Annotated in this window: 167 protein-coding genes and 2 tRNA genes (1 of these 169 cut by a window edge); 83 read left to right on the top strand and 86 right to left on the bottom strand. The window is 44.5% G+C overall.

Translation table 11 applies throughout. The annotated features are described in order from the left end of the window. The 12 genes in view from BC643_RS17330 to BC643_RS17380 are tightly spaced (at most 34 nt apart) and all read right to left on the bottom strand, a layout consistent with a single transcriptional unit that may run on beyond the window. Nucleotides 1–1,967, bottom strand: the 5' portion of a protein-coding gene (locus BC643_RS17330; protein ID WP_120274529.1) for a baseplate J/gp47 family protein. Its footprint begins 1,549 nt before the window's first position; only the first 1,967 of its 3,516 coding nucleotides appear in the window; its start codon is at nucleotides 1,965–1,967; the stop codon falls past the left edge of the window. A gap of 10 nt (nucleotides 1,968–1,977) precedes the next feature. Continuing rightward, a complete protein-coding gene (locus BC643_RS17335; RefSeq protein WP_120274530.1) occupies nucleotides 1,978–2,403 on the bottom strand; it encodes a GPW/gp25 family protein in 426 nt (141 codons plus the stop codon). A 21-nt stretch (nucleotides 2,404–2,424) separates the two neighbouring features. Beyond that, nucleotides 2,425–2,703 (bottom strand): PAAR domain-containing protein, encoded by a 279-nt coding sequence (locus BC643_RS17340; RefSeq protein WP_120274531.1) that lies wholly within the window; start codon nucleotides 2,701–2,703, stop codon nucleotides 2,425–2,427. Nucleotides 2,704–2,709: 6 nt separating this feature from the next. Next, nucleotides 2,710–4,464: a type VI secretion system tip protein VgrG gene (gene vgrG / locus BC643_RS17345; protein WP_120274532.1), complete on the bottom strand. Its 1,755-nt coding sequence runs from the start codon at nucleotides 4,462–4,464 to the stop codon at nucleotides 2,710–2,712. Nucleotide 4,465: 1 nt separating this feature from the next. After that, the gene (locus tag BC643_RS17350; protein ID WP_120274533.1) at nucleotides 4,466–5,194 is read right to left on the bottom strand and encodes a CIS tube protein; all 729 of its coding nucleotides are present in this window, start codon (nucleotides 5,192–5,194) and stop codon (nucleotides 4,466–4,468) included. Further along, a complete protein-coding gene (locus tag BC643_RS23420; RefSeq protein WP_170154607.1) occupies nucleotides 5,194–5,358 on the bottom strand; it encodes a DUF5908 family protein in 165 nt (54 codons plus the stop codon). Before BC643_RS23420 ends, BC643_RS17350 begins: the two co-directional genes overlap by 1 nt. Nucleotides 5,359–5,367: 9 nt before the next feature. Then, on the bottom strand, nucleotides 5,368–5,835 hold the full coding sequence (locus BC643_RS17355; protein WP_120274534.1) for a phage tail protein: 468 nt from the start codon (nucleotides 5,833–5,835) through the stop codon (nucleotides 5,368–5,370). A 17-nt stretch (nucleotides 5,836–5,852) separates the two neighbouring features. Then, complete coding sequence (locus BC643_RS17360) at nucleotides 5,853–6,287, bottom strand: phage tail protein (RefSeq protein ID WP_211338127.1); 435 nt, start codon at nucleotides 6,285–6,287, stop codon at nucleotides 5,853–5,855. 27 nt (nucleotides 6,288–6,314) lie between these two features. Further along, entirely contained in the window at nucleotides 6,315–7,703 is a 1,389-nt protein-coding gene (locus tag BC643_RS17365) for a phage tail sheath family protein (protein WP_120274535.1), read from the bottom strand. Between the two features lie 32 nt (nucleotides 7,704–7,735). Continuing rightward, nucleotides 7,736–9,499, bottom strand: coding sequence for a phage tail sheath family protein (locus BC643_RS17370; RefSeq protein WP_120274536.1), 1,764 nt, complete (start codon nucleotides 9,497–9,499; stop codon nucleotides 7,736–7,738). A 34-nt stretch (nucleotides 9,500–9,533) separates the two neighbouring features. Beyond that, nucleotides 9,534–10,973, bottom strand: a complete 1,440-nt coding sequence (locus BC643_RS17375; RefSeq protein WP_120274537.1) for a hypothetical protein — start codon at nucleotides 10,971–10,973, stop codon at nucleotides 9,534–9,536. After that, entirely contained in the window at nucleotides 10,970–11,608 is a 639-nt protein-coding gene (locus tag BC643_RS17380) for a DUF4255 domain-containing protein (RefSeq protein ID WP_147377259.1), read from the bottom strand. Before BC643_RS17380 ends, BC643_RS17375 begins: the two co-directional genes overlap by 4 nt. Nucleotides 11,609–11,998: 390 nt before the next feature. On the opposite strand from BC643_RS17380, the gene ligA reads away from it, so the two are divergent. From ligA to nspC, 4 genes are all read left to right on the top strand, one after another. Further along, entirely contained in the window at nucleotides 11,999–14,005 is a 2,007-nt protein-coding gene (ligA, locus tag BC643_RS17385) for an NAD-dependent DNA ligase LigA (protein WP_120274539.1), read from the top strand. Between the two features lie 140 nt (nucleotides 14,006–14,145). Next, on the top strand, nucleotides 14,146–14,634 hold the full coding sequence (locus BC643_RS17390) for a DUF6913 domain-containing protein (RefSeq protein WP_120274540.1): 489 nt from the start codon (nucleotides 14,146–14,148) through the stop codon (nucleotides 14,632–14,634). Between the two features lie 10 nt (nucleotides 14,635–14,644). Beyond that, complete coding sequence (dapA, locus tag BC643_RS17395) at nucleotides 14,645–15,526, top strand: 4-hydroxy-tetrahydrodipicolinate synthase (RefSeq protein ID WP_120274541.1); 882 nt, start codon at nucleotides 14,645–14,647, stop codon at nucleotides 15,524–15,526. A 131-nt stretch (nucleotides 15,527–15,657) separates the two neighbouring features. Next, nucleotides 15,658–16,803, top strand: coding sequence for a carboxynorspermidine decarboxylase (gene nspC, locus BC643_RS17400; protein ID WP_120274701.1), 1,146 nt, complete (start codon nucleotides 15,658–15,660; stop codon nucleotides 16,801–16,803). A gap of 5 nt (nucleotides 16,804–16,808) precedes the next feature. Here nspC and BC643_RS17405 read toward each other — a convergent pair whose 3' ends face one another. Next, the gene (locus BC643_RS17405; RefSeq protein ID WP_170154608.1) at nucleotides 16,809–18,146 is read right to left on the bottom strand and encodes an MFS transporter; all 1,338 of its coding nucleotides are present in this window, start codon (nucleotides 18,144–18,146) and stop codon (nucleotides 16,809–16,811) included. Nucleotides 18,147–18,528: 382 nt separating this feature from the next. Between BC643_RS17405 and BC643_RS17410 the strand changes: the two genes are divergently transcribed. Continuing rightward, nucleotides 18,529–20,232 carry an ABC transporter ATP-binding protein gene (locus BC643_RS17410; RefSeq protein ID WP_211338128.1) on the top strand — a complete coding sequence of 568 codons (1,704 nt, stop codon included), beginning with the start codon at nucleotides 18,529–18,531 and terminating at the stop codon, nucleotides 20,230–20,232. A gap of 57 nt (nucleotides 20,233–20,289) precedes the next feature. Here the strand turns inward: BC643_RS17410 and BC643_RS17415 are convergent, their stop codons facing one another. Further along, entirely contained in the window at nucleotides 20,290–21,186 is an 897-nt protein-coding gene (locus tag BC643_RS17415) for a cation diffusion facilitator family transporter (protein WP_120274544.1), read from the bottom strand. A 223-nt stretch (nucleotides 21,187–21,409) separates the two neighbouring features. Between BC643_RS17415 and BC643_RS17420 the strand changes: the two genes are divergently transcribed. The 7 genes from BC643_RS17420 (at nucleotide 21,410) to BC643_RS17450 (ending at nucleotide 27,299) form a co-directional block, all read left to right on the top strand. Next, nucleotides 21,410–22,102 (top strand): tRNA/rRNA methyltransferase, encoded by a 693-nt coding sequence (locus BC643_RS17420; protein WP_120274545.1) that lies wholly within the window; start codon nucleotides 21,410–21,412, stop codon nucleotides 22,100–22,102. Between the two features lie 53 nt (nucleotides 22,103–22,155). Further along, entirely contained in the window at nucleotides 22,156–22,713 is a 558-nt protein-coding gene (locus BC643_RS17425; protein WP_120274546.1) for an RNA polymerase sigma factor, read from the top strand. A gap of 23 nt (nucleotides 22,714–22,736) precedes the next feature. Further along, nucleotides 22,737–23,306: a hypothetical protein gene (locus BC643_RS17430; protein ID WP_120274547.1), complete on the top strand. Its 570-nt coding sequence runs from the start codon at nucleotides 22,737–22,739 to the stop codon at nucleotides 23,304–23,306. Further along, nucleotides 23,287–24,324, top strand: a complete 1,038-nt coding sequence (locus BC643_RS17435) for a hypothetical protein (protein ID WP_120274548.1) — start codon at nucleotides 23,287–23,289, stop codon at nucleotides 24,322–24,324. Before BC643_RS17430 ends, BC643_RS17435 begins: the two co-directional genes overlap by 20 nt. Before the next feature lie 71 nt (nucleotides 24,325–24,395). Next, a complete protein-coding gene (locus BC643_RS17440) occupies nucleotides 24,396–25,508 on the top strand; it encodes a glycosyltransferase (RefSeq protein ID WP_120274549.1) in 1,113 nt (370 codons plus the stop codon). Continuing rightward, nucleotides 25,471–26,898 (top strand): TlpA disulfide reductase family protein, encoded by a 1,428-nt coding sequence (locus BC643_RS17445; RefSeq protein WP_120274550.1) that lies wholly within the window; start codon nucleotides 25,471–25,473, stop codon nucleotides 26,896–26,898. Before BC643_RS17440 ends, BC643_RS17445 begins: the two co-directional genes overlap by 38 nt. 167 nt (nucleotides 26,899–27,065) lie before the next feature. After that, a complete protein-coding gene (locus BC643_RS17450) occupies nucleotides 27,066–27,299 on the top strand; it encodes a DUF493 family protein (protein ID WP_245995011.1) in 234 nt (77 codons plus the stop codon). Between the two features lie 249 nt (nucleotides 27,300–27,548). On the opposite strand, the gene BC643_RS17455 is transcribed toward BC643_RS17450, so the two are convergent. Next, nucleotides 27,549–29,732 carry a T9SS type A sorting domain-containing protein gene (locus BC643_RS17455; protein ID WP_170154609.1) on the bottom strand — a complete coding sequence of 728 codons (2,184 nt, stop codon included), beginning with the start codon at nucleotides 29,730–29,732 and terminating at the stop codon, nucleotides 27,549–27,551. 144 nt (nucleotides 29,733–29,876) lie between these two features. On the opposite strand from BC643_RS17455, the gene BC643_RS17460 reads away from it, so the two are divergent. From BC643_RS17460 to BC643_RS17525, 14 genes are all read left to right on the top strand, one after another. Then, entirely contained in the window at nucleotides 29,877–30,290 is a 414-nt protein-coding gene (locus tag BC643_RS17460) for a threonyl-tRNA synthetase editing domain-containing protein (protein WP_120274553.1), read from the top strand. Nucleotides 30,291–30,345: 55 nt separating this feature from the next. Further along, nucleotides 30,346–31,050 carry a TatD family hydrolase gene (locus tag BC643_RS17465; RefSeq protein ID WP_170154610.1) on the top strand — a complete coding sequence of 235 codons (705 nt, stop codon included), beginning with the start codon at nucleotides 30,346–30,348 and terminating at the stop codon, nucleotides 31,048–31,050. A 3-nt stretch (nucleotides 31,051–31,053) separates the two neighbouring features. Continuing rightward, on the top strand, nucleotides 31,054–31,776 hold the full coding sequence (locus BC643_RS17470) for a tRNA threonylcarbamoyladenosine dehydratase (RefSeq protein WP_120274555.1): 723 nt from the start codon (nucleotides 31,054–31,056) through the stop codon (nucleotides 31,774–31,776). A gap of 40 nt (nucleotides 31,777–31,816) precedes the next feature. Beyond that, the gene (locus tag BC643_RS17475) at nucleotides 31,817–32,557 is read left to right on the top strand and encodes a hypothetical protein (protein WP_147377260.1); all 741 of its coding nucleotides are present in this window, start codon (nucleotides 31,817–31,819) and stop codon (nucleotides 32,555–32,557) included. Nucleotides 32,558–32,887: 330 nt separating this feature from the next. Continuing rightward, nucleotides 32,888–34,243 carry an ACT domain-containing protein gene (locus BC643_RS17480; RefSeq protein WP_120274557.1) on the top strand — a complete coding sequence of 452 codons (1,356 nt, stop codon included), beginning with the start codon at nucleotides 32,888–32,890 and terminating at the stop codon, nucleotides 34,241–34,243. Nucleotides 34,244–34,272: 29 nt separating this feature from the next. After that, complete coding sequence (locus BC643_RS17485) at nucleotides 34,273–35,574, top strand: O-acetylhomoserine aminocarboxypropyltransferase/cysteine synthase family protein (protein WP_120274558.1); 1,302 nt, start codon at nucleotides 34,273–34,275, stop codon at nucleotides 35,572–35,574. 61 nt (nucleotides 35,575–35,635) lie between these two features. Continuing rightward, entirely contained in the window at nucleotides 35,636–36,553 is a 918-nt protein-coding gene (gene metA / locus BC643_RS17490; RefSeq protein WP_120274559.1) for a homoserine O-acetyltransferase MetA, read from the top strand. A gap of 135 nt (nucleotides 36,554–36,688) precedes the next feature. Beyond that, on the top strand, nucleotides 36,689–37,345 hold the full coding sequence (gene elbB, locus BC643_RS17495; RefSeq protein WP_120274560.1) for an isoprenoid biosynthesis glyoxalase ElbB: 657 nt from the start codon (nucleotides 36,689–36,691) through the stop codon (nucleotides 37,343–37,345). Between the two features lie 275 nt (nucleotides 37,346–37,620). Beyond that, complete coding sequence (locus BC643_RS17500) at nucleotides 37,621–38,931, top strand: acetyl-CoA hydrolase/transferase family protein (protein ID WP_211338129.1); 1,311 nt, start codon at nucleotides 37,621–37,623, stop codon at nucleotides 38,929–38,931. A 203-nt stretch (nucleotides 38,932–39,134) separates the two neighbouring features. Continuing rightward, nucleotides 39,135–39,536: a methylmalonyl-CoA epimerase gene (mce, locus tag BC643_RS17505; protein WP_120274702.1), complete on the top strand. Its 402-nt coding sequence runs from the start codon at nucleotides 39,135–39,137 to the stop codon at nucleotides 39,534–39,536. Between the two features lie 33 nt (nucleotides 39,537–39,569). After that, complete coding sequence (locus BC643_RS17510) at nucleotides 39,570–41,129, top strand: acyl-CoA carboxylase subunit beta (RefSeq protein ID WP_120274562.1); 1,560 nt, start codon at nucleotides 39,570–39,572, stop codon at nucleotides 41,127–41,129. Nucleotides 41,130–41,139: 10 nt separating this feature from the next. Beyond that, entirely contained in the window at nucleotides 41,140–42,030 is an 891-nt protein-coding gene (locus BC643_RS17515; protein ID WP_170154611.1) for an OadG family transporter subunit, read from the top strand. Nucleotides 42,031–42,039: 9 nt separating this feature from the next. Continuing rightward, nucleotides 42,040–42,480, top strand: coding sequence for a biotin/lipoyl-containing protein (locus BC643_RS17520; RefSeq protein WP_120274564.1), 441 nt, complete (start codon nucleotides 42,040–42,042; stop codon nucleotides 42,478–42,480). 16 nt (nucleotides 42,481–42,496) lie between these two features. Then, the gene (locus BC643_RS17525) at nucleotides 42,497–43,654 is read left to right on the top strand and encodes a sodium ion-translocating decarboxylase subunit beta (protein WP_120274565.1); all 1,158 of its coding nucleotides are present in this window, start codon (nucleotides 42,497–42,499) and stop codon (nucleotides 43,652–43,654) included. Between the two features lie 60 nt (nucleotides 43,655–43,714). On the opposite strand, the gene pckA is transcribed toward BC643_RS17525, so the two are convergent. Then, complete coding sequence (gene pckA, locus BC643_RS17530) at nucleotides 43,715–45,328, bottom strand: phosphoenolpyruvate carboxykinase (ATP) (protein WP_120274566.1); 1,614 nt, start codon at nucleotides 45,326–45,328, stop codon at nucleotides 43,715–43,717. A 230-nt stretch (nucleotides 45,329–45,558) separates the two neighbouring features. Continuing rightward, nucleotides 45,559–46,458 carry a site-specific tyrosine recombinase XerD gene (xerD, locus tag BC643_RS17535; protein WP_120274567.1) on the bottom strand — a complete coding sequence of 300 codons (900 nt, stop codon included), beginning with the start codon at nucleotides 46,456–46,458 and terminating at the stop codon, nucleotides 45,559–45,561. A 179-nt stretch (nucleotides 46,459–46,637) separates the two neighbouring features. Here xerD and aroQ point away from each other — a divergent pair, with 179 nt between their 5' ends. Together aroQ and pyk are read left to right on the top strand one after the other, a co-directional pair. Continuing rightward, the gene (aroQ, locus tag BC643_RS17540; protein ID WP_120274568.1) at nucleotides 46,638–47,057 is read left to right on the top strand and encodes a type II 3-dehydroquinate dehydratase; all 420 of its coding nucleotides are present in this window, start codon (nucleotides 46,638–46,640) and stop codon (nucleotides 47,055–47,057) included. 94 nt (nucleotides 47,058–47,151) lie between these two features. After that, nucleotides 47,152–48,576 carry a pyruvate kinase gene (pyk, locus tag BC643_RS17545; protein ID WP_120274569.1) on the top strand — a complete coding sequence of 475 codons (1,425 nt, stop codon included), beginning with the start codon at nucleotides 47,152–47,154 and terminating at the stop codon, nucleotides 48,574–48,576. 66 nt (nucleotides 48,577–48,642) lie between these two features. On the opposite strand, the gene BC643_RS17550 is transcribed toward pyk, so the two are convergent. Then, entirely contained in the window at nucleotides 48,643–49,293 is a 651-nt protein-coding gene (locus BC643_RS17550; RefSeq protein ID WP_120274570.1) for a LolA family protein, read from the bottom strand. Between the two features lie 15 nt (nucleotides 49,294–49,308). After that, nucleotides 49,309–51,753: an FtsK/SpoIIIE family DNA translocase gene (locus BC643_RS17555; RefSeq protein ID WP_120274571.1), complete on the bottom strand. Its 2,445-nt coding sequence runs from the start codon at nucleotides 51,751–51,753 to the stop codon at nucleotides 49,309–49,311. A 367-nt stretch (nucleotides 51,754–52,120) separates the two neighbouring features. Here BC643_RS17555 and BC643_RS17560 point away from each other — a divergent pair, with 367 nt between their 5' ends. From BC643_RS17560 to fabD, 3 genes are all read left to right on the top strand, one after another. After that, nucleotides 52,121–53,077 carry a carbamate kinase gene (locus tag BC643_RS17560; RefSeq protein WP_120274572.1) on the top strand — a complete coding sequence of 319 codons (957 nt, stop codon included), beginning with the start codon at nucleotides 52,121–52,123 and terminating at the stop codon, nucleotides 53,075–53,077. Between the two features lie 14 nt (nucleotides 53,078–53,091). Next, nucleotides 53,092–54,096 carry an ornithine carbamoyltransferase gene (argF, locus tag BC643_RS17565; protein WP_120274573.1) on the top strand — a complete coding sequence of 335 codons (1,005 nt, stop codon included), beginning with the start codon at nucleotides 53,092–53,094 and terminating at the stop codon, nucleotides 54,094–54,096. Between the two features lie 159 nt (nucleotides 54,097–54,255). Next, nucleotides 54,256–55,146 carry an ACP S-malonyltransferase gene (gene fabD, locus BC643_RS17570; RefSeq protein WP_120274574.1) on the top strand — a complete coding sequence of 297 codons (891 nt, stop codon included), beginning with the start codon at nucleotides 54,256–54,258 and terminating at the stop codon, nucleotides 55,144–55,146. Nucleotides 55,147–55,313: 167 nt separating this feature from the next. Here fabD and BC643_RS17575 read toward each other — a convergent pair whose 3' ends face one another. Further along, complete coding sequence (locus tag BC643_RS17575) at nucleotides 55,314–55,592, bottom strand: YciI family protein (protein ID WP_120274575.1); 279 nt, start codon at nucleotides 55,590–55,592, stop codon at nucleotides 55,314–55,316. A 498-nt stretch (nucleotides 55,593–56,090) separates the two neighbouring features. On the opposite strand from BC643_RS17575, the gene BC643_RS17580 reads away from it, so the two are divergent. After that, on the top strand, nucleotides 56,091–57,257 hold the full coding sequence (locus BC643_RS17580) for a glycosyltransferase family 4 protein (RefSeq protein WP_120274576.1): 1,167 nt from the start codon (nucleotides 56,091–56,093) through the stop codon (nucleotides 57,255–57,257). 238 nt (nucleotides 57,258–57,495) lie between these two features. Next, the gene (locus BC643_RS17585; RefSeq protein ID WP_120274577.1) at nucleotides 57,496–59,154 is read left to right on the top strand and encodes a diphosphate--fructose-6-phosphate 1-phosphotransferase; all 1,659 of its coding nucleotides are present in this window, start codon (nucleotides 57,496–57,498) and stop codon (nucleotides 59,152–59,154) included. An 89-nt stretch (nucleotides 59,155–59,243) separates the two neighbouring features. Here the strand turns inward: BC643_RS17585 and BC643_RS17590 are convergent, their stop codons facing one another. The 5 genes from BC643_RS17590 to BC643_RS17610 all read right to left on the bottom strand — a co-directional run bounded on the left by BC643_RS17590 (nucleotide 59,244) and on the right by BC643_RS17610 (nucleotide 65,036). Further along, a complete protein-coding gene (locus BC643_RS17590; protein WP_120274578.1) occupies nucleotides 59,244–60,485 on the bottom strand; it encodes an outer membrane protein assembly factor BamB family protein in 1,242 nt (413 codons plus the stop codon). Nucleotides 60,486–60,513: 28 nt separating this feature from the next. Then, a complete protein-coding gene (locus tag BC643_RS17595) occupies nucleotides 60,514–60,936 on the bottom strand; it encodes a gamma-glutamylcyclotransferase family protein (RefSeq protein ID WP_120274579.1) in 423 nt (140 codons plus the stop codon). A gap of 112 nt (nucleotides 60,937–61,048) precedes the next feature. Further along, a complete protein-coding gene (locus BC643_RS17600) occupies nucleotides 61,049–62,992 on the bottom strand; it encodes a sialate O-acetylesterase (protein ID WP_120274580.1) in 1,944 nt (647 codons plus the stop codon). A gap of 315 nt (nucleotides 62,993–63,307) precedes the next feature. After that, entirely contained in the window at nucleotides 63,308–64,456 is a 1,149-nt protein-coding gene (locus tag BC643_RS17605) for a BT_3928 family protein (RefSeq protein WP_120274581.1), read from the bottom strand. 37 nt (nucleotides 64,457–64,493) lie between these two features. Next, nucleotides 64,494–65,036: a DUF1599 domain-containing protein gene (locus BC643_RS17610; RefSeq protein WP_120274582.1), complete on the bottom strand. Its 543-nt coding sequence runs from the start codon at nucleotides 65,034–65,036 to the stop codon at nucleotides 64,494–64,496. A 217-nt stretch (nucleotides 65,037–65,253) separates the two neighbouring features. On the opposite strand from BC643_RS17610, the gene folP reads away from it, so the two are divergent. From folP to BC643_RS17640, 6 genes are all read left to right on the top strand, one after another. Further along, on the top strand, nucleotides 65,254–66,132 hold the full coding sequence (gene folP / locus BC643_RS17615) for a dihydropteroate synthase (RefSeq protein ID WP_120274583.1): 879 nt from the start codon (nucleotides 65,254–65,256) through the stop codon (nucleotides 66,130–66,132). Next, entirely contained in the window at nucleotides 66,133–66,933 is an 801-nt protein-coding gene (cdaA, locus tag BC643_RS17620) for a diadenylate cyclase CdaA (protein ID WP_120274584.1), read from the top strand. It abuts the gene before it with no gap. 2 nt (nucleotides 66,934–66,935) lie between these two features. Then, nucleotides 66,936–68,006, top strand: coding sequence for a mechanosensitive ion channel family protein (locus tag BC643_RS17625; RefSeq protein ID WP_120274585.1), 1,071 nt, complete (start codon nucleotides 66,936–66,938; stop codon nucleotides 68,004–68,006). Between the two features lie 62 nt (nucleotides 68,007–68,068). Then, on the top strand, nucleotides 68,069–69,031 hold the full coding sequence (locus tag BC643_RS17630; protein ID WP_120274586.1) for an NAD(P)H-dependent flavin oxidoreductase: 963 nt from the start codon (nucleotides 68,069–68,071) through the stop codon (nucleotides 69,029–69,031). A 6-nt stretch (nucleotides 69,032–69,037) separates the two neighbouring features. Continuing rightward, complete coding sequence (locus BC643_RS17635) at nucleotides 69,038–70,273, top strand: M16 family metallopeptidase (protein WP_120274587.1); 1,236 nt, start codon at nucleotides 69,038–69,040, stop codon at nucleotides 70,271–70,273. Next, nucleotides 70,270–71,544 carry a M16 family metallopeptidase gene (locus tag BC643_RS17640; protein ID WP_120274588.1) on the top strand — a complete coding sequence of 425 codons (1,275 nt, stop codon included), beginning with the start codon at nucleotides 70,270–70,272 and terminating at the stop codon, nucleotides 71,542–71,544. The genes BC643_RS17635 and BC643_RS17640 overlap by 4 nt, the downstream gene beginning before the upstream one ends. Before the next feature lie 102 nt (nucleotides 71,545–71,646). On the opposite strand, the gene BC643_RS17645 is transcribed toward BC643_RS17640, so the two are convergent. The 15 genes from BC643_RS17645 to BC643_RS17720 all read right to left on the bottom strand — a co-directional run bounded on the left by BC643_RS17645 (nucleotide 71,647) and on the right by BC643_RS17720 (nucleotide 89,459). Beyond that, nucleotides 71,647–72,825: an OmpA family protein gene (locus BC643_RS17645; RefSeq protein WP_120274589.1), complete on the bottom strand. Its 1,179-nt coding sequence runs from the start codon at nucleotides 72,823–72,825 to the stop codon at nucleotides 71,647–71,649. Between the two features lie 598 nt (nucleotides 72,826–73,423). Further along, the gene (ccsA, locus tag BC643_RS17650) at nucleotides 73,424–76,525 is read right to left on the bottom strand and encodes a cytochrome c biogenesis protein CcsA (RefSeq protein ID WP_120274590.1); all 3,102 of its coding nucleotides are present in this window, start codon (nucleotides 76,523–76,525) and stop codon (nucleotides 73,424–73,426) included. Between the two features lie 121 nt (nucleotides 76,526–76,646). Beyond that, on the bottom strand, nucleotides 76,647–77,138 hold the full coding sequence (locus BC643_RS17655; protein WP_120274591.1) for a cytochrome c family protein: 492 nt from the start codon (nucleotides 77,136–77,138) through the stop codon (nucleotides 76,647–76,649). A 146-nt stretch (nucleotides 77,139–77,284) separates the two neighbouring features. Continuing rightward, complete coding sequence (locus tag BC643_RS17660; protein ID WP_120274592.1) at nucleotides 77,285–78,787, bottom strand: cytochrome c3 family protein; 1,503 nt, start codon at nucleotides 78,785–78,787, stop codon at nucleotides 77,285–77,287. 254 nt (nucleotides 78,788–79,041) lie between these two features. Then, complete coding sequence (locus BC643_RS17665; protein ID WP_120274593.1) at nucleotides 79,042–81,867, bottom strand: cytochrome c3 family protein; 2,826 nt, start codon at nucleotides 81,865–81,867, stop codon at nucleotides 79,042–79,044. A 130-nt stretch (nucleotides 81,868–81,997) separates the two neighbouring features. Further along, nucleotides 81,998–82,618, bottom strand: a complete 621-nt coding sequence (locus tag BC643_RS17670; RefSeq protein WP_120274594.1) for a cytochrome b/b6 domain-containing protein — start codon at nucleotides 82,616–82,618, stop codon at nucleotides 81,998–82,000. Next, the gene (locus BC643_RS17675) at nucleotides 82,605–83,552 is read right to left on the bottom strand and encodes a cytochrome c3 family protein (protein WP_120274595.1); all 948 of its coding nucleotides are present in this window, start codon (nucleotides 83,550–83,552) and stop codon (nucleotides 82,605–82,607) included. Before BC643_RS17675 ends, BC643_RS17670 begins: the two co-directional genes overlap by 14 nt. 134 nt (nucleotides 83,553–83,686) lie before the next feature. After that, the gene (locus BC643_RS17680; RefSeq protein ID WP_147377261.1) at nucleotides 83,687–84,649 is read right to left on the bottom strand and encodes a DUF5777 family beta-barrel protein; all 963 of its coding nucleotides are present in this window, start codon (nucleotides 84,647–84,649) and stop codon (nucleotides 83,687–83,689) included. 22 nt (nucleotides 84,650–84,671) lie between these two features. Continuing rightward, nucleotides 84,672–85,058, bottom strand: a complete 387-nt coding sequence (locus tag BC643_RS17685) for a c-type cytochrome (protein ID WP_120274597.1) — start codon at nucleotides 85,056–85,058, stop codon at nucleotides 84,672–84,674. Nucleotides 85,059–85,132: 74 nt separating this feature from the next. Next, nucleotides 85,133–86,146: a hypothetical protein gene (locus BC643_RS17690; protein ID WP_120274598.1), complete on the bottom strand. Its 1,014-nt coding sequence runs from the start codon at nucleotides 86,144–86,146 to the stop codon at nucleotides 85,133–85,135. A 140-nt stretch (nucleotides 86,147–86,286) separates the two neighbouring features. Further along, nucleotides 86,287–86,889: a Crp/Fnr family transcriptional regulator gene (locus BC643_RS17695; RefSeq protein WP_170154612.1), complete on the bottom strand. Its 603-nt coding sequence runs from the start codon at nucleotides 86,887–86,889 to the stop codon at nucleotides 86,287–86,289. A 495-nt stretch (nucleotides 86,890–87,384) separates the two neighbouring features. Continuing rightward, nucleotides 87,385–87,585 (bottom strand): hypothetical protein, encoded by a 201-nt coding sequence (locus BC643_RS17705; protein ID WP_120274601.1) that lies wholly within the window; start codon nucleotides 87,583–87,585, stop codon nucleotides 87,385–87,387. 52 nt (nucleotides 87,586–87,637) lie between these two features. Further along, nucleotides 87,638–88,483, bottom strand: coding sequence for an SPFH domain-containing protein (locus BC643_RS17710; RefSeq protein ID WP_120274602.1), 846 nt, complete (start codon nucleotides 88,481–88,483; stop codon nucleotides 87,638–87,640). A gap of 102 nt (nucleotides 88,484–88,585) precedes the next feature. Further along, a complete protein-coding gene (locus BC643_RS17715; protein ID WP_147377262.1) occupies nucleotides 88,586–88,801 on the bottom strand; it encodes a hypothetical protein in 216 nt (71 codons plus the stop codon). A gap of 64 nt (nucleotides 88,802–88,865) precedes the next feature. Continuing rightward, nucleotides 88,866–89,459, bottom strand: coding sequence for an RNA polymerase sigma factor (locus BC643_RS17720; protein WP_120274604.1), 594 nt, complete (start codon nucleotides 89,457–89,459; stop codon nucleotides 88,866–88,868). 154 nt (nucleotides 89,460–89,613) lie between these two features. On the opposite strand from BC643_RS17720, the gene uvrA reads away from it, so the two are divergent. The 4 genes from uvrA to BC643_RS17740 all read left to right on the top strand — a co-directional run bounded on the left by uvrA (nucleotide 89,614) and on the right by BC643_RS17740 (nucleotide 96,299). Next, nucleotides 89,614–92,412 (top strand): excinuclease ABC subunit UvrA, encoded by a 2,799-nt coding sequence (gene uvrA / locus BC643_RS17725; protein ID WP_120274605.1) that lies wholly within the window; start codon nucleotides 89,614–89,616, stop codon nucleotides 92,410–92,412. Nucleotides 92,413–92,635: 223 nt separating this feature from the next. Further along, the gene (locus tag BC643_RS17730) at nucleotides 92,636–94,417 is read left to right on the top strand and encodes a hypothetical protein (RefSeq protein WP_120274606.1); all 1,782 of its coding nucleotides are present in this window, start codon (nucleotides 92,636–92,638) and stop codon (nucleotides 94,415–94,417) included. 161 nt (nucleotides 94,418–94,578) lie between these two features. Further along, nucleotides 94,579–94,983, top strand: coding sequence for a DoxX family protein (locus tag BC643_RS17735; RefSeq protein WP_120274607.1), 405 nt, complete (start codon nucleotides 94,579–94,581; stop codon nucleotides 94,981–94,983). Between the two features lie 227 nt (nucleotides 94,984–95,210). Further along, the gene (locus BC643_RS17740; protein WP_120274608.1) at nucleotides 95,211–96,299 is read left to right on the top strand and encodes a BamA/TamA family outer membrane protein; all 1,089 of its coding nucleotides are present in this window, start codon (nucleotides 95,211–95,213) and stop codon (nucleotides 96,297–96,299) included. Nucleotides 96,300–96,311: 12 nt separating this feature from the next. Here the strand turns inward: BC643_RS17740 and BC643_RS17745 are convergent, their stop codons facing one another. Then, entirely contained in the window at nucleotides 96,312–97,646 is a 1,335-nt protein-coding gene (locus BC643_RS17745; protein WP_120274609.1) for an MATE family efflux transporter, read from the bottom strand. 181 nt (nucleotides 97,647–97,827) lie between these two features. Between BC643_RS17745 and BC643_RS17750 the strand changes: the two genes are divergently transcribed. Further along, nucleotides 97,828–98,376 (top strand): HEAT repeat domain-containing protein, encoded by a 549-nt coding sequence (locus tag BC643_RS17750; RefSeq protein ID WP_120274610.1) that lies wholly within the window; start codon nucleotides 97,828–97,830, stop codon nucleotides 98,374–98,376. 99 nt (nucleotides 98,377–98,475) lie between these two features. Beyond that, nucleotides 98,476–99,450 (top strand): PorP/SprF family type IX secretion system membrane protein, encoded by a 975-nt coding sequence (locus BC643_RS17755; protein WP_170154613.1) that lies wholly within the window; start codon nucleotides 98,476–98,478, stop codon nucleotides 99,448–99,450. Here the strand turns inward: BC643_RS17755 and BC643_RS17760 are convergent. The 4 genes from BC643_RS17760 to BC643_RS17775 all read right to left on the bottom strand — a co-directional run bounded on the left by BC643_RS17760 (nucleotide 99,447) and on the right by BC643_RS17775 (nucleotide 106,349). Next, a complete protein-coding gene (locus BC643_RS17760; protein ID WP_120274612.1) occupies nucleotides 99,447–102,176 on the bottom strand; it encodes a PKD domain-containing protein in 2,730 nt (909 codons plus the stop codon). The two genes, BC643_RS17755 and BC643_RS17760, sit on opposite strands and share 4 nt — an antisense overlap. 15 nt (nucleotides 102,177–102,191) lie before the next feature. Next, complete coding sequence (locus BC643_RS17765) at nucleotides 102,192–103,178, bottom strand: dihydroorotate dehydrogenase-like protein (RefSeq protein WP_120274613.1); 987 nt, start codon at nucleotides 103,176–103,178, stop codon at nucleotides 102,192–102,194. Nucleotides 103,179–103,259: 81 nt separating this feature from the next. Next, on the bottom strand, nucleotides 103,260–103,931 hold the full coding sequence (locus BC643_RS17770; protein WP_120274614.1) for a YggS family pyridoxal phosphate-dependent enzyme: 672 nt from the start codon (nucleotides 103,929–103,931) through the stop codon (nucleotides 103,260–103,262). Between the two features lie 189 nt (nucleotides 103,932–104,120). Next, nucleotides 104,121–106,349 carry a tetratricopeptide repeat protein gene (locus BC643_RS17775; RefSeq protein ID WP_120274615.1) on the bottom strand — a complete coding sequence of 743 codons (2,229 nt, stop codon included), beginning with the start codon at nucleotides 106,347–106,349 and terminating at the stop codon, nucleotides 104,121–104,123. Nucleotides 106,350–106,491: 142 nt separating this feature from the next. Between BC643_RS17775 and BC643_RS17780 the strand changes: the two genes are divergently transcribed. Continuing rightward, nucleotides 106,492–106,899, top strand: a complete 408-nt coding sequence (locus tag BC643_RS17780; RefSeq protein WP_120274616.1) for a GFA family protein — start codon at nucleotides 106,492–106,494, stop codon at nucleotides 106,897–106,899. Between the two features lie 15 nt (nucleotides 106,900–106,914). On the opposite strand, the gene BC643_RS17785 is transcribed toward BC643_RS17780, so the two are convergent. Together BC643_RS17785 and BC643_RS17790 are read right to left on the bottom strand one after the other, a co-directional pair. Then, complete coding sequence (locus BC643_RS17785) at nucleotides 106,915–107,544, bottom strand: YqaA family protein (protein WP_211338130.1); 630 nt, start codon at nucleotides 107,542–107,544, stop codon at nucleotides 106,915–106,917. Between the two features lie 212 nt (nucleotides 107,545–107,756). Continuing rightward, nucleotides 107,757–108,974 carry a TlpA disulfide reductase family protein gene (locus tag BC643_RS17790; RefSeq protein WP_120274617.1) on the bottom strand — a complete coding sequence of 406 codons (1,218 nt, stop codon included), beginning with the start codon at nucleotides 108,972–108,974 and terminating at the stop codon, nucleotides 107,757–107,759. A 161-nt stretch (nucleotides 108,975–109,135) separates the two neighbouring features. Between BC643_RS17790 and BC643_RS17795 the strand changes: the two genes are divergently transcribed. The 3 genes from BC643_RS17795 to BC643_RS17805 all read left to right on the top strand — a co-directional run bounded on the left by BC643_RS17795 (nucleotide 109,136) and on the right by BC643_RS17805 (nucleotide 111,298). Further along, complete coding sequence (locus tag BC643_RS17795) at nucleotides 109,136–110,119, top strand: aminodeoxychorismate synthase component I (RefSeq protein WP_211338131.1); 984 nt, start codon at nucleotides 109,136–109,138, stop codon at nucleotides 110,117–110,119. Further along, nucleotides 110,094–110,690, top strand: coding sequence for an aminotransferase class IV family protein (locus BC643_RS17800; RefSeq protein WP_120274618.1), 597 nt, complete (start codon nucleotides 110,094–110,096; stop codon nucleotides 110,688–110,690). The genes BC643_RS17795 and BC643_RS17800 overlap by 26 nt, the downstream gene beginning before the upstream one ends. A 206-nt stretch (nucleotides 110,691–110,896) precedes the next feature. Then, nucleotides 110,897–111,298: a hypothetical protein gene (locus BC643_RS17805; protein WP_211338132.1), complete on the top strand. Its 402-nt coding sequence runs from the start codon at nucleotides 110,897–110,899 to the stop codon at nucleotides 111,296–111,298. A 62-nt stretch (nucleotides 111,299–111,360) separates the two neighbouring features. Here the strand turns inward: BC643_RS17805 and BC643_RS17810 are convergent, their stop codons facing one another. The 5 genes from BC643_RS17810 to gcvT all read right to left on the bottom strand — a co-directional run bounded on the left by BC643_RS17810 (nucleotide 111,361) and on the right by gcvT (nucleotide 116,863). Continuing rightward, nucleotides 111,361–112,611, bottom strand: a complete 1,251-nt coding sequence (locus BC643_RS17810) for a DUF1015 domain-containing protein (RefSeq protein WP_120274619.1) — start codon at nucleotides 112,609–112,611, stop codon at nucleotides 111,361–111,363. A 65-nt stretch (nucleotides 112,612–112,676) separates the two neighbouring features. Then, nucleotides 112,677–113,597, bottom strand: coding sequence for an NAD(P)-dependent oxidoreductase (locus tag BC643_RS17815; protein WP_120274620.1), 921 nt, complete (start codon nucleotides 113,595–113,597; stop codon nucleotides 112,677–112,679). Between the two features lie 67 nt (nucleotides 113,598–113,664). Then, a complete protein-coding gene (gene serC / locus BC643_RS17820) occupies nucleotides 113,665–114,735 on the bottom strand; it encodes a 3-phosphoserine/phosphohydroxythreonine transaminase (RefSeq protein ID WP_120274621.1) in 1,071 nt (356 codons plus the stop codon). Between the two features lie 199 nt (nucleotides 114,736–114,934). Further along, a complete protein-coding gene (locus BC643_RS17825; RefSeq protein ID WP_245995012.1) occupies nucleotides 114,935–115,615 on the bottom strand; it encodes a 2-phosphosulfolactate phosphatase in 681 nt (226 codons plus the stop codon). 162 nt (nucleotides 115,616–115,777) lie between these two features. Next, a complete protein-coding gene (gcvT, locus tag BC643_RS17830; RefSeq protein ID WP_120274623.1) occupies nucleotides 115,778–116,863 on the bottom strand; it encodes a glycine cleavage system aminomethyltransferase GcvT in 1,086 nt (361 codons plus the stop codon). 166 nt (nucleotides 116,864–117,029) lie between these two features. On the opposite strand from gcvT, the gene BC643_RS17835 reads away from it, so the two are divergent. Further along, the gene (locus BC643_RS17835) at nucleotides 117,030–117,398 is read left to right on the top strand and encodes an Hpt domain-containing protein (RefSeq protein ID WP_120274624.1); all 369 of its coding nucleotides are present in this window, start codon (nucleotides 117,030–117,032) and stop codon (nucleotides 117,396–117,398) included. A 21-nt stretch (nucleotides 117,399–117,419) separates the two neighbouring features. Here the strand turns inward: BC643_RS17835 and clpB are convergent, their stop codons facing one another. After that, a complete protein-coding gene (clpB, locus tag BC643_RS17840) occupies nucleotides 117,420–120,008 on the bottom strand; it encodes an ATP-dependent chaperone ClpB (RefSeq protein WP_120274625.1) in 2,589 nt (862 codons plus the stop codon). Nucleotides 120,009–121,011: 1,003 nt separating this feature from the next. On the opposite strand from clpB, the gene ppdK reads away from it, so the two are divergent. Further along, nucleotides 121,012–123,714: a pyruvate, phosphate dikinase gene (ppdK, locus tag BC643_RS17845; RefSeq protein ID WP_245995014.1), complete on the top strand. Its 2,703-nt coding sequence runs from the start codon at nucleotides 121,012–121,014 to the stop codon at nucleotides 123,712–123,714. 113 nt (nucleotides 123,715–123,827) lie between these two features. Here the strand turns inward: ppdK and BC643_RS17850 are convergent, their stop codons facing one another. Next, nucleotides 123,828–124,253, bottom strand: a complete 426-nt coding sequence (locus BC643_RS17850) for an OsmC family protein (RefSeq protein WP_120274627.1) — start codon at nucleotides 124,251–124,253, stop codon at nucleotides 123,828–123,830. Nucleotides 124,254–124,539: 286 nt separating this feature from the next. Then, the gene (locus tag BC643_RS17855; RefSeq protein ID WP_147377263.1) at nucleotides 124,540–125,076 is read right to left on the bottom strand and encodes a hypothetical protein; all 537 of its coding nucleotides are present in this window, start codon (nucleotides 125,074–125,076) and stop codon (nucleotides 124,540–124,542) included. Nucleotides 125,077–125,276: 200 nt separating this feature from the next. Between BC643_RS17855 and ruvX the strand changes: the two genes are divergently transcribed. The 5 genes from ruvX (at nucleotide 125,277) to BC643_RS17880 (ending at nucleotide 131,296) form a co-directional block, all read left to right on the top strand. After that, a complete protein-coding gene (gene ruvX / locus BC643_RS17860; protein WP_120274705.1) occupies nucleotides 125,277–125,696 on the top strand; it encodes a Holliday junction resolvase RuvX in 420 nt (139 codons plus the stop codon). After that, entirely contained in the window at nucleotides 125,696–126,259 is a 564-nt protein-coding gene (gene def / locus BC643_RS17865; protein ID WP_120274629.1) for a peptide deformylase, read from the top strand. Before ruvX ends, def begins: the two co-directional genes overlap by 1 nt. A 182-nt stretch (nucleotides 126,260–126,441) precedes the next feature. Continuing rightward, a complete protein-coding gene (locus BC643_RS17870) occupies nucleotides 126,442–128,307 on the top strand; it encodes a ComEC/Rec2 family competence protein (protein ID WP_170154614.1) in 1,866 nt (621 codons plus the stop codon). Between the two features lie 187 nt (nucleotides 128,308–128,494). Beyond that, entirely contained in the window at nucleotides 128,495–129,829 is a 1,335-nt protein-coding gene (gene trkA / locus BC643_RS17875) for a Trk system potassium transporter TrkA (protein ID WP_120274631.1), read from the top strand. An 18-nt stretch (nucleotides 129,830–129,847) separates the two neighbouring features. Further along, on the top strand, nucleotides 129,848–131,296 hold the full coding sequence (locus BC643_RS17880) for a TrkH family potassium uptake protein (RefSeq protein WP_120274632.1): 1,449 nt from the start codon (nucleotides 129,848–129,850) through the stop codon (nucleotides 131,294–131,296). Nucleotides 131,297–131,315: 19 nt separating this feature from the next. Here BC643_RS17880 and BC643_RS17885 read toward each other — a convergent pair whose 3' ends face one another. Further along, a complete protein-coding gene (locus BC643_RS17885; protein WP_120274633.1) occupies nucleotides 131,316–131,933 on the bottom strand; it encodes an L-threonylcarbamoyladenylate synthase in 618 nt (205 codons plus the stop codon). 87 nt (nucleotides 131,934–132,020) lie between these two features. Between BC643_RS17885 and mnmD the strand changes: the two genes are divergently transcribed. The 4 genes from mnmD (at nucleotide 132,021) to BC643_RS17905 (ending at nucleotide 134,521) form a co-directional block, all read left to right on the top strand. Then, a complete protein-coding gene (mnmD, locus tag BC643_RS17890; RefSeq protein ID WP_120274634.1) occupies nucleotides 132,021–132,683 on the top strand; it encodes a tRNA (5-methylaminomethyl-2-thiouridine)(34)-methyltransferase MnmD in 663 nt (220 codons plus the stop codon). Nucleotides 132,684–132,737: 54 nt separating this feature from the next. After that, a complete protein-coding gene (locus BC643_RS17895) occupies nucleotides 132,738–133,349 on the top strand; it encodes an FKBP-type peptidyl-prolyl cis-trans isomerase (protein WP_120274635.1) in 612 nt (203 codons plus the stop codon). Between the two features lie 16 nt (nucleotides 133,350–133,365). Next, nucleotides 133,366–134,067 (top strand): FKBP-type peptidyl-prolyl cis-trans isomerase, encoded by a 702-nt coding sequence (locus BC643_RS23630; protein ID WP_120274636.1) that lies wholly within the window; start codon nucleotides 133,366–133,368, stop codon nucleotides 134,065–134,067. A gap of 100 nt (nucleotides 134,068–134,167) precedes the next feature. Further along, the gene (locus BC643_RS17905) at nucleotides 134,168–134,521 is read left to right on the top strand and encodes a DUF3127 domain-containing protein (RefSeq protein ID WP_120274637.1); all 354 of its coding nucleotides are present in this window, start codon (nucleotides 134,168–134,170) and stop codon (nucleotides 134,519–134,521) included. 57 nt (nucleotides 134,522–134,578) lie between these two features. Here BC643_RS17905 and BC643_RS17910 read toward each other — a convergent pair whose 3' ends face one another. Further along, on the bottom strand, nucleotides 134,579–134,992 hold the full coding sequence (locus BC643_RS17910) for a hypothetical protein (RefSeq protein WP_120274638.1): 414 nt from the start codon (nucleotides 134,990–134,992) through the stop codon (nucleotides 134,579–134,581). 12 nt (nucleotides 134,993–135,004) lie between these two features. Then, nucleotides 135,005–135,577: an RNA polymerase sigma factor gene (locus BC643_RS17915; RefSeq protein WP_120274639.1), complete on the bottom strand. Its 573-nt coding sequence runs from the start codon at nucleotides 135,575–135,577 to the stop codon at nucleotides 135,005–135,007. Between the two features lie 140 nt (nucleotides 135,578–135,717). Between BC643_RS17915 and BC643_RS17920 the strand changes: the two genes are divergently transcribed. The 6 genes from BC643_RS17920 to BC643_RS17940 all read left to right on the top strand — a co-directional run bounded on the left by BC643_RS17920 (nucleotide 135,718) and on the right by BC643_RS17940 (nucleotide 141,789). Beyond that, on the top strand, nucleotides 135,718–136,050 hold the full coding sequence (locus BC643_RS17920) for a DUF6249 domain-containing protein (RefSeq protein WP_147377264.1): 333 nt from the start codon (nucleotides 135,718–135,720) through the stop codon (nucleotides 136,048–136,050). 198 nt (nucleotides 136,051–136,248) lie between these two features. After that, nucleotides 136,249–136,917, top strand: a complete 669-nt coding sequence (locus BC643_RS17925; RefSeq protein ID WP_120274641.1) for a metal-dependent transcriptional regulator — start codon at nucleotides 136,249–136,251, stop codon at nucleotides 136,915–136,917. 53 nt (nucleotides 136,918–136,970) lie between these two features. Continuing rightward, entirely contained in the window at nucleotides 136,971–138,020 is a 1,050-nt protein-coding gene (locus BC643_RS17930; RefSeq protein ID WP_120274642.1) for a metal-dependent transcriptional regulator, read from the top strand. Next, on the top strand, nucleotides 138,013–138,819 hold the full coding sequence (locus BC643_RS23550) for a FeoB small GTPase domain-containing protein (RefSeq protein ID WP_211338133.1): 807 nt from the start codon (nucleotides 138,013–138,015) through the stop codon (nucleotides 138,817–138,819). Before BC643_RS17930 ends, BC643_RS23550 begins: the two co-directional genes overlap by 8 nt. Further along, a complete protein-coding gene (locus BC643_RS17935) occupies nucleotides 138,812–140,242 on the top strand; it encodes a nucleoside recognition domain-containing protein (protein WP_211338134.1) in 1,431 nt (476 codons plus the stop codon). The genes BC643_RS23550 and BC643_RS17935 overlap by 8 nt, the downstream gene beginning before the upstream one ends. A gap of 356 nt (nucleotides 140,243–140,598) precedes the next feature. Beyond that, entirely contained in the window at nucleotides 140,599–141,789 is a 1,191-nt protein-coding gene (locus BC643_RS17940; protein ID WP_120274643.1) for an FG-GAP repeat domain-containing protein, read from the top strand. Nucleotides 141,790–141,907: 118 nt separating this feature from the next. Here BC643_RS17940 and BC643_RS17945 read toward each other — a convergent pair. The 12 genes from BC643_RS17945 to BC643_RS18000 form a co-directional block, all read right to left on the bottom strand. Beyond that, nucleotides 141,908–141,981 (bottom strand) — tRNA-Asp (locus BC643_RS17945). Between the two features lie 26 nt (nucleotides 141,982–142,007). Further along, nucleotides 142,008–142,081 (bottom strand) — tRNA-Asp (locus BC643_RS17950). 201 nt (nucleotides 142,082–142,282) lie between these two features. Beyond that, on the bottom strand, nucleotides 142,283–143,191 hold the full coding sequence (locus BC643_RS17955; RefSeq protein WP_147377265.1) for a metallophosphoesterase: 909 nt from the start codon (nucleotides 143,189–143,191) through the stop codon (nucleotides 142,283–142,285). Nucleotides 143,192–143,275: 84 nt separating this feature from the next. Beyond that, the gene (locus tag BC643_RS17960) at nucleotides 143,276–144,952 is read right to left on the bottom strand and encodes a ribulokinase (RefSeq protein WP_120274645.1); all 1,677 of its coding nucleotides are present in this window, start codon (nucleotides 144,950–144,952) and stop codon (nucleotides 143,276–143,278) included. 23 nt (nucleotides 144,953–144,975) lie between these two features. Further along, the gene (gene araD, locus BC643_RS17965; protein WP_120274646.1) at nucleotides 144,976–145,668 is read right to left on the bottom strand and encodes an L-ribulose-5-phosphate 4-epimerase; all 693 of its coding nucleotides are present in this window, start codon (nucleotides 145,666–145,668) and stop codon (nucleotides 144,976–144,978) included. Between the two features lie 166 nt (nucleotides 145,669–145,834). Beyond that, nucleotides 145,835–147,556 carry a sodium:solute symporter gene (locus BC643_RS17970; protein ID WP_120274647.1) on the bottom strand — a complete coding sequence of 574 codons (1,722 nt, stop codon included), beginning with the start codon at nucleotides 147,554–147,556 and terminating at the stop codon, nucleotides 145,835–145,837. A 33-nt stretch (nucleotides 147,557–147,589) separates the two neighbouring features. After that, nucleotides 147,590–149,104, bottom strand: coding sequence for an L-arabinose isomerase (gene araA, locus BC643_RS17975; RefSeq protein ID WP_120274648.1), 1,515 nt, complete (start codon nucleotides 149,102–149,104; stop codon nucleotides 147,590–147,592). A gap of 35 nt (nucleotides 149,105–149,139) precedes the next feature. Next, nucleotides 149,140–149,853 carry an NUDIX hydrolase gene (locus tag BC643_RS17980; RefSeq protein WP_120274649.1) on the bottom strand — a complete coding sequence of 238 codons (714 nt, stop codon included), beginning with the start codon at nucleotides 149,851–149,853 and terminating at the stop codon, nucleotides 149,140–149,142. A 175-nt stretch (nucleotides 149,854–150,028) separates the two neighbouring features. Next, entirely contained in the window at nucleotides 150,029–151,330 is a 1,302-nt protein-coding gene (locus tag BC643_RS17985) for an MFS transporter (protein WP_120274706.1), read from the bottom strand. A 275-nt stretch (nucleotides 151,331–151,605) separates the two neighbouring features. Beyond that, nucleotides 151,606–152,883, bottom strand: a complete 1,278-nt coding sequence (locus BC643_RS17990) for a galactokinase (RefSeq protein WP_120274650.1) — start codon at nucleotides 152,881–152,883, stop codon at nucleotides 151,606–151,608. Beyond that, nucleotides 152,880–153,950, bottom strand: a complete 1,071-nt coding sequence (locus tag BC643_RS17995; protein ID WP_120274651.1) for a UDP-glucose--hexose-1-phosphate uridylyltransferase — start codon at nucleotides 153,948–153,950, stop codon at nucleotides 152,880–152,882. The genes BC643_RS17990 and BC643_RS17995 overlap by 4 nt, the downstream gene beginning before the upstream one ends. Before the next feature lie 100 nt (nucleotides 153,951–154,050). After that, entirely contained in the window at nucleotides 154,051–155,049 is a 999-nt protein-coding gene (locus BC643_RS18000; RefSeq protein WP_120274707.1) for a GntR family transcriptional regulator, read from the bottom strand. Between the two features lie 183 nt (nucleotides 155,050–155,232). Between BC643_RS18000 and BC643_RS18005 the strand changes: the two genes are divergently transcribed. Further along, nucleotides 155,233–156,279: an aldose epimerase family protein gene (locus BC643_RS18005; protein WP_120274652.1), complete on the top strand. Its 1,047-nt coding sequence runs from the start codon at nucleotides 155,233–155,235 to the stop codon at nucleotides 156,277–156,279. A gap of 128 nt (nucleotides 156,280–156,407) precedes the next feature. Next, a complete protein-coding gene (locus BC643_RS18010) occupies nucleotides 156,408–158,315 on the top strand; it encodes an AMP-dependent synthetase/ligase (RefSeq protein WP_120274653.1) in 1,908 nt (635 codons plus the stop codon). Nucleotides 158,316–158,526: 211 nt separating this feature from the next. On the opposite strand, the gene BC643_RS18015 is transcribed toward BC643_RS18010, so the two are convergent. From BC643_RS18015 to BC643_RS18040, 6 genes are all read right to left on the bottom strand, one after another. Beyond that, entirely contained in the window at nucleotides 158,527–159,024 is a 498-nt protein-coding gene (locus BC643_RS18015) for a magnesium-dependent phosphatase-1 (RefSeq protein WP_120274654.1), read from the bottom strand. Nucleotides 159,025–159,321: 297 nt separating this feature from the next. Then, complete coding sequence (locus BC643_RS18020) at nucleotides 159,322–160,785, bottom strand: MFS transporter (RefSeq protein ID WP_120274655.1); 1,464 nt, start codon at nucleotides 160,783–160,785, stop codon at nucleotides 159,322–159,324. Nucleotides 160,786–160,828: 43 nt separating this feature from the next. Then, nucleotides 160,829–161,497, bottom strand: a complete 669-nt coding sequence (locus tag BC643_RS18025; protein WP_120274656.1) for a bifunctional 4-hydroxy-2-oxoglutarate aldolase/2-dehydro-3-deoxy-phosphogluconate aldolase — start codon at nucleotides 161,495–161,497, stop codon at nucleotides 160,829–160,831. Between the two features lie 80 nt (nucleotides 161,498–161,577). After that, a complete protein-coding gene (locus BC643_RS18030) occupies nucleotides 161,578–162,615 on the bottom strand; it encodes a sugar kinase (protein WP_120274657.1) in 1,038 nt (345 codons plus the stop codon). A gap of 102 nt (nucleotides 162,616–162,717) precedes the next feature. Continuing rightward, nucleotides 162,718–164,118, bottom strand: coding sequence for a glucuronate isomerase (gene uxaC / locus BC643_RS18035; protein WP_120274658.1), 1,401 nt, complete (start codon nucleotides 164,116–164,118; stop codon nucleotides 162,718–162,720). A 28-nt stretch (nucleotides 164,119–164,146) separates the two neighbouring features. Next, nucleotides 164,147–165,394 carry a tagaturonate epimerase family protein gene (locus BC643_RS18040; RefSeq protein ID WP_120274659.1) on the bottom strand — a complete coding sequence of 416 codons (1,248 nt, stop codon included), beginning with the start codon at nucleotides 165,392–165,394 and terminating at the stop codon, nucleotides 164,147–164,149. 259 nt (nucleotides 165,395–165,653) lie between these two features. Between BC643_RS18040 and BC643_RS18045 the strand changes: the two genes are divergently transcribed. The 11 genes from BC643_RS18045 (at nucleotide 165,654) to creD (ending at nucleotide 176,913) form a co-directional block, all read left to right on the top strand. Further along, nucleotides 165,654–166,712: a LacI family DNA-binding transcriptional regulator gene (locus BC643_RS18045; RefSeq protein WP_262697260.1), complete on the top strand. Its 1,059-nt coding sequence runs from the start codon at nucleotides 165,654–165,656 to the stop codon at nucleotides 166,710–166,712. Next, nucleotides 166,699–167,550, top strand: a complete 852-nt coding sequence (locus BC643_RS18050; protein ID WP_120274661.1) for an SDR family oxidoreductase — start codon at nucleotides 166,699–166,701, stop codon at nucleotides 167,548–167,550. The genes BC643_RS18045 and BC643_RS18050 overlap by 14 nt, the downstream gene beginning before the upstream one ends. Nucleotides 167,551–167,751: 201 nt before the next feature. Beyond that, nucleotides 167,752–168,831 (top strand): sugar kinase, encoded by a 1,080-nt coding sequence (locus BC643_RS18055; protein WP_170154615.1) that lies wholly within the window; start codon nucleotides 167,752–167,754, stop codon nucleotides 168,829–168,831. Nucleotides 168,832–168,875: 44 nt separating this feature from the next. Continuing rightward, nucleotides 168,876–169,238: a four helix bundle protein gene (locus BC643_RS18060; protein WP_120274663.1), complete on the top strand. Its 363-nt coding sequence runs from the start codon at nucleotides 168,876–168,878 to the stop codon at nucleotides 169,236–169,238. A gap of 48 nt (nucleotides 169,239–169,286) precedes the next feature. Continuing rightward, entirely contained in the window at nucleotides 169,287–170,576 is a 1,290-nt protein-coding gene (locus tag BC643_RS18065) for a lactate racemase domain-containing protein (RefSeq protein ID WP_120274664.1), read from the top strand. Between the two features lie 74 nt (nucleotides 170,577–170,650). Then, on the top strand, nucleotides 170,651–171,643 hold the full coding sequence (locus BC643_RS18070) for a Gfo/Idh/MocA family protein (protein WP_120274665.1): 993 nt from the start codon (nucleotides 170,651–170,653) through the stop codon (nucleotides 171,641–171,643). Nucleotides 171,644–171,759: 116 nt separating this feature from the next. Beyond that, entirely contained in the window at nucleotides 171,760–172,890 is a 1,131-nt protein-coding gene (pdxB, locus tag BC643_RS18075) for a 4-phosphoerythronate dehydrogenase PdxB (RefSeq protein ID WP_120274666.1), read from the top strand. Between the two features lie 35 nt (nucleotides 172,891–172,925). Next, on the top strand, nucleotides 172,926–174,380 hold the full coding sequence (gene gnd, locus BC643_RS18080; protein WP_120274667.1) for a decarboxylating NADP(+)-dependent phosphogluconate dehydrogenase: 1,455 nt from the start codon (nucleotides 172,926–172,928) through the stop codon (nucleotides 174,378–174,380). A 229-nt stretch (nucleotides 174,381–174,609) separates the two neighbouring features. Further along, a complete protein-coding gene (locus tag BC643_RS18085; RefSeq protein ID WP_120274668.1) occupies nucleotides 174,610–175,239 on the top strand; it encodes a hypothetical protein in 630 nt (209 codons plus the stop codon). After that, on the top strand, nucleotides 175,236–175,532 hold the full coding sequence (locus tag BC643_RS18090) for a winged helix-turn-helix domain-containing protein (RefSeq protein ID WP_120274669.1): 297 nt from the start codon (nucleotides 175,236–175,238) through the stop codon (nucleotides 175,530–175,532). Before BC643_RS18085 ends, BC643_RS18090 begins: the two co-directional genes overlap by 4 nt. A 58-nt stretch (nucleotides 175,533–175,590) precedes the next feature. Beyond that, nucleotides 175,591–176,913 carry a cell envelope integrity protein CreD gene (gene creD / locus BC643_RS18095; RefSeq protein ID WP_120274670.1) on the top strand — a complete coding sequence of 441 codons (1,323 nt, stop codon included), beginning with the start codon at nucleotides 175,591–175,593 and terminating at the stop codon, nucleotides 176,911–176,913. A gap of 70 nt (nucleotides 176,914–176,983) precedes the next feature. Here the strand turns inward: creD and BC643_RS18100 are convergent, their stop codons facing one another. The 3 genes from BC643_RS18100 to BC643_RS18110 all read right to left on the bottom strand — a co-directional run bounded on the left by BC643_RS18100 (nucleotide 176,984) and on the right by BC643_RS18110 (nucleotide 181,849). Further along, nucleotides 176,984–177,352: a hypothetical protein gene (locus BC643_RS18100; protein ID WP_120274671.1), complete on the bottom strand. Its 369-nt coding sequence runs from the start codon at nucleotides 177,350–177,352 to the stop codon at nucleotides 176,984–176,986. A 14-nt stretch (nucleotides 177,353–177,366) separates the two neighbouring features. After that, nucleotides 177,367–179,958, bottom strand: a complete 2,592-nt coding sequence (locus tag BC643_RS18105; RefSeq protein ID WP_120274672.1) for a TlpA family protein disulfide reductase — start codon at nucleotides 179,956–179,958, stop codon at nucleotides 177,367–177,369. Nucleotides 179,959–180,169: 211 nt separating this feature from the next. Next, nucleotides 180,170–181,849, bottom strand: a complete 1,680-nt coding sequence (locus tag BC643_RS18110) for a transcriptional regulator (protein ID WP_120274673.1) — start codon at nucleotides 181,847–181,849, stop codon at nucleotides 180,170–180,172. A 356-nt stretch (nucleotides 181,850–182,205) separates the two neighbouring features. On the opposite strand from BC643_RS18110, the gene BC643_RS18115 reads away from it, so the two are divergent. From BC643_RS18115 to BC643_RS18125, 3 genes are all read left to right on the top strand, one after another. After that, nucleotides 182,206–183,129, top strand: a complete 924-nt coding sequence (locus BC643_RS18115; protein ID WP_120274674.1) for a bestrophin family protein — start codon at nucleotides 182,206–182,208, stop codon at nucleotides 183,127–183,129. 195 nt (nucleotides 183,130–183,324) lie between these two features. After that, nucleotides 183,325–184,545: an MFS transporter gene (locus BC643_RS18120; protein ID WP_120274675.1), complete on the top strand. Its 1,221-nt coding sequence runs from the start codon at nucleotides 183,325–183,327 to the stop codon at nucleotides 184,543–184,545. Nucleotides 184,546–184,716: 171 nt separating this feature from the next. Continuing rightward, nucleotides 184,717–186,213: an IMP dehydrogenase gene (locus BC643_RS18125; RefSeq protein ID WP_120274676.1), complete on the top strand. Its 1,497-nt coding sequence runs from the start codon at nucleotides 184,717–184,719 to the stop codon at nucleotides 186,211–186,213. Between the two features lie 507 nt (nucleotides 186,214–186,720). Here BC643_RS18125 and folE read toward each other — a convergent pair. Further along, complete coding sequence (gene folE, locus BC643_RS18130; protein WP_120274677.1) at nucleotides 186,721–187,449, bottom strand: GTP cyclohydrolase I FolE; 729 nt, start codon at nucleotides 187,447–187,449, stop codon at nucleotides 186,721–186,723. 352 nt (nucleotides 187,450–187,801) lie between these two features. On the opposite strand from folE, the gene BC643_RS18135 reads away from it, so the two are divergent. Next, nucleotides 187,802–188,200: a hypothetical protein gene (locus BC643_RS18135; protein WP_120274678.1), complete on the top strand. Its 399-nt coding sequence runs from the start codon at nucleotides 187,802–187,804 to the stop codon at nucleotides 188,198–188,200. On the opposite strand, the gene BC643_RS18140 is transcribed toward BC643_RS18135, so the two are convergent. The 6 genes from BC643_RS18140 to BC643_RS18165 all read right to left on the bottom strand — a co-directional run. Next, entirely contained in the window at nucleotides 188,183–189,445 is a 1,263-nt protein-coding gene (locus tag BC643_RS18140) for a tetratricopeptide repeat protein (protein ID WP_170154616.1), read from the bottom strand. The two genes, BC643_RS18135 and BC643_RS18140, sit on opposite strands and share 18 nt — an antisense overlap. 90 nt (nucleotides 189,446–189,535) lie before the next feature. Continuing rightward, the gene (locus BC643_RS18145) at nucleotides 189,536–191,011 is read right to left on the bottom strand and encodes a M56 family metallopeptidase (protein ID WP_120274680.1); all 1,476 of its coding nucleotides are present in this window, start codon (nucleotides 191,009–191,011) and stop codon (nucleotides 189,536–189,538) included. After that, nucleotides 191,004–191,393, bottom strand: coding sequence for a BlaI/MecI/CopY family transcriptional regulator (locus BC643_RS18150; RefSeq protein WP_245995019.1), 390 nt, complete (start codon nucleotides 191,391–191,393; stop codon nucleotides 191,004–191,006). The genes BC643_RS18145 and BC643_RS18150 overlap by 8 nt, the downstream gene beginning before the upstream one ends. A gap of 480 nt (nucleotides 191,394–191,873) precedes the next feature. Beyond that, the gene (locus BC643_RS18155) at nucleotides 191,874–193,706 is read right to left on the bottom strand and encodes an OmpA family protein (protein ID WP_120274681.1); all 1,833 of its coding nucleotides are present in this window, start codon (nucleotides 193,704–193,706) and stop codon (nucleotides 191,874–191,876) included. An 18-nt stretch (nucleotides 193,707–193,724) separates the two neighbouring features. Then, nucleotides 193,725–194,684: a PorP/SprF family type IX secretion system membrane protein gene (locus BC643_RS18160; protein ID WP_120274682.1), complete on the bottom strand. Its 960-nt coding sequence runs from the start codon at nucleotides 194,682–194,684 to the stop codon at nucleotides 193,725–193,727. 11 nt (nucleotides 194,685–194,695) lie between these two features. Beyond that, nucleotides 194,696–200,719: HYR domain-containing protein (locus BC643_RS18165; protein ID WP_120274683.1), on the bottom strand; the 6,024-nt coding region annotated here is incomplete at its 5' end.

The following is a 200,719-nucleotide window of genomic DNA, read 5'->3' on the forward strand; positions in this document are numbered from 1 at the left end:
CTGAGTCGAAGAAAACCCTTTCGGCTGTTTTGATTGAATTCATCAAATGGCTTCATACCCTCGTCCCGCTCCACCGAGGCAAGCACACTGGTCGGTGCTTCATCAGCCGGTTCATCGTTCGAAAAATTGATCTCATGATCTTCTTTCAATTTGGAGCCCGGACCAGCCGAAAACAGGGTATCATAAACCGGCGTAATAGACTTCCAGCTCTTCTTGTCCTGAAGATAGGTTTCGGCCCGGAATGATGAATTTGTGCGGGCTGGCGAATTGGGATAGTAATTGGCATAATGCCCGGTGAAGCCGTTACTCAAATCCGGTAATCCCGACCACTTGATATGGAGCGTCAATTGATTCAGCGATTTCTGAAAGACTTCCCAACTGCCGATGTAAAAGTTCGATCCGATTATCGGACGGTTGCCAAAAGGCTGGAACGGTTTGCCCGGATCGAGCACCGACTGGTCATTCTGGATAATCAGATTTTTAACTTCCCGAACATCAGCGACCAGATCAACACTTCCGATTTTCAGGTCTTTCAGAAATTTATAAATAAACGGATTTCCTTTGCTGGCCGGGTTCAAAATCACCTTGACCACAGGCCATTTCGTTTGAATCGGGTCGAGCAACACTTCCCCGTTGTACGCCACTATTGCTTCCTGATCTTTGGTGATCGTTCGCTTGATAATGATGCGTTTTTTTAGTTTATCGACTTTCGTGCTGTGAACCGGATCACCGAAACTGTAAATCAGGTCATTGATCTTGTCCGAGCCGACGTATTTCACGGCTTTCACCTGATCGAGGGTTCGAAATCTCTTGCCGGGCAACTTATTACGTTCCGAAATGATGCGCGCGGCAACAGTCATGCCGATATCGTAGTCGCGGGTATTGTCGCCAAAACCGGTTGTGGGATCATCAAAAACGGGACCTTCAACGGGCTCAACACCTGCAATGTCTGCCGCTGTTTTCGCATTGTTCAAAAAATCGAGGATGCGCATTTCCACAATCGGATCGAGCATTCCGGGCTCGGCGTGTTCCCAAATCGGTTCGATCCATTTTTCCTCACCACTGAATTTCAGCCGGAACGCATCGTAAAGCATGTCGTTTGTCAATCCATTCAACAAAGTCGGCGAACTCGAAAAATTCAAATAGATCGTTACAATTCGTTCGCCTTCGCCTAAAAATAAGTTTGGAGAAGCGATTGCAAAGCCGATTTCGGCTAAATCGCGATCAGCCACGGTCGCAGCGTCAGTTCCCGAATTGATATCAGGAAACTGAATTCCGCCAAAGGTTCGCCAGCTCTGATCGTCGTTGGTAATCTCCGCTCCTTTGCCATCTTCCGATTTCGCTTGAGGCGACAAGTAAAAACGATAGTCGTTTCCCGGATTTGGTGTCAGGCCGGAGAAAAGATCATATTTATTGAAGAACAGTGCTTTGACGTCCGCGATGGTTGCCCTGTTTAGCGAACTTTCATTTTCCAGCTCATAAACGACGTTCTTACCAAGTTCATCTTTACCCGCTTTAAACGCAGTGCCCTTCTCTAGCAAATGGGTTGAAACATGTTTGGCTAGCTCAAAAATGAGGTAAACCTGGTCGGGTACCTCCGGCTTTTCCGTCAGGTGCAAAACATCGCGGTAATAAAAATCGAGGTGTTTCTTCGTAATCTTGTTGATATCGTCCTGCGCGTATTTGAAGAGTTTGAGAAAAGCAGTAAAAAGCGCAAAATGCGGCGAATTGTGCTGACTTTCAGAATTAATATTTTGGTCGAAGAAACCAAACCAGTCGCCATCTTTAGTGTTGTTCAAATTAAAATAGGAAATCTCGCGGGCAAATTCTTTGGCAAAAGCTTTCAAATCGTCCATGCTCCGCTCGTCAACAGCAACATAACCGGGCAACAAGGTTTTCAAAACTCGTTGCGTTTGGCTGGTGCCGTCGCGCTGCAGTGGATTTTTTGAATTGCAATTGATCGCCATGATTTCGCTTTTATTGAGCTATGTCCGTTCCTTCATTTAAATAATAGGGGTACACAATATTGCGCCGGTTGTTGGTGGCAATGACCGTATAATCGATCCGGATCTCCACCATACCGTTTTCTGCATCGAGCTTAAAGTTGACGTCGTCGACTTTCACGCGGGGTTCGAAAAAGAGAATCGCCTTTTCGATTCGGGCAGTCATGCGTTGAGCAACGGAAACCGACAGACGTTCGAACAGGAGCTCATCCATATTGGCTCCGTAATCGGGTTGCATCACCCGCTCGCCTTTCGCGGTTGACAATAAAATGATGAGACTTTGCCGGATATCTTCCTCGTTATCGACCATGTCCACGCCATAACCGCCACGTGAAAAAGCTGGTGGAAACGACCATCCCCGGCCTAAAAAAGTGTTTTCTTCAACTTTAATTCTTGCCATTTTTTTCCGTTTAAAATTTCGTCAACCAATGATTACCGTTGGCTCCCCAACCGCTGCAGTAGCTCCGCAAATGCAGGTATCGCCAACCCGGATTGCCGGTTTGCCACCGATCAAAACGGTCGCACTTCCCATCGGGAAAGGACTCACGGTAGGTTGATGCACATTCGGCGGCAGCGAGCAAATATGGTTATCGCCCATTACCGCTGCGGGCATTCCGCCAATCAACACCGTCGGGTCACCGGGACCGATAATGGTTCCGCCATGGGTTGTCGTATCTGTCATTCTTGCTGCTGCCGGCATATTCTTTTAGTTTATCATGACTATTGAACCTTTCACTACGGTTTGACCGCTCGACGACAACTCGGCACCGGCGCTGCCTTCGGCCTTCAGTTGCGCCTGCGATTTGAGGTTGATGTTCACCCCTTCGAGGTTGATATCGCCACTTGCTTTAATCTTGATATCCGCTGCACTTTCGAGCGTGACGCCATCCGACGAGAGCGTAAACTTGTTTTTGTTTTCGTCCTCAATGTTGATGGATCCCTCATCGTCACTAACAACGATGGTATTCCCATTGGGCGTTTCGATGGTCACACTCACTTTATCATCATCAAAAAGGAACTTCATCCCACTACGGGTAACCACGCCTTTTTGCGTATTTTCTTCTTCGGGCGGTAAAGGCGATGCTTTGGCACTGCTAAACAACGAGCCCAGGATGACCGGGTCGCGCGGGTCGTCATTCAAAAAGCCAACAATCACCTCATCTTCAATCTCAGGCCGGAAAACCCAGCCCCGATCCTGCGCGGCATTCAGTGTTGCGAGCCGTGCCCATACGCCCTCGTTTTCGCTGTCGATAATCGGCAGACGTACTTTGATGCGTTCTTCTCCGTCGGGGTCTTCGTGAATATTGGTGACCACGCCTATCTGCAGGCCGTTGACCGAAGGAATCAACCCGCCAGCCGGCTTATCAACGATATCGTTGTATAAATTGACAAACCAATCTTTTTGCAGGCCAAACTCAATTTCGGTGAACCAATCGGAATCGTTTGTTACGCGGTGAGAAACCGAAGAAACAAATGCCGGCCCGTTCATCCGGTCGCCGAAACCAGCCAATTGAATCACATGTCCCGGTTTGATGTCGCTGAACCCTTGGATCTTGACGGTTCCGCGAATCTTGGCCAGTCGGCTTCTCAACAGTTGAGCATCCGACCAGGCTTTCAACTCTGCATCTTTTACTCGCCCCGAATGTTTCAAGAGAAACTCCTCCGGACCTGCAACTGAGGCCAAATCCGAGGTTGCTAAATTTCCCTGTTCCGGCAAGCCGGGATCATCACCTTCCCCCTCAACAATCTCCTGGTTAGCCAAATCCCAGGCACTGCTTTTGACCGCCGCAAACTGGTCTCGGGCGTCCAAACCTGCTTCGAACTCGTACACATTATAGCCGTAGGCCAGTTCCACAATCGGGTCTGCAGCAAGATCCGGCGCTTTCACCGCAACTTTGCCATCATCAACCAGAACCAGTTTTCCATTCACCTCGGCGCGGGTCATCATGAAATCCCAATCGGTTGCATGATGCTGCACCAGGCTGGCGTGTGTTACCGTCGTACTTTCAACATTCGCATCGAAACCGTATCCGGAGATCAATTCTTCAATCATGTCGCTGTCGGTCAATTCAGCAAAATATTTGCTTTTGCGCCCAATGGTCATCTTGATGGCCGCGTCCTTCAGTTCCAAAATGAGATAGCCCGAGCGGCCTTTTCGCGCCTGAATGCTGTGTTTGGTAATGATGCCTTTGAAAATGGTATCTTCATCGGAGTGATAACCAGCCTTGATTTCGATTTCGTTACCCGGCAAAAACAGGTTGCCACTGCTCAATTCGAAGGTCTCGCGCGAAACGCTTCCGTCGAAAAGGACAACCCGGGCAGTCGGAATACGATTGACCGATTTGACAACCCAAATGCTCTCAATCCCCACATCTCCACCAACCACTTCCCCGTTCGAAAGAATCGTAAAAGTGGCCAGGTCGGTTTCTGCTTGTGTCGGTATCGTTCTTATAACTGGCATCTTACTTCTTATTAATAGGTGGCAACACCAGCTGTTGACCGGGTGTCAACCGCCGAATGTTGTTGATATCGTTCACGCGAGCGATCTCCAGGTAAAGCGACGAATCGCCATAAACTTTTTGTGCGATCAACGGCAGCGTCTCTCCGGCCTTCACCAGCCGAAAGTGGGTCAAATCGGGAGAAGATCTCCGGGCCAGGGCCGCTTGTTCTTCCCGTGAAACAGTCTGCTTGAACGTGGCATTGATTGTGGCACGCAACGGTGCTCCCGATGAATGAAACAGTTTGTAGGTCACCGTCGCCCGCTCCATCACCCCGTAAAAGTGGAAAGTTCCCCAGCTCAACTCCAGGTGATTGGTCCGGTGCTCTTCGCCCACATACAACTGGGTGATATTCATAAAAGCATCAATCTGTTCCTTGACGTATCCAACGCCGCCGACTGCAGGATTCAGATCGACGGCCGTGCTTCCAACACCGGAAACTCCGGTTCCGTCGAACAGAAAATCGAAGGAAACGGAGCTTGATGGTTGCCCTTGAAACGACTGTGTGTCGGCCGTTCCACCAATCGCCCGCTGCGGTGCATACTCGGTTCCGAAACTCTCACTGAAAGTGTTCGGATTGTACATCACTGAAAAAGTCTCACCTGTCTGATTCTGAAAATTCTCGTCAGAATAAGCGATGATCGTCAGTTTTGCCACTTCCGCCAGCCCGTCAAACAGATTGAGTAATCCCATCAGCGTTCGTTTTTATCTTTTATCAGTTGCATCAGCATATCGACTTTTTCGGCAAATCGATCCTGCTTTTCACGATTTATTTCCGGCATGGGCGACTTTTGCTCCTTTGAAGCCGAGTCGTCGACAATCGCCCGAATAATCAGTTCTTTTATTTCAATCGGCATTGTTTGTTTTTAGAAGAGTGAAGTCACATCCAGGCGCCTGAAATACTGGTAGGCGAATTCGATGTTCTCGATGACAATAGTCGCTTCCTGGGCGTTGAAATCGGAAATGTCCCATTTCACCGGCCAGGCTTTGATAAAGTTCCATCCCTGAATCGGAATGTGATCTCCGTTGAGCAGGATCACAGTCATGTCGTGTGGCTCGAAAGCGTAACTCTCCACCGAATCTTTAAACCATTGCATCAGCTGCGATCCGACCAGCATGCCGCGCTTCAACACCAAATTGGGGTAGCTAACCGGGTTCGGAAGTTTGTGTTTGAAACGGTTCTCCCCGCCTTCATGATATTCTTCCACGGTCACCTCGGCATTGATTCCGGAAACGGATTGAAAGCCGATATCCGGAATTCCCGGGTACTTGAGCAGCAGCCCTTCGAACCGAACAATGAAATGAAAACCAACCGGTGGATAGAAAAGTGCCATAGTAATTAAGCTTCGTTTTACGAGAATTCAATCGTCAACCCTTCGTGGCAAAGCTCAATGCTTTCGATCGCCACTTCGTTGCCGGTCGAGTTCAGTGACGGCCCGTCAACTTTACACGGATAAGCGTCCTTGACCTTCCAGGCAACAACCGGAGCGTGCTCCTCGTTGAGCAGCGAAATTGTCAAATCGCGCCGTTCAATTTTATTAAGTTTGACTGTGTTTAGCCACTGGAAGAACTCGTTGTCGCCCTGAAAAACACCTCGCTTCAGCGTAATATTTGAATACTGCGGAATGCCAGGCATCTTGGTTACCTGATATTCGAGTGAGCTACCTTCGCGGTAATCGATATTTTGAAGCTCGACGGTCAACCCGGACACTTCGGTGAAGCCGATTCTGTTTCCACCCCATTCAACCTGGAAGTGAAAAACGCTAACTGGATAGTTAATAGCCATATCGTTTAGTTTTTAAGTATTAAAGTATTAAGATTCCTGCATTTTGTGCGAGAATTTCAAAATGATGAATTCCGCCGGACGAACAGCAGCCATTCCGATTTCAATAATCATCCGTCCTTCGAGGATGTCGATGGCCGTCATGGTTTCACCCAAGCCAACTTTCACGAAAAAGGCTTCGTTGGGTTTGGCGCCAGCCAAAGCGCCGTCTCGCCAAAGTGTGGTCAGAAAGTTCTCGATCATCGTCTTGGTTCGCAGCCAGGTATTTGCGTCATTCGGCTCGAAGACCACAAATTCGGTTGCCTTTTTCACCGATTCCTCAATGAAAATATACAGTCGGCGAACCGGCACGTAGCGCCATTCGTTGTCGTTTCCCGCCAACGTTCGTGATCCCCAGACCAGTGTTCCTTTGCCCGCAAATACGCGGATGGCATTGATGGACTTACCGGTTGAAGCATCTACATTCAGCGCTTCCTGTTCCTGGTGCGTAATCTTGGTAACCGGACCAACAACCGACCGCACACCCACATTGGCAGGCGCTTTCCACACACCGCGATCCCGGTCAACGCGAGCGTAAATTCCGGCTACTGCTCCGCAGGGAGAAAGCACAACGCGTTTCTTGGCAATCTCGGCCAAAATGGTTCGGTACAAACTAGGCTCACTAGAAGCGAGCGTTGCCAGGCTTGTACCGGTCAAATCAGCGATGGCACCACCACCAGTTTGATTGTGTGTATTAATCTCGACCGCAGTCTCGTCAAATCCGTAATTCAATGTGGTTTCGAGGAAGGGATAATAGGAAGCTCCATACTTCAGGTAGTCGTTACCAAGTGATCCGCGATAAGCTGTTGCATCGTCGCCGTACATATCAGCAATCGTAAAGCGATCCTGTAGTTTGTTGCAATGGGTCAGCGACGCCTGGATGACCTGCCCGTATTCGCCGACATTACCCAGCGAAACGGCATCAGGAAAAACCAACAACGTAGGTTCGTCCACCGTTTCCAGCAATGCAATACGATCACTGAGAACCGATTGCGACACACCCGACGAATAATCGCCAACCGACAGGATGTAACAATCTCCGCCACCGTTATTGAAAAACATTTGCAGCTGGTAGTACATCTTGAATTCAGAAACCGAAGGAACAGCAACTGTCACCGAACGGTCGGTCACTTCGTTGCTTGAATTGACTGTGTCGTTCAGCGTAACCACGATGTCCTCGTTGTTGGGGCCGCCAAATATTTCGGCATATTCCAACAGCGAAGAAATTCGGATTGCCTTTCCGGTCACCCCAACACCATCCTGCACAGCCACCGCCGTGTAACCGATGAAGGCCGGTATCGCCGTTTCAACCCCGGCGACAGACGCCGGTAAAGTGGAAATCTCTTCGATATAAACTCCCGGAGTTTTATAAATTGCCATAAGTCTGATTTTTTAGATTATCGTGATTCGTGTTAGGATTCCTGAAGTTTGTGCGAGAATTTCAGGATAATAAATTCGGCCGGTCGAACTGCAGCCATGCCGATCTCAATGTTCATGCGGCCTTCCAGAATGTCGAGTGCGGTCATCGTTTCACCAAGGCCAACTTTCACGAAGAAGGCTTCTTCGGGTTTGGCACCGGCTAAAGCACCATCGCGCCACAAACCGGACAGGAAGTTTTCGATCATCGTTTTAGTTCGAAGCCAGGTTTTCGCGTCATTTGGTTCGAAGACCACGAACTCGGTTGCTTTTTTCACCGACTCCTCCACAAAAATGAAAAACCGCCGAACAGGAACGTAGCGCCACTCATTATCGTTGCCCGCCAGCGTTCGTGCCCCCCAAACGATGATTCCTTTTCCTGAAAAATTACGAATGACATTGATCGACTTGCCGGAAGTGGCATCCACATTCAGGTTCATCTGCTGCTCGTTGGTCACCAAAACCGTTGGATTTTTCACCATTCGCAGACTGACATTTGCCGGCGCCTTCCAGACCCCGCGATTGTTATCGACTCGTGCGTACACTCCGGCCATCGTTGCTGATGGATAGAGGGTTATTTCAAATTTCTTTTTAATGGTTTTGACAATGTTGTTGTAGAGCGTTTTATCCGCTGTTAGTCCATCCGATCCGCCAGCCAGCGTCGCACCTGAAAGGGTTATTCCGTTACCAGTGCCACTATCCGTGTAAACCAAAGCAATGCTGTTTCCGGCGTCACCTGATGTTGCCGTAATGGTGATCACATTGGCTGCAACCTCCGCGGTGTAATCCGCATCGCCCAAGACAACAATCGCTGCGTGGATGGACGCTGCCGCATCGTCGTTGGAAGCCCCGGCTTGCCAATCCAGTGCGGCTCCTTCTGTTATTGCCTGTCCGTTAATCGTGATGATATCGTCAGCCAGTACATTAAAATCAGTGACGGTAATTGTTCCGGTTGCAGCAACAGCAGCAGCACCTCCGACCAAAACATCGGCCAAAGTATTTCCACCGGTAAAGGTTCCTCCGGTCCGACTGTCTGTGACCGCCACACCCGAGTTTTCGAAGTTTAGACTTATTGTTGTTTTCAGCGACGGATAATACGAAGCTCCGTATTTCAGGTAATCAGGCCCAACATCAGCCCGAAATCCAATTCCGTCGGCATCAGCTGTTCCTCCCAATACGGACACATCCATAATGGCAAAGCGATCCTGCAACTTGTTACACTGCGTCAGCATATCGTCGTTGATGGTTTTCCGGTTCGAAGGGCTCAACACAACTGCTTCCGGCACAACCAACAAGGTTACTTCGTCTTCCTTTTCAACAGCGGTCACGCCTGCCTGCAACTCGCCCACGCTCACCAAAGTGCCCGGATCAGCCGGTACCGGCAAGGCCGCGTAAGTGCCAACCGATACGATATAGCAAGGCCCACCGCCGTTGGCAAAATACATTTGAAGGTTATAGTAAAGCGTATAAGGCGACAAAGCCGTTGCCGCCGCAACAGCAATCGTCGTATTTGCTTCTGTTACATCAGGGCCTGTGAGTGTAGCGACCAAACTTTCATCGAAAGCTCCGCCAAAGATCTCTTCAAACTCGAGCATCGAAGTAACACGAACCGGTTTATTTGCCGGCAGCGTTTCCCCGTCCTTCTCGCGTTTTTCCGTGTAACCGATGAATGCGGGAATCGCCGTGGCGACCGGAGCTACCGAAGCCGGTAACTTCGATATTTCTTCAACATATACACCGGGTGTTTTGTAAATGGCCATAATCGTTCGCTTTAATTATTTTATTTCATCTGTTTTATATGTAGAGGTAGACTTCTGATTCGGGATTGCCGCTGACCTGCTTCATTGCGCCACCAGGAGCAGGATTTGGCAGATTGGCTACGAGTATTTGATTTCCGGGTGCTCTCCGAAGCTGAAGACTGGTTTTAGGTATTTCGAAAAAAGGAATTCCCTGGGTCGACTGAAATACCAGGGCCTGCTGGTCGTTAACCTGAATATCATATTTCAATACCGAGGCTGAGGCATTTACAGCTCCGGTTCCATTGATCGCCAAACGCAAAGAATTAGCTGTATCCGCAGGCGATGCCCCCTTCGTAAAATCAGTTCCTTCAGTGAAATCAGTTCCTTCAATTGAAATTGTATACCCTGTTGCGGCATTGTTCACAATCGTAATTGTGCCGGTTGCAGCTACTCCTGTTTGACCGCCGGACAAACTTTCGCCGGACAAAATAACAGCAGGAAACTCTTCCACTCCGCTGTAACTCATACCTATTGAATTTCCTGCTGGTCCTGTTGCATCAGCTGCAATTTTCAGGCTTGCGTAAGCACGGCTAAATTGATTTATGCTGTAAGGGGTTCCCGTAGTGGCCCCGTTGTCGTTTATTGAAATGGTATCGGAATTGAAATCGATGTTCGAGCATTTGTTGACCACAAAATATTTCCACACGGTGCTGGCACGCCGAAACTGTAGCCGATATTCCTCCGTCGGCCCATACAGATGCCCGCTTCCGGTTTCGTAGACCAGTTCGACCACACCCAAAATCTGCTGCCGGGCCAAACTGTCATCCACATAAATTTTTTCCTGCAACAGCGTCGTTGTTCCGGCCTGATCCAAAACTGTAATTGTATATCTGCCACTGATCTTGCTTCTCAAATCAACTTGAACGTTAAATTCATTAACCGAAGAAATCGTCAAATTCAGCGTAATAGGAAAAGGAACGCCGTCGGTGTCCTTCCCAACAGAAACGGGTGTACCTGCCGAATCGGTAACCTGAAATTTGACCACTGCCGGATTTCCGCTGACCCGAAAGGCGTAAGTAAATAGCTTGGCCCGAAGCGAATCCAGTAGACTGTGCCCGATGATCTCAGGATTGGCTGAATTCGACGAAGCTGCCACCGGCGAGTTTGTCAGGTAAAGGATTTTGCCGGAACTGTATTTTCGGCCGGGCGATTCATCCAATTGGGTCAAATTCAGGAAAGCAGGCAAATTAGTACATCTCAATGCAAATACGAAATGCTGATTCCCGGGCAACTCAACCAGAGGAGAAATACCATCTTCTACAGCCCGGTACAAAACAGTAATCCCGTGCGGAAGCCGCTTGAACAGCATCTTACCATTTTGCAGCAATCGCGCTGTTTCAGCCGTCGGGTCCAGGCGCACAAAACGATCCTGCCCGTCTTTGAAATATTCGTGCGCTACGTTTAGGTTGAAAAGTCGATGGTAGTTAATGTTCATTGGCTCTTGGTTTTACTATCGATACGAATATGCTCGATTGGAGCCGCAATGCCCGAAACTTGTCGTTCCTGGAAGGAAACGATCTTCAGTTTGTAGAGTACCGAGGGCAGATATTTTGCCCCAACCACAGTCCAGAAGTTGTAGAGTTGTTCAAAGGAATAGGAATACAATTCGATCACCAGACGTCGGAGATTGGGATCGTAATCAGCCAAAGCCGGCGAATTTTCCTGTGTGAAAACATTCTTTGCCTGGAAAAATGAAATGACAAACGAAAGCTGTTTCAAGCCCTCAACGTAATCGTCGGAAGAATCATTTGCCTTCTTGTCCTGGAAATTGGCAGAAATCAACACGTAAAGATTCAGCTTGATTTCCGGATTCAGGTATTCAACATTCCCGGAGTTATTAACCAGTGAATTTCGTTGGTCTTTGTAAACCCGCTCCTCTTCAATATTAATTAACGACACCCCAAGCGACTTGTCCGGGATAATTACCCCGTTACTCTCCGTGGCCACGCTCGTTAAAAATACCCGGTCAACGCCCGGCGTACCGGTGCGCAGTTGGAGGTATTGATTCAATTCGTTGGTAATAAAAGAAAGCGCTGTGTGTATCATTGCCTGCAAATAATGCTTTTTCAACCTTTGTTTTTTGAGAACTCCCAACAGTTGTTTTCAGGACACATTTTGGCGAAAAATATCGGCCCAAAGACCGCTGTCCGGAGCAACTTATTGTCAAAAATCCCTTTAGTGAAGCGAGGTTTTAGGAAAGGTAATCTGATCTCTCCACTACTTCAATCCCGTTTCTAATCGCGTTATTCCTATAAAATTACCAGGTTTCAATCCCGTATTCAATCCTCATTTTTGATGATTTTTCAGACAATTTTATCTTAAATAGAAAGCCTATCTTCAAATACTTTGCAAACCGCAGATTGAAGCCGTGCTTATTCCGGCATATTCCGACTCGAAATCTGATTTAGAGGACGACGCTTCTAATCGGATTTTGTATTTTAGGGCAAATTTTTATCATCGATGAACCCAGAAAAGGCTAAAGAAATAATTGGCGCGTTGCGCCACGAATTGGAAGAGCATAACTATCAATATTATGTGCTGTCGAACCCGACGATCAGCGATTACGAATTCGACATGAAGTTGAAAGAACTGGAAAAACTGGAAACCGAATTTCCGCAGTTCTTCGATCTGAATTCGCCAACGCAGCGTGTTGGAAGCGACCTCAACCAGGAATTTGTACAAGTGAAACACCAATACCCGATGCTTTCGCTGTCGAATACCTACTCCGAAACGGAGTTGATTGATTTTGACCAGCGCATTAAAAAACTGATTGATGAGCCTTACGAATTTGTTTGCGAGCTGAAGTTTGACGGAACATCGGTGAGCCTGATTTACGAAAACGGCAGCCTGTTGCGTGCTGTTACCCGCGGTGATGGAGAAAAAGGCGACGATGTAACCGCCAATGTTCGCACCATCCGCAGTATTCCGCTGAAACTAAAAGGCAACGATTTCCCGGCAGCTTTTGAAATGCGCGGTGAAATTTTATTGCCGTTTGCTGTATTTGCCGAATTGAACCAGGCACGCGAAGAAGCCGGCGATATGCCTTTTGCCAATCCGCGAAATGCCGCGTCGGGAACACTGAAAATGCAAAACGCTTCGGAAGTTGCCAAACGCAAACTAGATGCCTATTTCTATTACCTGCTCGGCGAAAACCTGCCGGAAGACGGGCACTACGAAAATCTGGAACGGGCTAAAGCTTGGGGATTCAAAATATCGGAACACACCAAAAAATGTGCAACCATACAGGAAGTCATCGACTTTATCAATTATTGGGATACCGAGCGCTTTAACCTGCCGGTAGCCACCGACGGTATTGTAATCAAGGTGAACTCGCGCCGTTTACAAAACAACCTCGGGTTTACTGCAAAATCGCCCCGCTGGGCGGTGGCTTACAAATTTAAAGCTGAACAGGTGAGCACCACGCTCGAGTCGGTTAGCTTCCAGGTTGGACGCACCGGTGCTGTGACCCCGGTTGCAAACCTCACCCCTGTCCTGCTCGCCGGAACAATCGTCAAACGTGCCTCCTTGCACAATGCCGACATCATCAATAAGCTCGATCTGCATTTCGAGGATGTTGTTTATGTGGAGAAAGGCGGCGAGATTATTCCGAAGATTGTGGATGTGAACGATAGTCTGCGCAAACCTGAGGCTCAGAAGGTGGAATTCATTCACAACTGTCCGGAATGTGGTACACCACTGGTCCGTCGCGACGGTGAAGCAGCGCATTACTGCCCAAACGAAACGGGCTGCGCGCCGCAGATCAAAGGAAAAATTGAACACTTTATCAGTCGTCGCGCCATGGATATTGATGGCTTGGGACAGGAAACCATTGAACTGCTCTACCAGCAGGGATTGATTCACAACAGCGCCGACTTGTATGAGTTGACCGCCGAACAACTGATTCCGTTGGAACGCATGGGCGAAAAATCAGCCGAACGCATTTTGAAAAGCCTGGATACTTCGAAAAACGTTCCTTTCGAACGTGTACTTTTTGCATTGGGAATCCGTTTTGTCGGCGAAACCGTTGCTAAAAAGCTGGCGCAAAAAATGGTCAGCATCGAAGCAATCGAAGCTGCAAACTTGGAGGATCTGACCAATATTGACGAAATTGGCGGTAAAATTGCCGAAAGCGTTTTGGCTTATTTTCAGAATGAGCAAAACGTAGAACTCATCAACCGGCTGAAAGCACAGGGACTTTGTTTCGAGCTGGATCATACGATTTTGAGTGAACGCAGTGACAAACTGGAAGGACTGAGCATCGTCATTTCCGGAACTTTCGAAAAATACTCGCGTGACGAGTTAAAAGACATGATCGAAAAGAACGGAGGGAAAAACGTCGGCTCCATTTCCAAGAAAACCTCTTACCTGCTGGCTGGAAGTAATGTCGGGCCATCAAAAATGGAGAAAGTCGAGAAATTGGGCATCCCGATAATTTCAGAAGACGAGTTTTTAAAAATGATTGAGTAAGCCTTCAGCGATTGGCTGAACAAAAAATACAGAGAAATCGAATGTGATTTCCGGTTATCAAAACTTGTGGATTTTTCGAATTTGATTACCAACGACCGGACGTTAATCACAAACAAATTCTTATTTTTGCGCACGTTTATATGGGATTAAAAAAGAGAGTAGTTTATTGGCAGCTTGGTCGCCTGGTAAAATCCAGACGACGCACCAAGAAATTCGTCAACCTGAACCACGCGCAAAACGTGGGAATAATTTGGAACGAGAATGATCGGGCTGCGTACGAAATGCTGAAGAAATATCTGAGCGACCATAAGATCCAGTGTAAAGAAATTTGCTATTCAACGGATCAGCGCGAGATTACTTTCAGCCCAAAAGATTTTACGTTCTTTGGTAAATCCAAAAAACCGGCTGTTGACGAATTTATCAACGAACGATTTGATTTGCTGCTTGATATCAGTTTGGCCGACAGCTTGGCTGTTCAAATTGTTCGGGCGCTTTCGCTAGCATCGTTTAAAGCCGGATGGAGTTTAGCGACTCCCAATTATTTCGATTTCAGTGTCGATGTCAGCCAACGCCGAGATGCGTATTTTCTGGCCGAGCAACTGATTCATTATTTAAATGAAATAAAATAAAAAACATAGCATGACACACCTTTTTAAAGGCGCAGGGGTTGCATTGATCACCCCGTTTAAAAATGATCTTTCGATTGATTTCAATGCCCTCGAGACCTTGGTTGAAGAGCAAATCAAAGGCGGAATGGACTACCTGGTTGCTTTGGGCACAACTGCAGAAACACCGACTTTAACTGCCGACGAGCAAAAAGAAGTAATCAGCTGCATCAAATCGAAGGTTAACAAGCGCGTGCCTGTCATGTTGGGTTTGGGCGGAAACGATCCATATAAAGTCATCAAGACCATCAACGACACCGACTTTGACGGCATCGACGGGATTCTTTCAGTGACACCTTATTACAATCGCCCTGCACAAGCGGGCTTGATTGAACATTATAAACTGATCGCCAACGCCTGCCCGGTACCGGTTGTATTGTACAACGTGCCATCGCGCACCGGCGTAAATATGGAATCGACAACTTCGGTGGCCATCGCCAAGGCTTGCCCGAACGTAATCGCCGTGAAAGAAGCATCGGGTGAATCGTCTCAGGTTGCCAAAATGGTGAAACACGGACCGGATCATTTTGCCGTGATCTCGGGCGACGATGTGTTGGCGCTGCCAATCATTGCTGTTGGTGGAATTGGCGTGATCTCGGTGATTGCAAATGCTCTTCCAAAACAATTGTCGGACCTGATTCATTTTGCACTCGACGGAAAATACAACGAGGCCCGCGAACTGCACCTCAAACTGGTCGATCTGTTCAAACTGCTGTTCCGCGAAGGAAACCCGGCCGGAATTAAAGCATTGATGGAAATTTTGGGCCAGGCCAACAGCAATGTTCGCCTACCACTTTTCGAGGCCAGCGCCGAATTGCGTAAAGATTTGGAAGACGAACTGAAACGGATATTATAGTCCTCAGCTGATCACGATTTATTGACGAGACCATTGAAATCAGCTGCATTTTCAGCTGGATTCAATGGTTTTCTGTTATCTGTTTTTTTATTTGCTAATTTCGAATACTGTTAATTTAAATGATATCAACCATGAAAGTTGAATTTCCGGAAATCCCATCTCCTTGTTTCGTGTTGGAAGAAAACCTATTGCGTAAAAACCTGGAACTGATTCAATCCGTTTCAAAGCGTGCGGGTGTCGAAATCATTCTGGCTTTCAAAGGATTTGCCATGTGGAGCGCGTTCCCGATTGTTCGCGAATACATCAGCGGGGCAACTGCCAGTTCACTGCACGAAGCCAAACTTTGTTTCGAGGAGATGAAAACGGAGGCACATACTTATGCCCCTGTTTACGACATGGAGACTTTCCCGGAGATCATCCAACTTTCGAGCCACATTACTTTCAACTCGCTGAGTCAGTACGAGCGTTTTTACCCAATGATCCAGAAATCGGGCAAGAAAATATCGGTTGCCCTGCGTGTCAATCCGGAGTTCTCGGAAGTAGAGACTGAATTGTACAATCCCTGTGCGCCCGGCTCTCGTCTTGGCGTTATTGCCGAGCAAATTGGCGACAACTTACCGGAAGGTATTGATGGCTTGCACTTCCACACCCTTTGCGAATCGTATTCAACCGATTTGGAAAAAACATTGATGGCAGTTGAAGAGAAGTTCGGCAAATTTCTGAAACAAGTGAAGTGGCTTAACATGGGTGGCGGCCACCTGATGACCCGCAAAGGCTACAATGTAGAACACCTAATTGAATTGCTGAAAGGCCTTCAAACTCGCTATCCGAACCTGCACATCATCATGGAACCGGGAAGCGCTTTTGCATGGGAAACCGGTTTCCTGAAAGCTTCGGTTTTAGATTTGGTAGAAAACAAAGGAATCAAAACTGCCATGGTGAATGTGTCGTTCGCAGCACACATGCCCGATTGCCTGGAAATGCCTTACCAGCCCCGCATCCGGAATTCGGTGTTTGGCCCGGTTAGCGGCAAACCAACTTACCGCATGGGTGGCAATACCTGCCTGAGTGGCGATTATTACGGCTATTGGTCGTTTGAAGATGAACTGGAAATTGGCGACGATTTGATTCTGGAAGACATGATCCATTACACGATGGTGAAAACCACTTTCTTCAACGGGGTTCAGCATCCGTCCATCGGCATGATTAAATCGAATGGCGAATTTCAATTGATCCGTAAATTCGGCTACGAAGACTACAAGGGGAAACTTAGTTAGGAAATTTAAGCTCTTCGTCGAAGCGCTTCATTTTTGATTCTCTCATCCAGGAAGTTCGACATGAGCAGATCAACCTGTTGCGCGTGTTTCTGAAGGTTCATCAGGGAAATGCCAACCAGTGCTAAAATCATCAATCCGGCATAGGATAGGAAAATGACATCCCAACCAAAGTGTGTTTTCAACTGACCCATGAGCCAGGCTCCAAACGAAATACCAATGTTGGAAACCGCCATGTAAAGCGCAAATTGTGTCGCAGCAATTCGCTTCCAGCACAGTTGCATGGCTATGGCAAATATGGCTACCGTGGCAAAGGTATCGAGCGCGTAGAACAGAATAAAGAATCCTTTCACAAACCAGGTCGTCGCCCAATATTCATGAAACAGGGCCATCGACACCGTGAGGGCAAACATTAAAATTGCAAAGAGGGAAATCATTCTTCTTTTCCCCCAGAAATCAATCATCAGCCCGGCAACTGCCATGGCTAACACACCTGTTATCAAATTCGTAGTTGAAAAGACACTCGAGTAATCAACGTCCGTCCAATTGAGATTCTGGACGGTAAAAACAGGCAGAATCGCATCCATTAGTCCACTACCGATGGACAAGCAAAGCGCGGCAAATCCCATCGCCAAACTAGCAGGTAAAAATATAACCTGCAGCAAACTGCGAACAATCGCCCGCCAGTTTTGTGAATCCCAATAAATAGCTTCAGGATCAGCCTTTCCTCTCGACCAGGGAAACCGTTTTTCGCAACTCCGTTCTTTCATAAAAACAGGAACGAGCATGATCAAACTTAAAATGGCAGCCAAGGAAATCATCGCCCAGAAATAGCCTTGAGAGTCAATCAAAAAACTACACAAAGCAACTGTCGCAGCAATTCCCAAAATTTTGGCACCCCACATCAATCCGTTTGCGCGTGCATGCTGACGTCGGGGTAATAAATCGATCGCCATGCCGTCCGTCGAAACATCCTGGAATACGCCGAACAAGCTGCTCAGAAAGCCAATCACCATTAAAGCAGGTAAATTGCTCAGCGGATTGGGAACAAAAGCCAAACCTACAAGCCCGGCCGTCAATCCGATTTGCCCGAATAACAGCCAGGGTTTTCGTCGCCCCATTGGCAAATAGGCAAATCGGTCGGTAAAAGGTGCAGCTATAATTTTTAAGCTCCACGGTAGCGCAATAACGGCAATAAAACCGCTTATTGCTCCCGGAGAAATTCCATTCATCGCAAACCAGGCCGGTAGCGAATACATGAGTAATCCCTGCGGAATTCCTTGTGCGAAGTACAGCAATGTAAACGCAATGTACCTCAACAAGGCACTTTCCGATAACGATGTCATAGGGAGGGGTTTTGAATAACCACGGTCCAGAGTTATCATGTCTGGCGAATTTGAGCGTCCAAAAAATGTATCGTCGTAAATACTAAGTCAGAGTAATTCACTATCTCTGTCCGTTTTGAGATAGTTTATCGGGCAATTTCAGACTTAAAGGTACGATATGTGACTAATCCAATGCAAGTCTTTTCACCCGCTATTAGCAATTAATAACAAAAAACTGTTTATTATTCAGCCTTGGTAAGCTAAACCAATTCAATGTTGAACTGTTTTGTGGGTGAAACCTGACAGGATAAAAAACCAGGAATTTTGAGAAATGGAAAATAAAAAACAACGCAAAAGAATATCGCTAGCCTCCCTACGTAAAACATTACGACTTTACAAGTTCATGAAACCTTACCGCGCCGAATTTTTCACGGGGCTGGTATTTCTACTGTTAACAAGTGTCGCCACATTGGCTTTTCCCCGTTTACTCGGTATTTTGGTCGACCTTGGGACAACAGGAAAGTCGCAGCATGAAATCAACCAGATCGTTTTGGTGTTGGCCGGTGTTTTGGTATTGCAGGCCATTTCCAGTTTTATCCGTACCAACATGTTTGTGCGGGTAACGTCGAAAACATTGGCATCGATTCGCCAATACACCTACAGCCATTTGATCCGATTACCCATGAGCTTCTTTTTGAAACGTCGGGTCGGAGAATTGAATAGCCGCATTTCGTCGGACATTTCGCTGCTCGAAGATACATTGACCTCGACCGTTGCTGACTTCTTAAGAACCATGCTGATCATTGCCGGAGGTATTACTTTCCTGTTTTTTATCTCAGCCCAACTGACCTTATTTATGTTGGCGGTTTTACCTGTCGTAGTTATCATCGCGGTTGTCTTCGGACGATTCATCAAAGGATACTCGAAAAAAGTGCAACAAGGAGTTGCCGACTCGAACACCATTGTCGAAGAAACCCTGCAGGGCGTTCAGAATGTGAAAGCATACGCCAACGAGTTTTTTGAAATCGGACGCTATACCGGAAAAACAAACGAGGTGGCTGCGACCGGAATAAAAGGTGGAGTTTACCGGGCATCCTTTTCGGCCTTTATGATTGTGGGCATGTTTGGTGCAATGGTAGCTGTCATTTGGCGAGGCACCAGCATGATTTCGACCGGGCAAATTGATGCCGGACAATTGTTCTCGTTTGTACTTTACACTGCCTTTATTGCCGGGATGATGGGTGGTTTGGCCGACGTTTATGCACGTTTGCAAAAAGCCATTGGCGCAACCGAGAACCTATTGGAAATTCTGGACGAGCCTATCGAAGAGGTAGCTCCTCAAAATCTGATTCCTGCTGAAAAACTATTGAAAGGAAATATCGACTTCCAACACGTTTCTTTCCGCTACCCCAACCGACCGGACACAGATATATTGCAAGATATTTCAGTTTCAATCAAGGCCAATCAACAAATTGCACTTGTTGGGCCCAGTGGTGCCGGAAAATCAACAATCGTCAACTTGCTGATGAATTTTTATGAGCCAGCTGCCGGAAAAATCCTGATTGATGGTCGGGATATTCAATCAATCCCGCTGACTGAATTGCGTCAGCAAATAGCTGTGGTTCCGCAGGATGTTTTCCTGTTCGGCGGAACAATTCGCGAAAACATTGCTTACGGTCGTCACGAAGCCAGCAACGAAGAAATTATTGAAGCAGCCAAAAATGCCAATGCCTGGTCGTTTATTCAGGAATCGCCCCACGGATTGGACAGCCTTGTTGGCGAACGGGGAATCCAGCTATCGGGCGGACAGCGCCAGCGGATTGCGATTGCCCGTGCCATGCTGAAAAACCCGCGTATTCTGATTTTGGACGAAGCGACCTCTGCGCTCGACTCCGAATCGGAACGCCAGGTTCAGGAAGCATTGGAAAAACTGATGACCGGACGCACATCCATTGTTATTGCGCACCGCTTGTCAACCATTCGCCAGGCCGACCAGATTTTGGTGCTCGACTTCGGTAAAATCATTCAAAAAGGAACGCATGCCGAATTGATAGAAGATATTTCCGGTCTGTACTATACGTTGAGCGAACTTCAGTTTACCAACTGATGGACAAGTTGGATTTGGAAAAATTGGAACTCGAAACTTGAAACCCGTAACTTCCGACTAACACCCTTTTCCTCCATTTTGACAAGAGTATTCAAACTGCAGGGTCACGTGAGTAATATTGAAATCGTGGTGCAGGACTTCATTCATCGCCTCATCAATCGATCTTGTTTGGGAAAGTTGAAGATCGGCATTTAGCTCCACATGCGCCTCAAAATGGATACTGTGGTCGGTTAAGCGCCAGATGTGAATGTGGTATACCTGCTTCACGCCTGCTACCCCTTCAAGCTTCTGCTTCACCACATCGGGATCGATCGACGATGGTGCAAACTGCATCAAAATCTCGGTCGATTCTTTCAATAGCTGGTAGGTGTGCACCAACAGGTAAATACTAATTAGAAGGGTCACCAGCGGATCAATCCATGTCCAGCCCCATGCCCAAATGAACACGGCTCCTACGATTACCGCTAACGAAGTGAGTGCATCACCCAAGAGGTGCAGGTAAGCTGCTTTCACGTTCAAATTACTATCGTGATCGTCGTGCAGTAGAAACACGGAGAAGCCGTTGGCTACAAAACCAAGAAATCCCAGTCCCAGCATCCATTTGAAGTCGACTTCCTGAGGGTTGGCAAAACGATCAACCGCCTCAATCATCAGGTAAAACGAAATAGCGATCAACACCAGCGAATTAATGAAAGCAGCCAGTATCTCGGCCCGTTTGTAGCCAAACGAGTGTTTGGCCGTTTTTTCGCGATGTCCTAACCGATCGGCGATGTATGCCAGCAGTACGGCAACACCATCACTCAAATTGTGAATCGCATCCGAAATCAAAGCTAAACTTCCACTAATAACTCCACCGATAACCTGTGCGACTGTAATAACAATATTCAACAAGAAAGTTATACCAAGCCGGTTGTGCGAATGGTGGTGGTGATGATGTGCGTGATCGTGTCCCATAATCAAAATTCTAACGAACTTATATTTTCCTGTTGAAAGTAGTGAAATAAAAACCGACAGTCGATTTCTCTCAGCTTTCGGACAAAAACTTCAGAAATTATTTAAAACTCTCCCTGCAATAACAGCTCACAAGTCCTCCCAGTTCTCTATTTGAGTTTTCAATTTTGAATAATCTTTTCAGACTTCGGCTGAGCTGTTATATTTGCATTACAATAGAATACAAATGAAAGTAAGCTTTATTTTGGTTGAGCCTGCCGTTCCTGAAAATGTAGGCGCCGCAGCACGAGCAATGAAAACGATGGGATTTGCGGATATGCGGCTGGTCAATCCCTGCGACCATTTGAGCGAGCCGGCCCGTTGGCTGGCGCACGCCTCAAACGACATTCTTGAGAATGCTTTGGTTTTTCCGGATTTTGAAGAGGCTGTCAAAGATCTTGACTTTATTATCGGCACATCGGCCAAGCAGCGCGGGGTAAAAGAAGACTATTACTCAACCCGCGACCTCGTTAAAATCATTCAAACCAAAGGTAAGTCTGTCAAACATTTGGGAATTGTTTTTGGGCGGGAAGACAGCGGTTTACGCAACGAGGAACTCCGCCGTTGCGATATGGTGAGCACTGTTCCCTTGCAAACCACCTACCCCAGCCTCAACCTGGCACAGGCCATCATGCTTTATGCGTATGAGCTCAGCCAAATCCATCAATCCGCAGAGATAGAGGAAAAACCCGAAGTGAATGAAAACGGATTTCGGGCACTGAAAGATAAAAGCAGCAAACTACTGCTCGAGCTTGATTTTAAAGAAGAGTCAGCGATTTACCCCCGCATCTTGGAACGACTAAACCTGTTGGGTGAGAGTGACATTCACCTGTTACATTCTATTTGCAACAAATATTTTGAGAAAATGAGTAAAACCTGATGCAACGTTCCGCAAAAGCGTGTCGTCTTTCAATCAAAGTAAGCTGTTAAACCTTGGAAGCACAGTACAAAAACATTCACCAGGACATTATTGACCAGTGCAAACTGGGCAGCCGCGACGCACAATTTCAGCTGTATAAATTGTACTACAAATCGATGTACAATACCAGCCTGCGAATTGTGGCCAACAGCAACGACGCGGAAGATATCATGCAGGAATCGTTTTTAAGTGCTTTCCGAAAGCTTGACACTTACGAAGGAAAAGTTAGTTTTGGCGCCTGGCTAAAGAAAATTGTGGTCAACCGTTCTTTGGATTATTTGAAAAAACGTCGCGTCGTTTTCGAGGAAATCAACGAGCGCGTGATGGACGAGGAACCGGATCCGCGGATGGAGATTCGGGAAATTGACCTGAACAAGCTGAAAAAAGCCGTAATGCAATTGCCGGAAGGTTATCGCGTCGTCCTGAGTCTTTACCTACTCGAGGGCTACGATCACGACGAAATATCTGAAATCCTGAACATCACCAATGTTTCGTCGCGCACGCAATTGTTACGGGCTAAAAAGAAACTGCGGGATATTCTGGTCAAGGACGAACTGTTTTCCTTCAACTAAAAGATGGAATGTAAAAAAGCAACATGATGAACGATTTTGATGACATACTGGAAAAAACCTTTCGCGACAACAAAGCGATATTCGAAGAGGACGCTCCCCCGGGGCACTTCGAACGGTTTGAGCAACGGCTGAACCAACAGCACATTCGCCCGTTTTACCGGCAACGTAAGTTTTACCTGCGGGTTGCTGCAGCAGTTGTTTTTGTGCTGCTGGTCGGCAACCAGGTTCGCATGTACATGGATCGCCCGGCCGAGCAGCCGGCAACACTTTCGAGCGTTTCGCCTGAATACCGCGAAGCTGAATTTTATTACACAACATCCATCGACGAGGGAATGCGCCACTGGAAGCGACTGACAGCCGACGGTGAGATTTCTCAGGAAGAGCAGGATATGATGAAACAGGAAATTGCCGAATTCGACGCAACCTATAAACGATTGCAGGAAGAACTCGCAGCGAATCCAGAAGACGAGCGCGTCATCAATGCGATGCTCGAGCTTTACCAAACCCGGTTGAGCATCATCAACCTGATCATTAACAAACTGGAAGACATTAAAAAATTAAAAGAAAATAACCATGATGAAAGTGAAATTTAAAATCCTGATTGCCCTGCTGGCTCTGCTGCCGCTTGGTTTGAAAGCCGAAGATTACAGCAAAACAATCCACAAGGGCTACACAACGTCTCAAATTACGGCACTCGATGTTAGCAACAAATTCGGGACGATTGAGATTAACGATTTTGGCGGCGACTCGGTTACCGTTGACGTAACAATTACCGTTGAATCGAACAGTGAAGGACGTGCGGCACAGCTCATGAACCTGATTCAAATTAACATCAACCGCAGCGGCAGTGTGCTGAACGCGCAAACGGTCATTAGTGATGACTTCAAATCGAAACAAAACTTTTCGATCGATTACAAAATCAACATCCCTAAAGATCGCAAGCTGGATGTTCAAAACAAATTCGGCAATGTGGCCGTGCAAGCTTTGGATGCCGCAGGCAGTTTTGATATTTCGTACGGAAATCTTACAGCAGGCGTGTTGAACTCTCCGGGCGACGGCGTTCTGCTCGACCTCTCGTACGGCAAAGCCGATATTGAATCGGTGAATAAAATGCAAGGCGAAGTAAAGTATTCGAAGGTTTACGTTGGACAAGCAGGCTTCCTGAGTATGGAAACCAAATACTCCGGCATCAACGTTGACGAGCTGCAATCGCTTAGCCTCGAATCAAAATACGACGATGTGAAGCTGGGCCATGTTGGTTCTGTTACAGCCGAGTCGAAATACACGAATTACTCGCTGGACGAATTATCCGGATCAATGAATATTAATACCGAATACGGATCAGTTCGGGTTGGCAAAGTACTCCCTAATTTCAGCAAAATCGAGATCACCAACAGCTATGGCGGAATCTCCCTGGGTATGGATCAGCTCTCGTACCTGCTGGACGCCGATTGCGATTACTGCGATGTGAAATATCCGACAGAAAGCTTCCAGGGCAACCGTCAAAAAGACAATTCACGCCTGCAGGTAGAAGGCAACGTTGGAACACCATCCGGAGGACAACAAGTGATTATTAAAAGTCGCTACGGCGGAATAAAACTAAATAAGTAGGAAACACCCAAAAACATGAAGCCACAAGTATCTCGCTTGTGGTTTTTTTGTATTTTAGTCTATCGAGTGGTATGACTAAAAGACTTCACATTATAAGTTTTAATAACCCCAGTCCGCCCGATTACGGAGGTGTGATTGATGTGTATTACAAGCTTCAGGCTTTGCATCAGGCTGGTATCGAAATCTATTTTCACTGTTTCGAATATGACCGTCCCCGCACTCCTGAATTGGAACAGTTTTGCCACCAGGTTTTCTACTATCCCCGACAGACCGGCATAGAAGCTCAACTGAGCATCATCCCTTACATTGTCAAAAGCCGGAATCACCCGGATTCATTGAAAAACCTGCTTTCTGTCACAGCCCCTATTCTTTTTGAAGGCTTGCACACCTGCTATTTGCTGAATCACCCCCTACTGGACGCTTACAAGAAATTGGTGAGGGCTCACAACATCGAACACCAATATTATTTCAACCTATATATTTCTGAATCAACCATCCAAAAGCGATGGTATTTCGCTGTTGAAAGTTTACGGCTGAGGCTGTTTGAAAACCGCCTGAAAAAAGCACAGTGTATTTTATCGATTTCATCGACAGAAACCGCCTATTTCCAATCCCATTTTGGCGATACCCGTTTTATTCCGGCTTTTCATCCGTACAAAGAACTGACAACGAAGCCCGGCTGGGGTGAATACCTGCTCTTTCACGGAAATCTGAGCGTTAACGAAAACCAAAAAGCAGTAAAATACCTCATTCGAAAAGTGTTTTCGCAAATTACGGTCAGCTTCGTCATTGCAGGTAAAAATCCGCCGGAGTGGCTGACAGATATGGTAAAAGACATTCCGCATATTTCGCTAATTGCCAATCCCCCGCAGGAACGAATGAATCGTCTGATTAAAGAAGCACATATCTGTGTGATTCCTTCGTTCCAGGGAATCGGGATGAAGCTGAAATTGCTGACTTCACTTTTTACCGGGAAACATTGCCTCACAAATTCGACCATGGTAATGGGAACAGATTTGAAAAATCTTTGCCATATTGCGGACACGCCGCAGGAAATGGTTCAATCCATTCAGAAACTAATGGAGGAGCCTTTTACCAAAAATGAGATTCACCGGCGGAAATTAAAACTTGAAACATTTTATTCGAATGAAATTAACGCCCAAAAGATTATCGACCTTTTGTAGCCTGATCCTAATTTTTCTTCTGCCTTCTTTCGGGAATGCGCAGGCCTACCAAATCAATATCGATATTCCGGCGTACCGCGACAGCCAGCTCATTGTGGCCGGTTATTATTTCGGCAACCTGTTCGTGAAAGACACCCTTCAGTTGAATTCCTCCGGACATGCCATTTTTCAGGGAGTTAAACCGTTGGATGAAGGAATCTACCAACTTTACCTCAACAACAAAACCTCTTACGATTTTCTGGTTGGTTCGGATCAAAAATTCAATATTACAATTCCTGCCGGTTCGAAAAAAGCTGAGATAAAAGGCGCTGTAGAAAGTGAAAAATTTCAGGGCTACATTAACTTCCTGGCCAAGCAAAAAAACAAGTTCCACGAACTGTCGGACAAAGAGCAACGCCTAAGTCCAAAATCGGATTCACTGCAAAAAGTGAAAACCGAGATCCAAAAGCTGGATAAGGACGTGAAGAAATACCGGTTTCAGGAAGGGACGAAAAACAAGGACAACTTCTACGGTAAAGTTTTATTGGCTGGACACCAGGTTGAGCTGGATGATTCACAAATTCCGCCAGCTTACCAAGCCCGCGATTCGCTAAAATGGGTGTACGAATATAATTTTCGCAAAAATCATTATTGGGATTATTTCGATTTGGGCGACATTGGACTTTGGCACACCCCCTTTGTAAAAGACCGCTTGACGGAATATTTCAACCGCGTGCTTCTGCAGTCGCCCGACAGCGTTTTACCCGAGGCAATCCGCATCATCGAAGAACACCGCGACAACCCGGAGTTGTTTCAGAACCTCACGTCCTTCCTGACAAACAACAGCATCCAATCGAAAGTGATGGGAATGGAAAATGTGTTTGTGGCACTGGCCGAACGCTACTACCTGAGCGGACAGGCAAGCTGGGCTGATGAAAAAACACTGGAAAATATTGGCCGCGAAGTTGCCCTGCGTAAAAACAATCTCGTTGGCCACATTGCTCCCGAACTTTTGCTGGAAGGTGCCAACGGCGAATTTCACAGCTTGCACCAAAGCCCAACGGCTTATACCTTACTCGTTTTTTGGGAACCGGGTTGCAGCCATTGCAAGCACGAAATCCCCAAACTGTACGACGAAATTTTCCTGAAAGCCAAACCCTCGCAACTCTCCGTTTACGCTGTTTACACCATGACCGATAAAAAGGAATGGACAGACTTTATTGACGAGCACGAGTTGAACGACTGGATGAATCTTTGGGATCCCACCCAAATTTCGGACATGAAACTGCTCTACGGCGTACGTACCACTCCTTCGCTTTTTCTTCTGGATAAAGACAAAAAGATTGTCGCCAAACAGTTGGATATTCCCGGCATGAAACGCCTGCTAAAGGTTCTAAACGTGATGCAATAAAAACATTAGGTATTCTTCAATGGGAAGCTTACCTTCGGCCCCCCGAAACACCGCCTAAAAACAAAGGCATACTTTCGCGTGTTAAAACTGGTATAAAACTCACAGGAAGAGTGGTAGAGGAATTGCGTATGGAAACAGATAAATTTAAAAATCTACGATACAGGCTAATGGAAACCGAGACGTGGCCGCTCGAATACATGTTCAAGTTTATAACGCCTAACCATGAGGGAAAAGTGGAACAAATAAAGGCGATCCTTCCCGACAACGGTCAGTTTTCGTTCAAACACACTTCCAGCCTGAAACACGTGGCAATCACCTGTGTTGCAACGATGAAAAATGCAGACGAGATTATTGAGATCACCGAACGGGTAGACCGGATTGATGGCGTGCTGATCCTGTAACGGAGCAATTATTCTTTACTTCGGGCTTTCTTTTCGTAGTAAGAGGCTATTGCGAAAAGTGCCACGACCACGCTAACTACGATCGACATGATTTGCATGACTGACATAAGCTAAGGTTTTAGTTGTTACAGCAGCCAAAATAAGAGATCACTAACAAATTATGTATTCCTGCCGGCATGCTTTGCGGCATTTTCGAGATGTGATATCGAAATTAGTCAATAAACTAATAATCAGATTTAGTTAAGAATTTTACTCCCCGCCCAGGTAAAGCACCTTTTGCGTGTAGTTCTTTCCGCTGATTTGGCTGGTTAACCGCACAAAATAAATTCCGGGACGAAAACCGTTGAAGTCGAAAGCCATGCGATCAAGCCCTGTCAAAGTTGAACTTACGGCATAACGATTTCCCAGCAGGTCGAAAATTTCCGGTTTTGAAGGTTGCACATCATCCTCGAACCGAATCGTCAGTTCCTGTCCGTAAACGAACGGATTCGGGTAAGCGACCACATCTACATTTTCGTCTTCAAACGGGTTGTATTCAACCGACTCGTCATAGAAGCAAACCAAAGCCTCCATCACTGCAGCCGAACCATTTGTGGTGTTGCTTTTTTCCGAATAGCTGTACCAATCTCCGCCATCGCGGATAAAAAATGAATTGGAAGTATCGTCAGTCCGATCTGCCAGGAAGACAGCAAATACATCATTCGCTCCCAAATCCTCGATTGACCAGGCGAGGTAGAAATTTCCATCGGTGCTTACCTGCTGATCAAAAGCCAGGTAATTCATCACACCCGCTTCCTGGTTGGTCAGCTCAAAATCCTGACTGTACAGCAAAGTACCGGGAATATCTCCCCCTTCATAAACTGAAACAGTCAATACTGCAATTGACGAACTGATTGATTTATTGGCAATGCCCAAAGTTAGCCCCTGAACGTTGCAAGAAGTTTCAAATTGAAAAGCTTCCGCAAATTCAGTAAAACCATATGCATTTGTTCCGCTGTAGTAGCCACTGCTTTCATTCGTAACATCAATTAGTCCATCGAAGTGCGAGTCCGCGTCTTTCATATTGGTGAGAACGGTACATTGCTGCTCATCCGCGTAAGGATTCAAGCCGGAAATAGCTGTTGTTCCTGAATTATTCGGGTCAAGCCAGGTTTTCAACTGCTTGTCGCTTTCGGAGAAATGGTTCCAGGCAAAGCGAAATTGCGCAAAGTAATCATTCACCGGGTTAGAGCAGGTTGCCTCGCCGCCCACCAGCGAACCGCGCACGCGCATGTCCGGATCGATCAACGCCGCTCCTGATGAACCGGCCTCGGTGGTTCCTTCTTCCCAATTCGATATCTGCCAAAACGAGCCGGAAACATAATCCTCTGAATACGAAGCTGCCGAAGGAGAATTGCGGTCAATCGCCACTTTCTTAATGTCGCCCAGCGGATGATGAATGGAAACCGTAGAATCAGGCGCCGAAGATGAATGATCCCATCCCAAATAGTACGGCTGGTAACTCTTAGGCGGCGCCACACTCAGCTCAACCAAACTAAAATCGAGCTCTGAAGAACTGGCCCTCAGGCTACTGCCACTCAGCGAATTCAAAACCTCGCCATCAATACTCTTACAATAAGGTGATTCATAATTAAACAGGAAAACGCTGCTTGAGGCATCGGTCGCATTTTCAATACAGTGACTCGCCGTTAACAGATAAGGCGTGCTATCAGCGGGTACATCGTTCAGTAATGTTCCGGTACACAGTTCGGTTCCCCGAATCAAGATTCGGCAAACTCCGTTGGCTGCTTCACGGTATTTTTGCAGGTAATCACAATTGACGTTCACATTACACGACCCCGACTCACCCAATGGACGACGGTCGCCGTTGTACGCTTTCAGGCCAACAAAATCGTGGTTCACCGACTCCAGAACCAGCTCGCCACTGAACTCGGCATCTAGTGGTTCTTCATATTGCAGAATGAGGCGATCGCCGGCTACCGGCATCGTTGCCAGCACACCGTCGGACTTGTTATTTTGAGCAGTGAAGGCACCGATCAGATCACTTCCATCTTCGGAAAACAAAAACAAACGTGCACCTTCCGGCACGTAATAACGGCTAAAAATTACATTCAGCGACAAAGCTCCCGGAGATTCCAGTTTCAATTGCCAAATTTTCCAGTCACCGGATTCAATCCAGGTTCCCGAGTTTTCAGTCGAAAAATCGACCGGAATCGAATACGCAAACCGAAAAGCTTTGAGTTGCGGTTGTTCCTTCTGCAAATTTTTTACCAACTGAATTTCTTCGGCAGGAACCGTTAGCGACACAAACGAGCTGGCCCGGGCCACCTTCAATTGCTGAATCGGCATCGGCTGTCCGCCTTGTGAAAGTTGCGCCCAAAGCGGCAAGCATGCTAGACTAAAAAACAGCAGGAGAATACTTTTTAATTGCATAGATTGAATTCGAACACAATCAAATTTATAAAATTTAGATACAAAACAGATCATATTCCAGCTTTAAGCCAATGATCCAACAATTTAAACGAAGCGTTTGGCAAACAATTTTACAACACACTACTTTTCTTTATTTTTGGAGATATGAAAGTACTAGTCATGTATGTCAACCGCTTTAGTTACAAAACTGCGGAGAAAAACCTGCCAAGCATCGAAGAGCTGGACGAGAGCCGGGAATTTACCGATTCGGTTTTGGCCTTCATCCAGGTTGAAGAAAAAGATGAACTGAAGGACGTGGCCAGCCGCGAGAAAAAGCTGGTCAACCACTTGAAATGGACCGCCCGAAAAAATGAAGCAAACAGAATTATCCTGCACTCTTTCGCGCATCTGTCCGAGTCGAAGGCGTCGGTGCCTTTTACGCACGAGCTGTTCAACCTGGCCGAAAAACGATTGCAAAATGCCGGCTATGAAACCGCCCAAACTCCGTTCGGCTATTTCCTTGATCTTCAAATTGATGCTCCCGGGTTTTCGCTTGCCCGCATTTGGGCCGAACTCTGATGGCAGAGAGCAAAGGGCATGGAGGATAGGGCAAAGAGCGAAGAAACGTCACCCCATGCAAAAACTCGAAACACAAAACCCGAAGCTCGTAACTCTTAACACAACACGAAATTTGAAACTTGTCAACTTACATACACATTTCCCGTTAACCGGTCAGCAAATCGGACTGGTGAATCACAATGTTTTGTTGCCCTTCCAACCGCAAGCGGAACAATTTTATTCGGTTGGGCTGCATCCCTGGGATTTGGATCAGGCAACTGATGATAAATGGCTCGATACATTGGAATCACTTTTGGCACACCCGCAGGTGTTGGCCGTCGGCGAGTGTGGTATCGACCGGACATTGGAAACCCCGGTTGAGAAGCAAATCCACTTTTTCCGACGACAACTTGAATTGGCTGAAAAACACGCCAGGCCGCTGATTTTGCATGCTGTGCGTAGTTATTCAGATCTCCTTCAACTCAAAAAACAAAGCGCGTCCAAATTGCCCTGGATTTTACATGGCTACCAAGCCAATGCTGAGACCACCAAACAGCTGGCACAAATGGGTTTCTATTTCTCGCTCGGCACTGCCCTTTTGAACGATCGTCAAAAACTCAACCAATCATTGGCCGAAATACCACCCTCACAGCTATTTTTCGAAACCGACGAGAGCACTGAAAATATTGAAAGTATTTATATTTTTGCCGCCGGGCAACTGAAAACGACCGCAGAAAAGCTACGCTATCAGGTGCTTGAGAATTATCAACGTATATTTTGACAAATGAAGAACTGGCAGGAACGAACCCTTTTGATGTTGGGTGAAGAAGGATTGGCAAAACTAACCAACGCACATGTACTGGTTGTTGGATTAGGCGGAGTTGGAGCGTATGCAGCAGAACAAATTTGCCGCGCCGGAGTGGGTAAAATGACAATCGTTGACGGCGATGTGGTGGAAGCCACCAACCGCAACCGCCAGTTGCCGGCCCTGATCAGTAACGACGGCAAACCCAAGGCTGAAATTATGGGTGCCCGATTCCGCGACATCAACCCGAATATTGAAGTAACCGTTATCAACGAGTACCTCAAGGACGATCGCATGATCGAAATCCTCGAGGCCGACAAATACGACTATGTGGTTGACGCCATTGATACCCTTTCGCCCAAGGTATTCCTGATTTACCACAGCGTACAACGCAACATCCCGATCGTCAGTTCCATGGGTGCCGGGGGCAAATTCGACCCGACACAAATTCGCAACAGCGACATTTCAAAATCGTATAACTGCAAGCTGGCCCGGATGCTACGAAAACGTCTTTACAAATTGGGGGTTCGCAAAGGCGTTCAGGTGGTGTTCTCGCCCGAAGAGGTAGACAAAGAACGGGTGCGTGTTGAAGAAGGCCGAAACAAGAAATCAGCTGTAGGAACGATATCGTACATGCCGCCACTGTTTGGCTGCCACATTGCATCGGTTGTCATTCGAAATTTGCTTGGAGAAAATATCTGATTGGTACAATCATTGTTGCTCGTACAAAAACGCTGAAACCATGAAAACAACGCCGCTCTTCTCTCTTTTGTCAATCACCGCAATTCTTCTTTTATCTTCCTGTACAGGGCCACAGAAGATCACCAAATTGGTTCCGGAAGAAGAACCACAAAAATGGTTGTACGGTCAGGCTTTGGTCGTCGACTCGGTATACGGCATCAATTATGAAATCGGCTTCGACCGATACGAGGATGGGGCCTATTGGTTTGACTTTCATATTACCAACCGTTCCAACATGCCGCTGTTGGTTGATCCATCGCAGTTTACCTGCCAGGCATTCGATGCCTTGATGAATCCGAAGACATTGGAGCCCGTCAATGCTATCGACCCCGAAGGTAAAATCCTGCAATTCGACAAAGGCATTGCCAGCAACGAAAATATTGCCCGAAACAGAACTGGACTTGTCATCATGGGTATTGGCGCCAGTATCGTGGCCAATGCCATCATAGGCACCGAAAACCCGGCCAACGATAACATCCGCTACGCCGTTACCGACGGCATTATGAGTACAGCTATTGCCGCAGGAGACGAAGCACGTTTCCAGGCACAGAACCTGAACGATCTGAAAGAAGCCTGGGAAAACGGAACAATTCGGAAGACAACATTGGAGACCAATTTTTCGATGCACGGGAAAGTCTTCTTCCCCGGCACACCCGATGCCAGCTTCCTGAAATTATTTATACCGGTTGATGACGAAACACTTGAATTTGATTACAAGCAATTGCAACTCGCTGTCAAATAGTCTTCAATCAAACCTATAAAAGTAAAATTTAGCCACCTCCCTGAATTTCTTTCTTCGTAGTTATTTTTATTTTTTCCAAATAAGCCTTTGCGATTATTAAAACATTTTCCTAGGTTTGTCGGAAATATCACTCTATACTCGGATGATTAACAGCAAAACATACTCTCTTTCTGCAAGCACCACTTCCATGATGCTTTCTGCTGTTTTCATGCCTTCCATGTCTATGTGCATGCGATAGCCTTCATTCGGTATTCCCCCGGGATATGGATTGAAGGCGTATAAATTCTGAGTGTAAAATTTCCTCTACTTTATTTTCAAAAATATTAGGCTATGTCCGAATGTATTGTCCGGTTTAGCGGTAATAACCTGAAAGAACCGCTTGTACTTAACAGTTTGGTCAAATTGCTTGATCAAGCCAATTCGAAACATGTTTTAGTGATCTCTTCACCACGCGAAATACAATCGCTGCTTGCGTTGGGGATCAAAACATTGAGTAGTCCCGGTGGCAAACCGGAGTTGTTAATTGCGCAAATCAAAGCTGAAATAAACGCCATTAAAGCGATTTATAAACTCGGTCCCTCGGCGCAGTTAAAAAGCCAAATGGAAAAGTTGGAAATCCTGTTAAAAGGAATTCATTATACCGGCGACTTCTCTCCAGCCCTACAGGATCAGGTGCTTACATTTGCTGAAAAAATCTCGGCAATCCTGGTTGCTGAAATTTTGCTGTCGCACCAAATAGAATCGCAAACGATTTTCCCTGAAGACCTTGGGTTGATTGTAACTGAGGAATTCGGGAATGCCACTGTCTCAATTTCAGAAACAGCAGCAAAAGTAAAAGCAGCAGAATTTGGCAAAATAACATTGATCCCTGGATCTTACGGCGTCACCAAAGGTGGAAAAATTGCCCGGATCGGCGATCGTGCAGCAGACTACACTGCTGCCACACTGGCGTCCATTTTCGATGCATCTCACCTGGAACTTTGGCAAATCGGAACTCCCTTCAAAACGGCAGATGAGAAATATGTCGACAATCCGTCGTACATCGAAAGCCTGACTTACGCAGAAGCCTCGGAGCTGTCCTACTTCAACTACTCGGGTATTCACCCCCGAATTGTTGAGCCTTTAGTCGACAAACATATTCCGATTCTGGTCTACGAACTGAAAGACGGAGAAAAAATACTGCACACCAGAATCAATTCAAAAAGCATCATTGCACCGCAGGTTGTCAAAAGCGTAGCGCACACCGACGATATTGCCGTTTTGAAGCTCAATGGTCCGGGTGTTGGGTTCAAACCGGGTATCCTGGCAAAGGTAACCGGCGCATTCAACAAGAACCATATTAATATCCGATCTGTTATTACCGCACAAACCAGCATCAATATCATGATCGATAAAGCATCAACCGCACAAGTTCGCCAATTAACGCAGGAACTCAACCTTCCCTCCGTGAGCCAGGTTGAAATTGAAGACAAAGTCTCGCTGATTGCAATTGTCGGTCACGGAATGCAACAAAACCACGGTATTTCTGCTTCGCTGTTTACAGCTGTCGCCAAAAACAAAATCAATGTGCTTTTGAGCGGATCCGGGGCTTCCGACCTGGTTAGCTACCTGGTGGTCGACGAGCAGGACAAAGCCAAAGCCATTCAGGAAATACACAAGATTTTCTTCACAAAAACAGACGCATAAAAATTTCACATACCTAAAAAACAAAAACAATGACAAGTAAAAATTTAAAATTCGAGACACTGCAGTTGCACGCAGGTCAAGAAGTTGATCCCACAACAGGCTCTCGTGCTGTACCAATCTACCAAACAACATCCTACGTTTTCGAAAACTCGGAACAAGCAGCCAATCGTTTTGCTTTGAGTGAGTTTGGGAATATTTACACCCGCTTGATGAACCCAACTTCGGATGTGTTTGAAAAAAGAATTGCCGCTCTTGAAGGTGGTGTCGCTGCATTGTCAACCTCTTCGGGTCATGCTGCTCAGTTTTTAGTTTGCAATCAGTTGCTGACACCGGGAGACAACATTGTAAGCTCTCCCTTTTTATACGGTGGTACCTACAACCAATTCAAAGTATCTTTCAAAAACTTTGGTTGGGAAGCCCGCATGACCAAGGACCTGAAACCGGAGTCTTTCGAAGAATTGATTGACGAGAAAACCAAAATCATCTACCTGGAGACAATTGGTAACCCGGGCTTCGTCATTCCAGACTTCGACGCGATTGCTGCAGTGGCTAAAAAATACGACATCCCATTGGTTGTCGACAATACCTTTGCCGGAGGTGGTTATTTGTTCCGCCCAATCGAGCACGGTGCAAACATCGTTGTTGAGTCGGCTACAAAATGGATCGGCGGACACGGAACCAGCCTTGGTGGTGTCATTGTTGATGGTGGTAACTACAACTGGGGGAATGGTAAGTTCCCAAGTTTCACCGAGCCTTCCGAAGGGTATCATGGCATAAAGTTCTGGGATATTTTTAACTTTGACGGCCCGTTCGGAAACATTGCTTTTATTATCAAAGCACGTGTTGAAGGATTGCGTGATTTCGGTCCGGCTCCAAGCCCGTTCAACTCATTCCTTTTACTGCAAGGCTTGGAAACCTTGTCGTTAAGAATGGAGCGACATGTTGAAAATGCGCAAAAACTGGCGGAATGGTTAGAAAACCACCCAAAAGTTGAAAGTGTCAATTATCCGGGATTGAAAAGCAGTCCGTCGTACGAACTGGCGAAGAAATACCTGCCCAAAGGTGCCGGAAGCATGCTTTCGTTAATTGTAAAAGGCGGAGTTGAAGAAGCCAAGAAAATTGTTGAAGGCCTCGAATTGGTGAGCCACCTGGCAAACGTTGGCGATGCAAAAACACTGATTATTCAGCCTGCAGCAACCACGCACCAGCAACTATCGGCCGAAGCCCAACTGGCAGCAGGTGTTTACCCGGCACAGTTGCGTATTTCTGTTGGTCTGGAACATATCGACGACATTATCGCCGATTTCGAACAGGCACTGAGTAAGATTTAACTTGTAAATCAGCATAACCCGGAGCAATGCTCCGGGTACATTATAAAAAAGGAAAATTGTTATGCCATTAAATATTCCCGACAAATTACCTGCAATTGAATTGTTGCTTCAGGAAAACATCTTCGTGATTGATCAGACGCGGGCTGCCCAACAGGATATTCGTCCGCTAAAAATCGTCATTCTGAACCTGATGCCACTCAAAATTACGACTGAGACGGATTTACTTCGGGTTTTGTCGAACTCGCCTTTGCAGATCGAAATTGATTTTCTGAAAATTAAGGATCACGAGCACAAGCACACTTCTGCCGAGCACATGGCCACTTTTTACAAAACGTTCGATCAGATCAAAAAGCAGAAATTTGATGGTATGATTATTACCGGTGCTCCGGTCGAGCATCTTCCTTTTGAAGAGGTAACCTATTGGGATGAAATTCGCGAGATCATGGATTGGTCGTTGACCAATGTGACGTCCTCGCTGTTTATTTGCTGGGCGTCGCAGGCTGCATTGTTTCATTTCTACGGTATTCCAAAATATGCGCTCGACAAGAAAATGTTCGGTGTGTTTCAGCACCGGATCTCCGATCGGAAGATTCCTATTTTCCGCGGATTCGACGATGAATATTACGTGCCTCACTCCCGTCACACCGAAGTGCGGGCCGAAGATATCGAGAAAGTTGAAGGACTGGATATCATCTCTTCATCTGACGTATCGGGAGTCAACATGGTTATGGCACGCAATGGACGCCAGATTTTCATTACCGGGCACGCCGAATATTCAAGAATGACGCTGGACGGCGAATATAAAAGGGATGTCTCGAAAAATCTCCCGATTGAAGTTCCGGCCAACTATTACCCCAACGACGATCCGAATGAAAAGCCGGTTCTGCGCTGGCGTTCGGCGGCTGACTTGCTGTTTACAAACTGGTTAAACTATTACGTTTACCAGGAAACACCGTACAACCTCGACGACATTAAATAAATTTTGGTTCTCGGCATTGAAAACCGACGAATACAAAATGATAAAATTAAGCCCCGGAAGCCGGATTCTCTGCTTCGGGGCTTTTTTCTTCTTCCGGAAAATGCCTAATTTTAGGCGAACCAAAAAACACAAACGATGACTCAACAGAAGAAGTTCGCAGTTGTTCTTTCCGGTTGCGGCGTTTACGACGGCGCCGAAATTCATGAAGCTACTCTTACCATGTTGGCAATTGCCAAGGCCGGCGCGTCGTACACCATCTTTGCTCCAAATATCAATCAACATCATGTTATTAATCACCTTACCGGCGAGGAAATGCCGGAAACGCGTAATGTTTTAGTTGAATCCGCACGAATTGCCCGTGGCAAAATTCAGGATTTAAAAGAATACAATCCGGCAGACTTCGACGCCATCGTTTTTCCGGGTGGTTTTGGTGCCGCAAAAAATCTCAGCTCTTTAGCGTTCGATGGACCAAATTGCTCGGTAAATGAAGATGTCGTTAAAGCGGTGAAATCGACAGCTGAAGCCGGCAAACCAATCGGGGCACTCTGCATCGCTCCTGCCGTCATTGCAAAAATTTTAGGTAAAGTTGATGTTACTATCGGAAACGATCCGGGTACAGCCGGTGCTATTGAAGCCATGGGTGGAAAACACGTCCCGGCTACGCACGGCGAAATTGTCATCGACAGAAATTACAAAGTGGTCACAACACCTTGTTACATGCTCGACGCTACAATCGACCAAATAGAAACCGGAGCTAAGAACGTGATCAAGACCATTTTATCGATGTCTTAACTATTTTGAACATTATCCCATTATTTAATCACGATTAAACTAAAAAAACATCCCTATTTGCAACAAATTCTCGGAAAATAATTAAAGACAAAAGCATCCTTATTTCCTTATAATCAATTAATAACAAGCTAAAGTCGACTTTCTTAACATTAAATTTAGAAATACCACAGCTTTTATTAAAACGGGTTTAAATAAGTGGCTTTTTCAAGCCTCACCCCTCTAAATTTTTATCTTTACGTCTCAATTTTCAGAGCAATTTATACTATTTCTTCATTATGAAACAAATCAAATACGTTACGCCCGAAGAGGCTGTAAAAGTTATAAAATCCGGAGATCGTGTTCACTTAAGTAGTGTGGCTGTTACGCCTCACACGCTTATTAAACCCATGGTAGAGCGTGGTCGGAACGGAGAACTTTACGATGTAAAAATTCAGCACATCCACGTTGAAGGCAAGTTAGACTACGCAGATCCTGAATTCGAGGGAATCTTCGTTTCGGAACAGTTTTTCGTTGGTGGAAACCTGCGCAAGCAAACGCAAGCCGGCTACGCTGACTACGTGCCTGTTTTCCTGAGTGAAACTCAAAAACTGATCCGCGAAGGTTACTGCAAAGTAAACGTAGCCATGGTAATGTGCTCGGTTCCTGACAAACACGGTTATGTGTCATTGGGAACTTCGGTTGACGCAACTCTTGCGGCCATTGAAACAGCTGATGTTGTAATCGCTGCTGTAAACCCGAACGTACCACGTGCTTTCGGCGACGCAATGGTGAATATCGACGACATTGACATTTTCGTTGAAGATGATATTCAATTGTATGCGCACGACATGGCGCCTCTTTCTGATATTGATGTCCAAATTGGTAAGAACGTTGCCGAGTTGGTTGAAGACGGAGCTTGTTTGCAAATGGGTATCGGTGGTATTCCGAACGCTGTTTTGGCACAGTTGGGTAACCACAAAGACTTGGGTGTTCACACTGAAATGTTCGCCGATGGTATTCTTCCGCTGGTTGAAGCTGGTGTTGTAACCGGTAAGCACAAAGCCATCGACAAAGGTAAAATGGTTGCTTCGTTCCTGATGGGTACCAAAGCGCTGTACGACTTCATCGATGATAACCCACGTGTTGCCATGATGGACGTTGGTTACACCAACAGCGTGAGCGTGATTCGCCAGTTGGACAAACTGACGGCAATCAACTCAGCATTAGCAATCGACCTGACAGGTCAGGTTTGTGCCGACTCAATCGGTATCAAACACTATTCAGGTGTTGGTGGCCAAATCGACTTCATCCGTGGTGCTGGTTATTCTAAAGGTGGTAAGCCAATTATCGCTCTACCTTCAGTAACTGCAAAAGGTGTTTCTAAAATTAGCCCGATTCTTCTCCCCGGTTCAGGCGTTGTAAGTACACGCTCTAACATGCACTGGGTTGTTACCGAATTCGGAGCGGTTAACTTATACGGAAAAACATTACAGGAACGTGCTAAATTGCTGATCTCAATTGCGCACCCCGATCACCGGGATTCGCTTGACCAGGCAGCCTTTGAGCGTTTCGGTTCTCACTTCCACTTTGTAAAAAAATCATACTAAATATCTTCAGCGGGCAAATTTCAAATGAAGTTTGCCCGCTTCACAACTAACCTTTTTAATCAAACCTCTGTATCAAGCAAACAACCAAGTCTTGATACATGGGATTTTTCGTATCTGAATTTTCGGCAGACATTCCGAAAACGAGCAATTTTGGAGACATTTTAAAATTTATATATCATTCATTACTTAAATTATTCATAAAAATGAAAATATCTCACATTGAACACATTGGAATCGCTGTAAAAAGCCTTGAAGAAGCAATTCCTTACTACGAAAACGTTTTAGGATTGAAGTGTTACAGCATTGAAGAAGTAGCTGACCAAAAGGTAAAAACTGCTTTCTTCAAAGTTGGAGAAGTGAAAATTGAATTGTTGGAATCAACTGATCCGGAAGGACCAATTGGTAAATTCATTGAGAAAAAAGGACAGGGTATTCACCACTTGGCTTTCGCTGTTGATGGTGTTGACGAAGCCTTAACTGAAGTTGAAGCTAACGGAGTAGCCCTGATCGACAAAAAAGCGCGCAAAGGTGCTGAAGGACTGAACATTGGTTTCCTTCACCCAAAATCAACACTGGGTGTGTTAACAGAGCTTTGCTGCGAATAATTTTATTGACTACCAACTTTTCAATGAATTAAGATGAACAATCAGGATAAAATTAAACAACTCATCAACCTAAGGAACGAAGCAAAATTAGGTGGTGGTGAGAAAAGAATTGAAGCCCAACATGGAAAGGGTAAATTTACTGCTCGCGAGCGTATAGACATGTTGCTGGACGAAGGAAGTTTCGAAGAATTCGACATGTTTGTGACACACCGTTGTACAAACTTCGGGCTCGAAAAATCAAAATTCCTGGGCGACGGTGTTGTTACCGGACAAGGTACAATCGATGGCCGTCTGGTTTACGTTTTCTCTCAGGATTTCACTGTTTTCGGTGGATCACTGTCTGAAACGTTCGCTCAAAAGATTTGCAAAGTGATGGACATGGCCCTGAAAATGGGTGCTCCGCTGGTTGGTATCAACGACTCGGGTGGTGCGCGTATTCAGGAAGGTGTTACAGCCTTGGCTGGTTACACCGAGATTTTCCAACGTAACATCATGGCATCAGGGGTAATTCCTCAAATCTCAGCAATTTTTGGTCCTTGTGCCGGTGGAGCCGTGTACTCTCCTGCCCTTACCGACTTTATTTTGATGAGCAAGGACACCAGCTACATGTTCGTAACCGGACCTAAAGTGGTGAAAACCGTAACCGGTGAGGTTGTGACAGATGCTCAGCTTGGTGGTGCTTCTGTTCACGGTTCAAAATCAGGGGTAACTCACTTCATCGCTGAAGACGAACAGGAAGGTATCGCTCTGATTCGCAAATTGCTGAGCTACTTGCCACAAAACAACCTGGAAGATACGCCGTTGGCTGTTTGCGACGACCCAATCGACCGTTTGGATGACTCACTGAATGAAGTTATTCCGGACAATCCAAACAAACCATACGACGTAAAAGACGTTATCCACACCATCGTTGACTACGGCGAATTCCTGGAAGTTCACCGTAACTATGCTCAGAACATTGTTGTTGGTTTTGCTCGTTTCAATGGTATTTCAGTAGGTATCGTGGCTAACCAACCAAACTATTTGGCAGGGGTACTCGACATCAACGCATCACGTAAAGCAGCTCGCTTTGTTCGTTTCTGCGACGCCTTCAACATTCCATTAGTAACCTTGGTTGACGTTCCCGGATTCTTGCCAGGAACTGCTCAGGAATACGGCGGTATCATCACTCACGGTGCGAAATTGCTTTTCGCTTATGGCGAAGCAACTGTGCCAAAAGTTACTGTTATCCTGCGTAAATCTTACGGTGGTGCTTACTGTGTGATGAGCTCGAAACACCTGCGTGGAGACATCAACTACTCATGGCCAACCGGCGAGATCGCTGTAATGGGACCCAAAGGAGCTATTGAAGTTCTTCAAAGCAAAAAGATCCGCGAAATCGAGGATCCACAGGAAAGAGCACAATTCATTGCAGACTCGGAACAAGAATACAAAGATCAATTCGCAAATCCTTACAACGCAGCGAAGTATGGTTACATCGATGATGTAATTGAGCCTCGCAACACGCGTTTCCGGATTATCCGTGCATTGCAATCGCTGGCAACCAAAAAAGACGTGATGCCACCGAAAAAACACACCAACATCCCATTATAATCTAATGATCATGCAAAGAAAATTGAAATATTTATTTGCCGGGATCATTCTTTTAACACTGGTCGTTTCCGGAAAAGCGCTTTTTGCACAAAGCGCTTCCGACTTCCGGTTTAATGAGATTTTGGTGAATAACGAATCCAACTATACAGACGAATATGGTCAGCATAGTTCCTGGATCGAAATCGTAAACACTTCTTACAGTAAAGTCAATATTGGTGGCTGTTTCCTGACCGATGATCAAAGTAATCCAACCAAATACTGGATTCCCAACGATTCGCCGGAAACCCAAATTGCACCGCGCGAGTTTGTTTTGTTTTTCGCTGACAATAAACCGTCGCGTGGTATCTTCCACCTAAACTTTACAATTACAGAGGGAACAACACTTTACCTGTATGATGCCAACGGTAAATCATTAATCGACGAGATCAAAATTCCGGCAGGCCAAAAAGCCGACGTTTCTTACACCCGCGTATCGCCTGACGGAACAGACTGGTCATTCACCGATCATACAACTCCTCGTTCAAACAATGATCACACACGCAAAGCATCGTCAGGTGAGAAGTTTGTAAAACACGACCCTTATGGTGCCGGTATGGTGGTAATTGCGATGCTGGTTGTATTTTTAGTTTTAGCAATTCTTTTTGCTGTTTACCGTATCGTTGGAAGTTTCTTCCAAGCGAAACCTAAAGCTAAACCTCAAGGGGCTGAAGCAACTGCAAAAACAGCTGAAACACAACCACTGTCGGGAGAAATTAACGCAGCAATTGCGATGGCCTTGTACCTTTACCAATCGGAACAGCACGACTATGAAAACACCGTGTTGACCATCAAAAAGGTATCAAAAGCCTATTCTCCCTGGAGTTCAAAAATCTATACTTTAAGAAAAAATCCACGCATTTAATCATTCAACATGAAAAAATTCAAATTCACCATAAACGGCAATGAATATGAAACCGAGATTCTGAATATCGAGGATAATGTTGCCGAAATTGAGATCAACGGTTCGGTCTATACGGTTGAAGTTGGTAAAGAAATTAAAACCCCGAAAACGCCAAAATTAGTTCGTCCGAAAGCTGTTCCATCTACTGATGTTCACCCTTCAGTTGCCAAAACAAGCAGCCCATCTGCACCGAAAGGTTCAGGTACAATCAAATCACCGCTACCTGGTGTCATTCTGGAAGTGTATGTGAAAGAAGGCGACTCTGTAAAACGTGGTGACAAAGTCATCATGCTTGAGGCAATGAAAATGGAAAACAACATTGAGGCCGATAAAGACGGTACAATTGTTTCCATCCACAAAACAAAAGGCGATGCAGTCATGGAAGGTGATATCTTAATTACCATCGGCTAATAAAAGGAGACGAAACATGGAGACATCTTTTATTGACTTTATCATCGAACATATTGGGCAATTCCTTCAGTTTACGGCTTTTGCGAATTTAACAGTTGGGCACCTCATCATGATTTGTGTGGGCTTGCTGTTCATCTACCTGGCCATTGCGAAGGAATTTGAGCCTATGCTGCTGATACCAATCGGTTTTGGTATCATTGTCGGCAACATTGCATTCGCGCCCGGGTTTAAGATTGGTATCTACGAATCCGGCAGTGTACTTAACTACTTGTACTTTGGTGTGGCACAAGGGGTCTACCCTCCGCTGATCTTCCTCGGAATTGGTGCCATGACCGACTTCTCGGCATTGATCTCGAACCCGAAACTGATCCTGATCGGTGCTGCTGCCCAATTCGGTATCTTCGGTGCATATTGTATTGCATTGGCATTGGGTTTCAGCCCTACAGAAGCGGGTGCGATCGGTATTATCGGTGGTGCTGATGGTCCTACTGCGATCTTTATTTCGTCGAAACTGGCTCCCGATTTGATGGGTGCGATTGCCATTTCGGCCTACTCATACATGGCTTTGGTTCCGGTTATTCAACCGCCAATCATGCGCCTGTTGACCTCGAAAAAAGAACGTGTTATCCGCATGAGACCTCCACGCGCTGTATCGAAAAACGAGAAACTGATTTTTGCGATATCCGGGATGTTGCTTACAACCTTTATCGTCCCCAGTGGTTTGCCGCTACTCGGTATGCTGTTCTTCGGGAACTTGCTGAAAGAAAGTGGTGTAACAAAACGTCTGGCTGATACTGCTAAAGGACCGCTGATCGACATCGTAACGATTCTGTTAGGATTGACTGTTGGTGCTTCAACACAAGCAACCACCTTCCTGACCATCAAGTCGGTCGGAATCTTCCTGTTGGGCGCATTCTCTTTCGTTATTGCAACTTTCGCCGGTGTGATGTTTGTGAAATTCATCAACCTGTTCCTGAAAGAAGGTAACAAGATTAACCCGCTGATCGGTAACTCTGGTGTATCTGCTGTTCCGGACAGTGCCCGCGTTTCGCAGGTAATTGGTTTAGAATACGATAAAACCAACCACTTGCTGATGCACGCGATGGGACCAAACGTAGCCGGTGTTATCGGTTCTGCAATCGCAGCTGGTATCCTGCTAAGCTTCCTGATGTAATATCAAGAAAAAAACCTATAAAAAATAAAAAGGCTTCCGAAATCGGAAGCCTTTCTATTTTTATAACAAGATCACATGAGGCCCGGCTTCAACTAATTTTTGGCCTTCCTCTGTATCCGTGTAGTCTTTAAAGTTCTTGATGAACAACTCGGCCAAATGCAGCGCCTTTTCCTCCCAAATACAGGCGTTCGGATAAGTATCCCTCGGATCCAAAATATGAGGATCAACATCATGCAGTGCAACCGGCACTTCCAAATCGAAGATTGGAATCATTTTGGTCTCTGCTTTTTCAATCGATCCATCCAAAATCGCATCAATGATGGCTCGGGTATCTTTTATCGAGATACGCTTTCCTGTTCCGTTCCAGCCGGTATTTACCAGGTAAGCTTTCGCGTTATTCTGCTCCATCCGCTTCACCAGTTCTTCGCCGTATTTCGTAGGATGCAGGCTCAGGAAAGCCGAACCAAAGCAGGCAGAGAAAGTCGGAAGAGGTTCGTCAATTCCGCGCTCGGTTCCGGCCAATTTTGCGGTGAAACCAGATAAGAAATGGTATTTCGTTTGTTCCGGCGTTAACTTGGACACCGGCGGTAAAACGCCAAAGGCATCAGCCGACAGGAAGATTACTTTATGAGCATGTCCGGCTTTCGACACCGGTTTCACAATATTGTCGATGTGGTAAATCGGGTACGAAACGCGCGTATTCTGAGTTACTGAACAATCATCAAAATCAATTTTCCCATGCTCGTCCACCGTCACATTCTCCAGCAAAGCATCCCGTTTAATTGCATGGTAAATATCCGGTTCCGACTCTTTATCCAAACAAATCGTTTTCGCATAACAGCCACCTTCAAAATTGAAGACACCATCATCGTCCCACCCGTGTTCATCATCACCAATCAATTGCCGGTGCGGGTCTGTAGACAAAGTCGTTTTTCCTGTACCGGATAGTCCAAAGAAGATAGCAGTATCCCCATCGGCACCAACATTGGCAGAACAGTGCATGGAAGCGATTCCGCTCAATGGCAGGTAATAATTCATCATCGAGAAAATACCCTTTTTCATCTCGCCGCCGTACCAGGTTCCACCAATCACCTGCATCTTTTCCGTCAGGTTGAAAACGGTAAAATTCTCCGAATGCATCCCTTGCTCCTTCCAATCCGGGTTGACAGCTTTTGAACCGGTCAGCACCACAAAATCGGGTTCACCGTAAACCTCCAACTCCTCCTCGCTTGGACGTATAAACATATTTTTCACAAAATGAGCCTGCCAGGCCACTTCTACGATAAAACGCACTTTCAGCCGGGAATCAAGATTTGCCCCGCAAAAAGTGTCAACAACATACAGCTTCTTACCGGATAGCTGCTTCGCAACAATCCCTTTCAGATGGTTCCAAATTATTGGTGAAATTGGTTTATTATCATTATGGACTTTCTCAGAGGTCCACCAAATTGTGTCTTTGGTCACCTCGTCGTATACAATGTATTTGTCTTTGGGCGATCTTCCGGTAAATACCCCTGTCATTACGTTCACTGCTCCCAACTCGGTCACCTGGCCTTTTTCGAAACCCGTGAGTTCAGGCTTTATCTCTTCACTAAATAGCAACTCGTACGAAGGGTTATAAACGATTTCCTCTACATTTTGAATGCCGTAAACTGATAAATCTAATTCTTTCATATGATAACAGTTAAAGAGATTTATAAATGGCATTTGGATCAATGCCGAATAATATCCGATAATCAAAGAACTCGAAGGGGGTGTAAGTAATCCTAATTATCAATGGGTTACTGCAAGCTAGCAAAAAAAAAGACAGTATTTCCGGGAAATACTGTCTTAAAAAACATATAGAAAGGTGATTCTTTTATTTGTATTCTTTCTAAATAAATTCTAAAATACCACCGAATCGGCTATGAACGCGGGTGGAAATGCGTGATTGTATTTTTCAGATAATCACGATCCAAATGCGTATAGATTTCGGTTGTCAGAATTGATTCGTGTCCCAACATTTCCTGAACAGCGCGCAAATCGGCGCCTCCGGAAATTAAGTGAGTCGCGAAAGAGTGACGGAAAGTGTGCGGGCTGATTTTCTTGTTTAAACCAACTTTTTCGGCCAGGTTCTTAATAATCGTGAAGATCATCACCCTGCTCAATTTCTTTCCACGACGGTTTAAGAACAATACATTTTCACTATCGGAACTAATTCTCAGAGTTTTGCGATATCCCTGAATGTATTTTGTTATTTCTTCAATCGCTTTCGAGCTAACCGGCACCAAGCGTTCTTTTTCCGATTTTCCTTCTACTTTAATAAAGCCCTGATCGAAAAACAAGTTAGTCACCTTCAAATTAACCAATTCCGACACACGCAAACCACAACTGTACAATGTTTCGAGCATTGCTTTGTTACGTTGTCCTTCCGATTTTGTCAAATCCACACCATCAATGATCATGTCGATTTCTTCCATCGTTAAAACATCAGGTAATTTGCGGCCAATTTTTGGCGATTCCAATAGAGTTGTAGGATCACTGTTAATCTTGCCTTCCATCAGCAAGTACTTGAAAAAAGACTTAATTCCAGAAATTGTCCGCGCTTGAGTACGAGGACTAACACCACGATCGTTAATATATTCAATAAAGCTGCGCAGGTGATTAATCCTTACTTTTTCCGGAGTCAAACGTTTAAAACTTTCATCCAAAAAAGCCATCAACTTGTTGATGTCATTGATGTACGCGGCAATCGAATTTTGAGAAAGTGATTTCTCCAGTCTCAAAAAAGTCTCAAAACCTTTTTTACTATCTTCCCATTTCATAATAAAAAAATTAATTTTTTTCTAAGAACAAATTAAATAATTTTGGCTCCTTCCGGAGGTTTATAAAAAACTCCAACCAAGCGTTTGAAATAATGTAGTTTCTTCCCCAAGATTACATAATTTTCAATACGATGGAGGAATCATAAAGTTACTAGAATTTTTAAAAAAGCGAAATAAAAATGAAAATATTGTTAATCAATGGGCCGAATTTAAATCTGTTAGGTAAAAGAGAGAAAGGCATTTACGGTGAAATAAGTTTTGAAACATATTACAATGAATTGGTTAATAAATATAAAGGCCTCGAATTGGAGTATTACCAGTCGAATGTTGAAGGCGAATTAATCAACAAGATTCACGAGGTTGGTTTTTCTTATGATGGCATTGTTATCAACGCTGGTGCTTATACTCATACCTCGGTTGCCATCCGCGATGCCATCGCCGGCGTCAAAACTCCGGTGGTCGAAGTGCATATTTCGAATATTCTCACCCGTGAAAGTTTCCGTCACGAATCAATCATTGGTCCGGTATGCAAAGGCAGTATTATGGGCTTCGGACTCGACTCGTACCGGCTCGGAATCGAAAGTTTCATTAAATATTAACGTTTGAGTTAATTCTTTCGTACGAATTAAAATGTTTGTTCGGGCTTCAATAAAAAAATCTATTTTTGAAGCCCCATAATTTATATCGTTCGAAATGAAACATACAAAAATCGTAGCCACAATCTCGGATCTTAGATGTGATCCTGAGTTCTTAAAAACCCTGCATGAAAGCGGCATGAACGTTGTTCGTATGAACACAGCGCACATGACCCCGGATTCTGCCAAACCGTTAATTGATAACGTGCGTGCAGTATCTGATAAAATCGCAATTTTGGTGGATACTAAAGGCCCTGAAATCAGAACCGTAGGTATCGAAGCTCCAATAGAAGTTGCAGAAGGAGAAATCGTTGAAGTGTCTGGTATCATTCGTGAAAAAAGCGAAGCTGGCCGCAAGTTCTTCGCCGTTTCTTACGAAAAAATGCACATCGAAATCCCTGTAGGTAAACAAATTTTGATTGACGACGGAGAGACTGCTTTCACCGTGGTAGAAAAAGAAGCTGATTGCGTTCTTTGCCGCGTTGAAAACAAAGGTAAAATCAAAAATAAAAAGAGTGTGAATACTCCTGGATTCACAGTTCAATTACCTTCAATTTCAGCAAAAGACGAATCATTCATCAAATTCTCTGCAGAATTAGGTGTTGACTTCATCGCCCACTCTTTCGTTCGTAATGCAGCTGACGTTATTGCTGTTCAAAAAATCCTTGACGAATTCAATAGCCCGATTAAAATCATCGCTAAAATCGAAAACCTTGACGGTGTTGAAAACATCGACGAGATTTTGGATCACGCTTATGGTGTTATGGTTGCCCGTGGTGACTTGGGTATTGAAATTCCTGCACAAAAAATTCCTGGAATTCAACGTCATTTGATCAAAAAATGTGTTGAGCGCAAAAAACCGGTTATCGTTGCTACTCAAATGTTGCACACAATGATCGACAATCCTCGCCCAACTCGTGCCGAAGTTAGTGACGTTGCCAATGCAATTTTCTCACGCGCAGATGCAATCATGTTGAGTGGTGAAACTGCTTATGGGAACTATCCTATCGAAGCTGTTAGAGTAATGAACAGCATCGCAAACGAAGTTGAGCACAGCAAAGACAAACGTAACGACATTACTGTTCCTTTGGTTGAAAACGAAATTCCTGCGTTCCTTGCAGAAGCAGCGATTCAGGCATCAAACGAACTTCCTACCAAAGCAATTGTGACAAACACAAAAACTGGTAGAACTGCTCGTTATCTGGCAGCTTTCCGCGGAACAAAACCTGTTTATGCACAATGTTACGAACCACACGTTGCTCGTATTCTTTCGCTTTCATACGGTGTTTATGCCGATGTTATTGAGCCGAAAAAAGACAAGTTTAAAATGGTTCGCAACTCACTGAAAGCATTGACTGAAAAAGGAATTCTTGAAGGTGGTGACCAAATCGTTTACGTAGGAGGAAGTTTCGGTATTGGCGGTGGATCTACTTTCATGGAGATCTCAAACGTTGAGAAATTGACTCAAAAAGAAGCAGAATAATCTGATTCCAAACGATACAAAAAAAGGAGCTCTCGAGCTCCTTTTTTTATTTCTTCTATTTTGATTTTAGCGTAAATCTACAACTTCGACTCCGGGATGTTTTGCCTTTTCAAAATTGAAAAGTGCATCCGGTGCATCAACATTTGTCTTCAGGTCATTCACCTTAACGATGTAGTTATTGCCTTCCTTACCAAACATCTCCGCTTTACTGATCAACATGCGTTCTTTGTCAATCTGGATACGGATTTTTGAGTATTCAATATCGCTGGCTTCGGGGAACAAATCGATGACGTATGAGTTTTTCCCGTCGATCACTTTTTCCTCAACGAACTTATATGAAAACCCGTCCTCATAAATTGTGAAAAGCTTCGAAGGATTCATCATTTCGCCCGATTCAGCATCCATGGGTGAAATCGTCACTTCGTTGGCATCTTTCATATAAGTGGCTACTTCGGCACCATTACAATAAACTTCAAGGCCAAGGTCAGCAAGTTTCAACAAATACTTGTTGCCTTTCATGACGATGTTTCCTTTATTATTCTCGTGGATATCCATTTCCGAGTTATCCATGATATAATCAAAGTTGGCTTGAATGGTCGAGTAAGACTGGGTTGTTTTGGTTACATTTTCAAGGATCGATTTTGCTTTCTGATCAACTTGAGCTGACACACTAAATACGATTAGCGCTAACCCCATTAGGGCGATCAATTTCTTCATTTCAATGTTTATTTTTTACAGACTATTCAATAATTGTTCCAAACTATATTCATCCTGAATCATGACCTGGCGGGCTTTGCTTCCTTCGCTCGGGCCGACAACACCCGCTGCCTCCAGCTGATCCATAATGCGTCCGGCACGGTTGTAGCCGATCGAGAATTTGCGCTGAATCATCGAGGTTGACCCCATTTGGTTCATCACCACGATCCGGGCTGCATCGTCAAATAATTCGTCGCGGTTATTCAGGTCTGTATCCAATGCACTACCCTCTCCTTCCGCTACATATTCCGGCAACATGAAGGCCGTTGGATAACCTTGCTGAGAAGCAATGTGCTCACAAATTCGTTCTACTTCGGGCGTATCTACAAAAGCACATTGCAGACGAGTCATGCTACTTCCCATGGCAATCAACATGTCACCTTTACCTATCAACTGGTTGGCACCCGGCGTATCCAAAATCGTCCTCGAGTCAATCATCGATGCTACTTTAAACGCAATACGTGTCGGGAAGTTGGCTTTGATGACCCCCGTAATAATGTTGGTTGATGGACGCTGAGTGGCAATGATCATGTGAATACCAACGGCACGCGCCAACTGAGCAATACGGGCAATTGGCAACTCGATTTCCTTACCGGCTGTCATGATCAGGTCGGCAAACTCGTCAATGATCACCACGATGTACGGCAGGAATCGGTGTCCCTTTTCCGGGTTCAGGCGCCGATCGGCGAACTTCGCGTTATATTCTTTAATATTACGTGCATGCGCCTTTTTCAGTAAATCGTAACGGCTGTCCATCTCAATATTGAGGGAATTCAGCGTATTTTTCACCTTCTGGATATCGGTTATGATTGGTTCCTCATCATCCGGCAGTTTAGCCAGAAAATGTTTTTCAATGGTTGAGTACAAACTCAACTCAACCTTTTTCGGGTCAATCATTACCAATTTCAACTGCGACGGGTGCTTCTTGTACAACAACGACGAAATAATGGCATTCAGACCAACCGACTTACCTTGCCCTGTAGCACCAGCCACCAGGATGTGAGGCATCTTGGCCAGGTCAATCAGGAAGGTTTCGTTGGAAATTGTTTTACCCAACACAACAGGCAACTCAGCCGTGCTTTCCTGGAATTTCTTCGACGAGACGATCGAACGCATCGATACCACTTCCGGCTGTTGATTTGGCACTTCAATACCGATGGTACCACGTCCCGGGATGGGCGCAATAATACGAATTCCAAGTGCAGCCAAACTCAATGCGATATCGTCTTCCAGATTTTTGATTTTTGAGATCCGAACACCCGGAGCCGGAACAATTTCGTACAAGGTAATTGTTGGCCCGATGGTCGCACGAATTTTAGTGATCTCAATTTTATAATGACGGAGCGTTTCTACAATCTTGTTCTTATTGGAAATCAGCTCCTCGTTGCTTACTTCGTTACTTCCCGACGGATGATCGTCCAACAAATCAACGCTCGGGAATTTATAATTCGACAAATCCAACGTCGGATCGTAAGGTTCGTCGCCAAGTGCAGCCCGGTATTCCTCGTCAGTTTCTTCTTCAATTTTCTCAACTGTCATCTCCAGATCTTCTTCTTCCACCGCCGCCGGCTCACCATTCATCTGGTCTTTCACGTGAGTCTGAATATCCGACATGTCAATCTTTTCATCAATTTCCAGATCATCATCCTCTTCAAAAACTTCACCGGTATCCGGATCAAAGTTCGTTTCAACCGTATCGTGTTCTGTAATCACTTTCGAGATGCTGCTGTCCTGCTCCACTAACTGGCCGATTTTTACATCTTCATCACGCATCTTGGCATCAACTTTTTCTGCTTTCGGTTTACGCGCAAAACGTTGTTTCAACCAGGGTGCAAACTTTTCGGTTCCGAACAGTACAATCAGAAACAAACTACAAAGCAACAGGAAGAACGTGCCGATAAAACCAAACATGGAACTGAACCAGTTTGCCAAAAACAAACCGTATTTACCGCCAAGGTAGATCGAACTGTTTGCACCGATTCCGGGAAGGATCAACCCCATAAAAATGGAAATCCAGAAAAGCAGCAAAAAACTATAGAGTACTGCGCGACCATATTTTACCAATGGCCGGCCAAAAATTTGGAACGAGGTAATCACTAAGAGGTAAACAAAGAAAAAAGAAGACAAACCAAAACCACGGTTGATGATTGATTCGCTCAACCAGGCACCAGTCTTCCCTGCTTTGTTCTGCACTTTTATTTCCGAGTTCTTGATAAGCGCACGCCACGAAATATCCAATTTACTCTGATCGGCCGCACCATAAATCAAAAATGAAATAAAAGCCACTAATAAATAGATACCTAGAACAAAAAGCAGCACTCCCACCGTGTACCTGAATTTTTCGCCACTGAGGAATGTTTTTAACTTTTTGAATAGACTTGTAGTTTCCTTTTTACTTTTCGTCTTACTCTTTTTTGCCATGAGATTTTGTAAAATTGCTTGCAAAGTTAACGAATTTTAGGTCGAATATCTTGTTCGTTTCCCCAACTAAAAAATGATTATCGCACTTGTTTTATCAACAGCACTTTATTGAAAATAAATTGTCTGCGCTATTGGATTCTTTCAAGTTCAGGCCTGCTGTCGCCGACAAAGCTATGCGATGAAGCTTCTGTAATCCAACTTATTTAAGCTCGCGACATCAAGCAAGGCCTTTCATGCTAAAGAGCAGTCGAAAACGCACCGAAACCCAAACAAAATACAGTTTTTATACCATAATCTTTGTTTAAGTTTGTTAGAACAGCTGTGATTACATGAGCATGAAAGGTCTGAATAATAATACAATTCAATCATGAATAAACTGGCAGTCATCGCTTTGGGTGGAAATGCTCTTCTGCGGGGAGATGAAATAGGAACCATCGAAGAACAGGAAACCAATACAACTGAAACGTTGGAAAATATCGTCTTTCTCATTAAAGAAGGCTACAACCTTGTGATTACCCATGGAAACGGCCCGCAAGTTGGCAATATATTATTGCGGAGTGATGCCGGAGAGCAACTTTATAACATTGCTCCAATGCCACTCGATGTTTGCGTGGCCGACTCACAAGGCGGCATTGGTTACATGATTGAGCGAATGCTTCGGAATGTGTTGAACCGCCACCACATCTCCAGGCAAATTATCTCGATGATCGGAATGGTTATCGTTGATCCGGCTGATCCGGCACTTCTCAATCCGACCAAACGAATCGGGAAAATTTACACAGAAGAAGAAGCCTCAGCGCTACAAAAACAAAAGGGCTGGCAATTTAAGCCCAGCGGCAAAAATAACGGAGGATGGCGCCGGGTAGTCGCTTCTCCTAAACCAATCGATATTATTAATAAAGATGTTATTGCCGGCTTGGCCAACGACGGAAATATTGTTATTACAGCAGGCGGTGGAGGCATTCCTGTTTATTTGGACAAGAGGAATGACCTGAGAACCATAGATGCCGTGATCGATAAAGATATGACCTCCGCCCTGCTTGCAGCCGAAATCGGAGCCGAAGAATTTTATATTCTGACGGATGTTCCTTTCATATTTAAAGACTATGGGCTTCCGACACAGGAAAAGCTCGAATTTTTAAACTATGCAGACACGGTAAAGCACCTCGAAAAAGGTACCTTTGGCGAAGGAAGCATGGCGCCGAAAATCATGGCTTGCCTACGTTTTCTGGAACGTGGCGGACAAAAAGCGATCATCACCGAAGCCAAGAAACTGGCCGATAAAACCTTCGGGTCAAAAATCACCATGGAATACGAACTTTAAAGCAAACGAAACAAATGACAATCAATCTCAAAAACAGACACTTTTTAACCCTACTCGATTTTACGCCACAGGAAATCACTTTTCTTTTGCAGCTTGCAAGCAAACTAAAAGGACAAAAACAAAACGGGATTGAGCAGCAGGCGTTGAAAGGTAAAAATATTGCCTTGATATTCGAGAAAACATCAACCCGAACCCGATGCGCTTTCGAAGTGGCAGCCTATGACCAGGGGGCCAATGTAACTTACCTCGGACCAACCGGAAGCCAAATCGGTCATAAAGAATCAATAAAAGACACCGCCCGCGTTCTCGGAAGAATGCACGACGGAATAGAATATCGCGGATACGGACAGAAAATTGTAGAGGAACTAGCTCAATACGCCGGAGTTCCAGTTTGGAATGGCTTGACCAACGAATTTCACCCAACGCAGGTATTGGCCGACTTACTGACAATGCAAGAACATTCCGACAAAGATTTCACAGAAATGAAACTCTGTTATTTGGGCGACGCTCGCTATAACATGGGCAATTCACTGATGGTCGGCTCTGCTAAAATGGGCATCGATTTCCGGATTGCGGCTCCTCAAAGTTGCCAACCAAACCCGGAATTGGTAAAAACCTGCTATGAAATAGCCGCTCACACCGGCGCAAAAATTACCATCACTGAAAATATTGAAGAAGCGGTTGCCGGTTGCGATTTTCTCTACACAGATGTTTGGGTATCCATGGGTGAACCGGAGAGCGTTTGGGCTGAACGCATCAAATTGTTGAAACCCTACCAGGTCAACAAACAGGTAATGAAGCTCACCGGCAATCCGAACGTCAAATTCCTGCACTGCTTACCGGCATTCCACAATCGCGAAACCAAAATTGGAGAGGAAATTTTCGAGAAATATGGTCTCTCTGCATTAGAGGTAACTGAAGAGGTTTTCGAAAGTGAAGCTTCCATTGTTTTCGACGAAGCGGAAAACCGCATGCATACCATCAAAGCGGTCATGGTTGCTACCTTATCTGAAGAATAACGCAAATCGCAATACAAAGAAAAAATTGGAACATTTCTGTCCAATAGTCCACTTGGCGAACAAAATTAGACTTGAATTCAGCAATGAATCTGTCTTTTGGAAACCACGGGAGGAAAAATCGTCTATATTTGTGCGCGAAAATTTTTTAAATATTTCATTATGAAAGCATTTGTATTCCCCGGTCAGGGAGCGCAATTCCCGGGAATGGGAAAAGACCTGTACGAGAACTCTCCTCTGGCCAAAGAATTATTTGATAAAGCCAACGAAATTCTTGGTTTCAACATTACTGAAATCATGTTCGAAGGAACAGTTGACGATTTGAAACAAACCAAAGTTACCCAACCTGCGATCTTCCTGCACTCGGTTATTTTGGCGAAAACGCAGAAAGAATTCAGCCCTGAAATGGTTGCCGGTCACTCATTGGGTGAATTCTCAGCTTTGGTTGCCAACGGTGCCCTGACTTTCGAAGATGGGTTGAAACTGGTTTCGCAACGTGCACAAGCCATGCAAAAAGCTTGCGAAATGCAACCGTCAACAATGGCTGCAATCGTTGGTTTGGACGACGCAACTGTTGAAGAAGCTTGTGCTTCAATCGACGAAGTTGTTGTTGCTGCCAACTACAACTGCCCGGGACAGCTGGTTATTTCCGGTTCAATCGAAGGTATCGACAAAGCCTGCGAAGTTTTGACTGAAAAAGGTGCAAAACGTGCATTGAAATTGGTTGTTGGTGGTGCATTCCACTCTCCATTGATGGAACCTGCCCGCGAAGAATTGGCTGCTGCTATTGAAGCAACAACAATCAGCACTCCGATTTGCCCGGTATACCAAAACGTAAACGCTCAGCCTGTTTCTGATCCTGCCGTGATTAAAGAAAACCTGATAGCGCAGTTGACTGCTCCGGTAAAATGGACGCAGACGGTTGAAAACATGCTGAAAGATGGCGCTACTTCATTCACTGAAATTGGCCCTGGTAAAGTATTACAAGGTCTGATTAAAAAGGTTGACCGCCAAGCTGAAACTGCCGGTATCGACAGCTACGTTTCTGAATAAGTTCAACTTTTCACAAAACATAGAAAAAGGAATTGCACCAGTTGCAGTTCCTTTTTTTGCTTCCAAGAGGTGCGTTTCTGTCATTCCGAATCTGTTTCTGCATCTTTTCACCACAACGTGGACAAGATGCTGGAACAAGTTCAGCACGACAACAACTATTACTAGCCCTACCCTAACAACTCAGGTGAAACCCTACTCAACTCAAACTCGGTGATTTCAAAATTGGCCAATTTAAACTCCATAAAAGGATCCTCCCCCAGCAAACCCATTAGCTGTTCTCTGTTTTCAACTCTAGCCAATAGTACTCCACCAGTCCGTGGGATCTTTCTTCCGGTTAAAAGAAACACACCCGATTCGACATATTTTGTCACAAACGATATATGATCCCCCAAATGCGGTTCGATCTCTTCAAAAGGTACTTTGTATTCCAGCGATATTAAAAACATAATTCTCTCGTTTTTATTTTCAAATATAAGCTCTAAAAATCGACGAGAGCTTATTTAATCAATATTTCGACAAGTGGCTTTTCCAGTGCAATCGATGGCAAGTCCTCACATTCAAAACTGAATCAAACCATATTTTAAGTTAACAATTAGATAACAAAGCAAGCGACAATGCTCAATTACCTACTAAACAGATATTTATAACCAAAAAATGCTTTTCAACTACATCCAAATGGATTGCCTGTCATTTTTTACTTTACAATAAATCATTATTTAAATTCTATGGTTCCGTAACTTTGCCTATCATTTGTTCTAGACAGTTTATCTAAACAGTAATTATAAAACGAACATCATAAGTTTAAAATTCAGTTCGTAGAGCCAAATGCAGCGATTACACCCCAAAATCTGCACGTTCATCAAATAAATACAGAGAACATTCATGTATTTAACTTGATTCAGATTTAATCAACTATTTTTGAACAAAAAACTATCAACCCGGATATGAGTATCACTATTCTTCTAAACCTCCTTACAAGTTTTGCCTTGGCCTATTTTGCCATTCCATCAATTGTAAAAATTTCACATGCGAAGCATCTTTTTGATGTTCCGGATCACCGGAAACTGAATAAAGTGGTAGTTCCAACTTTAGGTGGAGTCGGCATATTTTTGGGCTTGGTACTGAGCTCCCTGATTTTTATGCAGGGTGATGCAGGTTTCGGATTCCGCTACCTGTTTGCTGCACTCATCATGATGTTCTTCGTTGGGATCAAAGACGATATTCTGATTTTATCAGCTAAGAAAAAACTAGCTATTCAAATTATAGCTGCCTTGTTGTTAGTAGTTTTAGGAAACTACAAACTAACAAACTTCTATGGTTTAGGTGGATTTACACAAGTAAGTGACTGGATTAGTATTCCTGTTTCAGTTCTGTTTATCCTCTTCATCATGAATGCAGTCAACCTGATTGATGGAATTGATGGCTTGGCTGCCGGTATCTCCCTGATGGTCTCCTTTTGCTTTGGCATCTGGTTCTATTTCACCGGGCATGCGGATTACGGAACAGCCTGCTTCGCATTAAGTGGCGCATTACTGGCTTTTCTCCGGTTCAACCTTTGGGGCGGACATAACAAGGTTTTCATGGGCGACACCGGCTCTTTAATTCTGGGGACCTTCTTAGCCACCATTGCAATCAAATTCAATGAACTGAATTACATTACATACAACGATTTCTACATCAACCAGTCTCCAATTTTTATTTTGGGATTGTTTATTGTACCGATTACCGATACGTTGAGAGTGTTTACAATCCGCGTAATGAACGGCAAGTCTCCATTTGCACCGGATATGAACCACTTACATCACTTGTTGATTAAATCAGGGTTAACCCACATTCAGGCAAGTGGATTCCTGGCTACATACACTGCTATGTTTACGCTATTGGCTCTAAGTATCCAAAAATACACTTCAATAACCGTTGGTTTCTCCATGCTATTGGCGTTCAGTTTTGCTTGCGTCGGCGCGATCTATTTCCGCAAAAAACGCATCGAAGAACGCATTGCGATCGAAGAAGCATCAATGCATTCCAAAACGATCAATTTCAATTTCTGGGGAGGTGCCAAAGAAGTACCTCAAGCCATTAAAATCAAGAGAAGCGGTACAACCAGATAATTCGTCTAATCAATTATCTTTTAGCCTTGTAAGAAGAGATCGATAGTCGTTAGATTTTCGATCTAAAATTGAGACCAGAGGAACCTCTGTCTGGAGATTGCGAGAAAGATTTCAAACGGTTTAAATTAACTTTAAATTGAAATTTAGAGCTTTCCGGGCCTATTAAATCCCATCTTTTTAGGTTATTTTTGGGGAGAATTTTTCAGAAAAAAGTAAATCTTTCCAAAAAATTAAAAAGATGACCATTAGTGCATTACAACAAGCCAGGGCTCAATACCAGCCTAAACTACCTAAATCTTTAAAAGGCGCTGTAAAAATCGTTGAAGGTGCCGCAACTGAATCTGTTGCCGATCAGGCAGAAATCAAAGAATTATTCCCAAATACTTATGGCATGCCGTTGTTGACTTTCGAGGCAACTGACGCTGCTACCAGTGTAGATCCTGTTAATGTTGGTGTCATCCTTTCCGGTGGTCAAGCTCCGGGTGGACACAACGTAATCTCAGGTATCTTCGATGGTATCAAAAAATTAAATGCTGACAGCAAACTGTATGGTTTCCTTGGTGGACCAGGCGGATTGGTTGATCACAAATACATGGAAATCACGGCCGATTACCTGGAAGGCTATCGCAATACCGGTGGTTTCGACATTATCGGTTCAGGCCGTACAAAACTGGAAGAAGAAGCTCAATTCGACAAAGGTTTGGAAATCCTGAAAGCGTTAAACATTAAAGCTTTGGTTATCATCGGTGGAGACGACAGTAACACTAATGCTTGTGTATTGGCTGAATACTATGCAGCTAAAAACGCAGGTGTACAAGTGGTAGGTTGTCCTAAAACAATCGACGGTGACTTGAAAAACGAAATGATTGAAACTTCATTCGGTTTCGATACTGCTGTTAAAGTTTACTCTGAGTTGATTGGTAACATCCAACGCGATGCGAACTCAGCAAAAAAATACTGGCACTTTATCAAATTGATGGGACGTTCAGCGTCGCACATCGGTTTGGAAGCTGGTTTGCAAACTCAACCAAACATCACCTTGATTTCGGAAGAAGTTGCTGAGAAAAAGCAGACTTTAGGTGAAATCGTTGACTACATGGCTGGCATCATCGCTAAACGTGCTGCAAACGGTGAAAACTTCGGTGTTGCATTGATTCCTGAAGGCTTGGTTGAATTCGTTCCTGAAATGAAAGCATTGATTGCTGAATTGAACGACTTGTTGGCCGAAGGTTCTGAATCAGAAGCTAAATTCAAATCATACACTGACAAAGCTGAAGGTCGTGCTTTTGTATCAAGCATTCTTTCTGCTGATTCATCAAAATTATACAACTCACTACCTTCATTGATCGCTGACCAGTTGACTTTGGATCGTGACCCACACGGTAACGTACAAGTATCACTGATCGAAACTGAAAAATTGTTGGGTGAGATGGTGAAAACCCGTTTGGCTGAACTAAAAGCTGAAGGTAAATACGTTGGTAAATTCGGTACTCAGTTCCACTTCTTCGGTTACGAAGGACGTTGTGCTGCTCCATCGAACTTCGATGCTGACTATTGCTACTCACTGGGTTACACCGCATCTGTATTGATCGGATCAGGTAAAACAGGTTACATGTCAAGCGTTCGTAACACAACAGCTCCTGCTGACGAGTGGATCGCTGGTGGTGTTCCTGTTACCATGATGATGAACATGGAAAAACGTCACGGACACATGAAACCAGTTATCCAAAAAGCATTGGTTGAATTGGATGGTGCTCCATTCAAATACCTGGCTGCAAACCGCGAAAAATGGGCTGTTGAAACCAGCTACCTGTACCCTGGACCAATCCAGTACTGGGGACCAAGCGAAGTTTGCGACCGTACAACTGTTACCTTGCAATTGGAACAAACGAAATAATTCGGACTTCCGCTATAAAATCAAAGCCTCCCAATTGGGAGGCTTTTTTATGCTCTAATATTTGCGATAACACGAGTGAATCAATCGTTCTAGCCTTCCGCTTTGATCGAATAAGCACCCAAATAATTGCCATGCCGAACGTAAAGGATTCCATCGCGGATAACCGGATGAGCAAAATGCTCTCTTGTTCCATTCTTTAACTCGAAAGAACTCACTTCTTTCAATTGATTTTCATTAGGGTCTATCAGTTCCAATTTTCCTTTATCAGTATAAAAATAGATCATATCGTCTGCCCAAATCGTGATACCACGTCCTGTTTTCAAACTATCAACAACCTCCCCGTTATCACAATCGATTGCCAGCAGCTGTTGCTTGCGGTGACCCGCCCCGTAAAGCCTGTTATTGACGAGTACAAATCCAGTCATATAACTATCGAAATCCGGATTTTGCCATTTTTCAGCGATCGATTTTCCATCAGCAGCAAGCTGCAAATCGACCCCTCCATTTCCATCGCCGGCACTGTAATAAAGTTGACCATCGGCAAATACAGCGGGGTTCCCGTGTGTATCTCCGTTTCCCTGCTTTCGATCTTCCAGGGCTGTATTTGTTTGTTCGTGCGACCACACCAATTCGCCGGTTTTCCAATCGATCCCCAATAAATGGTAAGCGGTAAAAACACTCACGAGTTGCTCGTCTTCTTGCTGAATGAATTCAGCCGAATTGTAGGCCGGCCAATCTCCAAATGCCTTACACGACCAGATAAGGTCGCCATTAAGGCGATTCAGTGCAACAACATTGTGCTCAGCACCACCCGGAACTATAACTAGCTGATCATCTTTCACCAACGGGCTTTGTGAGTATCCAAAACGAGGAATAACTCCTCCAAATTCAGTTTGAAGGTCTTTGCTCCATCGTTTCTCTCCACTTTCGGTATCGAAACAACACAACTCGCCCATACCCGAGCAGAGGTAAACTTCCTGCCCGTAAACCACCGGCGTACCGCGCGACCCCGGAAAATTCTTCGTCCATTCTTTTCCGTAAGCCACATTCCACAACTGATTACCTTTCAAATCATATTTAACCAGATAGCCGGTGCTGTCGGCCTCTCCGGTCGCATAAACAAACCGATCGCTCACAGCAGGGCTGCTGTAGCCGTTGCCAATACTATCAGCTTCCCAAATCAATTGGGGGCCATTTTCGGGCCAGCTTTTTAATAAGTTCGTTTCAGAATAAATGCCGTTTCGACTCTCCCCTCTCCAATCGGAGTATTCGGCTTTGGGTTGACAGGCAGACAGAACAAGGGCTGCCCCAAGGATCAGGTTAGTTTTCATCGGTTAGTTTTTGGTTTTATACTTTTGTCTATTTGAAAAATCCACCTCGCCTCATCGACTCCAGGAAATCTTCTATATCGTTTAAAATCTCCTTTCGGCTTTTTTCGGGGGCGGTCTCCAATGCGATTCCCTCCGTTGCCGGTTGAGTATAAACGAAAGTTTCGAGCAATTCCCCATCAATTGTCCGAACCTTCATCAATTCGCGTTGATACAGCGGAACATCCTCCCAATAATCAATCAACTCCAACTCCAGCCAACTCAGTTCGAACAATTGTCCCTTTACTTTTTTACCACTTTCCGGCTTTACGAAAAGGTAGCCATTCGCCGGATGAGTATAGAGCCCATAATCCAGCAGCTCTGCTACCCTGTAGATTGGTAATCTTTTGAGAAGTAACTGGATATATTCCGGATCGGAAAGGGTTCCATAAGAAAACAACAACGGATTCGCCATTTAATCAATGCTTTGCTTAAAAATAGGTATTTAATTTTTCTTATCTATCAAAGGAAAACAATAAAAAGCCCCATCCAATGAGGACAGGGCTCAACTATCGATTATTCGTTTTTTATTCAGTTACACCTTTCCAAGTATCGGTCCGAAACGGAACCGCAGGCAGACCTTCCTTATTGTACAAGTTCAGATCATCGGGATTGTTCCCCCAGCCAAATCGCACTGCCACAGGCTTTGCAACTTCTTCTGAAGATACAACAACTGTTTTATCATCAACCAGCTGTGCTTTGGCCCAGTGGAATTGATGATCGTCGCCGGCAATAGCGAAGGCATTTACATAACCATATTTGTCTTTGACCAACAAGCCGCTTCCGGTTTCTTTAAAGTGAATGTATGCTTTGTCACCTTTCAACTCCATCGAGGCAAACATTGGCCCGGAATTCACGACATCTTTTTCGTAAGCGATTCTCAGTGCATTCAACTCCAAACGTTTTCCAACATCTTGCTTGTTACGCGGGTGAATATCGCCAGCCTCGCCGATATCGATCGCCAAAGCCATACCGGTATTGGGCAGGTCCAAAGCCATCGTTTGCGCTTCGCGCAGCTCGGCCCAGGCACTTTCCGCTGGCTGCTCGTCGGCCGCCATAAAGTTCGCCAGCTGTACCCAACAGAACGGGAAATCACCCAAGCCCCATTGGGCCCGCCAATCGGTAATCAGATCTTTAAACAATTTGCGGTATTGATAAGCACGGTCAGCATTTGCTTCGCCCTGGTACCAAATAGCACCTTTAATTCCGTAAGGGATAATTGGCTTTAACATGCCGTTATAAAGTAAGGTTGGCAGATCGTTTGCCCCAAGTTCAACCGCAACATCATTCACTTTGGAAATGCTAAATTTCCATAAACCAGCCAATTTGATCTTTTCATCACCTGACTGCAAATAACAAAGATCATTACCGCCATAAATACCGCCACCGCCGCCGGTGTCTTCCACGCGAACAGCAATCACATTCTTTCCTGCCTTTAAAATGCCCGCCGGAATATCGTACAAGCGGTCTTCGCTATACATTTTGGTTTCACCTACCAACACGCCATTCACGTAGGATTTATCGTTGTCATCAATTTTTGCCAATGCAACTTTTGCAGGCAAAGCTGCCTGTTCGGCTGTCAACTCAACTGTCTTCCGATACCAGCCAATTCCGTCAATATTTGGATAGCCTGCTTCTTCCCAAACCGATGGCGTTTGAATCGAATTCCAGCCCTCGTCGTCCAAATCTAAAGCTGCATAAAGCGCCTTACCATTCACCAGCCCTGCATCCTCCTTCGGTAGCGTTCCACCCAATACCGTTTCAATTTGCTTGGTCCGTTCTGCAACAAAAGCATCCATATCAAAGCTTTTCAACTGATTGAGCTGTTCTGCGAATTCCGGTTCTTTGGCAATCATTTCAGGGCTCATCCAAGTTTCGGCAACTGTACCGCCCCACGAAGTATGGATCATGCCTACCGGCACTTTCAGATCCTGATACAAATTTCGGGCGAAGAAATAACCTACAGCAGAGAAATGAGGAACATTCGTTGGAGTACAAATTTCCCATTCCCCATCACGCAAATCAGTTTGAGGTTCTGTAGCTACTTTTTTCGGAACGGTAAACATACGAATCTCAGGATAGTCTGCATCGGCGATTTCCTTCTCGCTGTTTTTCACGTTTTGCACAATCCATTCCATGTTCGACTGACCACTGCACACCCAAACTTCACCAATTAAAATATTGGATAATTCAACAGTGTTCTCCCCTTCAACGGTTAATGTATAGGGGCCACCGTATTCCATCGACGGTAACTTTACGCTCCAGCTTCCGTCGGAGCCAGCCTTCGTTTTTAATACTTTATCGGCAAAGCGAACGGTGATTTTTTCATTCTTATCGGCCCAACCCCAAACAGGGTTTTCCAGGCCTTGTTGCAGTACCATATTGGAACTGAAAATTCGGGCCAGCTTGACTTCAGCCTTCAGCGTACCGAAAGCACATAGCAAAGCCAGCAGGGTGACTAGTTTTTTCATGTGTTTTGTTTGTTTAAATAATGTACAAGTACATTGAGGTTTCTACTCAAATGCATTCAGAAATTGTTGGACAAGCAAGTTAATGAAATACTTGTTGAATGAGCCAACCTCCGCCTCCTAATTTCGCCATGAATTTCAAGTTTGTCACTCAATGCCAAATTTCACCGGTGGAAAAATTTATTACTTTTAAGCATTATTAATTTAATGCCCCCGCCGAGAAATCCTTCTTCTCACCTTACAAGGCGGGGGTTTTTGGCACAAAAAAAACCGACCTCAAACGAAGCCGGTTTCTATTTTGTAGAAAAGATTGTTCTCTTATTCAATTCCCCTTTGCCCAAAATAAGTGAGCTCCCGCTCGAACTCTTCAACTGAGGGGATGTTGTTAAAATGCCATTTGTCCAGAATGGTACCTTTCTTTAGAAGAATCAGACCGGGATTAGCCCGAACCATCGTTTTCAGTGTAATTTCGTCCGTATTGAAAAATTCAATCGGTAGTTCTTTCTCCTCAGCAACTTCTGACGCCCGATCCAGTTCGGAGGCCGTAAGCCCGATGAAATGCATGCTGTGCTCTTCCGCGTACGCTGTCAATTCCTTGATTCGCTCCAAAGCCGACCAATCAGCTTCATCCAGGTTTTTAGAGATCAGCATAAATGTGTACGCTTCGTCATAAAGAAAGAAGTCCTTAATGTCCTCTCCGTCGGGCGTTTCAATGGTGAAATTATGAATCGGAGGCTCGTACCCTTTTTTAATCAACTCTGTTTCCATCGACACAAACTTCCAGTTCAGCGTGTCCTGCCATGGATAATTTGCTTCGGTGAATTCCTTCTCTTTCCCTGTTTTCAGGTTCTCGTACACAAAAACATTTGCATATTCGTCCTGCGCAGCATCCGCCGGCATATTCATTCCTTCCGGAATATTTGTTCCTATTTTGTAGGGTCTGAAATCGATAATCGGCAAATGTTTGTATGAATAGTCGATCAGGTAAACGAACACAAACACAGTTGCCCCGGCCATAATGGTTGCGATCAACGGAAATTTTGTAGGGCGATAACGCTTGCCAAAAACAACCGTAATGATTGCCAGTGCGAGGAAAAAGATATTCTTATAGAAAGTTCCCCAGTTACTCAGCTTCAGCGCGTCGCCAAAACAACCGCAATCAGTTACCGGGTTGTTAATCGCGACAATCAAGGTAACCACCGTAAAAAAGCTCATGAACAAAAGAGCAAACCAGCTGAAGAATTTATTCAGAACATTCGTCACCAGCGCAATGCCGATAACAAACTCAGCAACCGACAACAAGATTCCCAACGGAAGCGCCAGTCCTACGAGAGCCTCCATATTCCAGGCATGAAAATAGTCGGTAAACTTGTAGGCAGAACCCAACGGATCGATTCCCTTCACAAATCCGGAAAAGATGAAAACCAATCCCAAAAGAACACGGGAAAGGTGCCAGATGTACTTCATAGAGTAGATTTTTTGATGTTTTAAATTAAAACGGGGTTTATGAGGGAAATTCAAGTTTGATCATCGCAAAAACAGCATAATTAATCATGTCGAGGTAATTGGCATCAATGCCCTCCGAAATAATTGTTTTACCTGCATTGTCTTCAATTTGCTTCGTACGTTTAATTTTCATCAGAATCAAATCAGTGATGGAGCTAATCCGCATAAAACGCCAGGCCTCGTCATAGTCGTGATTTTTATTCAACATCAATTCCATCGCTTTGTTGAAATAATGCTTGTAAAGTTCCAGCGTCTCCTCCGGAGTCAGATCATCATTTTCAGAAATACCTTTTTCAAGCTGAATCAAAGCCATGATACAATAGTTGATGATTCCGATATATTCTGAACGGCTGTCTTCGTCCACTTTCATCGTTCCTTTCATCTCGATACTGCGAATCCGTTGAGCTTTGATAAAAATCTGATCGGTCAGTGAACTGGGGCGAAGAATGCGCCAGGCTGTACCGTAATCTTTCATTTTCTTGGTAAAAATGTCCTCGCAAATGCCGATGACATGGTTGTATTCCTGAATTGTTCTATCCATCCTATTTATTCAACAAAGTATTTTTTTGATCATTCACCAAACGCACACCAGCAATTGCTAAAACAAATTAACTCAGTTTTATATCGCTGAAATCCGGTTTCCGAGGTGACACCTCAAGCCCGAATCAGCCATAAAAATAGGAATTAAATGCGTATTTTGACTGCATATTTTTACATTTGTAAGACGCTATGTATAACTTCTTAAATCATCACGATTTATGTTGATAACCGGTTCCGCCAGTAAATTTTTCAAACGTAAAAGTTCCATTACGCTGAATGGCAAATTATTGGATTTAACCAACCCTGTGGTAATGGGCATTCTGAACGTTAGCCCGGATTCGTTTTTCGATGGTGGCAGGTACACAACTGCCGAAGCCGCTGTTGCCCGTGCCGAACAAATGTTGGAAGACGGGGCCGACATCATCGATATTGGAGCAGTCTCTACACGCCCCGGAGCTGAAAATATTTCGACAAAAGTGGAGCTGACCCGCTTGTTACCGGCCATAACTGAAATCAGAAAAAGATTTCCGGAAGTTCCGTTATCGATCGATACTTACCGGTCGTGGGTGGCGCTGCGCGTGATCGATGAAGTGGGTGAATGTATTGTAAACGACATTTCCGGCGGATCATTCGACGAGCACATGTTCGACACCATCGCGAAACTGGGTGTTCCATACATTCTAATGCATATTCACGGAACACAAACCGACATGCACGAAACACCGGTTTACGATGACATCATCAAAGACATTTCGAAATATTTCTCAGATAAAGTCCGCAAACTGACAAAAGCGGGTGTGAAGGATGTTATTCTGGACCCCGGCTTTGGATTCGGCAAAAGCATCGACGACAATTACGATCTGTTAAACCGGCTGGACGCGTTTAAAGTATTCCAATTACCCGTGCTGGTTGGTGTCAGCCGGAAATCAATGCTCCACAAAATGCTGGAGATTGATCCCGAAAACAGCTTGCCGGCAACAATTACAGCCAATACGATGGCTCTGCTCGGCGGCGCAGACATTTTGCGTGTTCACGATGTGAAAGAGGCCGTTCACGCTGTAAAACTATTTAAGAAACTAAAAGAGGTTGCCAAATAGATGAATCTGTTCATTACCATTCGGTTTTTGGATATTCTCGACATTTTGTTGGTGGCTTTCCTGTTGTATCAGCTTTACATGCTGATCAAAGGAACTGTTGCCTTCAATATCTTCATCGGGCTGTTTGTTGTATACTTGTTTTGGCTGCTGATTCGGGCACTCAACATGGAACTGCTGGACACGCTTATGGGGCAGTTCCTCGGTGTAGGGGTATTGGCTCTAATTGTGGTCTTCCAGCAGGAAATACGTCGTTTCCTGTTGCTTATCGGGAGTAATAATCAGGTAAATAAGTTTTTCGCAATGGAAAAGCTTTTTGCATCCGACAAACTCAGAACAGCAACAAACCAACAATTGAAGATGTTGGTAAAAGCCTGCGAAAATATGGCTCGCACCAAAACCGGGGCCTTGATTGTCATTGCGCAGAAGTCGGAACTACGCGAATTTGTTCGTACTGGCGAAAAGATTAATGCCCGCATTTCCGATGCTTTAATTGAAACGATTTTCTTCAAGAATACCCCGCTTCACGATGGTGCCGTCATCATTATCGGAAACCGTATTGTCGCAGCTCGTTGCATCATGCCGATTACCGACAAGACCGACTTAGACCCAAATCTGGGTTTGCGCCACCGCGCTGCTGTTGGTATAACGGAACAAACCGATGCCGTTGCGATCATCGTTTCGGAGGAAAAAGGAAAAATATCACTAGCCCGTGCCGGACATATTCATGTGAATATTTCGCTGGCTGAACTCACTAAAATACTGGAACAGGTTCTTCATCCAACAAACGACGATTTTGATTAAGCATGAAAGAATTTATTGTGTTTAAAGCCGATGGCATCGAAATTAGTTTGTTTCAGTTGATTGTTTGTGCGTCGATCATCGTATCTGCCGTCATCATCACAATCACACTGACACGGCTGACGCGCAAATTCGGAGACAAACACGGTATTTCCCGGAAGTTTATACGCCTGGTGAAACAAGGAATCAGAGCTATTTTCTACCTCAGTGCTTTGGCCGCCATGCTCGAAGTTCTCGACATCAACTACCACAAAGTTTTCGGTTATATTATATACGGGAACGACAAATATACCGTCAAGGTACTCAACATTCTCATCGCGCTCATCATCATTTACCTTACACGAATCCTGGCATTTGGAGTCGACTATGGAATGAATCGACGCATTGAGAACCACCGGATGGATCGTGGCCGGGGAAAATCGTTCATTCAAATTGTGAAGTACCTGATCTGGATAATCGGTTTTTCCATTATCGCGAGTTCATTGGGATTGAACATGACGTTCGTGATTGCGAGTATCTCTGCCTTGTTGATCGGTGTTGGGTTTGGTCTTCAGCACATCTTCAACGACTTCTTTTCCGGCATCATCATCCTTTTCGATGGATCAATTAAAGTGGATGACATTGTAGAAGTTGAAGGTACAATCGGGCGCGTACTGACAATCGGCTTACGTTTTTCCAAAGTACTGACTCGTGACAACGTAATCATCATTGTTCCGAATTCCCGCTTCACAACCGAGAAAGTCATCAACTGGACCCACAACAAAGAGGCTACCCGCTTCCATGTAAATATTGGAGTTGCTTATGGTTCCGATGTTCGGCTGGTCCAAAAAATATTAATGTCGGTAGCCGAAAAACATGACCAAATTGTTAAAATCCCAAAGCCATTTGTTCGCTTTAACGATTTCGGCGAATCATCCCTCGATTTTCAATTGTACTTTTGGACGGTCAACGACTTTTTGGTTGAAAACATTAAAAGCGATCTGCGTTTCGATATCGACGATGAATTCCGGAAAAACAAGGTTGAAATTCCGTTCCCTCAGCGAGATCTTCATCTAAAAACGAAACATTTCGAATAGATTTCCAAAATTGTCTCGGCATCTTAAGAGACCAAAGATTTCAGAATCAAATATTACAAACAATGTCTTCAAAAAACAGAATAACTGAATTATTTCAGATCAAATACCCTATTGTTCAGGGCGGAATGGTTTGGTGCAGTGGCTGGAAACTTGCTTCAGCTGTGAGTAACCACGGAGGCCTGGGCCTTCTGGGAACCGGATCAATGCACCCCGAAACCCTACTCGAACACATTCAAAAAACAAAAGCGGCAACCGACAAGCCCTATGGTGTAAATGTACCGCTTTTCTACCCCGAGATAGAGAAAGTAATGGAGATTATCGAGCAGGAGAAAGTGCCGATTGTCTTCACCTCGGCCGGTAGCCCTAAAGCCTGGACTTCGTGGTTGCACCAGCGCGGAATTATGGTGGTACACGTTGTTGCCAGTGCCTTCTTCGCGAAAAAATGTGCCGATGCAGGAGTTGATGCCATTGTTGCTGAAGGTTTCGAGGCCGGAGGTCACAATGGACGTGATGAAACCACAACATTGACCTTAATCCCCTCCGTTCGGAAAGCAACCGATATGCCGCTGATGGCCGCTGGAGGGATCGGAACCGGCCAGGGAATGATGGCTGCGATGGCTTTAGGTGCTGATGGTGTACAAATCGGATCACGTTTTGCTATTTCGCAGGAATCATCGGCACACGAGAATTTCAAAAAGCTGGTTGCCGAACTCGGCGAAGGTGGCACCAAATTGGCTCTGAAAAAACTCGCTCCTGTCCGTTTGATTAAAAATGAATTTTTCAACCAGGTGAACGAAGCTGAATTGCGCGGAGCATCCGAAGAGGAACTTCGGGAACTACTGGGACGCGGACGATCGAAGAAAGGCATTTTCGAAGGGAACCTCGACGAAGGTGAACTGGAAATTGGACAAATTGCCTCGATTATCGATGATATTCCTACAGTTGAAGAAATTATGAAAAAACTGGTTGACGAGTACCGACAAACACGCCGTTTGATTGTTGAAGACTCTGGATTTGCATTTTAAATACCTATGATTAAATTTTCACGTCATCGTCTGGACAACGGACTTGACATCATTTTATACCCGGATTATTCCACCCCAATGGTTGCATTGGATATTTGCTACCACGTTGGGGCCAAGCACGAAAACCCGAACAGAACGGGTTTTGCACATTTATTTGAACACCTCATGTTTGGTGGATCGAAAAACATTCCCGATTACGATGTCCCGCTTCAATTGGCTGGTGGCGAAAATAACGCGTACACAACCAACGATCTGACCAATTACTATTTGACCTTACCCAAGGACAATATAGAAACCGGATTTTGGCTGGAATCAGACCGAATGCTGGAACTTGACTTCTCGCAGAAGAGCCTGGATGTTCAGAAAAACGTCGTGATTGAGGAATTCAAACAACGGAACCTGAACCAGCCTTACGGCGATGTTTGGGCCTTGCTGCGCGATTTGGCATATAAAGAACACCCCTATCGCTGGACAACGATTGGCAAAGAAATCAGTCATATTGCCGATGCCAGCCTGAAGGAAGTCAAAGACTTCTTCTACCGGTTCTATGCCCCCAATAATGCGGTTCTTGTGGCTAGCGGCCATATCGATGAGGATAAAATTCTGAAATTGGCCGACAAGTGGTTTGGCTGTATTCCAACGCGAAATGTCGTTAAACCTGCCCTTCCTGCAGAACCGAAACAAACCGAGTTCCGGGAATTGACGGTGGAACGCACCGTGCCGGACAATGTCCTTTACCTGGCTTTTCACATGGGCGACCGTCTCAATCGCGAATACTACGTTTGCGACATTATTTCGGATGTGCTTTCCGGGGGAAACTCGTCACGTCTGTATCTAAAACTGGTTAAGGAACAACAGTTGTTTGTCGAGCTGGATGCTTACATTTCCGGCGATCACGAGCCGGGCTTGTTTATCGTCTCCGGAAAACTGTCGAAAGATACCTCCATCGAAAAAGCCAAAACCGCCATTTGGGCTGAATTAGAGATCATGAAACAAGATCTGGTTGATTCTGCTGAATTGGAGAAAGTGAAAAACAAACTTGAAGCCAATCATATTTATGCTCAAATGGGTTATATGAACATGGCTCAGGAACTGGCAACCTACGAAAACATCGGTCAGGCTGAGCTCATGAATGATCAACTGGATTGGTACAGAAGTATCACAGCGGAAGAGATTCAACAGACCTCGCAGAAAATCTTCAGATTGGAGAATTGCTCACAATTAAATTACCTCGCCAAATGATGCCGAACAGACTACTAGAACCCGCACTACACAAAATTGAGAAACCGGATCTCATTCATCCGGCGAAATCGACCTTACGAAATGGAATCCCCGTTTTTGCCTTAAAAGCGGGGCAACAGGAAGTTTGTAAAATCGACTTCGTCTTTGAAGCCGGTATCTGGCAGCAACAAAAGCCGTTGTTGGCTTCGCTTTCGAATGCGATGTTGCAAGAGGGATCAAAGAATTATACAGCGGCACAAATTGCCGAGTTTTTCGACTTTCACGGGGCTTACCTACAGCTCACTGCTGATTACCATAACGGAACGGTAAGTGTCATCACACTCGAGAAACATGTCGATAAGTTGCTCCCTGTTATTGAAGACCTGATCAAGCATTCCATCTTCCCGAGTTCCGAATTCCAGACGTTATTGAAAAGACGCAAACAACGATTCTTACTCGAAACTGAGAAGGTTAAAATTCTCTGCCAGAAGAAGTTTTCTGAAGTTTTGTTTGGTCAGGGACATCCGTATACCCTTGGTTTGAAAGCGGAAGATTTTGACAACGGAGAAATCGAGGACTTTGTCCGTTTTTACAAGCAACATTATCATTCCAAGAACTGCGAAATCCATCTTTCGGGTCAGTTCTCCGATTCGATTGTCGATTCGCTGGACAAATACTTTGGTTCAAATGACTGGGAAGGACAAGCAACTACTACAGAAACCAAAGAAATAATTGCGACATCAGAAGCATTGGTGCGGATAAACAAAGAAAATGCAATTCAGTCTGCCATCCGAATTGGGAAGTTGTTGGTTGAAAAGCAACATCCCGACTACTTTGGGTTGCAAATTCTCACCACCATATTGGGTGGCTATTTCAGCTCGCGTTTGATGATGAATATCCGCGAAGACAAAGGGTACACCTATGGAATCGGTGCCAATTTTGTGAGCCTAAACCAGGCTGGGTACCTAATCATCACCACCGAAGTGGATAAACAATACGAAAAGGATACCCTGAAAGAAATCAAAAAGGAAATCGATTTATTACGTACTAAACTTGTTTCGGAGGAAGAATTAAACCGGGTGAAGCAATATCTGGTGGGTGAGTTCTTACGTGAATTTGATGGCCCTTTCTCCTTGTCTCAGGCTTTTCGAAATATTCACGATTTCAACTTGGATTATTCCTTTTACGATAAGTATTATGAGACAATTCAATCGATAACACCACAGCACCTTCAGAATCTGGCATTAAAATATCTCAGTACTGAAAGCATGCATACGGTTATTGCAGGATAGTTACAACGGATTCGATTTTCTATTATAGATCGATAAAATAATAGCAAAAAAATAGCCTTGGGTGTCCCCAAGGCTATTTTTATATCTTGAAACTTCCGGCAATTACTTCACCATGAAAGTCACTCTTCTTGCTAATTGACGAGCTTGAGCCGAAGATTTATCAACGCTTGTATCTTCACCTTTACCTACAGCGCTCAAACGAGAACCATCGATACCAGCTTCAGTCAACAATTTAACAACTGCATCAGCACGTTTTTGAGACAGTTTTTGGTTGTAATCATCTGAACCCAATTCATCAGCATAACCTTGAACTTCAACAGATGCTCCTGTATTTTTAGCCAGGTAAGCTTTCATGAAGTTAACTGAGTTAGCCGAAGCACCTTGTACTTTTGTGCTGTTGAAATCGAAATAAACATTGATGTAACCGTCGTTAACCAATTGTTTTACGAACTCATCATAGCTAGTAGGTTCAACATTTTTCAATGCATCAACATCTTTAGCAATAGCATCAACATCACCTTTTGTATTATCCAAATCAGATTTGTTAGCTTTACCGTCTTCAAGATCAGTTACGCGTTTATCCAAACCAGCGATTTTTGAATCCAATACTTTATATTTTTCATCGTCTCTCAAGTACCAGTCAGCGTGAGTCTTGTTTTTACCTAAGTAAATAGACAAGCCGATTGTACCGTTGAACACCATACCTAAGTCTTTTGTGTTGCCGATTCCACCATCAAAACCTTCGTTTTGACGAATGTTAGCTACAGCAGAACCATCCAGATTCAACGCAAGACCGTCAGACAAACGAATTTGTGCAGTTAATCCTGTCAATACATTACCAACCCAGTCGTTGTCGATGTTTGTTCTGTCATAGTTCAAATAACCTACTCCAACACCACCATGGCCTAACAGGCCTAAAGTTTTCGTCCAGGTTTCGAAGTTCATCATACGACCAAGATTCAGAACACCTTGCAAGCCGAAGCGATACGAGTTAGTCTCGAAAGCCATGCTTTCATCAGCTTCCTGAAATTTGTTGTACCCGAAGTCCAGTTTTAAACCAAAATATTCGCTCATCATGTAACGAACACCAATTTCACCAACTAAAAAGTCTGGAGTTGCAGCGTAGTAACCAGGGGTAAAGTTTTGCCAAGGTTTTGTCAAACCGATACCGCCATCAATTGACCATTTATCGAATTTTGCGCTAAAGTCTGAGCTATCTTGACCGTAAGCCCAAACACTCGCAAATCCAATAAGAGCAATCAGTAAAAACTTCTTTTTCATAAACTAATTTTTAGATATTAATTCGAATTAACTTTTCAAACTTGAAATAAATAATCAGAGTTTTCTCTTCCTCCTTTTTATTTAATTTTAATTCTCTTTTACAAACTTAAATATTGTTGACTCAAACAGACCAATTTGTCTATATGTTATTGATTCAACTTCTAAATTATTGTCGGCACAAAAATAAGAAATGTTCAACAAATAGATTACAAAAACACCTTTTCATCCTATTCTAGAACTTTCTATTATGTTGCGCCTAGCTATTCAGATCATATTTTACAAAGTAAAAATACTGAATCTTTAACTACTGATTTACTTAAATGAAGAAAGATTTTTGAAAAAATTCATAATATTTATTAATAGACAGCGGCTAATCATTTTGTTTACACAGCCTTACGAACTATTAAAGCTATGAAAAATTGAGCAAAACAATAACATTTTTTATAAGAAATAGCCGGCAATAATCCCATTATTATTTTAATCTTAAGATTCTCCAAGTCTCAAATGACGGTAATCTTCAACGAAAACACGCCAATCAGATGGGACATTCTCTAAAGCCATGTCGCCAAATCACTTACACGTAAATCAATCATAATTCCTAATCTTCAAGTTTTACTGTCTTGTTCTCAAACTTGCGTTCAGAAAGTCCGGCTAAAACTCCTAATACAATAATCAATACAATTGAAAAGTATACACCGGAAGGCACGGGAGGTGGATCTCCCTGTCCATAAGAGTGCATCCCGGAGAGATAGTAGTTAACACCGAAGAAAGTCATTAAAACAGAGCTAAAACCAACCAGAGCCAGCAAGCTTAGCACAAAATGATTATCCATTCCGGGCACTTTTCGCAAGTGGATAATAAAGCTGTAAACCAAGATTGTCACCAAAGCCCAGGTTTCCTTTGGATCCCAGCCCCAGTAACGCCCCCATGATTCGTTGGCCCATACTCCGCCAATAAATGCGCCGATTGTCAGCAAAACCAAGCCAACAATCAGTGACAACTCGATGACAATAGCCAATTCTAAAATTGTGAAAGAAGTCGTCTTAACGTTGTTTTTCGTTCGTAGGATCATGATTAATAAATTCAGCATCCCCAGGAGAGCCCCAATACCCAAGAAACCGTAGCTTGCTGTTATTACAGCAACATGCACAATGAGCCAATATGATTTTAATACAGGCACCAAATTGGTAATTTCCGGGTTAAGCCAACTCATTCCTGCCACCATCAAAATGAGAGACGACAGAATTAACGTAACAGACAACGTTATCTGTGATTTTTTAATAAAAACAAAGCCAGAGAGTAAAGTTGCCCAACCAACGTATAGCAGGGTTTCGTATGAATTACTCCATGGAGCGTGATCTGAAATATACCAACGAATTGCCAAGCCACCTGAATAAAAAAGAAATAAGACAACTGCGATCCAATTTCCGACTAGCAATACTCCTCGTACATTCAATTTATAGTTGAAAACATGCAATAAATGAACGATGAGCAGCGCAATTCCCAGCAAAGCACACAATTTTGAAAGCCAACCAAAAATATTCAGGTTATTGTAGAGGATTTCCATTCTGACTTTCGCCGTTGGTAAAATCAACTCGGAACCATTCTCATGCTGGAATTGAATTAATTTATCCAGGTTTTGATCTGCCGTTGTGTAATCTCCCGATAGCATTGCCTGTTGCAGGCTCATTTTGTAATTAGTGAGAAGTAGATCTTCGGGTGCTGGATTAGACCTTTTACCGGAGAAATAGTCATCTTCGGTATGCCAGGTTTGATTGGCATCTTCTTTATCCGGGAAAACATTCAAAAATCCTCCGTTATACACCTGGAAACAAATGTTAACCCGCTCGTCAACATTAATCACTTCTTTATCAAACTTATTCCGGTTATTCGGCTTTTTCTGATAGGCTTCGTCAACAAAAGAGCGAAGCTTGTAAACACCCTGTCGCATATCGACCAGCTGGTTGAAACTGGCAAAATTTCCTTTGACTCCTAATTTAGATGCTAAGTCAGAATTGGAAATCTTTATCATCGGCTCATTTTTCCACGCTTCCGGCATAACCGTCATCCCCATAAAAACCTCCGTTGCAGAAAGCCCCTCGTAGGAATTCTTGCGCGTCAACTTTCGCAGAAGTTCCGAAGCCAATGTATTCAGTGGCTCCACACGCCCTTTCCGATCCTGCACAAGTAGTTCATTAATAGACTTCAAGTGCGATTTGTCGATCTGCATTTTCGAAGCCTGCGCATTTACAATTGCCGGACTCAAACAAAAGAGCAATGCTAAAACCGCTAAATTCTTTCTTTTCAATTCTTTCACTCTTGAGGCACTTCTCAACAAAAATTGAAAACGGCTCTTTTTATTGAAAAATGAGAATACCATTCCGAAAGACATCAGGAAATAACCGAAGTAAGTAACCATCGTTCCCAAACGGTCAAAGCTCACCGACAATACAGTCCCCTTTTCATCGGTGTCATAGGAAGATTGGAAAAAGCGATAGCCGCCGTAATCCAGAATGTTATTCATATAAATCCGATATGGTTTTTCAATCTTAGCGTCAGAATCGATCAATGTTACTTCGCTCGCAAACGACGATGGACTCATCGATCCCGGATAACGTTCCAATTGAAACTCATTAAGTTTAATCGAAAAAGGCAATTCAATCATTTTAGCACCATATTGAATGCGGAACTCGACGCCATTTAAGGATTGTGTCAATGGTCGGCTCACCTGCCCCTTCTGCCCGTAAACAGCAACCTGGCGACTCTCATCCCCGACGGTAACATTCATCAACACCGCATCCCCAAGCCCACTGTTTGACTCATCTCCTTCTGAGAGTATTTTCCGGCCCCGAGGCTTGTAGCCGCGAAGGACAAACATATCTTCGCCTGCACGGAACATATTTTGTGTCGTCAGCGGATATTCGTTGCCGGGAAGATAGGGTGCTGTCTGCTCTCCAGTCATTTTAATCACATTAAGGGTGTCTGAAGGAATAATTACCAATCCAGGTCCAACTCTCTTAATCAAAACTAAATGTGGAGCATCTGCTCCTTCAAATGATAGCGAGAAGTCATTGAATCGAATAGATTCGTCCAACGACAGCGCAATATTTTTCCGTTCTCCTCCATCGAGTACCAGTAGTTCAATCGTTGGTGATCCTGTCTCGTCTGCTACAACGGTTTGTACCCCATTCGGAACAAAATCCAAAATCTCCAGATTGACTTTCTTTCCTCCGACCTCAAGCGACTTATCGAAATTTGCATAGGTGTAGGGAGACAACGACACTGACCAATCTTCGTATGCCTGCACTCCGGTATTGTCCTTAGCTTCCAACTGAATGTATGTTTGAGTAGTCAGCAACTCGTTACTCGACTCCCCTTGACGGATATGCATCATACCTTCATAACTGAAAAAACGGGTAATCCCCGCTCCTAGTAAAATGATGAGAAATGCCAGGTGAAACAGTACCATACTCCACCGTTTTAATTTGAAGGCCTTGTAATAAAACAAACCACCTATTAGGTTGATTCCTGTCAGAACTAGCAAAATTTCGAACCAGGTAGCGCTATAAATCAAGATTTGAGCTGTTTGCGTTCCGTAATCATTCTCCACAAAAGTTGCATATGCTATTGCAACAGCAAAAACCACCAGCAAGCATGAGGTAGTCAGCATAGAAAACAAAACAGCAGATAATTTTTTCATAATAATAAGCTTGAAATAAGTAGTTTAAGAGATACTAATTGGGGACAGGCAAATAAAAAAAACTCCTTTGTTTGGATCGCAAACAAAGGAATTTTTCAGTTTTGGTTTTTCAATCTAAAATTTACTGTTTTGAAGGATCCGGGTGAGCAATCTTCTTGCTGTACTCCGCGTAATTAAATCCTTTGAAGTTTGGACTTTCTGAATTGTGACATTTTTTACAAACGTCCTCCGTTGGTAGAATCATACCTTTTGTTAAAGCCAACTGCTGATTTTTCATAATACCAGCAGATTTATAGATACTACCTGGTCCGTGGCAAGACTCGCAAGACACTCCTTCTTCTACGGTAATTGTAGCGATTAAACTCTTATCAACACTTGCTGCAGTTGAGTGACATTTTAAACATTTTGGATCTTCTCGCTCTGCACCCTTCAAGCTTTCCATTGCTTTTGCGTGAGGGCCGGCTTCCCATTTGTTATACTGCTCGCCAGTAGTTGGTTTATTGTGACACATCTTACACTTGGAAGCACCGATGTACTTAAAACTTTGTGCTGAAGCAAACGAACCGATTAACAAAACCAGTCCAAATAAAAGCATCAATTTTTTGTAGTTCATAACTTCATTTTTAGTTGATTAATATTTTAATTTCAATATTTCATAAATCATGCCATCCCCACGAAAACAGAGCTTTCAGAATTTTAAAATTATAACATAAATCCCAACGCTCAAAGCTAATGGCCAACTTTCATCACCGGACCTCTTTAATAAAGTGCGGCATGGCAGGTTGAACAGTTCTCCGTCCGCCATTCTTCGTCAATATCAACAGGATGTACAAAATCAAGCGATTCGAAGGAAGCAGAATAAACCATGTTATCGGGCGTTCCCTGGGCCAGAATATCGTGACATAAGTTACAGTCCTTTGAAATCACGGTTCCCGACTCAGTCGCGTGACGATCATTGTGGCATCTGAAACAACCATCCGTTTCCATGTGACCAATATTGTTCGGGTACGATTTCCAGCTTGCTTTCATCTCCGGAAAGATGTTGTTGGCGTAATCATTCTGAATTTCAGCAATAGCCTGCGCAACATCTGACTTCCGGCTTTCCAACAATTCAGGATCAGTCATTTCATAGTACTCTTTAACCTGAGCATCAATTGCGAAAAACGCACTGTCCTTAGTTGGATAATCCTGATTCAGGGCAGTCATAGCCAGCAACTTGATACTCGGCAATGTTTTAGAGATTTTACCTTCTGCCAATGACTTATCGATAAAGTTTTGCGGCACTTTGTAGTCATGAGATGGCCGGTTATGACAATCCAAACAGTCCATTACCCGGGTTTCCATCGAGTCCAGCTCTTCCGCTGTAACCGGATTATCACTGTCTGTGAAAATATGGGACTCTCCTGTTTTAACATTGGTATATTTCACCCAAGGAATCACTTGTCTTTGAGGATCCGAAGTCTTGTATTCAATTTTTACGTCCGGACTAATGTGCTGGTGAATACCATTTTCCAATCCGTGCCCGGTAACTTTCGAACTCGTTTTAACTTGAAGTTGAATGATATTCTCGGTGTTTTCGTCATCCGCTAAAAACGAATGTTCAACACGCATTTTACGATCATAAAATTTCTCAGGCCAATGACACTCTTCGCAGGTTTCCTGCGCCGGTCTCAAATTTGCGATTGGTGTTGGAATTGGCGTTGGATATTTATTGGCCAAAACCGAATAAACCTGGTAAAGACCCGACATTTTACTTTTGACGTACCAACTGGCTCCCGAGCCAACGTGACATTCAACACAGGCAACACGCTCATGCGATGATCCGTGATAAGTCGTGTATTCCGGCTCCATCACCTGGTGGCACAATTTGCCGCAAAATTCAACCGACTCGGTATAATGGAAAGCTTCGTAGCTCCCAACCGATGAAATGATCAATAGAAAAACCGTCCCTACAATAAAGATGATGGATGCATTACGGACAGCAATATTATTGAAATCGATTATCGGCCAGCTCAGACTTTTACCTTCCGCCTCAGCCTTGCGGGCCTTCTTTCGATAGATTCGCATACCGATCGGAATCATAAACAAGCCCACAAACATAAATACCGGCAGAACAATATAAATGAACAACCCGATATACGAACCACCGAATCCAAAGAAATAGTTGAGCAACATCAACGAAAGGATCGAGGCCAGGTTGAAAACCGCCAATACTGCACCAGTGATCGAAATCCAGTTTTTAATTGATGAAGGGAGTTTCATATTATTTCATTTCAAAGTTATGGTCTTCAGGTCTTATACAATTTTGTAAAAAATATGCTAATATTTCAAGCTAACTCCTTTATTTATAATTGTTCCACACAAGACACAATAACGAATTTATGATCATTATCTTTAAATCAGAATCGCTTAACTAAACCCATCAAATTCACTGCAAAGCAATATCGATCAACCACATAAGTAATCAACCAGATTCCACCCGACAAGTGAACACTCAAGAAACGATCATCCTTTTCTTAGTGAAAGATCAGTGAATAAGTGATTAATATCACCATTAGTATTCCCGCGAAAAGTGCGATGTAGCCAAAAAGCTTAATTATCTTAAGTTTTTGAGGCGGAATCTCAGATTCAACCGCCAATTCTTCGAGCTTGCCCGATGCTTTTAATTCTTCATAATCGCGAGGCCGATCTTTCTTATATTCCTCCAGCGGCACCTTGCCCGTGAATATTACGGTATCCATCGGAAAAGACTCCGGTCGAAGATGCGTATTGAAAAAGTGAATGGTAAAAATGAAGCCGACAGCCAGCAACGCTTCATCACTGTGAATGATTTGCGCAACATTGATGAGCCAGCCCGGGAATATCTGCGTGAAGAATTCGGGGAACCAAAGCATCAAACCAGTCGATCCGATGACCACTACCCCCCAAAACACCGCGAAGTAGTCAAATTTTTCCCAATACGTCCAGCGGCCATAAGACGGCTTTGGCCCAACTCCGGTAAACCACTTTATCGAAGCCCAAAAGTCTCTCACATCCTGCCGATTAAACATCAGCGAATTAGGGCCAAACACCAATTGGCTAAATTTAATTCCTCGCTTGCGCTTCGCCTTCAACAGAGACACAACATGATAGGAAAAATAGCCAAACGTGACAACCGCCGCCATCCGGTGAATCACCCCGGCAACAAAAGCTCCCCCAATCAAATGAGCAATGAACTTCGCCCATTCCATATAAGCGAATTTCAGCACCATCCCGGTCAATGCAAGTAGAATAAAGCTTACGATTACGAAGATGTGGGTAATGCGTTGACTCTTCGTAAACCTTGTTACGTAAACCTGCTTTCCGTTCTGTTTGGGATGCTCCCGCTTTTTAATCATCGCACCAACAGAACGAGGCAACCACAACAACGTGTGCAAACCGAAAAACGCGAATACACTAAGCAGCAAGGTCGTCATGGCCCAGAAGGTGTAATACAGCCAGGGGAATTTACTCCGATCATAGTGCGTTGCGTGCGTCAGATAGCCGGTAAACTTCATGTTGGCATCATCATGACATTTCCTGCAGGTACGTACAATATTTCGAGGGCCGATTGTCGAGTTCGGATTATCCATCCGAAGGATGTTGTGCGCTCCATGACAGTCAGAGCATCGCGCAGCATCCAGGTAGCCGAGTTGGTAAGCCTTACCGTGATAAGTATCCAGATAAGTCTCGGCCAGCTCTTTATGGCATTTACCGCACTGTGCCGTTATCTCGGTCATAAACTTATCCTGGTGTACTTCGGAAATATGATGCGCTGTGTGACAGGTTTCACAGGTCGGAAATTCCAGTTTTCCTTTACTTTCCTGGTAAGCGTGGTCGCTAACCCGGTATTCGTCGTAAATTCCTTTGTGGCACCGTCCGCAAGTTGCTGCCAGGTTAGCCGGATAGATGGATGAACGCGGATCTGATTCTTTCAACTCAGAGTGTGTTGTGTGGCAATCAATACACACTGCAACCGACAACAGCCCTTTTTCGGCCAGGCTCTTCCCGTGAACACTTGTCGAATAATCCGCCAGTGCGTCCTGCTCCTTCAGCTCTGTTTCCTGCAGCGCCCGACCATTTTTCCGGTGACAGGAACCACAAAGCTTTGGTATCGAAGACCGGAAAACCGAAGCTGTTTCGTCGGATACGAGTTTCACCAGATGCGTTCCGTGACAGTCGGTACAATAGGGTGCGTTTTCGTGTTTGTTGAAATAAGCCTGCCCGTGTCCGCTCGAAAAATAAACATCGGCTTCTTCAGCATGGCAATTCGAACAATCAACTTTCCCGGCCGTTTCGCAAGGTCGCTTTAAATTTGCCGTAACGTCGGAGTGGCACTTCACACAGGTAATGTTGTTGTGCGACGACTTTGCCAACTGCGCAACCTCCACATGCAGTGAAATGGTGTCGCCAGCCATTATTTTGTGTATGTCTTCTTTTGCGTGACAAACCAAACAGCTCTGGTCAGAAATCGTCTCCAGAATATTTTTCAACTCAACTTTGTGAGGCGGATGGCAATCGGTGCAAGCGGGAATGGCTCCCGGCTTTTTCTCCCATAATTCTTTATTGATCACCTTGATATGAACATCTTCAATTCGGGCATGGCACTGCATACAAGTACGTGCGATATTTCGCGGCGACGTACTCGAGCGCAGATCAGTGTGCGGCAGAATGAGGTGATTGCCGTGGCAATTGTTACAAGTGGCAGTAACAGTCAGTCCACTTTTAAAAAGCCCTTTACCGTGAATACCCTGACTGTAATTTTCGACGATATTGTGTTCCGAGATATTGTAATTATTTGAAACCGGAGCCCCCTCCTGGTGACATCTTCCGCACAACACGGGAATATTCATCTTATAGGTCTGCGAACGCTCATTCGTGGCCCTCAATACCTGGTGTGCGCCATGGCAATCTTTGCACGATGGAGCATTCCTGTCCTTCCCCTCGTACGCCCTTCCGTGAACTCCTTTCAAAAACTCGGTCATCTCTTCATCGTGGCACATTCCGCAATCGACCGGTTGGAGCTTCTCAGGATGAGGGAATTCCTCAACTGCTGCATCTTGATGGCAAGAGGCACAATCAATCTCTTCGTGAACCGAGCCGACCAGCGCATTGGGTTTAATGTAAAGAGACACCCTCTTTCCCGGAACGGTTGAGTACAATCCGGGATCGTCGTGACATAGGAGACAGTCGTCGTTTGTTTGGGCAAAAACTCCAGAAGTAGTGACCGCCATAAACACAAAAAGTAACACCCGGAATATTCGACTTATTCCGCTGTTACTTTCTGCCGGTCGCGTTCCAATTGTTAAATTTCGTGCTCCCATTATTTGGTGAAGTTTTTAATCACCTGCTCCTCAATCTTGCGCTATTTTGTTTTTAATTCATCTATTTCAATTGCCTTTATCTTTCTTATAATGTTCACACTAAATGCATCTTTCTAGACTTTCTCAACAATCATGAAGTGTGATGCCAGCCCGTTACAATACTCTTAAAATTATCCAGCGGCGATTTACCAATCGAGGCAATATACAAGTGGATAATCAGGAAAATAGAAATGAAAAATCCCAGAGCTGAATGGAAAACTGCTGTTAGGAAAATACCGCTCACATTGTATACTTTTTCAATAATGATCTCCGGGAACAAAAGTCCGAAGCCTGAAATAATCACGCAGGGCATTACCGCGTACATTACGATGATGTAAGTGTATTTCTGCAGCGGGTTGAATTTTCTTTTCTCCGACAATGGATATGGCGCTTTCATTCCGTGAAACATCCCCCAGGCATAGTAGTAAGCCTGTTTCATCGGGCGCTTTAAGAATGACTTTGGCTTCACAATGTAAAACTTACCATTCGGCGTAGCCATATTCAGAATGAAATAAACCAGGTAGTTTATAGTTACCACAATACCGGCGACATTGTGAATATCGATTGCTTTATCGAATGAAATCAAGAATTTTGAATCGACTCCTGCATTCATGCTAATACCGGTAAGAATCAGAAGCAATATGCCAATGGCATTGATTCCATGCCAAATACGCAACCAGACCGGATAGTAATATATTTTATTTGCTGTCATTTGATTTCCCCTTTAAAATTCTGAACGTTAGATGGATGAAAACCACTACAAAAACAAGCGCTAAAATCAGATAGCTCAACTTCTGCAGTAGTGGTACCTGATGCGTTCCGATGATGTATGAGTCATTGGAAATAATATTCCCAAACGCACCTCCACCGCGGTTCTGCAAGTTTTCATATTTATACAATGATGCTTTCAATTTCGAGTTACCCGAGTGACATTCCTGACAGCTTCTTGTTGCCTGCGACTTCGGAAGTATGTCATGAGATACCATCAAACTATCGGTAACCTGTGTATGACACTCAATACAACGAACATTCTGGAAATGTAATTCCTGGTTGGGCAGCCAACTATGTACCTGAACCAACTCGGGTTTCTCGCGACCGGCAACCATTTCGTAGCGCTGCATATTTGCATGACAGGTCAAACACATGTCGTTGCTGTACTTTACGATTTCTTTCACGTTGTCGGCATTACGAGCAATTGGCCGGTAGGTATGCTGATCGTGGCATTTTGAACAGCTGAAACTTTCGCCATATGCCTGGTAGTGAACACTCTTCTGAACTTCTTCATCGATCCGCTCAAACTGGTACGAAGCAAAAGCCTCGTCGCCCCCATGGCAATCCAAACAGCTGGCCATTGGCTCCAGCTTTAAATTTGCCTGGTGCGGGTAGGTTGAATATTCGAACGAGTGACAATCCGTACAATCGAAAACCTGGTGAACACCAGTCCGCATGGCCACGGTATCCAGCACATAATAAGGATTCATCATCCTCTTTTCTTCCCGATCCATCAATTCATTGTGAAATGAATACGAAGTATTGGAGTGACATTTCAAACATTGATGCTCCTTCGGATCGTCGTAATACTGAGCCTTCACTTGCGTCAGCGATCCAAGGGACATAACCAGAATTATAAGCAACAAAATCCTCATCGATTCAATTTTTAGTTAATTGGCTTCTTGGCCTAATTTCTTTTTGTCTCTGTTTTCCTCTACAATTGACTTTCAGCTAAAAATGGTAATATCTAAAACTAGATATTACCATTCTATATACTTCTTTTATGCTGTTAATACATCCATAAGCGGGTTATCGTGAAACCAAAGGCCAAACCTTCGAATGGTTTGTTCATGTTGTTCATCACGTCCATTTGCGGAAGAATTGCACCTGCGTTTCCAACATAAATTTGGAATGCGTGGGTGAAGGTAGAAATCTCAACACCGAACTTTAAAGACGGTTTTGGATTGTATGGTCCAGCCCAATCCGGGTGAGGTGGATTGGCATCTGACCAATCAGAGCTTTGCTCCGAGATTTTGTCGATTTTCAGAGGAGCGTCGAAGTTGAAGATAAACGACGACTGACCCGAGAATTTCAACCGACCACTCAAATGCAATGCAATGCGGTCGTGATCGTGCCAGGCTTTAACGTAGTTGGCATGCGAAAAGCTAATACCTCCCTGAAGAGAAATGCTTTCCGAAAATTTACGACCAATGATCAGCTGGCTGAAATAAGAAAACCGGTCGCCAAATCCCATTGTGAACGTATCGGTTGGGTTCTCGTAGTTATTCAGCTGTCCAAAATCATCTTTCGGACTACCGTCAATACCTACATTTCCAAAGACTGTTACAAACACCGGGACTGTGTTATTCTCGGTTTGCTCCAGGATCGTCCACTTCGCATTAAAATCGCTCACCATCCGGTTTACGGGACTCTGCTTAGTCAACCCAAACCCAATCTGTAAGCTCTTAATTGGCACATAATTTAATGCCAGGCGAACGTTGGCGGATTGATAAAGACCAAACATGTCAGAAAGTGGAGTCTTATTACTTTCTTTTTCAATAGCGCCGAATTTATGTTGAATTATAAATTCAAGTGTCTTTGCATCAGGGATAAAAGAGGTTTGTGCATCGATAAGTGTTCCATTATCAAAGGCAGGACCAACGGGAGTATCTTTTTCTTTGACCTCATCCTGTGCCCACAGGTTAACATTAACCAACAGGCACGATATAATAATTAATAATATTCTTTTCATAGGTTAGTTCTTTCGATGATTACTAATTATCCTGAGCTCCCTGATTGATCCATGCGAGAACAAACGCAGCTTCTTGTCGTGTATACTTTGCACTGTGACTTCCATCCGGGCTTGGCTTGGTGTAGATCAAGCTGTTTTCCGGGGTGGTCGCGTTAATATATGTCGAAGAATTGATACTATTATACGCATTAGCCGCTGTCAAATCAGGAACAGGTTTGATCCCGCCTACCTTGTGACAACTGGTACATTTACTTTCAAAAATGGGTATAATCGTTTCGCTGAAGCTAATTACCTGTGTATCCGGAATCTCCTCGATCACTTCAACAGCCTCAAAATCATAAACACACGCGCTGAATGCTAAGCCAAGTAATGCAATTAAAAGATATACTTTACATTTTTTCATACTCATAACTTATAGCTTAGGTATTGTTTAAAAAAAAGCTTCTCTTTTTCAAGAAGCTTTTTTCTTAAAATTATTTTTAGTTATTGAAGAGCTTCGATTGTATTTTCAAGGATCGCAATCACATAAGCTGGGTTGTGTGCTCCCATACTCTTATCCTCTTCTACAGCTATATAGTTATAAAATCCACGAGCGACATTCACCGGATAAGTTCCTGTAATCACGTGACCATCCTCACCGAGAACACCATTGGTTACCAGAATACCTGCAAGAGTTGTCATCAACTCTTCAATTTCTGTTTGCTTGCCGTTGATGTCAAAGTCAGTAGCACTGCTGTGGCACTGATTACACGCTGCCAAATAAGGTTCAGCAAATGTGTGAGCACCTTCATACATGTGGCACACTGTACAACCAGCTGTTGCGTGTGTAGCTGCACCTACGCCGGGAACTGTTGCAGAACCATCAAACTTGTACAAGCCGATCCCCATCAATAGTGTTCCTTGCGGGCCGTGGTGAGGACCATAGTGAGAACTTGTGATTGTGAAATTGCCATCATCATCCGGCGTTGGAGCCCCAGTTCTTGGCTGGTGACAATTCGCGCAAAGGTTAGAAGCATTTTCGTAATCAATAGTCATCGTTGGATCGATGATTAATGTTACCGGATCTGTTGTACGAATAAATACTGGATTTCCGTCTTCATCCTGGAAAGTTGGCATATCGCCATGCGTATGACAAGCATCACAAGATAAATGGTTGGCACTTGTAGTTGTGTCTGCAGCTGCAGTTTCAATAAAAGTTATAAATCCTTCATTGGAGTGACAACGAGAGCATGACCCACTTGTTCCACGTGCCCAAGAGCTACCGGTTACGTGAAGAGAAGATGCCAGTGCTGTTTCAATTGGTTCAACAACTGTTGTACTGTGGCAATCCATACAAAATGCCGTGCCATCAGCGCCATCTTCACCATCCAAGCCATCCTGGCCATCGGTACCATCGATACCATCCATTCCCGGAGGGCCCTCTTTCACACAAGAAGGGATAACAAATAGCAACAGGGTTGCAACTGTCAATAAGCGAATAATTGTTCTGATCTTCATAGTATTAGTTTTTTAACACTTCAATTAATTCAGGTCTATAATCGTAGGTTAGATTATAAAGCTTAAAGGTATAATTGAAAATATTTCCGCTACTATGAGGACGGGTGATATAAGAACGAGTAAAAGTTGATATATGTCAACTAACCGTTTTTGCTGATAAAAAGAAGATCATCCTCTTTAAGAATCTCGATCTCACGGCGGTTATGGCGCACAATTCCGGAAATCTCCAATTCTTTCAAACTACGAATGAAGCTCTCTTTTGTCATCCCTGACATTTCGGCCAATTCCTGTTTATTGAGGTTGCAATTAAACGGGTTGCTTTGGTAAATTTGATTCTTGAGGTAAAGTAAGGTATCCGCTACTCGTCCGGGCATGTACTTCTGCGTGAGTCCGACCAGGCTTTCGAGCATTTGAATATTTTGGTGGTTATTGTATTTCAGTAGTTCGTAGGCAAATCGGCTGTTTCGTTCCAATAGGTGATGAAGCCGATCCGAATCGATAAAACAACATTCGACCCGCGTAATGGCCGTTACTGTGAAATGCCTTACATCGTCGCTAACAACGCCTCCTGCAGTAATCAAACTGTGATTAGCCAGTATTCGAAGAATTACGTTTTTGCCACGGGAACTCTCGGCAACCATCTTCGCCATTCCCTCCCGAAGACAAACGAAATGGGTGGTCGAGGTTTTTTGCTTAATGATTGTTTCACCCGGATTAAAGACAATGTTTTGCTTACACTGCATGAGGTATTCCAATTCATCAGCAGAAAGACTCTTGAAGATGACTGCCTCGTTTTCGGGAAAACAATTGACGCAGCAATTCTTTCTACAGGTAATACAATCTTTCTTATGTGAATCATCAAACATGGGCTAACTTCAATTATGTATTAAACTACATTTTTGCATAAATACATACTAAAAGTATAAGAATTTATGAGAAAATTCGCCTTATTCTCCTATCCTTGTTTCTGCTGTTTAAGTTAATAATATAATCGTCGCTGAAACATAACTATTTAGCAAAACACCCTTAGCGTTTCATGCTTTATAACACAACCCGAAAGAATGCAAGTTTGCCGAAAGAAACCGCGATTTCTCCCAACATACCGGCAAAAGTTCCCGACAAACGCGCCCTGACTGTTTCAAAAATTATACTTAGAAAGATTAATTGTCTTAACTATAAAATTACCAAAGCAAAGATCCGGGTTACCGGTTTGCATATATAGAAGCCGATTGTGCTGGCTATTCATCGGTATCAGAAACATCGCTCGTCGAGTCTCCCGAATCGCTGGAAGCACGCTTTCGCCCTGCCTCTTTCAAGGCTTTGTTTAATATCCATTCCAGCTGCCCGTTTACGCTCCGAAATTCATCAGCCGCCCACTTTTCCAGCGCGGCATAGTCTCTCGGATCAATGCGCAATACGAATGATTTCTTTCCTGCCATAATTCTTTTCCTACACTTATCTCAATTCACTTCCCCAGCAGTGGCCGCCTCATTAATAGATACTCCCGGTATTCACAATCGGCGTAGCTTCTTTATCTCCGCACAGAACAACCATCAGGTTACTAACCATTGTTGCCTTTTTCTCTTCATCCAGCTCTATGATTTCCTTCTTCCGAAGTTCTTGCAAGGCCATTTCAACCATACTCACAGCTCCTTCAACAATCTTAAACCGCGCTGCTACAATTGCAGTAGCTTGCTGCCTTTTCAACATTGCCTGCGCAATTTCCTGGGCATAAGCCAAATAGTTGATCCGCGCTTCAATCACCTCAATTCCGGCAATCTTCAATCGATCTGTAACTTCCCGCTCCAGTTCTTCATTAACTTCTTCACCTCCGCTGCGCAAAGTAATTTCAGCATCTTCATCCTCGAAATTATCATAGGGATACAAGCCAGCTAATTTACGAATGGCAGCCTCTGTCTGAATTGTAACGAAGTGTTCATAGTCATTGACGTCGAAAGCCGCTTTGAAGGTTTCCTGTACGCGCCAAACCAAAACGACGCCAATCATAACCGGGTTACCGATTTTATCATTCACCTTAATCGGTTCGCTGTCCAGGTTGCGAGCCCGCAACGAAATTTTCTTCTTCGTAAGGAAAGGATTCGCCCAAAAGAAACCGTTCTTCCGAATCGTCCCCTTGTAACTACCAAACAGAACCAAAACGGCACTCTCATTTGGATTCACGATCATAAAACCGGGCGCCAGAAATAAAAACACAATTATCATCAACACGCCAGGAAGAACCATTCCGCGTGTAAAACCAAAAATGATTAACACGGCAAGAATAAATTCAACGACAACCAAAACATAACCAGAAATTGCAGAGTAAGACTTTTCCATGACTATAGATTTAATTCATATTAATATCATTTTGATATCACTAAATTAAAATAAAAAAGCATCTTTTTCAAGATGCTCTACAGTATAAAAATGTCTTAAAAATTAATTCAACATGAGTTCCACAAGCCCGATCGAATCGACCTGCATTGTATCATAAGCCTTTGCAAAACTTCTGATAGCTGCCAAACTCGATTCTTGAGGTTCAAGAATGTCTACCGGTGAAAAGTACTGTTCAGCATTACCGTCATCACCTACAGAACTAGAAAAATCCTCTTCAGACATTGATAAGAGTTCAAACAAGGTAAATGTTCTATCCATAAGCATTAATGATTTTGTTACATCAATTTAACGCTTTTGAAAGAGCATTATTGTCCTGTCGAATCTAAATTTTTGTTAAAAGAAGGTTGTTCTTTTCGATGATCTTTCTCAAATTAATCAGGGCGTAACGCATACGGCCCAATGCGGTATTGATGCTAACATCGGTACGTTCGGCAATTTCTTTAAAGCTCAAGCCCAAATAGTGGCGCATAATAATTACCTGGCGCTGATCGTCCGGAAGCTCATCAATCAAACGACGAATGTCTGACGTGATTTGCTCAAATACCAACTTCTCTTCAATATTCTCATCTGAGAATTTAGAAGAATTGAATAGATCGAAATCTGAATCCTCGTTTGAAACCGTATTCAACAAGCGTTCTTTCCTAAAGTGGTCGATAATCAGGTTGTGCGAAATTCGCAGTACCCACGAGATAAACTTACCGTTTTCGGTATATTTACCTGTTTTTAACGAGCGGATCACTTTAATGAAGGTATCCTGGAAGATATCTTCAGCTAACGCTTGGTTTTTTACTATCAAAAAGATGTACGTGTAAACACGATTCTTATGACGCTGAATTAAAGTTTCAATGGCAGATTGGTCACCCGCAATGAAGTTTAGAACGAGCATATTGTCGTTCTCTACAGTAGTGCTGAACATTACTTTCTATTTTAAATTAATACAAAGTAAAATCCTATCAATAGGCAACCAGTTTAAAAGGTGAGTAAAACTATTTCTTAAATTTGCGCTCTGTAAAATTCTTGGATTTCCGTTAAAAAAGCAAATTTTTTGTAAATAAAATTAAAGATTTAGGATGACATTTATCAAAAAAGAACAAAATATCCACATAAAAGGCGCTCGAGTCCATAATTTGAAGAATATTGAGCTCCAAATTCCGAGGAATAAATTTCTCGTGATAACTGGACTATCGGGTTCCGGTAAGTCATCTTTGGCGTTTGATACTTTATATGCCGAAGGGCAAAGAAGGTATGTTGAGAGTTTATCGTCGTACGCAAGGCAGTTTTTAGGGCGCATAAACAAGCCCGAAGTTGACTTTATCAAGGGTATTCCGCCTGCAATTGCTATTGAACAAAAGGTCAACTCGCGAAATCCGCGCTCGACCGTCGGAACCTCGACTGAAATTTATGATTACTTGAAATTACTATACGCCCGAATCGGAAAAACAATCTCTCCGGTCTCGGGATCTGAAGTAAAAAGACACCAAGTTGGCGATGTGGTCGATTTCATCAGTTCGCAGACAGAAGAAACCCGCCTGTTAATTTGCGCTCCACTACGTCCAAAAAATGGTCGATCCATTGCAGAGGAAGCAGAGCTCCTTTTGCAACAAGGTTTCTCGCGCATTGAAACCAACAACGGCATCGAACGCATCGACGAACTACTGCAGAAAGACACCAATTCGCTATGTGAGGGCAACTGTAATCTGGTGGTCGACCGGATGACAGCCAGTCGCGACGAAGACAACATTAGCCGAATGGCCGATTCAACCCAAACCGCCTTTTATGAAGGACACGGCGAATGTATTGTTAAGGTTTATGCGGAAGACGGAGTTAAAGAGGAACACTTTTCAAATTTGTTTGAAGCCGACGGCATTGAGTTCGACGAACCCACCGAGCACATGTTCAGCTTTAACAACCCGGTTGGCGCCTGCCCCGCTTGCGAAGGCTATGGAAAAGTAATCGGGATTGATGAAGACCTGGTTATTCCCAACAAAGCGCTTTCTGTCTACCAGGATGCGGTGGCTTGCTGGAAAGGTGAAACTATGAAAGCCTATAAAGAGGAACTGATCCACTCGGCGTCGAAATTTGACTTCCCCATTCACAAGCCTTATTACGAACTTTCGCAGGAACAGAAGAATTTACTGTGGACGGGCAACGAACATTTCGAAGGCATTAGTGCCTTTTTCAAAATGCTCGAAAGTAACACTTACAAAATCCAGTATCGTGTTATGTTGGCTCGATATCGCGGAAAAACAACTTGTCCCGAATGCCACGGCACACGTTTGAAGAAAAGCGCTGGCTATGTAAAAGTAAGCGGAACGCCGATTCAGGATCTGGTTCTTCTACCTGTAAACGAACTGCGGGATTTTTTCAGGAAACTGGAATTAACAGAACATGAGCAGCAAATTGCCCGCCGCATTTTGATCGAGATTACCAGCCGACTGAATTTCCTTTGCGATGTTGGGTTAGGTTATCTTACTTTAAACCGATTGTCGTCTACCCTGTCCGGTGGCGAGTCGCAGCGAATTAACCTGGCAACATCACTTGGTTCAAGCCTGGTTGGTTCTATTTATATATTGGATGAACCCAGCATCGGCCTTCACCCAAAAGACACCGAGCGACTAATTGACGTTCTGCGGAAATTGCAAAAAATTGGCAATACCGTTTTGGTTGTCGAGCACGACGAAGAGATAATCCGTGCAGCCGACCAAATTATTGATATTGGCCCCAAAGCGGGGACACACGGTGGCGAGTTGGTTTTTCAGGGCGACCATGAAGCTCTTCTTAAAGCAGACAAAAGTTTGACCGCCGACTACCTGACCGGACGAAAAAATATTGAAATCCCGAAAATCCGCCGGAAGTGGAACAACTTTATTGAAGTGCTGGGTGCTCGGGAAAACAACCTGAAAAATGTTTCGGTCAAATTCCCGTTGAACACCATTACTGCCGTAACTGGAGTCAGCGGTTCCGGCAAATCAACCTTGGTCAGCAAAATCCTCTATCCAGGTGTTGCCAAAATATTTGGCACCTACACCGAGAAAACCGGGCAGCACGATGCAATAAAAGGTGATTTCAAGCGCCTGACCGGAATCGAGTTCGTCGATCAAAACCCAATTGGGAAATCGTCGCGCTCGAACCCGGTTACCTACCTGAAGGCCTACGACGAAATTCGTAAACTTTATTCCGAGCTGCCCGCTTCGAAATACCAAGGCTTCAAACCGGCGCATTTTTCATTCAATGTTGATGGCGGCCGCTGCGAGGAATGCCAGGGAGAAGGAGAAATTAATGTAGAAATGCAGTTTATGGCCGACGTGCACCTGGTGTGTGAAAGCTGTAATGGCAAGCGTTTCAAGGACGATATTTTGGAGGTCGAATATCGCGGCAAAAACATTTTCGACGTTCTGGAGATGACGGTGAACGATGCCATCGAGTTCTTTGGTGCGGGCAAAAGCTCCACCGAGAAGAAGATTGCCCACAAACTTCAGCCATTGCAGGACGTTGGTTTAGGATACGTCAAGTTAGGACAAAGTTCCTCAACCTTATCGGGTGGTGAAAGCCAGCGTGTGAAACTGGCAGCATTCCTGGCGAAAGAAAAGGACAGCCCTACCCTCTTCATTTTTGATGAGCCCACAACCGGTTTGCATTTCCACGATATCAACATTTTGCTGGTGTCGTTCAATGCACTGATCTCGCGCGGACACAGCATCATTATTATCGAGCACAACCTCGACGTCATCAAATCGGCAGACTGGATTATTGATTTGGGACCTGAGGGAGGAAAAAACGGGGGGCAAATTGTCTTCGAGGGAACACCTGAAGATTTGGTTAAAACCGAGAACTCGTTCACCGGTCAGGCACTGAAAGAAAAACTATAAAGGTGGACTTCCGTAGAGCCAATTAAAATCGAATTGTAAGTAAAAGGATTTTAGCGGTAACTTATTGAAAGTTGAAACTTGTCAATACCCGTTCAATTTAGACTCATTCAAATAGGCATTACTCTAAAATCCTGTATCTTTGCGACCAATTGAGTTGATTAGGAATAGAACGAAAAGCGATGATTTCATCGACGAGATCCGCTTGGTTCTAAATATGAAATAAATGAATTTGAAAGCACACTCTTTTCATATTCCGGTCATGGGGCTGGGATATACCGTCGACACGCCGGTGAAAGTTGCACATCTGGGCATCTCTTCAGTGGTTTCTATCGTCGACGACTTCCTGATGGAAAAAATGCGGGAATTCTACAGTAAAAAGTTCGACCTTCCTTTTAAAGAAATTTCGACTAAAGTAGAAGACTTTCGGGCAAAACGTGTCACTGCTTATCTGAATTTGGTTGACAAACTGGTTTCTGAGAAATACGAGGAAATGGTCAACAATTTCCAACAAAAAAGCAGCGAACTGGAAAAATATTTCGAACTGTTACCGGATGCCAAAAGCATTAAAGAACGGTTTAACCAAATGATCCAGAGTAGTAGTTTGCCCGACGTTAAAAACTGGTTGCGCAAAAATCTGACAAAAGGCGATATCGACGTCAACATTATGACGAAACTCGATAAGGTCAACTACGCTAACGGCGAGGCACTGCCAACGGAGTTTAACGATGCACATGCGGCGCTGCGCGGCTTTGCCAACAGCACGCTTTGCTCGTCGCTGGTATTGTCTGCCGGGATGAATCCCCGCTTGTACAGCTACATCGAAAATTTCGATGATTTTTACCCGAATGCTGAAGGTCAGTTCAAAAAGAAGGTTACGCTGAAGGTAAGCGATTATCGTTCTGCGCTGATCCAAGGTCGCTTTTTGGCGAAAAAAGGAATCTGGGTATCGGAGTACCGAATCGAATCAGGCTTAAACTGCGGCGGACACGCGTTCGCCACTCAAGGCTACCTGCTGGGACCTATTTTGGATGAATTCCGTGAAAAACGCGAAGAACTTGAAAAAGCTGTTTTCGACGTTTTCCAAAAAGGACTTGAAGAAAAAGGCAAAAACAAGTTGGAAGCTATCCCTGAAATGAAAATTACGGCTCAGGGCGGCGTAGGTTCCAGCGAGGAGCACAACTTCTTACTCGACGAGTATAAACTCGACAGCATTGGCTGGGGTAGCCCGTTTATGCTGGTTCCCGAGGCTTGCCATATCGACAAGTACAGTCTGGAACTGTTACGCAATTCGGGTGAAGATGACTTCTACCTAAGCGATGCCTCACCACTTGGTGTTCATTTTAATAATGTACGCCACAGCAGTCAGCAAAAGGCTATTGAGCATACTCGCAAAGACGGGAAAGTCGGTTTTCCATGTACAAAACGCTACCTGGTTTTCAACACCGAATTTACTGATCAACCAATTTGTACAGCTTCTCGTCGCTATCAAACCTTAAAAATTGAAGAAATTCAGAAAACAGATTTGAGTGACGACTGCAAACAATGGCAAATCGACAAACTGGCTGAGAAAGAATGTTTGTGTGAAGGTCTGAGTAATTCAACTTACCTGGCCAACGAAATCACACCGGACAGTCCGCGCCAAGGCGTAAGTATCTGTCCAGGACCAAACCTGGCGTACTTTAATAAAATTGCCAGTTTGAAAGAAATGGTCGATCACATTTACGGCAAATTCAATCTGCTGGAAGGCGTTAAACGTCCGAACCTGTTTATGAAAGAATTGAGCATGTACGTTGACTACCTTGAAAAACGGGTTGAAGAATTGCGCCACGCCAAAGATGAAAAGCAAGCTTCATACTACCGTACATTCCGCAAAAATATGCAGGATGGCATTGTATACTACAAGGATCTTTTTGCCAAGTACGACTCCAAGCTGCAGGAAATGAAGCAAGGAGTAATTGCCGAATTGGAAAACATTAGCCAAAAAATTGAGGCTTTCCATATTTAATAAAGCCTTTCTGAATACATTGAAAAGCAGGTCTCATAACGGCCTGCTTTTTTATTGCAACAAAACCATGTGTCACGAAGACATAAAAACATTGAACTTTCGGACAGGCCAAGCGTTTCATTATCTTATTAATTTAATTCACACCCCATATTTTAAAAGCTATGAAAACAAAGAATGTAGATTTAGGACTCCTTATTGTGCGAATTGGTGTTGGTTTACTAATGTTATTCCACGGAATCAGCAAATTGTCAGGAGGTTTAGGTTTTATCCAGGGAATGCTTGAAGCAAAAGGCCTGCCCGGATTTATCGCCTATGGTGTAATTGTTGGCGAAGTTTTGGCTCCGCTTGCCATTCTGGTTGGATTCAGAACCCGGATTGCTGCACTTATTTACGCCTTCAACATGGTCGTGGCAGTCTTAATGGTTCACGCCGCTCAATTCTTCACCATGAGTGAGCAAGGAGGTTGGGCATTGGAACTAATTGGTCTGTATTTCCTGGGAGCTATCGCCCTGTTTTTCACCGGTGCCGGGAAATATGCGGCTTCATCTACCAACACTTGGGATTAATTACTGATTGATCGTTAATAATGATAAAAGCAGTTCCGACGACGGAGCTGCTTTTCTTTTTTAACCAATCATTAAAACAAGGTGCTTTCTCTTGTATTTTAAAGGGTATGCTCGTAACTTGTTTAGGCATGTTGAACATGCTTGCGAGTTCGATTTTTCACTCAAACGCAGCTGATTTATTGTTTTCCGCCTTCAATACGTTTAGCCGCAAATTCAAATGAACCTCTATGAGAAAACACCTGCTAATTCTACTAATGGTGCTTTGCGCAGCCACAACCAACGCCCAGAACCAAGACAAAAAACAAAAAACCGACAGTATTGCCGAAGCCAAACTCAAAGCAAAAAAGAATGTCGATTTCTCTGTGATGCCTTACCTGAGCTACAACCGCAACCTCAAGCTGATGCTCGGCGTAATCCCGATGGCCATGTACAAACCTGTTCCAGGCGATACCATTTCACCCAAATCACTTTCCGGACTTTCGGCTATTTATACCACCAACGGTTCTTATTTTATCGCACTGTTCAACAAATGGTATTTTGCGGAAGATAAATGGCGGGCAAAGTTTTTTGCCATCACGGGCGACCACTATTCTCAATTCTTCATGGAAGACACCGACGTGCCGGGATTTTACGACTACGGCACGAAAACAACTTTTTTAATCTTCGGGATTCAGCGAAAAATCACAACGGGCTTATACGGAGGACTCGCCTACAGTTATGCTCATCACAAAACAACCTACGAAGATAATGTTCAACCTCCGTCGACGACCAAGAAAAATGGATTGGAATACAGCCTCCTATATGATTCCCGGGATGCCGTTTACTACCCGACAATTGGGACCAATGCAAAACTGAAATGGAATTCTTTTCCGGAATGGTTCGGGAATGACCTGTCTGCAAACAAAATCTCGATCGAATACAACCGCTACTTCCCGATGCGTGAAAATACTGATGTGTTGGCGACCCGTTTTTCTGGACAATTCGGCTTGGGGGACATTGCTTTTGAACAACAAGTCACCATTGGCAACAAAGATATTCGCGGGTACTCCGAAGGAAAATATCGAGGCGACGGGCTGGTTGCGCTACAAGGTGAATACCGTTACAATTTCAAAGACAAAATGGGATTGGTGGGGTTCTTCGGGTTAGCAACGATTTACGGCTCGGACAATGACAGCTTCAACAAAAAACTTTACCCCGGCGGTGGAATCGGTTATCGTTATCGCGCGTTTAAAGCGGTAAAATTCAATGTCGGGCTGGATGCTGCTGTGGGTAAGGAAGATTGGGGAGTCTACTTCCGCATTGGTGAAGCTTTCTAAAAATTGTGGCCGCTACTTCAATCGAGCCCACTCACGTCGTAAAAAGAAAATCACAATCAATGCCGAAACGGCGTCCGAGATTGGCATCGATACCCAGATCCCATTCAATTCGAAAAAGCCGGGTAATACAAATAATAAAGGAATCAATACAATCACCTGCCTCAGCAAGGTCAGCAAGGTTGCTATTTTGGCTTTGCCGATTGATTGGAAGAAATTACCTGCAACAACCTGAAATCCGACAATCGGTAATGCCAACAAACCGAGCCTCAAGCCCATTTGCCCGATAATGAGTAATCCCGGATCTTCGGCGTTAAAAAAACGAACGATGGAATCGGGGAAAACCTGCACCCCGATAAACGCGAGAATTGAAATAACCGATGATGAAATAATTGCCAGACGCAAAGCCTCTTTCACCCGGTCATTCTGTTTGGCACCATAGTTAAACCCGATAATCGGCTGGGTTGACATGTTGATGGCAACCACTGACATGATGATCAACGTCGCGACCGAGTTGACAATTCCCATTGCACCAACCGCCATATCGCCGCCAAACTGAATCAGTTTTGTATTGATCAGTCCCTGGACTACGGAGTTGGCAATCTGCATAAAGAATGGAGCCATCCCAATCACAAGAATCTCCTTGATGATTTCGGGCTCTATTTTAAAATACTGTGGCTTTATTTTCACGACAGAACGATTGCTCCTGAAGTGCAACAACACCCAAACGGCTAGCACCATCATTGATATTACGGTGGCGTAAGCAGCACCTTTCACGCCCATTCCCAGACCGAAAATGAAAATCGGGTCGAGCACAATGTTGGTTCCTGCACTAATCAGCATCGAATACATGGCGATCCGCGCGTTTCCCTCCGAGCGAATAACATTATTCAATGAAAAACCAACCACCTGGAAAATAACGCCGACTAAAATAATATCAAGGTAATCGTTGGCGTAGCCCATTGTCTCGGGCGTTGCGCCAAACATTTTTAGCATGGGTCCTTTGATCAAAAAACCAATCAGAGTGATAAGCAGCGATGCGACGAGCATGAGAACGAAACTATTTCCCAGCACCCGCTCGGCTTTCGGCATGTCCTTTCGCCCCATGTTAATTGAGACCAAAACACTGGCTCCAATTCCGATCAGCATCCCGAACGCGATCATCACCAACATGACCGGAAAGATGACCGAGACACCACTAAGAGCGGTTGCTCCAACCCCTTGCCCTATGAAAATTCGGTCGACGATGTTGTACAAAGCATTCACGAAAACACCAATAAATGCCGGGATAAAATATTTCAGCATTAGTTTTCCGACGTTAGTTTCGGCAAGTTCCCTGGTTTTTTCCATCTGCTTCAGAAAGTAAGGTAATTAGTCTCAAACGGCCGGCTGCAGAGCACTGGTGACCTGAGACTTTGGGCTTGGTTGAATTTAAAGTGTCGCCGCAAAAGTAAACATTCGCACTAATAAAACCCGATTTTAAAGTTCTTATTCTAAATTTGCAGGAGAATAGAAATTAGAAACAGCATTCATGACAAAAGAGGATTCAGCAAAAATCAATCAAGATACAATCACCAACCTGCAATCATCCAACGCGGAGCTGGTAAACGAAACGATCAATCAATTGAGCGAATCAGGCAACTCGGCCTATCTGCCTTTCCTGTTCGAGCTGCTTCACTCTACGTCGAATGATGAAATTAAAAGACGGATTGCCCGCCTTCTTGCTGAATTGAAACACAGCGATGCAATTCCTCTGATTATTGAGGCAATTAAAAACAAAGCGTACACCAAAGAGCTGCAATACTTGGTTTCGGCCTGTTGGGAAAACGGGATGGACTACAGCGAACATTTGTCGCTGTTCATCGACTTGATGATTCAGCACGAATTTATGATTGCGTTCGAGGCGCACACCGTGATCACCAATATGACCGGCAAAATTTCTGCGGCTACCTGCGAACAGGAAAGCACGAAAATCAAAAATGCCCTTACTCAGGTGTCAGAAGAGAACCGTCAAATGCTGGAAGAAGTGTTGGAATTCCTGCCATTACTGGAGGCCGGAATAGAGCCGCAAAGCTTTTAAATTGATCAAAATTCGCACAAAAGACTAGGAATTAATCCAATATCAGTTAAATTTAGGCACGACTTTAACTATAAGCCCTCAAACATTTAACTGAGATACGTGAAAAAGGCATTGTATATTCTGAGTTTCTTGCTACCATTTTGCGCAGTCAATGCTCAGGATGCCGAATATTCGCAGTTTTATGCCAATCCTGTTTATTTGAATCCCGGTTTTACGGGAACTTCCGAGCAAGGACGGGTTGCCGTGAACTACCGGAATCAATGGCCAGAGCAAGGCTCAACCTATGTGAATTATTCTGTCTCTTTCGACACTTACATGAAAAAACTGGGCGGTGGGATCGGAGCTCAGATTCACAATAATCGCGAATTAAACGGAGTAGTCGAAGCCACAAACTTTAGTCTTTTTTACTCGCACCATGTAAAAGTTAATCCTCGCTTTTTTGTTGATTTGGGTTTACAGGCCGGATTCACTTATAAGAAGCTCGATTACCGAAACCTGATTTTCCCGGACATGATCAATCAACTAACCGGCGAACGATATGTTGGCAGCGAAACAGTGCAGGAAACGGCCAGCATCGCCTATCCCGATTTTGGTGTCGGATTTATTGGTCAGTATGATTCGTTTTACGGAGGTGTGAGTATCAACCACCTTACACAGCCCAGCGAATCGGTTTTTATTGGCGACAACCGTGGAAAGTTACCGTTAAAAGTGACGGTACACATGGGGGCCAAGAGTTACCGCTGGCATCGTGGCCTTTTATCCCGGCGTTTCACGCTTTCACCCAATGTGATTTACCAGCGACAAGGCGCTTTCAGTCAGTTAAACATGGGTCTGTACCTACTGGAAAAATCGATTTCCGGAGGACTTTGGTATCGGCAAACATCCGGCATTCAGCCCGAATCCATGATTGTGATGCTTGGCGTAATGCGCCCCAAGTTTAAATTTGGCTACAGTTACGACTTTAGCCTCTCAAAATTGAGTAACTACTCCAATTCGGCACACGAAATTTCATTGATTTTCTTTGTTGGCGACAAGCATTCGGATCGCGATGCTCTTCTCATTCCTTCACTTTAAAATACCAGGGTAACAGTTCCCTGCTGTTTGTGTGGTTTGTCCAAAATATCCAGGAAAGAAAGGATCCAGATGTAGGTGCCGGCAGGTGCATAATTTCCGTTTTTCATTTTTCCATCCCAGCCAACCGTCACATCAGTCGTTTCGAAAACCTGCTCTCCCCATCGGTTGTAAATCAACATCTGGTAACCATCTGCTTTAACGGCTTCGTTCGCCAAAAGAAACACTCGGTTATCCGGATTTACACTGTTGGGATTTAAAGCATTCGGCGCAAAAAGATCATCCGGTGCCACCAAAACCTGGTGACTAACTGTATCTGTACACCCGAATTCACTTTCAGCAAGCAAATAAACCGTGAACCACCCGAAATCCTGGTACCTGTTTTCCGGATTTTCGAGGGTGGACGTTTGACCATCGCCAAAATCCCACTCATAGCTTACTCCGCCTGTTGTTTGGTTTGTAAATTGAAAAACCGGATCAGATATTGTTTTATCACTCTTATCAACCACGAATTCCGCTACCGGGTCGGAATAAACCTCAATTAAATCATCCATGAGCACCGTATCAGCACATCCTGTAAGCGACGAAATACCTATAGCCGAAACCTGGTATTGAGCACCCTGTTCCGAATATTCTTCCGAAACTTGCTGACCATTTTCGGTATTCAATCCGGTATCCCATGTGTATTGCAGCTGATCAATAGGGTCCGATACCGCCGCACTCAAAGTTGCCGTAAAAGGCGAACAGCCGCCCAAGGCATCCGCGGTCAACTCGAACCAAGGCTGACGTTTAACGGTAAACTCTTTTTTAGCGCTCTCGCAGCCGAATTCCGAAATAACCTGAAGCCCGATTGTCGCTTGCGGCTTATTTTTCAGACTGATTCGCACCGGTCCCAACATGGTTCCTGGATCGTAAACAATCTCCTCCGCATCCAAATCCGACAAGTCCCAGTAATAACTGTCCTTATCTGTTCCACTTCCGATGTAATTCACATCAAATTCGTGCGGATAACAAAATTTAGGATCGATATCAGTATAGACAGTGCGGATCGGATGAACAGTTATATAATCTTCCATCGTGCCCGAGTTGGTGCAACCATCTGTTGAAAGGACAGTCAGGGTCACATCATAAGTTCCGGCGTAACTGTAGGTGTATTGAATTGTCGGATCAGGGGTACTTAGTCCCAAACCATCACCGAACTCCCAGGTATAAGTATCAATATCCTCGGTCGTCTGCGCTGTAAAATTCACGGTCAACGGCATACACCCTTCGGTAACATCTGCTGTTATTTCCAAATTAGGTATTACCCGAATTGGGGTCCAGCTAAGTTTACTCTGACAACCATTCTCACTAATTTGAAGACCGAGGTTACGCTGGTTGGTTTGTTGAAATCCCAACTGAATATTTAAATCGGTCAGCCCTTTCCCCCCAGTGTACAAAGTATCAGCAAAATACCAGCTGAAATCGGCGTCGGCGGTTGCATCTCCTTCATAATTTACCGTGAGATTATAACCTGAACATTGCGTTGAATCGATACTGATATTCGTCGTGTATACCGGAATCACATTAACCTGGTAAGTTGCAGAATCGATGCAACCGTCATAATTCACCAACGCTTTATAAAGCGTCGAATCGAAAGGCGACGCATAAGGCATCGAGCTTGAAACATCACTTACCCCCTCTACCGGCGACCAATTGTAATCGCCCTTGAATGCTTGTTGATTCAGTTGAACCGAATCATAACGGCAAATGGTCTGGTCTGCAGTTGCGCCAAAAATGACTTTGCGGATTTTAATATCAAACGCTGTGGAAAGTTGAAGAACCGGATCGCTGGACATTCCACCATACTCGACAAGATAACCTCTCGGCAAATAGTAATTAGGGTTCGTATCATAGTAGATGTCCCCGGTATTACTCAAATCATTCCAAGAATATGCGGGTTGATCAGGATCTTGTGTAACATGTGCATAATCTTCATCATCTCCATTCGGTTTTAGTACATTATTCGGTTCTCCGTTTCCCCAGGGCGCGTATGCTCCCGGTTCTTTATAACCACCGTCAGATGTACCTGTCCAAAATAAAGTGCCCGCCTCCGGACCTGTCACCCATTTCCATTTTCCTTCCTGAGCAGCATCTGAAGCACCAATCCAACCAACACCTTTGGTTTTTAACCCAATGAATTTGTTTTCTTCTTCGGATAATATTGTGGCCAAATACCCCTGTAATCCCCGATAATTCTTCAGGGCTGCTGAATCCCGAGCAGCCGTCCATGTTATCAAATCCTGTTCGTAATAGCGGTAGAAATGTCCAGTTTCCGGCAGAAAATCGGCATCGATTAAACTGATGGCGATTTGACGGGTTGTTGTATCGGGAACTGGTGTCAGATTGTAGTACCAAATATTTTCGATAGCATCCTGGTATTCCTGTGCAGTGGCTGCTCCGCGCAATTCAAGGGTTCCGGTAGTTGTCAACCAAGTCTGCGATAAAGAAGAACTCAGATTTTCACTTTTCAGGCTTTCTGCGCCAACATTATAGTTCGCAATCGAGATTTTTAAACCGTCGTAGATTGAATCGCCTTCCACCTTGACCATCGCCCCGAACTGAAGCGAGTCCTTACAAAAAGTGATCGACGATGTACCATTCAGATCAATCGTCAAATCTCCCGACTGGGCATAAGAAAAGCCGGATGTTAATATCATCATTAAAAAAATCAACATCCGGCTTCTCATGTATCTTCGATTTGGTTATGCTTTATTTGAAAAATACTTCATGAATTGCGCGCGCTCATACATTTGCGGATCCTCTATTTTAGCATACGACAAGCGACCACGGAACTCTTCAATCGTCTTAAAGTTCCATTTTTGCATGAACTTTTCCAAATCTTTTAGCATTCCGCTTATAACTTGTGCACCATTAATATAAACTGATGAGCAAATTTGTGTTACCTGAGCACCGGCCAGCAGTTGCTTAATCACAGCTTCGCCATCGTGAATACCGGTTGAAGCAGCGATTTCCAATTTGGGAAGTGCAGCGCTAACCAGGCCAACCCAACGCAACGAACGACGAATATCAGCTGGCGAACTGAATACTTCAGAAGCGCTCAATTCCAGTTTTTCGATATTGATGTCGGGTTCGTAAAAACGATTAAACATTGTCACGGCTGAGGCACCATTGGCCATCAATCGTTCTGAAAAAGCAATCAGGTTGGTGAAATAGAACCCTATTTTCACCGAAACAGGAATCGATACTTCCGCTTTTACTTTTTTCAAAACATCAATATACAACTGTTCTATTTCTTCCGGCTTTTCGTTACGGCCAGTCGGCACGTAGAAAATATTTAGTTCCAGCGCATCGGCTCCTGCCTTTTCAAAATCCTTGGCAAAGCCTGTCCACTCGTTTGCTGTTACGGCGTTGATGGATGCAATAACAGGAATTGATACTTCAGCTTTCACTTTACGAAGCAATTCCAGATGCTCAGTCACCGTATTTTGACGTGTGTAATTGTGAATGTAATCTTCAGCTTCAGGATAAGTATTTTGCGGATCTTTTGCGATCAGGTGGCTTACCTCACTGTTTATTTGTTCTTCAAACAACGACTTCAGCACCACGGCTCCCGCACCGGCTTCTTCCAATGACTTGATTTTGTCAACACTGTTCGTTAGGCCCGAACTGGCCACAACAATCGGGTTCTTCAAGTTCAAACCCAAATATGTCGTATCTAACTTTTTCATAACGCTCTTTCGTTAATTATTCTTGGTTTTTATTTTTCATTTTGCGAAACGGTTTGTTCGGCATTTGCCAACCGTTTTATTTTAGTGATAGTTCCGCTCTCCAAAAATAGAACTACCAACCCGAACCATGGTACTTCCTTCGGCTACTGCCAGCTTGTAATCGCCCGACATACCCATGGAAATTTCTGAAAAAGAATTTTTGTCTCCAAAGAATTCCTGTTTCAATTGCTCAAATATGTTTTTAAGCTGATGGAACTCGCGACGGATTTGCGTTTCATCATCGGTATAAGTTGCCATGCCCATCACGCCCCGAACATCAACCCAATCCAGTCCGGCAAAGTCTGAAGAACTCAGCAGTTCGCGTGCTTCTTCCTGGTTCAGCCCAAACTTGGTTTCTTCTTCTGCGATGTGGAATTGCAGCAAAACCGGTATTTTCCGGTTGTTTTTTTGCCCTTCTTTATCGACTGTCTTCAGCAATTTCAAGGAATCAACACCGTGCAAAAGACTGACAAAAGGCGCAATGTATTTCACTTTATTGGTTTGCAGATGCCCGATAAAATGCCATTCAATGTCTTTCGGAAGTTCGTCGTATTTAGCTGTTAATTCCTGTACTTTGTTCTCGCCAAATACGCGCTGACCGGCTTCATAAGCCTCCAGAATAGCTTCGTTGGGCTTTGTTTTCGACACAGCTACCAGCGTTACCTTCGGTTCGAGTTCGTTTTTTAGTTCAGTAATTTTATCTGCAATGCTCATAACTTCTTTTTAAAGGCGTTACAAAACTACAAAAGCAAGCGAAAAAGAAGGATGATTTTTACTGTTTTTTAGGGGATAAACTGACGATAAACCAGCGGGAGCATTGGAACGAACCCACAATTTCAACAATCAATGCGAACATAAAAAACCCCGACTGAAAAGCCGGGGCAAATTATATTGGCATAAATATTACTTCTCTACAAAGTAACGGAGCTGATCAAGCATAATGGGAACATCATCTTTGTCGATTCCCCGGCGGAGCAGCTGCGGTAGGTCCTCCTCAAAAACGGCCATAAAATCAGCCTCGGTGAAATCGGGCTGCGAAATGGATCTCATGTAATAATCGAGCGCGGCTTTACGGTTACCCAAACTCCACTGCACGTGTCCCATGTTCATCAGGTCGTGCTGGGTTGGCTCATCCTCAACTAGCTTCTTGAAGTAATTTTCAGCCTGCTCCGTTTTTCCGGTCAGGAAGGAGCACCAGCCAATCGGACGCCACACTTTTTTATTGCCGGGCTTCAGGTACTCCACTTTGAAATAGTATTTCAGGGCCTCGTCGAAACGCCCCAACTCCAGCAGACAATGGCCAATGTTCAAATGATTGGTCAAATCCTCCGGATCAAGCGCTTCGGCCGCCTGGTAATATTCCAGCGCTTTTTCGGGCTGCTTCAGGTTGCGGTAGCACAAGGCAATCTTTTTGAGATTCCACAGCCGATTCAACTCAAACAACTCAGCTTTGCGGTAGGCATCCAGCGCCTTTTCGTAGTCGCCGAGCTTTTGGTAGCAAAACGCCAATTTCTGATACAGCTCCCCGCTCTGCTCCTGCGCCAGCATATATTCAAAAATTTCAATCGCTTCGTTATAGCGGTTCTGCGCGAAATAATATTCGCCAATGTTGCGAACAACGGCTTTATCTTCTTTCAGGATTGAACCCAGAATTGTTTTGTTGTAGAAGTCGAACCGCCAGCTGAACAGGTCGTCAAAATCGGCCCGACGCGGATGAAGCTTGTAAAAACGATACAAATCCTGGATATATTGATTGGAAACAAAGCCGGCTTTCTTGCCCGGATCGCTCAGCTCTTCGTCTTCCTCAATCTCATGAAACTGATCCATCTCGGCTCGCAATCCCTGCAACATAAACTCCCGGTTTTCTTTCGGAATCTGCTGCATGCTCAGGCAAAACGAATATTTATCCGAGTCGCACAAAACGGGTGCTTTTGCAATAACTTCAACAAAACCACGGGTTAAGTCATCCGAGAGATCGAGCGCCCGGTCCAACTCCGGATTTTCGGCAAAGAAGGGCACAAACCAGTTAGCCGGTTCGTTGAAGAAAGGATAAGATTTCAGCATCGCGAACGATCCCATAAAAACGTCGGCACCTTCCATTTGCAGTTCCGAAAACTCTTGCATTTTATCCATCAAGCCCGGCGAATCTTCAAAAATATCCTGCCACTCCGGATTCTTGTCTTCCGACAAACCTTCCTCCATCAAACTGTCCAGGTTGATTTTGTCCTTCAGGTTAGCACTAATTTTAATCATTTCCGGCATCAGCTCATCGCGGATGCGTTGCTGCAGTTTCTCGGTTTCCTTGCTGCGGATCAACTGAATAATTACCCGTTCAAGGTTACGTTTGAACTCAGGATCGTCATTCAGCAATTTCAGACGCCCGGTTATCTCCGGATAATATGACAGGCGCGAATCATATTGGTAAAGCGTGAGCAACAACCCCACCAATGCCCGTTGCCGGATCAGCGCTGCGTCTGTTTCATAGGCGTCAAAAAGCAGGTTGAATTTCTTCGTATCAAAATAACGCTGCAAACTCAGTGTAATGCCGGTCACCATAAAAGCTTTGTAATCGGCCTGAATCGTTTCGCTATTCAGTAACTTCTGCAGAAACTTAACTTCTTCCTCACTCAAGCGATCGCGAAACCACAGATGGTAAAACAGCTTCATGAGCTGTTTGTGGTGAAGCTCTGTTTTCACCAGCCGGTCTTCGTTTCCTCCCTCGCCGCCAGTCGCAAACTCCGCCAAATCGTTTGGCGCATAAAAAGCTTCCAGTTCCCCTAGGGTTAAATCAAAATCGTTTATAAACTGATCTTTAAATACCCGCTTTTTCTCGTACTCGAGTGAGGAAGCATATTTCAACCGAACGGCCTCATTTACCTTGTCGGCGAGCTCGTAGGCCGAATCGATCAACTTCAGGTAGACTTTTTGTCGCTCCGGGTCCTGAGTTCCCTCCATGGTATACTGAAGCATATAATGATAAGTCTGATTCATTTCACGCAATTCGTCGTTGAAATGCCCCAATCCGTTTTCCAGGATGAGTTGTTTCAGCAAATCGAAAGCTGGTTTTAATTGACGGGCTGCCAAGTAATTGCAGATATCGATGTATTGTTTCTTGATTTCCTTATTCGTCATTGTTTTCTATTAATAATGATAAGTTACGAAAACAGTAATAATCAAAAAACACTCCATCAAATTATAACTGACAGATGGGCAGACAAATGCTCCGTCGTCTGTTTTTTGTACCTTTCAACAATTAACTGAAAAACAGATTCGAATGAAACACACAGGATCGTGCCTTTGCGGGGCCGTAACATTTGAAATTGAAGGTGATTTTGATCGCTTCTTTTTGTGCCATTGCAGCCGTTGCCGGAAGGATACCGGATCAGCTCATGCGGCGAACCTGTTTTCGTCAACTGCCAATCTCCAATGGCTATCGGGCGAAGAAAAGGTTAAAACCTTCCAATTACCTGGAAGCCGACACAGCAAAAGCTTTTGTATGGAATGTGGATCGGCTCTTCCGAAGTCGCTAATGGGCGGAAAACTGCTGGTTGTACCCGCCGGTTGTCTCAATACAGATGTTGACATGAAACCAGTGGCCCATATTTTTATGGATAGCAAGGCAAACTGGGACGATCATCTCGAAGAAGTGCCAAAATTTGACCAATTACCAAATCAAAGCTGATTTGAAACCGCAGTCTTAAAAAATCCGGAAAATGAGAAGACCGTAAATAATAAATCGAACGAAACGGAACAAAGCCCAAAGCAGGTAACTGCCAAAGTTGTATTTCACCAATCCACAAGCCATGCTGACAATGGAATGCGGCAGCGGCAACATGGCTCCAATAAATACAAACAGTCCTCCCCACTTCTTCAGGTTGGTGATGTGGGTTTTTATTTTCGTTTCCAAATGAATTCGAATGGTTGGAATCATCGTGATCCTATTACCGATGAAGTACGCTAAAATTCCTCCTAAATACGAAAGGCTTGCCAGGATCATCAGAAAGGTCCAAGGGGTTGAAGCTTTGGCCGACCAGGCAATAAAAACCTCGGGCGGCAACAAACCCAAAAATGTTTCGGACGCAAAGAAAGTCGAGAAAACCACTGCCGGAGAATAGGTTTCCACCAAGGTATTCAGCAGCACATCGAAATCGAGCACAAAGTATTCCAGTGCCACCAAAACGGCCACAGCTAAGGCCATAATCACGCCTCCCTTGATTGAGGTATCACGAATAAACTCGTAAAAACGGGTGATGCGGTAGTAACGGTTCAACAATACCAGTCGTTTCACGGCAACCGGACTTGCTTTGACTTTTCTGTTTGGCTTCATGGGGCGAGGATTACATTGTTTCTTTGTTTCTGCTTTGACACTTATCCTAAAGGACGATGGAATAATTAACCAATAACACAGAGAGAAGGTTTAGCAAAATAGAAGTCATACGCCTATTTATTTCAAAAAAAGCAGGTAGCTCATTCGAATCAAAAACAATCCCCTTGACAGCTACAGCTATTCACGGGGATTATTCGACCAGCGAAAACTGACTATTCTGCAATCAGTCGCTGAATCAAGTTATCAAAACCAGCTTGATAAGCCGTATATTTTTCGCCCGTTGCGGGGCCATCAAAACCAGTATGAATACGACGAACTTTGCCTTGTTTATCGATAATGATACTAGTTGGGTACGACATAATGCGGTTTAGCTGAGGTAGCTTCTCTGAAGCCAATTTACGATCCTCAGAGCCATTCATTGCCAGCAAAATGGGGTAATCCACTCCCACCGATTTCTTTAAACGGTTGATGGCGGCAAAGCAAGCCGAATCGGTTTTCGCATATTCAAAAGCCAAGCCCACAAAAGCCAGGGGCTCATCGGCATGCTTCTTTTGGTAGTCAACAAAAAAGCGGGTTTCATCCAGGCAGTTCGGGCACCAGGTTCCCATAATCTGCACCACCACCACTTTGTTGCGGAACTGCTCGTCGGAAAGCGATACCAGCTTGCCATCAGCATCCGGGAAACTGAAATCAATGCTCTCATATCCCTCTTTTAAGCTTGTCAGGCTTTCCGGATCGGGCAATTCGTAGCTGTCATTTCGAACTCCGCTAAAGCCTTCCGTCCATGTATTTCTTGAATAGAACTGTCCGTTCATTGTGCTGTCGGAAACATTGGCAGTAAACAACATGAGGTGTACACCGTCAAAAGACGACAGCTTCAATTGATTACCGTCAAGCACACCTTCCAGGAAACGATAATCGCCGGTTGGCGTTCTGAACGTTCCTGTTACTTTATTTCCTTTCTGTTCAAAAAGTCCTTTCGCCCAGCTGTTTTGGTCGGTCGAATCCTTGCCAAACAACACTTCCCAGCCACCGGCAATATTCGCTGCCGGTCCGCTGGCCACGTCGAATCTTTCCGAACCAACTTCGGCATGAAACGGCACCTTGTAAGTAGCGGTTTTCTTAGTGAAATAGCCGTTCAGACGTCCGCTTTCTTCAATCTTTGCGCGGATGTAGCTATCGAATACCGGCATGTAAATCGAAACCGAATCGTCGGCATAAGTGATTTCATCCACGGTAATCACTTCTTCTCCATTGTAAACTTCAAGACTTGTTGGCGAGTTTACGCGAAACAAAAAAGGTATTTCCTGCTGATCCTTCGCCTCAAAAACACCCCGATACATTTCGGGACTCAACTTCCTTTCACTGTTCGGCTGACACGCGGCTAAAGCCATGGCCAGAACTCCTGCCAAATAAAAACGAATGCGCATAGTTTTCTGTGTTTAATTCGTCGCCTAAATTAATAGAAGTTATTCCGTTCTGAAATTACAACTTCCCAAACATTCGAAAACGTAAAAAACAAATAACAGTGTTCGCCCCACTTGACTAGTCACTTCTTATCCCCAAGGCTTTTTCTATCTTTGTGCACCTCATGTATACCATTGGAAGCGATATTATCCAGCAAATGAACGAACTGGGACAAAAAAGACGTCCTTTTGTGTTCCTGTTCGATTTTGAATGCCAGCGAGCCAAAGTGCTCGAATGGGGCCAATGTCTGCCGGAATTGCTATGGCGAACACCTCAACGCAGCAACTTCATGAAAAAGGATTTGCCTGCACACGCGGTAAAATGGGAAACGGAGCCTGTAAGCTTCAGTCGCTACGAGGAAGCTTTCGAGCTGGTGCAAAAACACATTCACGGTGGCGATAGCTACCTGTTGAACCTAACCATGCCCACGAAGGTGAAAACCAACCTGACATTGGAGGAGATCGCTCATAAAAGCCAATCGCCCTACCTGGTTTACCTGAAAAACGAGTTTGTTTGTTTCTCACCCGAGATCTTCGTTCGGATTGAAAATGGTGAAATTTCGTCGTACCCGATGAAAGGTACCATTGACGCCAGCATACCGGATGCTGCCAATAGACTGAAGACAGACCGGAAAGAACTGGCCGAACATCATACCATTGTCGATTTGATTCGGAATGATTTGAGTCGCGTTGCGGAGCAAGTAGAAGTGAAGCGTTTTTGTTACATGGACGAGATCGTATCCAACCAAGGCCGTTTGCTACAGATGAGTTCCGAAATCAGCGGGAAATTACCAGGCGATTATCGCGAACATTTGGGCGATCTGTTTGCCGGTTTGCTTCCGGCAGGCTCCATCAGCGGGGCGCCAAAAAAGAAAACAGTTGAGATTATTCATGCTGCCGAGCAATACGAGCGGGGTTGGTACACCGGAATTTTCGGAATGTTCGATGGTGAAAAAGTTGACAGTTGCGTCCTGATTCGTTACCTTGAGCAAAACGAAGATCATTTTACCTTTAAGAGCGGCGGTGGCATCACCCACCTGAGCAACTGCCTTGAGGAATATGACGAACTGATAAAAAAGGTGTATGTCCCAATTGCTGGAAACCATTAAGCTTGAAAATGGCCGACTGTTCGATCTCGAATACCACAACCGACGGATGAATGCTGCCCGACGGGAACTATTCGGTACCCTACCGCCCGTCGATCTTGCTGACATTATCCAAGTACCCGAAGAATGTTGCGACGGACTTTACCGCTGCCGCATTGTCTATTCCAACCAAATTGAGTCGATTGAGTTTATCCCGCAAAAGGAACGCACATTTTCGAGTCTCAAACTGGTCGTCTGCGACCACCTTGATTACCATTTGAAATACGCCAACCGCAGTTTGCTGAATGAACTGTACGCGCAACGCGGTGAAGCGGATGAAATCATCATTGTTCGCAACAATGAAATTACCGATTGCAGCATTGGCAACCTGCTGTTTTACGATGGTGAAAGTTGGGTGACTCCGGCCGACCCGCTTTTGCAGGGAACGCAACGCCAAAAACTGTTGGAAACCGGCCATATTCAGGAAGAATTCATCGTTGTTCAAGACCTCAAAAACTACTCAAAAGTGGCAATTATCAACACCTTTTTCGACCTAAAAAACATGCCAATTATTGAAATTGAGAATATTTTCTAAACATTAAAATTAGTGTAACAAACTATTCATCAATGGGGTAAACAGCAAACAAAAGCGAGCGAAAGTCAATATTCCGATATTTTTTCGAGGAATGTTTTTCAAGCTATTTTTTTATTACTTCATTTTTGTATTTTGCGACCATAATTGAAACACAAAAAACGATTGACCAACGCCTTTATGGCCAAGATGATAAGGAGGAAATTAATATGGCACCCATCAGCAAACCAAGAGTAATTAAGGACTACGAGAAGTTAGAAGATTCAATCAAGGAACAAATTAAACTGGAGTATCCAAACGGCTTCAGTCAAAACCTGATCACCTTTACCAATAAGGACGGGATGTTGGTCAGCGCGCTTCCTTTTGAAACGGAAGATAAATACTATTTGGTTCGTATGACAACTCAGGAAGCAATCGATATCATCAGCGAGGATGAGGATTACGATGACGAAGGTACATTGAAAGATGAATCTCGTGAAGCTTACGAAGACAAGTATTCGGAAGAAATGGACATTCCGGAAGACGAAGAGGAAGATGACGATTCGTACGATGATGACGACGAAGACGATGATGAAGGAGACGACGAGGACGAAGACGACGACAAATTTTAATCAAATACAAAAAAGCCCGGTTTTTTAGCCGGGCTTTTCTATTATTGTTATTTTTTGCTTTCCTAATCCAGCTTGTGAATGACGAGACCGGAACGAAGTTTTGGTTCGAACCAGGTTGTTTTGGGAGGCATAATGTTGCCCGTATCAGCAATGTCAATAAGTTGCTTCATCGATACCGGGAACAGCGCGAAAGCAACTTTCATTTCGCCACTGTCAACACGTTTCTGCAGCGCTCCCAGTCCGCGGATTCCGCCGACGAAATCAATTCGTTTGGATATTCTCAAATCACGGATATTCAGAATAGGTTCCAAAACCTGTTTCGACAGAATGGTCACGTCGAGCACGCTGATCGGATCTTCGTCGTGGTAAGTGCCTTCTTTGGCTTTCAGCTTATACCACGAACCATCCAAATACATACTCATTTCGTGTAGTTCGCCGGGCTTGCAAATTTTGGAGCCAATCTTCTCAAGCTCAAAACCATCCTGAAGTTTTTCAAGGAATTCAGTTTCTGTTAATCCGTTCAGATCCTTCACCACCCTGTTGTAATCAATAATTTGCAGTTGATTATCGGGGAAGTGCACCGCCATGAAGAAGTTATAAGCTTCATCGCCGGTATGATTTGGATTCTGCGCTTTACGCTCTGCGCCGATGCGGGCTGCTGCAGCGGTGCGGTGGTGGCCATCGGCCACATAAGTTGCCGGTACTTGCGTCTCAAACAACTGCTCGATCCGGGCATTCAGGGCCTGATCCCGAATCACCCAGAAATGATGTCCAAATCCATCTTCAGCCACAAAATCATATTCAGGTTCTGTATTTTGAACGACGGAGTTCACAATCTCATCAATCGCAGGAACCGCTTTATACGAAAAGAAAACCGGCTCGATGTTCGCACTCAGGTAGCGAGTTAAAACCATTCGGTCCTCTTCCTTGTCCGGCCTGGTTAGCTCGTGTTTTTTGATGACCCCGTTATGGTAATCTTCACAGGCCGCTGCGCCAACGATGCCATACTGCGTGCGACCATTCATCGTCTGTGCATAAATGTAGAAACGGGCTTCCTCATCCTGAACCAGCCAGCCTTGTTGCTGAAAAGCCTGGAAACTTTCAACAGCCTTGTTGTACACCTCCGCACTGTGAATATCAACTCCGGCGGGGCAATCAATTTCGGCACGGGTAATATGAAGCAGGGAATTTTCTTTTCCGGAAGCCATTGCGGCAGCTTCTTCCGAATTCATCACATCATACGGAAGACAAGCAAGGTCGCTGACAATGGCTTTTGGTGGTCGCAAGCCTTTAAAAGCTTTTACAATTGCCATGATCTGTAATTTTAGTTCGGTTTGATTTTCCTAAAAATACAAATTCCACTCAAGGAAGTGAAAGATTATTTATTAACCTGGAAGCTGCGGTCGTCGTTTTCGAAGAACGAAACGATCTGCTCAGCTGCAGCAACACCCGCATTTGTATTAGCCTCTTCGGTTTGTGCCCCTATTTTTTTTGGTGTAAAATAGTATCGACCAGCAAACTTTTCAGCGAAAACAGCAGCACAATCCGGCGTTATATCCGACAGGTATTTCACGTCCGTACGCTCCTCCATAAACGCACACAGATCTTCTTCGTGAATCACCTCTTTACGGGCTGTATTTACAATGATGGCATTTTCTTTCAGGTGCTTCAGCACGTCCATGCTCACCGATTTCAAATGTTCACCTCGAGCCGGAACATGAATTGAAACCACATCTGACAAAGCGTACAATTCTTCCAGCGAACTGGCCACTTCCAATCCTTCTGAAGTGGCTTGTGCTTTACTGTAACGAGTGTACACAATCACCCTCATGCCGAACGCCCGGGCAATGCGGTGCACGTTACGCGCCACATAGCCATAGCCGTGCAGACCCAAAGTACGTCCACGCAACTCGCCGCCTGATTTGCCGCTGAAGAATTCGCGAATACCGTAAATAGCCAGGCCAATTGCCAGTTCTGCCACTGCATTCGAGTTCTGCCCGGGGGTGTTCATTACCACCACCGATTTTTCTTTGGCGTAGGCGGTATCCACATTGTCGTATCCGGCACCTGCGCGAACAACAATCTTCAAATCTGTTGCTGCATCCAGCACTTCGCGATCAACAATGTCGCTGCGGACAATGAGCGCTTCTGCTGATTTCACAGCCTCTAGCAGTTCTGTTTTGGATTGATATTTTTCGAGTAAATGTAATTCGTAACCGGACTGGCGAATTACCTCTGAGATTTTACTCAAAGCCGAATGAGCAAACGGCTTTTCCGTTGCAATTAATACCCTTTTCATACCTGTTTAGTTTTGATTAGAAAAAGAAAAAGCAGGACCCCCATCCTGCTTTTCCTTTGTATTTCGATTAATGGTTTGCTTCGAACTCTGCCATCACGTCGATCAGTGCCTGAACACTTTCAACCGGCATTGCATTGTAGATTGAAGCGCGGAAACCACCAACTGAACGGTGTCCTTTCAGACCAATCATTCCTTTTGATGTAGCGAATTCGTTGAATTCTTTTTCCAAAGCTTCATATCCTTCAGCCATTACGAAAGTCACGTTCATGCGTGAACGATCTTCTGCTGCAGGAACTGTAGGAACAAACAATTTGTTGCGATCCAATTCAGCGTACAACAGGTCAGCTTTTTCGATGTTGATTTTTTCCATTGCTTCAACACCACCTTTGTCTTTCAACCAGATCAGTGTTTGCAAACAAGCATAAACTGCGATCGTTGAAGGAGTATTGAACATTGAATCGTTTTTGATGTGTGTTTGGAAATCCAACATAGTCGGGATTGTGCGACCTGTTTTGTCCAACGCTTCATCTTTAATGATTACCAGTGTAGCACCTGAAGGTCCCAGGTTCTTTTGAGCACCAGCGTAAATCATGTCATATTTAGCAACATCAATCGGACGGCTGAAGATGTCTGAAGACATATCGGCAATCATTGGAACAGGAACGTCCAAGTCAGTTTTAATTTCAGTACCGAAGATTGTATTGTTTGTTGTGATGTGCAAATAATCAGCATCAGCAGGCACTTCAAACGCTTTCGGGATATAGTTGAAATTTTTATCTTTTGAAGAAGCTACCTCAACAACTTCACCAAAATATTTTGCTTCTTTCATGGCTTTCGAAGCCCAAGAACCTGTAACCAAATAAGCTGCTTTTGACTTCATCAGGTTGTACGGAGCCATCAAGAATGAGAGGCTGGCACCACCTTGCAAAAACAACACCGAGTAACCTTCCGGAACTTTCAACAATTCCTTCACCAAGGCAACCGCTTCGTCCATAACCGCAACGAACTCTTTACTACGGTGCGACACTTCCATTACAGAAAGTCCGGTACCGGCAAAGTCAACAGCTGCTTCGGCAGTTTTTTGTTTGGTAAATTCTGGTAGGATTGAGGGTCCTGCATAAAAATTATGCTTCTTCATGGTATGTTATTTTAGGGTTAAAAATTAATTATACGTTTTGTTTTTTAATTTTCGCTTCCTCAAAATAAAAGAATTCAGAATCAATTTCCTGTGAGAAAAATCAGAACCTGCAATTAAATGACTGGTTCTATAACATGTCTACCATTCAGGAATTCAATTGGATAAGTATCATTTTAAAGGTTGCGATTTTTAAGCAAAGTTAACTAACGGGAACCAAATCACCATCGGCAAAAACCGGAATGACCGAGGTGAAATCAGGCTGGTGACAGAATTCAATACAGTCGTCCAAACCTTTAGCCGCCAAACGACCTTTCTGGGCCGCTTTTTGGATGTATCCGTTCAAATCGGGGCTGGCCAGCGACCACAAATCCAGCGATGCCGTAACAGCATCACAGATGGTTTCGAACTTGCCCGACGCCAATAATTTTTCAGCTAAAGCTCCGGCAAAAACCGTGTCTTCCAAACTGAAACGATCCTTCCACGAAGCGCAGAAAATCAACACCGGCGAATCCTGTCCAATCAACCAATTGGCAAGAGCTGTCAAATTCAGGAACGAACCGACAACAACCGCTTTGGAGTGTGCAGCCATATGAATGCAGCGCGTTCCGTTAGTCGTTGAATAAACAATCTCCTTGTCCTTCACTTTATCAGCGGTAAAGTTGAACGGCGAATTTCCGAAGTCCGCAAAATCCAGCACATAGCCATCCCGTTCGGAGGCCACAATATAACCTTCGTCTTTTTTAGCCTTCGCTTCTTCAACCGTGGAAACCGGAATAATTCGTTTTACACCGTTGTGCAGGGCAGTACATATTGTAGAGGTAGCGCGGAGAATATCAACAACAACAACAATGTTATCGTCGTTGGCGTGCTTCGAATACATTGCAGGAGATAAACAGGTTTCTAACCTGAGTTTCGCATTTTTCATCTTCAGCTTCAACGTTATTTGGAGCGCAAAGATAATTGAAGTACAGATATAAAAAAACCCGCCAAAATAATTTGACGGGCCAAGGTTAAGTATAGTTGTAAGTTCGTTCCTTTCCGGTTAATTCAGAAAAGGAACCTTTACAATTTTCGCTTTCAGTTTCTTGTTACGAACGCCGACATAAATTTCTGTTCCAATGGCTGAGTATTCTTTGGCAATGTAGCCCATTCCAATACCTTGATTCAATGAGGGCGACTGGGTGCCCGAAGTTACTTCTCCGATTTTGTTACCAGCCTCATCAAACAACTCGTAGCCATGACGGGGAATACCGCGATCAATCATTTCGAAGCCTCTCAATTTACGACTAACTCCCTCCGTTTTTTGCATCAGGAACAAGTCTTTGTTGATGAAATCATTCCGGTCATTAAACTTGGTAATCCATCCCAAACCGGCTTCAATTGGCGAGGTTGTATCGTCAATATCATTTCCGTACAGGCAATAGCCCATCTCCAGGCGCAAGGTGTCGCGCGCCCCCAAGCCAATTGGCTGAATATTGAACTCGGCACCGGCTTCGAAAATGGCGTTGTAAATGGTTTCTGCATCTTTGTTATAAAAATACAGTTCGTAACCACCCGCGCCCGTGTAACCGGTTGCTGAAATGATTACATCGGCAACTCCCGCGAATTCGTCTGTTGTAAACGTGTAATATTTTAAGTCAGTCAATTTCACTGACGTTAATTTCTGCATAACAGCTGTTGCATTCGGCCCCTGGATTGCCAACTGGCTGATTGAATCAGAAGCATTTTCCAATTCGGCACCGAATTTATTTTGAGAAACAACCCATGCCCAGTCCTTGTCAATGTTCGCCGCATTCACCACAAGCATATATTTCTCGGGCTCGTAATAGTAAACCAGCAAATCGTCAACAATTCCGCCTTTGCCATTTGGGAAGCTAGAATATTGCGCTTGTCCCGGTGTCAAAACCGAAATGTCGTTGGTTGTAATGTACTGCACCAGTTCTGCAGCATGAGGCCCCTTCACCCAAAATTCACCCATGTGCGAAACATCGAAAACACCAACGTTTTCGCGAACAGCCATGTGTTCTGTTTTAATCCCGGCAAATTCGACAGGCATTTCGTATCCTGCAAATTCGACCATTTTTCCACCTGAGTTTTTATGAATTTGATTGAAAGCTGTGGTTTTCATGCAATATTTTTTGGGTCGGTAAAACTAAAGGTTAGAATCCCTCTAAATTATGAAATAAATCAGGAAAACTGCCACGAATAAATTTTTTAACAGCCCTGCCCCGGATGATTCTAAATAAATTTTTTTTACTATCATTGTCTTGCAGAATGCCAATTAACTATACGTGATGGAAGATCAAAAAATAACCAGTTTGGCTTATTTGGATGAGGTGACTGGCGGAGATCCGGAAATTACCAAAGAATTCATTGAAATGTTCTTCGAACAAATCGTTGAATTTAAAACCGGACTCAGAGAATACTTATCGCAAAAGCTATACAAAGAATTAGGGGAACTGGCTCACAAAGCCAAGTCGTCGGTCATGACTTTCGGCATGAATGATTTGGGAATGCATTTGAAGCAGCTGCAGTTAAAAACCCAAAAACTGGAAGAAATTGATAGCTATGAAGATCATGTTGTCGAGTTTGAGACGCTGATCGATCAAGCCCAAAAAGAACTGACAGAAGTTTTAGAAAAAATAGAAAAAGAGACACTTTAAAGTGTCTCTTTTTTTTTGGCATTATACTGTTCTAAAAACCAAATCCTCGTCTTTCAAATCGATCTGTATTTCCTGATCGGCCGAAACCTTACCGGACAAGATCTCTTTCGACAACTCATTCAGCACGTATTTCTGCAATAACCGGTTCACCGGTCGAGCTCCAAACTGCGGATCGTATCCAACCGTTGCCAGCCATTGAACTGCTTCATCCGAAATACTGATTCGGATATTTTGATTGCCCAATCGTTTAATGATCCGGTTAAACTGAATCCGAACAATTCCTTTCATGTCCTCACGCCCAAGTGGCGTAAACATGATTGTTTCGTCAATCCGGTTCAGGAATTCCGGCCGGATGGTTTTCCGTAAAAGGTTCATCACCTGCGCCCGTGTTTGTTCAAAAACCTCCACCCGGTTACTGTCATTCATTCGTTCAAATCCCTCCTGGATCAGATGAGATCCAAGATTCGAAGTCATGATAATAATGGTGTTCTTGAAATTCACCAAACGCCCTTTATTGTCAGTCAAACGGCCGTCGTCCAATACCTGGAGCAGCACATTAAACACATCGGGATGCGCTTTTTCAATTTCGTCGAACAACACAACCGAGTATGGTTTACGCCGAACAGCTTCAGTCAGCTGACCTCCTTCGTCGTAGCCAACATATCCCGGAGGCGAACCAATCAAACGGGTTACCGAGAATTTTTCCTGGTACTCCGACATGTCGATCCGTGTCATCATATTTTCGTCGTCGAACAGGTATTCAGCCAGGGCTTTTGCCAGCTCGGTTTTACCAACACCGGTTGTTCCAAGAAAAATAAATGATCCAATCGGTCGCTTTTCGTCCTGCAAACCGGCACGACTCCTACGAACTGCATCAGCAACTGCACGAATTGCTTCATCCTGGCCAATCACCCGATTATGAAGCTCTTCTTCCAGGTGAAGTAACTTTTCGCGTTCGCTTTGAAGCATTTTGCTCACAGGAATACCGGTCCAACGTGCAACAACTTCTGCAATATCTTCAGAATCGACTTCTTCCTTAATCAATGAATCGCCCTGAATTTCCTGCAACTCTTTTTGAAGGCGCTCGATTTCAGCTTCAGCTTCTTTGATTTTGCCATAGCGAATTTCAGCTACTTTTCCGTAATCGCCCGAACGTTCTGCCTGATCGGCTTCAAACTTGAAGTTTTCGATATCCGTTTTGTTCTGCTGAATGCCATCGATCACCGATTTCTCCATTTCCCATTGAGCGCGGTAACGCGACTGCTCTTCCTTCAGGTTCGCAATCTCCTCATTCAGCACAGCTAGCTTTGACTCGTCCTTTTCGCGTTTAATGGCCTCACGTTCAATTTCGAGTTGCTTGATTTTACGTTCGATTTCGTCCAGTTCTTCCGGTACTGAGTCCATCTCCAAACGCAACTTAGCCGCAGCCTCGTCCATCAGGTCAATGGCTTTATCCGGCAGGAAACGATCCGAAATATAGCGTTGCGACAATTCAACCGCTGCGATAATCGCATTATCCTTAATCCGAACTTTGTGGTGCGATTCGTAACGTTCTTTCAAACCACGCAAAATGGAAATCGCGCTCAACGTGTCTGGTTCGTTCACCATTACTATCTGGAAACGACGCTCCAAGGCTTTGTCCTTTTCAAAGTATTTTTGATACTCATCCAGCGTAGTTGCACCAATCGAACGCAACTCGCCTCTGGCCAACGCAGGCTTCAGAATATTGGCAGCATCCATTGCTCCCTCGCCTTTCCCGGCGCCAACCAGCGTGTGAATTTCATCGATAAACAGGATCACCTCTCCATCGGATTTGATTACCTCATTAACGACCGCCTTCAAACGTTCCTCAAACTCACCTTTGTATTTGGCTCCGGCGATCAACGCTCCCATATCCAAAGAGAAAAGCTGTTTCGACTTCAGGTTTTCGGGAACGTCACCGCGCACAATGCGGTGAGCCAAACCTTCAGCAATAGCCGTTTTACCGGTACCTGGTTCTCCAATAAGTACCGGGTTGTTTTTCGTACGGCGCGACAAGATTTGCAAAACCCGCCGAATCTCGTCATCACGACCGATCACCGGATCGAGCTTCCCGCTGCGGGCACGTTCGTTCAGGTTGATGGCAAAACGGCTCAACGAGTTGAACTGATCTTCGGCAGTCTGGCTTTCCACTTTTGCACCTTTCCGCAATTCATTAATGGCAGCCTCCAGATCCTTCCGATTCACGCCGTTATCTTTCAACATACTGGCAATGGTGTCTCCCCCATCAAGCAAACCCAATAAAATGTGTTCGACCGATACAAACTGGTCACCCATTTTTTTAGAATGCTCCAGTGCCTTTTGCAAAACCTTGTTTGCAGTCGACGATAAATATTGTTCACCACCGGTCACTTTCGGATAGCCGTCGACAACACGATCGAGTGCCTGTTGAAAAACCGGAACATTAACCCCCAGTTTTTTCAAAAGGAATCCCGAAATATTTTCTGCTGCGTGAAGCAAGCCTTTTAATATATGTCCGCTTTCTATAGCTTGCTGCTGCTTGCCCTGCGCTACTTCGAAAGCATGCTGCAGAGCTTCCTGCGATTTAATTGTGAAATTATTAAAGTTCATAGTTTCTCCTTTCTACTGTAAAATCTACTTTCCGATCATTAATAACCCGTAATCTTACGCAGCGAACTGATCAATTTAGAGACCATAGAGAGTCGAAGTATTATGATAAGACAATTTGTCTTGATTTGAGAAACGAAGCTGAAAATACGTCGTATTATAGGAAAGCGCGAGCGAACTTTTGTCAGTTTAGAGCATAAAAAAAGGATGGTGTCCCATCCTTTTTCTTAACCAAACTTATCTCTATGAAAAAATTATGCTTATTACTTTGCTCATTGTCTATTACAAAGATACGCTGTCATTCAGTTAAGAGATGACAAGCAATGTTAACAAACGTTATAAATCGTCTTAACTGGTAATTTGAAAAAGGATTCATCATGTGTTTGGAAAGAAATATTTAGGTGCATCTCAAAGTAAACACATAAAAAAAAGGATGGGGGTCCATCCTTTTATACTTAACCAAACCTATCTCTATGAAAAAAATTATGCTTATTACTTTGCTTATTGTCTTTTACAAAGATACGTTGTCTCTCAGTTAAGAGATGACAAGCAACGTTAACAAACGTTAATTTACAACTAATAACTCCCCGAGTTATGATAAAATAAATCATTATTAAGCCAGCTAACGGGCCAAAAACGGGTTCAATAAAAAAGAAGGATTTCCTCCTCCTTCTCAATATAATCCTACATCAATGAAAAAATTAAGGCTTCCGTCTTATTTTTTTCAACTCAAATATACACCGCACTTTTGTTACGAAGCCTCAAACAAGGTTAACAAGACTAAAATGGAAATTTGAACCGGAAAGAACCCGAAAATATAGCAATTGAAATTGATTTTTTCAACATAAACATATTGCAAAACATACCCGATAATCCCCTTAAAATCAATAGCTGTACAACAGCTTTTGTCTCCAAACAGATTCTTCAGATTTAAAAAAATTACGGTTACATTAGTAACTCAAAAATTGACTTTACTTAATAATCCAATCAACCAAAAACTAAAATTATGGCAAAATACGTTTATACTTTTGGAAACGGAAAAGCCGAAGGAAAGGCAGATATGAAGAATCTGCTGGGTGGAAAAGGAGCGAATTTAGCAGAGATGAACCTAATCGGTGTTCCAGTGCCTCCGGGCTTTACAATCACAACCGAAGTTTGCACAATTTACAATCAAGAGGGCCGGGATGCTGCCGTTGCAGCCATTAAGCCCGAAGTTGAAAAAGCCGTAGCCCTCATTGAAGAACTGACCGCTACAAAATTTGGAGATAAAGATAATCCCTGTTTAGTTTCTGTACGATCCGGTGCGCGGGTTTCCATGCCCGGGATGATGGACACTGTTTTGAACCTCGGGTTGAATGACCTCGCAGTTCAGGGTGTTGCCAAGAAGTCGGGCAACGAACGTTTCGCCTGGGACTCATACCGCCGCTTCGTACAAATGTACGGCGACGTGGTTTTAGGGATGAAACCGGAAAGTAAAGAAGACATCGATCCGTTTGAGGCGATCATGGATTCGCTGAAAGAAGATAAAGGCATTGAACTCGATACTGATTTTTCAACCGAAGACCTGCAGCAACTGGTTGTTCTGTTTAAGCAAGCTGTTTTAAAAGTAACCGGCAAAAGCTTCCCCGACGATCCCTGGGAACAACTATGGGGAGCCGTTTACGCTGTATTCGACAGTTGGATGAACGACCGTGCCATCTATTACCGCAAGTTAAACGCGATCCCGGCTGAATGGGGAACAGCGGTTAACGTGCAGGCGATGGTATTCGGCAACATGGGTAACTCGTCAGCTACGGGAGTTGCGTTTACCCGCGATGCCGGAACCGGTGAAGATATTTTCAATGGTGAATACCTGATAAACGCACAGGGTGAAGACGTTGTGGCCGGTATCCGTACGCCACAGCAGATTACCTTGGAAGGAAGTAAACGTTGGGCAGAATTGGCTGGCATTGATGAAGAACTACGCAAATCACATTTCCCCTCACTGGAAGAAACCATGCCCGGACTTTACGCCGAACTAAATTCGGTTCAGGAAAAACTAGAAGATCATTACCGTGACATGCAGGATCTGGAATTTACCATCCAGGAAGGCAAATTATGGCTGCTTCAAACTCGCAACGGGAAACGTACAGGAGCAGCCATGGTCAAAATTGCCGTCGACATGCTGGAGCAAGGAATGATCGATAAAAAAACAGCCTTGAAACGTATTGAGCCCAACAAACTCGACGAATTATTGCACCCTGTTTTCGACAAGGAAGCCATGAAACGTGCTACAATCCTGGCCAAAGGTCTTCCGGCATCTCCGGGCGCTGCAACCGGCCAAATCGTGTTCTTCGCCGATGAAGCATCGAAATACGAATCGTCAGTCCTGGTTCGTATCGAAACCTCACCCGAAGATTTGGAAGGGATGAACATTGCCCGCGGCATTTTGACCGCCCGTGGAGGGATGACCTCACACGCTGCGGTCGTAGCCCGTGGAATGGGTAAATGCTGCGTTTCGGGTGCCGGCACAGTTCGCATCGACTATCGAGCCCGCACCATGACTGTTTCCGGGAAAGTTTTAAAAGAAGGTGACTGGATCTCGCTGAACGGCTCTACCGGAGAAGTTTGCGAAGGTAAAGTGGCTACTCAAAATCCGGATCTGGGAGGCGATTTCGGAAAAATCATGGATTTGGCTGATGAGTTTACCAGGATGACTGTTCGCACCAATGCCGATACACCACACGATGCTCAAGTTGCCAGCAAGTTCGGCGCAAAAGGTATTGGGCTTTGCCGTACCGAGCACATGTTCTTCGAAGGAGAACGCATAAAGGCAATGCGCGAAATGATTTTGGCAAACAATACTGCCGACCGTGAAAAAGCTTTAGCCAAACTGCTGCCTTACCAAAGAAGCGACTTCGAGGGTATTTTCGAAGCGATGGCTGGTTACGGTGTTACCGTTCGTTTACTCGACCCTCCATTGCACGAGTTTGTTCCGCACAACGCATCTGCTCAACAGGAATTAGCAGAAGAAATGGGTATTACAATGGACGCCATTTTATCGAAGATTGAAGACCTGTCCGAATTCAACCCGATGCTTGGCCACCGTGGTTGCCGTTTGGGAATCACCTACCCGGAAATTACAGCCATGCAGGCCAGAGCTATTATTGAAGCTGCACTTAACCTGAAGAAAAAAGGAATCGACGCCAAACCTGAAATTATGGTTCCGCTGGTTGGTACCATCGCTGAGCTGAAAAACCAGGCTGCGATTATCCGTCAGACTGCAGAAAAAGTCTTCGAAGAAAAAGGCGATAAAATTGACTTCCTGCTGGGAACAATGATCGAGATTCCGCGTGCTGCACTAACCGCTGACCTGATTGCAGAAGAAGCAGAATTCTTCTCTTTCGGCACAAACGACCTCACGCAAATGACTTTCGGTTATTCTCGCGACGACGCCGGCAAATTCTTACCGGACTACCTCGACAAAGGAATTCTGAAAAATGATCCGTTCCAGGTGCTCGACCAAACCGGTGTCGGTCAGCTGGTAAAAATGGGAGTTGAAAAAGGACGTTCATCCAAACCAAAACTGAAAGTAGGCATTTGCGGCGAACACGGTGGTGAACCTAGTTCCGTGATGTTCTGCGACAGTGTTGGGCTCGACTACGTAAGCTGCTCACCTTATCGCGTACCGATTGCTCGGGTTGCCGCAGCTCTGGCAAACATTTCTTAGTAAATCGACTCATTCAAAAATAGAGAAAGCCGCTTTCCCTCTGGAAGGCGGCTTTTGTTTTGAGTATTAACGTATAGAATGTGGAATGAAAGATAAAATTTCTTTTTTGGGCATCAAAGCAAGGTAGCTTCCATGCTGACATCAATGGCCGACAAGGCTTGCGACACCGGGCAACCAACCTTTGCTTGCTCGGCAATTTCAAAAAACTTCTCTTCTGAAATTCCCGGCACCACAGCCTGAACAACCAGGTGACTTCCGGTAATTCTAAAGCCACCATCTACTGAATCCAGCTTGACTTCGGCCGTTGTTGCTACTTTTTCAGGTTCGTAACCTGCCTCGCTGAGCATGTTTGAGAAAGCCATCGAGAAACAGCCTGCATGAGCAGCACCGATCAACATTTCAGGGTTCGCTCCTTCCCCTTCCTCAAATCGAGATTTAAAACTGAACGGGAAATTGGTTTTACTTTCTTCGAATCCCATTTCACCTGTACCTTTTTTCAAATTCCCTTCCCAAGTTGCATGTGCTTTATTGATTTTCATGACGTAGATTTTTAGACTTCTACCCGCAAAGAAGCAATCCCGGTGCCAAAATGCGGAGAGAATAGTCACGCTATTTTACAAATCACTAAAATGCAATGCATTACGTTAAAACCCGTTCAAAAATACCGTTTCAAAACGTCACGTTTCATTCAGCCATAACGTGGTCAAACCGCCACAGAAAGCTTATTTTCGAGGGAGACGCTCCACACTTGACACAAAAAAAAAGCCGGCGGCGAATCCCCCAATTCACCAGCCGGCACGATAAGTAAACTATCGACTTAAAATCTTAAAACCTGGCAGAAAAGCTCACATTAAACTGTGGAGCTAATCGGTACCCGTGTCCGCAGCGTTCAAACATCATATCGCCTACCCGAAAATACAGATGACCTCCATAGTGCACTCTTTCATATCGCCCGGGTAAAGTAGCGAATACGTAGCCGGACGGCATCGCGATCTGCACATATCCTACTTGCGGGTAATAAGAATAATAGTGGCCCGAGTGGTAGTAGACATCTCCTTGGGTATGTCTCAAATGCACTGGTGCGGAGCTAAACTGGCGATAAACATTTCCGTATCGCGGATGACGGTACGCGTATCGCTCGTTTTCATAATGACGCTGCACTGGCTTGCGATCATAATACCTGTGATCATCGTATTTATAGGATTTATTCGCATATTTTTGACGATCATTCTTCTTGTATTTGTACTCCTTCTTATTTCCCTTGTGCGAATCATTCCGTTCAGCCTGAACCGAAAAACTACTTAGACCTAATCCCAACATCAACGTAACTGCTACTATCTGAAATTTATTCGGTGCTTTCATGACTTTAAAGTTTACAGGTTTAACAATAAATTGTTTGTCTCTTTTACCGGTATAAGCTATCCAGTGAAATGCAAACGACATGCCAAAATAGAAAAACACTACCAATCAACCACTTGCACTCAGTATATTTGCACTGTTTTTTCAAACCATTGTGAGGAGAATGCAAATAGAATGTTATTTTTGCAGCAAATTTGAAGCAGGTGGCACGTATTTTAGCAATCGATTTTGGAAAGAAACGCGTTGGATTGGCAGTAACCGACCCCTTGCAACTTATTGCAAGTAAGTTAACCACTGTCCCCAGTCACCAGATTTTTGACTTTCTGAAAGATTACTTCCAGAAAGAACAGGTTGAAAAGGTGATTATCGGTTACCCGTTGCAGATGAACAATGAAGCATCGGAAGCCGTTTTGTATATCAATCCGTTTTTGAAGCGCTTCCAAAAGTTGTACCCGGACATGCCCTTAGAACAAGTAGATGAACGATTTACGTCGCGAATGGCATTCCAGACAATGATTGACGCTGGTTTAAAAAAGAAAGACAGACAGAACAAAGCAACGATTGATGCTGTTAGTGCAACAATTATTTTGCAGTCGTATTTAGAACAAAAAAAATTCAGATAATGATTTACCCGATTACTGTTTACGGTGAGCCTTTGTTACGAAAAGTAGCGAAACCTATTGATAAAGATTATCCTGGCTTTGACCAATTGGTGAAAGACATGTTTGAGACCATGTACCACTCGGACGGTGTAGGACTGGCCGCTCCTCAAATCGGGTTGTCTATCCGTATGTTTGTTATTGATGCATCGGCTGCAGCCGATGAAGAACCGGAATTGGAAGGCTTCAAGAAAGCGTTCATCAATCCTGAGATTATCGAGTTTAAAGGTGACGAATGGATTATGAATGAAGGTTGCCTGAGCTTGCCGGAGATTCGCGAGGATGTTTCGAGACCGGAATTCGTAAAAATCAAATACTACGACGAAAACTTCGTTGAGCATATTGAAGAGTACGGTGGTTTTGCAGCCCGAGTCATTCAACACGAATACGACCACCTGGAAGGAAAGCTCTTAATCGACTACCTGAGCCCGTTGAAAAAACGAATGCTTAAAAGTCGACTGACCAATATCACCAAAGGAAAGGTGAAAACGAGCTACCGGATCATCATTCCCGGAACAAAAAAATAACGCTTCATGATAAAAACGACGGGGTTCTTCATCAGAATCCCGTCGTTCATCAAATAGGCGCCCCAAGCCACTGGAATTCAATCCTATTTTTACTGTAACTTATAGTTTATTTGCGAGTTACGGTGATGTTTTTCTCAAATAACCCTTTTGTTAAAATCCTCGGATTTTGGCTCCTTGGATTGATGCTGTCCCGATTTTATCCACTCCTGCTCATCCCTTTTGCACTGTGGATCATCATTGGTCTGGGTTGGTATGCAAAACTATTTAGCCGAAAAAGATACCCGTTCGATCTCATCGCATCATCTTTATTGGCGACGGCGCTGGTTCTGATCTCCAGTGTCAACTATCGAATTCAACATCCGCCGCTTCCAACATCTTCTTCCAAAGAGATCTGCTTTTGGGCGACAGTTGTTGAAAAGCCAGCAGAAAAGGAAAACAGTTTTCAACTCAAACTCAGGATCGAACAAGCGGAAAACGACAGTTTGAATAAGCAAACAATGATGGGTTGGCTTCAAAAGTCGGACAATGCTGCAAAGCTGGAAGCAGGCGACCTACTTTTTTGCCAAAGTCGGATTAGCCGGATTGAAAACCGGGGAAATCCGTTTGAATTTGATTACCGCGACTATCTTGCAAATCAAGGCATTTATTTTAGCTGCTATTTGAAGTCTGGCAAATTTGAAAAAGCAGGAAAAAGCCATTTCCGGATCCGACTCGCAGCCGAAAAATTCAGGGAAAAACTCCTAACAATTCTCCGTTCTAACCTGAAAAAGACGGAAAGCTTTGAGGTAATTTCAGCACTGAGTCTGGGATACCGAAAAGAGCTGACTCCGGAAACCCGAGCCGCCTTCGTTGAAACAGGGGGCATGCATGTTTTAGCAGTCAGTGGGTTGCATGTGGGGCTGATCTACTTCTTTCTTCTCAAGCTCTTTTCATTCCTGAAACGTTCGCATAAAGGGAAATGGATTCGTTGTTGCCTGATTTTATCCATCCTTTGGGCCTACGCGCTTTTGACAGGTCTGTCGCCATCGGTGCAACGCGCCACGCTAATGTTCACTTTCTTGCTTTTAGCCGAAAGCATCAACCGGACAAATTCCATTTACAACTCCATCGCCGCCTCCGCTTTTGCACTGCTGCTAATTGATTCCGATATTCTTTTTGCAGTCGGCTTTCAGCTTTCGTATGCGGCCGTTTTGAGCATCGTCTATTTTTACCCGTTAATAAACGGCCTGGTGCCTTCAAAAAATCCTATTGTCAAAAAGCCGTGGCAGTTGCTCTGCGTGTCGCTGGCCGCACAAATCGGCACTTTCCCGCTAAGCATTTACTATTTCAACCAATTTCCGTTCTATTTCTGGCTCAGTAACTTTGTCGTCATTCCGGCGGCATTTGTCTTGTTAGCCGGAACATTTTCACTTTTTATAGCCACTCCGCTCCCGGCACTTCAACACGGAATCGCCTTTTTGCTCGAAGGAACCAACTCCGCTGTTTTAATCGCGTTGAAATTCATCAGCCGATTACCGGGTGCAGTCGTTTCGGGCATTTCAATTACACCAGGGCAATTAACGGCAATCATTCTAGCAATCTTGTTCATCATACTATTCATCAACCTAAAGCAAGTGAAGTTCATTCGATACGCACTTATATCTTTAATTGCTTTCCTTGTGATAGGCATCAACGAAAAAAGACAATTGTTCAACCAGCACCGCCTTCTGGTGTACGAGAATAAACAAGCTGTTTTTCATTTTATCGACGGTCGTTCCAACTTCATTTTAACATCAGATACCACCGAACTTTCGCCCTATGTCTATTCAAATACGTTGACGAAACTACAGTTGGATGAGCCTCAAATTATACTTATCAGTGACTTCTTGCAACTTCGGGAGAAGCAGTTGTTCATTGAAAATGACATCTATCAATTCGGCCTCGAAACCTATATTTTGTCACCTGAAAACAAAAAACCGAAACTAACCGAACTCAGAAATGCTGTCGAAAATCCACCACCTTCGAATTCCTCAAACAAAAGTGAATCAGAAGCCAAAACACTACCATAGCATCAGTCAATTGGGTAAACTCCGTAAAATAGGCCCTATTACCATTAGAAAGCCGGTAAACACTCTAATCTTAAGCTAACGTTCACAGCCCTACCGTTTTCCAAAAAACTGGAATAATCGCATGGTTATTGTTTATTTTATACTTTACTTTGCTTGGCTATTTTTAACGTAGAATTACTAAAACTCAATGAAAATTGTTATCGTTGGAGCGGGAGAAGTAGGAACTCACCTTGCTAAAATGTTGAGCCGGGAAGATCATGACATCGTATTGATGGATGACGATACTGAAAAGCTGAATAAACTATCGAGCCAGGTAGACCTGCTGACCATTACCGGGTATGCAAACTCATTCAAAGACCTCAAAGACGCCGGGGTAGCCAAATCAGACTTGCTGATTGCTGTTACACCTTATGAAGAGCGAAACATCATGGCCAGCATCATGGCTAAGGACATGGGAGTTGGACGAACAGTTGCCCGGATTAACAACGGAGAATACCTCGAAGAAAAATACAAAGAGAAACTTCGAAACCTCGGCGTGGACGAGTTGATTTACCCGGAAAGTCTTGCCGGTAAAGAGGTCGCTTCATCAGTAAAACAGGTAGGTACCCGCCAGTTAATTGAGTTTTCAGGAGGCAAACTAATCCTGATGGGGATTAAAATCCGCGAGAACGCCCCGGTACTAAATAAGTCTTTTGAAGAGCTTTCCTATATTGAATCTGAGATTAGAGCGGTTGCAATAAATCGCGAAGCCAAAACAATCATTCCACACGGACGTGATTATGTACGGGCCGGTGATATCATTTTCTTCATCACTACGCGCACCTACATGAACAAGGTTTTCGAATTGACAGGAAAAGAAATCTTCCCGGTTCGGAATATCATGATTCTGGGTGGTAGCCGTATCGCTCAGAAAACAGTAGAACGTTTAGGCGACAACTACAATATCAAAATAATCGAATCGGATAAAATCCGCAGCCAAAAAGTGGCCGACCGGTTTGAAAACGTGCTCGTAATTAACGGCGACGGACGAAACCTGGATCTGCTGAAAGAAGAGCGCATTGAGCGTATGGACGCTTTCATTGCGGTGACCGGAAACTCCGAGACCAACATCCTTTCGTGCCACATGGCCAAAAAACTGGGCATCAAGCGCACGGTTGCCGAGGTTGAGAATATCGACTTCATGGGAATCGCTGAAAGTATGGATATTGGTAGTTTGATCAATAAAAAGCTGATCGCCGCGAGCTACATTTACAAATACACTTTGGGCGCCCAGGTTAACCAGGCAAAATGCCTGACTGCATCTGAAGCGGAAGTTTTTGAATTGATCGCAACAGAAGGCTCAAAAATAACCCAGACTCCAATTAAGGACATCGGCTTCCCAGAAGATGCGATCCTGGGAGGGATCATTCGCGGGCAAATGTCATTTGTGGTCAAGGGCGACTCGGAAATACAGCCTGGCGATAAAGTGGTTGTCTTCGCACTGCCTTCAGCCATTCGGAAACTCGATAAATTTTTCAAATAATCACTTGGATTTCTGCATATGTTCAACCTCAAAGCAATTATAAAGATTCTTGGATTTTTATTGGTCGTTGAAGGTTTCTTTATGCTGATCTCCATGCTGGTGGCTCTGTTGTACAGCGGCCCCGATGTGTTGCCCCTGTTGTATTCGTCGCTGATAACAATGGGGACTGGTGGTCTTACCGTCGGAGCCATGTGGAAAGCTGAGAAGAAAATCAGCAAAAACGATGGATTCATCATCGTTACCATGGTCTGGATTGTTTTTTCGTTTTTCGGAAGTCTCCCCTATTTGATGAGCCATTCCATCCCTAATTTGACCGATGCTTTTTTCGAAACCATGTCCGGTTTCACCACAACCGGTTCTTCAATTTTGAATGATATTGAAGCGCTGCCACATGGAATTCTCTTTTGGCGAAGCCTCACACAGTGGCTAGGTGGTATGGGAATCATCGTGTTGTCGTTGGCAATTCTCCCGGTTTTTGGGATTGGCGGCATGCAGTTGTTTGCAGCCGAAGTACCAGGGCCGGTTCCTGATAAATTAAATCCGCGCATTCAGCAAACCGCCAAAAACCTGTGGGCAATTTATGTGCTGTTTACGGTAGTTGAATCTCTGCTTCTGTGGGGTGGTGGTATGACTTTATTCGACGCAATCAACCACTCATTTACAACAATGGCAACCGGTGGCTACTCGACTAAACAAGCATCAGTTGCCTATTGGAATTCTCCGTTCATACAATATGTCATTATTTTCTTCATGTTTCTTGCAGGAACCAACTTCACATTGACTTACAGTGCGTTGGCGGGGAAATTCGACAAGGTTTACAAGAATGAAGAATTCAAATATTACGTCCTTTTTGTAGTGATTTTCACGGCAATCATCTTTTCCGGATTGCTTTTGACAACACAACTCGGTTACGAACAAGCTTTCCGCGATACACTTTTTCAGGTGGTTTCCATCATTACAACGACCGGCTTTGCAACCGCCGACTATTTGACCTGGACACCATTCCTGATGGTCTTGATTTTTACCCTGTTCTTCTTTGGTGGAAGCGCCGGTTCAACCGGTGGTGGTATCAAAATCATGCGGATCGTGTTATTGCTGAAAAACAGCTACTACGAACTTCGTCGCTTATTGCACCCCAACGCGATTATCCCCGTTCGTTTTAACAAGCGCTCCGTTTCCGAGCAGATCATCACCAACGTACTGGCTTTTTTCATGATCTACCTGATTATCTTCTTTGTAAGCACGATTCTGTTTACACTGATTGAGCCGGACCTGAATTCTTCGATGGGTGCTGTTGCCACTTGCTTGGGGAACATAGGACCGGGTTTGGGTAATTACGGACCGGCTGAGAACTTCTTCCAGGTACCGGCAATTGGTAAATGGTTTTTATCGTTTTTGATGTTGCTGGGACGTTTGGAACTGTTCACCGTATTGGTACTGTTCTCACCGGCTTTCTGGAAAAAATAACTGTCGAATTAATTTCAATTTACAATTCCACTTTTCCTTTTCCCTGTCGTGTGATTTCGGGAATATCGCTGGTGCAGTCGATAATCGTTGAAGGTACATTACCGCCGTAACCACCATCGATGACCAAATCAACCAAATCGCCGAATTTTTCGTGAATCAGTTCCGGATCGGTTGTATATTCCACAATCTCGTCTTCATCCTTCACCGACGCCGAAAGAATCGGGTTTCCCAGCTCTTTCACAATCTCCAGGATGATTGAGTTGTCGGGCACACGAATACCAACTGTCTTCTTTTTGCCCTTAAAATATTTTGGTACATTGTTATTGGCTTCTAAAATGAAAGTGAAAGCCCCGGGTAAACAGCGTTTCATCAGCTTGAAAATCGGGTTCGAAATGGGCTTGGCATATATCGACAAATGCCCTAAGTCGCTGCAAATAAATGAGAAATTCGATTTCGATACATCAGAAACACCTTTTATGCGAGCAACCCGCTCCACGGCCTTCGCTTGCGTAAGGTCGCAACCAACTCCGTAAATAGTATCAGTGGGGTAAATGATGACGCCGCCGTCGCGCAGAATACTGACGACCTTTTGGACTTCCCGTTCGTTCGGGTTCTCCTCATAAATTTTAATAAGCATAACAAGCAAATTTGGTTATCTAAAAGTAACCTAAATTTATGGGGCACTCAAATAAATTGCCGAAATTCGCCGTCCGGAGACACAAACATGGAACGAAAAATTATTTTAACTGCCGACGGTTCCCACACCTTATTTGTTCCCGAATTGGACGAACATTTTCATTCTGTTCACGGAGCGATCCAGGAATCGATGCACGTGTTCATTCAAAACGGGCTGAATGCTTCGACCAAAAAGGAACTCTGCATTTTTGAAGTCGGTTTTGGCACCGGATTAAACGCGCTGCTCACGCTGGCGAACCAAGACGAAAAACACATTCGCTACTTCAGTATTGAGAAATATCCGCTCAACGAAGCCGAATACAGTAAACTTAATTTTGCGAATTTGCTTTCGGAAGAATTGGCCGGAAAGTTTCAAAAAATGCACGCTGGTAGTTGGAACCAACCTCACTTAATCGCTCCAAATTTCGAGCTGACCAAGCTCAATTCAGATTTAACAACTTTTAATGTTTCGTCACTCCCGACATTCGACCTCATTTATTTCGATGCCTTTGCCCCTAACAAGCAAGCCGATATGTGGTCGGAAGACATCTTTCGTAAACTGGCGTCACACACCAACTTCGGCGGAATATTTGTGACCTATTGTGCTCAAGGAGAGGTTCGCCGCAAACTCATCAGAAGCGGCTTCAACATGAAACGAATCCCCGGACCACCCGGAAAAAAAGAAATGTTATTCGGCGAGAAAATGGAGTAGATTGAGTCTGTTTCAAAATTTAACCTATCTTCGTAGTTCATAAAAAATTAGGATATGTCAGAACAAAAAGAAAACAAACGTTTGGAAGATTTTAGCTATGCACTTGGACTAAGCATTGCCAGCAATCTGATCCAATCGGGTGTAAAAACTGTGGACCCGGTAAACTTTATGAACGCAATTGAAGATGCGTTTGCCGGAAAACAGCCAAAATTAAGTGTACAACAAGCCAACCAAATTCTGCAGGAGTTCATGTCGGAACAACAAAGCGGCGACGCTGCCAACAACCTGGAAGAAGGCTTGAAATTTTTAGCTGAAAACTTAAACGATCCGAAGGTAACAGAAACTGCCAGCGGATTGCAATATAAAGTATTGACTGACGGAGATGGTGAAAAACCATCAGCAACCGACGAAGTACGTTGTCACTACCACGGTACGCTGATTGACGGAACTGTGTTCGACAGCTCTGTTCAACGTGGCGAACCGGCAGTATTCCCGGTAAACGGCGTTATTCAAGGTTGGGTTGAAGCACTGCAAATGATGGCAGTTGGTTCAAAATGGAGACTATTCATTCCTTCAGACTTGGCTTACGGCGAACGTGGCGCCGGTGGTTCTATCGGACCAAACACAACATTGATTTTTGACGTGGAATTATTGGAAATTGTCTAATATAATAATCGAAAAAATGAATTTTAAACCTGTTCTTGCTGCAGTAGCTTTGGCAACTGTATTTGCATCCTGCCAACCGGGTGGGTCGTCTACTGCAAAATTGACCAATGCATCCGATTCAACCGCTTACGCTTTAGGCGTTTTAATTGCTGATAACCAAAAACACAACATCGAAGCCACTCCTGGTGCCAGCGATTTGAATATGGATATTTTGGTTGCAGCCTTCGGTAAGCAATTAAAAGGAGAAGAAGCTCAAATTAAAGCGGAAGACGCCCGTCAAATTGTTCAAGCTTATTTCCAAAATATGGCTGAAAAAGAAGCGGACGAAAACGCGAAAAAAGGAGAAGAATTCCTGGCTGCCAATAAAGAAAAACCAGGTATCGTAACAACAGAGAGCGGACTTCAATACGAAGTTATTACGGAAGGAACGGGTCCAAAACCAACCATCGACCAAACAGTAAAATGCGATTATGTTGGTACAACAATCGATGGTACAGAATTCGACAGCTCTGTTAAACGTGGCGAACCTGCTACTTTCCCATTGAAAGGTGTAATTCCGGGATGGACAGAAGCATTGCAATTAATGCCAGTTGGATCAAAATGGAAATTGTACATTCCTGGCGACTTAGCTTACGGAAAACGTGGTGCCGGAAACGATATCGGCCCGAACGAAACTTTGATTTTCGAAGTTGAGTTACACGAAATTGTTGAGAAATAGAAACTCTTGATAACTTTTCAAAATCCCTCCGAAATTCACTTTCGGGGGGATTTTTTTATCCGTACTTTTGAGCTTCGTTTGACAATTTTGAACAAGAAATATGGAAATTAAAGGAAAAATCAACCATCTCCTCCCCGTTCAGTCTGGTGTTAGCAAAGCTGGCAACGAGTGGAAAAAACAGGAATTTGTTATTGAAACGCAGGATCAATTCCCGAAGCAAGTGTGTTTTACAGTTTTCGGCGATAAACTGAGCCTGATTGAAGGTCTTCAGCCCGGCATGGATGTTAACGTGTTTTTCGATGTGGAAAGCCGCGAATTCAATGGCCGTTGGTATCACAACATCAACGCGTGGAAAGTTGAAAAAGCAGGTGCGGAAGCAGGATCAGTTCCTCCGCCTTTTTCAGTAGACGACATGCCGCCGGAACCGGCAGAAGGCGACGATTTGCCATTCTAAGATCAAATCAATATAAAAAAGCAAGAGCGGCTCTTTTCGGAACCGCTCTTGTTTTTTTTATGCTTTGCGCGTATGATAATGTTTCCCAAAATACCGATCGAGTAGCAGCAGTCCAATTACCCCTGCTAAAGCCAAAACAAGCACCATCGGAATCTGTTCGAACCATCCTACAAAACTCTGATTAGCACTATCCAGAACCTGCAAATCGGCTTTTGGCAGCTTAGCAAAAATAGTAGCCGAATTACCTGATTGCGCTCCGCTTTCGCCCCACAACAGAAATGTAACGGAAACAAACACCACCAATACAGCGGCAGCAAAAGGCAAAAACCATTTGCCAAAAATCGGCTTGATTTTGGTCAATACCGGTAAGCTGTGAATCTCGTCCATTACCCGTTTCGAAAAATCCACCGGGGCCTTCCGCGGCCGATAGTTTTTCATGATTTCCCGGAATTGTTCTTCTTGCTTATTCATGATTTCCCGTTTTTAAACGCTACTAAAAATACCTTCCTCGTAGCTTTGGTGCAATAAATCGTACATTTTTTTGCGAGCGCGATGAATCTTTACCTTTACATTGCTTTCGCTCAAGCCGGTAATCTGGCTGATTTCTTCCATCTTCTGCTCTTCAAAATAATACAAGGTGATTAAAACCTGCTCCAGCTCAGGAAGCTTTTCCATCGCCTCCTGAAGCAGTTTTTCAACCAACGCCTTGTCCATTTCTATCAGCTGCGCATTCAACTGCGCCTCATCTTTGTCCGTCAGCTGTTGCTCATCCATCGACCGCACTTCCAGCTTCCGCTTGCGAAGAAGCGTAATACAACCGTTGTACGTAATCCGATAGATCCAGGTCGAAAATTTCGACTGCTGCCGGTACGAATTCAAAGAACGATATGCTTTTACAAAGCTGTCCTGGGCCATTTCTTCAGCATCTTCTTCATTCCGAAGCAACTTAAATGCCAAGCCATAGACCATGTCCTGGTAGCGATCGACCAAATACGAGAAAGATGCCACATCTCCCTCCAACACCTTTGTTATATAATATTCGTCCGGTTGACTCATACATGCGTTATGACGCCGAATTAATGAGTTGGTTACAGAATATTTAAAAATAAAAAAATGAAATGAGTTTGTAACCGAAAAGGCAGAACGGCGTCATAAGGTCGGAATTCGAAATTAATAACAATTAAAAATAAGAAGTCATGTTAGCAGGTATTTTAATCCCATTAAGCTTTTTCGCATTGGTATTTGGTCTGATGTATATGTATTGGACAACGCGTCACAAAGAACGCTTAACCATGCTTGAAAAAGGTGCCGACCCGAGTTTATTCCGTGCAAAAATGCCAAACACCATGTTCTTTACATTGAAACTTGGTTTACTTTTTATCGGTGTAGCACTCGGTGTCCTGTTCGGAAGTATTCTGGAAGCAAACACGAACCTGGATGAAGGAGCGGCCTATGTCTCTATGATCTTCCTCTTTGGAGGTATCGGATTGGTGGTCGGTTACATTTTCCAGTCGAAGAAAACAGAATAAGCAACAACGAAATCCTTTCTTGCGTCAGGAGAAGGAAAAAGCAGCATCAGATCGATGCTGCTTTTTTTTGTGCGCCCTCCTAAACGACCTATCAGAAAACGCAACTTTGAGCAGTTCTATTCAGAAAATCAAAAACATTTTTTCGACAGGCTTGTTTTAAAATTTAAGCATACTTAAAAATAAACTTACTCTACTGATATGAGCTCCATTGCAAGCGAAAATTTCATCAAAGCAATTTATAAATTCGAGCAGGGCGAAGGCTTCGACACCCGCCCGGGTTCCATTGCCAAAGAATTGGGCATAACCAACGCCGCCGCAACTGATATGGCACGAAAACTTGCCGACAAGAAGCTGATTGATTACGAAAAATACAAAGCGCTAAAACTGACGACCAATGGCGAAAAGCTAGCTCTGAATATAGTGCGCAAACATCGTTTGTGGGAAACATTTCTCCATCAGGTATTTGGCATGACGATGCACGAAATACATCGCGAAGCAGAACTACTGGAACACCTCACGTCTGACTTTTTAGCAGACAAAATCAGCCTGTTCTTGGGACACCCTACGACTGATCCTCATGGAGATCCGATTCCGGACGTTGAAGGAATGTTACCTATTGCCGACAACGCCTTCATCCTCTCGACTGCTGAAGACGGGAAAGAATATCAAATAAGTCGGTTAGCCGGCTCCGATAAAGAGTTTTTCGACTTCTGTCACTCAAATGAGCTAGCTGTTGGCGCCACCATCAAAGTGAACCGGCAATACCCCAAAAACCGGATGACCGAAATTGAAATCAACGGGACCAAATTGCTGCTCAATGCAGAACTAACGAACACTATTTATATCAAAGAATTGATCGAAGAGTGATAAATTACATTCGCTACTCGCTAGACAAATAAGAAAATAGAGAAGCTTAAAATATGAAAACACTAATCGTTTTAATTATAAAAGCCAGCTGGATGATTTTGATTGCGCTTGCGCTGATCGGATTACTGGCCTGGATTTTTTGGCCTAAAAAAGGTTTAATTGCTTTCATCTCGAAACGCAAGCTGAACGACGAGCGCGTATTACTGGAAGACGCACTAAAGTACCTTTTCGAATGTGAGTACCGGAAAAGTAGCTGCGAAATGAACAGCCTGGCAGGCGCACTCAATATCTCGGGCGATCGAGTCAGCAAATTGATTCAGCACCTGCAGGGAATGGGACTGATCAACCTGAATGATAACTTGATTAGCCTGACCGATAGCGGACGATCTTACTCACTTCGGGTTATTCGCGTTCACCGGATCTGGGAGCGCTACCTGGCTGATGAAACCGGAACCGCTCAACCCGACTGGCACGAGAAAGCCTGCGAAATAGAACATTTTGTAACCGATGCCGACACCGAAAAGATAGCGGCTCAGATGGGCAACCCGGTCTTCGACCCGCACGGCGATCCGATACCAACCGCTGAAGGTGAATTGCCCGAGTCAAAAGGAAAATCGCTGAGTACGTTGCAGGAGGGCGAAATTGGCCGGATCATCCACATTGAAGATGAACCACGCAGCATTTACGAGCAACTGGTTGTGCTGGGCTTGTATCCCGGTATGCAGGTTTATGTAACCGACGTGACCGCCGATAAAATCACATTTGCAGCCGACGGTGACGAGTGCACACTCACGCCGCTGTTTGCCACGCACATCACGGTTGAACCGCTATCGAGCAAAACCCGGGTTACACAAAAACAAGACATTCTTTCGGAACTGAAAGTTGGCGAAAAGGCTGAAGTTATTGGAATATCACCAAACTGCCGAGGGCAGCAACGCCGCCGCCTGATGGACATGGGCATTGTACCGGGAAGCCTAATCACAGCGCAAATGATCAGTGCATCCGGCGACCCGATTGGCTATCGAGTGATGGGAACAACCGTTGGCATCAGAAGGCAGCAGGCCGATCTCATTTTCATCAACAAAAACATCAACCATGAATAATCCAACAAATTGCAATAGCTGTCCGGCTCACAACCGGGAAAACCTGGTGAAATTGGGGGTCGACATGACCGAGACCGATTATGTGATCGCCCTGGCCGGCAACCCGAATGTTGGCAAAAGTACGGTTTTCAACAACCTGACCGGCTTGAGGCAACACACAGGGAACTGGCCTGGCAAAACCGTCAGCCGCGCCGAAGGAGCTTTCAGTTTCAACGATAAACGCTACAAAATAGTGGATTTGCCCGGCACCTACTCGCTGCTTTCAACCAGCACCGACGAAGAAGTTGCCCGTAATTTTATCCTGTTCGGACAACCCGATGTGACCCTGATTGTAGTCGATGCCACCCGCCTGGAACGGAATTTAAACCTGGTGCTGCAAATACTGGAAATTACCGACCGCGCTGTACTTTGCCTTAACCTAATGGATGAAGCCAAACGCAACAACGTGGAGATCGATGAACGTGCGTTGTCGCGGGAACTGGGTATTCCAGTCATTCCGGCATCTGCCCGCCGACGGGTTGGCATGAATGAGGTACTGGCAGCGCTAGAGGATGTCGCTACCGGCAAATACGTTTGCAAACCGCATAAAATCAAAAGCCACTCGCCCAAACTCAACCATGCCATCGAAACAGTATCGGCAAAACTAAACGAACAGTTCCCGAACCTCCCCAACCTGAAATGGGTGGCGCTGCGACTGCTTGAAGGCGACAATAGCATTATGGAGGCCGTTCGGAACGGCGAATTGGGCAACTTAAATCCAAACATTTCAACCACAGCAGAAGTCTTAAGTTATGAATAAGCAAACAGCAAACGATCGCGAAGAAATACTTTCGGTAGTCAACAAGGCCCGGTGGGATTTGGGTGTCAATTTTCACGATACGGTTATCGAATCCATTTATGCCGACGCCTCAAAAATCGCCCGAAAAACGGTGCACCAAAAAGGCGACAAAGAAGCCTACAGCCTCGATATAAAAATTGACAAAATTGTGACCAGCCGCTGGCTTGGATTCCCGCTCATGTTCCTGATTTTAGCACTGGTATTCTGGATCACAGTGGCCGGAGCAAACTATCCATCGGGACTTTTGGCCTCGCTGCTGATTGATTACATGCACCCCATTCTGAAAAGCGGTGCAGCAGCAATTCATCTGCCCTGGTGGCTTGATGGCGTATTGATCGACGGCGCTTACCTGGCAATGGCTTGGGTGATCGCTGTGATGTTGCCACCAATGGCTATCTTCTTTCCGCTATTTACACTGATGGAAGATCTGGGCTATTTGCCGCGCGTCGCATTCAACATGGACAACCTATTCCGCCGTGCCGGAGCACATGGCAAACAGGCGCTAACCATGAGCATGGGCTTTGGATGTAACGCCGCGGGCGTTGTTGCAGCCCGGGTGATCGACTCTCCACGCGAACGATTGGTCGCGATCATCACCAACAACTTTTCGCTCTGCAACGGCCGCTGGCCCACGCAGATTCTAATTGCTTCAATTTTCATAGGAGGACTGGTTCCAGCAAGCTTCGCGGGGATTGTTTCTGCCGGTGCAGTTGTTGGAGTCGCCGTATTGGGAATCTTCTTCAGTCTGGTTGTGTCGTGGGGATTGAGTAAATCGGTGTTAAAAGGCGAAGCTTCCGCCTTCAGTCTGGAGCTTCCCCCCTATCGTCCGCCACGCATCTGGCAAACGCTATATACGTCGCTCATCGATCGCACTATTTTTGTACTGTGGCGTGCCATTGTTTTTGCCGTTCCGGCAGGTATTGTCATTTGGGTTGTCGCCAATGTAAAAATTGACGGAATCAGCCTGGCCGAACACTTCATTGATTGGTCCAATCCGTTTGCATTTGTATTCGGGTTGAACGGCGTTATTTTGCTGGCATATATCATTGCCATCCCAGCGAACGAGATTGTTATTCCAACCGTACTGATGCTGACCGTTCTGAGCAGTAAACTTGCCGGTATGGGGTCCGGAACCGGTGTCATGTTCGAACTCGATTCTACTGCCGACACCGCTGCTGTGCTAAAGGCCGGCGGCTGGACGCTGCTAACCGGAATCAACCTGATGCTTTTCAGCTTGCTGCACAACCCCTGTTCAACAACAATTGTGACCATTTACAAAGAAACCAAGAGCCTAAAGTGGACACTGGTATCAACCTTCTTACCAATCGCACTGGGATTGATCGTTTGCTTCTTTACCACTCAAATTTGGTTCCTGCTACAGTAGCTTTTCGGAAAACACGATAAAATGAAAGATGTCGCCCCAACCGGAGCGGCATTTTTTATTTACTTTTCAATTCATCACACCAAAGAAAAGCTGATCCAAACTAATTTCATTCGAGTTGACAGAAACTCCGTCAATTAACAAAAAAGACATCGAAATCTTTTTCTAATTAAAGTAAAACTCTCATTGTCAGCGATGATAATCCCCCAAACCTTAGACTTACAATCTTCCTGTTATTTATGATCACCTAAATACATGATTAAGAAATTATTAACTCCGAATTCTCTTTAAAATAAATACATCTATTGCCTGTTTATCTATTTACATATTCAAATAATCATTTAACAATTATCTCAATAATGAAAAACAGTATTATTCTTTTTAGCTTTTTAATACCCGTATTTTTCGCTTCTTGTTCCAAAGATGATCCGGGCGGTGGCAGTAGCTCGACTGTCGACCTCGGGATAACAGCCAGCGCAGACGCCGATGCGGGAAGTTCAAACGCGTATTCGAACCAAGTCGATATTCAGGTATATTATTGGAATATGCCGGGTGATGCGTCTGTCTACGGTAACTTACGAGATGCGATCGCCTATCTGGATGCCAATCACGACGGACTGACCGACGTATTTATGGCAACCGGCGAGTATTTACTAGAAGGCAACGTGGATTGTATTCTCGCGCTGAATGACGGGAATGGCGATTTTTACAATTCGCGTACTGAGTTCAACGATGATATGCCACCGGCAACACATGCGCGGAAAACGATCTGCGCCGATTTTAACAACGATGGATTGACAGACCTCTTCATTTTCGATCATGGCTACGACGCCTCTCCGTACCCGGGCAACAACTGCAAGCTAATCATCCAGGATTCTGAAGGCTCATTCAGCTGGACAAAAATGAGCGAAACTGGATTCTTCCATGGTGGTGCAGCTGCGGATATCGATAACGACGGCGACCTGGATATCTTCGTTGGCGGACATGACCCGTTTTTCTACATCAACGATGGTAATGCCAATTTCACAGCAGCAACCGATCGATTTGACGACAGTATTGACAAAGTGTTTTCGGCAGAATTGATTGATGTTGACAAAGACGGCTACGTGGATTTATTAGTGGGTGCGCATGAGCAAGATGGCGATGAAACCTCAATCTATTGGGGAAGCAGCACGGGTAGTTATACGAAAAGTAATCGCACGGTTATACCTGAATACACAGGCTACGGAACTGTACTGGATTTTGATGCAGCAGACTTCGACGATGACGGCGACCGCGACCTGGCAGTTAACCGCACGGGCGGCGGTAACAGCAACTTTTATACCGGAAGCATCATTCAATTGCTGAAGAATAATGGAAGCAGAACCTTTACTGATGCCACCAGCCAAATCGATAATCCGGGAGGGTCAGACATCAACTGGTTCCCTTGGGTGCGCGTGCAGGATATCGACAATGACGGCGACATCGACATCTTCCCCGATGATTTGGGCGACAATTTCAAACTGGTAAACGACGGTTCAGGAAACTTTACAAGACAGGTAAAATATTAGTCGATAAGAGACAACAGACGAAGATGGAATTTCAAGCATGATTTTCCATCTTTTTTTTATTACCGTAATTTTTATTAAACAAAAAAGAGGAACACTCTGATGAATGTTCCTCTTTAAGCGGTGCGGACGGGATTCGAACCCGCGACCCCCGGCGTGACAGGCCGATATTCTAACCAGCTGAACTACCGCACCAGTAGTGCTTTTTTCTAATCGATTTGCGGTGCGGACGGGATTCGAACCCGCGACCCCCGGCGTGACAGGCCGATATTCTAACCAGCTGAACTACCGCACCAATTGTGTTTTTTCAATCGATTTTTGAAAGCACCATTTTAAAGAACTTGCCTCGTGAAATCCGTTTCTCAAAAGGCTCTGCAAATATAGAGCTTCTTTTTTTGTCTGCAATACCCTTTGAAAAAAAAATTGCCTAAAAATAACCGACCAATTCTTGAAACGAAAATAACAGTCTTATTTTCAGAGCCAAGCTAAAAACACTTTATTGAATAAAATTTTCAGCGATCAGCTCTTTTTCTCCGCTCCACCTGTAAGCCGTGAGTTTTCCCTTGCGGCTAACGCAGGAATCGAGGCAACAAATATTCGATTTAACGATATTTTCGGCTTCCTTCATACAATAGTGTCCAAAGAAAACGATTGGATCTGACTCCGAATATGGCGCCCGATAAGAGGTAATTTCGTCCGGAATTCGATAAGACGGCAATTCGAAGCGACTCTCGAACGACAATTCGCGGAATGTTTTCCCTTGCGGGTTTTCCCACCAACGGGAACGGAACGAACGGTGAGCACATCCTTCTTTGTCGAAAATGAGTAAATCCTTGGGCAATTGAAAATCGATCCCTTTACAGGTTTCCCAAAATGCCTTGGAAAGCGGACTGCCGTTTTTGGCAATCGCTTTTAACTGTTTTTTCTTCAACTTGGGCTCCGTCAAAGTTTCTTTCAGCAATTGTATGTTTTCGTCCTGCCAACAGGCGTGAACCACACGTATTCCGTCCAGTTCCAAAAACAGAGGCAAGGTGCGCATCCAGTCAATATGATCGCGCCACAGTTCGCGCTCACCTTTAAATTCGGCTAAAGTAGGGTTCAAATCCAGCCTCAGGCGTGACCACTTTTTGCTGATATGCTGCCCTTGCTTGTCGAGCAAAGTATAGAAAAGCGCATTGACTTCGTGATTCCCTAAAATAGCAAACGCGGCATCATTCTCCACCATTTTGCGGACAATGCTTATTGTGCGTTTGATTGATGGCCCCCGATTAATAAAATCGCCGACAAAAATCACCTTCCTCGATGGGTGGCTGAAATATCCTTTATTTGCCACATAGCCCATTTGGTTGAGCAATTCTTCCAGCATATCGGCTTGGCCGTGTATATCTCCGATAATATCGTACATAACGAAAAAAGCCCGGTTTTTGCCGGGCAATTTATTACTTTTTTTAGGAAATGCAATCTTTAACTGAATTGTAATAATTCAATTTTAACGAGTCAGATTCGCTTCAATAAACTGACCCAGTTTCATGTATTTCTCGTAAATAACCTGATACTTTGCAGCGTTCTCCGGAATTGGATGGTATTCAGTCTCGAAACCGCCACCCATTTTTTCCTGTGCTTCGTGCGTGGTTGCATACACTCCGGCAACAACAGCCGCAGCCATTGCAGAACCCAAAGCACAAGCCTGCTCTGAACGGGCCACTTTAATCGGCATGTTCAACACATCGCAAACGATCTGCATCACCAGCTTCGATTTTTTAGCCACACCGCCCAAGGCAATTACTCCTTTAATCGGTACGCCTTGCTCGATGAAACGGTCAACAATCGCTTTCGATCCGAATGCTGTTGCTTCAACCAACGAACGGAAAATACGGGGTGCATCAGTTCCCAGGTTCAAACCGGCAATTGCACCTTTCAGGTTTTGATTGGCATCCGGCGTACGGCGACCGTTCATCCAGTCAATGGCCAACACACCTTTTTCGTCGATTGGCAACGCTTCGGCAGCCTTGGCCAATTCCATGATCATTTTGTCCGAAAGTTCATCAAGCAGTTTAGCACGAGTTGCTTCGTCAACCAATTCAGTTTGACCAATGATTTGCTGTGCCGGCCACATCAATACTTTTTTGAACCAGGCATAAATATCGCCGAATGCAGATTGACCAGCTTCCATTCCGAGCATGCCCGGAACAACCGATCCGTCAACCTGTCCGCAAATACCGGCAATCAGCTTATCTCCTACTTCTTCGGTCGGTGCAACCAACATGTCGCAAGTTGATGTTCCCATCACTTTACTCAGGTAATAAGGCTCAATTTGAGCACCAACAGCACCCAAGTGCGCATCGAAGGCACCAACACCAACCACAACGTCGGTTGACAAGCCCAATTTTTCAGCCCATTCCGGTGTTAGTTTACCAACGGCAACATCGCAAGTGTAAGTTTCTTTAAACATGCGGTCGCGCAGGCCACTTAGAATTGGATCCAGTGCTACCAAAAATTCTTCAGTTGGCAAACCACCGAATGCTTCGTGCCACATCGCTTTGTGACCGGCAGCACAACGGCTACGTTTCAAAATCTGCGGACGAGTCGTACCTGTCAATACAGCCGGAATCCAGTCGCAGTGCTCTACCCATGAATTGGCAGCTCGCAAAACGCCTGCATCAGCACGCGATACATGTAAAATTTTCGACCAGAACCATTCTGAAGAATAGATTCCACCTTCGTATTTTGTGAAGTCAATCTCCCATTTCTTCGCCAGTTCGTTGATTTGGTCAGCTTCTTTTACTGCCGTGTGGTCTTTCCACAAAACGAACATCGCATTCGGGTTTTCCTCGAAACCGGGCGTCAATGCCAATGGTGTTCCTTTTTCGTCAACAGCAACAGGTGTTGAACCGGTTGTGTCGATAGAAATACCTACTACATTTTCAGCGACACCGGCAGGAGCTTGCTTTAACGCTTCAACAACGGTATATTCCAAACCTTCCAGGTAATCCAGCGGGTGCTGACGGAATTGGTTTTCGTGAGGAACACAGTACATTCCTTTTGCCCAACGGGGGTAAGGGAAAACCACGCTGGCGATTTCTTCTCCGGTTGCAACGTCTACAATCAACGAACGTACCGAATCAGAACCATAATCTAGTCCAATAGTATATTTAGCTTGGGTCATGTTAATTTCGTTTTTTTCAGTTTTTATTTTTGGCCATAATAGGCATTCGCGCCATGTTTGCGCAGGAAGTGTTTATCCAGCAACAACTGATCCATTTCGGTGTCCGGATTCAGTTGGAAAGAACGGAAAGTCATTTTCGCTACTTCTTCCAACACCACCGCATTATGAACGGCATTGTGTGCATCGGTACCCCACGAGAACGGAGCGTGATTATTCACCAACACACCCGGCACATAATCCGGATTGATATTTTGCGACTGGAAACACTCAACAATTACATTACCGGTTTCCAATTCGTAAGCGGTTTTAATTTCTTCGGCAGTCATTTTGCGGGTACAGGGAACTGTTCCGTAAAAATAGTCTGCATGAGTTGTACCTACTGCCGGGATTGATTTACCAGCCTGTGCCCAGCTTGTTGCCCATTCTGAGTGCGTGTGAACCACACCGCCGATATTCGGGAAATTCTTGTAAAGCACAAGGTGTGTAGCGGTATCTGAAGAAGGTTTGTATTTGCCTTCAACAACATTACCTTCCAGGTCAACAACAACCATATCTTCGGGGCTCATACCGTCGTACGAAACACCACTGGGTTTAATGACAACCAAACCCGACTCGCGGTCGATTGCACTCACATTACCCCAGGTAAAAATCACCAGGCCATGATCAACCAAATCCAGGTTAGCCTGGCAAACCTCTTCTTTTAATTTTTCTAACATCTTTTCTTCTTTTAAAATTTGAGACAGAAATCAACTACATCTGAACCAACTTTACTGCACCACCAGTTTGAATTCAAATCAGAAAATGAACCGGACGCCCAGACGGACGCCCGGTTTTCTGTCCTTATTGAAAATAGTTACTCATGATTCTTAGTTCCGGTTTCGATTACCAGAAATAAATATAGAAGACAACAGTAATACCAATAATAATCAGGGAGTGAACAACATCCCATTTGTTCCAGCTTGCGCGGGTTGCTGCTTTGTCTTCAGCTGAAGCCGAAGCGAAGGTCAAGCCTTTCAGCTGTTCTGCCGGAGCTGGTTTGGTAAATTTACTTACCACCATCACGACAATCATACTGAACACCAACATACCTCCTGAGAAGAACAACCAGTTCACATCGTAGAACAAGGTATAGAAGAAATTATTTACACCCTTTTCAGCTGCCCAAAGTTTCACATCGGTGTAGCCAGCGTTGCCTGCCATTGATGAATACAACACTTTTGCGCCCAGGCGAAGTACACCAATAATGAAACCGGCGATCATACCCCACATACCACCTTTAGGCGTTGGTTTTGACGACAGGATACCCAGCAGGAAGGCCGCTGCAATACCCGGTGCCAGCACCGACTGAACGTCTTGCAAGTAAGTGTAAAGTACATCACCAATGCTACGCATAATCGGAATCCAAAGAATACCCAGGATCACGATAACAACCGTTGCAACACGACCTACACGAAGCAATTTGGATTCGCTTGTATTTGGACGATACTTTTTATAGAAGTCGATGGTAAACAACATCGCTGATGAGTTGAACAATGAAGCCAACGAGCTCATCAAAGCAGCCAGGATACCACAAACCACCAAACCTTTCACACCGGCAGGCAACAGTTTCGCAACCATGGTTGGGAAAGCCGCATCAGCATTTGGCGTTCCGTTATCCATCATTGGCAAGAAGCTACCAGTTTTTTGGTGTAAGGCGAAAGCGATCATACCCGGGATCAGGAATAGGAATACAGGAGTCAGTTTCAGGTAAGCGCCGAAGATCGTACCACGACGAGCTTCCTTTTCATCCTTTCCTGAAAGTACACGTTGCACGATGAACTGGTCGGTACACCAGTACCAGAAACCAATTACCGCCGAACCGATAAATACTCCTAACCAAGGGAAGTCTGAGTCGCGGTTACTGCGAATCAGGTTGGTCATCGTATCGCCGTAATCGTTCACCGGAGTAGCGCTACAAATCCGCATCATTTCATCCCAGCCTCCCAATTCTCTCAAACCAAGAACAACGATGATGATGGAACCGAGCAACAAGATCGGTGTTTGCAAAACAGAGGTGTAAAGAACGGATTTCATACCACCGATTACCGTGTAAACAGCGGTCAACAGTACCAGGCCGATGGCCGAGATCCAGAAGAAATCGATTCCCCACATCGTGTCGATACCGAACACCTGTTGGAATACCAAACCACCAGCATAAACCGTTACAGCAACTTTAGTCAGCACGTAGCTAATCAACGAAATCATCGACAAAATTGTACGCGACTCTTTGTTGTAGCGACGTTCAAGGAATTCGGGCATGGTAGAAACCATGCTTCGGGTATAGAATGGTACGAACACCCAGCCGAGAATCAGGATCATCCATCCCTGGATTTCCCAGTGAGCCATCGCCATACCGCTAGAAGCGCCGGCGCCGGCCAAGCCGATTAAGTGTTCTGATCCAATATTCGATGCAAAAATTGACGCACCGATCGCGATCCATGTAGCGTCGCGTCCAGCCAGGAAGTAGTCACCCGAGGTTTCTTCTTTTTGCATGAAAACCCAGGTAATGATCCCGATCAAAGCCAGTGCGAAGACTCCAATAACGATCCAGTCTAGTAATGCCATTAGTTTTAGTTTTAGTTTATTTTGAATGAATAATTACAGTCCTTTAGCCAGGTGATAGTACAAGTCGTTCCAGCGCAACTCGTTTTTGAACTGAGAGATTGTTGTGTTTTTATCGATCAAAACGAATTCAACGCCAGCCATTTCAGCGAAATCTTCCATGTACTCAACAGTCAAGTCGTAGGAGAAGCTGGTGTGGTGAGTTCCACCCGCCAGGATCCAGGCTGCTGCACCAATTTCGAAGTTTGGTTGCGGAATCCACAAAGCACTTGCTACCGGAAGTTTTGGAAGCAACTTGGTCTCAATACAATCTACTGTGTTTACGATCATGCGGAACCGGTTGCCCATGTCGATGACAGTTGCTGCCACACCGGGACCTGTTTTGCTGGTGAATACCAAACGGGCAGGGTCGTTTTTACCACCGATTCCCAATGGGTGAACTTCCAATTTTGGTTTGTGTTCCGAGATCAACGGACAAACTTCCAACATGTGGGCTTGCAGAATCGCGCTCTTTTCACCGTCGAAGTTCAACGTGTAGTCTTCCAGGAATGAACAACCTTTATAGTCAGGCAACTCCTGGCTCATAAACCACATTTGACGACACAAAGCAGCTGTTTTCCAGTCGCCCTCGGCACCAAAACCATAACCTTCAGCCATCAAACGTTGAGAAGCCAAACCTGGTAATTGGTCAACACCTTCCAAATCGTCGAAGTTAGTTGTGAATGCTTTCGCTCCTTTTTTCTCCAGGAAACGACGCAAACCGATTTCGATACGGGCAGCTTTCACCACTTGCTCGCGGAATTCGCCACCTTCTTTACAGTTGTCAGCCAACTCGTATTCTTGTTCGTAAACTTTCACCAAAGCAGCAACGTCTTCGTCTGATACGTTGTCCTGAACTTTAACCAGGTCGCCAATCGGGCTGTAGTCAACGTGGTAACCGAATACTCTTTCAGCTTCCACTTTATCACCGTCGGTTACGGCCACGTTGTTCATTTGGTCACCGAAACGGATAATCAACATATCGCGAGAATCAGCAAAAGCAGCTGCTACGCGAGCCCAAACAGCGATTTTTTTCACTGTTGCAGCATCTTGCCAGTGACCAACAATTACTTTACGGTTCATACGCATACGCGCCATGATGTGGCCGAATTCACGGTCACCGTGAGCACTTTGGTTCAGGTTCATGAAGTCCATGTCGATTTCGTTCCATGGAATTTCTTTATTGTATTGTGTGTGTAAGTGCAGAATTGGTTTGCGCAACTCCTGCAATCCGTGAATCCACATTTTTGCCGGAGAGAACGTGTGCATCCAGGTGATGATACCGATACAGTTATCAGCGCTGTTTGCTTGTTTACAAATTGTATGAATTTCTTTTGAACCGGTTCCTGTAGGTTTAACCACCACTTTTACCGGGATTTCAGATGATGCATCAAATGCAGCTGCAATTTCTTTTGAATGCGCGGCAACCTGTTCCAATGTTTTAGGGCCGTATAAATGCTGACTACCAGTTACAAACCAAACTTCGTAGTTTTTTAATTCGTTCTTTGCCATTTTCGTATCTGTTAAAATGTTTTTTTGATTAGTATTTATAATTTGATTATTCGATTTAGCTCTTTCTCTCCTTTGTCAGGGCTTTCCTCGTAACTGTAATAGAAAGCTCCCTTCTTCGATTCCGTTGAATCTTTTTTGTTCAGGCGTTTTAACACACCAAGCGACAATACTTTTTTCCGGAAATTACCCGGGTCGAGAGTGCGCTGAAAAATGGCTTCGTACAAGCCGCGCAACTGTGTCAGGGTAAACATATCTGGCAATAATTCAGGGCCCACCAGTTGGTAAGTCGCCTTTTGCTGCAACTTGGCCAAGGCTTTACTGACAATCTCCTCGTGGTCGAAAATCAACTCTGGCTTTTGGTCAAAGGAAAACCAATCGGCACCATATTGATGCACAATTTCTTCGTCGTGATCATCCAAGCGGATCAAAGCGTAATAGGCAATGCTGATTACACGCGCTGACGGTTCACGATCGGGCTGGGTAAAAGCAGCAACCTGCTCCATATAAATCTGGTCCAGACCAGTCGTCCGTTTCAGAATTCGCTCAGCAGCCTGGTCCGAAGATTCGTCCTTTTGAATGAATCCTCCCAACAGCGACCAGTTTCCTTTTGCGGGCTCAAAACTACGGGGGTATAACAGGAGTTTTAGTTCGCCGTCACGGTATCCGAAGATCACACAGTCGACAGCAATATAATGCTGGGGATGCTCCCCATACAATTCGTTTAGCAGTGTTTGGTTATTCAGTTCCATCGGGATCAAAATTATAAAAGTACAAGTTACTTTTATTGAAAATCACCTTTTTTTTTCGACTAAATGTTTTACAACATGAAAAGGCCCTTGAACATATCCGAAGATACTTTCAAGGGCCTTTTTTATATTGAAGAGTATGCTAAGTGTACTTCACCCAGCGTCTAATCTTTCAAGCTTATTCTACCGGAATATCGGTATTTACGTTTTTGCTTCCGATTACCGCATAGTATAACAGGTAGCCCAAACTAATAAAAATAACCCAGTAACTAGCCTGGTAACCTGTAATGTCGGCCATCCATGCTTGCAGGGCGGGCAGGAACGCACCCCCACAAACCAATGTCATGAAAATACCCGAGGCAACAGCCAAGTACTTACCAAGGCCTTCAACGGCAAGGTTGAAAATCCCCCCCCACATAATTGATGTACACAAACCGACCAATACAATAAACATCGCGTTAATCGGCACTTCGTTCAAGCCGAAGCCTAAGGCACCTGAAGCGGCACGTTCGAGCACAGGCAGGTTCACTTTAATTTCAGGCGAAAGGAAAATCGCAGCCAAGATGAAAATCATCCCCACAAAGGAGGTAACTCCCAGCATCATTTTACTGGATACCTTGCTACCAATAGCTGCACCAACCAAGCGGCCAACCAACATCAGCGCCCAATACGTTCCGGCAACGAAACCGGCAATGGTTTTACCCACCAAAGCGCCCGATGGATCATTGGCATCCGACAACCAGAGGTTCAATGTTCCGGCTGTTCCAATTTCTACACCCACGTAAACGAATATTGCTAAGGCTCCCAAAACAAAGTGACGGAACTGCAAGGCACCTTTAATAAGACTGCCAACCGGTTCTTCTGTTTTTTCAGCATGTGGTTCAGGAATAGCAACTGCCAACAAAACGAAGAAAGCCATCGCGAATACAGCCATTGCAATGTACATTACCGGGAATACATCGGTAATTTGAGCACGAGCTGTTTCACCAATCAAGATACCAACGAAAGTTGGCGTAAACGTAGCCATAATTGAGTTGAACGAACCACCCAACTGAATCAGCTGGTTACCTTTATTTCCGCTACCGCCAAGCGTATTCAACATTGGGTTTACCACCATATTCAGCAAACACATTGAAATACCGGCGATGAAGGCACCCAATAAGTATACAGCAAAAGCTGATGTTTCGCTGGCATAGCCCGAAAGGTACTGAACAGCGACCCCAACAAACCCTACTGCGATAGCAATCAGAGCGGTTTTCTTATACCCTACGCGCTGCAGTAGCAATCCACCGGGAATCCCCATAACCGCATAAGCGATAAAGTTCATGGCATTACCCAGCATACCCATGAAGTTTGACACTGCAAACTGCTCTTTCAATACATTACCCATTGGTGCTGCCAGGTTGGTCACAAATGCGATCATACCAAAAAGCAAGATCATCATTGCAATTGGCAGCCCATAATTTTTCTTGTTAGTCATAAACAGATTTAATTTGTTTGGTTTAATATGAAGTTGATAACTCGGTTCAAAGCTCATCCATCTAAACTGATTTGTAACGCCAAATAGTGTCGCTACAACACATTAAAATTTCAAAACGTTTGAGAGTTGCAGGAGAACTATCTCCATCAACCTAATTTGACTTGCGAATTTGCAAAAAAAACACTGGTTACCGTTATGTTAGCCCTAAAAACTTTTAAAAAAAATATCACGTTTTTAGTTTGCTAACGCTTCGCGGCAGCCAGTGTTAGTATCAATTAAAGTTCTAACTTGATAGATCCTTTTGAGCGGATGAACAACTTATGGCAGTTACCTTCACCGTAAACTGATTCCAAAGTTGAAATGTATTCATCCAACAAATCATTCGGCACAAAAGCCTGGATAGTACCGGCAAAACCACCACCGTGTACACGCCATGCACCTTTACCTGCAAGCACTAATTCACTCAATGCCAAGCCCAAAGCAACAGGTTGATATTCAGGCTCTCTGTTCACGTAAATATTTTGATTATACATGTACGAACTGTAGCCCGACTGAATCACCATGCCCAAAAATCCCTGGAAGTTACCGGACTCCAAAGCTTCAACTTGCTTAACCACCCGGGCATTATCGCCCTGGAAGTGAATCGAACGAAGGATGGCGCGGTCGCCCACCTTTTCGCGAATAGCAGGGATGCTTTTTACAACATCTTCCATTGAGGCCGGACGAAGAACTTCATGTCCCAATTCTTTGGCAACAGCCTTCATCTCAGCAGGCAATGAATTATATTCTGCGTCGAGACCACCGTGACTACCACCTGTATTTGTAATTACCAGCGAGTAACCGGTTGTTGCAAAGTCAAAATCCAATGCTTTCACAATCGGATTTGCTTTGTCTTCAAAGTCAATGGTAATGAAACCACCAACAGCACAAGCCGTTTGGTCCATCAATCCACAGAATTTGTGACAAGCGTGTTCTGCTTTTTGACCAATCTTCGCATTATCAACAGGATCCAATTTTCCATCGTTGAATAATTCGCTGAAAATAGCACCAATCAACACTTCGAAAGAAGCAGAAGAACTTAAACCGGAACCTTCCGGTACAGCACCGTGAATAATCGCGTTGAATCCGCCAACTTCGAGTCCCAATTCTTTTAATTCTTTCGCATACACTTTTACCAGGTTGCCCGGAGTTACTGCGAACTCTTTTATTTCAAGATCCGACAAATCCACTTCAAATGGCTTGAAGCCAACCGAGTCGATTCGTACAATGTTGGTTCCGTTTGGAGCAGCCACAGCAATATTATCCAGGTTAACCGCACCTGCCAATACACGACCTAACTGGTGATCGGTATGGTTACCGCCAACTTCGGTACGCCCCGGAGAACTAAATAAGCTAACATCGTCTGATCCGTATGTTGCACTGTATTGCTCCATGTACTTGGCATAGCGATCTGCCATTCCTTTTAAAACGGCTGCATCTTTTCCGTAAAGTTCTTCGAACAGTGGGTTTTGACCACCGTTAATTTTTTCTACTAATGCGCTAATCTTAGTCATAATTCTAGTTTGTTGTATTGTTTTATTGTGGTGTAATGAATGTCTGATAATTCGCGTAGACGGCGGGCGGCTTGCTCAGCAGTGATATCGCGCTGAGGTGTACCCAGCATCTCATAGCCTACCATGAATTTCTTCACTGATGCTGAACGCAACAAAGGCGGATAAAAGTGCATATGCAAATGCCACTCCGGATAATCCTGACCATCGGTTGGAGCCTGGTGCAGGCCGGCAGAGTAAGCAAATGACGTTTCGAACAGGTTATCGTATTTCACCGTCAACTGTTTGTAAATATCAGCCAAACCGGTGCGCTCGTCGTCTGTCAATTGTAAAATATTTTGAACAGCGCGTTTGCTGATAATCATACCTTCAAACGGCCAAACAGCCCAATATGGAACCAAAGCCACGAAGTGTTCATTTTCGGCAACCAGGCGTTCCTTACTTTCCAGCTCAGCTGCGAGATAGTCGCCCAACAACGTGCGGCCGTTTTTCTCGAAGTAGGCTTTTTGCGTCACCGACTCTTTAGCAGGCTCTGCAGGTACCGATGATGAAGACCAAATCTGGCCGTGTGGATGAGGATTGGAACAGCCCATAATCGAACCTTTGTTTTCGAAAATTTGCACGTAGTTGATCATGTTGTTACTACCCAGCTCTTCAAACTCGCGGCACCAAACATCAACAACTCCTCGGATGTCTTCTACTTCCATCTCCGGAACAGTCAGCGCATGGTTTTCGCTAAAGCAAATTACTTTACAAATTCCACTTTCACTCTTCGCCTGAAACAAGCTTCCTTCATCCCTTCCGCCGTCCGGCGTATCAGTTAATAAAGCACTAAAGTCGTTTGTAAATACGAATGTTCCTTTGTAATCGGGGTTCTTGTGTCCTCCTACCCGCTCGTTTCCTGCACACAGATAGCAGGTGGGGTCGTAAGCCGGACGTTCTGCAACAGCAGGCTTCTCAACCTGTCCTTGCCACGGGCGTTTTGCACGATGCGGGGATACTAAAATCCAGTCGTTGGTTAACGGATTTAACCGTCGGTGAGGGTGATCTTCAATATTAAAAGTAGTCATAAATTTAAGCTTTTTACCACTGGTAGGTACTGGTGGGTAAAATTATAAATTAATGGTCTGGCTAAGGGTTCAATATTTATGTTTTAAAACACAAGTGTCTTTAGAGCGACTTCCTTCGAATCAAAGATGCGGGGTTGGAAATCTGTTGCTGACTTTTGTCGGTAATCATTTGTGCCAACGTCTGCCCCATCTGTGCAAAATCGGTTGAAATTGTCGTAATTCCACCAGCAACCACTTCCTTCAACATGGTATCGTTAAACGAAACAATGCCGAGGTCACTGCCCAGTTCCAATTCTTGTTCTGCGGCCAGTTTTACCAATTTCACAAGGTTTCGGTCCGAAGGAACGAAATACGCTTCACCCTTTTTAATAGTTCGGTTGAGCAAGCTTCTCAAAATCTCAAAGGGAATAGAACGCTGTTCACAGAATTTCTGAAAACCGAGCATGCGCCCTTCCGGCTCCTTCCCTCCCGGGAAAATCATGATCAATTTTTCGTATTTCCGAAGCATCTCTTCACTATCGGAAAGTGCCTTGTAAATATCCTGCTCAAAATCCTGGTACACGACCGGGTATTTCGCCAAATCGTCTTTCAAACGGTCGAGAATATAAACCTTATCTTCCGGCAAGGCAGCCAGTGTATCAGCTGTAAAATCGAAGGTCGCCGGCATAATCACGTACGAAGTGTATCGCCCTACGCTGGCCGAAATCAAATCTTTAAAAACCTGGAAATTGAAATGGTGAAAGTAAATATCAACTGTTGTTTTATCATCCAACGCGTTCAAGAATGCGGTGTACAGGTCTTCCTTAAACGCATTCAGCTCGTCAAACAGAACGAATATGCGTTCGTTCACATTCACATCAACACTATTTACGTAGTATCCTTTTCCGGGAATTGAACTGATGATTCCTTTCGCTTTCAGTTCGTTGAATGCAACCATCACGGTGTCGCGCGACAATTCAAATTCGGAACAAATCTGGTTAAGTGAAGGAATTTTGTCGCCGACTTTCAGTTCGCCGGTAGAAATAGCCTGGTAGATGGAATTTATAATTTGACGGTATTTGGGAACACCAAGAGAATCGTCGATCTGGATGTTTTTCACAAGTTGTTCAATTAGTTCGTTCAACAATCAAAAATAGAAAAATTCCACAGAACTTAGCAACCAGTACCTACCAGTACGAAGGAATATTTCCTATATTTGTGATCAAACTTAAAAAAATCGCTAAAACAGGTTGCTGCTTCGGCTATTCTGAAACGGCAGCAAAGTTGCAAACAAAACGATATTATGAAAATAACCAGTAAAGCATTCGGAAAAACCAAAGACGGCCAGGATGTTACTCTCTTCACCCTGGAAAATGACAATCAAGTAACAATCAATATCAGCAATTACGGCGGCTTAATTACGTCGATTTACGCGCCGGACAAGGATGGTAACATCGCCAACATTGTCTGCGGATTCGACAAATTAGACGACTACCTGAGTGAAGCCTACCTGGGCAGCTATCCTTATTTCGGCTGTATCATCGGACGCTTCGGCAACCGTATCGCTAATGGGAAATACACAGTTGAGGGTGTTGAGTACACCGGCGCGATTAACAACGGCCCCAACCACCTGCACGGAGGTTTGATTGGCTTCGACCGCAAAGTATGGGATGCCGAAATCGTGGAAATTCCGGGAAAAATTGGTGTAAAAATAAGCTACTTAAGTGCCGACGGCGAAGAAGGCTATCCGGGTAATCTGAAAGTGAGCTGCACCTACACGCTCGACAACGAAAACAAACTGGAATTGGCTTACGAAGCTGAAACAGACAAAACAACGATCGTCAATTTGACCAACCACAGCTATTTCAACCTGACAGCAGGTAAAGAGAATGTGCTGAATCACAGTTTGGAATTGGCAGCGCCGAAATATACAGAGGCCGTTGAAATGATTCCTACCGGAAATATTGTTTCGGTTGAAGGAACGGTTTTCGATTTCATCAAAACCAAAAAACTGGGTAAAGACATTGCCGGTTTGGCTGATGGCTACGACCTGAACTACGTTTTGGATAACGATGAAGGCAAGCTGGTTTATGCAGGTTGTTTATCGGAAGACGCATCGGGCCGCACCGTAAAAGTATACACCACCCAACCTGGTATTCAATTGTACACTGGTTACTGGATTCCGGAGTTGACTATCGATGGCGTGAAGAAATTCGGCAGCTACTCGGGTGTCGCGCTGGAAACGCAACACTATCCGGATTCTCCAAATCATGCCAATTTCCCAACGACAGAGTTAAAACCGGGTGAGAAATTAACCGAAAATACAATTTACCAGTTCGGAACTTTATAACGATAGAACATCATATTTCAATGTAAAAGAGGCTTAACAGGCCTCTTTTTTGTGCTACGTAACAGAGATCGCAGGGTATTGGCTAAAATTTTTATTTTTGCTGCCGACTTATCCAAACGCATGATCCGATGAAAACTATCGTAGAATTATTTGAAACCAGCGTCGCCAAATACCCTAACAACGTTTATTTGTGGGAAAAGAAAGGCAGCGAATTTGCTGGACTGACTTATAAAGAAACCCACCTAAAGGTATTGCAATTTGCAGCAGGCCTAATTGATTTGGGAGTAAAAAAAGGAGACCGAATTGGCTTGATTTCCGAAGGCCGCAACCAGTGGATCATCAGCGAGCTGGGTATTTTGTACGCCGGAGCGATCAATGTTCCGCTATCGGTAAAGCTGGATGCAAAAACCGAGATCAAATTCAGGCTGCAGCATTCAGGCTGTCGGTTCGTTGTGGTATCGGCGGGGCAAGCACCCAAGATTGAAGAAATCCGGAAAGAGCTGCCTCAACTCGAAGGAGTTATTCACCTGGATGAAAAAGAGGAACCGCTCCCCAACGACATTTATTTCTGCGACCTGATGCAGCAAGGCAAAACGTTATTGCACAATAACCGCCAGCAGGTTGAGCAATCGTATAAAGCGATTGAGCCAAACGACCTCGCCAATATTTCCTATACATCGGGAACGACAGCCGACCCGAAAGGGATCATGCTTTCGCACCTGAACTACGCGGCAAACGTGATTCAATCGAGCACCCTGATGGACATCACTCCCGACTGGAAAACGCTGGCATTTCTGCCCTGGGACCACGCTTTTGCACACACTGCCTGCCTTTATTGCTTTATGTATTTTGGGGCAAGTGTGGCATCGCTTGAGGTTGGTTCAACACCAATGGAAACGCTGAAAAACATTCCGAAGAATATTAAAGAAATTAAGCCGCGCGTGTTGATGAGCGTTCCGGCCATTGCCAAAAACTTCCGGAAAGGTATCGAGTCTAATATTCGGCAAAAAGGGCCGAAAGCGGAAAAGCTTTTCAACCATGCCTTGAAAATTGCCTACAAATACAACGGCAACGGGTTCAACCGCGGAAAAGGCACACGTTTCATTTACAAACCGCTGGTGGCTTTGTATGATAAAATCTTGTTCTCGAAAATCCGTGAAGGATTTGGTGGTGAGTTGAAGTTATTCATTGGTGGCGGCGCTTTGCTCGACATCGAGTTGCAACGTTTCTTCTTCGCGATCGGCATTCCGATGTGCCAGGGCTACGGACTGTCTGAAGCAGCCCCGGTGATATCATCCAACGCACTGCATGCCATTAAAATGGGTTCATCCGGACGATTGGTGAAATACATGGAGCTAAAAATCGTAGATGCCGATGGCAAGGAAATGCCAACCGGAGAGAAAGGCGAAATCATCGTTAAGGGTGACAATGTGATGCTTGGATACTGGCAAAACCCGACTGCTACAGCCGATACGCTGCGCGATGGCTGGCTGCACACCGGCGACATGGGCTACCTGGACAAAGATGGATTTTTGTATGTGCTGGGCCGCTTTAAAAGCTTGCTGATTGGTCATGATGGTGAAAAATACAGCCCTGAAGGCATCGAAGAAGCCATTGTTGAGCAATCGCCGTTGATTGAGCAGTGCATGCTTCACAATAACCAGGATCCTTACACCTGCGGAATGATCGTTCCGAACATTGCAGCAATCAACCGGGAATTAAGTGGTAAAGGAATTAAAGCGGGAACCGATGAGGCAGTCGACGAAGCTTTGCGACTGATCCAAGCAGAGGTGGATAAATATAAAAAGGGTGGTGAGTTTGCGAACTCGTTTCCAGAACGCTGGCTGCCGGCAACAATTGCTGTTTTGCCCGAGGCATTTACCGAACAAAATCATTTGTTGAACTCAACGATGAAAATGGTACGGGGAAAAATCAATGAGCGATTTGCCGATGAACTTGCTTTTCTTTACACTGCCGAGGCAAAAAATATTGTGAACGAGCAAAACCGGCAAGCGATGAAACAGTGGTTTGACTAATAAATCTCTTAGTATATAGAAATCAGGGAAAGGTGGGAAAGCAATTGCTTTTCTGCCTTTTCTACTTTAAAAGGCAACTTTAGTCCAAAAAAAATGACTCTGTTCGAGTCGGTTAATAACTTGGCTGAGGTACAATCCCCCACGCCCGCTTAATTTGAAACAACAAGCAAAAGTGCTTTTGTTTCAAATTTTCAATTCTGTTTTTTGCGCACTAGCACGCTTCACTTTGCGGCAAGTCCCGCGCAATGGTTCTGGTCAGGTAAGGTTTTACCAGGTCTTTGGTCAAACCGTTCGTCACTAAAACCGATTCAATACCAATAGAGCGAATATCTTCGACATTCCGGTACTCATCATCAAAGAATACAATATCATTCTTTGCTACTTTCAATTCTTTCATGATACGGTCAAAATGAGTCAATTTCGAACCAGGATAGATTTCACGGGCATCAAAGAAATGATCAATTTCAAACATGTGTAACAACTGTTTGGCAATTGTAGGCGCATTGGTCCGCGATGCAATCGCAATCATGTGACCTTCTGCTTTCAGTTCCGATAAAATTTCTTTTACCTCCGGATACAGGTAAATCCATCTGTTTTCCTGATCCTTTAATTTACCTTCTTTCCATGCAAAAGGTGGATGGGTGCTGTCGCACCAGGTACCACCTGCATTCCAGATTGTAAAGTCCAAATCAAATACAAATAGTTTCATAATCTTTAAATTTATTCATTGCAAAAATGGCTATCAGGCGCCAACCTCAGCATTCCTTCGTTCAACCATTTTATACCAATAAAGCAATTATTTGAATAATGTTTACAGGACACAAGTCATATCCGGCGGAATTAGCTATTACTTCATGTTCCGTTAATAAAAAAGAAATAATACCACCAAAATGTAATATTCGCTTAAAACGTAAAAAGGGCAGCCGTAACGACTACCCTTTTACTATTCATTATTAAACTTTGAAAGCTTTACTAAAAAGCCCTTCAAAATGTCAAAGACTTCTAATTACACCAAATCGGTAATTGGTTTGTATTTCGGCACCAGGCTCTTCATAACAACCCAACCAATCAGGTAAGCCACCGCACATACTCCGAAGATGATGAAATACCCGGCTTCGATACCTTTGTATCCCAGGAAATTCATATTTGTCAAACGGGCATGGTCGAAGAGGATACCAGAACTCAGGTTGATAACAACTGATCCTGCACCACCGGCCAATCCACCAATACCGGTAACGGTTGCAACAGCTGCTTTCGGGAACATATCACTTACAGTAGTGAAGATGTTTGCTGACCATGCCTGGTGAGCAGCACCAGCGATACCGATAATGATTACCGGGAACCAATAGGTCAAGTGTCCGAGCGGTTGTGCAAACACGGCCAACAGCGGGAAGAAAGCAAAAATCAACATCGCTTTCATACGACCTGCATAGGGGTGCATTCCTTTACTGTCAACAAAGTAAGTTGGTAACCAACCACCAATAATTGAAAGAAGCGTGATAGCGTACAACACGAACAGAGCTAACTGAGCTGCCGGATCTGATGATTCCATTCCGTAAACCGAGCTCAAATAAGCCGGAGTCCAGAACAGGTAGAACCACCAAACACCATCGGTCATAAATTTACCAAAAGCGAACGCCCATGTTTGTTTATATTTAAACAATTTAGCCATGCTCATTTTCTTTCCTCTGGCTGCCATTTCCTCATCACTTTTTGCTGCGTTCTCATCGTGATCCTGTCCAATGTAATCCAACTCAGCTTTATTCACTTTAGGGTTTTTGTCCGGCTTCATATAACCAAACTGCCACCAGCCCATCCACAGGAACCCAAGAGCGCCAATCAGGATAAAAGCGGCTTCCCATCCAAAGTGTTTCGCTAGCAACGGAATCGTAACCGGAGCTGCCAACGCACCGACCGTCGCTCCTGCGTTGAAGATCGAGGTTGCATAAGCACGGTCTTTTTTCGGGAAATATTCAGCAGTGGTTTTAATAGCTGCAGGGAAGTTACCGGCCTCACCGATCGCCAATACCAGACGCGCAAAAATGAACAATACAACGCTCACATTCAGTACGCGAGCAACATCTTGCACCTGAGCGATATGGTGTCTGGCTTGTTCAAAGCCAACGAACCAATGCCCGGTAAGAATACCAGAAGTTGCAATACCGCAAAAAGCATGCAGTACAGCACCAATTGACCAAATTGCAATGGCCCACATATATCCTTTTTTCGTATCCAACCAGTCGACAAAACGACCGGCAAATAGAAGGCTTACGGCATAAAAAGCGGAGAACCATGCGGTGATTATACCATAATCGGTGTCAGTCCAGTGGAATTCCGGAGCGATAAAATCTTTCCAGGTTAGTGAAAGCACCTGACGGTCGAGGTAGTTTACGGTTGTTGCCATAAACAACATCGCCACAATCGTCCATCGGTACTTGGACATTTTCTCTGTAACTTGATTAATAGACATAGTAAATTTATTTATTAGGTTTAATTGTTTATTGGATCGAAAATTAGCGAAGCTTTGCCGCAATCGCTAATGCTTCAGCACATTTATTGGTAATAAATGCCCAATCTTTTTTCGCCAATACGTCTGCAGGGAATAATTGAGATCCCATACCAACGCAATGTACACCTGCTTTGAACCATCCGCTCATGTTTGCTTCGTCCGGAGAAACACCACCGGTAGGCATAATGCATGCGTAAGGCATCGGTCCTTTTACTGCTTTCACGAAATCAGGTCCGCCAACAGAAGAACCAGGGAATACTTTCACAACTTCGCAACCCAATTCGTGTGCACGAACAACTTCGGTAACTGAACCGCAACCAGGGCTCCAAGCCACTTTGCGTTTGTTACAGATACGAGCCATTTCTTCGTCAACGATTGGTGCTACGATGAAGTCGGCACCCAACTGGATGTAAAGTGCAGTTGTTGGTCCGTCGATGATTGAACCAACACCCATCATCATTTCCGGGCATTCAACAGCAGTCCATTTCACTAAAGCAGTAAATACTTCGTGTGCAAAATCACCACGGTTGGTGAATTCGAAAACACGAATACCGCCATCATAACAGGCTTTTACTACTGATTTACAAACTTCAATATCTTTATGGTAGAACACTGGAACAACGCCAGTTTCTTTCATTTTAATTGCTACTTCAATTCTGGAAAAACGAGCCATAACTAATGCTTAAAAAATAATTAAAAACTATATGTATAAAAACTCAAAAAACCCCCTCCTCACGGAGGGGGTTGATAAATCTATCGGGATACACGCCCTGAAGCGTCTCCACCCATTAATTTTTCAACTTCTGCCACAGTCACACGGTTGTAGTCACCGTAGATTGTATGTTTCAGACATGAAGCGGCTACAGCAAAGTTCAATGCTTTTTGATCGTCTTCGGTGTAAGTTAACAAACCGTAGATCAAACCACCCATGAAAGAGTCACCACCACCTACACGGTCAACGATGTGTGTAATTTGGTATTGTGGAGATTCATATAGTTTTTCGCCATCAAAAAGAACACCAGCCCAGCTGTTGTGGTTAGCGTTAACTGATCCACGCAACGTTGTGATTACTTTTTTCACACGCGGGAATTTAGCCATGATCTTTTTAGATACTGATTCGTAAGCAGCACCTTCAACATGACCACCAGTTACATCAACACCATCAGGGTGGATATCCAAAGCCATTGCAGCGTCTTCTTCGTTACCTAAAACAATGTCAGTTCCGGCAACCAAAGCAGGCATAATTTCGCCACAAGCTTTACCATATTTCCAAAGGTTTTTGCGGTAGTTCAAGTCACATGAAACAGTAACTCCCATTTCGTTAGCAACCTGAATCGCTTCCAAACAAGCGTCAGCTGCACTTTGCGAAATAGCAGGAGTAATACCTGTCCAGTGAAACCATTTTGCATCTTTGAATACTTCTTTCCAGTTTACCATACCCGGCTTAATTTCAGCAATTGCTGAGTGAGCACGGTCGTAAACCACTTTTGAAGCACGGCTAACAGCACCTGTTTCGAGGAAGTAGATACCTAAACGGTCGCCACCCCAGATGATGTTGTCTGTACCAACGCCATACTTGCGAACGTCCATGCGGCAAGCTTCGCCGATGTCGTTTTTAGGCAGACGAGTTACAAAATCAACAGGAATACCATAGTTGGCCAAAGATACCGCTACGTTGGCTTCACCACCACCATAAGTTGCAGTGAACGTGTCGGTTTGTGCAAAACGCAAATAACCAGGAGTTGCTAAACGCAACATGATTTCTCCAAATGTAACAACTTTCTTATTCATCTTATTTCAACATTTAATTTTCTTGTGCAATCGATTGCAAAGATACAACTCTTTTTGAATCCTCCAAGAGTTGTGCAATCGATTTCATCTTATTCGGAATGACTAAAAATTAAAGTATTCCTTCGCGTTGTTGAAACATATATTTTCTACCATATTTCCAAGCAGTTCCATGTCGTACGGAATCTCTCCGTTTTCAACATCGGTACCCAAAAGGTCACACAATGTACGACGGAAATATTCGTGACGCGTGTAGGACAAGAAACTACGAGAATCGGTCAACATACCTACGAAACGGCTCAACAATCCTAAGTTTGAAAGCGCGTTCATCTGTTTTGTCATACCGTCTTTTTGGTCAAGGAACCACCAGCCCGATCCGTACTGGATTTTTCCAGGAACTGATCCGTCCTGGAAGTTACCCAACATGGTTGCGTACAATTCGTTGTCGCGTGGGTTCAGATTATACAGAATTGTTTTGGTCAACTTGTTTTCCATATCCAGGCGATCCAGCAATTTTGCCAATGGCGCAGCAACAGGCACATCGCCAATTGAATCGAAACCGGTATCGGGTCCTAATTTTTTGAACAGACGGGTGTTGTTGTTACGCTGAGCACCAATGTGGAACTGTTGAGTCCAGCCACGTTTGTGATCCATTACACCAAACTCGTACAACATGCACGACTGGAATTTCAGGATTTCTTCAGCAGTCAACTTGGCACCACCACGAATTTTCACAAAGATTGCTTCAATTTCTTCAGCGGTGTAGTCCTCTGCAAAAGCGGTGTCCAAACCGTGGTCTGACAGACGACAACCGTTTTCGTGGAAGAACTCGTGACGTTTGTCCAAAGCAGCGATCAGGTCACCGAAGGTTTTGATGTCCGTTCCGGCAGCTTTTTCCAACTGAGCCATGTAGTCGTTGAAGAAAGCAGGATCAGCAACCATCATCGCTTTATCAGGGCGCCAAGCCGGCAAAACCGCCACTTCGAAACCTGACTCTTTGATTTGCTTGTGATATTCCAATGTATCAACCGGGTCGTCAGTTGTACAAATGGTGTTCACATTCGCTTTGCGGATCAAGCCACGCACGCTGTACTCCGGAGTATTCAACAAACGGTTACATTCGTCGTAAATCTCTTTTGCAGTTGCAGGGCTCAACAGTTTCTCGATACCAAAGAATTTCTTCAATTCCAGGTGTGTCCAGTGGTACAATGGGTTTCTCAATGTGTGAGGCACAGTTTCCGCCCATTTTTCAAATTTTTCCCAATCAGTCGCGTCGCCTGTACAAAAGCGTTCGTCAACGCCGTTTGTACGCATCGCTCTCCACTTGTAGTGGTCGCCATACAACCATACTTCAGTTACCGTGTTGAAGCGACGATCTTCTGCGATATCTTTTGGATTAATATGACAGTGATAGTCAAAAATCGGCATTTTTGCCGCGTGTTCGTGATACAATTTCTGAGCAACTTCTGTTTTCAGCAGAAAATTCTCATCCATAAACTTTTTCATCTTCCGATCTTTCTTGATTTTTGGTTTTTTATAAATTGAATAACCGTTTTAGGTGACGGTCATAAATGTTTTCCTCAACACAGCCCCCAACCACATCAGCATATTTCTCAAGCAAGCCAATATAAGTTTCGCCCAATTCAGCAGCTACTTTATAGCCAACATGAATCAACTGACGGAAATTCGGGTTGTAATCCGGATGTCCCGGGATGTGACGCAGCGTGTTGGCAAATTTTTCTCCGCTCCAACCGGATACTTCCTCTACCGTTGGCAGTTTGCTGTCGTCAATATCAATTACATCAGCGTAAGGAGCACAAAGTTCTTCTTTACGTCCCAGTGCTTTCGCGTACACTTCTTTAGCCACAACCAGCGCATCATCTCCGGCAATTGCCAAACCAATAACCTCTTCCAACCAGGTTGTACCCGCAGTTTTAATGTGAAGGCCTTTGTCGTGCTTTTTCAGAATTTCGGCCATAATCGGGTAAATCGTGAACTTGTCGCTACCCGAGTGCACACTCAATTTCAAGCTATCCGGCAACCCGAAGTGTTTCACGGCGTAATCAATTACCATCAAGTCATCTTCAAACTCTTTGGCAAACTGAACTGTGTCGCCCACGTAGTCAACACCTTTATTAAATCGACCTGTGAATTTTGGCGCAAATGTTTGAGCAGGAATACCCTGATCAGCGATCATCTTCAAAATAAAGAACATATCCACCGGTGTTTGAGGAGATTCAACCTCGTCCATGGATACTTCTGTAATAAAATTATCTTTCCCCTTAACGGACTCGATATGACTATAAATTTTACCGGCTTCTTTAACAGCTGCAAGGAATTTTCCGGCAACCTCTTTCAATAAGTCTTCGGTAATCACAATCGGTTCAGCAATGCCGTCAACAACGACTTTGTCTCCTAATGCTTTACATGACTTAATAAAAGCAGCTACCTCTTCATCCGGCGATGGGTTACCAATATACATGGCAACGTCCAACGTGAAAAATTCAGCAACATCAATAAAACGGTCAACGTTTGTCAGGTTGATGTGATCGGCGTCCACGCAATATTGTCCGGTCCATCCAAGCGCCTTTACAGCAGCATCTGCCTCCTGACGGGTTTCAATAGGTTCCGAGTGGATCGTGTTGTGCTCACGGTTCGATTTATTCCAAACCGGAGTAACTTCAATGCCTTGCGCATTGGCTTTCATAAGAGCTCTAAGCTGAGCTTCACCTTGATGACTAAAGCGATCTCCAACCCCGAAACTGTACTTTCCTATTTTCATAACCGAATAAATTTAATGTTTGATTTTCATTAATTACAACACCGTGTTTGAACCACCGTGTTCGCACACGAAAATAGAACTTATAATCATAGAAAGCAATTAATAATTCTTAATTTCCCCAAAAGATGTTTTAAAATATATTTTCCGTGTACGAACACGACAAACGAAATTTTTACGTAGCTTTGCTTTATCTGAAATTTATTTTAACCGTTTAAAGTACCCAGCCATCAAACCGTCAAAACGAATACGAATTAAGGACATCGCCGAAAAAGCGAATGTTTCGATCGGGACAGTGGACCGTGTGATCCACAACAGAGGAGAAGTAAATCCCGAAACACGGGCTAAAATATTAAAAATACTCGAAGAGCTCGATTATCGTCCGAACATTTTAGCAAGCACCCTGGCTTCTAAGAAAACACATACTTTTGCTGTTTTGCTCCCCGAGGTCCCCTACTCCGAAGCTTATTGGAGTAAACCACTGCAAGGTGTGCGCGACGCTTCAGCTGAGCTACAGCAATATGGCGTGGTTGTGGACTTGTATCAATTCTCACAGTCTGACCCACTCTCGTTTCAGGAGAAAGCCAAACAAATCGTTGCCGCCAAACCTGAAGGTGTTGTTTTTGCACCTTTCTTCTCGCGCGAAGCAACCGAGTTTATTAATAAACTAAATAGCCACGAAATTCCCTACGTCTTCATCGACTCCAACATGGGGAATTGTAATAAGCTGAGCTTTATCGGTCAGAACTCATTCCAAAGTGGTACCCTGGCCGCCAAACTGTTCGACTTTTCGCTTCCCAAAGAAGCCAGGATATTGGTGATTCACTTCGGTAAAGAACTGGAAAATCAGAACCACCCCAAACAGCGGGAAAAAGGTTTCTACAACTATTTCAAGGAAACAGTACCGAACACCACCAAGAAAATTTACACCATCGAAATTGAAACTCCCGGCGATCAGGATTTCTTTGAGATCATCGACCGTGAAATTGAAAAACTAGGCGGTGTGAACGGAATCTTCGTGACCAACTCGCAGGTTTTCCGCATTGCCGAATACTTGGAATCGCGGGAAATACAGCAAATGAGACTGATCGGGCACGACTTAATCCGCCAAAATGCCGAGTTCCTGAAAACCGGCGTAGTCGATTTCCTGATCTGCCAACGCCCGGAAGAACAAGGACATCAAGCGATTCAAACATTGTTTGACCACATTATATTGAAGAAGCCAATACGAGTCGATAACTACACGTCAATCGATATCGTAACAAAAGAAAACCTGGACTTTTATAAAGAATTTAATCAGAGCAATTATGGAACCAATTAGTTTTAACGATCTCTCAGGGAAAGTTTGTGTTGTAACAGGTGGGTACGGCGTACTCGGCCTCGAAATGGTAAAAGCACTGGCTTCGGTCAACGCGAAAATTGCCATTTTGGGTCGAAATAAAGAAGCCGGCGAGAAAGCCGCTGCTGAAATTGCCTCAACCTACGGAGCAACTGTAATCGGTGTTCAGGCCGATGTTTTAGACAAAGATTCGCTGGAAAGTGCGAAAGCAGTGATTAATGCCCAATTAGGTGATATTGATATCCTGATTAACGGAGCCGGCGGTAACAGTCCTTCGGCAACAACGAAAGTAGAAGAGTTGACTGAAAGCAACATCGACAAACTGGAAGATTCGTTTTTCGGCTTGAAGATGGAAGGTTTTGATCACGTTTTCGACCTGAACTTTAAAGGTACTTTGCTACCAACTATGATCTTCGCCAAAGACATGATTAAAAACCGCAAAGGCGCTATTCTGAATATTACGTCGATGAACTCTTACAAGCCGTTGACCAAAATCCCGGCTTATTCTGCAGCCAAAGCAGCTATCAACAATTTCACAGAATGGCTGGCTGTTCACTTTGCCAAAACCGGTATCCGCGTGAACGCCATTGCACCGGGTTTCTTCATCACCGACCAAAACCGTTTTTTGGTAATGGACGAAAAAACAGGCAACTTCTCGGCACGCGGTCAAAAGATCGTGAACGGTACGCCAATGGGCAAATTCGGCGATCCGGACGACATGCAGGGCGCAACGCTTTTCCTGTTATCTGATTTGGCCAAATTCATCACCGGCATCGTAATCCCTGTCGATGGCGGATTCAACGCTTACAGTGGCGTGTAGAAAATTTTACCATTTAGCTATTTACTATGTACTATTTGCAGAATTCGCCAGCTCTAACTATTAAGCAACAATTAGGGTTGCAGGATTTTGCGCAAAATTTTACAGAGAAATATATACGATTGCTCAGCCAACGAGTAAACATGTTAACCACGATAACTAAAGATCGTAAATCGTCAATAAATAAATCGTAAATATCGCATTATGAAACTTCAGTTAAAAGAGAATTTTAAATACTCATTATTGGTACCAACCAGCATGGGAGTGCGTATCACACCGGTAAACGGACAACCGGTTCACAGTAGCAATTTGTTCGAAATGCAGGCAACCAGTGCCGAAACAAACGTTGCCAGCGTGGCTTCATACCTGGGTTTGCCGGTGAAAGTTTTAACAACTTTCGTAAAAGGCAGCCCGATCGCGGCCTTCATTAAAAGCAACCTGAAAGCCCGCCACATGGATTACGAGGGACCGGAAGTTGCACAAGGCGATCCGTGGGGATACCGTCACCAATTCAATATTGCCGACAGCGGATTCGGCTCACGCGGACCTCGTGTACAAAATGACCGTGCCGGCGAAGTTGGCCGTACATTGAACGTAAAAGACTTCGATCTGGAACGCATCTTTGGCCAGGAAGGTGTACAAATCGTACACTTGTCTGGCTTGATTGCTGCCCTGTCACCCGACACCAGCCAATTCTGCCTGGAAATTGCCCGCGCTGCAAAAAAATACGGAACATTAATTTCATTCGACCTGAACTACCGAGCTTCATTCTGGAAAGGTCGCGAAGAAGAATTGCGCCGCAACTTTACGGAAATTGCGCAAGCTTCGGATATTCTGATTGGTAACGAAGAAGATTTCCAGCTTTGTTTCGGCATCCACGGTCCGGAAGCAGGCGGTAAAGCTATCGGCGACGAAATTGAAGAATTCAAAGGACTGATCAACAACGTAAAAGCGGCGTTCCCAAATGCACAGGTATTTGCCACAACACTGCGTCAGGTAATCAGCACCAACGAACACCTTTGGGGTGCCGTTCTGCGTGCCGGCGACGACTGGCAGCTGATTGAACCTCGTAAAATCAACGTACTCGACCGTATTGGTGGTGGCGACGGTTTTGTTGGAGGCATGCTGTACGCTATCCTAAAAGGCTGGGACAGTGAAAAATGGCCTCAATTCGGATGGGCTACCGGCGCGCTGGCTACAACTTTCTTAACAGACTACGGTCAACCTTCTGACGAGGAAATGGTTTGGAGTATCTGGGAAGGTAACGCCCGCGTAAAAAGATAATACCTAATTGACCATTTACAGATTGACGATTTACCATTTTCACAATGGATGAAGAAAGTCTGAAAAAAAGATTGAAATTATTTGCCTTGCGCATCATAAAGCTTTCCGAGAGTTTACCTCAAACAATGACGGGACGAACTCTCGGAAATCAAATTATCCGCTCAGGAACATCTCCCGGTGCCAACTACAGGGCTGCATGTTTGGCAAAATCAGATAAAGACTTTTTAAACAAACTGAAAATGGTCGAAGAGGAACTTGATGAGACTCTTTACTGGTTGGAACTGATTATTGAATCTGGGTTAGTTGAAAAATCGTTGTTGGAAAAACTCATGGCCGAGAATTTGGAATTATTCAAAATCATTGCCAGTTCAATTACAACAATGAAGCGAAAAATGAACTCCCAATGACCGGTTCTGTTCATATAGTAAATGGTAATTAGTTAAATCGTAAATACTATGATTTATTATGAAATTGGCTCGACAAGCCACGAGTTAAGCAAAGAAGACCTGAAAAAAGGCTTGTTTGCAGCGTTTGAGCAATTAAAGGACGTCAACAAAGTGTTGGCTGTGCCACCTGATTATACCCGCTTGCCCAGCCGGGCCGGCGAACTAACCGAATTAACCTGGGAATATTACGGCGACAAACTCACCGATGTATTGCCAGCTCTGGGAACTCACTCACCGATGACCTCGGAACAAATTCACCACATGTTTGGCAAACTGCCGGCAGACCTCATTCGTCCGCACGACTGGCGCAATGATGTGGTTACCGTTGGCATCGTTCCGGCCGAATTTGTGAAAGAAGTTTCGGAAGGTGCCGTTGAATTTCCTTGGCCGGCGCAGGTTAATAAACTGTTGCTTGAAGGCAATTTTGACCTGATCCTTTCAATCGGTCAGGTTGTACCCCACGAGGTTGTTGGAATGGCCAACTACAACAAGAATATCTTTGTTGGAACGGGCGGTTCCGAAGGAATCAACAAAAGCCACTTTGTTGGAGCAGCCTATGGCATGGAACGGATGATGGGACACGCCGACACTCCTGTACGTAAGGTTTTCAACTATGCTTCCGACAATTTCACGCAGGATTTGCCAATTCTGTATGTACAAACAGTGGTAGGTTTGGATAAAACCGACGGCAAAATCAAATGTCGTGGATTGTTTATTGGCGACGATTTTGAAGTATTCGACAAAGCCGCAAAACTGTCGTTGCAGGTCAACTTCGAAATGCTGGACCGCCCGCTGAAGAAAGTAGTGGTTTGGCTCGATCCTACCGAGTTTAAATCAACCTGGTTGGGGAACAAATCGGTTTACCGCACCCGCATGGCCATCGATGACGAAGGCGAATTAATTGTTCTGGCACCGGCTTTGAAAGAATTCGGTGAGGACAAAGAAATTGACCGTTTGATTCGCAAATACGGTTACTTTGGAACACCCACTACCTTGAAAGCAGTTGAAGAAAACAAAGAACTTCAGGACAACCTGGGAGCAGCAGCTCACTTAATTCACGGTTCTTCGGAAGGACGTTTTTCAATTACCTACTGCCCCGGTAAAAAGGCAGGCAACCTGACTCAGGAAGAAATTGAAAGCGTCGGGTTCATTTATGGCGACTTCGACGAGGTAACCGCCAAATACGATCCAGAAAAACTAAAAGACGGCTTCAACATCCTGCCCGACGGGGAAGAAATCTTCTACATTTCCAACCCGGCCATCGGACTGTGGGCTTACAAAGAACGATTTAAATATTAGCAGAGCGCATGGGGCAAAGGGAAAGGCGTAATTACGCATCCCTTCCCTGTGATCTGGAACTTAAAACTTGAAATTTGAAACTCGAAACGCTTAAATGGGGAATTATCGGCTGTGGTGATGTAACCGAAGTTAAAAGCGGACCGGCTTTTCAAAAGACTGAAAACTCAGCATTGGTAGCCGTTATGCGTCGCAATGCTGAAAAAGCCGAAGATTACGCCAAACGCCACAACGTTCCGAAATGGTATGCTGATGCGGAGAAGCTGATCAACGATCCTGAAATAAACGCCATATACGTGGCCACCCCTCCGGGAACTCACGCCGAATATGCCATCAAAGCGATGCGCGCCGGGAAGCCGGTTTATGTGGAAAAGCCAATGGCAACCAGTTACGCTGAATGCCTCGAGATGCTTAAGGTTTCCAAAGAATCCGGTATGCCGATCAACGTTGCTTATTACCGACGTACGCTTCCAGCCTATTTGAAAGTAAAAGAGTTGATTGAAAATGGTACTTTGGGCCAAATCCTGACCGTATCAATTACGCTGCATAAAGCAGCCGAAGATCCTTCAACCGCCAAAGACAACTGGCGGGTTGATCCTAAAATTGCAGGCGGAGGCTTGTTTTACGATCTGGCATCGCATCAATTGGATTACCTCGATTTCTTGTTTGGATCGGTAACCGAAGTAAACGGAATAGCACGCAACCAGGCAGGATATTACACAGCAGAAGACACGGTTTCCGCTATCTTCACCTTCGAGAACGGGGTGACCGGAACCGGAAACTGGTGCTTTATAGTCGACCAATCGGCCGAACAGGATAAGATTGAGATCACGGGGACAAAAGGAAAAGTCAGTTTGCCTTGTTTCATTCATGGCGACGTCGAGTTGACCACAGCAACCGGAACCGAGCATTTCAGTTTTCAAAACCCGGAAAACATCTCACACAACCTGGTGAAAAACCTGGTGAAATCACTGCGCGGCGAAGAACTTTGCGTCAGCACAGGAGAGTCGGCCGCCAGAACCAACAAAATACTGGAAGAAATTGTGCGCAATTATTACAAGAAAAGTTAAACCACATAGACGGATAGGACACAATAGAAGACGGCTGCTGAAAACATGAAAGAGCAGTTCTTGCTATATTCGCCTGTTGGAATTTGAAATCTGTAATTTGGAATTTTACTTGAAATATGAAGTTTGTTGTTGATGATAAAATCCCTTACATCAAGGGAGCACTGGAAGCTTTTGGCGAGGTTGTTTACCTGCCGGGAGCCAAAACGACTGCCGATGTGGTTCGCGATGCAGATGCCATTGTAACCCGCACCCGCACCAAATGCAACGAGGATCTGCTAAAAGGATCTTCCGTGAAATTTATTGCTACGGCAACTATTGGTTTCGACCACATCGACACCAATTACTGCGCCGAAGCCGGAATTGAATGGACCAATGCACCCGGCTGTAACAGTAAATCGGTGGAACAATATGTAGCCTCTACCCTCTTCGTTTTAGCCGAAAAACACGGGTTCGAACTGAAGGGCAAGACCATCGGTGTTGTTGGTGTTGGCCAGGTTGGATCGAAAGTAGCCCGTTTTTGCGAAATCATCGGGATGAAGGTCTTGTTGAATGACCCGCCGAGGGAACGAGCCGAGGGATCGGAGAAATTTGTCAGCCTGAAAGAAATTCAGGAGCAGGCAGACTTCATCACCATACACGTTCCATTGAACATGGAAGGAGAAGATGCAACCTTTCATCTGGCCGATGAAAACTTCTTCAACAACCTTCCAAAGAAACCATTTGTATTTAACTCTTGCCGTGGCGAAGTTGTCGACAGCAACGCTGCCAAAGTAGCGATTAAAGAAAATAAGATCAACGGATTGGTGCTGGATTGCTGGGAAAACGAACCGGATATCGATTTGGAATTACTCGTTGCCTGCGACATTGCCACGCCACACATTGCCGGTTACTCTAAAGACGGAAAAGCCAATGGAACCAGCATGAGTATTCAGGCGATCAGTCGCTTCTTCGGCCTGGGTGCCGACGACTGGATCTGCCCAAATATTGAGCTGCCCGAGCAAACAAATATTCAACTCGATGGTTTCATGTGTACCGAAGAGCAAATTCTTGCCAAGGCAATTCTTTCAACCTACGACATTCGTCATGACGATGCCGCACTGAGGGCAAACACGAAGGATTTTGAAAAGCTTCGGGGCGATTACCCGGTTCGACGCGAATTCCCGGTCTTTACCATCGAAGCCGCAAATATCCCCCAAGTCACCCTCAACAAGTTGGAACAAATCGGATTTCAGATTAAAACGAAATAGAACAGAAAAAACAAGATTAATAAATTCATAGTCAAATGAAAAAATTAGCAGATATCGGCTTAATCGGGCTCGCTGTAATGGGCGAAAACCTGGTTTTAAACATGGAAAGCAAAGGCTTTACGGTTGCTGTTTACAACCGTACCGTTGAAAAAGTTGACAACTTCATTAACGGTCGTGGTGCCGGTAAGAACTTTATCGGAGCCCACTCAATTGAGGATTTAGTGGCTTCATTGGAAAAACCACGCAAAGTGATGATGTTGGTGAAAGCCGGAAAACCGGTAGACGATTTCATCGAATTGTTGATTCCTCACCTGGAAGCAGGCGACATCATTATCGACGGTGGTAACTCAAATTTCCCGGATTCAATCCGTCGTACAAAATATGTTGAAAGCAAAGGTCTGCTTTTCATCGGAACCGGTGTTTCGGGTGGTGAAGAAGGCGCGCTGAAAGGCCCTTCAATGATGCCTGGTGGTAGCCCTGCTGCATGGCCAGCTGTGAAAAATATCTTCCAGTCGGTTGCTGCAAAAGTTGAAGATGGTTCTCCTTGTTGCGACTGGGTTGGTGAAGATGGTGCCGGTCACTTCGTGAAAATGGTACACAACGGTATCGAGTATGGTGATATGCAAATCATCAACGAAGCTTACCACGTGATGAAAGACTTGTTGGGCTTGAGCGCTGATGAAATGCACGAAGTATTCAAAAAGTGGAATACCGAAGAGCTGGACTCATACCTGACTGAAATTACCCGCGACATTTTGGCTTACAAAGACGAAGACGGCGAGGCATTGGTTGAAAAAATTCTGGACACTGCCGGCCAAAAAGGTACCGGTAAATGGACAGGCGTTACAGCTCTCGACCTGGGCGTTCCTTTGACGTTGATCGGAGAATCCGTATTCTCTCGTTGTCTATCAGCTCAAAAAGACCTGCGTGTTGAAGCTGCAAAAGTAATTAGCGGCCCAACAGCTTCATTCTCGGGCGATAAAACACAATTTATCGAAGACCTGAAAATGGCCCTTTACGGTGCAAAAATCATTTCATACGCGCAAGGTTACAACCTGATGATGGAAGCTGCGAAAGAATTCAAATGGAACCTGAACCTGGGTGGTATCGCCCTGATGTGGCGTGGTGGCTGTATCATTCGTTCGGCTTTCCTCGGCGATATCAAAACAGCCTTCGACAACAATCCGGCTCTGGCCAACCTGTTGCTCGACCCATTCTTCAAAGGAAAAGTAGAAGCTGCACAAGCCGGATGGCGTCGTGTGTGTGCAACCGCACTGAGCAACGGTATTCCTGTTCCTGCGCTGACTTCAGCTTTGTGTTACTTCGATGGTTTCCGTAGCGAACGTCTGCCTGCAAACTTGTTGCAAGCACAACGCGACTACTTCGGAGCACACACCTACGAGCGTGTTGACAAACCACGTGGCCAATTCTTCCACACCAACTGGACTGGTCGTGGCGGTAATACTTCGTCAACTACTTACGACGTATAATTGCTTTAATAATATTTATCGATTGAGGGTTTCACTTTTAGTGAAGCCCTCAATTTTTTTATGGCTTAATGGGAAGCTGAAATTTACCGGGGCTTGCCAACATGCCCTACCGAGGGCTTCACTTGGAGTAAACCCCTCGATAAAACTTTCATTAAAAATATTCGTCGGGTCTTGATCGGTTCAATATTTTAGTTTACTTTGCATTTCAAAGTACTTTATTTAAATTAAGATGAAGACGACAGATCATTACCTGGATGAGATCAAAGAGATCAGAAAAATGATGGAACATTCAACCCGTTTCCTGTCATTAAGTGGACTCTCCGGAATCCTTGTTGGCACCTACGCCCTCATTGGTGCTTTTATCGCCTACAAACTGATCTACATTCCGGGATCGCTCTATTACCGCGAATATTACTCGAACGAAGTTTTGGGTGAGATGCTTTTACTGGCAGCAGCTCTGCTGGTCATATCGTTTATCACCATTGTTTGGCTAACAACTTCAAAAGTGAAACGAAAAGCCGAAAAGTTTTGGTCGGCCGGAACGCGAATGCTGTTGATCAATCTAGCCATCCCATTGGTTACAGGTGGGCTCTTCATCCTGATCTTTCTTTTCAGGGGAGTTTACGCGATTGTAGCGCCAAGCTGCCTCATCTTTTACGGACTAGCCTTGGTAAATGCCGCAAAATACACGCGTCGCGAGATTTTTTTCATGGGCCTTTTGGAGATCATTCTGGGTTTATTTTCAGCACTATTCGCAGGTATGGGATTGCTCTTCTGGGTCATTGGGTTCGGATTGATACACATTCTTTACGGATCAATCATGTATTTTCGCTACGAAAGAAAAACATTACAGGCGTGAAAAATCTATTCCAAAATCTGGATAAGGCGTTCGAGAACAAACTCCGACTGGGAATCATGTCGGTTCTCTACGTCAACCCGTCGGTGTCGTACAACTCGTTAAAGGAGACTTTGGAGGCAACTGACGGGAATTTGGCGAGCCACCTCAAACACCTGGAAAAGTTGAATTACATTTCCGTCTCCAAAAGCTTTATCGACCGCAAACCAAATACCGATTATACAATAACGGGAATTGGGAGAGCTGCCTTCGAGAAACATTTAGCTGCACTGGAAGAAATCATTAAAAACCTATAATTTTTTTATCAACTTACTTTGCATTTCAAAGTACTTTCAAAAACTAAAACCTTATAGCATGAAAACACAACAAATGATCGAAGAAAAAGTCAAGAGCCAAAGCTTCCGAATGAGTGTCAAGCTCATCACAATCGGCGCAATCATCCTGATTCTACTCATCCCAAAAATCATGATTATGGAGCTGATTCGCGACCGGAAATTCACTTCCGTTTCGGCTCAAAATGAAGTGGCCGAATCCTGGTCCAATGCGCAGGTTATCCGGGGCCCGATTCTAACTATTCCTTATGTGGAGAAAATCCTGAACAAGGATGGGGAACTGGTCAAAGAAGAGACGCACAATTATCATTTCCTGCCCAAATCACTGACTGTAAATGGCGAGCTCTTCCCGAAAGAATTAAACCGGAGCATCTACCGAAGTATTGTTTACGAAAGCAAACTGGCTCTCGACGGAAAATTTGAAAAACCGAACTTGGAAGCTGAACACATCGCCCCTGAAAACATTCTTTGGGATCAGGCCCGACTTTCGCTGGCCATTGGCGACCTGCGCGGAATCGCTTCAGAAGTGGAGTTACAATGGAACAGCCAAGCCATTCCCTTTTCACCCGGCATGAATAACAAACTGCTCGGCAGCAACGGCATCTCGTTGCATCTGTCAGCCCAAATGCTGCAGGATTCAATCGCGGGCTTTCACATCGATCTAAACCTGAAAGGCTCGAACAGCATGTCGTTTGCACCGGTCGGAGAAACCACAACTGTGAATTTAAAATCGAGCTGGAACGACCCGGGATTCAATGGTCTGTTTTTACCAGCCGACCGCAACATTACACCTGATGGCTTTACCGCCGACTGGAAAGTACTGAACTACAACCGTGATTTTCCGCAAAGCTGGGTTGATGGCGCCTACGATTTAAAAACGAGTGATTTTGGTGTGACACTAGTCGACATGGCCGACAATTACCAGAAAAACGAACGCAGTGCCAAATACGGGATCATGATTATCCTGATGGTTTTCATTTCCTTCTTTTTAAATGAAATCATTACCAAGCAGCGCGTTCATCCGTTTCAATACATCATGGTTGGCTTCGCCGTTCTAATCTTTTACCTGCTACTCCTCTCCTTCTCCGAACATCTCGGCTTCAACCTGTCGTACCTCATTTCATCCGCTTTGGTCATTCTGATGGTACTCATCTATTCACGCTCATTCCTGGCTAGCTGGCTAAATTCTATCGGATTAACCTCCATTTTAAGCGTAGCATTCCTGTTCATCTTCATTTTGCTTCAACTTGAATCGTTCGCGTTGCTGGTCGGAAGTATCGGACTATTTGTTATTCTCGGAATGACCATGTATGTCACCCGAAAAATTAACTGGTACGAATCCTAAAAAAACAAGCGGGCTTCACAAAAAAATGAAGCCCGCTTTAACTACTACAATTGGATACTACGTCTGTTGCCTACACATTCTTTAAGTTTTTCATTGCGGCTTTGAACGCTACTCCGAGGAAGATGAGAAGAACAGCAAACACAGCGCTATTCTGCGCATCTCCGAAATTACGATGGTCGATGCCAAATACAAATTGCAGCAAAGCAATCACCAAAAATCCGATGCCCGAAATCTGAAATAATTTATAAAGTAAAATCAGCAACCCGCTGATATCATCGCGGCGGCTACTCGGCTCGGGGTTGATAAACTTATCCCGCAAAAAGTTGATGATCAGAATAACGACATAAACGATAATCAGCAGCGTAATGATTCTTAAAAACAGTGCGCTGTGCTGAACCGGAAATACAGAACTCAGATTGAATGTTTGGTTCGGATTCATAAAAGTTTATTGATTTATTTTTGACTGGTTTCTTCTTCATTCAGGTATTTTTCAAGCAGGAGTTTCAAACCAGCATTCGTCATGTGACCTACATTGTCATTGACTAGTTCGCCTTGTCGATCGACCAGCATGTAACGCGGAATACCCGATACATTGAATTGATTGCAAACGGCACTCCACTGTTCGCGGCTAAGGCGAAAATGCTCTCCGGGGATATCAGCCGTTTTCGGGCGCCAGGTCAACGCGGGTGACGACTCGCCCGTGATGTACAAAAACACCACATCTGTGTCCTTCATCTCAGCTTTCAGCGGGCGCATTTGTTGAATTCCCGATGTGCATGGACCGCACCAGGTTGCCCAGAAGTCGACAAAAACCACTTTACCTTCGTAGCGCTTCAGGATCTCGGCAAACAGCTTCTCGTTTTCAACCTCAGGTGCCGAGCGGATGTTGCCAACAGGAAGGGCCTCCAGCGATGCCAGTTGCTCTTCGATTGCCGCATTCATTACATCCAGGTAGTTTTTATAATCTTCCGACTGCACCTGTGTTTTCGCCGCTGCCAATTCCTCCTTTTTTAAAGGGCTCATGTCCCGATAGATTTTACTGCTGACAGCTCTTACTGCCATCAATTCGGTCAACAAACCGGGCTCAATACCATAGTTCGTTTCCATGTAGCTCAGCTGTGCCTGTTCCGATTTCTGTCTGTAAAGTGCCGTACGGATGTCTCCAAATTTAGAATGAAAATCCTTTAATGCTTCTCTATTTTCAGAAACTAAACGAGCATACTCCTGCACTTCTTCGGTTTCTTCCCACTGTTTGGCGGCATTAACCAGTTCCTGCTCTTCAGGCGTTAGCACCACTCCCTGCTCGACTAAATAAGCTTCAACCTGCTTATAGCTGGGGGATTCGGGAGCGTAAACTTTCCGTAGTTCACCATATTCTTTTCGATACTTCGTGTTGAAGGTCACAAACTGGTCTTGATACTGTCCTCGAAAAGAAGAATAGACCGAATCCTCTGTAATCGACTCCATTTGCTTCATGCAGGCGATTGCTTGCTCATCTTCCTCGGTCAACTCTTGCCCGCGGGCACGAAGCGTGTCCACTAACTCAGCAATCGGTACAGTAACCTTGACACTTCGGGCCGCCCGAACTTTTAGGTTACTGAATCCGTTTAGGAACCGATCGTAATAATAGCTGGACGGTGCATACGGATTATTTGCAATCTCATTTGTAATCACATCCGTGAAGTCCATGGGCATTGTATCGCGCACATTCATCGTGTAGTCCTGCATGGTTTCGCCAAAGCTCGCTCCTCTTTTTTCTTTGTAATAGTAGCCCCAGGCCATACTATAGCTCAACAATGTGTACAAAAAGTCGTATTGAGCATCCATCTGGTGCAATTGCCAGGCACGTTTACTCAGCTTTCCATCAGCGTAAAGCTTGTTCAGGTTCTGAAAATCACGTTCCGAAATTTGCTGACAAACTACTTTGTACTGCGCGAATGTTCCACCATGAACAGAATCCATTATCGCAGTACGGTTAAGCTCGCTTATCCGGAACGGTTGAATGATTTCCGAGCTGATGGCTGCACTCTCTCCCATAAACAGGCGGTCTTGTTTTGAATTGCTTAAATCGAACACCTGGAAAAGCTTTTTACCGGGTTCCAGGTAAGGATAAGAGCTAACACCTGAATTGCGAACCACAACCGTATGCGGATAAAGCACCGGAATTTTACATTGAAAGTAACCGGTAGAATCCACCTTTACCTCCAGCTTTTGCTCCCTCCAGTTTGTTAATTGATCGTAACTAACCGTAAACCGATCTGGAGAATAGCGGGGATTGAAACCCAAAATGTAGCCGCAATACTCAGCACTGTCAAGGCTAAACTTTGGTACTTCCAAATCAACATTTCCGTTGCGGGCAACAGCCATCCGGTTAAAGCGGCCCACCACATGTTGCAAGGCCTTTTTATTGGTTCCAAACGCGAGGCCTTTGTCTTCGCACGCCACATAGAGCTGAGCCGTTTCTTCTCCGCTTTTCAGATTCAGCTCAATGCTTTTTCCCTTTTCTTTGATGCTCTCGATTTGCCAAACCCGCTCGCGGTAAACCACCTGTTTGCGTGTAATGGACGCAGCATAAAGTCCCGTCCGCGAGTCGAACCAGTGACCTTCAATTCCATCGGGCAGGGGCGATTTGGATTCGTTTAACTGAATCGCGAAGATTTCCCAAGAACTCTTCGAAATTGCTTCACCAAAATCGATCTCCACAGTCCCGGACGGCAAAAGAGGAAAATAGACATGGTAACTCACTTCACCGCTTTCTCCAAGTGTGTAGCGCTCGCCAAACGGGATACCGTCGGTTTTAGTTGCATACAATAGCTCGGAACTGTCGGGTAATTTGATATAACTTTCCTTTGGAACGCGTATCCATCGGCCTTCTTTTGCCTTGTATTGAAAAGAAAGCACCGTTGCGCTATCGGTTAATTCAATTGATTTCAATTCAAGATTCGGATCATTTTTAAACCCGAACTCGGGGTTCTCAATTTTCTTTTGGGCGACTAATAAGAATGGACTCACCAGAGCCAACAAGAACAGGGTAATTCGTTTCATGTTATATAGCTGTTAGTTTGACTTCCTAAAAAACTTGAATGCTTAAAATCCGTAGCACTCACTCTGCAAACATAATCTGCAAGCCACTAAACACAGCCATTACAATGGGGTGCAAAAGGGTGCATGCCTCTATTTTAACCCAATTTAACACCTCCCAATATTGGAAACCGACAAAACAGCGTTGCCTCTTCCACTCTCGACAGTCATCAAGCTAACCTACATTTTTCAGGTACAAATAAATCTCGGTCGACTCGTTCAAAGCCAACTTATCCCGGATTCGCTTTTTAGCGCTTTTAATGGTGTCTACACTAACATCGCACAGTTTCGCGATCTCGTAATTATTCATATTGAAATACAAGCACATGCAATATTTAAGATCGGTTGGGGTTAGTACTGGTGCGGCCTCTTTTAGGTTATTAATCCAGTCGGGTAAAAGCAAGGTAAATTGTAGCTCAAACTCCATCCAGTTCTTAATTTCCTTTCGCTCAATCATCGCCAATAAGTTCTCAATCCGAATTGATTCATTGTGACGAGTCCGAATATCTTGCATCTGGTTAATTAGCTGTTCGTTTTTATGGTTTGCTTTTTGAAACGATGAAACCAACTCGTCAATCTGCTTTCTAATCGTTCGGTTTTCCGTCAACAGCTTCTTGCGCTTTTGTCTATTTTTTTGAGCAATCCACCAACCGACTACCATTAAAAGCAACACCAACGCTCCAATCAGGATAATAATCAAGATCGCCCGCTGAATGCGTACTTTCAACTTCAGCTTGTCGTTTGCCAGTTTATCGTATTTATAATAAGCTCCCAAAGCCAGAAGCTGAACCTTTTGCATTTGGTTTGCTTTCCGCCTTTCCAGCGAATGCACCCGGTCCTTCATCTTTAGTGCAGCTTCGTAGTCACCGGTCTTCTGGTACAAATAGGCTAGCATCTCAGTGCAATTCAGTTCAGGAACGTATTCTTTCAGCTGCTTAGCCTCCGTGTAGTTTTTCTCATAAAGCTCAATAGCCTCTTCTTCACGCCCGTTTAAACCCAATACACGGCCTAATAAAATATTATGGCGCAGCAACTGCGTAGGGGTTAGTGCGTAGCTATCGTATTTGTGCAAAAGATTGGTGAGGTATCGCTCTCCCTCTACCAAAAATTCCTCCTGAGATAGACAACTAATCACATTCAGTTCATTATTAAATGCCCGCTTCCACTCCTTAGCCTCGGTATACGTATAAACCGATTGTTCATAATAAACTGCTGCGAGCGAATCCGCTTTCATTTGAGAACTTGCATACCCCAGTGCGGCGTAGTACAAACCATCCAATCTGGGGAGATGCAACAATTCTCTTTCTACCGAAATCTGCTTGATCAGCTCATCACGATCAATTTGCAGGTATTTCTCCATCCGCAAAACTCCTAAAGCGGAATAAAACCAAAACAACTTGGATTTCCTGGCGGCAAAATAATTCTCACATTCAAGGTAGCTCTTGGCCGCATAAAAATCCAACTTCATCACCTCGAAACCAAACGCACGAATCAACTGATTGAGATGAAGATGAAACTCATCTTTGTTCTCCAATAATGTTTCTTCAGCTTCAGTCAGCAAGGGAATTGCTTTGTCGTACTTTTCCTGATTATATTGAATAAGTCCTTCAATTGTTTGAATGCGCGCTGCATTGACGGCCGAAACCGAACTCGTGTCAAGCAGGCTCAGCAGGCTGGTCAAACTATCAGCCTCCAATAAGAGCATTTCTTCTTCAATATTGGTCAGTTGCACGTCCAGTTCATCAGCCACTGACCGATTCTCACGGCAACTCAATATTGTTAGACAAAGCCCCAGTGCCAGGATGAATCCAACATATCTCTTCTGATTAAAAAACTGGGATTTCAACGAAGCCATTCTGCCTACAGTAAATAAATTGAACCTGAAATTCCAACATAATCGAATGGCTCGAACATTCGAGTATCATTCTTAATTAAAAGTGTTTTAGATAAATTAAATCCGAAATACGGACAAAAAAGGAGAGTAGCTTGATTCGATTTCATCTTGAATAGTTAGTAGATTAGTAGTATAGAAATTGATATTATAAAAGTAACCATTTTGTTTGTGAAATAATCCTAAACTATGTTTACAACACAAAAAAGCATGATATCCTGCTCCCCCGCCTAACATTCCCTTTACAAAAAACAGTTTATCGATCCGTGCCGCTCTTAGCGTCGGTCTTTTGCATACTTTCGCGGCAAAAACCACACGATATGATCATCCGGGAACGCAAAAACTGGTGGCGAATGCTCTTTATCTGGCAAGGTTCGGTACTGCCGAAAATTATGCCAAGACTGATTATCCTCGCCATCTTCTCCATCATCATCTATTTGTTTCACGGCTCACTGTTCTCGTACAAGGTCACCCTCAACCCAACCGCTTTTACATTGATTGGTGTGGCACTGGCTATTTTCCTGGGCTTTTGCAATACCGCTGCCTACGACCGGTATTGGGAGGGTCGCAAACTTTGGGGAGCGCTGGTTAACGACACGCGAAGCTTTATTCGCCAGGTAATGACCTACGTCAAGGATCATCCGAACGAGGGGATTCACACCCAAGACGCCGTCAACCTGACCATTGCCTACACCTATGCGCTGAACCACCAGCTCCGGAATACCGATGCCATGCCCGAAATGAAAAGATTGCTTACTGACACGTATTGCAATCAGCTGGAGCAGATCCGTTTCAAACCGGTGCTCTTGCTGAAATATCTCGGAGATTGGGTTAATGCAGCCGAAAAAAAAGGAAAGATTGATACTATCACAAAAATGGGGATCGACCAAAACCTCGACAAACTTTCGGAAATAGTCGGCGGCTGCGAACGTATTGCCAACACCCCGATTCCTTTCCCTTACCATGTGCTGCTGCATCGCACGGTCTACATTTATTGTTTTCTGCTCCCCTTTGGCTTGGTCGATACCATTGGCTGGATGACGCCGATTATGGTCACTTTTATTGGTTATACGTTTATGGCACTCGATGCCATTGTAGACGAAATTGCCGAACCCTTTGGCACCGAACCCAACGATTTAGCATTAAACAGCCTGTGCGAAACCGTCGAATATTCCCTGCGAGAAATGGCCGGCTTAGAAGTTGCCGAACTAACAAAAAAAGAAAAGAAATACGCCCTAAATTGATAAATTCTAAGGCGTGAAAAGTCGTAACATAGCCTTTCGTGAATTCTTCGACTATCTGCTTCGCTAACAATTCCTTTACACACGAAATATTTTTATCGGACTTGTAACTCCGAATCTAAATTTCACCTATTTTCGCCGCAAATTGTAATCCTGACAAACAGACCTGATAAAGCTGATCGTTTTGAGGTTATTCGCATGAATTTGACATTGAAAATTGCACGTTTATTATTGTTGGACCGCCGGTATTTCCCGGTTGCCCAGTTGTTCCTGAGTCTGAGCCTGATGTTCGGTACCTGGATTGTTTATCTGCCGTCAATCACCCAAAAGTTGGGAATGAATGAAGGACAGCTCGGCATTGCCCTGTTTGGCGCTGCTGTTGGTTCGCTCATTTCCATTTGGATTGGCAACAAGCTGGTGCGCCGCATCGGCGAAGGAAGACTGTCGCTACTCAGTGTTCTGAGCATGACATTTTTTATTTTCAGCTACTTTTTAGCACAAAGCTTTGTTCAGCTTACCGCGCTGATGTTCCTGTTTGGTTTGACCAGCGGTATGTTGCAAATCGGTCTGAATACTGTGGTTTCAACTGTTGAACGTCGCGACCAGATTGCGATCATGTCATCGTGCCACGCCTGGTTTAGCCTGGGCGGTTTGCTGGCTGCCGGTTTCGGTACCCTGCTCATGCTGGCTTTAAAGAATCCATTGCTCCACATCAGTATTGCGGCAGTGATGGTTATTATTTTACAAATTTTCAGTTACCGGAAATATCTCTCGTTAAATAATTCAATCGATAACGATACGACTGCCAAACAACCGCAGAATCTGAAGAACCCGCAATTGTGGGCACTCGCCATTGTTGCCGTAACAGCTATGGTGTCGGAAGGCGCTATTGCCGACTGGAGCGGACTGTACCTGCGCGACATCACCCATGCCTCCAATTCACAACTGGGGCTTGGCTATGCCGGGTTCTCGCTGGCCATGACCCTTGGACGTTTCTCTGGCGACTATTTCTCGAACCGATTGGGCCCCTGGCAAATTTTGCTGAACGGCTTCCTGATCAGCGTCATCGGCTTGCTTTTCGTTTTCGTTGGCAGCACGCTGGCATCTTTGTTCGGGTTCGCCATGGTGGGTGCAGGCTTTTCAATCCTGGTACCCGAAGCTTACCGCCTGGCAACAAAAGTCGACGGAGTATCTCCTGCATCCGGAATTGCCTTTATGGCCGGATCAGCCTACCTTGGCTTCCTCGGTGGACCGGTGCTAATCGGTAGCATCGCCAAACATGCCGGTTTGAAGGTTGGTTTTGTCTTCGTACTTTTCCTTGTCATTATGGGATTGGCGTCTGCATTCCTTCTGAAATTAAAAAACGGAAATTCACCACTTTTACATATTTTCCGCTTCAAGCTGAAAAAGTCAGCTTAATGTCGGTTTTTACCGAATTCCAGATCAATAAATGAATGACAATCCGTTCATTTATTGATTTTTGACAGGGACTAATTCCTGTAAAAACGTAAATTTGCAACCTCTAGTCCGCGCATTCAAAAAATTAATTGTAGTTTTGCGCAATTTTTTAACACAAAAAGCTGGCATATCATGGCAAAATACTCGAATGAAGTTTCAAGAACCTTTAGTGAATACCTGCTTATCCCTGGTCTGACCGACAAAAACTGCAACCCGTCAAACGTTTCATTGAAAGCTCCGCTTGTGGCCTATAAAAAAGGACAAAAGCCGGCGTTGGAATTGAATATCCCGTTTGTTTCGGCGATCATGCAGTCTGTTTCGGATCACAACATGGCGATCGCATTGGCACGCAACGGCGGACTTTCATTCATTTTCGGCTCTCAGGCAATCGATACTCAGGCAGAAATGGTGCGTAAAGTGAAGAAGTTTAAAGCTGGTTTTGTTGAAAGCGACTCAAACCTGACTCCTTCTCACACACTGAAAGATGTATTGGAAATGAAAGCCAGAACCGGCCACGGTAATATTGCAATTACTGAAGACGGAAAATCGAACAGCAAGTTGCTGGGTATTGTTACCAGCCGTGACTATCGCCCAAGCCGAGACTCGCTGGACAAAAAAATTGAGGAATTTATGACTCCGTTCGACAAACTGATCACCGGAAAACTGGGGATCAGCCTGAACGAAGCCAACGATATTATTTGGGATCACAAGCTGAACAGCTTGCCTATTGTGGACGAAAATCAACGTTTCCACTTCTTCGTATTCCGTAAGGACTACGAAAGCCACAAAAATCACCCGAACGAATTACACGATTCAAACAAAAAGCTGCTTGTAGGCGCCGGTATTAACAGCCGCGATTACCGGGAGCGTGTCCCTGCCCTGGTTGAAGCCGGTGCAGATGTATTGTGTGTTGACTCATCGGACGGTTTCTCGGAATGGCAAAAAGACACTGTAGAATGGGTGAAAAAAGAATACGCAGGTAAGGTGTACATCGGAGCCGGCAACGTTGTTGACCGCGAAGGCTTCCTGTATTTGGCCGAAGCTGGTGCCGACTTCATCAAAGTTGGTATTGGCGGTGGATCAATCTGTATTACCCGCGAACAAAAAGGTATTGGCCGTGGCCAGGCAACTGCGGTTATTGAAGTAGCTGCAGCCCGCGACGAGTATTACGAAAAAACAGGTATCTACATCCCTATCTGTTCGGATGGTGGTATCGTTCAGGATTACCACATGGTATTGGCTCTGGCAATGGGTGCCGACTTCCTGATGATGGGCCGCTATTTCGCCCGTTTCGACGAAAGCCCGACACGTAAAATGATGGTGAACAACCGCTACGTGAAAGAATACTGGGGTGAAGGTTCGAACCGTGCCCGCAACTGGCAGCGTTACGACATGGGCGGTAGCGAAAACCTGAAATTCGAAGAAGGTGTTGACAGCTACGTTCCTTACGCCGGTAAATTGAAAGACAACCTGGATATTACTTTGGGTAAAATTAAATCGACCATGTGCAGCTGCGGAACAATCAGCATTCCTGATTTGAAAGAAAATGCTAAAATCACGCTGGTATCAGCAACAAGTATTGTTGAAGGTGGTGCACACGACGTGATTTTGAAAGACGCAAACATGTAATCCGAGAGGATCAAAATACAGAGAGCCGGACATTGTTCCGGCTTTTTTTTTGAAGGTCACTTTTCATACTCGTCAGGCAACATAGTATTTCTCTTCAACTTTCGATCAATGCAGATATTTTGTCCTACCGGACGGGTTTTCATTTTTGTACTCCTGCCCGGCCGGTCAGACGGGGACACAAAAACGAAACAAAAAAGTCCTGGCTGATTTTTATCTTCAGGGGTCAACTTCTGAAAGCTAAGTTCAGCCGGGTGATCTCCTCCTATCGTCGGAGCTTCCCGGTTTCTCTATGCTTCCAGTTCGCCTCCCACCATCGATAAAAAGTACGCCTAAGTTGCATCGAGCATACCTATTCATTTATCCGAAACAATTGTAAATGTTGGCTATTTTCATCCATCATGTCGATTACCGCAATCAACAATGTTTTTCGGTACCCTGCAGAAAATAAAAAAAGCTGAAGTCTCAGCCTGAGACGACAGCTTTTTACAATAACCCAATTTTCATAATCTATTTCCCTAATGAAACATACTTCAAAAATTCGTCGCGTCTTTCCGTATTTTTAAACGCGCCACAGTACTCGGCTGTGACTGTTGAACTACTCTCATCTTCAATCCCCCTAGACGAAACACACATGTGTTTAGCATCAATAACAACGGCCACATCTTCTGTGTTTAACAGCGTCTTCAGTTCGTTGGCAATTTGAACGGTAAGCCTTTCCTGAACCTGCGGACGGCGTGCAAAATAATCGACGATACGATTGATTTTCGACAAGCCAATCACCTCGCCATTGGCAATATAAGCCACGTGCGCTTTTCCCATAATCGGCAGGAAATGGTGCTCACAAGTCGAATTCAGGTTGATATTCCGCTCAACAAGCATTTCGCCGTAATTAAATTTATTTTCAAAAACCGAGATCTTCGGCTTATTCTGTGGATTCAAACCGTTGAAAATTTCCTGAACATACATTTTTGCCACGCGACGCGGCGTGCCACTTAAACTATCATCTGTCAGATCAAGCCCAAGTGTTTCCATAATATCGCGGAAACGATCCTCGATGATCGCCATCTTCTCTTCGTCGCTCTTTTCAAATGCATCGGCTCTCATCGGTGTGTCGATCGATGTTCCAATGTGGTTGTCGCCAATCAGTTCAATGGCAGATCCATTTTTTACGAGGGGTATATTTTGATGCCCGTTTTGTTTCGCCGGGCTCGTTTTTACAAATCCATTTACCTTCATAGTCTGTCCTCCTATTGTTTTCAGAAATAATAAAACAGCAAAATCGCATGTTTGTTTAAAGCCAATCAAGAAAGTTTAAACAATTACGCAAAACATGAAACAAAATTGTAATTTTTATTTAAAACAGAAATGCGAAAAATACAGCAACAAGTGGATTCTCAACAACATCCGATTTTCAACTCGCAAAGAGATTCGATTTGTTAATCAAGGTTAAGGCGGTTTCGCTTTTCAGATAAAATGTTCTGAATTCCGTTTTTCATACTAAATTTGCAATCGTCTAAAAGAGAATCGCCCAAAGACTAATCAATTCTCTTTTCAACTTGTTTTACAACCTTGAATTTGGATTTCAATTATGGGTGTTTTAATCGGAATATTTGCAGCTTTAATTATCATTGTTGGTTTGGTTACCTGGTTATCGTCGAAGTTTAAAAAGGAAACTCCGGAGGGCACTGTGGAAAAGGAACCGGTCGAAATTCCAATCGATTGCTGCGGGGCGCATGAGGTTTGCGAGGTTGAAGAAATGCTGATGAACCCGAAAGAGATTGTTTATTTCGAAGACGAAGAATTAGACCGTTTCCAGGGAATTTCGCCCGATCGTTACAACGACACCCAAATCGAAGAATTCCGCGACGTGCTGTACACCTTGAAAGGCGATGAAATTAAAATCTGGCTACTCAGTATTGAACGTCGCCAGGTGCAACTGCCCAACATTTTGCGCTCGGAAGCTTTGATGTTAATTGCTGAGGCTTGATGACGCATCTTCAAAGAACAGTTCTTCTTTTATTTTTTTAATTCGATCCAGGGCATAGTTTATATTCACTCCACCCTCGCCCGCCGCTTTGGCATATTCGCGGTAATAGTGAAGTGCAATAACCTTGTTGGCGTTAAACTCTTCGTAAGTGGTAGCTATTTCAAACAGCAGCTCGTCTTTAGACGGATCAATTTCCAAGGCCTTTTTGTAAGCCAAAATCGAATCTTCAAACTTTCGTTGAAATCCGTAAACCTGACCCAAATGGTGATAAATTTCAGCCAGATAAGCGGGCGTAGCTGTTTCTACTGCCAGTTCCAGAAAACCGGCACTCTCATCAAAACGCTTCAATTTTTTGTAACATGCGCCCATGTAAAAATTCACAATCGGGTCATTCACAGTTACCTCATAACAGGGCTCAAGTGTCTGCAATGCTTTTTCCTCCTGCTTATCGAAATAGAGGCAAATACCGTAATTCTTCATTACATCCAGCGTAGAGTCGCCAACTGCCAAATAGTTTTCGTAAGCAAACAGTGCTTTGCCATATTCCTGAAAAGCGAAATAACTATCGGCTATTTTCAAAAGCAACGAGGGGTTCTTCGGGAAAAGATCCAGACCTCGCTCGCAAGTTACCACGGCGTTCGTCATTCGCTTTTGCTGGTTGTAAATGGTCGCCAGGTTTGTCCAGGTATTCAAATCATGTGATCCCTTTGCTGCGAGCTGCTCGTACAGTTTTACCGCCAAATCGTTTTTACCAATTCGGTATGCCGCGTAAGCGTAATAGCGATTGTAATATGTATTTGTTGAATCGCTTGCCCAAATCTCCTGATAGCACCGAAACGCATCCGGATAGGCCTTTAAACTGATATACGCCTGAGCGAGTTTCCCTTTCATCCGAACATCTGTTGGATCAATTGAAATGGCCTTTTTGAAATAGGTGACGGCATACAGATAGTTTCCCAAGGCTGAATGCGCATCGGCCAATTCTTCCCAGTAAATTGTATTGTTGGGTTCCAGTTTGCAGGCCTCATTTAAGGCACTGATCGCCGACTCGTAGTCCATCAATTTTTCGCAGACCAGCCCTTTCTTAAAGTACAAGCTGGCTTCGGGCGTCACATTCAGCTGCTGCTCGAGGCTATTCAACGCTTCTGAGTAATGTCGATTTAAGATTAGAAGATCTACTTCGTTTTGTGCCTTGCCGGAAGATACGATCATTAAAATCAGGCAGACGGGAAAGATGAATTTCATGTTTCTGGCTGGTTTTCGGTTTTTGTCAGGAGTTCGAGAGAAAAAAATCAGCCCACCCGTCATGAGCAGGCTGATCTATTTTGAGAATTGCTATTGCAATACAAAGCTGATTGGCACAGTGTAGTTAACAGCAACGGCCTCGCCACGCTGCTTTCCCGGAGTCCATTCTGGCAAAGACGAAACGACACGCAAAGCTTCTGTATCCAGACTTGTTTCTACTCCACGTGCGATTTTCGCATTCCTTACTTTGCCTGTTCTATCCACGACGAAACTGACATAGACTTTTCCTTGAATTCCTTTTTCCAAAGCCTGGGTCGGATATTTAACTTCGTTTGCAATGGCTGCGCGCAAAGCCGATTCTCCTCCCGGAAATTCAGGCATCTCATCGACGATGAAAAAGATTGGTTTTCCGTCAATTGTCTTGTCTACCTGTTCGCTTTTTGCAGACTTCTCTGAGGAGACAGTAGATGCCTCTATTTCTGTCTCTGTATTCGTTTTTCGAACAACCAGTTCGCCGTTTTCAAAAGATACAACCTCATAATCTGGTGAGTTTTTAAAGAATTCCAACGGATTATCAAACACACCGTTTGAATCGGAGTCTATATTTATAGCTGCCCGAGCATTTCCCCTTAGAAAAATGATTTTTTCCACTTTACTTTCGGTTATTTGCTCTTTATCCTCCTGCTTACACTCAACAGCAAATATTACAAGCAAACAACAGGCTAAGACTAATCCTCCAAACAGTTTTGCATGTGCTAATTTTGATGATTTTATTTGTGACATCATTTGAATTCGTTTTTTGATCAGAGAGTAATTAAAATTGTTGGCCAAATTGATTTGTGGCCCAACAAACTGCTGCAAAAGCAGCTTCTTATAATAACCGGGATTGGAGAAATGAGCCAGAACAGCCCTATCGGCCAGGTACTCATGATTCTCGCGCAACAAACGCTTCATCAACCAGAAAAACGGGTTGAACCACTGGAAAACGGTGAGCACTTCCAACACCAAAATATCGAAAGAATGTCCCTGCTTTACATGTTCAAACTCGTGAATCAGCATCTTGTCCCAGCCATCCTGAGTTTTCAGATTTTTGCCGGCAAATACATAGGAAAGAAAAGAGAAGGGTGTTACTTCGCGATCGAGTAAAACAAGCTTCATTCCGCCTTCGCGAATGACCTCGTTTTTATGAATGAGCCAGGAGATTTGGGCCAAACGCCATAGCAGGCGGAGTGCAAACAAACACACTCCAATTAAATAAATACCGATGATATAAGTACTGGCTGAAATCTCGCGTACAATGCTGGTTGACACTTCTGTTCCGTAAACAGAAACGGTTTCGAGCAAGTTACGGTAAGGCGTCACTGTGATCTCGTCCAACAGGACGGGCTGGCCTTCCCAAACACGTAAGTGCACGAACGGAAGCAAGGCTGAAAATGTCAATGCGAAAAGCAAAAACAAACGGTTGGTCCGAAAGAACGTTTCGCGTTGCAGAAACAGGAAGTACAGCAAAGTGAACAGTGCCAGACTAATTCCCGATTCGAAAATATAGTTTACGAAATCAACCATTGTTTTCCGGTTTATCGTCTTCCAAATCTTTTCCAACTTCGTTCATCAGGGCTTCCAGGTCCGAAAGACTCATGTTATCTTCCTTCGCGAAAAAAGAAACCATCTCCTGGAACGAGTTTCCAAAGTAGTTGCTTAAAAAATTTCTGAAATAGGTTTTGGTATAATCGCTCTTACTGATAAGCGGAAAATACCGGTGGGTCTTTCCAAAAGCTTCATGATCGACAAAACCTTTCTTTTCCAAAATACGAATGATGGTCGAAACCGTATTGTAGGCCGGCTTCGGTTCCGACATTTTTTCCAAAATGTCGTTCACAAACGCCTTGTCCAGTTTCCATAAAATCTGCATCACTTGTTCTTCTGCCTTGGTTAATTCTTTGATCATGATTACTTTTTGTTGTTTCGGATGAATTGTCTATCAAAATTAACTAAACAATTCGTCAATCAACTAATTTTTTAGTTAAAATGGCGAAAAAATTTTAAGGATCAGGTCGGATTAAAATGATTTGTTTCATAGTTGGATGATTTAATTTCTGAAACAAACCTACAACTAATATTTTAGTTTTCAAACTAATTTTATAGTTTTTAAACTATATGCTTAGTTTTTAACCATCAATTTCAGAGAATCACAACAGGAATAAAAGTGACAGAAGGCATTAGAAGGCAATTGGAGGTGATCAGAAACAATTGTATGGCTTTACACTTCTTATTGTTGCATTCAATCGCCTGCCATTGCTTACGATTGCTTCCAACCTACAAAGACTTTCGTCATAGCGTGCATCCAGATTCAAAAAAAAGGAGGCCTACCCTCTGGCAGACCCCCACGTTAGACTAAACGAAAGTGCTTACGCAGCAACTCTAAATTTTACTCTGATTGATCTTTTTTAGTGACTTTTTTAGACCTCATGATTTCGAACACTGTTCGTCTGTTCTCCTGATGCTTTTCTTCGGAGCAATCAACTCCGTCACCACATTCATTCACCAGTTGGCTTTCGCCCAGGCCTATTGTCTCAATCCGATTCCGGTCTATACCTTTACGAACAAGGTATTCCAAAGTTGCCTTAGCCCTTCGTTCAGAGAGTTTTTGGTTGTACTCATCTGTACCTCTGGAGTCAGTATGCGCTTCCAGTCGGATATCAATGTCAGGATATGTTTGCAATGCTTGAGCAATCCGGTCGAGTACGCGAGCTGCATCCGGCCGAATATTAAACTTATCGTAGTCGTAGTAAATATTATTCAAACCAATTCTTGTTCCGGCATCAAGCGGATACAGTTGGAAGTAGTAGAATAACTCACCCGGTTCCATTCCGTCAGTTGAGAATTCGATATCGGTTGACAAGAAATTAGCAGCTTCGGCCGATACCAGGTAATCGCGATCCGGTTGAATGTCTGCCTTGAAATAGCCGCTTGAATCGGTAAACGCTGTGTCAACAACCACGCCATCGCGAACGATTGTGATAGCCGATCCCGGAATTGGTTCGTCGCCCAAAATATTCACAACTTGTCCTCTCAGACGGTGTGAAGGATCCAGGTACAATACTTCTTCGCGATTCGCAAATTCACCTTCAGTTGTCAGGTTTATTTCCTGCTCTTTATCGTAGTACCCCAATTTCGTTGCGAGTAAATTGAAGCGTTCACCCATTTCGAGTTTCAGTGTAGTCCGCCCAACTGAATCGGTCATGTAAGAATCCACCACTTTACCTTTTGCATTTTTAGCGTCAACCTGTACTTCAGGAACGGGTTTTCCGGTGAAAGTTGACAGTACCAGCAATTCAATTTTATACTGGTCGGGAAGTACAATGTAAATATCATCGCCTCCCTGGCCGCCTCCGCGGTTTGAAGAGAAATAAGCATAACGCTCTGCTGGTCCGGGAACAAAGCCGAAATCATCTGCCTGCGAGTTGATATCATTGTCGAACGTTAAAACTTCGCTGGTTTTTCCTCCGGCGAACTTCGTGTAAAACACATCCAGACCGCCTTTTCCACCGTGACCGTCGGAGGTGAAAAACAGAGTCCCGTCAGCTTGCCAGAAAGGAAACATTTCCTTGCCCGCCGTATTCACACCTTCACCCAAATTAACAGGTGCCTGCCACTCGCCATTTTTGCGAACGGTGTAGTAAAGGTCGGTTCCACCAAAACCTCCGGGCATATCGCTGATGAAAACGAGCGTGTCGCCGGACGGATTCACTGTTGGGTGAGCTACAGAATAGTCTTTAGATGCAAACGGGAACTGGCCAACTTCAGTCCAACCACTACCGTTACGCTTGAACTCGGTAATCGCCAGGCGAACATTTTCTTTTTTGAATACAATGTTCTGCACATCGGTTTCCTCTTCGTAAGATTGGGTCAGGTACATCTCGCCGGTTGCCTGGCAGATGGACATCGGTCCTTCCTGAATCCGTGTTGTAATAACCGGAGTCCATTCGCCGCGCTTAGGCAAAGTACCGTCCGGTTGAATTGCAGATGAATAAACATCGTACAACAAATTGGCCTCGCTCTTTTTATCACCTTCAACTTTAACTTCCGAGTTATAGATGAGGTTTCCGCCATCGATAGCTGAAGCAAAATCGCTGGAAGGTGTATTTATTGTAGCATTTTTGACGCTGACTTTAACACCGTCGAATACTTTTTGAGTCTGGGCATACGTGCTAACCACAAAAAGCATTAAGGCTACACTGGTTAAAATTTTAACTTTCATAGGTCAAAGTTTTTGAGGTTAGAAATATCTGGGTGAAGTGAATGACTTAACAAGAGATCGCAATTCATAGGATATCATGATCTCGTGCGAACCATTTCCGTAAGATCCGATTTTGCCCAGGTTCAAGTCGTAAGCGTATCCTAAACGCAGTTTCTCGCTGATGATGAACTGAACGTTGCCGCCAAAGGCGCTACCTCCGCCGTTCCAGCTGGTTGAACGGAACATGCCGCCCAGCCAAAATTTCTCTTTAAACAAGAAACTTGCATTTAAGTCGTAAACGAAAGGTTGAGACTCGGAGTGGCGGAACATAACCGATGGTTTGAATTTAACCGAAGTTCCCATGTCGAATACATAGCCTGCAATCATGTCCATGTTCCGGTATTCAATATCGCTTTCATAGTCTCCAACTCCATTTTCAAAGTCGTTCTTCAATATTTTGGGAATTGAAAATCCGACATAGTATCGGGGAGCCGACAGGAACAAACCAACACCTGCATTGGGCATAAATTTCTCGCTGATTTCTCCCATAAAAGATTCATCTGTTTCATCGATAATCGAGTAACTCGATAAATAGTTTTTGTAGTTGGTAAAACCTGCCTTTAAACCAAGTCGCAAGCTTGCGTTATCACCGACTTTCAGTTTATAGGAATAATCGGTAAAGAACGCCAGGCGTTTTTCTTCGCCAATGTTATCACTAATTACTGAGAGACCTAAACCGATCCGTTCGTTGCGCAAGGGCGCCTGCACCGTAAAGGTGTGTGTCTCGGGAGCTCCGTCGAACCCGACCCACTGGTAGCGGCCAAGAACCATAAAACCTACGCATTCCCACGACCCTACATAAGCCGGGTTAAATGCTTGAATGTTGAACATGTACTGGCTGTACATGGGGTCATCCTGCTGACCGAATGAGCTCAGTGTGGTGCTGACAATCAATACGACACCGGCAGTTAGTTTGGCTAGATATTTCATCGCTTTCATCGTTCTTAAGTTTACCGTTTAACAAATACTGTCCCTTTGTGCACTATATTATCCAAGATCAGGATCACGAAATAGGTACCTTCAGGCACAATATCTCCGCTTCCTCCGACATTCGGCCGACCATCCCACCAAGCATCGGAAGTTCCCAATAACTGTTCATTTCCGTAGTCGTCCATTTCGAATAGTTTTGCGCCCCATCTGTTGTAGATTTCGATATGCGCATTCGAATACATATGAATACCGAGAACTTCGAGATAATCGTTTTTACCGTCACCGTTTGGCGAGAATGCGTTTGGAATTTTCAGAACATCGATCTGCGGATCGTGTCTCAGCGTTACAACTGCCTGGTCGCAAAGCTGTGCTCCTGCATTGTCACAAACCTCATATTCGAATGAGTCGTCACCGTAGTAGAACTCGTCCGGAGTATAAGTGAATGTTCCATCGGCGTTCCATACCAGCGTTCCGTGTTCCGGTTCAACTGTAATACTGGTTACCAATATTTCGTCGCCATCCGGATCGTAGTCGTTATCCAAAACATTCTTGTTTTCGTCGGTCATGATGAAGTCGTCATCAACAGCTACCGGCGGCATGTTTGTTTCGTCAACCGAGATGTAAACCGTTGCATTGCGGCAGAGTGTACTTCCCGACACGCAAATACTGTAAGTGAAGTTATCCGGTCCAACGTAGTCGGCATCCGGCGTGTAAGTGAACTCGCCACTTGCACTCATAGCCACAGTACCGTGAGTTGGTTGAATCTGCACTGACATTGTCGCGTCGTTGGCACTAATATTCACATCGTTGATGGATGCGTTTTTGGTGATCGCGTAATTTTTATCGGTTTCGTAAGCATCGTCTACTCCAAATACGCCACCATCCTGGTCTGAAGAAGCGTAGATCAACAGAACCTCAGCAGTTGCGGTACTTGAAGGATCGTTTTGTTTTTGAACCTCGTAAGTGAAGGTCACAACGCCTTCGTAGTTTGCAGGTGCGTTGTAAGTAAACTGACCGTTAGAACTCAATTGCAATTCACCAACTACCGGAGCAACGATTGGAGTTGTATTCACAACAAGTGCTCCTGCGTCCATATCGAAGTCATTCGCTAAAATATTGCCTTCCAACGGATATTCCGGAGCTTTTACTGCCATGTAGATGTCGGCATTGGCTACCGGCGGACGAACGTTCAGGTGATTTTTGTCAATCACTCTCAGGTAAACAATCGCCGGAGTCGATACTCCACTCACATTATCCATGATCGCGTATGTGAACTGGTCATCACCGCTGTACGATGCATCTGCTTCGTAAATGTATGTTCCGTCTTCGTTCAATGTCAGAATACCGTGGTCTGGATCAGTTAATTTAACTGCTATATGATCAGTATTCAGTCGCTTACCTGTTTCGCTTGAAACGATACTTTTCAGTCTTGAAACCTGTGCATCTTTTTCACCTGTAATAGAAGGACCTGACACAACGCCTGTTTCGTGGTAAACATCGTTGGTAAATACGTTACCGCCAGTTGCCATTCCCGAGAAGGTGTTGTTAATATCACCCATAGAAATCGGTGGATCGTAAACTGAAAGTATTTGAATGGTAACAGTTGCTGTTGAGCAGTAACCGTCAGCATCGCAAATTTGATAAGTGAAATTATCGGTTCCGAAGTAGTTCAGGTCGGGCAGATAAGTAATGGTACCATCGGCATTCACTGTTGTTGTACCATTTGAAGCATTGCTTACAATTGCCAATGTTGAAACATCGAGATTGTTGTCGCAATCCAGGTCGTTGGTCAATACATCGATTATCTCTTCTGTATCTTCTTCAATTACCCGGCCGTCAGCCACTGCTACAGGCTCAGACTTCAATGTAATTGTTTGGGTGCAAGTCGACTGGTTACCATTCACATCTGTAGCTGTCCAGGTTACAGTTGTTGTTCCGAATGGGTAAACAGCCGATGCATCATCCAAACCGTTGAAATCATTCACGATTGATTCAACGTTACAATTGTCGCTAGAATTTGGGGTGGGAACTGTAATCGCGTGATCACAGTCCGCTGAAGAAATTATTGTTTCTGAAATATCCCCGGCACAGGTAATTTCCGGTGCCTGGTTATCGATAACTACGATCGCCTGAGTACAGGTACTCATGTTACCGCTGCTATCGTATACAGTCCATGTTACATTTGTTGTGTCAACCGGGTACATGCCGCTGGCATCGCTGGTTCCATTGTAGTCGTTAATCAACTCGCCCAGTTCGTCGTTATCTGATACTGTAGGCGCTTCAATTTGTACCATAGCACCACACATACCGTCATCGGCAGTTACTTTAATTGTATCGGCTGAACAGCTGATTGTTGGCAACTGAATGTCGGTTACCTGAACCTGAACGCTACAACTTGCTTCGTTACCGGCAGCATCGGTCACCGTCCAAAGAATCTCGTGGAGACCTTTTGCCAAAGTCAATCCTGCCAGTGGCTCACCACCTGAAAGGTCGTTTACAATGCTCAGCAATTCAAGTACGTTATCTTTAAATTCTACATTGAATTCGTCTCCCAAAATGGTGTAGTAGCTTTGGCCTTCGTCTAACAAACGGGTGAAAACCAAATTCGGACAGATGATTTCCGGCAACTCAAGGTCGACAACCTGAACGGTTGTGGTACAAATTGATTCGTTTCCGGCTGCATCGATTGCTGTCCAGGTGATTGTATTTGTTCCAACCGGCAACTGAGCATTTGCCAAAGTTGCACTTTGGTTGAAATCGTTGACGATACTTGCTCCGGCAACATTGTCGCTGAAAGTCGCATCAAACTCAGTTGCTTGAACTGTGTAGTAATCGGCGCCCTCGTCGGTATTCCGAATAAAGCCCTCGCCTGCACAGCTAATTTCCGGTGCTTCGTCGTCGCTAACAGTTACAACCGTAGTACAGATTGCACTGTTACCAGCAGCGTCGGTTGCTGTCCAAATAACGGTTGTTTCACCTACCGGCAATGCTTCGCCAGCCAGGCTTGCTGTTCCGTTCAAGTCGTTGCTGATGCTTGCTCCGGCAACGTTATCGTTGAAAGTTGCATCAAACTCAGTTCCTTGAATAGTGTAAGTATCAACTCCCTCGTCTGTCATGCGTGCGAATGGTGAACCTGCAGCACAAGTGATTTCAGGATATTCATCGTCGCTTACAGTGACAACTGTAGTACAGCTTACACTATTACCAGCTGCATCGGTTGCGGTCCAAACAATCGAAGTTTCACCCACCGGCAATGCTTCGCCAGCCAGGCTTGCTGTTCCGTTCAAATCGTTACTGATACTTGCTCCGGCAACATTATCGCTGAAAGTTGCGTCGAATTCAGTTCCTTGAACTGTATAAGTATCAACTCCCTCGTCTGTCGTGCGTGCGAATGGTGAGCCCGCAGCACAAGTGATTTCAGGATTTTCATCATCACTTACCGTAACAACGGTAGTACAGTTTACACTGTTACCAGCTGCATCAGTTGCTGTCCAAACGATTGTTGTCTCACCTACCGGCAATGCTTCGCCAGCAACACTTGCTGTTCCGTTCAAATCGTTGCTGATACTTGCTCCGGCAACGTTGTCGCTGAATGTTGCATCGAATTCAGTTCCCTGAACCGTGTAGGTGTCTGCTCCGTCATCTGTCATGCGTGCGAATGGTGAACCCGCGGCACAAGTGATTTCAGGATCTTCATCATCACTTACAGTTACGACTGTTGTACAGATCGCGCTGTTGCCAGCCACGTCAGTTGCAGTCCAGGTAATTGTTGTTTCACCTACCGGCAATGCTTCGCCAGCCAGGCTTGCTGTTCCGTTCAAATCGTTGCTGATGCTTGCACCGGCAACATTATCACTGAAAGTAGCGTCGAATTCAGTTCCCTGAACCATGTAGGTATCAACTCCGTCATCAGTCATACGTGCAAATGGTGAACCCGCAGCACAAGTGATTTCAGGATCTTCGTCATCGCTTACATTAATAACTGTCGTACAAGTTGCACTGTTGCCGGCAGCGTCGATGGCTGTCCAAACAATCGTAGTCTCTCCCACCGGAAGCGCTTCTCCTGCTACAGTTTCTGTTCCATTTAGGTCATTGCTGATGCTTGCACCTTCAACATTATCGCTGAAAGTAGCGTCGAATTCAGTTCCCTGAATGGTGTATGTATCTACTCCGTCATCCGTCATGCGAGCAAATGGTGAACCCGCTGCACAATTGATTTCAGGATTTTCGTCGTCGGTTATTGTGATATTCTGAACACAGGTGCTGGTATTTCCATGGATGTCAGTTACGGTCCAGGTAATGGTTGTTGTTCCAACCGGATAAGTATCGCTGGCGTCGGCTGTGTTGTTATAGTCATTCACAACGCCGGCGACCCCGCAATTGTCGCTTGTTGCCGGAGCACTAACAACAACTGCTGCGTTTGGTACGCCGGCATCAGCTGTTTGTGTTTGGTCTCCTGCGCAAGTAATTGAAGGATCTTCGTCATCTGTTACAACTACATCCTGGCTACATTGATTTGTATTTCCGTGAATATCGGTTACAGTCCAGGTGATGGTTGTTGTTCCAACCGGGTAAGTATCGCTTGCATCGGCTGCACCATTGTAATCGTTGATCACTGTTGCAACAGCTGTATTGTCATTAACTGTTGGTGGAACAATGGTTACTGCTGCCGCGCAAACACCGGCATCAGCTGTTTGAGTTTGACTGCTCACTGAACAGTTGATCGTTGGATCTTCATCATCAGTTACTGTGATGTTTTGAACACAAGTGTTTGTGTTTCCGTGAATGTCGGTTACAGTCCAGGTGATGGTTGTTGTTCCAACCGGGTATGTATCGCTGGCATCAGCTGTATTGTTATAATCGTTCACAATTGCTGCAACTCCACAATTATCGCTTGTAACAGGTGCTGTAACAATAACGGCTGCATTGGCAACGCCTGCATCTGCTGTTTGTGTTTGATCAGTAGCACATGTAATTGCCGGTGCTTCATCATCAGTTACAATAACATCCTGACTGCAGGTACTTGTATTACCTGTGTCGTCTGTTACAGTCCAGGTTACAGTTGTTGTTCCTACCGGATAAGTATCACTTGCATCCGATGTATTATTGTAGTCGTTCACCAAGGAAACAACCATATTGTTATCACTTGCATTCGGAGTAACTACAGTTACAGCTGCCTGGCAAACACCAGTATCAGCAGTTTGAGTTTGGCTGGTTACGGCACATTCAATTGTTGGTGGCTCATCATCAGTTACCTTAATCGTTTGTTGGCAAGTACTTGTGTTGCCACTACCGTCAGTTACTGTCCAGGTTACCGTAGTTGTTCCCAATGGATAAACGCCACTCGCATTTTCAGTTCCTGTTCTGTCGTTTACAACGCTCTGAACGCTGCAGTTATCTGATGTTGATGGACTAACAACTATCACACTTGCTTCTGCTTCACCTTCGTCAGTTGTTTGAACCTGGTTAGGAGCGCATGAAATTGTTGGATCTTCATCGTCAGTAACTGTGACAGTCATCACATCCTGTGCTGTATTAGAGGAAGCATCAGTCAATGTGTATGTGATCGTAGTCAACCCAATGTTGAACGTTGCAGTTCCAATTTGTCCAATACCGCTTCCGGTTGTAACACCGGTCATCTCCCAAGTCAAAACACTTGAACAATTGTCATTGATTACCGCATCCGCAATTGCTACATCAACGGTACAATCTCCGGTTGCATCAGCAGAGGTTGTTGTAACCACATCTTCTGCGGCAGTTACTGTTGGATCGATATTATCTTCTACTGTAACTGTGGCGGTGCAGATTGAGCTGTTTCCGTTAACATCTGTTACCGTCAGTTCAACATTATTGGATCCGACGTTATCACAAGTGAATGTGTCATTATCGATTACACTGGAAGTAATACCACAAGCATCTGATGCTGATTTTGTAACATCGGCTGCTGTAATGGAAACATTGCCTGTTTCATCCAGCTGAACGGTGATGTTCTGGCATTCGACTGCCGGAGCAACTTTATCTTCGACTGTTACAACTGCAGTGCA

Source organism: Mangrovibacterium diazotrophicum, from assembly GCF_003610535.1.
GTDB lineage: Bacteria > Bacteroidota > Bacteroidia > Bacteroidales > Prolixibacteraceae > Mangrovibacterium > Mangrovibacterium diazotrophicum.

Bases quoted from the DNA above. Each gene is read 5' to 3' on its own strand.
- BC643_RS17335 (WP_120274530.1), bottom strand. From the start codon at position 2,403: ATGGCAAGAATTAAAGTTGAAGAAAACACTTTTTTAGGCCGGGGATGG.
- BC643_RS17340 (WP_120274531.1), bottom strand. From the start codon at position 2,703: ATGCCGGCAGCAGCAAGAATGACAGATACGACAACCCATGGCGGAACC.
- vgrG (WP_120274532.1), bottom strand. From the start codon at position 4,464: ATGCCAGTTATAAGAACGATACCGACACAAGCAGAAACCGACCTGGCC.
- BC643_RS17350 (WP_120274533.1), bottom strand. From the start codon at position 5,194: ATGGGATTACTCAATCTGTTTGACGGGCTGGCGGAAGTGGCAAAACTG.
- BC643_RS23420 (WP_170154607.1), bottom strand. From the start codon at position 5,358: ATGCCGATTGAAATAAAAGAACTGATTATTCGGGCGATTGTCGACGAC.
- BC643_RS17355 (WP_120274534.1), bottom strand. From the start codon at position 5,835: ATGGCACTTTTCTATCCACCGGTTGGTTTTCATTTCATTGTTCGGTTC.
- BC643_RS17360 (WP_211338127.1), bottom strand. From the start codon at position 6,287: ATGGCTATTAACTATCCAGTTAGCGTTTTTCACTTCCAGGTTGAATGG.
- BC643_RS17365 (WP_120274535.1), bottom strand. From the start codon at position 7,703: ATGGCAATTTATAAAACTCCGGGAGTTTATATCGAAGAGATTTCCACT.
- BC643_RS17370 (WP_120274536.1), bottom strand. From the start codon at position 9,499: ATGGCCATTTACAAAACACCCGGTGTATATGTTGAAGAAATATCGAAG.
- BC643_RS17375 (WP_120274537.1), bottom strand. From the start codon at position 10,973: ATGAACATTAACTACCATCGACTTTTCAACCTAAACGTAGCGCACGAA.
- ligA (WP_120274539.1), top strand. From the start codon at position 11,999: ATGAACCCAGAAAAGGCTAAAGAAATAATTGGCGCGTTGCGCCACGAA.
- BC643_RS17390 (WP_120274540.1), top strand. From the start codon at position 14,146: ATGGGATTAAAAAAGAGAGTAGTTTATTGGCAGCTTGGTCGCCTGGTA.
- dapA (WP_120274541.1), top strand. From the start codon at position 14,645: ATGACACACCTTTTTAAAGGCGCAGGGGTTGCATTGATCACCCCGTTT.
- nspC (WP_120274701.1), top strand. From the start codon at position 15,658: ATGAAAGTTGAATTTCCGGAAATCCCATCTCCTTGTTTCGTGTTGGAA.
- BC643_RS17405 (WP_170154608.1), bottom strand. From the start codon at position 18,146: ATGACATCGTTATCGGAAAGTGCCTTGTTGAGGTACATTGCGTTTACA.
- BC643_RS17410 (WP_211338128.1), top strand. From the start codon at position 18,529: ATGAAACCTTACCGCGCCGAATTTTTCACGGGGCTGGTATTTCTACTG.
- BC643_RS17415 (WP_120274544.1), bottom strand. From the start codon at position 21,186: ATGGGACACGATCACGCACATCATCACCACCACCATTCGCACAACCGG.
- BC643_RS17420 (WP_120274545.1), top strand. From the start codon at position 21,410: ATGAAAGTAAGCTTTATTTTGGTTGAGCCTGCCGTTCCTGAAAATGTA.
- BC643_RS17430 (WP_120274547.1), top strand. From the start codon at position 22,737: ATGATGAACGATTTTGATGACATACTGGAAAAAACCTTTCGCGACAAC.
- BC643_RS17435 (WP_120274548.1), top strand. From the start codon at position 23,287: ATGATGAAAGTGAAATTTAAAATCCTGATTGCCCTGCTGGCTCTGCTG.
- BC643_RS17440 (WP_120274549.1), top strand. From the start codon at position 24,396: ATGACTAAAAGACTTCACATTATAAGTTTTAATAACCCCAGTCCGCCC.
- BC643_RS17445 (WP_120274550.1), top strand. From the start codon at position 25,471: ATGAAATTAACGCCCAAAAGATTATCGACCTTTTGTAGCCTGATCCTA.
- BC643_RS17450 (WP_245995011.1), top strand. From the start codon at position 27,066: ATGGAAACCGAGACGTGGCCGCTCGAATACATGTTCAAGTTTATAACG.
- BC643_RS17455 (WP_170154609.1), bottom strand. From the start codon at position 29,732: ATGCAATTAAAAAGTATTCTCCTGCTGTTTTTTAGTCTAGCATGCTTG.
- BC643_RS17460 (WP_120274553.1), top strand. From the start codon at position 29,877: ATGAAAGTACTAGTCATGTATGTCAACCGCTTTAGTTACAAAACTGCG.
- BC643_RS17465 (WP_170154610.1), top strand. From the start codon at position 30,346: ATGCAAAAACTCGAAACACAAAACCCGAAGCTCGTAACTCTTAACACA.
- BC643_RS17470 (WP_120274555.1), top strand. From the start codon at position 31,054: ATGAAGAACTGGCAGGAACGAACCCTTTTGATGTTGGGTGAAGAAGGA.
- BC643_RS17475 (WP_147377260.1), top strand. From the start codon at position 31,817: ATGAAAACAACGCCGCTCTTCTCTCTTTTGTCAATCACCGCAATTCTT.
- BC643_RS17480 (WP_120274557.1), top strand. From the start codon at position 32,888: ATGTCCGAATGTATTGTCCGGTTTAGCGGTAATAACCTGAAAGAACCG.
- BC643_RS17485 (WP_120274558.1), top strand. From the start codon at position 34,273: ATGACAAGTAAAAATTTAAAATTCGAGACACTGCAGTTGCACGCAGGT.
- metA (WP_120274559.1), top strand. From the start codon at position 35,636: ATGCCATTAAATATTCCCGACAAATTACCTGCAATTGAATTGTTGCTT.
- elbB (WP_120274560.1), top strand. From the start codon at position 36,689: ATGACTCAACAGAAGAAGTTCGCAGTTGTTCTTTCCGGTTGCGGCGTT.
- BC643_RS17500 (WP_211338129.1), top strand. From the start codon at position 37,621: ATGAAACAAATCAAATACGTTACGCCCGAAGAGGCTGTAAAAGTTATA.
- mce (WP_120274702.1), top strand. From the start codon at position 39,135: ATGAAAATATCTCACATTGAACACATTGGAATCGCTGTAAAAAGCCTT.
- BC643_RS17510 (WP_120274562.1), top strand. From the start codon at position 39,570: ATGAACAATCAGGATAAAATTAAACAACTCATCAACCTAAGGAACGAA.
- BC643_RS17515 (WP_170154611.1), top strand. From the start codon at position 41,140: ATGCAAAGAAAATTGAAATATTTATTTGCCGGGATCATTCTTTTAACA.
- BC643_RS17520 (WP_120274564.1), top strand. From the start codon at position 42,040: ATGAAAAAATTCAAATTCACCATAAACGGCAATGAATATGAAACCGAG.
- BC643_RS17525 (WP_120274565.1), top strand. From the start codon at position 42,497: ATGGAGACATCTTTTATTGACTTTATCATCGAACATATTGGGCAATTC.
- pckA (WP_120274566.1), bottom strand. From the start codon at position 45,328: ATGAAAGAATTAGATTTATCAGTTTACGGCATTCAAAATGTAGAGGAA.
- xerD (WP_120274567.1), bottom strand. From the start codon at position 46,458: ATGAAATGGGAAGATAGTAAAAAAGGTTTTGAGACTTTTTTGAGACTG.
- aroQ (WP_120274568.1), top strand. From the start codon at position 46,638: ATGAAAATATTGTTAATCAATGGGCCGAATTTAAATCTGTTAGGTAAA.
- pyk (WP_120274569.1), top strand. From the start codon at position 47,152: ATGAAACATACAAAAATCGTAGCCACAATCTCGGATCTTAGATGTGAT.
- BC643_RS17550 (WP_120274570.1), bottom strand. From the start codon at position 49,293: ATGAAGAAATTGATCGCCCTAATGGGGTTAGCGCTAATCGTATTTAGT.
- BC643_RS17555 (WP_120274571.1), bottom strand. From the start codon at position 51,753: ATGGCAAAAAAGAGTAAGACGAAAAGTAAAAAGGAAACTACAAGTCTA.
- BC643_RS17560 (WP_120274572.1), top strand. From the start codon at position 52,121: ATGAATAAACTGGCAGTCATCGCTTTGGGTGGAAATGCTCTTCTGCGG.
- argF (WP_120274573.1), top strand. From the start codon at position 53,092: ATGACAATCAATCTCAAAAACAGACACTTTTTAACCCTACTCGATTTT.
- fabD (WP_120274574.1), top strand. From the start codon at position 54,256: ATGAAAGCATTTGTATTCCCCGGTCAGGGAGCGCAATTCCCGGGAATG.
- BC643_RS17575 (WP_120274575.1), bottom strand. From the start codon at position 55,592: ATGTTTTTAATATCGCTGGAATACAAAGTACCTTTTGAAGAGATCGAA.
- BC643_RS17580 (WP_120274576.1), top strand. From the start codon at position 56,091: ATGAGTATCACTATTCTTCTAAACCTCCTTACAAGTTTTGCCTTGGCC.
- BC643_RS17585 (WP_120274577.1), top strand. From the start codon at position 57,496: ATGACCATTAGTGCATTACAACAAGCCAGGGCTCAATACCAGCCTAAA.
- BC643_RS17590 (WP_120274578.1), bottom strand. From the start codon at position 60,485: ATGAAAACTAACCTGATCCTTGGGGCAGCCCTTGTTCTGTCTGCCTGT.
- BC643_RS17595 (WP_120274579.1), bottom strand. From the start codon at position 60,936: ATGGCGAATCCGTTGTTGTTTTCTTATGGAACCCTTTCCGATCCGGAA.
- BC643_RS17600 (WP_120274580.1), bottom strand. From the start codon at position 62,992: ATGAAAAAACTAGTCACCCTGCTGGCTTTGCTATGTGCTTTCGGTACG.
- BC643_RS17605 (WP_120274581.1), bottom strand. From the start codon at position 64,456: ATGAAGTACATCTGGCACCTTTCCCGTGTTCTTTTGGGATTGGTTTTC.
- BC643_RS17610 (WP_120274582.1), bottom strand. From the start codon at position 65,036: ATGGATAGAACAATTCAGGAATACAACCATGTCATCGGCATTTGCGAG.
- folP (WP_120274583.1), top strand. From the start codon at position 65,254: ATGTTGATAACCGGTTCCGCCAGTAAATTTTTCAAACGTAAAAGTTCC.
- cdaA (WP_120274584.1), top strand. From the start codon at position 66,133: ATGAATCTGTTCATTACCATTCGGTTTTTGGATATTCTCGACATTTTG.
- BC643_RS17625 (WP_120274585.1), top strand. From the start codon at position 66,936: ATGAAAGAATTTATTGTGTTTAAAGCCGATGGCATCGAAATTAGTTTG.
- BC643_RS17630 (WP_120274586.1), top strand. From the start codon at position 68,069: ATGTCTTCAAAAAACAGAATAACTGAATTATTTCAGATCAAATACCCT.
- BC643_RS17635 (WP_120274587.1), top strand. From the start codon at position 69,038: ATGATTAAATTTTCACGTCATCGTCTGGACAACGGACTTGACATCATT.
- BC643_RS17640 (WP_120274588.1), top strand. From the start codon at position 70,270: ATGATGCCGAACAGACTACTAGAACCCGCACTACACAAAATTGAGAAA.
- BC643_RS17645 (WP_120274589.1), bottom strand. From the start codon at position 72,825: ATGAAAAAGAAGTTTTTACTGATTGCTCTTATTGGATTTGCGAGTGTT.
- ccsA (WP_120274590.1), bottom strand. From the start codon at position 76,525: ATGAAAAAATTATCTGCTGTTTTGTTTTCTATGCTGACTACCTCATGC.
- BC643_RS17655 (WP_120274591.1), bottom strand. From the start codon at position 77,138: ATGAACTACAAAAAATTGATGCTTTTATTTGGACTGGTTTTGTTAATC.
- BC643_RS17660 (WP_120274592.1), bottom strand. From the start codon at position 78,787: ATGAAACTCCCTTCATCAATTAAAAACTGGATTTCGATCACTGGTGCA.
- BC643_RS17665 (WP_120274593.1), bottom strand. From the start codon at position 81,867: ATGGGAGCACGAAATTTAACAATTGGAACGCGACCGGCAGAAAGTAAC.
- BC643_RS17670 (WP_120274594.1), bottom strand. From the start codon at position 82,618: ATGACAGCAAATAAAATATATTACTATCCGGTCTGGTTGCGTATTTGG.
- BC643_RS17675 (WP_120274595.1), bottom strand. From the start codon at position 83,552: ATGAGGATTTTGTTGCTTATAATTCTGGTTATGTCCCTTGGATCGCTG.
- BC643_RS17680 (WP_147377261.1), bottom strand. From the start codon at position 84,649: ATGAAAAGAATATTATTAATTATTATATCGTGCCTGTTGGTTAATGTT.
- BC643_RS17685 (WP_120274597.1), bottom strand. From the start codon at position 85,058: ATGAGTATGAAAAAATGTAAAGTATATCTTTTAATTGCATTACTTGGC.
- BC643_RS17690 (WP_120274598.1), bottom strand. From the start codon at position 86,146: ATGAAGATCAGAACAATTATTCGCTTATTGACAGTTGCAACCCTGTTG.
- BC643_RS17695 (WP_170154612.1), bottom strand. From the start codon at position 86,889: ATGCAGTGTAAGCAAAACATTGTCTTTAATCCGGGTGAAACAATCATT.
- BC643_RS17705 (WP_120274601.1), bottom strand. From the start codon at position 87,585: ATGGCAGGAAAGAAATCATTCGTATTGCGCATTGATCCGAGAGACTAT.
- BC643_RS17710 (WP_120274602.1), bottom strand. From the start codon at position 88,483: ATGGAAAAGTCTTACTCTGCAATTTCTGGTTATGTTTTGGTTGTCGTT.
- BC643_RS17715 (WP_147377262.1), bottom strand. From the start codon at position 88,801: ATGGATAGAACATTTACCTTGTTTGAACTCTTATCAATGTCTGAAGAG.
- BC643_RS17720 (WP_120274604.1), bottom strand. From the start codon at position 89,459: ATGTTCAGCACTACTGTAGAGAACGACAATATGCTCGTTCTAAACTTC.
- uvrA (WP_120274605.1), top strand. From the start codon at position 89,614: ATGACATTTATCAAAAAAGAACAAAATATCCACATAAAAGGCGCTCGA.
- BC643_RS17730 (WP_120274606.1), top strand. From the start codon at position 92,636: ATGAATTTGAAAGCACACTCTTTTCATATTCCGGTCATGGGGCTGGGA.
- BC643_RS17735 (WP_120274607.1), top strand. From the start codon at position 94,579: ATGAAAACAAAGAATGTAGATTTAGGACTCCTTATTGTGCGAATTGGT.
- BC643_RS17740 (WP_120274608.1), top strand. From the start codon at position 95,211: ATGAGAAAACACCTGCTAATTCTACTAATGGTGCTTTGCGCAGCCACA.
- BC643_RS17745 (WP_120274609.1), bottom strand. From the start codon at position 97,646: ATGGAAAAAACCAGGGAACTTGCCGAAACTAACGTCGGAAAACTAATG.
- BC643_RS17750 (WP_120274610.1), top strand. From the start codon at position 97,828: ATGACAAAAGAGGATTCAGCAAAAATCAATCAAGATACAATCACCAAC.
- BC643_RS17760 (WP_120274612.1), bottom strand. From the start codon at position 102,176: ATGAGAAGCCGGATGTTGATTTTTTTAATGATGATATTAACATCCGGC.
- BC643_RS17765 (WP_120274613.1), bottom strand. From the start codon at position 103,178: ATGAAAAAGTTAGATACGACATATTTGGGTTTGAACTTGAAGAACCCG.
- BC643_RS17770 (WP_120274614.1), bottom strand. From the start codon at position 103,931: ATGAGCATTGCAGATAAAATTACTGAACTAAAAAACGAACTCGAACCG.
- BC643_RS17775 (WP_120274615.1), bottom strand. From the start codon at position 106,349: ATGACGAATAAGGAAATCAAGAAACAATACATCGATATCTGCAATTAC.
- BC643_RS17780 (WP_120274616.1), top strand. From the start codon at position 106,492: ATGAAACACACAGGATCGTGCCTTTGCGGGGCCGTAACATTTGAAATT.
- BC643_RS17785 (WP_211338130.1), bottom strand. From the start codon at position 107,544: ATGAAGCCAAACAGAAAAGTCAAAGCAAGTCCGGTTGCCGTGAAACGA.
- BC643_RS17790 (WP_120274617.1), bottom strand. From the start codon at position 108,974: ATGCGCATTCGTTTTTATTTGGCAGGAGTTCTGGCCATGGCTTTAGCC.
- BC643_RS17795 (WP_211338131.1), top strand. From the start codon at position 109,136: ATGTATACCATTGGAAGCGATATTATCCAGCAAATGAACGAACTGGGA.
- BC643_RS17800 (WP_120274618.1), top strand. From the start codon at position 110,094: ATGTCCCAATTGCTGGAAACCATTAAGCTTGAAAATGGCCGACTGTTC.
- BC643_RS17805 (WP_211338132.1), top strand. From the start codon at position 110,897: ATGGCACCCATCAGCAAACCAAGAGTAATTAAGGACTACGAGAAGTTA.
- BC643_RS17810 (WP_120274619.1), bottom strand. From the start codon at position 112,611: ATGGCAATTGTAAAAGCTTTTAAAGGCTTGCGACCACCAAAAGCCATT.
- BC643_RS17815 (WP_120274620.1), bottom strand. From the start codon at position 113,597: ATGAAAAGGGTATTAATTGCAACGGAAAAGCCGTTTGCTCATTCGGCT.
- serC (WP_120274621.1), bottom strand. From the start codon at position 114,735: ATGAAGAAGCATAATTTTTATGCAGGACCCTCAATCCTACCAGAATTT.
- BC643_RS17825 (WP_245995012.1), bottom strand. From the start codon at position 115,615: ATGTATTCGAAGCACGCCAACGACGATAACATTGTTGTTGTTGTTGAT.
- gcvT (WP_120274623.1), bottom strand. From the start codon at position 116,863: ATGAAAACCACAGCTTTCAATCAAATTCATAAAAACTCAGGTGGAAAA.
- BC643_RS17835 (WP_120274624.1), top strand. From the start codon at position 117,030: ATGGAAGATCAAAAAATAACCAGTTTGGCTTATTTGGATGAGGTGACT.
- clpB (WP_120274625.1), bottom strand. From the start codon at position 120,008: ATGAACTTTAATAATTTCACAATTAAATCGCAGGAAGCTCTGCAGCAT.
- ppdK (WP_245995014.1), top strand. From the start codon at position 121,012: ATGGCAAAATACGTTTATACTTTTGGAAACGGAAAAGCCGAAGGAAAG.
- BC643_RS17850 (WP_120274627.1), bottom strand. From the start codon at position 124,253: ATGAAAATCAATAAAGCACATGCAACTTGGGAAGGGAATTTGAAAAAA.
- BC643_RS17855 (WP_147377263.1), bottom strand. From the start codon at position 125,076: ATGAAAGCACCGAATAAATTTCAGATAGTAGCAGTTACGTTGATGTTG.
- def (WP_120274629.1), top strand. From the start codon at position 125,696: ATGATTTACCCGATTACTGTTTACGGTGAGCCTTTGTTACGAAAAGTA.
- BC643_RS17870 (WP_170154614.1), top strand. From the start codon at position 126,442: ATGCTGTCCCGATTTTATCCACTCCTGCTCATCCCTTTTGCACTGTGG.
- trkA (WP_120274631.1), top strand. From the start codon at position 128,495: ATGAAAATTGTTATCGTTGGAGCGGGAGAAGTAGGAACTCACCTTGCT.
- BC643_RS17880 (WP_120274632.1), top strand. From the start codon at position 129,848: ATGTTCAACCTCAAAGCAATTATAAAGATTCTTGGATTTTTATTGGTC.
- BC643_RS17885 (WP_120274633.1), bottom strand. From the start codon at position 131,933: ATGCTTATTAAAATTTATGAGGAGAACCCGAACGAACGGGAAGTCCAA.
- mnmD (WP_120274634.1), top strand. From the start codon at position 132,021: ATGGAACGAAAAATTATTTTAACTGCCGACGGTTCCCACACCTTATTT.
- BC643_RS17895 (WP_120274635.1), top strand. From the start codon at position 132,738: ATGTCAGAACAAAAAGAAAACAAACGTTTGGAAGATTTTAGCTATGCA.
- BC643_RS23630 (WP_120274636.1), top strand. From the start codon at position 133,366: ATGAATTTTAAACCTGTTCTTGCTGCAGTAGCTTTGGCAACTGTATTT.
- BC643_RS17905 (WP_120274637.1), top strand. From the start codon at position 134,168: ATGGAAATTAAAGGAAAAATCAACCATCTCCTCCCCGTTCAGTCTGGT.
- BC643_RS17910 (WP_120274638.1), bottom strand. From the start codon at position 134,992: ATGAATAAGCAAGAAGAACAATTCCGGGAAATCATGAAAAACTATCGG.
- BC643_RS17915 (WP_120274639.1), bottom strand. From the start codon at position 135,577: ATGAGTCAACCGGACGAATATTATATAACAAAGGTGTTGGAGGGAGAT.
- BC643_RS17920 (WP_147377264.1), top strand. From the start codon at position 135,718: ATGTTAGCAGGTATTTTAATCCCATTAAGCTTTTTCGCATTGGTATTT.
- BC643_RS17925 (WP_120274641.1), top strand. From the start codon at position 136,249: ATGAGCTCCATTGCAAGCGAAAATTTCATCAAAGCAATTTATAAATTC.
- BC643_RS17930 (WP_120274642.1), top strand. From the start codon at position 136,971: ATGAAAACACTAATCGTTTTAATTATAAAAGCCAGCTGGATGATTTTG.
- BC643_RS23550 (WP_211338133.1), top strand. From the start codon at position 138,013: ATGAATAATCCAACAAATTGCAATAGCTGTCCGGCTCACAACCGGGAA.
- BC643_RS17935 (WP_211338134.1), top strand. From the start codon at position 138,812: ATGAATAAGCAAACAGCAAACGATCGCGAAGAAATACTTTCGGTAGTC.
- BC643_RS17940 (WP_120274643.1), top strand. From the start codon at position 140,599: ATGAAAAACAGTATTATTCTTTTTAGCTTTTTAATACCCGTATTTTTC.
- BC643_RS17955 (WP_147377265.1), bottom strand. From the start codon at position 143,191: ATGTACGATATTATCGGAGATATACACGGCCAAGCCGATATGCTGGAA.
- BC643_RS17960 (WP_120274645.1), bottom strand. From the start codon at position 144,952: ATGACCCAAGCTAAATATACTATTGGACTAGATTATGGTTCTGATTCG.
- araD (WP_120274646.1), bottom strand. From the start codon at position 145,668: ATGTTAGAAAAATTAAAAGAAGAGGTTTGCCAGGCTAACCTGGATTTG.
- BC643_RS17970 (WP_120274647.1), bottom strand. From the start codon at position 147,556: ATGGCATTACTAGACTGGATCGTTATTGGAGTCTTCGCACTGGCTTTG.
- araA (WP_120274648.1), bottom strand. From the start codon at position 149,104: ATGGCAAAGAACGAATTAAAAAACTACGAAGTTTGGTTTGTAACTGGT.
- BC643_RS17980 (WP_120274649.1), bottom strand. From the start codon at position 149,853: ATGGAACTGAATAACCAAACACTGCTAAACGAATTGTATGGGGAGCAT.
- BC643_RS17985 (WP_120274706.1), bottom strand. From the start codon at position 151,330: ATGACTAACAAGAAAAATTATGGGCTGCCAATTGCAATGATGATCTTG.
- BC643_RS17990 (WP_120274650.1), bottom strand. From the start codon at position 152,883: ATGACTAAGATTAGCGCATTAGTAGAAAAAATTAACGGTGGTCAAAAC.
- BC643_RS17995 (WP_120274651.1), bottom strand. From the start codon at position 153,950: ATGACTACTTTTAATATTGAAGATCACCCTCACCGACGGTTAAATCCG.
- BC643_RS18005 (WP_120274652.1), top strand. From the start codon at position 155,233: ATGAAAATAACCAGTAAAGCATTCGGAAAAACCAAAGACGGCCAGGAT.
- BC643_RS18010 (WP_120274653.1), top strand. From the start codon at position 156,408: ATGAAAACTATCGTAGAATTATTTGAAACCAGCGTCGCCAAATACCCT.
- BC643_RS18015 (WP_120274654.1), bottom strand. From the start codon at position 159,024: ATGAAACTATTTGTATTTGATTTGGACTTTACAATCTGGAATGCAGGT.
- BC643_RS18020 (WP_120274655.1), bottom strand. From the start codon at position 160,785: ATGTCTATTAATCAAGTTACAGAGAAAATGTCCAAGTACCGATGGACG.
- BC643_RS18025 (WP_120274656.1), bottom strand. From the start codon at position 161,497: ATGGCTCGTTTTTCCAGAATTGAAGTAGCAATTAAAATGAAAGAAACT.
- BC643_RS18030 (WP_120274657.1), bottom strand. From the start codon at position 162,615: ATGAATAAGAAAGTTGTTACATTTGGAGAAATCATGTTGCGTTTAGCA.
- uxaC (WP_120274658.1), bottom strand. From the start codon at position 164,118: ATGAAAAAGTTTATGGATGAGAATTTTCTGCTGAAAACAGAAGTTGCT.
- BC643_RS18040 (WP_120274659.1), bottom strand. From the start codon at position 165,394: ATGAAAATAGGAAAGTACAGTTTCGGGGTTGGAGATCGCTTTAGTCAT.
- BC643_RS18050 (WP_120274661.1), top strand. From the start codon at position 166,699: ATGGAACCAATTAGTTTTAACGATCTCTCAGGGAAAGTTTGTGTTGTA.
- BC643_RS18055 (WP_170154615.1), top strand. From the start codon at position 167,752: ATGAAACTTCAGTTAAAAGAGAATTTTAAATACTCATTATTGGTACCA.
- BC643_RS18060 (WP_120274663.1), top strand. From the start codon at position 168,876: ATGGATGAAGAAAGTCTGAAAAAAAGATTGAAATTATTTGCCTTGCGC.
- BC643_RS18065 (WP_120274664.1), top strand. From the start codon at position 169,287: ATGATTTATTATGAAATTGGCTCGACAAGCCACGAGTTAAGCAAAGAA.
- pdxB (WP_120274666.1), top strand. From the start codon at position 171,760: ATGAAGTTTGTTGTTGATGATAAAATCCCTTACATCAAGGGAGCACTG.
- gnd (WP_120274667.1), top strand. From the start codon at position 172,926: ATGAAAAAATTAGCAGATATCGGCTTAATCGGGCTCGCTGTAATGGGC.
- BC643_RS18085 (WP_120274668.1), top strand. From the start codon at position 174,610: ATGAAGACGACAGATCATTACCTGGATGAGATCAAAGAGATCAGAAAA.
- creD (WP_120274670.1), top strand. From the start codon at position 175,591: ATGAAAACACAACAAATGATCGAAGAAAAAGTCAAGAGCCAAAGCTTC.
- BC643_RS18100 (WP_120274671.1), bottom strand. From the start codon at position 177,352: ATGAATCCGAACCAAACATTCAATCTGAGTTCTGTATTTCCGGTTCAG.
- BC643_RS18105 (WP_120274672.1), bottom strand. From the start codon at position 179,958: ATGAAACGAATTACCCTGTTCTTGTTGGCTCTGGTGAGTCCATTCTTA.
- BC643_RS18110 (WP_120274673.1), bottom strand. From the start codon at position 181,849: ATGGCTTCGTTGAAATCCCAGTTTTTTAATCAGAAGAGATATGTTGGA.
- BC643_RS18115 (WP_120274674.1), top strand. From the start codon at position 182,206: ATGATCATCCGGGAACGCAAAAACTGGTGGCGAATGCTCTTTATCTGG.
- BC643_RS18120 (WP_120274675.1), top strand. From the start codon at position 183,325: ATGAATTTGACATTGAAAATTGCACGTTTATTATTGTTGGACCGCCGG.
- BC643_RS18125 (WP_120274676.1), top strand. From the start codon at position 184,717: ATGGCAAAATACTCGAATGAAGTTTCAAGAACCTTTAGTGAATACCTG.
- folE (WP_120274677.1), bottom strand. From the start codon at position 187,449: ATGAAGGTAAATGGATTTGTAAAAACGAGCCCGGCGAAACAAAACGGG.
- BC643_RS18135 (WP_120274678.1), top strand. From the start codon at position 187,802: ATGGGTGTTTTAATCGGAATATTTGCAGCTTTAATTATCATTGTTGGT.
- BC643_RS18140 (WP_170154616.1), bottom strand. From the start codon at position 189,445: ATGAAATTCATCTTTCCCGTCTGCCTGATTTTAATGATCGTATCTTCC.
- BC643_RS18145 (WP_120274680.1), bottom strand. From the start codon at position 191,011: ATGGTTGATTTCGTAAACTATATTTTCGAATCGGGAATTAGTCTGGCA.
- BC643_RS18150 (WP_245995019.1), bottom strand. From the start codon at position 191,393: ATGATCAAAGAATTAACCAAGGCAGAAGAACAAGTGATGCAGATTTTA.
- BC643_RS18155 (WP_120274681.1), bottom strand. From the start codon at position 193,706: ATGAAAGTTAAAATTTTAACCAGTGTAGCCTTAATGCTTTTTGTGGTT.
- BC643_RS18160 (WP_120274682.1), bottom strand. From the start codon at position 194,684: ATGAAAGCGATGAAATATCTAGCCAAACTAACTGCCGGTGTCGTATTG.